The sequence below is a fragment of the Rheinheimera sp. WS51 genome (assembly GCF_050936095.1).
Classification (GTDB): Bacteria; Pseudomonadota; Gammaproteobacteria; order Enterobacterales; family Alteromonadaceae; genus Alishewanella.
In genome coordinates this window covers 57,672-246,790 of sequence record NZ_JBOTRC010000004.1, presented here as the reverse complement: position 1 = coordinate 246,790, position 189,119 = coordinate 57,672, and the positions used below count along the sequence as shown (strand labels likewise).

The following is a 189,119-nucleotide window of genomic DNA, read 5'->3' as shown; positions in this document are numbered from 1 at the left end:
CCAACGTCATTGCCAATAAATAACGCTTCCCAAGTACAAGCTGTGGTGAACGGTTACACATCACGTATGCAAATTGAAGAGAGCTTCCGCGACCAAAAATCAACCCGGTTTGGCTTAGGCATCGCAAGGTACTAAGCTACTGCTATATTGCGGCAAGACTAATACATCAGAGGGAACTGCGGATAACCTTGAAACATTGGCTATCCGGCGTTCTTTACTTCAGGCAGAAAACCGCAGAGTATGGATTGTGTTGGAGCTAAATTCGTGGGGATCCCTCAGGGTCAGAACAAAATTAAATGCTATTAATTAAATATCTGGGGTCAGAACAAAATTAAATGCTATTAATAAGTCTGAAATAGAAATTGGCTTCATCTCTAAAATGAAACGCCATTGCTCTTTAACAAACTGACGACGAAACAGGCAGTCGGGCCAGCTAACGCAAGGCAGCAATTACACCGACTTTGCTTATGGCACTGACCGCCAGCTTTACCGGCGCACCGATGTTAGAAGCGGCCAAGCTACCGATGCGTTTTATATCGATGGCCTGTACGAGCGAGTAACGCTGCCATCTGGCGTGGTAGAGCACAAGTTTAATGTGGGTAACACCGTTATTACCAAACGCAGTAACGGCGTGCATGACGAGTTATACCTGCATAAAGACAATCAGGGCTCGACCATTAGCATTACTAATGGCAGTGGCGCAGTATTGCAGCAGTTTATTTACGACCCTTGGGGTAAGCAATATAGCGTAAGCAGCAACAGCTTATTCACGACTTACAGCAACCCCGGCACCAGTAAAGGCTACACCGGCCACAATATGGTGAATGACTTTGAGGTTATTCATATGAACGGCCGTACCTATAACCCGATACTCGGCCGCTTTATGCAAGCCGACCCGTTTATTCAGGCACCAAGCAACCTGCAAAACTACAATCGCTATAGCTATGTGCTGAATAACCCCATGAGCTATACCGACCCGAGTGGGTATTTCTTTAAGAAGCTTAAAAAGTTTGTTAAGAAATATTGGAAAGCTGCTGTTGCTATTGCTGTTACAGTTGCAACCTATGGGGCCGCGTCAGGTTGGGCCGCCGGTTGGGGAATGACCCAAGGGTTTTCAATGACAGTCATGGGTACAACGTCGACTTTTGTGACGGGGCTTTCAACAGCAGGTGCAATGACTGCTGGAGCAATAGCAGGAGCTGCAGGTGGATTTGTCGGAGGCGCTCTGGCCACAGGTAGCCTTCGCGGCGCTGTGAATGGAGCAATTTCTGGAGCAGCAACAGGGGCAGCTTCCGGTGCAATTAGTGGTATGGGAGTATCTAATAAAGACATTCTTAAAAGAATGGCAATATCCTCTGCAGGAGGCTGTGCTGCAGGAGCCGCATCAGGCGGATCTTGTAAAAAAGGAGCTAACATGGCTGCTTTGAGTCAGTCCCTGAGTATATCGATAGAAATGTATACCACTAGCAAACCAACATATAAGACGCCATCAAATAAAAACGGTACGTTTAAACCTAGTGACAAAGCTATTGTAGATGAAAAGTACTGTGTTTATTGTGATGTTGTTGATAGTGATTCCAATAATATCGGTGTTGGTTTAAGAGCAAATGCTGGTGAAATTGTAGGCTCTTTAACACCAAATGATACACACTGGAAATCCATTGCTGAAGGAGGCCCAGGATCGAGAGCATTAGCTTCTATACCTGGATTTAATTCTGGCGCAATATTCCATGATGTCTTTGTTGGGCACATTGAAAGAACTATAGGTATGCATCAATGGTCAAGTAATGCTCAGTTGATTGGTGGTCTTTTCACTAACCAAATGACTATAATACCAGGTATTGCATTAAACTATGTTGCGTTAGGGGTTAAGGATTATGAGTATTACTATAATAACGTTAAGAATAATTAAGTTATTTATCTCGCTACTGGTAATTTTTCTTTCTGGTTGTGCAATTGAAAGTAAAGTGTCTAGTAGTTATGCTTCAATAGATGGCTGGTATCATAACAAGGGCGTGTTCACCGATAGAGTTGTTGAGGTCGGATTCATAGTTAACAATTCTTCTTATGTAAATGTGAAAGAGAGATTTATTCTTGAGTATGATAGGAGTTTAGTTAATGGTTTAAATGGAGATTCTTTCGGCAATAATATGTCTATAGATTTGGTGGTGAAATCAGTTGCAGCATCCGTTGAATTTGATATTGATGGGGTTTTGCTTTACAAAGGAAATAAGTACAAGAGTATTGGTGCGATAATAGGGCGATACGCAAAGCTTGATGGTTGTAGGTATAATGATAGCCCAGCCTTGTTGGGGAATGATGTTGAATTATCTAATAGTGTTTTTACCTGTATTAGATACATTTTTCCAATAGATATTATCCCCGCTTCAGAGCAATTCTCAATGTTTGTGAAATATCGTTCTAATTTTTTTGAAGAGGTGTTCGAAGCTAGGTTCTCAGAGAGAATTTCTAGCTATATTGGTCGGCACTGAAGAACTTTGGGGGAACTTTGGAGTCAGGTCTTACCTTTTGAAGAACTTTGAAATCAATGGGGTCAGAGTCATTGATTAGAAATCAATGGGGTCAGAGTCATTGATTACAGCTTTGGCCATTCGCCATGTTGATAAAGGATGAAAATGAAAACGTTTTTAGTGGCTTTAATAATGTTATTCGCTGCCGGTGTGCAAGCCGATACCACTGCCAAGATTGATAAGATACTAATGTATGAAGGCGGTAACCTAGTTTATATCTACCCGGTGGGTGGTGTACAGAATAAACCGGCTTGCCATGGTTCTAACGGTGATTATTTATCATTTAGCATGGCCCGCCCGATGGCGAAAGACTATTTAAGCGTGTTGATGATGGCCTTTGCTATGCAGAAAACCGTGAGTTTTAGAACCTATCGCGACTGTGTAGATCAATCTATGTCAGACACCGTGATGTATTTTACGGTGCACAATTAAAAGGATATTGCGTAAATGCCAGCTGTAACAAAATGGGCAGTGGCTTTTGCGGCAGCGCTAGCGCTTTATATGCCTGATACGCAAGCCGCGGAGTACTTTAGAGGCCGCACTATTATTGGTGCCGGGGTGTTTGTGCATGGTGATAAAAGCATACTACTTGTTGATATAAGCGGTGACAAAAGCAACATGCCAGCTTGCGCCAGTACCGGGCGTTTTGCGATAAATGGGGTCAGATCAAAATTAAAAAGCTTTAAAATAATTGGGGTCAGATCAATATTAAACAGGCGAAATTCAAGAGCTTAATTTTGATCTGACCCCATTTATTCAACTGACTGAACTTACTTACATACCCCAGTTGGACACTAAACCCGGCCGATGATTTGGTTATTAAGCATGAGTACCAACATGGTGGGCTGGTTAAATTAACTGTGGATTACAACTACGACTATGTCGGCAATGTTACCCAACGCCAGCTTAATTTTGGCAGCGTCGGCAGCCGTGCCGGCTTTACCGAAGTGTTTGGCTACGATGAATTACATCGGGTTACCTCGCGCACTATCAGCGCCGTCAGTGGCAGCAGTGGTTATACTAGCTTACCTGGTGCGCTGAAAATGAACGAAAGCTACCGCTACGATCATTTTGGCAATATGACCTTTAAAACCAATGTCGGTAATTATTGCTATGACAGCAGTAAAACCAACCGTTTAACCGGTGTATGGTCAGGTAGCAATTGCACTGGCACCCGCCATTACAACTTTAGTTATGATAATAATGGCAATGTCACCAACGACGGTAAGCGCAGCTTTACTTACACGGCGTTTGATAAGCCAGCCAGAGTAACCCAGGGCGCCAACCGTACAGACTTTACTTATGGCCCTAACCGCGAGCTGTATCGCCGTATCGACGTGCGCGACAACAAAACCACCGACACCTTATATATCGGCGGCTTATACGAGCGGGTAAGCTTACCCACAGCGGTCACCGAACATAAGTTTTATGTTGGCAATGCGGTAATTACCAAGCGCAGCAATAACGCCCATGACGAGTATTACCTGCACAAAGACGGCCAGGGTTCTACCACCAGCATAACCAATGCAGCTGGTAGCTTGCTGCAACAGTTTATCTACGACCCCTGGGGCAAGCAGTACAGCGTAAGCAGCAACAGCTTATTTAGCACTTACAGCAATCCGGGCGACAGCAAAGGCTACACCGGCCATAAGATGATTAACGACTTTGACGTTATTCATATGGGCGGCCGTACCTACAACCCGATACTGGGCCGCTTTATGCAAGCCGACCCGTTTATTCAGGCACCAAGCAACCTGCAAAACTACAATCGCTATAGCTATGTGCTGAATAACCCCATGAGCTATACCGACCCTAGTGGCTATTTCTTCAAGAAACTGATGAAAGCCACTGGTGTCACGGCTGCGATGAAGTTTTTAGCTAATAATGCGCTACTTAACGGCATTGTGATGGTTGCGCTAAACTTTATTCCAGGCTGTCAGGGCTGGTGTACCGCGCTTTATTCCGCAGTACAAAGTTATGCGGTAACGGGCAGCTTAGGCGGCGCACTGCGCGCCGGTGCTTTTGCCTATGTTGGCGGCATGATAGGTGGTTTGGGTGACTTAGGCGGGGTAACGGGGGCTTTGGCATCCGGTGTTGCCGGCGGCGCGTTAAGTGTGTTGCAAGGTGGTAAGTTTGGCCATGGCTTTTTCAGCGCAGGTTTTGGCGCGGCTTTTAGTGGTTTGGGTGGTAAGGTCAGTAACCCTTATGGCCGGGTTGCAGTTAGTGCAATTATCGGTGGTACTATCTCCAAAGTCACTGGCGGCAAGTTTGTGAATGGTGCGGCGAGTGCGGCTTTTGCGGCGTCTTTGAGAGAGATTAAAACTCACTATGAACAAAGATCTCACGTACCAACAGAGGCAAACACAACTCCAGAGCAAAGAGCAGAGATTGAGAAGAAAATGGATGCGTTGAATACGGAAATTGCAGGAATCAATAAAAAGGGAGGCTTTGCAAATGAAAAGGCTGCCGCAGCATGGTACCACGAAAAGGTGCATCCATTAGGAATCGAATACGATACTGAATTTGGTGCTAACATCTTTAAAAACGAGATCTGGATTGGAGAAACTCTTGTGGACAAGTTTTTCTTAGGTAACGTCGTAACTCAACATTACTCAAATCAAGTTGATTTATCTGGTTCTCAATATGGCTCGTTGCGTGCTAGCTCCAAATGGCACACGCATGGGAATAGTAACGTCGGTCACACAATAGGTGCAGATACAGATTGGGCAGACGCGTCTAAGTCACGCTCTGCGTATGTATCTAGAGGACCAACGTATACAGGTGATGGTATATCTCTAGATGTATGGAGAAACGGTGGAGCAACAACGATATGCGGTGTTACATGCAATTTCTAAAAAGCTTTTTTATATTAATATGTTTGTCGGTTTCCTTATCAGTATCAGCTGATAAAGAAAGTGGGCATATTAAAGTTAATTTTTACACTCTGGCTTCGATGCATCCTGAATTGGATGGTAAAAAGATTGCGTTGCGTGGTTGGATAGCTTTTTATGATTATGGTAATTATCAGAAAGTTTTACTATTCCCTAGTCAGGCGAGTAGAGATGAGTTCAATATTCAAGAGTCTGTGAAGATTGACATTGTTAAGGAAGACTTTGAGGCAGCTCGTCAGTATTTATCTAATAATATTGTAATTGTATATGGGACATATAAATCAGAAAGCTTGGATAACATTAAGCTTTTCGGGAGAATTACTAAAGTTGAGGATATAGATATTGTTTCTGTCGATTAGAGAAGCTTTGGAAGCAGGTCAGGGCAAGATCACGAAAATCAACGGGGCAGGTCTTGCCTTTTGCTATAAAGGAACTTTGGGGTAAAAAGGGAACAATGGGGTCACGGTCATTGATTTGAATAAATGGGGTCAAAATAAATGGGGTCAGATTAAAATTAAATAAATGGGGTCAGATTCTGAGGTATCCCCACAAAATTGCTAGCTAAAACAAAAAGATGAATTCAGAAGGAACATTCATGGCGTTCGGTGATCAGATCAATCGCCAAAAATCACTGAGGCCCAACAGCCATGAATGTCCGTAATAATAGATAATTGGGGTCAGATCAAAATTAAATAGGCTGCTGGTTTTTGATTATTAATGTCATTCGCCATGCAGAGAGCCCGATTAAATTTTGGATAATTTTATTGTTTCATTGCAAATGAAACGCTATTGCTCTTTAACAAACTGATAACGAAGCCGGTGCTTAGCTTTACCTTAGCACTGGGTAACGGATTTTTTAAGGTAGCGATACCTTACAATAGGTAATCTGGGGGCGACAACCGGACAGACTTTGCCTATGGCCCCAACCGCGAGCTGTATCGTCGTACTGATGTGCGCGACAACAAAACCACCGATACGTTATATATTGGCGGCTTATACGAGCGGGTAAGCTTACCCACAGCGGTCACCGAACATAAGTTTTATGTTGGTAATGCGGTAATTACCAAGCGCAGCAATAACGCCCATGACGAGTATTACCTGCACAAAGACGGCCAGGGTTCTACCAGCAGCATTACCAATGCTGCTGGCAGCTTGCTGCAACAGTTTATCTACGACCCCTGGGGCAAGCAGTACAGCGTAAGCAGCAACAGCTTATTTAGCACTTACAGCAACCCGGGTACCAGTAAAGGCTACACCGGCCACAATATGGTGAATGACTTTGAGGTTATTCATATGGGCGGGCGCACCTATAACCCACACCTTGGGCGCTTTATGCAGGCAGATCCGTTTATACAAGCGCCAAAGAACTTTCAGAACTATAACCGGTATAGTTATGTATTAAATAATCCGATGAGTTATACCGACCCGAGTGGGTATTTCTTTAAAGCACTTGGTAAGTTTGTTAAGAAGTATTGGAAGTGTAACTACCCCGTAAAATAATACAGTTTATTGGTAGAATTTCTTTTAAGCTAAACCAAAGGAGTTTTACGATGAGCAAACGCAAACAAAAAGCCAAATAGTGGCAATCTTGCTGCAATCTGCGGCGGTAGCTTTATGACCGTATTACGACCTAGCACTGTCGGAGTAAACAGTCCAAATTGGTGGGGTTTCATTAATAAAAATCATAAAATATGTACTGTCAGTGGTTACAGAGATAGGTGGTCTGGTAGATCCTGAGGGGCTTCAGTTTAATGCTGAGCCCTCAGATATAACATCATTAGCTATAACAATAGTTATTCAGCCGTAAGCACTCGCTCTAAATCTTCATTGCTACGCAGGGTTAAAATTTCACAACCAGTATCGGTAATTAAAATAGTGTGTTCAAACTGGGCGGATAAGCTGCGATCTTTAGTGACGACTGTCCAGCCATCTTTAAGCATTTTACTGTGCCGTGCACCAGCATTAATCATCGGCTCTATCGTAAGGCACATACCAGTGTGTAATACTTCACCCGTACCTGGGCGACCATAATGCAGCACTTGCGGCTCTTCATGAAACACTGCACCTATGCCATGACCGCAATACTCACGGACAACCGAGTAGCTATGCTTTTCAGCGTGTTGTTGAATAATATGGCCAATATCACCTAAGCGAACACCATTTTTTACTTTCTTTAAGGCTAAATATAAGCATTCTTGAGTCACGCGAATTAACCGCTCAGCCATAATGCTGGGCTTACCCACTACAAACATTTCTGAAGTGTCGCCGTGATAACCATCTTTAATTACTGTGACATCAATATTAATAATGTCACCATCTTTTAATTTTTTATCATTTGGTATGCCATGGCAAATAACATGGTTAACTGAGGTACATACTGACTTAGGAAAACCATGATAATTAAGCGGTGCAGGTATAGCTTGCTGTTCATTAACTATATAGTCATGGCACAAGGTATTTAATTCATCTGTGGTTACGCCAGCTTGCACATGCGGCCTAATCATTTCTAATACTTCAGCCGCTAAGCGCCCGGCTACGCGCATTTTTTCAATTTCTGCCGCAGTTTTAATAATTGCAGTCATGCATAGTCTCTCTTTAATATCGTCAGGTTTTAGTTACTAACGATTTGCTGTAAAAATACACATTTTATTGTGTTTACCACGCGCCTATGGTATAAAGCGCGCCGCTAATAAGCAAATTGCATTGGTGCGGTTATTGTAGCATTTTTGCTGCTGACATCACACATGCAGTGTAAATTGGCGAAACTTAAACAAAACATAACCAAAACACACATACATCGACACATGCACCGGGGTGCTTTGTTTGGCGTTTAACCAAAGCCTAACCAAAGTCGGCACATGGGATGTATGGAGGCTTAACCCCTTATACAGGAAAATAAATCATGGCAAAAGTTTCTATGCGCGACATGCTCCAAGCGGGCGTTCACTTCGGTCACCAAACTCGTTATTGGAATCCAAAAATGAAACCATTCATTTTTGGTGCGCGTAACAAGGTACATATCATCAATTTGGAAAAAACTGTTCCAATGATGAACGATGCATTGGCATTTATTCAACAAGTATCTGCAAAGAAAGGCAAAATCTTATTTGTTGGTACTAAGCGTGCAGCATCTGAGGCAATCAAAGAAGCGGCAACTAAAGTTGATCAGTTCTATGTAAATCACCGTTGGTTAGGTGGCATGCTGACAAACTGGAAAACTGTGCGTCAATCAATCAAGCGTTTAAAAGATCTTGAAGCACAAAGCCAAGACGGTACTTTTGACAAGTTAACTAAAAAAGAAGCTTTAGATCGTACTCGCGAAATGGACAAGTTAGAAAAAAGCTTAGGCGGTATCAAGAATATGGGCGGTTTACCAGACGTTCTATTCGTAATTGATGCTGATCACGAGCATATTGCTATCAAAGAAGCAAATAACTTAGGTATTCCTGTTGTTTCAATCGTTGATACTAACTCTGATCCAGTTGGCGTTGATTATGTAGTACCAGGTAACGATGACGCTATCCGCGCTATCCAGTTATACTTGGCAGCTGCTGGTCAAGCGATTGCTGATGGCCGTGAAAAAAATATCGAAGTACAGGCTGAAGCCGAAGCTTTCGTTGAAGCCGAGTAATTTTTCTGATTTTAGCTTTAAGAGATTTAAAGTAAATACAGAGTAAAATTGCGACAGGGGCTTTTGCCCCTGTTTGTTCAACCAGAATTAATACGAGGAAGCTCTCATGGCTGTAACTGCCGCTTTAGTAAAAGAACTTCGCGAGCGCACAGGCGCTGGCATGATGGATTGTAAAAAAGCACTGGAAGAAACTAGTGGTGATGTAGAAGCTGCAATTGATGCGATGCGTAAAAGTGGTTTGGCTAAAGCAGCCAAGAAAGCTGGCCGCATTGCAGCAGAAGGCGCTATCATTACTCGCGTAGGTAACGGTATTGGCTTAGCAATTGAATTTAACTGTGAAACAGACTTTGTTGCACGTGATGCAAGCTTTTTAAACTTTGCGAATTCTGTTGCTGACTTAGCACATGCTAATAAGTTATTCACTGCTGAAGCTATCTTAGCAGCTGACTTAAACGGTACTTCTGTAGATGATACCCGTGCTGCTTTAGTTGCTAAAATTGGTGAAAACATCAATGTACGTCGCGCTGCTGTAGTAGAGGGCGAAACGATTGGTCAATACGTTCACTCAGGTCGTATCGGCGTATTAGCAGTACTTGAAGGCGGTAATGAAGACGTGGCTAAAGATGTAGCAATGCATGTTGCTGCTAATAACCCAGGTTTCTTAACACCAGAAGATGTACCTGCTGATGTTGTTCAACGTGAACACGAAATTCAATTAGATATCGCAGTAAACTCAGGCAAGCCTAAAGAAATCGCTGAAAAGATGGTTGCAGGCCGTATGAGTAAGTTTACTGGTGAAGTAAGCTTAACAGGTCAGCCGTTTGTTAAAGATCCATCAATGTCAGTTGGTGATTTCTTAAAACAAAATGACGCTAAAGCTGTTTCTTTCACTCGCTTAGAAGTTGGTGAAGGTATCGAAAAGAAAGAAGAAGACTTTGCTGCTGAAGTTGCAGCACAAATTGCTGCTGCTAAAAAGTAATTTGCACTTCTGCCTAAGGGCAAAAAAAGCTAGAATAACCGCGTCTTTAGGTTTTTACCTAAGCCGCGGTTTTTTTTATCTATAATTTAGCAAATTCACACTGCACTATGAGGTTGTCATGAGCACAAATCCAAAACCAAGTTACCGTAGGATCTTATTAAAACTTAGTGGCGAAGCGCTAATGGGAGAAGAAGGCTTTGGAATTGATCCCAAAGTGTTGGATCGCATGGCACAAGAAATTAAAGAATTAGTTGAGCTAGGTGTGCAAGTTGGCATTGTGATTGGTGGCGGCAATATATTTCGTGGTGAAGGCTTAGCCAAAGCAGGCATGAACCGAGTAGTGGGCGATCATATGGGCATGTTAGCTACCGTAATGAATGGCCTAGCCATGCGTGATGCATTGCATCGTGCCTATGTTAATGCCCGTTTAATGAGTGCTATTCCACTTAATGGTGTTTGCGATAACTATAGTTGGGCCGAAGCCATTAGCTTGTTAAAGTCGGGGCGTATTGTTATTTTCTCTGCTGGCACAGGCAACCCATTTTTTACTACAGATTCAGCTGCCTGTTTACGCGGTATTGAAATTGGCGCTGATGCGGTGTTAAAAGCGACTAAAGTTGATGGAGTATTTTCTGCTGATCCAGTAAAAGATCCTACTGCTACTTTATACACAAAACTGAGTTATGCTGAAGTGTTAGAGAAAGAATTAAAAGTGATGGATCTTGCGGCCTTTACGTTAGCCCGAGATCATAATTTGAAGATCCGCGTCTTTAATATGAACAAGCCTGGCGCATTAAAACGAGTAGTTATGGGTGATCCAGAAGGTACAGTGATCGACCACGCGGAAAATTTACAGTAAACTAGATAAGTTATGCCTAAGCGCATTGGATAGAAAAGGATACAGATCGTGATTAACGACATTATTAAAGATATTAAAGTTCGCATGGATAAAAGTGTTGATGCACTTAAGTCACAGTTAAGTAAAGTACGTACAGGCCGTGCCCACCCAAGTTTATTAGATGGCATTATGGTATCTTATTATGGTGCAGACACACCATTGAATCAGGTAGGTAATGTATCTATTGAAGATTCACGTACACTAGCCATAACCGTATTTGATAAAAGCTTAACGCCGGCAGTTGAAAAAGCCATTATGGGCTCAGACTTAGGTTTAAACCCAATGTCTGCAGGCACAGTGATCCGTGTTCCATTACCCGCTTTAACAGAAGAACGCCGTAAGAGCTTAGTGAAAGTGGTTCGAGGTGAAGCTGAAAACGGCCGTGTTGCTGTACGCAATATTCGTCGTGATGCTAACAGTGAATTGAAAGCGTTATTAAAAGATAAAGAAATCAGTGAAGATGATGAGCGTCGCGCAGCAGACGAGATCCAAAAAGTGACTGATATTTTTATTAAGAAAGTGGATGAAGTTCTAGCAGATAAAGAAAAAGACTTAATGGAAGTCTAATTAACTCTCTACTTTTAAAAAAGCGTTGCAGCGCTTCGGTGGCACAACGCTTTTTATATTTTCAAATATCAAATGTCTGACTAATTTAAGGCAATTACAAGGATAGGTCTCACATTATGACTGCAATAACGCAGCTCAACCCGAAAAATTTACCACAACACGTGGCAATAATCATGGATGGCAATGGACGTTGGGCACAGCGGCAAGGAAAACCAAGAGTTTGGGGTCATAAGAAAGGGGTTGAATCCGTTCGTCGCAGCGTGAGTTTTTGTCGTGAGTTGGGTATTAAGTCTCTAACTTTATTTGCTTTTAGTAGTGAAAATTGGCGGCGCCCTGAAAAAGAAGTTAGTACATTAATGCAGTTGTTTTTGATGGTACTGCAAAGCGAAGTTAAGACATTACATAAGCACAATGTGCGCTTGAAAATTGTCGGTAATTTAACGCCTTTTAATGACAAGTTAAGGGCAAATATTACAAAGGCAGAGCAACTTACCGCTAATAATACCAGCATGACGCTTAATATAGCGGCGAATTATGGTGGTCGTTGGGATATTGTTAATGCAGCAAAAGGTTTGCTGCAAAAGGTGGAACAAGGTAAGTTAGCGAGCACAGATTTGACTGAAGATATGTTCGCAAAAGAAATACAAATGAATGACCAACCTGAGTTAGATTTACTTATTCGAACAGGTGGTGATATACGGATCAGTAATTTTCTGCTGTGGCAAGCAGCTTATGCTGAACTATGGTTTACTGATACTCTATGGCCTGACTTTAATCAGCAAGTATTTTCAGAGGCAATTGCTGCATTTGTTAACCGTGAGCGTCGCTTTGGTTGTACCGGTGAGCAAATCAGGCAGTTAGCTCAAAGTAGCAAAGGATAAAGATATTGTTTAAGCAACGGGTTATTACCGCACTCTTATTAGCGCCACTAGCGCTGTTAGCTGTATTCTATTTACCACTAGCTGGTTTTGCCGTGTTTATTAGTGCCGCTTTTTTATTGGCAGCTTGGGAGTGGAGTGGGTTTTGTGGCTTAGCCAAAAAGAGTCTCCGCGCTATTTATGTTGGTATCACAGCAATTATATTTTTACTGTTATACATCTTATTACCTGCGCAATTAACACAACCACTGACAACACAACTCTTGCTGCATAGTCTGTTATTGATCGGTGTTATTTGGTGGTTAATTGCCATTGCTTTAGTGCTTAGCTTCCCGCGTAGTAAAACAATATGGGCAGCAAAAGATTGGTTAAAAGCCTTAATGGGCTGGTTTACGTTGATTCCAGCTTGGGCTGCAGTGCTTTATATTCGCCATACTGGTTATGCCGAATCTGAATTTACCGGCGCTTGGTTAATCTGTGCATTACTGGGGTTAGTTTGGGCGGCAGATATTGGTGGTTATATTATCGGTAAGCCGTTTGGTAAACATAAATTGCTACCACGAGTCAGCCCAGGAAAAACAGTTGAAGGTATGCTGGGAGGCTTAGGTTTTGTGGCGTTATTAGTTACCCTTGTTGCTGTTCAGCGAGGCTGGCCTGAGCAAACTTGGCTTTGGTATCTTGCTGCATTGACGTTGACTATATTGTCTGTTTTCGGTGATTTAAGTGAAAGTATGTTTAAGCGTGTTGCTGGCGTTAAAGACAGTGGTGCTTTTCTTCCTGGCCATGGTGGCATTTTAGATCGGATTGATAGTCTAACGGCAACAGCGCCATTATTTGCACTGATTATAGCCTTATTAAGCGGTCTTTATTAATGCGTAATGTGGTGATTCTAGGCTCGACGGGGTCTATAGGCATGAGCACGTTATCCGTGTTAGAGCAGCACCCTGATAAGTATCAGGTATTTGCACTTACCGCAGCTACTCAGACGGATAAACTACTGCAGCAATGTTTAGAGTTTAAGCCACGTTACGCTGCAATGGTTGATGTAACTGCTGCCCAAAGCTTAAAGGTGCAGTTACAACAAGCAGGCAGTAAAACCGAGGTATTAGCGGGTGTTGAGTCACTAAGCTATGTGGCCGCTGCAAGTGAAGCTGATATTGTAATGGCGGCTATTGTAGGCGCGGCGGGGTTATTACCTACGTTAGCGGCTGTAGAGCAAGGCAAGACAGTATTACTAGCCAATAAAGAAGCCCTAGTAATGAGTGGCGAGCTATTTATTAATAAAGTACAGCAACATAAAGCTACTTTGTTACCTATTGATAGTGAGCATAATGCTATATTTCAATGCTTGCCTGCGGCCATGCAACAGCAGAGCCATAGTCAAGCTATAGCTAGTTATGGTATTAGCAAGTTATTGCTAACCGGCAGTGGCGGCCCTTTTTTAACAACAAACTTAGCTGATTTTGACCAGATAACGCCCAATCAAGCTGTGGCGCATCCTAATTGGAGTATGGGGGCTAAAATTTCAGTTGATAGCGCCACTATGATGAATAAAGGCTTGGAATTTATTGAGGCCCGTTGGTTATTTAATTGTCAGCCAGATGACATAGAAGTTGTTATTCACCCGCAAAGTATTATCCATTCAATGGTGCAATATAGTGATGGCTCTGTATTGGCTCAGTTAGGGCAGCCAGATATGCGTACACCTATTGCTCATGCATTGGCTTTCCCTGAACGCATGGCCAGTCCTGTTTCGCCACTTAGCTTCAAGCAGATGCGAGATTTTACGTTTACCCAGCCAGACAGAGCCCGATATCCTAATTTATATCTAGCGATAACGGCTTGCCAATATGGACAAGGCGCTACGACTGCAATTAATGCAGCCAATGAGGTAGCCGTGGCGGCGTTTTTAAAACAACAGATCCGCTTTACCGATATTTATCGTGTTAATGCGGCTAGCTTGGAACAATTTGCTCAAACTAAGGTCTGTACCTTAGACGAAATTTTACAGCTAGATCAACTTGCTCGACAAAAAGCTGAGCATTTTATAAGGAAACACTGTTAATGTTGGGTGCGATATGGAACTTATTATCCTTTGTGGTCGCGCTTGGCATATTGGTCACAGTGCATGAGTTTGGTCACTTTTGGGTAGCTAGAAAAAATGGTGTTTTAGTTAAACGCTTCTCTATTGGTTTTGGCAAAGCGTTAGTCAGCTGGCGCGATCGGCAAGGTACTGAGTTTGTCATTGCGGCCATTCCTTTAGGCGGCTATGTACGGATGCTAGATGAACGGGTAGATCCTGTTTTGCCCCAATTTAAAGACCTCTCTTTTAATAGTAAAACAGTTTGGCAACGCATGGCTATTATAGCTGCGGGCCCTGCTGCTAACTTTATTTTTGCTTTTATTGCCTTATGGCTAATGTATATGCTGGGTGTGCAAACCATTAAGCCTGTTATTGCGACAGTGGCTCCACAGTCTATCGCTGCTCAAGCTAAAGTGCCTAGCAACTCGCAAATTGTCTCAGTCAATGGTCACACGGCTACCGATGCCAATAATGTTAACTTATTGCTAGTTGAGCAATTAGGCCGTGATCAGATAGAACTAGGGATCAAAGACTTTGCTACTGGCCAAGCGAGAACCATAGTACTTGACACTACTGACTGGCAGTTTAATCCGGAGCAGCAGAGTGTTTTTGCTAGTTTAGGTTTAGAGCTAGATCGGCCTCAAGCCCTGACAGAGTTAGCGTTAATCGCTGAAAATAGCGCTGCGCAGCGTGACGGTTTACAGCAAAATGATAAAATTATACAAATTGATGAGACTGTTATTAATCAGTGGTCCCAAGTAGTAACCATAGTAAGTAATAGCCCTGAACGACCCTTACACATGCTTATAGAGCGCCAAGGTCAAGAGCTTGAGCTAACCGTAACCCCAGCTAGTGTGGCTGGTAAAGATGGCTTTTCTCAAGGAATGCTTGGCGTGAGCCCTAAAGTAACACCTTGGTCAGAGGGAGTGGTTTACACGCAGCGTTATGGTCCCATAGAAGCGGTGTCAGCCGGCTTTACACATAGTTGGCAGTTAATTAGATTAAGCTTTGTAATGATAGGGAAGTTGATCACTGGCGATGTCTCTATGAAACATCTTAGTGGCCCAATTTCTATTGCACAAGGCGCAGGAAGCACCGCAAGCATAGGTTTCGTTGCTTTTTTATCGTTTTTAGCCTTAATAAGTGTTAATTTAGGCGTCATAAATTTATTACCGTTACCTATTCTTGATGGTGGCCACTTAATGTATATGCTAGTGGAACTAATTCGGGGTAAACCTGTCTCTGAAAAGACGCAGGAAATAGGTTTCAGGTTTGGCGCGTTACTCCTGTTAATGTTAATGGGAATAGCCTTATTAAATGATATTTCTCGTTTATAAATAACTAATCATAAGTAGTTCACATAATGACAATTAGACGATTAGTAGCAGCGATGTTACTTGCAACAGCAAGTGGCTCGGTGCTCGCGGAAGAAAGTTTTACAGTTCAAGATATTCAGGTTGAAGGCTTACAACGTGTAGCTTTAGGTGCAGCATTAAATAATCTGCCTTTTAACGTTGGTGATACGGTGACTGAATATAGCCTATCGCGAAGCCTCCGTACTTTGTACGCAGCAGGCCATTTTGATGATGTCAAAGTGTACCGTGATGGCAATACGGTTATTTATCGTTTACGTGAGCGACCTACAATTAATTTAATAGAGTTTGATGGCAATAAAGATATTAAAGATGATCAGCTCATTGAAAGTTTATCTGGTAATCGGGTTGAAGTCGGAGAGCCATTAGATAAGACCATTTTATCTAATATCGAAAATGGCTTAACTGAATTCTATCATGGTGTTGGTAAGTATCAGGCCACAGTGAATATAGATGTGATCTATTTACCCCGGAATAGAGTTAATTTAAAAGTTAAATTCTCTGAGGGTGATGCCGCTTCTGTTCGTCAGATTAATATTGTCGGTAATAAATTATTTTCCAATGATGAATTACTAAAAAATATTGAATCAAAGCAAGATTTACCTTGGTGGCGCTTTATGTCATCGGATCGTTACCAAAAACAAACACTGCAAGGTGATATTGAGAAAATAACTAGCTACTATTTAGATCGTGGCTATCTTCGTTTTAGGCTTGATTCCTCTCAAGTATCTGTTAGCCCTGATAAAACTTCAGTTTATGTGACATTAAATATTACTGAAGGTGAGCAATATACCGTCAACGGTGTTAGGTTTGTTGGTGATTTAATTGGTAAAGATGAGTTTATAAAATCCATTTTACCGATAGAAGAGGGCCAACTTTATAACGGTGCTTTAGTAACCTATACTGAGGAGAGTATCGCTAAGTTATTGGCGCGATTTGGTTATGCAAATTCAAAAGTAAGAACTATTCCCAATATCAATGATGAAACAAAAGAAGTTGAGTTAACTATTAGTGTCGATCCAGGAAAACGTGTTTATGTGCGTCGTATCGATGTATTTGGTAATGGCAACACTCAAGATGAAGTTATTCGCCGAGAGCTGCGTCAGTTGGAAGGAGCTTGGTTATCGAATGATTTATTGGAGCTATCCAAGCAACGAATCCAACGTTTAAGTTATATTGAATCGGTAGACTTTTCGACGACCCCAGTGCTAGGGATAGATGATCAAGTTGATATTAGCTTTACAGTCAAAGAGCAGCCTTCAGGGAGTTTTAATGCAGGGGTTTCTTATGGTAACTATATGGGATTATCTTTTGAATTAGGCGTGCAGCAAGCAAATTTCCTCGGAACAGGTAACTCTGCTGGAATCAGTTTGCAAACAAATCAATTTCAAAAATCGTTAAGCGTGAGCTATACCGATCCCTATTTTACTTTGGACGGCGTAAGTTTAGGCGGTCAGGTTTTCTACAGTGAATTAGATTACAGTAAACGTTCTAGTCGCTTAGAAGCTTACAATTCTGAGCGATACGGTTTTGGGGCTAACGTTGGGTACCCAATTAATGAATATAACCGAATAAATTTTGGTGCTAACTATGTTGTTAATAAAATAAATAGTATTACCGAGTATGACCAATTAAGGCATTTTCGTGCTGTTGTTTTAGAACCTAATAATCCAGAAAGTGGTTATAACTTTACTAACTATGAATTATCTGCCGGTTGGGTGCAAAGCACATTAAATCGCGGCTTATTTCCAACTGCAGGTCATTATTTTGGTTTTAATGTTAAAGTAACTACACCAAATTCTGATTTACAATTTTACAAAGCGAATTTTGAAGCGCGAAAGTATTTCCCGTTAAGTCAAGATCATGCGTGGTCATTTTTAAGTAAGCTAGAACTAGGTTATGGCAATGGTTATGGTGATAAAAATGGTTATGATTACACCTTGCCGTTTACTGAGAATTTCTATGCTGGGGGCCAGAATATACGTGGTTTTGAAAGCCGCATTATAGGACCTCATGCGATTGTTCGAAGAACATCTTCTGTACCTGGGATCCCAACGGTTAATCCTGGCAGTAATTTTATCGGCGATTTATCTAGCGATAGATATGAAGTTTCAGAACGATCGTTTGGTGGTAATGCGTTAGCCATTTTAACAATGGAATTAATCACACCAACACCATTCTTAAGTGATGATTATCGTAACTCAGTTAGAACTAGCCTCTTTATGGATGCTGGTAATGTGTGGGATACTGAGTTTGATATTCATCGTTATGATGATTTAAGTGTTGATTATACTTATTCTATATCGCAACCTGCGTTAGTTGATTATTCTGATCCTAGTTTAATTAGGGCATCTGCGGGGGTGTCAGTGCAGTGGATTTCACCAATGGGACCGTTGACATTTAGTTTGGCTAAAGTAATCAAAAAGCACGAAGGTGATAAACAAGAAAACTTTAGTTTTAATATTGGCACAACTTTTTAAGTACAATAATAAAATTTAATTTTAAGTATAAATAGGGAAACATGATGATTAATAAAAATATATTCAAAACAGCAATGGTTTTAGTAACAGGGCTATTGATGACCGCAACAGTTGCTGCAAAAGAAATGAAAATTGGCTACGTTGATGTTCAAGCGGTAGCAAGTCAGTTGCCACAAGCTACAGCAATGCAGAAAACTATCCGCTCTGAATTTGGCTCGCGCATGGAAGCGGTAGAGAAATTACAAAAAGATATTGGTTTCAATATCGAAAAGCTTCGCCGTGATGGACCAACCATGAGTCAACAACAGCAAGATGATTTAAAAGAAACTGTAAATAAGCAGCGTCAACAATATGAGCAACTAGCAGGTCCATTACAAGAAGACCTGCGTGCACGTCAAACTGAAGAGCGTAATAAATTATTAGGCTTAATTCAAAGTGCTATTGAAGAAGTGGCAGCGCGTGATAAGTATGACTTAATATTAAATGCAAGCGCGGCTTTATACGCTAAGCCTGAATACGATATTACCAGTTCAGTAACCAGCGTTGCGAGCAAGAAATAATAATGACAGGCTACACTTTAAACTCAATAGCCGAGATGTTAAACGCTCGGCTAATGGGTGATTGCACAGATAAAATTTTATCAATTGCCACGTTAGAAAATGCGAATCGCGGCCAGATTAGTTTTTTATCTAACATTAAATACCGTAAATACCTATCTGAAACCAACGCATCTGCGGTGATAGTAACTGAAGAGGTTTTACCTTTTGTGGCACCAGGCGTTGCAGCATTGGTTGTTACCGATCCGTATATTGCTTTTGCCAAAATAGCTCAAGTTTTAGATAACACGCCTAATGCTGCAGTTAATATTCACCCATCTGCTGTTATCGATCCTTTGGCTAAGGTTGCCGAAGATGTGTCAGTGGGTGCTAACGCAGTCATTGCCGCGGGGGCCACTTTGGCATCAGGCGTACAAATTGGGGCAGGGTGTTTTATTGGTCAAGATGCTAAAATTGCTAGCAATACCAAAATATGGCCCAATGTAACAATTTATCATCGGGTTGAGATAGGTGAAGACTGTATTATTCATAGCGGTGCTGTAATTGGTGCCGACGGTTTTGGTTTTGCTAATGAAAAGGGTAATTGGCTGAAAATACCTCAAGTTGGTAGTGTTGTTATTGGTAATCAGTGTGAAATTGGTGCTAATACGACTATCGATAGAGGTGCAATTGAAAATACACTTATTGGTAATAATGTTATTATTGATAACCTATGTCAGATTGCCCACAACGTTAATATTGGCGATCATACCGCTATTGCCGGTGCAACTGTGGTTGCAGGTAGTACATCTATAGGCCGTTACTGTATTATTGGCGGTGCTGCTGTTATTAATGGTCATATTACTATTTGTGATGGCGCTCATGTTTCTGGTATGGCAATGGTTATGAAGCCTATATCAGAAAAAGGTGTTTATTCATCAGGTATTCCTGCGGTTGCCAATCGTGAATGGCGTAAGAATACAGCTAAGTTGCGGCAAATTGACCAGCTTTATCAACGCGTGAAAACATTAGAGTCACAGTTTAAAACTCAGCTAGATCCAGAAAATGCTGACACTACTACAGAGGAATAGCTTTGGCTAATCAATTAAACAGTTTGCAGATCCAGGAAATAATGGCTTTATTGCCACACCGTTATCCTTTTTTACTGATAGACCGTGTGCTTGATTATACTCCTGGTGAAAGCTTAACCGCCATTAAGAATGTGTCAATTAATGAACCTATTTTTACTGGTCACTTTCCTAACATGCCTATTTTTCCAGGAGTATTAATTCTTGAGGCACTAGCGCAAGCAACGGGTATTTTAGGTTTTAAAACTGTTACTGAACGTGCAGAAAATGAACTTTACTTATTTGCAGCTATTGATGAAGCTAGATTTAAAAAGCCTGTCGTGCCGGGTGATCAGATGGTATTAGAAGTGAAGTTTTTAAAAGAGCGTCGCAATATCTGGAAATTTTACGGTGAAGCTAAAGTCGATGGCCAAGTAGTTTGCTCGGCTGAATTAATGTGTGCCAGAAGAGAATTATAACGTGATCCATCCATCAGCAGTAATTGAGTCCAGTGCCGTTATTGGTAAAAATGTCACTGTCGGTCCTTTTAGTTATATTGGTCATAATGTCACTTTAGGTGATGATTGTATAGTTGAGTCTCATGTAGCTATTAAAGGTCCTAGTACCTTTGGTCGTGGCAATCATTTTTTTCAATTTGCCAGCATAGGCGAAGCTTGCCAAGATAAAAAATATCGCGGTGAAGATACGCAATTATTGGTGGGTGACTATAATGTGTTTCGAGAGGGCTGTTCGGTTCATCGTGGCACGGTTCAAGATCAAGGTAAAACCATTATAGGTAGTCATAATTTATTTATGAATACTACCCATGTAGCCCATGACTGTGTTATTGGTGATAATGTGATTTTTGCTAGCGGCGCTCAAGCTGCAGGGCATGTTCATATTGGTGATTGGGCTATTTTAGGTGGCATGACTGGGGTGCACCAGTTTGTTCATATTGGCTCCCATAGTTTTTGTGGTGGCGGCTCTATTGTTCTTAAAGATGTTCCCCCTTATGTTATGGTACACGGTGCTCCTTGTGTTCCAGGTGGCATTAATACTGAGGGATTAAAACGTCGAGGCTATAGTAGTGAAGCACTATTAGAAATACGCCGTGCTTACAAAGAAGTTTATCGTAAAAATCAAACTACTGCTGAAGCCTTAGCTGCGTTGGCAGATAAAGCTGCGCAATTCCCTGAGCTTAAAGTTTTTACTGACTTTATTGCTAATGCTAGCCGTGGCATAGTGCGCTAAGCATCAGGCAACCTCGCAAATTTACAGCCTGATTTTGCATTAGAGTACACCACATTAACCTGCTGTGTGCTCTTGTTCCCTTACTTGAAAAATTAATCTAGATTTCGTTTTTAATTAATTTGCTTTAATTTGTCTTAACTATAAACTCAGCATCATTTTTTGTCGGTGCTAATATCTTTGTAGACTCTACTTTGTAAATGCAGGGTGTCTTAGCATGTTGAAACCGAAGTTAGCACCTCATCAGCTTATTCATCAGGATAAGGCATTAGATCCTAGTTTACTGGGTGTTATGTGTTGGAATAGCCAAAAGTTAACAATGACAGCTGCATTTCAGCACTGTTTAAGCCAGTTATTAACGCAGTATCCAACCCAATTATTATTATTACAAGAAGCGAAGTTGGCTATTAGCAATAGTTTACCGCTCGGTGGTTGGTCATATGCAATTTCGCCTAATATGCAAACGGCCAATCATTTATTTGGAGTGCTCACTGCAGGTGAATGTGCTTTTAGTTATATTGACACTGTGCTTAGCCGAGGCAGAGAACTCAGTTTTGCGACACATAAAAGTCAAATGATTACTGAACATCCGCTCACTACCGGTCAGAAACTATTAGTTGTTAATGTTCATGCGGTTAATTTTGTTCGTCATGGTCAGTTTCAACAGGAAATACTGATATTACGGCAAATATTGCTACAACATCAGGGCCCATTAATTGTTGCTGGTGATTTTAATATTTGGAGCCGTTCGCGCCGTTTGTATTTAGCACAATTTTGTCGTGCAATGGGACTAAAAAAAGTGGCTATGGAAGATGCTCATCATATTAAAAGTTTCCGCCGCCAACCTTTAGATTTTATCTTATATCGCGATCTTAAATTGCGCTCGGCTATTGCTATTAATACAGCCGCTGTCTCTGATCATAATCCAATTTATAGCCAGTTCTATATATAATTAAATTTCCAAGCCAGTGCTAAAGCGGGTAACATTGAGCAGATAAACTTGGTGAAAACTTGTCGCTATATTTAAGTGCAAAGAGCAATTAATGACTAATGAAAAAGAGAATATAATTAAAATAGCTATTATTGTTGGCGAGCATTCCGGCGATATTTTAGGGGCAGATCTAATTCAAGCATGTTTAAAGCGTTATCCTAATGCCCAGTTTTATGGCATTGGTGGCCCGCGCATGCAAGCTTTGGGTTTTACCGCTTTATTTGATATGGAAGAGCTAGCGGTAATGGGCATTGTTGAAGTTTTAGGCCGTTTGCCACGTTTGCTAAAAGTCAAAAAAGAGATTGTTAGTGCATTACTAGCTGATAAGCCCGATGTGTTTGTAGGAATTGATGCACCAGACTTCAATTTACCAGTAGAGCTTAAATTAAAACAAGCTGGCATTAAAACTGTGCATTATGTCAGTCCTTCAGTGTGGGCATGGCGACACAAGCGAATTTTTAAAATAGCCGCAGCAACCGATATGGTGTTGTCATTATTGCCTTTTGAAAAAGAGTTCTATGATAAATACCAAGTGCCATGTACCTTTGTCGGCCATACCATGGCGGATAGCATTCCTTTACAGGTCAATAAAGTAGAAGCAAAACAAGCTTTAGAATTAAATAGCGCAGAAAATGTATTAGCTATTATGCCAGGTAGTCGAAGTAATGAGATTAAACTACTGGCAGCCGATTTTTTACAAGCGGCGGCAACGCTTAAGCAACAACAACCTAGTTTACAGCTTATTTGTAATATGGTGACGAAAGAAAAGGCCGAGCAATTTGCGCAAATTAAACAACAAGTCGCACCAGATCTAACCGTACAGGTATTTATTGGCCAAGCACGAGAGGTGCTATTGGCCTCTGATGCTACCTTCATTACTTCTGGCACCGCGACATTAGAAGCGATGCTAGCTAAATGTTTAATGGTGGTCAGCTATAAAGCCAATTGGTTAACCTATCAAATAGGTAGCCGTTTAGTGAAACTGGCACATTTTAGCTTACCCAATTTATTAGCTGGTCGTGGTATGGTTGCGGAGTTATTACAACATCAAGTAACACCGGCAGCATTAGTAGAAAAAATGCAGCCTTTACTTAGTTCAGATCGCACACCGCTATTAGCGGAATATACCGCTATTCATCAAACAATTAAATGCGATGCAAGCCAGCAAGCAGCAACAGCAATTTTTAAGGTAATTAATCAGGATGCAGTATCAAAGGCCTAATATAGCGTTAATTTGTGGCGTAGATGAAGTGGGGCGGGGCCCGTTAATTGGTGCTGTGGTAACAGCGGCAGTTATTCTTGATCCGTCTAAGCCCATTGCCGGTTTAACTGACTCAAAAAAACTGTCTGAAAAAAAACGCTTATTACTGGCTGAGCAAATAAAACAAAATGCTTTAGCTTGGGCTTTGGGCCGGGCTGAAGTAGCTGAAATTGACCAGCTAAACATTCTGCATGCCACTATGCTTGCTATGCGAAGAGCTGTAGCGGCGTTACCCATTGTGCCTAATTGGATATTGGTTGACGGTAATCGCACACCTGACTTTGGTATTAGTGCTTCAGCTATAGTTAAAGGTGATGGGTTGGTGCCTGAAATCAGCGCGGCTTCTATTTTGGCTAAAGTAGCACGAGATAACGAAATGTATGCATTAGATCAAGCCTATCCGCAGTATGGGTTCGCTGCGCATAAAGGCTACCCTACGGCTGCGCATTTGGCTGCAATAGCACAGTACGGTGTGTTAGAGCAACATAGGAGTAGTTTTAAGCCGGTACGCTTAGTATTGGAGCAGCAAGACTAATGGCAGAACCCAGTTTTATTCATTTACGTGTCCATAGTGACTTTTCATTAGTTGATGGTGTTGCCAAAGTAAAGCCGATCATTAAAGCGGCAAGCCAATTAAAAATGCCAGCAATTGCGCTAACTGATCAAATGAACTTTTGTGGCTTAGTACGCTACTACAGTACGGCTCACGATGCGGGTATTAAACCTATTATTGGTGTCGATTGTTGGGTGCAGCATCCGGCATTTGGCACTGAGACCAGCCGTTTATTGCTATTGGCCGCTGATAACACGGGTTATCAAAACCTATGTAATATTATTTCTAAAGCCTATTTACGAGGCCATGTTGCTGGCAAGCCGCAGATCGATCATCAATGGTTAGCAGAGCATGCCAGTGGCGTTATTGTGTTATCAGGTGGCAAAGATGGTGCCTTAGGTAAGGCCCTCATTAAGCAGAATCAGCCTTTAGTCAATGAGCTGGTGGCGTATTACCAACAGTATTTCCCCGATCGTTTTTATCTAGAACTCTGTCGCACCGGCAGGCCTGATGAAGAGCTCTATATTCAACAAGCCGTAGCATTAGCTGAACAGCATCAATTGCCTGTAGTGGCTACCAACGAAGTGGTGTTTTTAAAGCGCGAAGACTTTGCTGCCCATGAAATTAGGGTCGCCATTCATGACAGCTTTACCCTAGATGATAAACGACGACCTAAGCTTTATTCTGAACAGCAATATTTGCGCACTGAACAAGAAATGCAGCATTTATTTGCAGACTTGCCAGAAGCACTAGAAAACTCAGTAGAAATAGCCAAACGCTGCAATGTCACTATTCGCTTGGGTGAATACTTTTTACCGGCATTTCCAACAGGCGGAATGTCTGACGCAGATTTCTTGGTTATGAAGTCTAAAGAGGGTTTAGAGCAGCGCTTACTAACCTTATTTCCTGATGAAAATATACGAGCACAACAGCGACCCAGCTACGACGAGCGGTTACAAATTGAATTAGATGTTATTAACCAAATGGGCTTTCCAGGCTACTTCTTGGTTGTAATGGAATTTATTCAATGGAGTAAAGATCATGATATTCCTGTTGGCCCCGGTCGAGGCTCTGGTGCCGGCTCTTTAGTTGCCTATGCCTTAAAAATAACGGACTTGGATCCACTTGAGTTTGACTTATTATTTGAACGATTTTTAAACCCAGAGCGGGTATCTATGCCTGACTTTGACGTCGACTTTTGCATGGACCGGCGGGATGAGGTGATAGAGCACGTTGCTGATATGTATGGCCGTGAAGCCGTATCGCAAATTATCACCTTTGGCACTATGGCCGCTAAGGCTGTTATCCGCGATGTGGGACGGGTGCTTGGGCATCCCTATGGCTTTGTAGAGCGGATATCTAAACTTATCCCTATGACGCCAGGTATGACACTAGAACAGGCTTTTAAAGAAGAGCCAAGGTTACCCGAGCTATATGCCCAAGATGAAGAAGTCAAAGATCTCATCGATATGGCTAGGCAACTAGAAGGCGTCACTCGTAATGCCGGTAAACACGCCGGCGGTGTTGTAATAGCGCCGACTAAAATTACTGACTTTTCTCCACTGTATTGCGATGAGCATGGTAATAACCCTGTTACGCAATTTGATAAAAATGATGTGGAATACGCCGGCTTAGTGAAATTTGACTTCTTAGGCTTGCGTACCCTCACTATTTTGCAATGGGCTGTGAATATGGCTAATGCTCGCTTAGCCAAAGAAGGCAAGCAGCCAATTGATATTAACCATATTCCATTGGTTGATAAAGCTAGCTTTGATTTATTGCAAAGAGCAGATACAACCGCCGTGTTTCAGCTTGAATCACGGGGTATGAAAGACTTAATTCGCCGCTTAAAGCCAGACTGCTTTGAAGATATGATAGCGCTAGTGGCGTTATTTAGACCCGGGCCACTGCAATCGGGCATGGTAGATAACTTTATTGACCGTAAGCGTGGTCGAGAAGCCATTTCTTATCCGGATGAAACTTGGCAGCACGAGTCGCTTAAACCCATATTAGAGCCGACTTACGGTATTATTTTATACCAAGAGCAAGTAATGCAGATTGCTCAGGTGTTATCTGGCTACTCATTAGGTGGTGCTGATCTACTTCGCCGTGCTATGGGTAAAAAGAAACCCGAGGAAATGGCCAAACAGCGTGATACCTTCCAAGAGGGCGCGGCTAAAAACGGTATTGATCCTGAACTTGCTATTAAAATTTTCGACTTGGTAGAAAAGTTTGCCGGTTATGGTTTTAATAAGTCGCACTCTGCAGCTTATGCACTAGTGTCGTATCAAACACTATGGATGAAAACCCATTTCCCAGCAGAGTTTATGGCAGCCGTAATGTCTGCTGATATGGACAACACCGATAAAATAGTTACTTTAGTCGATGAGTGCGAGCGAATGAAGCTAACGCTTATTCCGCCTGATGTGAATGCTGGAGTACAAAAGTTCACCGTTAACGAACAAGGCCATATTGTTTACGGTATAGGGGCGATAAAAGGCGTAGGTGAAGGACCAATTGACGCCATTATAGCTGCGCGAGAGCAGCACGGCGCCTTTACTGATTTATTTGATTTTTGCACTAAGGTTGATTTGAAAAAAATTGGCAAACGTGTGATGGAAAAGCTTATTTTAGCTGGCGCTATGGATAAACTTGGCCCACACAGAGCCGCCTTATCGGCAACCTTAGAGCAAGCTATGAAGGCCGCTGAGCAGCATGCGAAAGCGCAAGCCGTAGGCCAAGATGACTTATTTGGTTTATTAAGCCCCGAAGCTGACGATAGCACTAGCTCTTTTGTACAAGTTGCGCCTTGGCCTGATGAAATTTGGCTAGAAGGCGAGCGTGAAGCCTTAGGGCTATACTTAACCGGACATCCGATTAATCGTTATCTAGACGAATTACCTCGCTATGCAAGTTGTCGTCTAAATGAGCTAGAGCCGACTCGAAAAGATCAATCAGTACAAGTGGTTGGCTTAGTGGTCTCAGTGCGGATAATGGTTAATAAAAAAGGACGGCGTTGGGCAATTGTTACCTTAGATGATAAATCAGCTCGGTTAGATGTGCGTTTCTTTCCTGATATGTTAGAAAATTTTGAACAATTGCTGCAAAAAGACCTTATTTTAGTGATAACTGGACAGGTCAGCTTTGATGATTTTAATGGTGGCCTTACAATGACCGGTCGCGATGTCAGTGAAATTACGCAAGTACGAGAAAAGTCTCTGCGTTGTATAAATATCACTGTACAATCGGCACAGATAGACCACAATTATCTGCAGCAATTACAGCAGGTACTCAGTGAATATAAAGCAGGTACCGTACCGGTAAATATCCGGTATCAGCGCCAAGAAGGCGAAGTAATGTTACAATTAGGTACCCCGTGGTGGGTAACCCCTGCCGACGCTTTGTTGCATCAGTTAAAACAATTGGCAACAATAGAACTGGAATTTAATTAATTAGGTAGTGACTGTCGATGATGCTGAATTATTTGGAGTTTGAGCAACCCATTGCTGAACTTGAAGCAAAAATAGACGAATTGCGTAACGTAAGTCGCAATGGCGATTACGATTTGGGCTTAGAAGAAGAGATTAATAAGTTAAAAGAAAAAAGCCTAACGTTAACCAAAAAAGTATTTGCTGATTTAGGTGCATGGCAAGTTGCGCAATTAGCGCGCCATCCTCTAAGACCTTATACTTTAGATTATATCAAGCATATCTTTACCGATTTTGATGACTTAGCTGGTGATCGTGCTTTTGCCAATGATCACGCCATTATTGGCGGAACTGCGCGTTTAGACGGTAAACCGGTAATGATTATTGGCCATCAAAAAGGTCGTAATACCAAAGAGAAAATAAAACGTAATTTTGGTATGCCTCGACCTGAAGGTTACCGTAAAGCTTTACGGTTAATGGAAATGGCAGAGCGCTTTAAAATGCCAATCATCACTTTTATCGATACGCCAGGTGCTTACCCAGGTATAGGCGCTGAAGAGCGTGGCCAATCTGAAGCTATTGCGCGTAATCTAAAAGTGATGGCGGGTCTAAAAGTGCCGGTGGTATGTACAGTCGTTGGTGAAGGCGGCTCTGGTGGCGCATTAGCTATAGGGGTTGGCGATAAAGTTAACATGCTGCAATACAGTACTTATTCGGTTATTTCACCAGAGGGTTGTGCATCTATATTATGGAAAAGCGCCGAGAAAGCACCATTAGCAGCTGATGCCATGGGGATTACTGCAGAGCGTATTAAAGAGTTAAAGTTAATTGATGAAGTCGTTGCTGAGCCTTTAGGTGGTGCACACCGTTCACCTGAGCAAATGGCTAAAAATCTAAAGAAAGTATTATTACAAGACTTAGCTTCATTAAATGGCTTGACTCACGAAGAGTTGTTAGAGCGTCGTTATAAACGTTTAATGTCTTATGGTTACTGCTAAAAGCATACAAACGCACTTGCTAAGCTAAAGACTAAGTCGCTACACTACTTATTAAGCTAGTACTCTTGTACTGGCTTTTTTATTATTTAGCCGTGGCATAATTTATACTTAATGCCGCAGAATTTAGCATTCATTTATTAGATTAGTGATAACCATAACGCCATGAGCACAGTGACCCCAGCGCTTTTTTTACAACATTGTTCGCTACAAGCTGATCAGCATCTTGTCTTAGGGTTAAGCGGTGGCCTAGATTCAATGGTACTTCTAGACTTATTAGCCAAAGTGCAGCCAGAGTGCGGTTTTAGCCTCGAAGCGGTTTATATTAATCATGGGTTTAGTGTTAATGCGGTTACTTGGTCAGAATTTTGTCAGCAACAATGTGCTCAGCGTCAGGTTAAATTTAGCGCTGTTAGTTTAGACATTACTGGTCGGCATAACTTAGAGGCAAGAGCACGGGCCGCGCGTTACCAGGCTTTTGCGCAGTTTATTAGCACTAAGCAGCATAGTTTATTAACCGCCCATCATGCCGACGATCAGATAGAAACCTTGTTATTGGCCTTAAAGCGCGGAGCTGGACCTGCTGGTTTAAGCGGTATTGCTGCAGTAAAATCTTTTGCTGCAGGCTTTATAAAGCGGCCTTTATTAAGTTTTAGCCAAGCGCAATTGCAGCAATACGCCGCTGACAATAAGCTTGAGTGGGTAGAAGATGAAAGTAATGCTGATACTCAGTTTGAACGTAATTTTGTCCGCCATCAAATTACACCAGTGCTGCAGCAACGCTGGCCACATTTTGCAAAGACAGCGAGTCGGAGTATGCAGCTATTAGCTAATATGCAGCAGTTAGCGGATCATTATACCGAACAATTTTATCAGCAAGTTGTGGCGGATGAGTGTTTATTGCTTGATAAGTTAGCAGAGCATATTCCATTGCAACAAGACTTACTGATCCGTCGTTGGTTAGCTGACACTAAGCTCAATCCCTCAGTGCAATGGCTAGACACCTTATATCAAACGGTGATCCATGCGCGAGTAGATAGCAGCCCTAAGCTGATGCTAGCCGGTTATCAGGTGCGGCGATTCGCTAATAAACTTTATAAAGTTGCACCAGTAGCAGTAGATAAACCAACTGTTAAGTTAAACTGGCATATGAATTGTGATTTGTCGTTATCTGCTGATTTAGGCCATTTAAGCTTTATTGATAAAGCTAGCTCTGAGTGCTTACCTTTAGCCGTAGAAGCTGGTTATATTGTTTTTGGTCAGTTAAATTTAGCATTTAAACCCGCAGGCGCATTACAGCATAAACCGTTAAAACAGTGGTTTAAACTATGGCAAGTGCCGCCTTGGCAGCGACTACGAATTCCTTTAGTGTTAGATAATAAACAGCAACTTATCGCAGTGGCAGGTTATGCAGCAGCTGTAACAGATGAGCAGGCGCTTGGTTGGTTTCGATGGTATCCAGCTGATTTAACACAATAGATATTTATCACTTTAATTCGTAAACAATAGCTATGCAGCAAGGCAAACTGCTCTGACTAAGAAGTAGAACCACAATGTTATTTAACAAATACGGCTAGCGGCTATTGAGCAAAACGTACTGTGCTTTTACCGGCATTTTTGGCTTGATACAGCGCAGTATCAGCTGCATTAAATAATGCGGTTTGATCTTGTTTTGGTTGTAGTAGGGCCAAACCAATACTAACAGTAACCTGATATTGTTTGCTGATCGCTAGTTGATTTATAGCTTTTAATAAGCGACGGGCAATCAGTTCAGCACTCGCTGCGTCGGCTGCTGATAAGATAATGGCAAATTCATCACCACCGAATCTAAACACAGTATCCGTTGCTCGCAATGTTTCGCGAACGATATTGGCAACAGCAATTAATAGTTCATCGCCAGTAGTGTGACCTGAAATATCATTGACTTGTTTAAAGTTATCTAAATCTAACAATAACAAGCCACAGCTTTCATTATGCCGGTGAGCTAATTGCACGGCTTTGTTTAAGCTATCGTCAAAAAATCGACGGTTACCTAGGCCAGTTAATGTATCTTTTAGAGCCATCTGTTGTAAACGACTGACGACTAAGGCATTGCGTAGTGCGAATAACCATTCGGTTTCTAACTGTAACAATTGGCGCTGCATCATAGGCGTAAAAGCATTATCACTTTGGTAAACCAGCTCGGCTAAACACTGTTGATTTAAAATCAACATGCTTCGGTGCTCGTACTGGCCTGCCTTTGAACCGCTAGCGGTGAAGTCACCCGCTGCTGTGTGCAATTGCAGTGAAGATAAAGGCAAAAGCTTGCCGACAGCCATAGAAACAATATTAAGTTGCTCATGTATATCTAAGGTGGTTTGCAATTGACTCACTAGGCTTTGCTCAGCAGTCTGAGGCTGCTCAGGCCAATGTTGCACCTTTGTTATAGCTGCATAGCAAGGGGCTTGGTTAACTCCTAAATCTTGTAGCAAAGCATAATCCATACTTAAATCCTTACTTAATTTAGCAATACTGTATTGTTATTTGTTACATACAATTAATTTCATGCAGTATTCAGGCCAAGTTTTAGTAAGGGGGTTAGATCAGAGTAGCAAAGTTAGGTTTGCTCTAAGACGAGTTAAGGCTTTTGCCTCTATTAAGAATTAACCTTGCAAAAACTTTAAAATTTGCGGCATTTGCTGATTCGCATCTTCAACACCCAACTCAATTAATTGCCGGGTATAACTTTTTTCAAACAGTAAATAGCTGGCTAAGCTAGACTCTGAATGTTGCCGAGTACCGGTTAAACGTAAAATAGTTCTTACCGCTAAGGGCAGTGATAAATAATGCTCGCTAGCTATTTGGCTAAAGTTTTGGCTAGGATTAATAAGTAGGGTGTCTATTTTTTTTAATGGTGAAACAATAGTATGTTGCTCTAACACGCTAATAGTACTGTTTACTCTATGTAGTCGCTCTAAATCAGAATTAAGCGTATCGGTAAATACCGTATCTAATAAATGACCGGCAATGTTGGCCAGATCAGGGTGATGCATTAAGCGCTGACCAGAATCGCTACTACGTGGATCTGCCAAGCCAATAACCATAATTTTATCAGCGCCCAAATGGATAGGGGCACTTAAAGGGGCAAGTTGGTTTACTGAGCCATCGCCAAAATATTGCTGATGAATACGAACTGATGGAAACACTAACGGAATAGCCGCAGAAGCCATTAGATGATGGACACCTAATAAGGTGCGCTGGCCAGATCGTTTAGCACGGCGCCATTCTTGAGCTTGTTTCGATTGGAAAAAAGAAATAGAGTCGCCATTGTTATAACACGAAGCGGTAACCGATACGCTAGATAAATAACCACCCATTATATTTCGATCTATACGCTGTAAATCTAAAATTTGCGCTAACATTAAGCGTAGGGGTTTGCTATCGAATAAGCTTACTGGTGTTTTGTTAGCGTAGTCAGCTTGGAAACCACTAAAAATACTACGAAATATATGTCTGAATACGCGAATGTAATCTGCATAATAAACTTGGTGAGTTGAAAAGTTACGCCAAATCCATTCGAGTTTTTTTACACCTAAATGAAAACAAGAGGCGTAACAAGCTAAAGCTGCTCCATTAATTGCACCAGCGGAGGTGCCGCTGATAATCTTAAAAGGAATGGCACTATTTCTAGGGTAATGTTGAGCAATGGCTTTCAATACCCCGACCTGATAGGCTGCTCTGGCACCGCCACCTGTTAAAAGTAGGGCTGTTTGAGCCCCATTATTATGAGTGTTGGTATTAACTGTGCTTTTCGACGTTACCAAGTTGAACTTATTCCCTATCACAGGCTCATTATTAGTATATTGCTAGATATTATACAGATTGCAATGCTTAATGGGTGAACAACCGATTATTTTATGAGGTATTTATGACAACAGAGACGAGTACCAAGGGGCAAGAAAAATATTATGTGGCTATTGCTGCGGCTGTTGTTGCGGTATTAGTGGCGCTTTGGCTGCTATTTAAACCTCAAGCGGAGGTTGTCGAGCCCCAAGCTGAAGTACCTGCGAAAACAGAGCAACTAACAGTTCCAGAGCCTGAGCCTATTTTAGTACCAGAAAAACCGGTGTCAGTGCTACCTGAGACGACTGTTGAGCCAGATCTCACTGTGGTTGAAGATATACCACTGCCGGCTTTAGATGAATCTGATCAGCAGATAAAGCAAGAATTACTTAGCTTAAATTGGCAACCGGGTTTAGCTGCTTTATTTGTAACAGACCAAATGGTACGTAACTTTGTAGTTCAGGTTGACAATATTGCTCATGGACAATTAGTAAAAGGCCATAACGTTCTGCAGCCTTTAGAGCAACGCTTTATTGGAACCAAGCAGCCACCTTATCAATTAGATCCTGCTAACTTTAGCCGTTATGAGCCTTACCTTACTTTATTAGAAAGTGTGTCAGCCTCTGAGTTATTAGCTAGTTTTGAACGTTTTGAACCTTTAGCAGCAGAAGCTTTTGCTGAACTAGGTTATCCAGATGCGTCATTTAAACAACGCTTATTAACTGCGATTGATGTTTTATTACAAACCCCTGAAGTCACTTATCCTATTGCATTAGAGCGGCCATCAGTAATGTATAAATTTGCCGATCCAAAATTAGAAGCATTACCCGCGCCACAAAAAATGATGTTGCGGATGGGGCCGGACAACCAGAAGCGATTTAAACAAATTTTACGGCAATATCGTACAGAACTTCAGCAATAAGAGCTTACTAGACTTGCAAGCCGCTGCTGTTTTGCGCATAATGCGCGCCAGTTGATTATTCAACTGTCAATGGTAACCCCATTGGTCCTCTCGCAATACTAGTAAGCAAACCTGGTCAGGTCCGGAAGGAAGCAGCCATAGTTTATGATGTATGTGCCGGGATGCGGCTCTTGGGGTTGCCACCCACATCTCTCTTTTTTATATAATCTTGCTTCACAATATCTAAAGCAGCTAACACTGTCTCGGCTTCTACTTCATTTTGTTCTAGCAATAAAATTAAATCGACTGCTAATTGAATGTGCTTAGGCGCAGTTGTTAGTGAATTAGCCACGATGGTTGTCCAAAAATTCTTGTGCGCGGGCCACGGCCTCTTTTACTTTCATTTCCATTTCAAACCGTTCACTTTGAGGTAAGTAAAAAGCCATATCAACTTCATAGCGTATGTAGCGGGGCGGTAATAAATTTAGGCTGATACAGCATAAGTCGGCTAAGTATTCTGCACTTTTAGTTTGATCTAAGCCTAAGTCTATTAAGTGTGATAAAAGAAGTTTTTCATAATAATTGTGAATATCGTCATTTAGTTTCATAGGTAGCTCGCTGTTTAAGTTTTAATTTAAGTTTAGAGCATAATAAGCTTTAGGCTAAAACACCACTGAAACATTGAGTTCAGCAAGATGCTTGTTACAATGATTTTATAATTAGAACAGCGGAAAATAATAATGCAAAAAAATACTACTCCTTGTTACTACGGTGACTATTTACAGCTAGATAAAGTATTAACAGCCCAAGCGCCAGAGAGTGCTAAATATGCTGATGAAGCCCACGATGAAACCTTATTTATTATTGTTCATCAGGTGTATGAGCTGTGGTTTAAACAAATTCTGCATGAATTAAAAGCTGTTATGGCTGTGTTTGCCGAGGCCGAAGTTAAAGATGAGCAGCTAACCGGTATAGTGCATAAATTAAAACGCATTATTACTATTCAAAAGCTACTTAATACCCAGATCGGTGTTATTGAAACAATGACACCGCAAGACTTTATGTCGTTTCGTGACTACCTAGTACCAGCTTCAGGTTTTCAAAGTGTTCAATTTAAAATGCTGGAAATTGGTTTAGGCTTAAAGAGTGACTATCGAATCGATTTTGATAAAAACTCATTTTACAGCCGCTTAAATGATAAAGATCGTGATTTCTTGCAACAACTAGAGCATGAACCGAGTTTATTCGAGCGCATTGAAAAATGGTTAGAGCGGATGCCGTTTTTGCAATTAGATAACTTTAGTTTTTGGCAAATGTATCAGCAAGCTACTGGAACAATGCTTGCGGATGATAAAGAAACCGTGCAAGGCATAGAGCAAATTGCTGAACATGAGCGTGAAATGCAGTTAAAAGAAATTGAACGCACGGCTGAAAAATTTTCAGCGCTATTAGATGCCGATAAATATCAGCAACTACAAAAAGACGGTGCATTTAGGTTAAGCCAAAAAGCCATGTTGTCAGCATTGTTTATTAATTTATACCAAGAAGAGCCGATGTTTAATTTACCGTTTCAGTTACTAACTTGTTTAACTGAAATAGATGAAAATCTGACTATTTGGCGTTATAAACATGCCATGATGGTGCAACGGATGTTAGGCACTAAAATTGGCACTGGTGGCTCATCAGGTCATGATTACTTAAAGCGAACCACAGAAAAAAACAGGATCTTTACCGACCTATTTAATATGGCTACTTTCTTGTTGCCTAAGTCTGATTTACCGGCATTACCAAAAGACATTAAACGGCATTTAGGTTTTTATTTTGCTGGCCAAGCTTGAACCAGTAACAGTAAATGCAGCTTTAAATAGTTGCAGATGTAATTGCACCAGCGCAATAATATTGCGCTGGTAGCCGCCACCTATAACCGCAGCAACGGGGATCTGTTGCTGGCGACAAAAATTTAAAACCAATAAATCTCGCTGATATAGTGTTTCGGTTGATAAGTTAAGCAAACCTAGTTCATCTGCTTGGTGGCAGTCAACACCTGCATCGTAAATAACTAGCTCTGGCTGGTGTAAACGAATTAAGGTGCTAAGGCTTTGCTCTACCGTTTCTAGATACTCCGTGTCGCTGCAATCTTTGCTTACGCCTATATCCCAATCTGAAACTTGCTTTCTAGCTGGAAAGTTTTTCTCACAGTGAATTGAGCAGCTAATTATTCTTGGTTCGGTTGCTACCATATGAGCCGTGCCGTCACCTTGGTGCACATCTAAATCAAAAATAAGGATTTTTTCTACGCCTTGTTGCAGCATCGACTTAGCAGTAAAAACTAAATCATTAAATAAACAAAACCCTGAGCCTTCATCATAAAAGGCATGGTGATAACCGCCAGTTAAGTGAATAGCTATACCCTGTTGCATAGCAAGCTGGGCAGTGGCTAAACTGCCACCTAACGACTGCAATGAGCGTTTAAATAGGGCTGTTGACCAAGGAAAGCCAATACGGCGCATTGCTTTAGGACAAAGGCTGCCATCCTGTAAGGCCTTGATATAATCTGGGCTGTGGCAGATCGCTAATTGCTCTATGCTAGCGCTGTTAGGTGTTGCAAAAGCTTCTGCTGGCACATTTAGGGCTAGCAGCTGTTGATAAAGCTGGCGATATTTATCGATAGGATACCGATGCCGCTCAGGTAAAGTGAGTTCGCTGTAACAGGGATGGTAAATTAAAGCCGGTAAATTACTAGGCATCATGACATTTGTTGTCGTTCATAATCTTGAATTTGTTGTTCTACCGCAGAAATAGCCTTGCGGCAACGGCCAAGACGCTGGTGCAAAACAAGGATGCGTTGAACTTGTTCAGTACTATCATCACGGCTAGCTAAGCTTATCATATCGAGTAAACGGCGCTCAAAGCCTTGGTAGTCACTTAACTGCTGGTATAGTTGCTGACTAGACATGGTTACTTTTTCTATCACCTGCTTGGCTGCTTGACGTTTAAATGCTTGTTGGTGCAAGCCGATATTACGAAAGGCTTGGGTTAGGGCACTAGTTTGCTCACTTAGTCGCTGCACTAAACGTTGTTTAGCGAGTACTGACATACTACGAGCTTCAGTTAAATGTTTTAAGTTGCGCTGAGCCTCTGCTACGTAATCTGCCAAGCTGGCCGAGCGACAGCTAAATAAATCGCTATCGAACCAATTTTGTGGTTTACCATAAGGCCGCTTTAAGTCAGTCGCTTCAGCTTGCTGGCGTAGCTGAATTAATTGCTGATTGAGTATTTCTGTTAATTGCATCGCTTAGCTCCTTAGCCCCAAGCTTGCCATGCTAAACGTAGTGCAATCATTACTACCACAGTGACAAAAATAGGCCTAATAAAGCGGCTACCAAAACGTATAGCAGAATGAGCACCAAGCCAAGCTCCCAGCATGAGGCATAGCCCCATAGCAATACCAATGACAAAATCGACATGGCCTAAGGCAATAAAGGCAACTAATGAAAATCCGTTACTGACAAAGTTCATGGTGCGGGCAACACCGCTAGTTAAAAGCAAGTTTATCCGGTACATAGCCATAGTAGATACCATCCAAAAAGCCCCAGTACCTGGCCCAGCAATACCATCATAAAAACCTAAACTTAACCCTTGTATACGTTGCTGCCATTTTGTTTTATTAGAGGGCGTCGGCAGTGTTAGTTTATCGTCTGGCTGCATGCGGTTAAATAAACTATAAACTGCCGCTAATAAGATAATAATAGGCAATAACTTCTCTAAAGCTTCGGTGCTTATTTGGTCAACCACAATAGTACCAATGAGTGCGCCTATTGCAGTAAACATAATACATTGTCGCCAATACTTTAGGTTTATCAACTTCTTTTTATAATAAGTAACGGAGGCGGTTAACGAACCAAAGGTAGCCGCTAATTTATTGGTGCCCAAAGCGCTGTGGGCGGGTAGGCCTGCGGTAAGCAAAGCTGGGATAGTTAATAAGCCACCGCCACCGGCAATGGCATCAATAAAGCCGGCAATAAAGGCAATACTACATAATAACAATAACACTGAGGGATCTAAGGCAATATCTAGTAACACTCTGGTTTTCCTGCGCCTAAAAGCGGGTAGTAGTTAGTATTCTATCTTACGGCGAAATGGCGGTAACGCATTAAGCATGGCGGTGCCGTAAGACTTATTAACCAAGCGACGATCAAAGATAATTATACGGCCTTGATCCTGCTCTTGTCGAAGTAGTCTACCACAAGCTTGTACCAGCTTCTTGGCTGTGGCAGGTATAGCTAATTGAGTAAAAGCATTACCGCCTTTTCTGCTTATAGCTTCAGCTAATGCCTCTTCTAATGGTGACGTGGGCACAGCAAACGGAAGTTTGGTTATAACTAAGTTGGTTAATAAGTTCCCAGGTAAATCTAAACCCTCAGAAAAGCTTTGGGTGCCAAATAAAATACTGGTTTTTTTATTAGCGCAATTTATGCTATGTAGCTGTAATAAGGCTTGGCGCGATGCTTCACCTTGAACTAACAGTGAAAAGCCTTTATCTCGCAAAGCCGTCGCCACTTGCTGCATTTGCCAATAAGAGGCAAACAGCACTAAGCTAGCTTGCTGCTTAGGTAAATACTGTGGTAGTTGCTGGATTAACTCAGCGGTAAATTCAGAGACTGTAGGCTCTGTTTTCATTTTTGCAATAATAATAGTGCCTTTTTCGGCATAAGCGAAAGGCGAGGCGACTTGGACTATTTGCACGCCCTCAAAGTCGTTCAGACCCAAATCATACTTAATATAATTGAAAGAATTCAAAGCCGTTAAGGTGGCTGAGCAAACTATAACTGAAAAAGCTTCTGCAAAAAGCATCTGGGCTAACTTGCCGCCTACTGTCAGAGGGCAAGCGTGCGCCATTAGCTTATCATGTGGCTCAGTAAGTTCTACCCATCTAGCTTGGCTGACGGGTTTATTTTGTTTTTGCTCTACAGCATAAAGTTGCCAAAGCGCATTTTGCTGCTCAAGTTGTAAGGCTAGGTGGTTGATGTCTTGTAGTAAAAGTAAGCGCTGCTTAAAGCTAATTTTGTTTGAGCTAATATGGTCTTGTACTCGTTGCTGTACTTTATCTAGTTGTGACTTGGCTTTACTACTTACTTGCGCTATTTCTTCAGCTTGTTGCTGCAGTAGTTTTGGCAAGGCAGCATCTGCAAAACGAAATTGGGTTTTTTGTTCAAACCAGCGAGCTTTAAAAGGCACTGTTGTATTCTCAATGGCTTTAAGTAAAGATTTTAACTCGTTACAACTATCTTCTAAGCGTATTAAGCTTCTTATTTCTGTTTCAGGTAAAAGTGAAAATAATTGCTGAATAGTTTTAGCCGCTTTTTCTATCCAGACTGAATTTTGATTTATGGAGGCGCTGGCAGCAAGAAAGTCTCGAGCGGTTTCAGCTAAGTGGTGGCCTTCATCTATTATATAGATGCAATCTGCAGGTGGCGGTAAAATGCTATTGCCATTTGATAAATCAGCCAATAAAAGTGCATGGTTCACTACTAATACTTGGGCAGTGTCGGCCTCAGCACGCGCTAGATGAAACGGACAATTAATATGTGCCCGATTAGTTGGGCTGCAATGCATAGCGTCAGCATTAATGGCTTGCCAATGCGGCTCTGGCATTGTAATAGCTAAACTGTCTCTGTCGCCCAGCCATTGCCTTTGTTGCCACTGCTGTAATAGTTCAGCCCAATCTGGCACTGTATGGTCACTTTGGGTTGAGCCGAATAATTCAGGGTGCTTTATTTGTTGTTTTATACGCTCAATACAAGCATAGCGCTGTCGACCTTTTACCAGTGAAAACTCAAAGTTTAATTTGCTGTGCTGGAAGAAAAAGGGCAAGTCTTTGCTAATTAATTGCTCTTGTAAAGCAACTGTGGCAGTAGCAATAACAACCGTTTTATTTTGTTGCAAGGCATAAGGAATAGCTGCTAGTAAATAAGCTAAAGATTTGCCCGTACCTGTACCTGCTTCTATTAAACCTATCCGCTGCTGCCTGTGATATTGCCCAGCAATTATATTGGCTATTTCAGCAATTAGCTTATTTTGCGACGGCCGAGGTTGATAATGAGGCATCGCTAATTTAATGCTTTGATGAATAGCGCGAATTTGTGCTTTTAGTTGTTCAGATAACATAGCTTGGCATGTGTTTATATACAGTTATTGGATTGTATACTTTTAATGCCCAGACAAGCAAAAATTTAAAATAATCTAAAAATAAAATATTTAGGTAAGAGTTCTGCATTTTAACTTATTGTTTAAAATGAAAATTGTATATATTCTGTGTCCATATGGTGTAAATCTTGTTTAGGGAATGTTTCGCAATTTTAAATGTTGGTCTATATTTAAGCGCCATCTTATAAGTAGTAGGGCGGTTTGTTTGATTCGTTACTATAGAAATAGAATTGCTAATAAAATATAGCGATCCAGGGAGAGAACATGTATACCAAAAATAAAATAGCTAATGCTGTGCGATTAGCGATCGTATTTGGAGCGGCGTCAACTTTTGCAATGCAATCTTTTGCTGTCAGTGCACAGCAGGATACTGCAGCTGAAAAAGAAATAGAAAAAATTCAAATCACAGGTAGTCGAATTAGAAGTGCTAATGCGGTATCAACCAGCCAAATTGCGACTGTTGGTGAGTTAGAGATAGAGCAGCAGCAACAACCAGAAATTGAGCGAATTTTTCGTAATATGCCGGCTGCAATGCCAGGTGATAATAGTAACGTTAATAATGGCTCTGGTGGAGCTGCTACAGTTAACTTAAGAGGCTTAGGCTCAAACCGAAACTTAGTATTAATGAATGGCAAACGTATGGTGCCATATAACACTGCTGGTAGTGTGGATACATCGACTATTCCTACTGCGTTAATCGATCGCATAGATATCGTTACAGGCGGTGCTTCAGCTGTATATGGTTCAGATGCAATTTCTGGTGCCATCAACGTTATCTTAAAAAAGAACTTCGAGGGTGTTGAGTTAGATATGTCACATTCTCGTACTGCTGATGCGGATGCGATGACAAAAAATATTGCATTAACATTAGGGGGGAATTTTGATGACTCGCGTGGTAATGCAGTAGCATCTTTTAGCTGGCTTAATCGTGACCCTTTATTACTTGGACAACGTAGTTTGGGTAATTACGGGATTGCTACCGCTAGCGGTAGAAACTATCAACAGTTTTTAGCAGGTCAAGCTCCATTAACACCATCTGACCCAACTTGTGGTGGTGGTACGCCAAACGTAGTTGCTGTAGGCGGTGGTAGCCCAACCGGTATTCCAACGAGAGTAGGCTTAGCTGGTGTTCCAGCAGTGTCAGGTCAATTTAGAGATGATGGTTCATTAGTCTTAGGTGATCGCTGTAGTGATTTTAACTTTAATCCTTTCAATTACTATCAAACTCCGGCAAAACGTTATAGTGCTACCGCAATGGCGCATTATGATATTAATGACGAGCATACCGTCTACGGTACTTTTAACTATACTAACACTTCGGTAAGTCAACAGGTTGCACCTTCAGGAATTTTTGGTTCAACATTTTGGGTACCGATGGCTAATCCGTTTTTTAGTGCACAAGCTAGAGATGCCATCTTAACAGGGGCAAATGACAATATAGATAAACTCAATGCACCGGGTTTTGAAACATGGCGTGATGTGAATGGTAATGGTGTTGTAGATGACGAAGACTACGTTTTATTAAGTGTCAATCGACGGACCCCAGAATTAGGTGCACGTTCGACTTCATTTAATACTGATCAGTTCCAAATAGTAACCGGAATGAAAGGTTTACTGAACGACAGTTGGGCCTATGATGTATCGTTCCAGCATGGTGAAACCAATAGAGTTGAAGTCAGTGCGGGCTATACGAATATTGCCAATATTGCGAATGCATTAAATGCAGTGTCAACGACAGAGTGTGTTAGTGGAGGAGGTTGTGTGCCTCTAAATGTCTTTGGAGGTTATGGCACTATTACACCTGAAATGGCGGCATATTCTTCAGCTACTGCTTTTGCAAACTCTGAATATCAACAACGGGTTTTTTCTGCAATTATTGATGGACCATTTGATGCTGTTGTTTCTCCTTTTGCCGATACACCATTAGCAATGAGCTTTGGTTATGAGTATCGTGAAGAAATGGCTTTCTATAATCCTGATGAGTGTTTAAAGCTTGCTCCAGCAAGTTGTTTAGGAGGGGCCGGTGGTAACTCATTGCCGGTGGGCGGGTCTTTTAAAGTCAACGAACTATTTGCTGAAGGTAAATTGGCAATAATCGAGAATAAAGACTTTGCTGACATTGTTGAATTAGAGTTCGGCTATCGCCATGCTAACTATGATACTGTGGGTGAAAATGGTAGTTGGAAGCTTGGTTTAGCTTGGAAGCCGGTTGATGAGCTATTAATTAGGGTAATGAAGCAACAAGCAACACGCGCTCCAAACGTGGGTGAGTTATATGCCCCACTAACTACTGGGTTAGATAATGCAAGACAAGATCCTTGCTCTGCAGCTAATGCCGCAAATATTGATGCTGAATTACGTGCTCGGTGTATTGCAACAGGGATGACTGATGCCCAAGTTGGTGCTGTTGATGACCTTGCAAGTGGCCAAATAAATATTAAATCAGGCTCTAATCCAAATGCACTGCCAGATGTAGAAACTGCAGACACATTAACGGCAGGTGTAGTTTGGACACCTCAGTTTGAAACAGTAAAAAGAGTTCAACTTTCAGTAGATTATTATGATATTGATGTAAAAGGTTATATTGGTGAGAATACGCCACAAGAGATTTTGGATGGCTGTTATGTTTTAGGCAATGATGCCCAATGTGCGCAGATAAATCGTATCGGTGGTGGTTTAACAATATCTGGTGCTGGTGTTGACGCTTATACAACCAATTTGTCTTACTTACAAACGAGTGGAATAGAAGTAGCTTTTAATTTCGGTTTTGACTTTGATAGTTTAGGCAGACTAGACTTCAGCAGTAATATTAATCGTTATTTAAAAGTTGAAAGATTAAGTTCGCCAGTATCTGAAGTTATTGACTGTAAAGGTTTTTATGGTACAAACTGTAACCCTCAACATGACTTCCGCGCTAGCCAACGTATGACGTGGAATTATGATGATTTATCAGTATCATTATTGTGGCGTTACTTAGGTTCAATTGAGCGTGAAACTGATCAGCAAGAAGACACTTTTGAGCCATTCCGTAGTATCAGTTCTTATAGTTATTTTGATTTATACACAAATTATCAGTTAACTGAGATAGTTAACATTAGTTTTGGTGTAGATAACTTACTGGATAAACAAGCTCCTGTTGTCGGGAATGACTCCGCTTCAACGGCATACAATAGTGGCAACACATTCCCTGCCTACTATGATATGTTGGGGCGCACATATAAAGCGAGTGTAAGTATTAAGTTTTAATCTGAGCTAATACATAACTTAAAAACGACTAAATTTTAGTCGTTTTTTTTTGTGCAGATAGAATAAAAACAAGTCATTTACAAGGATCAAGAAAAGTTCATTAAATGAGTTGACCTTTATGAAAAAATACGTTTATCATCTAGTACGTTAAATCGGACGATATCCGAGATAAGCGGAGTGCTAGCGACAAAAAACGCTAGTATCTATCGAAAAATAGAAACACTAGTAGTGTTCCAGGGAGAAATACATGTATACGAATAATAAATTAAGCAAGGCTGTTAAATTAGCCATTGCTTTTGGTGCGGCTTCAGTCACAGCATTTACTGCTTCAGTTAATGCTGCTGAACAAGATGAAACTGCAAAAGTAGAACGCATAGAAGTAACCGGTTCACGATTACGTTCTACAGATTTACAAGGTTTTTCACCAGTTCAAGTAATTGGCGCTGAAGATATCGACACAACAGGTGTTGCTAATATCCAAGAGCTTTTATTGAAAAATCCTGCTTTTGGTACGCCAGGAATTAGCCGTACAAACTCAAACTTTTCAACAGCTGCTGCTGGTGTGTCGACAATAGATTTACGTAATTTAGGCACCGCACGTACCTTAGTATTAGTTAATGGCCGCCGTTATGTTACAGGTGTTCCGGGATCAATGGCTGTCGATTTAAATACAATCCCTGCTCAGTTTATTGAACGAATTGAAATCATGACAGGTGGTGCTTCAGCTGTTTATGGTTCTGATGCGGTAGCAGGTGTTGTTAATATTATATTGAAGAAAGAGTTTGAAGGTGTTGAGTTTGATGTTCAATACGGGGAAAGCTCTAAAGGCGACGCTGAAGAAACTCAAGTTCAATTTACTACAGGTGTAACTTCTGCTAACGGTAAGGGTAACGTTATGATCCATGGTGCTTACACAGACCAAGGTGCTGTTTACTCTAAAGATCGCGCAAGATCAGCAGTAGATATTTACTCTGAAGGTGCTGGTTTTACAGGTGATCCAGCGGATTTCTTTACACCGGTAAGTCCGTTTAATTCAAGCTATGCACCACAAGGTCGCTTCTTTACGGGTAATACACAATTCACTTATAATTCTGCAGGTGAATTAATTGAAGGCTGGAGCACGAATGGCTCAGATACCCAAGAAGCTAATGGCTTTAACAGAAATGGCGTTCGTACTATTGCTATTCCTACAGAGCGTTATTTATTAGGTGGTCGTGGTAGTTATGAGTTTACTGATAATTGGACCTCTTTCTTAGAAGGTACTTATGCTGCTACCCAAACAACAACTCAATTAGAACCATTTCCGTTTGCAACAGGTGATATTTACCCTACAGGCGGTGGGCAAATGCCTATTGAGTTTGAAAACTTTATTCCGGATCCAAATGATCCAAGCAAATATATTCGACAAGTGACTGTTAATCCAATGATTCCTCAGCCAATTGTTGATGCAGCGACAGATACTAATGGTGATGGTTTACGTGATATCTTCTTTACTCGTCGCTTGGCAGACGTTGCTAATCGCGGTAACGTTGCAGACCGTAGTACCTTCCGCCTTGTAGGTGGTGTGGAAGGTGAGATTACTGATGGTTGGTATGCAGACGCTTACTTTGGTTATGGTGAAACTAAAGAGTCTCAGGTTTCAAGTGGTCAAGTAAACGTGCTTAACTTCCGTAATGCTCTAGAAGTTATTCCTGATGGCCAAGGCGGCGTTATGTGTCGTGATGAGATCGCTCGTGCTCAAGGTTGTGTGCCTGCTGATGTATATGGTGCAAATACTCTTTCTGATGAAGCAGTAAAATATATTTCAGCACCAGGTTTATTAGCAACATTTGCGTCTCAAAAATTTGCTGGCTTTAATGTTTCAGGTGAATTATTTGAAATGCCAGCCGGTTTTGTAGGTCTTGCTGCTGGTATGGAATATCGTGAAGAGTTTTCACGTAGTGAGTTTGATCCATTACAACAAGCAGGTTTAAATGCGGGTAATGCAATTCCTCGTACTGAAGGTAAATATGATGTTACTGAGTATTACACAGAAGTAAATGTTCCACTCTTATCTGATGTCTTCATGGCTGATCAGTTAAATCTTCGTGGTGCTGTACGTTTGTCTGACTACTCAACTGTAGGTAACACTACTAGCTGGAACGTAGCTTTAGATTGGGCGCCAATCCCAGAACTGCGTATGCGTTTAGTTCGTGCTCAGTCTGTACGTGCGCCTAATGTTGATGAATTATATTCGCCACCAAGCCAGACTTTCCCAACTGGTTTAACAGACCCTTGTTTAGGTGTAACAAACTCAACAACAGGTACATTAGCTGATAATTGTCGTGCTGCTCCAGGTGTTCAAGAAAACATTGACACAAATGGTGAATTTACGCTTAACCAATCAGATATTCAAGGTGTAAGTGGTTATAATCGTGGTAATGAAGCTCTAGACGCAGAAAAAGGCAAATCTTGGACTTTAGGTTTTACTTATTCACCTGAAGGTTTCTTAAGTGATTTCGACTTTAACGTTGATTACTTTGATATTGAGATCGAAGATGCAATTGTAGGTACTCCACGTCAGTTCATTTTAGATCAATGTTATAATGGTGATGCTTCGTTATGTCAGTTTATCACTCGTCGTGCAACGTCTGAAGGTGCAAACAGCGCAGGTTCGCTTGAGTATATTGACTCTGGTGTAACTAACAGCGGTGGTTTCGCTACAGAGGGTGTAGATGTTGTAGTAACCTACGGCAAAGATCTTGAAGACTTTGATTTAGCGGGTCGTGTTAATGCACGTTTATCATACACTCATTTATTAGATGGTTATGCAATTCCATTACCAGGTTCTGAGAAAGATGTTTTTGCTGGTGAAATTGGTGCACCAGAAAATAAATTCTATTTATCTCTAGGTTATAGTATCGGTGATGTGAGCATTGCATGGAACACTACATATATCGGTAAAGCATCTTTTGATGACCAATGGTTAGCTGGTTATGATTTAGCGCCTGGATCAGTAGGTGTAGGTTCAACAACTTACCATGATCTTAACGTGTCATATAAGCCAAACGCTAACTATGAGCTATATTTAGGTTTACAGAATGCGTTTGATAAAGAGCCTGCGCCAATTATCTCTGGTTTACCAGGTAATAGCACAGGTACTGAGACCAATGCTAGTGTATTTGACCCAATCGGTCGTCGCATGTATGCAGGTGTACGCATGACATTCTAATGTCTATTGCATTAGTATAATGAAAGCCGGTTAATGTTTTAACCGGCTTTTTTCGTTATAAAGTGTATATTTTTTTGTTTCGAATAGAGTCAATGAAATGCAGATGTGATTAGTACGGTCTATTATCAAGCAGTTAAAACTAATTTAAATAAACAGGTGTTATTATGAAAACAGTCAAGCATAGCAATGTTGCAATGGCAGTAGGAGCTTTAGTATTTGGCTCATTATCAACAGTAAGCACACACGTAGATGCTAATCCATTTAGTGCTCAGGAGCTATCTTCAGGCTATGAGATGGGCGCAACAGAAGGTAAATGTGGTGAAGGCAAGTGCGGCGAAGAAATGACGAAAAAGCACGCCGATAAAGCCAAAGAAGGTAAATGTGGTGAAGGCAAGTGCGGCGAAGAAATGATGAAAAAGCAAGCCGATAAAGCCAAAGAAGGTAAATGTGGTGAAGGCAAGTGCGGCGAAGAAATGATGAAAAAACACGCCGATAAAGCCAAAGAAGGTAAATGTGGTGAAGGCAAGTGTGGCGAAAAAATGATGAAAAAACACGCCGATAAAGCCAAAGAAGCTAAATGTGGTGCAGACAAAGCTAAAGAAGCTAAGTGCGGCGGCGCTTTTTAGTCCTTAGGATTATTTGAGTATTTACTGTTACTTTAGCAACCCATTTTAAGAGAGAGCCATGATAGCGGTACAAGGTGTTGGGTTAGGTTTACGACGTGAAATGCTAACGCAAATGTGTCAGCAAAAGCCGGCCGAAATTGATTTCTTTGAAATTGCGCCAGAAAACTGGATCCCTTTTGGTGGTAAATTACAAAAGCAATTAGCTCAGTTAACCGCTCAACATCGATTTTTCTGTCATGGTTTATCTTTATCAATAGGAGGCCCTGCACCTATTGATATTGCTTTTGTAAAGCAGATCAAAGCCTTTTTGCAACAACATAATATTGAGACGTACAGTGAGCATTTAAGCTATTGCTCAGGGGCAGGGCATTTATATGATTTAATGCCTATTCCGTTTACGGCTGAAGCGGTAGACTATGTAGCTAATCGTGTAAAGCAGGTACAAGATATCTTAGAGCAGCCGCTGATCTTAGAAAATGTGTCTTATTATGCCGCACCTGGTCAAGAAATGTCAGAGCTTGACTTTACCTTAAGCGTGTTACAACAGGCCGATTGTAAAATGCTGCTAGATGTTAATAATATTTATGTTAATTCCGTAAACCATGGCTACAAGGCTGAACATTATTTACAGCAGATCCCATCTGAGCGCATTGCTTATTACCATATTGCGGGCCATTACCAGCAAGAAAAAGATTTATTAATTGATACTCATGGTGCTGATGTTATTGATCCTGTTTGGCGACTTTTAGCATTAGCCTATCAACAGCATGGTGTTAAAGCGACGCTGTTAGAGCGAGATTTCAATATTCCAACATGGTGTAATTTACAAGCAGAACTTAATCAGATCCATCAGTTGCAATATGAAGCTAATGGCACTGAAAGTGCGAAAATAAAGTTAGAGCCTGCTTTATGATGAAGTTTCAGCAAATTCAGCAGCAATTTATGGCTCATATTCAAAATCCAGAACAACAGCCAGGGTTAGCTCAGATAGAAGTTCGCCGTTTAGCTATTTATCGTAATTTATTTTTTAATAATGTGCTTAGTTTTGTTAGTTCGGCGTATCCTGTTCTATGCTCTCTGTATACAGAGGATGTTTGGCGTAAAATAGTGCGTCAATTCTTTGCTAATTATTCTTGCTCTAGCCCTTATTTCTTACATGTTTCAGAGCATTTTCTCCAGTTTTTGCAACAGCAATATCAGCGCACTGAAAGCGATCCTATCTTTATGCTAGAGCTTGCTCATTATGAATGGACAGAGCTGTATTTATCGACTAAATGCCAACAAAAAAAGGCTGAAAACCTTACAGCAGAACAAGTGCTAGCTAGCCCTTTACAGCTGTCAGAATTAAGTTTGCTCGTCAGCTATCCTTTTCCGGTTCATCTAATAAGTAAGCAGCAGCAACCTTTAGCAGCAACAGAAAACCAGTTTTATCTTCTATATCGCGATAATAACGACGAAGTTAAATTTGTTTTAATTAATCAACTCACAGCTTTACTGCTACAGTTAATTCAACAAAACTCTGGAGCTACGGCTGATAAATTGCTCTTAGAGCTAACAGAGCGAGTGCCGCAAATTAGTCCGCAGCAGTTAGAGCAAGGCGCTGTTAAAATATTACAGCAGTTTGCGGCTAAAGGCGTGATTCAGGCTTTTCAAATGGACTAAAATTCATTACCATAACGGTATTATTTAATCGCACTATAAAGAGTAGCGCAATGGCAGACGAGAACTTCAAAGACTCATTTAACTTTTGGCAATTCTTGGCGTTAGTAGCAACCTTTGTTGGTTTGTTGTGCTTAGCTCCAATTTTGCGTTGGTTACAAATTTTTAGTTAATACGGTTACTATGTAATCCAACTTGTATTTAAAGCCGCCTTTAGGCGGCTTTTTTGTCCCAATCTAGTCAGACATTTTCGGTAATTTATTTAAGGTTTGTATATATGGAAAAGCAGCTTCTTGCAGTTGAATTAAAAAAAGTCATTAAAACGGTGGCTGATTACCCTAAACCTGGCATTTTGTTTCGTGATGTAACTAGCTTAATGCAAGATGGTGCGAGCTTTAAAAAAGTAATTGATGCTTTTTGTCAGGCCTATACAGGACAGGGATTTACTAAAATCGTTGGTACCGAGTCTCGAGGCTTTATTTTTGGTGCGCCTTTAGCTTATGCCATGGGCCTGCCTTTTATTCCGGTGAGAAAACCAGGCAAGTTACCTCGTAATAGAATAAGCCAAAGCTATCAATTAGAATATGGTGAAGATACCCTCGAATTACATCAAGACGCAATTTCAGAGGGTGACAAAGTGCTGTTAGTTGATGATTTATTAGCAACTGGTGGCACCATAGAGGCTACGGTTAAGCTGGTACGTCAATTAGGCGGTATTGTTGAGCATGCGGCTTTTGTTATTGCTTTACCTGACTTAGGTGGCGTAGCAAAACTAGAACAAGCTAATTTAAAAGTACTTAGCTTAGTTGAGTATGCGGGCGAATAAGATTAATCTGGGCTTAGTTAAATAAACAGAGTGTAAACAGCGGTTATGAGTTATCAGGTACTAGCACGTAAATGGCGTCCACAGCATTTCTCTCAATTAGTGGGGCAAGAGCATGTAAAAAGCGCCCTAACGAATGCCTTAACAAATAATCGTTTACATCATGCTTATTTGTTTACAGGCACTCGGGGGGTTGGTAAAACTACGATCGCCCGTATTTTTGCCAAAAGTTTAAATTGTGAGCTAGGCATTACAGCATCACCTTGTGGCAAATGTAATGCTTGTCAAGAAATTGATGCCGGTAATTTTGTCGATTTAATGGAAATTGATGCTGCATCTCGGACTAAAGTTGAAGATACGCGAGACTTATTAGATAACGTTCAGTATGCGCCTAGTCGTGGCCGTTTTAAGGTGTATTTGATAGATGAAGTGCATATGCTGTCAAAACATAGCTTTAATGCGCTATTAAAAACTTTAGAAGAGCCACCGCCACATGTGAAATTTCTATTGGCAACAACGGATCCACAGAAGTTACCAATAACAGTCTTGTCGCGTTGTTTGCAGTTTAACTTATTAGCTTTAAGCCCAACGCAGATTGCGCAGCATTTAGCTTATGTTTTAACTGAAGAGAAAATTCCTTTTGCCGAGTCAGCTTTAACACTGATTGCTAAAGCAGCAAAAGGCAGTTTACGTGACTCGTTAAGTTTAACTGATCAAGCTATAGCGCAAAGTAATAATGATATTCAGCTTGATGTTATTAGAGCCATGCTGGGTTATTTAGAACAAAGCTGGGCCGAGCAATTACTCCAAGCCATATTAGATCAAGATGTATCAAGCTTGCAGCAGCAGTTGGCCACTTTAGTACAACAGCATAATGACTATAGCCAAGTGCTGGATGATATGCTGTCAATTTTGCATCTAACAGCCTTAAGCCAGTTTACTGCTGCAGCTGCGTTGAGTAGCGAAAGCGCTGAGTTTATTTTACAGTTAGCCCAGCGTTTAGAGCCTGCCCAAGTTCAACTTTATTATCAGTTACTCATTAGTGGTAAAAAAGAATTAGCCTATGCACCTGATGTATTAACCGGATTAGAAATGGCGCTGTTGCGGGCAATGGCATTTGCACCGGCCTCAGTTAACCAAACTGCTCCAGTTAACCCAACTGCGCAGATTAAAAATACCCAGCTAAAGCCAACTGTTAATCAGGCTAAACCAGAGTTTAACTCTGCTCAAGCACCGGTGAGTGAACAAACTCAACAGCCACCAGCTGAAGCACAGGTTTCGGATCAGCCTGAGCCAGCGCCGAAATCTAGCACTATGTCATCTGTTGCCGGTATTGATCCTGTAACCTCTGGCATTATGGCAAGGCGGGGTATAGCTGTTCAGCCAAATGCTGCAGCTCCTTCTGTTGAAAAAAAGATTGAGCGGCCGTTAGCGCCGCACTCGACAGAGCAGCCGTTAACCGAGTCACCTCAGCGCCAATCAGTTTCAGCGCAGGCCTATCAACAAGCGGCAACGGACCAAGAGCAGACTAGCCCTGTTGTAGCGCATTCTATGACTTCATCAGCAGAGCTAGCCGATACGCAAGCTGGGCATACTGACGCAAGCTATCAACAGGATATAACTGACGAGCAAGATGAAGTTGATATGGATATGCCTGAGTCATTTTCTGATAGCCAAGCTGATGCGATGTGGCAGCAGTATCAAACAGAGGTGCCAAGCTTAACTGAATTTGATGGCAGCATTAATGAGCAAAACTTTTCTGTTAAATTTGCCGCTCAGGTAGATGCTTGGGCTGCCCGAATAGAGCAGCTAGATACAGGTGGCTTAAGCCGCTTGTTTTTACTTAACGCTGCTATGACTTTACAAGGCGATAAAATGCAGCTGACGGTAGCTCAAAGTCAGCAGCATTTAGACAAGGCTGACTTTAGACAAAATTTACAGCAACTGCTAGAGCATAGTTTTAATCAGCCTTTGCAAATAGAGATCCAATATCAAGATGAAGTAGCATCTAGCCCGCTTGCTATACAGCAGCGGATAGTGGCTGAGCGGCGGGTTTATGTGCATAAGCTATTGCAAGAAGATCCTAATGTGATCCAACTGCAGCAGATATTTGATGCTCAGATGCTAGAAGATACAATAGAAGTAAACTAAAGCGCTTGCTTAAACAAAACTTGTATTTAGCCGCGGGGATCTTTATCTTATCGCGTCTAAGCAAAGCTAAAGTGGGCCAATTAATGCTAAGCTATGGCAAAGCGTAACAAATTAATACTAACTTATAGAGAGTAATATTATGTTTAAAGGTGGTATGGGCAATATCATGAAGCAAGCTCAGGCTATGCAAGAAAAAATGCAAAAAGCCCAAGCAGAAATTGCAGCCATGGAAGTTACAGGTGAAGCTGGGGCAGGTTTAGTTAAAATAACCATGCTAGGCAACCATAACGTACGTCGGGTTAGCATCGACGATAGTTTATTAGAAGATGATAAAGAGATGTTAGAAGATTTAATCGCTGCTGCGCTTAATGATGCTGTGCGTCGTGTTGAAGAAACTAGCAAAGAAAAAATGGGCTCAGTTGCTGGCGGTATGCAATTACCACCAGGTATGAAAATGCCATTTTAATGAACCGTTTTCCGCCGTTATTACAACAACTGATTGACGCTTTACGCATCTTGCCAGGTGTTGGGCCAAAGTCTGCCCAACGCATGGCGTTTTCATTGCTAGAGCGCAACAGAGATGCCGGTTTAACTTTAGCAGATGCCTTAAGCCAAGCAATGACTCATATTGGCCATTGCCAAGGCTGTCGTACTTATAGCCAAACGGAATTATGTGCTATTTGTTCTGATCCTAAGCGAGAGCGAGATGGCATAATCTGCGTTGTTGGCTCGGCAGCCGACCAATATGCCATAGAGCAAACTGGGCAATTTAAAGGCCGTTACTTTGTGTTACAGGGGTATTTGTCGCCTTTAGACGGCATAGGTCCTCAAGATCTTGGCCTAGATAGCTTAAATGCGCTGTTAGCCAAAGGCAGTACGACTGAACTTATTTTAGCAACGAATCCCACTGTTGAAGGCGATGCTACCGCATTTTATATTGCTGAGTTAGCACAGAAGCAGCATGTAAAAGTATCTCGGATTGCTCAAGGCATACCTATCGGCGGTGAATTAGAGTTTATTGATGGTACTACGCTGTCGCATGCTTTTAGTGGCCGCAAACAATATTAAGCTTTATTAATAAGATGGCAATATTCACTGTATTGCCATCACCTTTCATTTTTATGCTTGAAATACAGTAAATCCGCCCCATATTAGTTGTCAGTATGCTGCGGCTATTTAGGTTGCACATTAATGCCATTAACCTGTTATTTTGAGGATAAACACAATGAGTGATACCACAGCAACTTCAGCTGGCCAAAAACAAACCCATGGTTTTCAGGCGGAAGTAAAACAGCTATTGCAGCTGATGATCCATTCACTGTATTCAAATAAAGAAATTTTCTTACGCGAACTTGTATCAAACGCATCAGATGCGGCAGATAAGCTACGTTTTATGGCGTTATCAGACAGTAGCCTATATGGTGATGACGGCGAATTACGCGTTCGTATTAGTTTAGATGAAAAAGCTCGCACCTTAACCATAGACGATAACGGCATTGGTATGTCTGAGCAAGACGTAGTAAGCCATCTGGGCACTATTGCAAAGTCGGGTACTAAAGAATTCTTCTCTCAGTTATCGGGCGATCAAACTAAAGACTCAAATTTAATCGGCCAGTTTGGTGTTGGTTTTTACTCTGCGTTTATCGTTGCCGATAAAGTAACAGTACGCACGCGTAAAGCAGGTGCAGCAGCTAATGAAGCAATAGAGTGGGAATCTGCAGGTGAAGGTGACTACAGTATTACACCCATTACTAAAGAGACTCGTGGTACTGAAATAACCTTACATTTACGTGAAGGTGAAGATGAGTTTTTAAGCCGCTGGACGGTTGAAAGAATTGTCACTAAATATTCAGATCATATCAGTATTCCTGTCGAGTTATGGCAAGAAGAACAGCCTGAAGTGAAAGGGGAAGACGGCGAAGTAACCACGCCAGCGACGCCGGGTCAGTGGCAAGCCGTTAACAAAGCAACTGCATTATGGACCCGCGATAAATCAGACTTAACTGATGAAGAGTACAGTGAATTTTATAAGCATATTTCACATGATTGGAGCGAGCCATTAAGCTGGAGCCATAACAAGGTAGAAGGTAACAACAATTACACTAGCCTGTTATATATCCCGAAAAAAGCACCATTCGATATGTGGAATCGTGATGCGCAGCATGGTTTAAAACTCTATGTACAACGTGTCTTTATTATGGACGACGCTGAGCAGTTTATGCCAAGCTACTTACGCTTTATCAAAGGGGTATTAGACTCAAGCGACTTACCATTAAACGTATCACGAGAAATTCTTCAAGATACTAAGGTAACGCAAAGTTTACGCAAGGGCTGTACTAGCCGTACTTTAAAAATGCTTGAAAAGCTAACTAAAGATAGCGAAAAGTATCAAGCCTTCTGGGATGAGTTTGGCCAAGTATTAAAAGAAGGCCCGGCTGAAGATATGGCAAATAAAGAGCAAATTGCTGCTTTATTACGTTTTGCTTCAACTCATACCGATGAAAGCGTGCAAAATGTATCACTAGCTGATTACATTAGCCGGATGAAAGAAGGTCAAGACGAAATCTATTACATTGTAGCCGATAGCTTCGCAGCGGCTAAAAATAGCCCGCACTTAGAGGTATTACGCAAAAAAGGCTTAGAAGTCTTACTGCTTTCTGATCGTATCGATGAATGGTTAGTGCAGCATTTAACTGAGTTTAATGATAAAAAATTACGCTCAGTGGCAAAAGGTGGCTTAGATTTATCTAAATTAGATGATGAAGAGACGAAAAAAGCCCAGCAAGAAACAGAAGAAGCTTTTGCATCAGTGCTAGAGCGCTTTAAAACTGCGCTAGGCAGTCAAGTTAAAGATGTGAAGGTTAGCCATCGTTTAACCGACAGCCCAGCTTGTGTGGTGACTGACGAGCATGACATGAGCACGCAGATGATTAAGTTAATGGAATCTGCAGGACAAAAAGTGCCAGAAGTTAAACCTATTTTTGAATTAAATGCTGAGCATACTTTAGTTAAGCATATTTCTGAGCAGCAAGATGAAGATCGCTTTAAAGAGTGGGCAGAAGTTCTGCTTGATCAAGCCTTGTTAGCCGAAAAAGGTAACTTGAAAGATCCGGCTAGCTTTGTTAATCGCCTGAATAAGCTGTTATTGTCGCTAGCGAATTAAGGATACGCTTACAAAAAGAAAACCACCTTCGGGTGGTTTTTTATTTTCTATTGCTTATTTTTAAATGCCAGAATAGCTGTATTTTTATAAGTAAGACCTTGCTTTTATTAACTTGAGGTCTTTTTCAACTCAAGCTTTAACTACAGACAGTTTTTATTAACAATGGTGCGCCAATTGCGGCTTTGCTGAAGTAGGTCAGACAAACTTCTTGTTTCAAGCTAGACATTATGTAAAGATCTGGACTTTATTATTAAACTATTTATCTCAGAAAATGAGGATTTGCTATGCGCATAATATTGTTGGGTGCCCCAGGTGCCGGAAAAGGAACACAGGCTCAGCTCCTGATGAATAAATACGGCATTCCACAAATATCAACGGGCGATATGCTGCGCGCAGCAATTAAAGAAGGTTCAGCCCTTGGTGTTGCAGCAAAACAAGTGATGGATGCGGGCCAGTTAGTGTCTGACGAGCTTATTATTGGCTTGGTAAAAGAGCGGATCGCAAAATCTGATTGTGCTCAAGGTTTCTTATTAGATGGCTTCCCTCGTACTATCCCACAAGCCGATGCTATGAAAGAAAATGGCATTGTAATAGATCATGTTATTGAATTTGACGTAGCCGATGATGTTATTGTTGAGCGTATGAGCGGTCGTCGTGTTCATCCGGCATCTGGTCGGGTATACCACTTACGCTATAACCCGCCAAAAGTTGACGGTAAAGACGATATTACCGGTGAAGACTTAGTTATCCGGGTTGATGATGTAGAAGAAACTGTTCGTAAGCGTTTAGCTATTTATCATGAGCAGACTGAGCCATTAGTAGGCTATTATAGAAAAGAAGCTGAGGCAGGTAATACTCAGTATCATCATATAGATGGTACTAAGCCTGTTGATGAAGTTGGTCGTGAATTGTTGTCTCGATTAAGCTAGTTTAAAAAGCCCAAATGTTTATTTGGGCTTTTTTTTGCATAAGTTGACGGTGAGTTTTGTTAGTTAATTTTTAGTCACTATACGGTTTAATGCATTTATTGCATCAGAGTAATCTGGCTCCGAGGCTAAGTTAGGCACCAGTTGTTGATAAACAAGTTGTCCCTTACTATCAATAATTAATACTGCCCGGGCCAAAATGCCCATATCTTTAATAAGCAAGCCGTAATTCGTACCAAAATCACGCCAAACTGCGTCAGAGAGTACGGCCATATCAGCAACTTGTTCTTGTTGGCAGAATCTTTTTTGGGCAAACGGTAAGTCAGTACTAATGGTCAGTAATACGACTTGTTGTGGTAAGTCAGTGACTTCGCTGTTAAATCGCTTGGTTTGTAATGAGCAGATGCCTGTATCGATACTTGGAACAACACTAATTAGAACTGTTTTGCCAATATAGTCAGATAATTGTACCGTTTTAAAATTATTATCAACTACTTTAAAATTGATGGCTTTACTGTTAACTTGAATTGGATTGCCTAAAAGGACAATATTTTTATTACCCGCTTTAATTGAGCTAAGTCTTTCAGGAAGTTTAGCTTGAAGATCAACTGCAGCTATATTGCAGCTAAAGCTGAATAATAAAAACAATGTTAGTAGCTTAAGGCTAGAATAAGAAAGTGCAGTCATAATACCGCTCCTATTATGGTAATTGCGTATATAATTAATCTATTAAAAATAGAGACATATTACTATTTTTATAATACTGTTTTATGTGAACTGCCTTTTTCAGGCTAGACTGAATTGAAGCTGTGCAAAGTGAGAACCCGATGCCCACTGCTGTTTTAATATGTGATGACTCAAACTTAGCGCGCAAACAGCTCGCCAAGATATTACCACAAGATTGGCAAGAAAATTTATTTTTTGCCGGTCATGGTGCTGAGGCACTTGCTACTTTAAGTAAGCATGCAATTGACTGGCTATTTTTAGATTTAAATATGCCGGTCATGGATGGTTATCAGGTGTTGACTGCCTTGCAGAAAATCAATACCAATACCAAAGTCATTATTGTTTCTGGCGATATTCAGCCTGAAGCTTTTGAACGTGTGAAGGCCTTAGGGGCGATTGATTTCATTAAAAAACCCGTTAATGAAGCAAAAATTCTTGAATTACTAAAACGTTTTGGCTCATCTTCTACTTTGTCGAAAAAAGAGACGAAGACACCTGATTTAATTGTGCTAGAAGAAATTGAATTAAGTGCAGATATGCGAGATGTACTCCAGGAGCTCACTAATGTTGCTATGGGCCAAGCGGGGGACTTGCTAGCTCGTTTGCTCAATGTTTTTGTTAAGCTACCTATACCTAATGTTAACCTGCTTGAGGTGAGTGAGTTGCATATGGCGCTGGCTTCTGTAGAACGGGAAGAAAGTACTGCTGCTGTTTGCCAAGGCTTTATAGGTGGTGGTGTTTCAGGTGAGGCTTTATTAATTTTATCGGAGTCAAGTTATAAAGATATTGCTAAGCTGATGAATTATCATGGCGGATTAACGGCCAGAATTGAGCTAGAACTGTTGATGGATGTCAGTAATATTCTCATTGGTGCGGTATTAAAGGGGTTATCTGAGCAGCTTAATATGACGTTTAGCCAAGGCCACCCTGTGGTATTAGGTCAGCGTGAATCTGTAAGTGATTTAATTAAAGCCAATGCAAAGCGGTGGCGAAAAACGTTAGCTATAGAACTAACTTATGGAATTGAAAATTACAATATTAGTTGTGATTTATTGTTGTTATTCACGGAAGATAGTTTGAAGACCCTAAATGATAAAGTTCACTATATGCTAGAGGGGTAACATGACGCAGGCGCAAATAGATGTTTCAGAAATCCATTGGTTAATGGATATGTTTCAAACGGTAGATGTCGGCTTAGTTGTATTAAATTGTGATTACCGGATCCAAGTTTGGAATGGCTTTATGGAAAACCACAGTGGGTTGACGCCTCGTCAAGTTAGAGATCGTTATTTATTTGATTTATTCTCAGAGATAGATGAAGACTGGTTACGCCGTAAGTGTGATCCTGTTATTTTATTGAAAAATCGAGCCTTTACTATTTGGGAACAAAGACCTTATATTTTTAAGTTTCGCAACTATCGACCTATCACTGGCTCTGCCGAGCACATGTATCAAAATTGCACTATTGTTCCATTAACGAATAATAATGGAGAAGTAACCCATCTTTGTTTTATTATTTACGATGTGACTGATGTTGCTATAAGCCGAATAGAGCTTGAAGACATGAATCATCGTTTGCAGCAATTATCGAAAATAGATTATTTAACTAAGCTGTATAACCGTGGTTTTTGGGAAGAGAATTTAATTCAAGAGTTTAAGCGGATACAACGTTACTCACATAACAGCACGCTACTAATGTGCGATATAGATCACTTTAAAAATATTAATGATACCTATGGCCATACGGCTGGTGATTTAGTGATCCAAAAGATTGCTGATACTATTCGCAGTAATTTACGAGAAACAGATATCGCCGGTCGTTACGGTGGCGAAGAGTTTGCTGTGTTATTAGTTGATACTTCTATTGAGCCATCGACTCACTTTGCTGAGCGAGTGCGTTATGCAGTTGAAAATTTGACAGTGATGTTTAATCAGACACCGCTGAAGGTGACAATTAGTTTAGGTTTAGCCGAGTTTGATAATAGCATGAAACAGCACGTACATTGGATTGAAGCGGCAGACAAAGCATTGTATCAGTCTAAAGAAGGTGGCCGAAACCAGCTAACTTGTTTTGTAGCTGAAGATTAAATAAAGGTAGTAATGATTAAAAACCCAGCATTTAGCTGGGTTTTTAGTAGAACAGTGCTTATTTAGCAAAGTTTTCAGCAGCAAACTTCCAGTTTACTAATGCCCAAAAAGCATCTAAGTAAGTTGGGCGTGCATTACGGTAATCGATATAGTAAGCATGTTCCCATAAGTCTACTGTTAATACTGGCGTTAATGATGTATCAGATAATGGGGTAGCAGCGTTGCTGGTATTAACAATATCTAATGAGCCATCTGCAGTTTTAACTAACCAAGTCCAGCTTGAGCCAAAGTTATTAACTGCTTTGTCGTTAAATGCAGCTTTAAACTCAGCAAAAGAACCCCATTTTGCATTAATAGCATCTGCTAATGCACCTGTAGGCTCGCCACCTGCATTAGGTGCTAAGCAGTGCCAGTAGAAAGTGTGATTCCATACTTGGGCTGCATTATTAAAGATACCGCCTTCAGACGTGCGTACAATCTCTTCTAAAGATTTACCAGCGAAGTCAGTACCTTCAATTAAACCATTTAACTTTACAACATAGGTATTGTGATGTTTACCATAGTGGTATTCTAAAGTTTCTGCAGAAATATGTGGGGCTAAAGCATCTTTTGCATAAGGTAATGCAGGCAATTCAAAGGCCATTGTTGTTCTCCGTAAACGTTGTTTAACATGTCTGTGTGGCGTAGACTACAAAACTTGACTAGTTTACTCAAGTTTTACCGTGCCTAGTTTATGACGATTTTATACCTAAAGTATCAATCGTTTTTCGTTATCTTATAAGATATGGGGTTTTTTTATTAAAACTCAAGTGTAACTAAGAAAAGAACAGCGTAAAATAGTATTAAGCTCACTTTTTGTAAGAGGTAATTATGGAAACAATTGACAAAATTAAGCAACAGATAGCCGAGAACCCTATTCTTTTATTTATGAAAGGCTCACCTAAATTTCCAAGTTGTGGCTTCTCAGCTCAAGCATCTCAGGCTTTAATTGCTTGTGGTGAACAATTTGCTTATGTCGATATTTTATTAAATCCAGAAATTCGTGCCGAGCTACCTAAATATGCAAATTGGCCTACTTTTCCACAACTATGGGTAGAGGGTGAATTAATAGGTGGTTGTGACATTGTTCTAGAGATGTTCCAACGTGGCGAGTTACAGTCGTTAATCAAAGAAACTGCTGCTAAAGCAGGAACAAGTGCTGAAAACGACGCTGATAGCCAGTAAAGACGCGGATCCCCTAGTCGTTAACAAGGGATAGAGTGGATTGCGAGCAGCTTAACTAGCTTGCTCGCAATGAATGTTTTTACGTCTAGTTATTCTTGCCGCTGCTATCATAAGCAACTACTGGTTTTTACTCGCGTTATTGTTATCGTTATTTTCGCTGCTGTTGCTAGTCGCATCTATCGCTGGATCCGAGTCCGCTTCCTCTTGCTCTAGCGGCCCTAATAGCGGCCAGCCACCTAAGTCTCGCCATTTATTTATAATATAACAAAATAATTCTGCTGTGCGTTCTGTATCATATAAAGCGCTGTGTGCTTGTTTGCTATCAAACTCGATGCCAGCATATTGGCAAGCTTTTGCAAGTACCGTTTGGCCTAAGGCAAGAGCAGCTAAGCTAGTAGTGTCGAAGGAAACAAAGGCATGAAAGGGCGAGCGCTTATACTTTAAGCGTTCAATGGCCGCATTAACGAAGCCTTGATCAAAAGCGGCGTTATGAGCCACGATAACACTACGTTGGCAGCCTGCGGCTTTTTGCGCTTTGCGAACCGCTTTACAAATTTCACTAATGGCTTCGCGTTCACTGACTGCGCCTCTTAAAGGATTAAAAGGATCAATACCATTAAAGGCTAGAGAGCTTGCATCAAGATTAGCGCCTTCAAAAGGTTCAACATGATAATGCAGCGTTTGCTGCGGCAATAAATTGCCTTCATCATCCATAGTTAATAAGGTTGCTGCTATTTCAAGTAAAGCATCCGTTTTTGCATTAAAGCCAGCGGTCTCAACGTCGATAACAACAGGATAATAGCCGCGAAAGCGTTGAGCGAGTAGAGAAGTTTGTTTTGTCATAATTACGCCATATTACAAATCTGTGGCTATTATGCCAAAAAATAACGGTAACGTCTTGGTGCGGCATAGTGTTTGCTTATGTTAGAGTGAAATAAGCAATTGCTTAAGATTAATTTAGTGGTGAAACATGCAGATGCTACCAATATTCATGGTTTTAACAAGCGCCTTAACTTTAACAAGTGTGCAGGCGACAACCCAGTTGCGTCAATATTCTGCCACAATTGAACAGTCAACATGGCAATTAAGCACAAATACGCCATTAGAATGTCAGCTAAGGCATGATATTCCTCGGTTTGGTCAGGCGCTATTTCGCAGTGTGGCGAGTAAAAGTTTAAATATGGCGTTTGAGCTGCAAATGCTTCGTTTACCTGACAACTACGCTTTAGCTGAAGTTATATCAGTACCACCAGCGTGGCGAGCAGGCGAGCCAAGTAAGGCCATTGCCACTATGCAGCTATTAAAACAATTTAATGGTGAGTTGCCGAAAAAGGCTGCTTGGACATTACTTACTGAATTAGAGCAAGGGTTTAGCCCAAGTTTTTATTTTAATGATTGGTATAGCCCAGACAATAAAATTGTTGCGTTTATTAATCCGGTACAGTTTTCTGCTACTTTTACGGCTTTTAATCAATGTATAGCCGGATTATTACCTTATAGCTTTGAAGATATTGCATTTACCGTTTTAAATTATGAAACAGGCAGTGATCAGTTAAGTCGTGAGTCAAGTAGACGCTTAGCGCAAATAGCTGAGTATTTAAAATATGACTCAGATATCGACTATGTTGAAATTCAAGGTTATAGCGATAGTTATGGTGGTCGCTGGATGAATGAGCAGTTATCGATAAAGCGGGCAGAAAAAGTAAAATCGTTTTTTGTTAAAGCGGGCTTAAGTGCAGATAAAGTGCAAGTGACTGGTTTTGGCGAGCGGCGGCATATTGCGCCCAATCAAATTGCAATTGAGCGTAAAAAGAATCGCCGGGTGGTATTGCAGCTAAGTAAGCCTTAATATTCGTTAGCTTTTTTATTGCACCATAATATCAACTTGGCGCCAGTTATCGCGTTCTGATAATAAGATGCGAACTTGCTGGCCATCTACTTGGAAAAATAAGTTTTCTCTGCCGTAGATTGATTCAGTTTTATATGGCTCACCTAATTGCTGAATATAGTATTGGCGTAATTCCGGCATGCTTTGCTGGCTAAAATAGCTTAAGACAGCAGGTAGTTTATTATCTAAGCGAGCAAATTCGCGCGCGTCATTAGCGATAGGTATTTGATAAAAGTCAGCAGCCTGAAGTGCGCTGGATGTGGCTAGAGCCGCTATAAATAGTAAAGCTAAGCGCATATTGTTTCCTTACGTACATGATATTATTTAAACTTTACCAAAGTTTTGTCAGTTTTTCTTGTTAATCATTATTTTTAATTTTTATTTTTACATTGTGCTTAGAGAATAAACGCATAGCAGCCAGTATTTTATCGCCAGTAAAAGGTTTAACAATAAAAGTTGCTGCACCAAGCTTAATACTATTTTGTACGTTTTCTAAGGTGCTGTTGGCACTTACCATAATAATAAAGCATTCAGGTTTTACTTTCTTAATTTTAGCCAGTAAGTCTAAACCAGAGCCATCGGGGAGCTCTATATCTAAAAATATAATATCAGGGCTTTGTAAGCTGAAGATACTCATAGCTGACGCTGCTGAATTAGCATTGAAAAACTGGAAGCTATCCACTTCAAGTGGAGCGTTTTTGGCAATAGCCATAATATTGTTGCGTAATAGCTGCCGTGTGTAGTCAATGTCGTCGACAAGTAAAGCTTTAGCTTCTCGCATTGCTCTCTCCACACTGTTGTAGTAACTGGCTAAACTGCTGACAGCGTAATAATAGCGGGGCATCCAGAGGTTTTTGTTGCAGTAAGCTTTGTAGTTCATCGGCTGCATCAGTAAGTTCAATATGACCAAAGCTGGCTGCACCGCCCTTCACTTTATGGCAAATTTGCCGCATCACAGTGGCATTCTTATCTGTTAAAGCTTGTTGGAATCCAATTTTTTGTTGTTGTAAATTCTCATAAAATAGCTCTGTAAGTGTTTCATCAATAACTAACGGGATCCGTTTTTGTGATGATGTTTGCAGCACTATATTCGCAAGTTGCTGATTATCAACAGGCTTAGTTAGGGTGTCAGTAAAACCTTCTGCAGAAATGGCATCGGCAGACATTGCGAAAATTGGTCGGTCATAACCTAGCTGACGCAATAGTTGCATGGCTTGAATACCATCACAAACGGGCATTTGGATATCAGTGATAATAATATCGTATTGATAACTAAGAGCAGCGGTTATTAGTTGTTCACCATTCTCAACGCTATCAACACTAACTCCAAGCTCCTCACATTGCGTTTGCAATAATAACCGTAAAAAATCATCATCTTCAGCAATTAAGATTTTTTTATTTTTATTCATAACATTCCTTTGACCTCAACTTTCGTTGTTGCTGTAACTGGCTTTTAGTTATTGTTTTTATTGATAAATCTAGATGCTGATAAGCTATCACTTTGCTCTTTAGTTAACGGTAGAGGTTCTGTGCAAATTTGGCAAGCAATTATCTCTGCTAACAGTGGTGAATACATAATACCGCGCGCGCCTAAGCCGCCTAATAGCCAAAGAGAGGAGTTAATTTCAGTGGCTATAGGGTGCCTGTCTGGCAGGCTGGCTCTGAATGCAGCCGCTGCACTATGAACCTGAGCTCCTTTTAGCCAAGCTGGAGAATTAAGTTGTTCATCTATCTGTTGCAAATTCTCAGTATTATCTAGAGATCTAACCTCGGTGTTTTTAGCTTCGCGATCAAAGGTGGCACCGATTGAATGCAGACCTTGCCATTGTGGTGTGATATAGCCTGTATGACAGATCACTGTTTTAAGCGGCTGCATTTTTTGTTGGCTAATGTGGCTAACTTGGCCTCGAATAATGTTTAGTGGCAAAAACTTGCTCTGAACAAAGCTTGCAAGTTCGCTACCTGTTGCGATGACTAATGCTTGGGCACGCAATTGGCGCTGTTCAGTGTTAATTAACCAAGTATTATTTTCCTGCTCAAAGTGTTGTACCGTGCAGTTGTTACTAAAGCGAAAATGAGCTTGTTGCTGTAAATAAGCTAGGGCAGTTTGACAAAACTGCTTGGGGTTTAACCAACCGGCTAAAGGGTAATAAATGGCACTTTGCTCTAGGGGTAGCCCTGCTATTGCTGTTGCTTGTTGTGCTGTTACCGTATGAGCTAAAGAACTGGGCCAAAACTTAGCAAGTTTAGCTTGCCGTTGTTGTAGTCTTGGCGTGGTCGCTAAGTGCAACATGCCACAAAAGTCCATAACAAAATTTAGTCCTTGCTGCTGGCAGCGTTGGTAAAACTGACGTGCATATAAAAAGGCTTGAACTTGAAAGAGGCTAGTTGCCGAGACTTCAGCTGGTAAATTGGGGTAAATAACCCCTTGTCGGTTTTGTGAAGCTTGCATCGCGACATCGGCATCAGCGCAAATTAAATGTACCGCTATATTGCGCTGCATTAGCGCTAAAGCCAGACAAATAGAGGCAATGCCGCCGCCAATTATGGTGACTTCTTTCGGTATGACTGTGCAGGTTTGCGCTGGCGCACTTTGAGCTAACTTAGCTGTTAACATCTCGCGTTTACGGCCAAAACCTTTAACTTTTTTTACAGTAAAACCAGCTTGCTGCAAGCCGCGCCTAACTATGCCCGCAGCAGTAAATGTTGCGATAGTTGTTTCACTATGACTTAACGCGGCAAGATCGTAAAACAGCTTGGTTTGCCACATTTCTGGGTTTTTACTAGGAGCAAAACCATCTAAATAAATGGCATCTGCTGGCGCAATATTAGGCAGCATAGTACTGACATCACCTAGCCATAAATCAACTATGACTTGGCCCTGATCAAAAACCAGACGATGGCAGCCTGATACGGCAATAGGGTATTGAGCTAATAATTGTGCTATTAAAGGCTGCAATTCGCAATTACTGGCGCTGTGTGCTGTTAAGGCCTGCGTTAAATCGGCCAAAGCAAGCGGAAACTTTTCTACACTACTAAAATATAACCGCTGACATTTCGCGTTTGGGTGTTGTTGTTTAAATTGGCAAAAACGTAGCCAAGTTAATAAAAAATTGGCGCCAGTGCCAAAGCCGGTTTCTACAATATGAAAACTAGCCGATGGATGTGCTTGCCAGCGAGTAGGTAAATTATTTTGCTGTAAAAAAACATAGTCTGTTTCTGCTAAGCCGCCGTCTTGTGAAAAATAAACATCGGCAAAGTCTTCAGCAAAAGGAATGCCTTGAGCATTAAAATGAACCTTGGCATGGCTAAGCTGAGACATAAATAGTTAATCCAATACAGTTTTTTCTTGTAGTTTACCTTAAGCTTAAGCAGAATTGGTAATAGAGTACAAGTGTGCGCTGAAAGCTGACCACTTTAATAATCAAAGTCCGTACAATAGCACAAATAAATCATTTACAACGGTGTGGTAAAGAACCAACCAATGGGAGTTAGCATGAAAAGAGCCGTAATCACCGGTATGGGTATTGTATCGAGTATTGGTAATAACAAAGAGGAAGTCTTGGCTTCATTACAAGCCGGTCGCTCTGGTATTAACTTTGCTCAAGAGTTCGCTGATCTAGGCTTACGTTCACAAGTGTGGGGTGATATTAAAATTAATCCTGCTGAGCATATTGATCGTAAAGCCATGCGCTTTATGGGTGATGCTGCAGCATATGCCTATATTGCAATGCAAGAAGCGATTAAAGATGCCGGTTTTACTGAAGAAGAAATTTCTAACCCTCGTATTGGTTTAGTGGCAGGCTCAGGCGGTGCATCTTCAAAAGTTCAAGTTGAAGCGGCAGATATTCTTCGTTCAAAAGGTGTTAAACGCGTCGGCCCTTATGCTGTGCCTAAAACAATGTCTAGTACTTGCTCTGCTTGTTTAGCGACACCGTTTAAAATTAAAGGGGTTAACTATTCTATTAGTTCAGCCTGTGCGACTAGTGCCCATTGTATTGGTCACGCTGTTGAGTTAATTCAATTAGGCAAGCAAGATGTTATTTTTGCTGGCGGTGGTGAGGAAGTGCATTGGACGTTAGCGATGGAGTTTGATGCTATGGGGGCCTTGTCATCTAAATATAATGACACACCACAGCAGGCTTCACGTACTTATGATGCAAACCGTGACGGCTTTGTTATTAGCGGTGGCGGCGGTATGCTGGTTGTTGAAGAACTTGAGCATGCTCTAGCCCGTGGTGCAACAATTTATGCTGAAGTTGTTGGCTACGGTGCAACTTCTGACGGTTTCGACATGGTGGCACCTAGCGGCGAAGGCGCGGTACGCTGTATGGAAATGGCGATGCAAAATGTGTCTGAAAAAATTGATTATGTTAATACACATGGCACTAGCACCCCTGTGGGTGACGTGAAAGAATTGGCTGCTATCCAGCAGGTGTTTGCTGGAAAATCGCCTGCAATCAGTGCGACAAAAGCGATGACAGGCCATGCCTTAGGTGCTGCCGGTGTTCATGAAGCTATTTATTCGTTATTAATGATGAAAAATAACTTTATTGCTCCTTCAATTAATATTTCTGAGCTAGATGAAGCGGCAGCGGGCTTAAATATTATCACCAAAGCACAAGAAGCTGAGCTTAACACGGTAATGTCTAATAGCTTTGGCTTTGGCGGTACTAATGCCACCTTAATTATGCAAAAGTATAAGGCTTAAGCTGCGCTTAAATGTTAAGTTGTCAGTAATAAAAAATGGGCGGTTAACCGCCCATTTTTTATTCATCATCTAGATCCCAATCATCAAGCAAGCTACGTAATCGCTTTTGCTCTAATAGGTCATCGATACGGCGTCTAGCTTCTAATTTTTGCTGCGCTTTACTGTCTTTGGCTGACAACGTAACAAGCAAGTCTTCATCATTAGAGGCGTCATCTAAATCAAATTCAGCTACTTCAACTTCCGACATGGTTATTTCCTCAAGATTTTTTTGCTTATTTACTCAAATCTTTATTTAAATGATAGTGAATTATTTTTGTGTAGACGATAAATAATTTTTACAGAGCTGAAATTTAAATTAAACCTTTTATGAAACAACAGCTTAATTTTAACTAGATGCAGTGACAGCATTAACATCAATTAGAAATAGGCATGTAGTAAAATAATCTTATGATCCAATCGCTCATAACTAACATATAGCTTGTTAGGTAAAATAGACTAGACTGATAATGCCTGCGTTTAGCTGGGGCCTATGCGGTTTATAAAAGTTGTTTTAAACAGAGGGTACGAATAATGAAAAAATGGTTAACCGTGCTTACGGTCTCAGTGGGGATGGTAGCGTCTTCGGCCATGGCAAATCAATGTGGTGATATTTTAGGCCATTCAATGCAGCAACTTAAAACACGCGAAAGCATTGATTTATGCCAAGCCTATCAGGGCAAAACATTATTAATTGTTAACACTGCGAGTAAGTGTGGTTTTACGCCGCAGTTTGACGCTTTAGAGGCTTTATATCAACAATACCAAGCAGCAGGTTTAGTAGTGCTAGGCTTTCCATCAGATAGTTTTAAGCAAGAATATGCCGATGCGGAAAAAACGGCTGAGGTGTGTTACTTAACCTATGGTGTGCAATTTCCGATGTTTGCTAGTTCAAAAGTACGGGGTAAGGAGGCTAACCCTGTATTTAAAGCACTCATTGCTAAAACAGGTGAATCTCCGTCTTGGAACTTTAACAAATATTTAGTCAGTGCTGATGAGCAAACAGTAAAACACTTTGGCAGCAGAACAAAGCCTGATAACAAAGACTTTATTGCCGAGTTAGAGAAAATGCTGGCAGAAGCCAAACCAGTAACCAAGCCTGATACCAGCGGTGATTAGAAATGACTGCGCTTACGCGTAGTGCTTAGTGTTAAGTTTTTAATGTTTAGTTTTTAGCTTGGCTAGCTTCAAATTCATGATCAACCGTTGTCGGCTTGGCTTCTGCTGCTGCTCTGGCTAATTCATCACAGCGTTCATTTTCAGGATGGCCGCTGTGACCCTTTACCCAGTGCCAGTTTATTGTATGTTGGCTGGTCGCTTTATCTAAGCGTTGCCAAAGATCTTGGTTTTTTACCGGTTTTTTTTGACTGGTTAACCACTTATTACGCTTCCAACCCGCCAACCACTGCATTATGCCTAAGCGGACATATTGGCTATCTGTGGTAAGTTCTACATCACAAGGTTTAGTTAGGCTTTCTAAAGCGATAATAGCTGCGAGTAATTCCATACGGTTATTAGTCGTTAAGCGAAAACCACCACTTAATTCTTTGCGATGCTGCTTATAAATTAAAACCGCAGCATAACCACCTGCTCCGGGGTTGCCAAGACAGGAACCATCGGTGAAGATGGTAACAGTTTTACTCATAAAGCCTTTCCTCTAACATAAACGGCGTATAATCTACCTTAATTACGGCACAAAGCGAAATGAACATGAAAAAAAGACAACTTATTCTAGATACAGAAACTACGGGTATAAACCCAAAAGATGGTCACCGCATTGTTGAAATAGGCTGTGTAGAACTTATTAATCGCCGTTTTACCGGTAATAATTATCATGTTTATATTAATCCTGAGCGGATAATTGAAGCTGAAGTGGTTGCTGTCCATGGTTTAACCAATGAGCGGCTAAAAGATGAGCCTAAATTTCGCGATATTGCTCAAGGCTTTTATGACTATATTAAAGGTGCTGAGCTAGTTATTCATAATGCGCCTTTTGACGTTGGTTTTATTAATCATGAATTTTCTTTATTACGCCAACCCATTCCGCCTTTAGAGCAATATTGTACTGTACTAGATACCTTAGCCTTAGCGCGTGAGTTACATCCTGGGCAAAAAAATAACCTCGATGCTTTATGCCGTCGCTATGATATTAATAATAGTCACAGGACATTACACGGAGCTTTATTAGATGCTGAAATATTAGCGGATGTTTATTTGATGATGACCGGCGGTCAAGTCAGTTTAAACTTAGCTAATGAGCAAGATAATCAGCAACAGAACGAAAGCGAATTACGGATCAAGCGAAAAGGCCGCTTAACGGTAATTCAAGCAACAGCTGCAGAGTTAGAGGCACATCAAGCACGATTAGATTTAGTGCAAAAAAAAGGAGGTGCTTGTTTATGGCGAGATTAATTTTTTTAGCATTTTTAAGCTTAGTTGTTTGTGGCCAAATATCAGCGCAAGAAACTAATGTAGCTGTAAGCGAAGAGGCAAATGTATCTAGTGTGAAATTAGATGCGGATAGCTTTGCCTTGTTGCAAGATTTACCCACTAAGAATCAAATTCCCTTATTTGATAATCGATTTCGTATCGATGAAGGTGTAGAAGAAATTACGTTATTATTTTTTCGCCGCCCAGGTAGCGCTTCTATTGTTTTAGTAAGGCCTGATGGCAGTAAGTTACATTTTAATACTGCCCGTAATTATGATGTTTCTTGGCATGATGCTGATAGCTACGATTTAATTAAAATTAAGCAACCTATGCCAGGGCCTTGGCAAGCGGTTGGTCGTTTACTGCCTGAAAGCCGAGTTATGGTGCTCACTGAGATAGAGCTAATCGTAGATCCTATTCCACAAAGCTTAATGGTTGGAGAAACCGTTAAGGTGACAGCGCGGTTGCTTAATGGTGGCGAGCCTATTAATGCCAAAGAATTTCGCGATGTTTTAAGTTTAGAAGTGATCTTTGTTAGTACTAATCAGCCTGATCAAGATAATTTTGGCCGTGGCATCGCTCAGGTAGCGCAGTTCAGAGATGACGGCAAAGGTTATGACGAGCGGGCTAGGGATGGTGTTTTTACCGGCGAGTTTCAGTTACGCTTTGCTGCGGGGGAGTGGATCCCTAAATATATTGTCCGTACACCGTTATATACTCGTGAAATCGAGCAGGCTCCTGTTATGCTTAAAGACACGCCTATAGAGGCGGATATTCAAATGTCACCGGCAATTAATGAAGCGCTGTCGGATGAAATGCCTAAGCCACACCAAATTACATTTAATGTTACTGATCCATCAATTTATATTCAGTCTGTGTTATTACAAGGTCGTATTCGTTACCCTAATGGTGAAATTGCTGATTTCTCAATGAATGAAGCCGGAGACTCAATTCGCCGGCTAAGTTTAAAGAACCGCGGCCAAGGTAGTTATATTATTGAAACTATGGCTTTTGGTACTAAGGTCAATGGCCGTGAGTTTGTCTTAACGCTACCAGAAATTAGCTTTATGGTACCTGCACCTGAAGTCGTCGTTGAAGCTAACCCCTTATCAAGCGAACAACTAACTGAACAAAATAAAGAGCAAGAAGCGCCTTTTCCTTGGCTATTAATAATTTTTAGCAATATCTTTATTTTAATCAGTGGAGGTTTAGCTATTTGGTTTGTAATGACTGATAAAAAATGGTCAGATTTATTATTTTGGCAAACAAAGCCTGTATTAGATCTTGGCACAACAGAAACAAAGCCCACAGCCAATAATAAACAAACTACACAAGCAAAAAATAATAATGCTCAAAAAAGCAACGATATAGATGATATTCTTGATCTAACCCTACCGGATGATTAAGGATTAGACAAAAGCAGTGAAAAAGGAGTTGACGACCTTGGTCCTAAACCGTATCATTCCCGCCGCACAGTAGGACACCCTATTGAAGTTCTTCTGTGTAATTGGTGCGGAGTGGTAGTTCAGTTGGTTAGAATACCGGCCTGTCACGCCGGGGGTCGCGGGTTCGAGTCCCGTCCACTCCGCCAATTTAATGTAAAGTGTTTCAGTGGAGCGGTAGTTCAGTTGGTTAGAATACCGGCCTGTCACGCCGGGGGTCGCGGGTTCGAGTCCCGTCCGCTCCGCCACTGCTTTACATACCTTGTTTGATTGCGGAGTGGTAGTTCAGTTGGTTAGAATACCGGCCTGTCACGCCGGGGGTCGCGGGTTCGAGTCCCGTCCACTCCGCCACATCAACAAGTCTCCTTGAGCAATGCTCACTCCAGTGCGGAGCGGTAGTTCAGCTGGTTAGAATACCGGCCTGTCACGCCGGGGGTCGCGGGTTCGAGTCCCGTCCGCTCCGCCATTTCTTATCCTATTGGTATTTATTATATTCAGTGCTATTAATACAGCGCTAGCTATTATGTCTAACAGGCTAGTGTCTAAGTAAGGCAGATAAAACATTATCTGCTTAGTGACGAATTTTTATTTTTTATTGCCTGAGAATAGCTCTAACTGCTGTTGAGTGCGGGCTGTGCCAGTTAGAAGCTCTTTAGCGGCATTGTCTATGGCTGCCATTTGCTTGTAGGCATCAGAGGTTACCGACTCTATTGCGCTTAAGTATTGATGCGTTTGCTGGTAGCGCTGTTCTAATGAAATTACAGTTTGGTTTATATTATAGATACCTGATTTTGCTTGCTGTAACTCTTGGTTTAATAAAACAAATTCATCACTAGTATTGCTGACTTGTTGCTGCGCATCTTGTGCTTGTTGGTTTAAGTTGATAGATTCTTTCTGGGTGTTGGAGACGAGATGTTCCATATCGTTTAAAAAAACCGAGATTTGCCGCGTTGCATCACTTACCTTTGCCGCTAAAGTACGAACTTCATCGGCAACAACTGCGAAACCTCGACCAGCATCTCCCGCTCTAGCTGCTTCTATAGCTGCATTTAGAGCAAGGAGATTTGTTTGATCAGAAAAATCTTCCACCATCACTAAAATTTGTCTTACATTCTCAGCATTTTTTTGTAAGCCAGTAATAGTGGTGCTAAATGTGTCTAACAAGTTAACTATACGGTTAAGTTGTCCGGATAGTTGTAGCATTTGCTGACCAGCAATATTTGCTTTATCGACTGTTGTAGCTGAGGCTTTGTCTACTTGGTCGCTATGTTGCACAATATTACTTAAATACTCTAAGACTTGATCACTTTGATTTCGGATGTCATGGCTGCGTTGCTCGGTATCAGCTAGATGGCTGCGTGTATGGTTAACTGCAGCAGAAACTTGCTCATTAACATTGTGGGTGTCTTTAGCTTGACTATGAATATCCTCAAGTAAAGCAGATAGTTGATTGGTAAACTGATTATATTCTTCTGATAAAGTGCGAAATTCATCAAAAGTAAAAGCGGGTAAACGTTGTTGTAAATCAGACCCTTTGCTATTTGTATCATGAAGTACTTTTACTAATATTTGTACTGGTCTAACGATTAGATAGTGCATATAAGCAAAAGTAAAAATAAATGCACTGATACCTAAAATTAAAAGAAGCGACCAATAACCTGTATAGTTATTATCATCATTGATTGCCATATGGCTTAACCACATTGCGGCAAAGAAAAAGAAAGATAAAAAAATTAAATTGCCAATGATCTTGCGAGTAAGACTGGCAAAAAAAGTACGTTCAATAAAAAAATATAAACTTTTAAAGGCTGCCATAAGCTGCTTAGCCCCAATTAAACTACGTAGATAATGAGCATATCATAGCTTAGTTGGGGCAGCGACAAATTGTAGCCACTTGGCTTTATTGTTTTGAAAGTTAAGGTTTAATTGAGATATGTCTGCTAATAAACCAACCTAAAACCATTGCAGCGACAAAGGCTAAGGTGCCATGGCTGCCTGAGCTTATGGCTATTATTGCTGGGCCTGGGCAGTAACCTGCTAGCCCCCAGCCAGCACCAAATAATAAGGCGCCTATCACTAAGGGTTTATCAATATCAGCTTTAGTGGGTAAGTGAAACTTTTCAGCTAATATGGGCTTGTTCTTCTTTGCAAATAGCCAGTAACCCATACTGTAAGTTAATAAAGCGCTAATCATTACCAGTAATAAGCTGGGATCCCAATTTTTGTTTAAGGTTAAAAAAGCTAAGACTTTATTCGGATCGATCATTTGTGAATAACTGATCCCAATAGACATCACTAAGCCTGAAATAAAAGCGATTAATAACGGCATGTTTGCTCCGGCAATATTTAATTTTTAATGTAATAGGGTGGCGACAACAACACCCACTAACATAAATAAGATGGTCGATAAAATAGATCGTGGTGACAAACGGCTGATGCCACAAATACCATGGCCAGAGGTACAGCCGCTGCCCCAGCCGGTACCTAAGCCGACTAATAGCCCAGCGACAATAACCGGCCAGCCTAAGCTAGGTGTGCTATAGGTAAAACCAGCATGGAGCAGGCTAAATAGTACCGGACCAACTAATAAACCAACCACAAAAGCAAGGCGCCAGCCACGTTGATGGTTAGAAAATAAGGCATTGCTAGCAATACCAGATATACCGGCGATACGGCCTGAAAAAATAAGCAATATTAGCCCGCCAAGGCCAATTAAACTGCCACCAATGAGTGCTGAGATAGGGGTAAAATTTGTCATGTTTTATCCTGAAATAATTAACTAACTGTAGGTAAGTTGGCGTCTAACCAACCTTGCATACCTGGACTTACTGAATAAATATCGCTAAAGCCCATCTGTTGTAATGATGCTGTAGCTAAGGCAGAACGACCGCCAGAGCGGCAAATAACATAGATAGTCGATTTTGCTAGTTCTTGTAATGCGACTTCAGGCTCACAGCTACTAGAAGCAACTTTAGGGTGATTATGAATATTCATTTCTAATACACCACGAGGGTAATTAACCGCGCCAGCAATATGGTGCTTTGCAAACTCGGCCGGCTCTCTTACATCAATAAGAATGGCTTCAGAGTTTGTTTTTAACGCAATGGCGAGTTGCTCAATATTCACTTCTTTAATGTTACTTTTAGCTTCGGCTACAAGTTGTTGTGCTGTTTTCATTTTTAACTCCAGTTAGGGCTAGTTAATAATTAACTTAGGGTTATTAATGCAAAGTATATGCAATATATTTAGAGTACGGATTGATAAATAACAACGCCTGCCATCACTAATAAAAATAAAGCGAAGCCGCGCTGTAGTTGTTTTTTCGGTACCTTATTCGCAATAGCGCCACCAACGATGCTGCCGATAATGCCAAAAACAATAATGATAGCGATAGAGCGCCAATCAAATATTGCGCCTTGTGCACTAAGGGTGACATAGTATTTAATAAAACCGACGCTAGACTGCAGGGTAATAATGACTAAGCTTGTTGCTATGCTGCGGACCATAGCTAAACCGCCCAAAAGCACCAAGACGGGCACAATTAAGAAGCCACCACCAACACCAACAAAGCCGGTAACAGTACCTACTAGTATTCCGGTTACTATTAAAGTCATCGGCTTTAATGCTTGTGAGGCATCGGTTGTTTGAACTTTTTTACGCCACATTAAAATGGCAGACATAAACATAAGTATAGAGAACAGTAATAATTGCCAGCGACTATCAGCTAGGGTGCCAAGCCAAGCTCCGCCATAGGTACCAAACATGCTAGGTAAGGCAAAAAGTGCCACATGAGGCCAACTAACTAATCGTTTTAAACTGCTTCGTGCTGCTGCAAATAAGCTAATGCTTCCGACAATAAATAATGAAGAAGCAATAGCCAGTTCGGGTGACATTTTTAATAAATACAGTAGCACCGGCACTGTTAGGATAGAGCCACCAGAGCCAAAAAGCCCGAGACTTAAACCAATTAAAATTGCTGAAAAAAACACTAGCATTATAACGTTGCTCCATATAGCAATAAGTAATATGCTTATAACATTATTGAATTCTAATGTAGTTAGCGCTATGCTGCAATTTAAATTTAGCGTTTACTAATATACGAGGTGCTTATGGATAAGAATATGTCAGAAAACCAACAATCACTAACCATAGAGATGTTTTTTGATACCGACAGTTCTACTTGTAGTTATGTGGTTATTGATAACCAAACTAAGCGCGCGGCAATTATTGATCCGGTATTAAATTATGCTGCTGCAGCAGGCCAAGTAAGCACCGAATCAGCAGATGAAATACTCTACTTTTTAGCTAAGAACGAATTAGTGGTCGATTGGATTTTAGAAACGCATGCGCATGCTGATCATTTGTCTGCTGCTGATTATTTAAAAGCTAAAACCAAAGCGCCTGTTGCTATTGGCGAAGGCATTAAAAAGGTGCAGCAAACTTTCAAGTTGATTTTTAATATTGATGATACAGAGCTACAGGCTAAAGGTGATTATTTTGATAAGTTATTTCAGGATAATGAAACCTTCACAATTGGCAACTTGCAAGCAAAAGTGATTAATACACCTGGCCATACTAACGACAGTATTAGTTATTTAATTGCTGGCAATTTATTTGTTGGTGACTCTTTATTTATGCCTGATGGCGGTACGGCACGCTGTGACTTCCCAGGAGGCGATGCCCATGTGTTGTATCAATCTATTCAGCGTATTTATCAATTGCCGGATGATACCACTATTTACATTTGTCACGATTATCAGCCAAATGGGCGTTCTTTACGCTATAAAACAACCGTAGCTGAACAAAAACAGCAGAATATTCATGTAACAGAAAACACATCAGAGCAAGAGTTTGTCGAAAAGCGAGAAGCAAGAGATAAAACGCTTAGCGTGCCGAGGTTAATTTATCCAGCGGTGCAAGTGAATATCAGAGGGGGGGCCTTACCTAGCCCTCAAGAAAATGGTGTTAGTTATATAAAAATACCATTAAAGCGCTCAGCGTCATTAAGTTAAGTTATTTTCCTCGCAACATTTTGGCACTCAAGTTAAGAGTTATCTCGACTTAGCTGAGTGCTTTTTTATTTAAATCAAATTCAGCTGACTTGTTAGATAAAATTATTTCACTTTTTTAGCGATAACTCATCTAAAGCTATACTTTATAATGCTATATTCAGTGGTTATAAACACTCTCTTATCTTGAATTAACCTAGATAAATTAGGATTAACTATGTTTGAATGGATTTATAGCCCTGAAGCTTGGGTGGCTTTAGCTACCTTGATGGCACTGGAAATAGTTTTGGGTATTGATAATATTATCTTTATTTCTATTTTAGTGGCCAAGCTGCCCGCTGAAAAACGTGATTCTGCAAGACGCATTGGTATCGGTTTGGCTATGATTTCACGGCTAGCCTTACTGTTTAGTTTAGCTTGGGTTATCGGCTTGGTTGAGCCATTATTTTCGGTGTTAGATTACGAGATTTCTGGTCGAGATTTAGTGCTAATTATCGGTGGCTTTTTCTTGCTGGCTAAATCTACTCACGAAATTCACGATAGCTTAGAGGGTGGCAGCACCTCTACAGCGACAAAAGCGGCGGCTAATTATCTGGCTATTTTAGTTCAGATCACCTTATTGGATATCGTTTTTTCGTTAGATTCTGTTATTACCGCAGTGGGTTTAGTTGATCATCTCTCTATTATGGTGATTGCTGTTATTGCTTCAGTGCTAGTGATGCTATTTGCGGCTAAGTCTATAGGTAACTTTGTCGACAGCCATCCGACCATTAAAATTCTGGCTTTATCATTTTTAATGTTAATTGGTTTTACCTTAGTGGCAGAAGGTTTGGATGTGCATGTGCCTAAAGGCTATATTTATTTTGCTATGGCTTTCTCCTTTGGTGTCGAATTAATAAACTTGCGGGTAAGGCGTAAGAAAACTACTGCTGTGAAATTACATAAGAAAATGGGTAACCAATAAATGCAGGTTTGCTTTTACAAGTTATCTTGCTTTGGTTAACATCTGCTTATGAATAATTCTAGCAATCAACAACCTCATTTTTGGCAGGTTTCTGCAGATAACCAAGGTTATACAGAGTTGTGCAATGCTTTATATGAGCGTGAGTTATTGCGCTTGTCTGAATTACCGGCAGAGCAACTGGCTAATTTGGCGGGACGCTTAGCTAGCTTAACCTTCTATGTGCGCCGAGCTGCGAGTCATATTTTACAGCATCAGGGCGAATTACAGCTAGATAGCCAAAATGGTTCTTGGTTTTCACCTCAAGCAAAACAATGCCCTGCGCGAAAGCAACAAGCGGCGCCTATAGATGCTTTTTATCAAAAATATTCGGCGCCAGGTTTAGTGGTACCAATATATGTTATGCATTTAAGCCAAGAACATATTTTATTAGATAGTATTGATGAGGTAGATTTCGAAGGCTTGCGGGTACACTGTAATCAGCATGGTTGGTTCGCCTTGTCGGGTACGCCTTTGCAAGCGGATAATAGTGAAAAGTTTTTGCTAAAAGCGACTAAAACTATTATGACAGCAGCTTGTTGTGGCCATCAATGGTTAAAAGGCGATAGAGCTACGCCAAGGTTATTAAGCCTACGTGAGCTATTGCTTGCTAGTCGTTTAAATTGGCGTAATTTTGCTAAGCCTTTACCTGCGAAAATGTCGCTATGATCAATATCACTGCGATAGATATAGATTTGTTACTTTGCAATGGCCTATCTAGGCTTCATAATAAGGGAGCTATTTTCTTTTACCTGCAGCGAGTGAACCGGCTATGATGCGACTCTTTACTGTATTGCTGTTGGTGTTACTAGGGTTGTTACAATACCGACTCTGGTTTGGTCAGCACAGTATTACCGACTATTGGCATAAACAAGATGAATTGCAAGGGCAGCTTGCCAGCAATCAAGAGCTAGAGAAACGAAATAGGTTATTAAAAGCCGATGTCACAGATTTACAAAAAGGCTTAGATGCAATTGAAGAGCGGGCTCGTAATGAGCTAGGTTTGATCAAAAAAGATGAAGTGTTTTTTCGCATTTTTAGTCAGACAGATAATACGGGAAAAAAATAATGAGCGACAAGGTCATGCCCGCTATCGCAGTTGTCGTCCCCGCTGCTGGTATAGGTAAGCGTATGCTGGCAGATCGGCCAAAACAATATTTAGTTTTGCAGCAAAAAACGATTTTAGAGCATAGTTTAATGCGATTACTGCAAGTTCCAGCGCTAACTAAAATCTGGCTTTCAGTAGCACAAGACGACCCTTATATTAATGATGTTAATTTAGATCAAAAACAGATTATTAAAGTACGAGGCGGTGCTGAGCGTATGCACTCAGTATTAAATGCTGTGCAGCAAATAGAGCCTTATAAGTATCCTTGGGTACTGGTGCACGACGCAGCAAGACCCTTAGTGCGTCAAGCGGATATTGAAAAGTTAATTGAACATTGTTTAGCCTCTGGTGATGGCGGCATTCTAGCCTGTCGGGTTCGTGATACTATGAAACGAGGCGAAAAAGTTGTTGGTCAGACAGTAAGTCGTGAGCATTTATGGCATGCTTTAACGCCGCAGTTATTTCCTACCGCTTTATTAAAGGCGGCATTAGAAGATGCCGTTCAAGCAGGGGTACATATTACTGATGAGGCTTCGGCAATGGAATGGGCTGGCCATCCGGTGTTATTAGTAGAAGGCCAGAGTGATAATATTAAAATTACTCAGCCTGCAGATTTAGCCTTAGCGGCATTTTATTTGGAGCAAGTTAATTAATGAATATTCGCATAGGCCATGGTTTTGATGTTCATGCTTTTGGTGGCGAAGGCCCTATTACCTTAGCGGGGGTTAGTATAGATTATCCGCAAGGGTTAGTGGCGCACTCAGATGGTGATGTTGTGTTACATGCTTTGTCCGATGCTTTGTTAGGCGCTGTCGCATTAGGGGATATTGGCCACCACTTTCCTGATACCGATGTTGCTTTTAAAGGTATAGATAGCCGTATTTTATTACGAAAGGTGTTTGCTGATGTGCAAGCGGCAGGCTTTAAAGTGGGTAATATCGATATTACTATAATGGCGCAAGCACCGAAAATAGCGCCACATATTCAAAATATGCGCCAAGTTATCGCAGCAGATTTAGCTTGTGACTTAGGGCAAGTCAATGTTAAGGCGACGACCACGGAAAAGCTAGGTTTTGTTGGCCGCAAAGAGGGGATCGCGACTGAAGCCGTGGTGTTGTTGGTTAGCGCATGAGTGAATTACAGCCATTAGCCTATTTATATACAGCGCCAGTTGCAACGGCCTTGTTACGCCATCAAGCACAAGACTTTATTGTCGATGAGCAACTTAACTTTACGCCCAGTGGCGCTGGCGAGCATATTTTATTGCAAATAGAAAAAACTGGCCAAAATACACAGTTTGTGGCCAAACAGTTAGCCGAGTTAACTCAGCTAAGGGCTCGCGACATAAGCTATGCTGGCTTAAAAGATCGTCATGCTATTACTCGGCAGTGGTTTTGTTTTAAATGGCCCATTAAACAAGCGTTGCCTTGGCAAGAATGGCAGCTAGAAGGCTGTCGTATTCTAACTATGGTTCGTCATTATCGTAAATTACGACTGGGTGCATTAAAAGCCAATAAATTTCAAATTCGTTTACGACAAGTCTCAGATCCGCAGTCGGTTATCAATAGAATTGAACAAGTTAAACAAGGTGTGCCAAATTATTATGGCGAACAGCGGTTTGGTATTAATGGCGGCAATTTAAGTTTAGCTAAACAGTTGTTTGCAGGGCAAAGCATTGCTGATCGTAAACTTCGAGGTTTAGCACTTTCTGCGGCTCGGTCTTATTTATTTAACCAACAACTCTCGGCGCGAATTAAACAGGGGTTATTTAATCAGATTATTGCTGGAGATGTGCTGCAATTAAGCGGGACTGCATCCGTCTTTAAGGCACCGCTAGTTGATGATGAACTAAATCAGCGTTTGGACAATCAAGATCTTAGCATAACGGCGGTATTACCCGGCATGGGTGATTCAATGGCAACAGCGGATAGTTTAGCCTTCGAGCAACAAGTTTTAGCCCAACATCCCGAGCTTATAAATGGTTTAATTGATTATCGTTTAAAGCAAGAGCGGCGCAGTATGCGCATTATTCCGCAGCATTTACAGTTTGCTATAGAGCAGCAAGACATCACACTTAGCTTTAGTTTACCCGCCGGCTGCTTTGCTACTAGTGTTTTAAGAGAACTGGTGCGGTATCAAGATTGTGGTCGCGGGAATACAGGGGTGCAGTAGTAATGAAAATTTTATTAAGTAATGACGACGGCGTTAATGCCAAAGGCATGCAGGTGTTACAGCAGGCTTTAACCCAAATAGCCGATGTAACAACAGTCGGGCCAGATCGAAACTGTAGTGGTGCCAGTAACTCTTTAACCTTAGTTAATCCATTACGGGTACAGCAGATGGAGAATGGCTTTTATTCTGTCAATGGCACTCCTACTGACTGCGTGCATTTAGCCATAAGCCAATTGTTAAATTTTACACCTGATCTTGTGGTGGCAGGGATAAATCATGGCGCTAATTTAGGTGATGATGTTCTATACTCAGGGACGGTCGCTGCGGCAACTGAAGGCCGACATCTAGGTTTACCTGCTATTGCGGTATCATTAGCAAGCCGTGACCCAGAGTACTTTACGACAGCGGCTTTTGTTACCGTGCAGGTAATTAAAAAACTTAAATCACATCCATTACCCCGAGATCAAATTTTAAATATTAATGTGCCACCGGTGACAATTGAGCAGTTAAAAGGCATAAAAGTGACGCGTTTAGGCCGGCGCCATAAAGCAGAAACTATGACAAATAGCAAAGATCCTTGGGGCCAAACTATTTATTGGTATGGCTCGCTAGGTAATGAGCTTGATGCTGGAGAAGGCACCGATTTTCACGCTATAGCCAATGGTTATGCATCTATTACACCTTTGCAAGTAGATATGTCTGCTTATAAAAGCATGGACACCTTACGTCAGTGGTTAGAGGGGATTAAACTGTAACATGGCAGTCGCGACATCACGAAGCGCTAGTGTATTGGCGCAAAAGCTTCAATCTGATGGCATTCAGCACCCGCTAGTGCTACAAGCTATTAGTCAAACGCCAAGACATCTGTTTGTTGAGGCAGTGTTAGCACACAAAGCCTATGAAAATACTGCTTTGCCTATAGGCCAAGGCCAGACCATTTCCCAGCCTTACATTGTTGCCAGAATGACAGAGTTATTACTACAAGATAGAGCCGCGGGAAAGGTGCTAGAAATTGGTACAGGTTCAGGTTATCAAACAGCGATCTTAGCGCGACTTTTTCCTCAAGTTTGTAGTGTTGAAAGAATTAAATCTTTGCAGTTTCAAGCAAAAAGACGTTTGCAACAACTAGATTTGCATAATGTTGCTATGAAGCATGGTGATGGCTGGCAAGGTTGGCCAAGTAAGGCTCCTTTTGACAGCATAATTGTTACAGCTGCGCCAACGGAAGTCCCAATGGCGCTGTTAGAGCAATTAGCGGATGGAGGTCGTTTAGTGATCCCCGTGGGGATGCAAGAGCAAGTTTTGCGTATTTATCAACGACAAGGTGACAAGGTGATAAGCCGTGATATTGAAGCGGTACGTTTTGTACCATTAATTCCAGGGGAATTAGCTTAATACAGCTTAGATAAGGGTAAAATATGCAGTACTTGCAATGGATCATCAAAGGAATGGCGATGGGCGCAGCCGATGTTGTGCCAGGGGTGTCTGGTGGCACTTTAGCTTTTATTCTTGGTATTTATCAGCGTTTATTAGCGGCAATTAGCGCAGTTAATATTCAGGCAGTTAAACTATTATTTCGTGGTCAGTTTAAGCAGCTTTGGCTACAAGTAGATGGCACATTCTTATGCTGCCTTTTTACTGGTATGTTACTGAGTATTTTTACGTTAGCCGGTATTATTAGTTATTTTTTACAACACCAGCCTGTGCCGCTTTGGGCACTTTTTACCGGCTTAATTTTAGCCGCCTTACCACAATTATGTCGTAGTATAACTTGGTCAATGACCCGGGTAGTTTTATGCTTACTTGGCGTGGTTTTCGCTATTGCAATTAGTTTGCTGTCGCCTGCTGACTTTGCAGCAACGAGTTGGATGTACTTCTTTGCTGGCGCTATTGCTATTTGTGCCATGATTTTACCTGGTATTTCTGGTAGTTTTATTTTATTAATTTTGGGAATGTATAGTCATGTGTTGCTTGCGGTAACTGAGCTGAAATTTGCTCTGTTAGCCTTGTTCTTTGCTGGCTGCGTTACTGGTTTATTAGGTTTTTCGCGGTTACTAAACTGGTTATTAAGCAAATACCATGATACTAGCTTAGCGTTTTTAATTGGCATTGTAATGGGTGCTTTATATCGTATTTGGCCATGGCAGTGGCAAAGTAAAGTGTATTTACCTTGGCATTACCCAGACGCAGCTGGCAGTGGCGATGGGTTTTTAGCATTGCTATGTGTTTTAGCTGGGGCTGTTATTATGTTGTTACTATTGAACTTAGAGCGCTGGTTAAGAAAGCCATTAGAAAATGATGCTGCACCATGAGCTTAAGTAGAAGGAGCGAGCCATTCGCTTAACTATGCGTATAGCCTTTATTGTATTTTCTTTTATATTAATTAATATGATGCTTCAAGGCTGTTCATCGCGAACAGCGCCTGCCCCTGTTACCACTTTAGAGTTAAGACAAAACTTTTATAATGAACGTAATAGAGGAACCTTACAGGCTAAGCAGTATACTGTACGTAAAGGAGATACTTTATACGCCATTGCGTTTAGATCTGGTTTAGATGTACGTAGCTTAGCAGCAGCAAACAACATTGCCAGTCCTTATATTATTTATCCTGGCCAAGTTATTAAACTTAAAATTTCTAATAATAATAAGCCACAGAGCCGGCCTTTAGTTGCCGAAAAACCTTCGGCTAAAAAATCATCAAGTCAAACTAAATCAAATAGTTCTACAAAAACAGCTAAAACGGTTGCACCAAAAAAACAAACGGGGTATGTTCAAACAGGTAGTAACATTAAAGTTACAAGTTCTGCTGTGCAATCACTAAATAATAATTTGGTGCAATGGCAATGGCCGGTTAAAGGTAAAGTTATTGCTGGCTTCTCATATCAAGAGCAAGGCAATAAAGGTATTGATATTGCGGGTGCTGATGGCGATAGAGTGAATGCCGCAGCAAGTGGGCAAGTTGTGTATGCAGGGAATGCGTTACGCGGCTATGGTAACTTGGTAATTATTAAACATAACGATGATTACTTAAGCGCTTATGCGCATAACAGGAAGCTGTTAGTGCAAGAGCGTCAGATGGTTTCAGCAGGGCAAAAAATTGCTGAAATGGGTAGCTCTGATGCAACGGATGTTCGTTTGCACTTTGAAATTCGTTATCGTGGGGGCTCAGTTGACCCACTTAAATATTTACCTAAAAAATGATGTAGACGTGTCATATTGTAGAGTACCGAAGTGTGTGTCAGCATGGATGTGATAAACAACTGCTAACCCTACACCCAATAAACGTGGGAGACAGGATATGGGCAAGGAAAGTGACAACGATGTTGTAGATTTAAAAGATGACGATATTGTTGATGATGAAGCACTATTAGAAGCTGAAGCATCTGAAGCTGAGGATACAGCTAAAGATGAAGTGTTTAGTAGTGAAGAAAACTATAAAACCATGGATGCAACCCAAATTTATTTGGGTGAAATTGGTTTTTCCCCCTTATTAACCGCGGAGGAGGAGGTTTACTTCTCGCGCTTATCATTAAAAGGCGATGAAGCCGCACGTAAGCGAATGATTGTTAGTAATCTTCGTTTAGTCGTTAAAATTGCCCGCAGATATATTAACCGTGGTTTAGCATTATTAGATCTCATTGAAGAAGGTAACTTAGGTTTAATTAGAGCGGTTGAAAAATTTGATCCTGAGCGAGGCTTTCGCTTCTCAACTTATGCGACTTGGTGGATTAGGCAAACCATTGAACGCGCTATTATGAATCAAACGCGTACTATTCGTTTACCTATACACGTGGTTAAAGAGCTAAATATTTATTTGCGTACAGCAAGGGAGCTATCGCAAAAGCTTGACCATGAACCTACACCTGAAGAAATTGCTGCAGCCCTAGATCGGCCTGTTGAAGATGTGCGTAAAATGCTGAAGTTAAATGAACGGATTACCTCAGTTGATATGCCAGTTGCAGGCGCGCCTGAAAAGCAGTTACTTGATATTATTGCCGATGAAAAAGAATTAGGCCCTGAAGCGAACCTAGAAGAAAGTGATATTAAGCAGCACTTAACCCGTTGGTTAGATGAATTAAACCCGAAACAACGCGAAGTATTGTCTCGACGTTTTGGTTTATTAGGTCATGAACCTTCAACCTTAGAGGATGTAGGCCGCGAAATTGGTTTAACGCGAGAACGCGTACGACAAATTCAAGTTGAGGCTTTACGTCGTCTGCGTGAAGTCGTCACTCAGCAAGGCTTAAATTTCGATATTTTGTTTCAAGAGTAATTACACCAGAGTAGCTAGCAAGGCTAGCTACTCTGGCTTATTTATCACTTACTACAGCTTGCTGTAGTTAAAGGTTGGCTTTTAATTGGTACAGTAAATCTAAAGCTTGCTTTGCTGTGAGTAAATCAGGATTAAGCTGGCTTAGCTGCTGCACAACGGGATGCTCAACAAGCGGTAACTCTAATTGGGGTACAGCATCACCTGACTTACTTGGCTCTGCTACTAAGCTTTGCTGTTCTAATTGGCGTAACTTTTGTTGTGCTTGGCGAATGATATTTTTTGGCACTCCGGCTAATTGGGCGACTTGCAAGCCAAAGCTTTTACTTGCCGCGCCTTCTTGTACATTATGCATAAAGACAATGCTTTCATCATGCTCAATGGCATCTAAATGGACATTAACAATGCCTTCTGTGCGCTCTGCTAATTCTGTTAACTCAAAATAATGGGTCGCAAATAGCGTTAAAGCTTTTATTTTTGTTGCTAAGTGCTCGGCGCAGGCCCAGGCTAAACTTAAGCCATCATAGGTGCTAGTGCCACGACCAATTTCATCCATAAGCACTAAGCTGTTTTCGGTTGCATGATGCAAAATAGTTGCGGTTTCAGTCATTTCGACCATAAAGGTCGAGCGGCCAGAAGCTAAATCGTCAGAGGCGCCTATGCGAGTAAAAATACGATCAATAGGGCCAATTTCAGCCTGAGTTGCGGGTACAAAACAGCCAATATACGCCATTAACACTATTAAGGCTGTTTGGCGCATATAGGTTGATTTACCTCCCATATTCGGGCCTGTCAGCATCAACATCCGGCGCTGTTGCTGCATCTGCAATGGGTTAGCTATAAAGGGGCTTGTTAATACTTGTTCTACTACAGGGTGTCGTGCTTGTTCTAAATTAATGCTTGTAGTGGCAACTAAGGTTGGTCGGCAATAATTTAGGCTATCGGCACGCTCGGCAAAAGTTGTTAGTACATCAAGCTCGGCCAATGCTTGAGCTAGCTGCTGCAATGGTGCTAAATATTGGCCGCAATGATCGAACAATTGTTCATAAAGTTGCTTTTCAATAGCAAGGGCCTTGCTTTGACTGCCAAGTACTTTATCTTCATATTCTTTTAGCTCAGGAATAATATAGCGTTCATTGTTTTTTAAGGTTTGGCGTCGAATGTATTCAGCTGGTACTTTAATATCGGCACTACGGCCGGTTTCAATGTAGTAACCATGAACTCGGTTATAACCGACTTTTAATGATGCAATACCGGTGCGTTCTCGTTCACGCTGCTCTAATTGTACTAAGTAATCCGAGGCGCCTGTTGCGAGGTTACGCCATTGGTCTAATTCAGCATGATAACCATCCGCAATAACACCACCATCCCTAATTAACACTGGGGGTGTTTCAACTATGGCTTGCTCTAGTAGCTGGCATAACTCAGGAATAGGCTTAGTCGCTTGAGCAATACGTTGTAAAGACACTGCGTGCAATTGAGTTAATTTGGGCGCTAATTCTGGCAGCAGTTGCAGGGCTTGGCGCAAACGGGCAAAGTCTCTTGGTCTGGCACTGCGTAGGGCTAAACGCGTAATTACTCGTTCTATATCACCAATGCTTTTAAGTTCAGGTTGTAAAGCTGGGTAATGGTTTAACAGTTCAGTTACGGCATCTAAGCGCTGGTTTACCTGCTTTTGATCTCGTAATGGCGCATGGATCCAGCGTTTTAATAATCGCGATCCCATAGCGGTTTGGCTAGTATCGAGAATAGCGGCTAAAGTATGTTCAGTATTGCCGGCTAAATTTTGGGTTAGTTCTAAATTACGTCGAGTGGCGGCATCTAATACAATATTATCTTCAGAGCGTTCAAGGCCGATAGCGCGGATATGGGGTAAATGCGCCCGTTGGGTATCGTTAACATATTGCATTACACAGCCTGCGGCCATCAGCGCTACAGGCGCATCTTCTACAGCAAAGCTAAGTAAGTCTTTGGTGCCAAATTGCTGGCACAGTAATGACTTAGCCGTGGCTAAATCAAATTCCCAAATAGGGCGGCGTCGGGCACCTTTACGTTTTTCGAATAACTCTACTGCAGTAAAGTCTTCCGGATATAATAATTCAGCAGGATTTAAGCGTTGAATTAATGCGGCAAGATCATCTACGTTATCGACTTGATTCAGTAAAAAACGGCCACTGGTTAAATCTAATTGAGCTAAACCGTAATGTTGTCTTGAATGACTAATGGCGCAAAGTAAGCTGTCTTGACGCGCATTTAATAAGGCTTCATCTGTGACTGTACCGGGCGTAACGATACGCACCACTTTGCGCTCTACAGGGCCTTTACTTGTGGCCGGATCGCCTACTTGCTCGCAAATGGCTATTGACTCACCTAACTGCACTAAACGCGATAAATAGCCTTCTACGGCATGATAAGGTACGCCAGCCATAGGAATAGGCTCGCCGCCACTTTGGCCACGCTTGGTTAGTGAAATATCTAATAAAGCGGCGGCACGCTTAGCATCATCAAAAAAGAGCTCATAAAAGTCGCCCATACGATAAAACAATAAAATATCAGGATGTTGGCTTTTAATCCCTAAATATTGCTGCATCATAGGGGTGTGAGCGCTTAAGGCTTGCTCAATTTTCTTATCTGACGGCATAATAAGGCTATGTCTTCCTAGTTAAAATAAGGACAGTTATGGTTAGCAGTCTGCAGCTGGCAACCGATTTAGGCCAGCTATTATTACGGAAAAAGTTAACGATAACCACCGCTGAATCTTGTACGGGCGGGGGAATTGGTTATTGGTTAACCGCGGTAGCAGGTAGCTCAGCCTATGTTGATCGTGCTTTTATTACCTATAGTAATAAAGCTAAGCAACAATTGCTGGGGGTGCAAAGTACTACCTTATTGCAATACGGTGCGGTAAGCGAGCAAACCGTATCTGAAATGGCCGTAGGTGCCGCTAAAGCGGCAGGTGCTCAGTGTGCAATTTCAGTGTCAGGTATAGCAGGTCCAGGTGGTGGCTCAGCAGACAAACCAGTAGGAACAGTATGGTTTGGTTTTTATATGCAAGGCTCTATAATCACTCAACGGCAATGCTTTGACGGTGATAGACAACACGTTAGGCAACAAAGCATTGATTATGCGTTAAAACGTAGTATAGAGCTGTTGACAGCTAGCATAAACTAGAATACTGTATGCTCATACAGTTATGGTCGATTGGTAGTGGTTATGCTTTTTTGCAAACTACCGAGAAATGACCAACAAAACCACCGACTCAAATATGGAATTAAAAATGGACGACAATAAACAAAAGGCGCTAACCGCTGCGTTAGGGCAAATTGAACGCCAGTTTGGTAAAGGCTCAATAATGCGTCTTGGTGATAGCACGGCATTAGACATTGCTGCGGTATCAACAGGCTCATTAGGTTTAGATATAGCGCTTGGTATAGGGGGCTTACCTTATGGCCGTATTGTTGAAATTTATGGTCCTGAGTCATCAGGTAAAACAACCTTAACTTTGCAAGTGATTGCTGAGGCGCAAAAAGAGGGCAAAACCTGTGCCTTTATTGATGCTGAGCATGCGCTTGATCCTGTTTATGCGAAAAAACTTGGCGTAGATGTTGAGGCCTTATTGGTTTCTCAACCAGATACCGGCGAGCAAGCGCTAGAAATTTGCGATATGTTAGTTCGCTCAGCGGCAGTAGATGTCGTTATTGTTGACTCAGTAGCTGCATTAACACCTAAAGCCGAAATTGAAGGCGATATGGGTGATAGCCATATGGGTTTACAAGCCCGTTTAATGTCGCAAGCGCTACGTAAACTAACCGCTAATATTAAGCGTTCAAACACCCTATGTATTTTCATTAACCAAATACGCATGAAAATTGGTGTCATGTTTGGTAACCCAGAAACCACAACAGGGGGTAATGCGTTAAAGTTCTATGCTTCAGTACGTTTAGATATTCGTCGTATAGGCTCGGTGAAAGATGGTGATGAAATTACCGGTAACGAAACACGGGTAAAAGTAGTGAAAAACAAAGTTGCGCCGCCATTTAAACAGGCTGAGTTTATTATTCAATATGGCTCTGGTATCAACAAACATGGTGAGCTTGTTGATTTAGGGGTTGCTCAAGGTTTAGTTGACAAAGCCGGTGCTTGGTATGCATACAAAGGCAATAAAATTGGCCAAGGTAAAGCGAATGCTATTCGTTATTTACAAGAGAACCCAGCAATTTCTGATGAAATTGAAGCCGAGTTACGCCAGCGTTTACTCCTTAAACCAGGCGACAAACCAACAGATCCGGTAGCAGAAATAGAGGCAGAATAAGTTTTTTAATTAAGTATTCTGATAAGAGGCCAGTTTATTACTGGCTTTTTTTATGGCTGCTTTATCTAAAATACGATAGGATTGCTAAAGGTAAGGTGTTAGCTTACTTAAGTATTTACATACGGAATTTTTAATATCGGTAGCAAATTTGCTAGTAAAGAGTAAATAAAAGCCTATTATTAACTTGCTCTGTTTAAGTGCCAAGGATATGGTATACCAACATAAAAATGCTGTTTTAATTAAATAAAGCATTACCGGTATCAATTTATGATAATAATAAAATGGTTATACTGGGGACTGATTGGTTTTGCCTTAGTGAGTTGCAAAGCTGATATAAGTATTCAAGAAGAGCCTGAACAAACAGTTACAGAAGAGTTTGCGTTAGCTTTTGTTGAACGTAGTTTAGCTATGCCAGAGCAAGAAAGCATGGCAATAGACTTGCGAACACCTTCTGCTTTTCTTCCTGGTGCTAGGTTAGTTATTAAAAAAAATGCTTTCGCTTCATCTACTGAAACAGATATTACCGCACGCTTATTTGCTGAAGATGCAGCTTATGACGTTAAAGATCTTGCGCTATCGCCTGATGGTAACCGTTTATTATTTGCATTAAGAGCCCCTGAAATCCCTAACTTAGATGATGAATTTCAGCCTAAATGGAATATTTGGCTATATGATCGTCTAAGCGATAAGTTAAGCCCTATTATTTCTGATCCGCTACAAGCTGAAGCCGGACATGATATTAACCCTGCCTTTTTACCTGATGGCAGAATTATATTTAGTTCTAGTCGCCAGAAATTGTCACGACAAATATTGCTCGACGAATTTAAACCGCAGTATACGGCTTTAGATGAGCGACTGAATGATGCTAATTTTAATTTACATGTTATGAATGCAGATGGCAGCAATATAGAGCAAATTAGCTTTAATTTAAGCCATGATTTATATCCGACGGTATTAGAAAACGGTAAGATTTTATACAGCCGTTGGGATAATCACCCAGGTAGAAGCATGCTTAACTGGTATCAAATGCAACCAGATGGTACTGATAATGAGCTCGTTTATGGCTGGCATTCACATAGCAGTGGCGCTATGGATACACTCGTGCAGTTTACTAAAGCCATTGTGCTCGATAATGGTGACGTTTCGGTTGGCCTAAGCTCTAATTTGGCAGAGTATTATAATGTTTGGCCGCAAAAAGTCGCGTTAGCTATTGCCAGTGATAATTTACAGCCTTTATTTAGCGAAGTATTAAATCAACCCGCTCAAACACCTCTATTTAATTGGCTTTTTAGTAATAGTAATCAAGCCGTTACGGCTGGAGCTATTAATAGTTACTTTCCATTGAAAGATAATACTGGCCGTTATTTAGTAAGCTGGTCACCTTGTCGAGTTATTAATGAACAACAAATAATGAACTGCGCTCAGGTAGATAATATTGTTGATTATAATCTAGCAGCCCCTTTTTATGGACTTTGGCTATTTGATAATCTGCAGCAGACACAAGTGCCGGTGCGCTTAGCAAAAGAAGGTAAGTTGGTTACTGAGCCTGTCGTGATGCAAGCTTACCCCAGACAAGCTTACCTGCCTGAGAATGCGAACTTAGACTTGAGTTTAGTGGACCAACAAAGTGCAATTTTAGATATTCGCAGTGTATATGATTTTACAGGGGAGTCGAGCGTTGATATTTCAGTGCTGGCTGATCCGATGCAAACAACAGCTGAGCAGCGGCCTGCACATTATTTAAGATTACTACGCGGTGTGCCGATACCGCCAAGAGAAGTGTTAGATATAGACAACAGTGCCTTTGGGGTGAACCGCAATCAGCAAATGCGCGATATACTAGGTACAGTGCCCATTGCGCCAGACGGATCAGTTAGAGTTAAAGTTCCGGCAAATATTCCGTTTAATTTGGCAGTGTTAAATGCTGATGGTCAAGCTATCAGTGCAATACACCGTAACTGGATCACGCTAAGGCCTGGTGAAGTACGGAGCTGTAATGGCTGTCATACCAGTGATAGTACTCGGCCGCACGGAAGGTTAGATGGTCAATGGCCAAGTATTAACCCAGGCTTAGAATATGCTGGATTAATGGCAAATATTAATCCGCAATTGTATTCACAGCCAAGAGAAACCCTAGCTCAAACAGCCTCGCGAGTGTTTGGCACCCCTACCTTGAGTGCGGGGTTTAACTTTGTAGATATCTGGACAGATCCAAACAAGCGCCAACCAGATCAAAGTGTAAATATTGATTTTGCAAACTTAGACACACCAAGTCCCACTGGCATTAGTTGTTTTGCACAGTGGCAGGCTCGTTGTCGGTTACGAATTGATTATCCCAGTCAAATTCAGCCTATTTGGCAACGTGATAGACGTCAGATATCGCCTATAACCAATGAACTAATACAAGACAACACTTGTACCAGTTGCCATAGTCGAACTGATAACGACGGTAATAGCCAATTGCCAGCAGCACAATTAGAATTAGATGCCGCTGCCTCTGATTTAGAGCCTGATCACTTTCGCAGTTATCAAGAATTATTAAGACCTGACAATGAGCAAGAATTAGTAGGCGGTGTTTTAGTTGACCGTTTAGTTCAAGCAACTGATGCTGATGGTAATTTACTGTTCTTAACAGATGAAGATGGGAACTTAATTCTAGATGATAATGGCCAGCCTATTCCTATTATGGTGACTGTGCAAATAGAAGCCTCAATGCGAGCGGGTAGTGCCGTTAATAGTAATCGTTTTTTTACGTTATTTTCGGCTACAGGCAGTCATGAAAATTATCTGTCGACAACAGAGTTAAAGCTAATTAGTACTTGGCTTGATATTGGTGGACAATACTATAATTCACCCTTCGCAGCAGTAGAGCCTTAAGATGAGAGTTGGATTAAGCATAATATTGTTGTTTATTAGCTTTTTATCTGTAGCTGAGTCGATCGCGGTAAAAGTTAAATCTGATTTTATTAATTTACACTCAGGTCCAGGGCGAGGCTATCCCATTACCCAAGTAGCGTTAAAAGGCGAGCAGTTAACCTTAATGCAGCGGCGTACAGACTGGGTGCAGGTAGACTTTAAACAACAAAACTTATGGATTGCACGTAAAGATTTAATTCACGTTATAAGTTTAGATAATCAGATCTTTGTAATAAATGACGATAAAAGTGCTGAGTTGCATGAGCAACGTTGGCAGTTAGGTTTAATGTTTGGTGACTTTAATGGTAGCAGTTATTATCAATTAAATACCCAATATGCGTTTAGCCAATATATGCAAACTGAGCTGGCCATAGGTCAGGCCCAAGGGCAACAATCAAACTATCGGATTGCTGAGCTTAGTGTTTTAATTAACCCATTCCCTAGTTGGCGACTGTCACCTTACTTCGCTCTTGGTGGCGGCGTGATCAATATCAATCCGCGCACGGTTTTAGTACAAACTACTGAGCGAAATCACCCGCTAGCTAGTGTAGAGTTTGGTGGGCGCTTTTATCTGACAAGGCAGTTTATTCTGCGAGCCGGCTATCGACATAGTGTAATTATGACAGATAGCGATGACAACATAGAGACAGACACATGGAAACTTGGTTTCAGCGTATTTTTTTAGCAAGTTGTATGGTGGTGGGGGTAAATAATGCCCCCGTACAAGCTCAGGAGGTTACTCCTGATATAAAGCAAAATGTGATAAATGAGAATAAGCTGGATAGTGAAAACTGGTCTTTAGCGTTAAGTGGCGGAGCCATAAGCATAGAAGACTTTGGTAATAGTGGCTTACTAAAGGCTCAGTTAACTTATCACATAACGGAAGATTGGTATTTAGGGGCCGAGTTAGCCATGGCTAAAGCGGGATTAACTTCTTTTGAGCAACTCAGTGGCGCAGCGCCTTTATTAACTGATAGTCAGCGAGAATGGCAGTTCTATGGTGCTCAATTAGGGTATATGTTGCTGCCTGGACAAGCATATTTAACGGAAAATTATGCTTATAACTCCGGTTTGTCGGTGTTTATGGGGGCTGGAAATGTAAGCTTTGCCGGTGATGATGTTTTTGCTATGCAGCTTGGCAGTCAATATAGATTATTTATTACAGACTGGTTTGCAACAGAGCTAACAGTGACTGATTATATATTTGAAACCACAATTTTGGCTCAAACTAAAACGAGTCATAACTTAGCGGTTAGTTTAGGTTTTTCCGTTTATTTTTAAAGCACTAGAACAATAGGCAAAGTGTTAATAAAAAAGAGTATAAATAATGATAAAGATGGTTGTTAAAAGTATATTTTGCTTAGCCTTATTAGGCTTATGGTCACCAGTTTCAGTGGCTGAAAGTGCTCCTGATTTTACTTTGAAAACATTACAAGGTAATAACTTACGATTAGCTGAACAGCGCGGTGATATTATTTTAATAAACTTTTGGGCTAGTTGGTGTGGTCCTTGTTTACAAGAAATGCCTAAGCTTGATCAACTGGCGAAAAAGTATCAAGCACTTGGAGTGCAAGTTTGGGGAGTCAATGTAGAGACTGATAACGCCGCTGCTTTGGCTTATCTGGATAAACTCCCTGTTACTTTTCCTATTTTATTTGATGATGCTAATACTGTTTCAGCGGCGTACTCTGTCAAAGCTATGCCGACAACGGTTATTATTAATAAAAATGGTGAAGTGAGCGCTGTTCATCATGGATATCAAAGTGGTTATGAGAAAAAGTATGAACAAGATATTAAGCGGCTTTTGCGTGAATAATTTTCTAATAACACAGCTTAAAAAAACAGCGCAGCTATTACTCACTGTGTGCTTATTATTGTTAAGTGGTTGTAGTTCGTTACAACCATGGGTGCAGCCGTATGAGAGAGATAAGTTAGCAGATCCTATTATGGCGTTTGGTCGACATCCTGTTGCATTGCAGCACATAGCTCACGTCAGAGATTCTCGTGAAGCAGCCAAAGGTGCTAATGGCAGTGGTGGGGGTGGCTGTGGCTGTAACTAAGTTTACTGAGCCTAAAATAGCCTTGATCTTGCAGTTTGTCATGATACTGCTGGTATCGGTAAGCAGTGCTAATGCTGCCATTCTACCTCAAGATAGAGCGGATATTATGTATCATCGCTACGAAGGTGGTGGGGTATCAATTGATGGCCCGGCGTTAATGTTAAGAAAAAAAGCCTCAGATGCTATTTCATTATCTGCTTATTATTACGTTGATACCGTGTCAGGCGCATCAATTGATGTTGTAGCAACAGCCTCTGCTTATACTGAAAAGCGAAATGAGGGCAGGGTAGGTATCGATTACTTAGCTGGTAACAGTATTTTAAGCCTTAATTATGCGCAAAGTGATGAGAATGATTATAACGCTAAGTCAATGTCGTTTGGAATTGCTCATGATACCTTTGGTGGCATGACAACGTTAAGCATGGAAGCAGGCTTAGGTAATGATGATGTAAGCCGTAATGGCGATGACAATTTTAAAGCTAAAGTGCGTCGATATAACTATAAGTTTGGCTGGAGCCAAATTTTAGCCACTAACTGGATTAGTGCGATTAATTTACAATTTGATCAAGATGAAGGGTTTCTTAATAACCCTTATCGCAGTGTCCGCTATCGGGATGATAATCAACCCTTAGGTTATGCCTACCAGAGCGAAATTTATCCTAATACCCGCAATGCGCTAGCGGTTTCTCTAGTCAATAAGGTTTACTTACCTTATCGCGCAGCTTTAACCTTGAATTTACGACATTACCAAGATAGTTGGGATATTCAGGCATTTGATGCCGAGCTTGAGTATATTCATCCATTGACCACGAACTGGACTTTAGAAGCTAAAGTGCGGTTATACAGACAAAATCAAGCTGAGTTTTATCAAGATCTATTTCAGTTTAAAGATCAACAAAACTATATGGCTCGAGATAAAGAACTAAGTAAATTTAGCAACTTAACCCTGGGTTTTGGTGCTAGTTATCAATTACCGACTTGGCGCTATTTGCCTCAGGTAACACCTGAAGTAACTTTACAGTGGGATCATATTCGATTTGATTACGCTAATTTTAGAAATGTCACCATAACAAGTGCTGATGTAGGCTTAGAGCCTCTCTATCAGTTTGATGCTAACGTTTATCGGGCTTTTTTTAGCCTGTATTTTTAGTGAGACTATGCCATGAGGTTTGTCGTATTAAGTTGTTTACTTTGGCTCAGTTGCCCTGTGCTAGCTCAAACAGAGCAGCCCACGGCGGTAACACAACTTGAACAGCTTAAGCAGCAGCTAATTCAGTTAAATCGTGAATTGTTTTTGCTAGAAGAAGAATTGCTATTTCCTCCAGAAACCCAAGTGGCCGTTTTTGTTTCGATAGATACGGGGCAGTTTTTTAATTTAGATAGCATACAATTACTATTAAATGATAAACCGGTTACTGCGCATTTGTATACTAAACAACAACTTGATGCATTAAAACGCGGCGCTATACAGCCGTTATTTAAAACTAATGTTAAAGCTGGCGAGCATCAACTAACGGCAGTTTTTACTGGGAAGGGGCCAGATAATACGGATTATCGTCGTGCAGTCAGTTATCAATTTATCAAAGAAGATGATGCCGTTTTACTGGAATTAAAAATCAAAGATCGCAGTAGTGATTATCAACCTGAGTTTATTGTTCAGCCATGGGCAAGCAATTAAACTTGCCGCTGCTAGCGGCACTCACGTTACTTTTTAGCTGGCTATGCAGTGCAGCAGACATTGAGCTAACTGAAAAACATTACCGCCAGGCAGCATGGCAGTTTTATTTACAGCAACCTGCAGCGGCCTTAGAAGCTTTGCAGCTAGCGCCAAGCCATGATGCCCGGACTCAGCTTTTAGAGGCGGGCTTATATCTACAATTAGCTATGCCATTACATGCTGCAACACTTTTAGAAACTATTTTAGCCCAGCCTGCAGATAACAAAGATAGTCTGCCGCAAGATTTACGCAATGTAGCTTTATTGCAGTTTGCACGTTTTCAATTAGAAGCGGGTAATAAAGCCTCAGCGAAACATTATTTGTCCCAAGTCAATATCAGCGCAGATAAGCAATACTTGGGGCAGCAACAGCTATTGAGTCAATTAATTAACTGGCCTCAAATTAGCCTGCCGACACAACCGGAATTTACAGCTTTAGCTGATCAAGCAGAAATGCCTTATATAATTAGTAATCAAGCGCTAATTATTGCTAAACAACAACCAGAGATTGCACAACAATGGTTAGCACAATTACAAGCTAGATTAGACCAAACTGCTAAGACTAATTTTTGGCAAAGCTTGTTTAGTGGTCATTGGTTTGTGTTAAACAGCCCGGAAGGCTTTTCTTACCCTAAGGCTGAGCGCCAAGGTTTAGTCGATTATGTTCAGCTAACACGCGCAGATCTTTATATTAAACAACAAAATTGGGCAGCGGCAGATGAAATATTAAGCCAGTTTGCTCAGCAAAGTGTTCTGAGCAGCAGTGCATTGACGCTTTATCAGAAAATATTGACCGAACAACGGCATATCCCCACCTTACTTGCCGTACTACAGCAACAGATTAAGCAGCAGCCTTTTAGTGAAAATGCATGGCAAGCTGCAACCTTAATTGGCACACAATTAGAACGAAATTCACAGTTCGAATCGGCTTTAGCAGCCTACCGATGGGCTGATGAGTATTACCAACAACAACAAACGAGTTTATTAAAAGAAGCTAATCCTTTAAATGTTAATCAGTTAGCTAAGCCATTATCAGCATGGCAGCAAATTCAGTTTAGTAATGATGAACAGCTATATCGCCTGCACCAACAAAGTATGATGTTACAACAATTAATAAATCAAGCGCCTGAACGTCAACAGCGGTTATTAAGATTACAGCAAGTGGCTGATTATAAACTAGCTAAACAACAAAGCTTATTAGAGACTCAGTTATCTAAACTAGAACAGCAGCGGCAACTATTAATTGAAAAAATTAACTCAGTACAAGAGCAAATAACTCATGAGCTCAGCAAGTCTAATTCACTATTTTTAAGTGAAGGTCTATTGCAGCAACAATTGGCAATGTTAAGCCAAGCCAAACAGCGCTCAACTTGGTTACAGCAACAGAAGAGTGAACAATACCAAGAGCAAGCGATGCGTGTTCAACGTCTAGAAGGCGTATTGCAATGGCAATATCTGTATCATCAATCGGCAAGAGAGTGGGCGTTAACCCAAAAACAACAAGCGCTCTCTAAATTGCTAGAGCAAGTCACCGCTAAATTGGAAAAATTAGCGCAATGGAGTAAAGGTGAAACCAGACTAGTGCAGCAACAGCAACGGATTAAGCAGTTAAATATTAATCAACAAAATTTAAATATGGCACTATTTAGCGAACAACAGCACACAGTGGCTCAAGTCAATCAAAGACTACAACAACATCGGATAACACAAGTAGAGAGACTGTTGCAATTACAACGGCATAACAAACAGGCAATGGCTAGGATGATGGAGCTGTTATTAACGGCGGCTTCTCCTATTAGTCCATTAAGTCGTCATGAGGCGACGGATGCGAATTAATCAATATTTAGTCTGTAAATTAGCTCTTGCCTTAACATTGGCCGGTTGTTCTATTTTAGACGAGCCAAAGACACCTGCTACTTTAAATCAATTGCCGGCCTTTGATCCTAGTGCTTTTTCTCAGCAGACAGAAATTACTGAGACAGCATTAGATGAGCTGTATCAGCAAATTCTTAGTTTGTCGCCTCAACCACAGATGCGTCAGAAAATTTTATATCGTTTATCGCAGCTTCGTACTCAGCAATTTGAACGGCAAGACTTGCCATTAGCCGCGGAAAAGTCAGCATTACAGGCTTTGATTATAGATTATCAAGCACTGTTGCAGCAGTATCCAGATGATCCGAATAATGAGCTGTTGCGCTATCAATTAGCGCGTAGCTACGATTTATTGGCGCAGCCTGATAATAGCTTGCAGCAGTTAACGCTGCTGCTATCAGATTACCCTGATTCTAATTTTGCTGCAGAAGCTTGGTTTCGCAAAGCTGATATTCATTATGGTAAAGGTGATTATTCTTTAGCCTTAGCAGCCTATCTTGAGGTATTAGATCAAGACGAGTCTAGTTTAAGTCAACACGCACGTTATATGGCGGGTTGGAGCCATTTTAAATTACAGCAATTTAATTTAGCGGATCAGCAATTTTTGCAATTGTTAGATCATAGCTATAACACCTTATTGATCGAAGATAAGCAACAAGGTTTACGCCAAGAAGTATTTAATATTTTAAGTATATCGTTAAGCTATCAGCAGCAGGCGCAAAGTTTACAAGCCTTATTGCAACAAGTCCGCTATGACAGTGGTGAAAGACCTCTAAACTTAGTAGCACAGCTTTACCAAGCTTTAGCTGAATTTTTACAACAAAAAGGTTTTACTGATAAAAGCTTGGCAAGTTATCGCTTATTTATTGCTGATTATGCTGATACCTATACTGCTGCTGAATTTCAGTTACAACTTATTGAACACTATCTTGCTACAGCTAATGCGACAGAAGTATTAACGGCGCAGCAGCAATATATAGATTTATTTAATACTGATTCTGCTTTTTGGCAACGCGCAAACGAAACTGAACAAAGCAAAGTGATCCCGCATTTATTACAGTATTTAAATTACTTTGCGCGTTATCATTATGCTCAAGCGCTGGCTGCAAAGAAAAGCGAGCAGCAGGCAGCTTTTAACCAGGCAATTCCTTACTGGCAGCAGATGCTAAATGTAGTCGATTCTAAAGCCTATAGTCAGGTGCTCCAAGAGGTGAAGCCAACGTCAATTGCCATAAATAAATTAGAATATAACCGTACTGATATTCGTTATTTATTAGCAGAATCTTATGCGGGCAGTCAGCAATTTGAAAACGCATATGCTTTATATGTTGATTTAGGTTATATGCAACTAGAGTCAGCCAGTCTATTTGTGCCACAAGAAGCAGCTTATAAAGCCTTAGTATTAGCTGAACAACTTGTAGCCAAAAAACGTGCCTTAAGCCAAAGCTCTGATTCTAAAAGTTGGACTTTTTATCAGCAACAATGGTTGCAGCAGCAAAATGATTTTGTTCAACATCACCCTGCGCACCCAGCAGCTCAGCAGGTTGCGTTACAGCAATTACAGCAAGATTACCGTGCTAAGCGCTATTTGCATGTTATAGACCAAGCCGGCAAAGTCATTGATTGGTTATACAAAACAGAGCTAAGTGAGCAGCTAGCTGCCGAGGCCTTGTTTTTACGCAGTCAATCTGAAATAGCATTAAATTATTTTAATCAGGCTGAACTAAGCTTACAGCAACTTTTAGCTTTGTCATTAAGCAGCGAGCGGAAAAGTTTAATTCAACAGCAATATGCCTCAAGTATTTATCAGCAAGCACAGCAACCAGATATAGAGGCATCGGCAGCGATAGCACACTTAACGCGTTTATTAGATGCATTGCCAGACTCCAGTTTTCATGAAGCTGCTCTGTTTGAAAAAATTGGTTTATTGATTAATCAAAAAAACTGGTCGACTGTGCCAACGTTACTTCAGCGTTATATCAAGCGTTACCCTAATTCAGAGCGCATAGCGGCTGCTAATGCGCAATTAATTCAGAGTTATCAACAATTAGGTCAGTGGCAGCTAGCTGCAGATCAACTATTGAAACATGCAACAACGAGTACCGAACCTAAGCAACGCCGAGAAGCGCTTTGGTTAGCTGCAGACTATTTCTTACAGGCTGAAAATATTGAGTTAGCAATCTCAACTTTTCGTGATTATGCCAATCAATACACTAAGCCGCATGACATTGCCCAAGAAGCGAGACAACACTTAGTTGAGTTATATCAATTGAAAAACGATGTCTATCGAAAGAATTTTTGGCTAGCTAAGTTAGTGAGTTTTGAGCAAGCAGAGCAAGGTACTGACTTTAGCCAAAGTAATGCTCGGACTCAGCAATTGGCAGCTGATGCAGCTTTAGCGCTAGGCGACCACGAGTTTGCATTGTTTACTAATGTTAAATTACGTCGGCCGTTACAAGCTAATCTTACTAAAAAACGTCAGCATATGCAGGATGCTATTGGCCATTATCAACAAAGCATCAGCTATGGTGTGGCAACAAGTTTACCGCAGGCACAATTTAGCATAGCTAAATTATATGAAGAAATGGCAAAAGCATTATTAGCATCAGAGCGACCGCAAGAATTAACGGCTTTAGCTGCCGAGCAATATGATTTGCTGTTAGAAGAACAAGCCTATCCATTTGAAGAGCAAGCCATTGAACTGTATCGACAAACAACAACCTTAGTTCAGCAACAACTCTATGATCCCTGGGTTAAACAAAGTTTTGAGCGATTAAAAGTTTTATTGCCTGCTGAGTTTGATAAAACCGAAGCTTACTTGGAGATTGCCGATGAAGCGCATTAAGCATAGCCTACTGCTAGTTTTGATGCTGTGCTCAGCCTGCAGCCAGCAGCCGACCCCTAGTAAACCGAGTGAAGCAGCGCTAAATGTGCCTGCTGAAACAGCTACTGCAGCTCAGGCGGTGCTAGCATTAAGTGATGATAATCAGAAACAGTTTGAACTTGCTAAAGTGTTAATGCAGAAACAAAATTTTGAGCAAGCGGCACAAGTGTTACAAGGCATTCTTAATCAAGACAAACAGTTTGCTGGGGTTTGGTATAACTTAGCGCTGTGTCAGTGGCAATTAAAGCAGCATAGTGAAGCTGAGCAAAGTTTGCAGCAAGCTTTGTTAGCTAAGCCTGGTTATAGCGCTAGTTTGAATCTGTTGGGTATCATATCTCGACAAAGCGGTAAATTTGCCCAAGCTGAACAGTATTGGCTTAGTGCATTAGAAGCTGAAGAGACGGCAAACGCTCATAAAAACTTAGCCATTTTGTATGAGCTTTACTTAAGCCAGTTAACTAAAGCGCAGTATCATTATCAACGCTATTATGCCTTAACGGCTGATCCTAAAGCTAAGATGTGGTTAGCGTTGATAGAGCGACAATTAGACGCTATCAGTGCAGAAACGGCTAAGGAGAATTTATGATAAACAGCAGGTATATGTTGATAGTAGGCATTCTAAGTGTCTTTGTTAGTGCAATAGTTATAGCTGCTGAGCCTGAAACTGTTAAGTTGCGCACCACTATTAGTGGTAACCAAGAGCAGCCCAAAACCATTTATATTCTGCCTTGGCAAACTCCAGTCAGTATTATACGGATCCCTGCCCAGCAGTTACCTGAACATGATAAAAGTGTTTCGCCATTAGATCGGCAACAGTTTTTACGTTTTATAGCCGTGCAGTCGGCAACTGTGAGCTTGCAAACAAAACCAGATAGCAACTAATAACAAAATAACTAATATAAATTATATGTATAACGAGGAAAAGCAGTATGGAGTGGTTTAACGGCATTGTGTTATTTTTACAACAAGGTGGAATTTTTATTTATCCTATCGCTTTTATTTTAGCCTTAGGTATTGTTATCGCGGTTGAACGCTGGTGGTTTTTAAGCTCGGTTCACCGAGTAAATAATAAAGCCTATTCGCAAGTGAAGTCAGCAGTAACACAAGCCGATTCTGGTCGGATCCTTGAGCTTGCCGCAAATAGCACTGCGCCTTTGTTGGCCATGTTAGCGAGTGGCGTTAATCGCCTGCAAGGCTCAAAACGCCGTGAAGACATGGAATATGCCATGGAGGAGGTGGTATTGGAGTATAGTCTTCGCTTACAAAAAAGAACCCCTTTTTTAGCCACTCTAGCTAACGTCGCAACCTTGCTTGGTTTATTAGGCACTATTATGGGCTTAATTACCGCATTTTCGGCAGTAGCCAATGCTGACCCATCTGAGAAGGCAAGTTTGTTGTCTGCAAGTATTTCTGTTGCGATGAATACCACTGCGTTTGGCTTAATCACAGCAATTCCTTTGGTGTTTATTCATGCTTTGTTGCAAGGTAAAACGGCCAGCGTCATCGATACAATGGAGATGACGGGCATCAAATTAATGAACAGTGTTGCAAAACGAACCACAGGTGATGCGGATGTTAAACAGGCGTAAAGCACAGCTTGCGGAAGCCGAGCTAGATATCACATCATTTATGAACTTAATGATTGTGTTAGTGCCGGTGTTACTGTTGAGTTTAGTGTTTGCCCAAATTCGGGTTTTGAATATTCAATTACCTGGCATAACCGAACAATTAATTCAGCAAGAGCGTGAGCAACCGCAGCAGCTTGAGCTTGAAGTTCATGCTGATAAGCTGCGTTTAAATTATCCAGCAGGTGTGCCGTTGCAAGAATTTGTTTTAACCGAACAGGGGCAGCTGGACTTCGCAAGCTTAAGTCTTTATTTACAAGATTTAAAGCTAACGTGGCAACAAAAACAAATAGATAAACAAGCTATTACCATTTTAGCTGAGCCAGATTTAGACTACCAAACGTTAGTCACGGCAATGGATACAGTGCGTTCTTTTAAAGCTGTCGTTACCGCACAAGTAGTCGATGCAGAGCTGTTTCCGTTAATCTCACTAGGCGAGTTACCGCAAGCGGAGAATGCGCCATGAAACAGTCATTTAGAGCTAAAAGGCTTGAGCGGCAAAATCGACGTTTAGCTCAAGCAAGCAAGTTAAACTTAGTTGCTTTGATGGATATTTTTACAATTTTGGTTTTTTTCTTAATGGTAAATCAGTCTGAAGTGAAAGTGTTGCAAAGTAATAAGGATATAAACTTACCGCAATCGACTTCTGAAGTATTGCCAACAGAAAAAGTGATGTTAACCATTACTGCCAATAGTTTATTGGTGCAAGGTAAAGCGGTATGGCAAGGTGACTGGCAAGCGATTATTGATAATGAATCTTTGGCAGTTAATGATGCGCTAAGTCAAGAGCTCGCTTATTTAGCGAGTCGTGGTGAAGCCTTACCCGAAGCATTAGTAGAAACGGGTCGAGCATTAACGATTTTAGGTGATGCAAGCACGCCTTATGCTGTTTTACGTCACATTATGACTATTTGTGCTAAAACCGAATATCGTGATATTTCGCTAGCGGTTAGTGCTACCGCAAAACCTAACGCAAGCGGGCAGGGGGCACTATGACAGCTATTAGTGCTTATAATGGGGCAGAAGAGTTAGCAGCAACGCAGTTAGACTGGCAATTTGAAGATAATCGATTTTATCGATTATTACTAATAGGTGCTTTTATCTGGCTTGTTTTGGCCATCATTATTCCTGCCTTAAAAGTGGAGATGCCAACTCGTCAGCAGTTAGAACAAGTGCCCGCTCAGCTTGCTAAGGTCATGCTAGAGCAGCGTAAAACACCTCAACTTGAGCCAGATCCTGAACCTAAGCCAGAGCCAAAACCTGAATCTAAACCAGAGCCTAAACCCGAGCCAGTAGCTGCAGAGAAAACGCCAACGGCCAAGCAGGATATTGCCAAAGCGCGACAAGAGGCGCAACAGACGGGGTTATTAGCTTTACAAGATGATTTAGCGGCAATGCGACAAAGTTTTAACGGCAATAAAAATCAAGCAAAAGTAAAAACAACAGGTCAGCAACAAGCAGCTCAAGTGCAGAGGGATCTGGTTAGCAATCAAGCGAAGCAACAGTTTGCTCAGCAACAAGCTGTAACAGCAACGGCTGATGTAGCGCAGACTAAATTAGCTGAAGTGGGAAATACGCAATTAAGCGCACAGCAAATTGAAGGATTAGCAGATCAAGAGGCCGTTAGAGGCATAGCTGCAAGTCAAGCTGATGATGATACAGAATCGGCGGTGACTAAAGGCCGCTCAGAGGCAAGAATACGTCAAACATTAGAGGCGAACAAAACCAGTTTATATGCCCTATATAGCCGCGCTTTACGTAAAAATCCCTTATTGCAAGGGAAGGTTGTGTTTGAATTTGTGATTAGTCCTGATGGCAGTATCACCGATGTTAAAGTGGTACAAAGTGAATTAAATGACCCTAAGCTAGAGCGACAGTTAAGCTTAAGGTTACAAAGTGTGAATTTTGGTGCAGAGCCGGTTGCTGTAACGCGATCACAATGGACGGTAGAGTTTTTACCTAGTTAAATAGCTGAGGTTGCTATGAACGTAAATTATATCACCACTGATTCAGAGCCAAAAAGCGTATTACTGAATTGGCTTGGTCGTATCAGTTTTACCTGTCTGCTGGCGTTAAGCAGCTTATCGCTTCAAGCTGGTTCTTTAGAGCAAGCTAAGCGACTACATGATCGTTTGGCAGGCGTCCCCGCGGATGCCGCAACCTTAAGCCAAATGCAGCAGCTAATTGACGCTGGTAATACTAAAGCCGCCGCTGAATTGGCATTGGAGCATCCTGACTTTTATCGGACAACGTTAAAGCTATTTGCTTCCGCGGCAACCAACCGTGATCAAGATGTATTTGAACCTTTGAACGATTACTCAGCTACCGTTATAGGGCTAATTCGTGATGATATCGATTTTCGGCAGTTGCTGCAGACCGATGTGCTCTATGTTGGCAGCGATAGTTTAGGCTTACCGAGTTATAGCAGTACCGATAATGCGCATTATCTTGCCCTTGAACAACAGGCTGTCGATTTAGCGCAGCATCTTGAGCCAAGAGCACAAAGTAGTTTAAATGCCATTCCTGCCTCTGCGACCGCAGGGGTATTGACTAGCCGAGCAGCAGCTAAAGCCTTCTTTTACTTAGGTACAAATAGAGCAATGTTTCGTTTTACTTTACTGAATCAACTTTGTACTGATTTAGAGCCATTACAGGATATTAGTATTAGCCCTGGCAGAATTCGTCAAGATATCAGTCGTAGCCCTGGTGGGGATAGTCGATTATTTAATAATAATTGTATTGGTTGTCACGCCGGTATGGACCCTATGGCACAAGCTTTTGCCTATTATGATTATAAATTTACAGATGATAATGGTGATAATGGTCAGATTTTTTATCAGGCTGCAGGTACGGTTAATCAGCAAACTCAGTCACAGGTACAACCTAAGTATCATATTAATTCAGGTAATTTTGTCTATGGCTATATCACACCTGATGATGGTTGGGAGAACTATTGGCGAGAAGGTCAGAATCAATCTCTTGGTTGGTCACAAAGCTTACCTGGCAAAGGGGCAGGTGCAAAAAGTTTAGGCGAAGAGTTGGCGAATACTCAAGCTTTTGCACAGTGCCAGGTGAAAAAAGTTTTTCGTACTGTGTGTTTACGCCAACCACAAACCTTAGCTGATGTGGATGCCGTAAGAAGTATTACCGAGCGCTTTAGTACAAGTGGTTATCGTATGAAGCAAGTCTTTGTTGATACTGCAACTTACTGTATGGGAGACTAAATAATGCGTTATTTCATACTGAGTTTGATGAGTGTTTTAACTTTATTAACCGCTTGTGGTGAGACAACAGTTGAACAAAATCCGCCTCCTCCTGTAGAAGTGGATAATAGTAATTACGATGGCCCTGCTGCTAAAACAGAAGCTATTCAGCAATTTAAAATAACCTTATGGGATAATATATCATCTAATGAGCGCTGTGGGGCTTGCCATAGCGCTAATAATACCGCGCCTTACTTTGCGCGTAACGATGATATTAATTTAGCCTATAGCGCAGCGCTACCTTTGGTTGATTTAACTGATGTATCTAAGTCTTTAATGGTAACTAAACTTGCGGGTGGTCATAACTGCTGGTTGGCTAGTGATAGCGCTTGTGCTGATACAATGAGCCAATGGTTACGAAATTGGGCTAACACGACAGAAGCTGAAGCTGCGACTATTACTCTAGTGGCACCTGTAATACGAGAGCCTGGTAGCAGCAAGGTATTACCTGATGATAGCGGTTTATTTAGCGATACCGTATACCCTCTTTTGCGTCAGCATTGTGTGTCTTGTCATGCGCCAAATGCTCCTCAAGTGCAATCGCCTTTTTTTGCTGATGAAAATGTAAATGCAGCTTATCAAGCAAGTAAGAGACTCATTAATTTAGATACGCCTGAGCTATCACGTTTAGTGATACGTTTGGCTAATGAATTTCATAATTGTTGGTCAGATTGCACTGACGATAGTCAAGTTATGTTACAGGCAATTACAACTATTGCCGATAATGTTGAATTAACACCGCTTGATCCACAACTTGTTCCTTCAAAAGCTTTGCGTTTAGATGATGGAGTAGTGGCATCTAGTGGAGGTCGATTTGAGTCAGATCAGATTGCTTTTTATCAATTTAAAACTGGCGAAGGTGCTATTGCTTACGACACCTCAGGTGTAGAACCTGCTGCCAACTTAACGATGCAAGGAAATATTGATTGGCTAACAGGCTGGGGTATAAAAATTAATCAGGGACGTGCTCAAGCTAGCACGCAAAGTAGCAAAAAACTCACTGATTTAATTAATGCAACGGGTGAAATGACTGTGGAAGCTTGGGTTATCCCTGCTAATGTAAGCCAAATGGGCCCAGCTGCAATAGTCAGCTATGCCGGTAGCGCGACGGAGCGTAACTTTACCCTTGGCCAATCGCAATATAATTATGACTTTATGTTGCGCAGAGGTACTAGTGCTGCCGATGGTTTACCGGCTGTGAGCACCAATGATGCCGATGAATTATTACAAGCTAGCTTGCAGCATGTGGTTATGACCCAAGACCCGGTAAATGGGCAGCGTATTTATGTTAATGGTGTTGATAGCGGTGTCAGTGCGGAGTCAGAGCCGTTACGGAATTGGGATCCTAGTTATGCTTTAATGATAGGTAATGAAGCCAATGGTAATAGACAATGGCAAGGCAGTATCCGCATGTTGGCATTACATAACAAAGCTTTAACCGCAGAACAAATTAAACAGAATTATGAAGTTGGGGTAGGACAGAAGTTTTATTTACTGTTTAGTATTGCTGATTTAATTGATCTTGCCCAGAGCTATATCGTGTTTGAAGTCGCTCAGTTTGACCAGTTCTCTTACCTGTTTAACCGTCCTTTTGTTGTTAACTTAAATGGTGATAACTTGCCTCAAGCTCTCTCTATTAGCGGTATGGCCATTGGTATTAATGGCCAAGAAGCGAGTATAGGGCAAGCATGGATTAAACATGAGTATAATTTGGATGTAAGTACTGACTTAAGCCAAGGACATGTATTATCAGAGCAGGGCACTATTATTCCAGCCGAACGTGGTGTGGCTAGCGATGAGTTTTTCTTATCATTTGGCGAAATTGGCCAGCATAGCCATGTTAGAACCGGGATCACTGTGCCGGTACAGCAAATTACTAGGCAAGTTGAACAAACCGCAGATATTGGCTTGCGTACTTTTGCAGAAATTAACGCCAGTATGAGTGCCTTAACAGGAGTGCCGCAGCAGCGGGCTGGAGTTGCCAGTACTTATCAAACGATTCAACGCCAGTTACCTGGCTCAGACAGTATTGAAACATTTGTATCAGCGCAGCAAATGGCTGTAACCCAATTAGGAATAGCCTATTGTAATGCGGCTGTTGATGATAATGCGATCCGTAGTCGATGGTTTGCGGGCCATGACTTTAGCTTAAGTCCAGCCCAAACCTATAGCCCAACTAATAGAACGCAATTCTTACAGCAACTGTTAGATCAACTTATGCCATTATCTGCTTCTTCAGCTGCGCTTCGTAACGCTGCAGAAGTTGAAGTAGACGGTTTAATTGATAGGTTAAGCCAATGCGGAGGAAGTTGTGGTCCAGAGCGAAGTGCAACTATCGCAAAAGCGGCTTGTACTTCAGTATTAGCTAGTGCGGAACTGCTGTTGCAGTAGGAGAAAAAAATGAAACAACCTAAAGCATTACACCCTGACAGTCCGTTACTACATAATTGTCATAGTAAGCCGGTAACTCGGCGTGACTTTATTGCTACAGGATTAAGTTACGGCGCTGCAATTCTTACCTCCGGCTCGGTGATGAGCATGTTTGCTAACCCAGGTAAAGCCTTTGCTGATTTAGCACCTGATTTAGAACTACTAAAACGTCAATGTGGTATTAATGTTGAGGGTGCAGGTAAGATTCCTTTTATTTGTTTTGATTTAGCAGGTGGTGCTAGCATTGCTGGCTCTAATGTTTTGATTGGCGGTGCAGGTGGTCAGCATGACTTCCTATCTACTCAAGGCTATAACAAACTTGGTATTCCTGCGGATATGGTCCCTGGTGCTGTTAACGCGGCCAATCCGGCAGAAGGGTTTATTAATACTCAGTTAGGCTTAGCATTTCATAGTGATTCTGCTATGTTGCAAGGTATTTTAGAGCGCACTAGCATGGCGACTCAAGCCATGACAAATGGTGCAGTATTACCAACACGTTCTGAAAATGATACTAGTAATAATCCACATAACCCAATGTATGCTATAGCTAAAGCGGGTGCGAGTGGCTCGTTAATGCCATTAATAGGTTCACGTAGCTCAGACTCTGGCGCTAACTCTATGGCACCACAAGCTTTTTATAATCCTGAGCTTAGACCCACGAAAATTGATAGACCCAGTGATGTTACCGGCTTGGTTGATGTTGGCGATTTATTTGGTTTATTAAGTCAAGATGATGCTGTTGCGGTTATGGAGTCGATTCAACGTATTAGTGACAGTAAGTTAAATCAAGTACAGACTAAAATTACAAAAGATGCAGTAATTAAAGACTTAGTGCGATGCGGCTATGTTAAAAGTGCTGATCTTGCTGATAGATTTGGTAATCCTGCAACCTTAGATCCTGCTGCCGATCCCGACATTGTTGGTGCGGCTGGTATATTCAGTGTTGATGAATTTAATAGTGATGCTGAATTTAGAAAAACTGCCTCAGTGATGAAATTAGTTATTAATGGTTTTGCTGGCGCGGGGTCTATTACCATGGGGGGGTTTGATTATCATACTGGCGAGCGAGGCACAGGTGAATTACGCGATTTACGAGCCGGCCGTTGCATGGGAGCTTGTCTTGAATATGCCGCACGTATGAATAAACCTTTGATGATGTATATCTATAGTGATGGTTCGGTCGCAAGTAATGGCCGAATTGATGAGTCAGAGTTTGGCCGCGGAAAAGGTGAGTGGACTGGAGACAATTCATCTACAGCCGCTTCGTTTATTCTAGTCTACAACCCACAAGGTAGGCCTAATTTACTTGGCTCTTCGCCTGAAGAACAAGCTAAGCATCAACAAATTGGATTTATGCGGGCAGATGGCTCTGTTGAAACCGGATCTTCTATGGCAGCTAATAATGTTAATTTATTAGTACAGACAGTGTTATTAAACTATATGGCGTTGCATGGTGAGCAAGGTCAGCTCAGCACAGTCGCACCTTTTCATGGATTAGGTAATGCAGCCAGTATGGATAGGTTAACCGCTTTTGCTCCGATTGTTTAAGTGGTGCAGTAGCTAATGCATATTGTCAAGATATAGGCTTAGTGTAAATTGCTATTGCTGAGCTAAGCCGCTAGAAAAGTGCATTTTTTTAGCGGCATCAATAAAGATAGCCTCATACTCAGGTAAACGTTCAATTAACTGCATGCCTTGCTCTAAGCCTAAGACAAATAAACTAGTGGATAAGGCATCGGTATAAGTGGTGTCGGCACCAATTACACTAACACTTAATAAGCCAGTACTACTTTTACCTGTACTTGGGTCGATAATATGATGATAACGAATACCATCTTCTATAAAAAAACGTTCATAGTCTCCCGAAGTGCTGATAGCTGTATCCATTAATGGCAGTTGTGCGGCAAAACGATCGTCTTGGCGAGGGTGTTTTATTGCTACTTGCCAAGGCAAACCTCGTTTATCGCCTAGCAATCGAGTATCGCCTCCGGCGGTAATTAATGCATGTTGTATTCCGGCTTTGGCTAACAGTAAACTCGCTTGTTCAACAGCATAACCTTTAGCTATCCCGCCTAAATCAACTTTGACACCAGGTTTTGCATAACGCACTTTATTGTCGGCTAATAATAAAACACTTTTATAATTAATTAGTTGTTTAGCTTGTTGTAACACTTTTGGATCAGGCTTTTTATGTTGACGATAATCATAATAAAAACCAATAGAAGCAAAGGTGATATCAAAGGCGCCAGCAGTTTGGTTGGAGATATCTGTTGCGCGTGATAATAACTGAAATAATTCGGTTGAAACCGTTATGTTTTCAGTGGCGGCAAGTGTGTTGAGTCGGCTTAATTCACTTGTTGCAATATAAGGGCTCATTAGCTGGTTTATGCGTTCAAATTCGGCTTGTACCTGCTGTATTAGCTGAGCTGCTGTATCAGAGTCTTGGCTATAAAACTCAACATAAGCAGAAGTCCCCATGGTTTCAAAAGGTAAGCGGTGCCACTGGGAATAAGCACTCTGGCTAATTAGTAAACTAATAATAGTAATTAAAAGGCGTGTCATATATTTGGCAGGCTCGCAAGTAAAGCGCTTAGTTGAGTGTTTTAATCAGTATTGTGGCAAAGACGAGTAGTTAGCACAATGAGTTTTTAAATCTAAAGTAGACGTCTAGATGTTTATTGTTGACATGTTGAGTTGTTTTTAGCACAGTTGTCTTATTGTTAACTTTAATATTGAATGAGTATTTGCTATGCCAATTAATGTGGTTGATCAATTGCCAGCTGTCTCTGCTTTATTAGCTGAAAATGTTTTTGTGATGACTCAAAGTCGGGCGGTAGAACAAGATATTCGGCCACTAAAAATAGCGATCCTTAATTTAATGCCTAATAAAATTAACACAGAAATTCAGTTGTTGCGTTTACTAGCTAATAGCCCGCTACAAGTAGATATTGAGCTATTAAGACTGGACGATCATATTAGTAAAAATACGCCCGAAAACCATTTAAACTGCTTTTATCATTATTTCTCTGAGGTAGAACATAAAAACTATGATGGCTTAATTATTACCGGTGCACCTTTGGGCTTAGTTGACTATGAAGAGGTAACCTATTGGCAGCAATTTACTGCTATATTAGCTTGGGCAGATAAGCATGTTACCTCAACAATGTTTTTATGTTGGTCGGCTCATGCCGCTTTGTATCATTATTATAATCTAGCGGCACAGATAAAAGAGCAAAAGTTATCAGGTGTTTACTGGCAGCAGGTTAATCAGTCATCTGTGCCATTAGTGCGTGGGTTTGATGATGCTTTTTTAGTGCCACATTCTCGTTATGGCCAAGTAGCCATAGAAAAATACCAACAGCAGGCTGACTTACACATTTTAGCCGGTGCTCAGGCAACGGGAGCTTATTTATTGCAAAATACCAGTGGTAGCCGAGTTTTTGTCACTGGACATCCAGAATATGATGCCAGTAGTTTAGATGAAGAATATCAACGTGATCTAGCCGCAGGCATTAATAGCAGTATGCCTGAAAACTACTACCCTAATAATGATGTGACTCAAGCACCCCTTAAAATGTGGCAAAGCCATGCTTTTTTGCTATTCAGTAATTGGCTTAATTATTATGTCTATCAAGCTACGCCTTTTGATCTTAATAAAATTGGTCAGGTAATAGAGTAACTTACATAAAATGAGAAGTAGTATTGGTATACTGATGATAATGCACTTATCTAGATGGAATATTTATTAATAAACGCCCATAGTATTAGTAATGACACTAACTAATAACAATAACAGCGAGTTTACCCAATGAGTTATCCCTCTTTACCCGAACCTCATGCCTTAGCTGTATTGGCATTAATTGTGTTAGCACTTATTTTATTTAGTCGCGATAAAATCGCTATTGAAACATCAAGTTTAATAATTTTAGTTCTGTTATCTATTGGTTTTACAGCATTTCCTTATACTAGTGGGCAAGGAGAGACGCTTGAGGCTGTACACTTCTTTAGTGGTTTTGGCCATGAAGCGTTAATTGCCGTCTGTGCCTTGATGATTGCCGGTCATGGCTTAGTCCGAACTGGTGCTCTTGAGCCTTTAGGTAGGAACCTTGCTCGCTTATGGAAACATAGCCCTGCGTTAAGTATGTTGCTAACCCTTATCTTGGGCGCCTTGCTCAGTGCTTTTGTTAACAATGTACCTATTGTTATTTTATTACTGCCGATTTTAATTAGTGTATCGCTACGCACCGGCACCTCATCTACCCGTAAATTAATGCCTATGGGCTTTGCAACATTAGTTGGAGGCATGAGCACTAGCATTGGCACCTCGACTAACCTATTAGTTGTCTCTGTTGCAGCAGACATGGGCATGCATAAAATTCAAATGTTCGACTTTTTTATACCTGCCGCTATTGTTGCTGCTATTGCCATTCTCTATTTGTGGTTAATTGCTCCACGTTTATTACCGCCACGAAAAACGACGCTAACAGATACCTCACCTCGGCTATTCTCTGCTCAGTTAGTCATGCTAGATGAAGGGATCGGTGAGAGTAAAACCTTGTCCGAGCTAATTGAAGCGACCGGTGGCGCTATGGAAGTATCACGCATTATGCGCGATAAGGGCACTTTTATTATGCCTTTACCGGATACCCATATTCATGTTGGTGATAGGTTATTGGTCAATGATACTCCCGATAATTTAAAAGAGTTTGAGCGGGTACTCAAGGCTACCTTATATGTTGGTGATACTCGCGTAGATGAAGAACACCCTTTATCTGGTGCTGGCCAACAAATAGCTGAAATAATTGTAGTGCAAGGCTCTCCTTTACAAGGTATGACATTACGCCAATTTAACTTTGATGACCGCTACCAATTATTAGTGTTAGCTATTTCTAGAAAAGGCAGTACTTTGGCAACCTTGAGAGAGAAAATAGAGCAAGTTCGGTTACGCACAGGTGATATTTTGCTGGTGCAAGGGCAAGATAAACACATTACTGAAATTAAGCGAGCCGGTGACTTATTAGTGCTTGATGCCACTGCAGATTTACCTTATACCGATAAAGCTATGACGGCATTGTTTATAATGGCGGCTATCATTATTGTTGCCGGCCTTGGCTTAGCAACCATTGCCATTAGTGCAGTTTGCGGTGTGCTATTGATGTTATTAACCCGTTGTTTAACATGGCGTCATGCGTCTATGGCGCTAAGTACACAGGTTATTTTGATTGTTGTGGCCAGTTTAGCGCTGGGCTTCGCTTTATTGCAGACAGGCGGGGCAGAATATTTAGCTCAAGTATTTGTTGCCTTAACAAGTGGTGCATCGGCTCCTATTATTTTGTCTGGTTTAATGTTGTTAATGGCCATATTGACCAATATTGTTAGTAATAATGCGGCAGCTGTAATAGGCACGCCTATAGCAATTAGTATTGCAAGGCAGTTGCAGCTCGATCCCGAGCCATTTGTTATAGCGGTTTTATTCGGCGCTAACATGAGTTATGCCACGCCAATGGCTTATAAAACAAACTTGCTAGTAATGAATGCCGGTGGTTACACCTTTATGGATTTCGTGCGTGTTGGGGTGCCACTAACGCTGATTGTTTGGCTGAGCCTGTCTTTTATACTACCCATAATGTATGGGCTGAGTTAATTATGGCAATGACAGTGGTAATCATCAGTTTGTGCTTACCACTGTGTTTTGAATTTTTTCTGTTCTGTTTGTTATTTATTCGGCCTAAGTTTAAGGCTAATTTAGGCCTGCGATTCTTTGCGTAAAATTTTATCTAAGTAACCCATCGCAAAGGCAGATAGAACAAAAGTAATATGAATGAGCAAATACCACTGTATTTTGTCGTTACTGATATTCTCTGTATTCATAAATACTTTTAATAAGTGAATTGACGAAATTGCGACAATAGACGCAGCGACTTTATTTTTTAATGAACTCGCATCAAGTTTACCAAGCCAACCTAATTTATCATCGTTCTCTTCTAAATCGAGCCGAGAAACAAAGTTCTCGTAGCCAGAAAACATAACCATAACAATTAAGCCGCCAACTAAGGTGATATCGATTAGCGATAAAACCACTAAAATTAAATCTATTTCTTTCATTGTGAAAATGATAGGGATAATGTGCCAAATTTCTTGAAAAAATTTAATACCTAGCGCGAGTAAAGCCAAACTTAGCCCTAAATAGATTGGCGCCATAATCCAACGTGATGCATACATTAATCGTTCAAAAAATGCTTCCATAAATACCCCTAAAATTTTTATTCTGTATTATCCGGTGTTCTTGTTCTGGGTCAAGTTGTAATAAGTGTTGATTTTTGCGGCGGTTACCGCATATTTTTGCACCTTGCCGCATTATTGCAGCGTAATTTTTATAGTGTGGTAGCGTTAAAATTCAGTGGTTATTGGGTGGTTGAATGTAATGAAGTTATGTCGGATAGTCAGCGCGACGTTGTTACTTGGCTGTTTTGCAGTAACAGCACAAGAAGGCTTTTGGCAAGCATCGCAATCGGCAGAGATAGCGGCTCAATTAGTTAAGCAAGGTGCTAAGTTAAAAGCGCAGTCTTTACATAAACTTATCGACCTTAGTGTCCAAGCTAGCGTAAAAGTAAATAATTGTAGTGGTGTTTTTATATCTAAGCGTGGGTTAGTGCTAACTAATTACAACTGTATTGCCGATAAAATAGGCTTAACCGTATCTGAGCACTTATCTAGCGATCTAACGGGACTAAGCCCAGACTCTGAGCTGCCACTAACCGATGTCCAGTTAACTATTCCACAACAAACTGAAGATGTAACTTTAATTATTAAACGTCAGCTTGATTCTTCGCTATCTGCTGTGCAACAGCAATTTTTATTGCAACAACTTACTAAACAGTTGGTTACTGAATGCGAGCAAGAGACTAAATTAAACTGCCAAATCCATGCCGACGACACAGGCTTAAAGTACAGCCTAGTAAAATCTTTTACTAGTCGAGATGTTAGGTTGGTTTTTACGCCCAATGATGCATTAGCGCGCTTAGGCCAAAGGCAAGATGTGGCAACTTGGCCTCAATACAATTCAGATTATGTCTTTTTGCGGGCTTATACTGATGTTCAAGGTCAGTCTGCTGCATATGAGTTAAAGAATATTCCATACCAATCTAAACACTTTCTTACCTTGTCTAATAAAGGCATATCTGATGGTGAGCCAGTGTTAGTGGCAGGTTATCCCACTACGAGTGAGCGTTATCAAACTGCATCTGCACTGGCGCGGCAGTTTGAACAACTGATGCCTTTACAAATAGATTATTACCAACAAGCTTTAGAGCTATTACAGCAACAAACTAAAACTGATCAGCAACTTGCTGCTAAATATCAAGATCAAATACAACAGCTGAAGCATATTATGGCAAAGCAAGAAGCTAAATTGGCTAGGTTCCAGCATAGCTCAGTGTTCAAAAATAAGTTGGCAAAAGAGCAGAAACTACAGGAGTGGATTAGCGGCAGCCCTGTAAGGCAAGAGCTATATACGCAAATTTTACAGCAAGTTTTTCAACTTAATCAGCAACAGCACCAACAAGCCTTGCGAGATTTAACCTTAAAAAACTTAAGTTATGTGCAACTGCCTACTTTAGCGCAACAGTTATATCACTATGCCATGCTACGGGAGAATGATCAGGCAAGCAGTTTGGCATTACAACTAGCTAAAAAACAACTCATGTCACATATAGAGCAAATTGAACAAAATTTTGACAGTCGCATTGATCAAAGTCTAGCTGTTCATTTTTTAGCGGAATATGCCAAATTACCTGCAGAGTTGCGCTTAGCTGATTTAGACCATTACTTTGCTTTAAATGATGGTTTTAATTTAGAAATCGTTCGCCATAAATTAGCTGCCATATATCGTGGTTCTCAGTTAAATGATCCTGAACAACGTAATGCTTGGTTAACCGCGTCTGTGAAGCAGTTTGAACAAAGCCAAGACACTTTAATTAGCTTTGCGGTTGCGATGCAAGCAAGTCATGAAAAATTATCTCAACATCGATTACAGCTTAAAGCCAAGCTTAATCAAGCCTGGCCTGCTTATGTAGAAGTATGGCAAGCTTTTAATGATGCCAATAATCAAAGCTCTTATGCTGATGCAAATGGCACTATTCGGTTAAGTATGGCGACAGTTAAAGGCTATCAACCTAGAGATGCGGTATGGTATCAGGCCTTTAGTTCAGCGACCGGCTTGATCGAGAATTTCGCGCATTTAGAGCAATCTAGCGCTATACAACGTATTATTCAGCAACTGGTGCAAACTAAGCAGCAGCAATTGCCGGTGAATTTTCTGAGCAGTGCGGATATAACTTCAGGTCATGCAGGCGCTATGACCTTAAATTTACAAGGTGATATTGTTGGTTTAGTCACAGGTGGCGCCTGTGAAACAGTCATAAGCCCTTGGCATTATGATGAAAAACAAAGCCGTGCCATTCATCTTGATGCTCGATATATTATATGGCAATTACAACAGAATAAGGCCGCTAACGCGTTATTGACAGAGTTAAACTTAGGCCACTAGCTTTTTTGTTTGGATTGATTATTAACTAGTACTCTTAATTGGTCTTATTTTGCAGTATTATAGTGGCTTAATTGCGCTTTTTATTGGCACTTTAATACTCCGTGGAGATATAGTGAATAACCAGTTTCAAATCAAGCTTATTGTTAGACGCGTGAAAGCCTTGGCTCCTTTACAATGGCTGCAGCAAGCTTGGCAGATATTTAAACAAGCGCCTCTGATTTGGCTGTTAATGTTTGCCACCTTAATTTTAACGGCGCTATTAGGTTCGTTGCATACGATATTAAATATTATTGCGTTATTTCTTAGCCCATTTTTAACCGCGGGTATTTATAAAAGTATTGTTGCAGTACAAAAGAAAGAAACCATAAAATATTCAGATCTGTTTATTCCTTTACAGCAGCCAAACTGTCGTATGGTGTTTATTCGCTTAGCTGCAGTAAACATACTTGCTGCCGTACCGCTTAGTGTTCTTGCTCAACATATTTTCACTCAACAACAAAGTGGCATTCATGACCCTTGGTTAATGCTATTGTTTGTTGCGAGCTCTATTGTTATTTGGATGGTATTTGCTTATGCGGTCGCTATTGCTTATTTTTTACAAGAGCAGCGGCTGTTAGCTATTATGCAGGCGAGTTTTGTTGCTTGCTGGCGTAATATTACGCCTTTAGTGGTTTTTGCTGTTTTAAGTTTTTTATTAACGCTGCTAACAGTGCCAACGCTATTTATTGGCTTAGTTGTGGTGATCCCGATCTTAAATATCGCTTTTTTCTTATCTTTTAATGACTTTTTTGCCTTACAAGTTAAACCAAAAGATGATGAAGGTGTATTGGAAGTTTAATTGTGCTTGAGGCTAAAGCGTTAAAGCATAAAGCCTTAAGTTGGCTAACAAGGCGCGACTATAGTGAGTTAGAGTTACGTCGGCGTTTGCAGCAGCTTGGTGGTTTAGAGCAAGATATAGAACAAGTAATTGCTTGGTGTAAAAGCTATGATTATTTAAATCAACAACGTTTTATTAGTATGTTGGTGCGCAGCCGCAGTAATAAAGGTTATGGCTATAACTATATCGCCCAAGAGTGTAAACAACATAATATTGCTGTTGACGAGCTAAAGCGGTGTCTAGCAGAATTAAATATCGATTGGTTTACGCTGGCTAGGCAGGTATATAGCAAAAAATATGCGGATAGCCCTGTGACTGATTATAAAGAAAAAATGAAACGCATGGCGTATATGCAACGTCGTGGTTTTAGCATAGAACAAATACACTCTATTTTTACTGAGTAGTAACTAAATTTAATAACTTTATTTTGACTAACCTTATTTTGAATAACACAACGTGGACAGGATTTTTTCATGACAATGACTTCGGCAAATATCAGGCGCGCATTTTTGGATTTTTTTGCAAGTAAACAACACCAGATAGTGCCCAGCAGTTCGCTGATCCCAGGAAATGATGCCACTTTGTTATTTACTAATGCCGGTATGGTGCAATTTAAAGATGTGTTTTTAGGTCAAGATAAACGCAATTATAGCCGTGCCGTATCGTCACAACGCTGTGTACGTGCGGGCGGTAAACATAATGATTTAGAAAACGTCGGCTATACCGCTCGTCACCATACCTTTTTTGAAATGCTAGGTAATTTTAGTTTTGGTGATTACTTTAAGCGTGAAGCTATTCAATATGCTTGGCAGTTTTTAACAGAAGAAGTAAAGCTACCAAAAGAAAAGCTATTAGTTACTGTTTATGAAACCGATGATGAAGCTTATGCTATTTGGTTAAACGAAATTGGTGTGCCTGCAGAACGAATTATCCGCATTGGTGATAACAAAGGTGCCCCTTATGCGTCAGATAACTTCTGGGCTATGGGTGATACTGGCCCATGCGGACCTTGTTCTGAAATATTTTATGATCATGGCGATCATATATGGGGTGGCCCTCCAGGTTCAGCTGAAGAAGATGGTGATCGTTTTATTGAAATCTGGAACATTGTTTTTATGCAGTTTAATCGCCAAGCTGATGGCACAATGGAACCTTTACCTAAGCCGAGTGTTGATACGGGGATGGGGCTTGAGCGTATAGCGGCTATTTTACAAAATGTGCATAGTAACTATGAAATAGATACCTTTGTTGCTTTAATTAACGCGGCTGCAAAGATTACCGGTGCGACTGATCATAGCAATAAGTCGTTACGAGTTGTGGCTGATCATATTCGTAGTTGTGCTTTTTTAATTGTTGATGGTGTGCAACCTTCAAATGAAGGCCGTGGCTATGTATTACGTCGTATTATTCGTCGTGCGGTTCGTCATGGTAATCAATTAGGTGCTAAAGGTGCCTTCTTCTATCAGTTAGTTGCTGAATTAATTAATCAGATGGGTGAAGCTTATCCAGAGCTGGCGCAAAAACAAGCGGTAATAGAAAAAATTATTAAGTTAGAAGAAGAGCAGTTTGGTAAAACCTTAGAACGTGGTTTAGATATTTTAGAGCAGGCCCTACAACAGCTAGAGGGCACTGTATTACCTGGCGACCTAGTATTTAAGCTTTATGATACTTATGGTTTCCCAGTTGATTTAACCAACGATGTGGCCCGAGAGCGCAACTTAACTATTGATCATGATGGTTTTGATGCTGCCATGGCCGAGCAACGTAAACGGGCTCAGCAAGCGTCAAATTTCTCGGCCGATTACAATGCTAATTTAACTACCGAGCAGCAATCTGACTTCACAGGCTATAACGATGAAACTAATCAAGCTAACGTACTAGAGCTGATAAAAGATAGCCAAGTTGTGGCCCAGCTTAATGATGGCGAAACCGGGTTAGTTATTTTAGATCAAACACCATTTTATGCCGAGTCAGGTGGTCAAGTAGGAGATACCGGCACGTTAAGTTTGCCGTCAGGCGCGGTATTTAAGGTCGAAGATACGATTAAATTAAGCAATGCAATTGCCCATAAAGGCAAGATGCTAGGAAGCATTAAGCAAGGCGATAGTGTTAATGCTCAAATTGATAGTGGCCGCCGTGCTGCTATTAAACAAAATCACTCTGCAACTCACTTATTGCATGCCGCTTTACGCCAAGTATTAGGTGAGCATGTCACGCAAAAAGGCTCATTAGTGCAGCCAGATAGACTACGTTTTGACTTTAGTCATTTTTCAGCTGTTACTGCAGACGAATTACGCCGTATAGAACAACTGGTTAATGAACAAATTCAGCAGAATCATCAGTTAAATACCCGTTTAATGTCTATTGAACAGGCCAAAGAGGCTGGCGCTATGGCATTATTTGGCGAAAAGTACGACGACGAGGTTCGGGTATTAAGCATGGGTGAATTCTCAATTGAGCTTTGTGGTGGCACTCACGTAAAACGCACTGGCGATATTGGTTTGGTGAAATTGGTTTCAGAAGCGGGGATTTCTTCAGGTGTACGTCGCATAGAAGCTTGTAGTGGTTCAGCTGCTGTGGCGTATGTCCAACAACTAGAGCGACAAGCTCAGCAGGTGGCAGCCGCACTTAAAGGTGATGTGCTTAGCATTGCTGAGCGGGTAGAGCAGTCGTTAGAGCGCAGTAAGTCGTTAGAAAAAGAAATTGACCAGTTAAAAGCTAAATTAGCCAGTCAAGCGAGTGCCTCTATTTTAGACCAAGCAGAAGAAATTGCTGGTGTAACAGTATTAATTGCTCAGTTGCCAGCCACAGAGCCTAAGGCTTTACGGACTATGCTTGATCAGCTTAAAAATAAATTGAGTTCTGCGGTTATTTTATTGGCGACAGTTAATAATGATAAAATTAGTTTAATAGCTGGAGTAACCTCAGATACGACTAATAAAGTGCATGCTGGTAAGTTAGTGGGTTGGACGGCAGAGAAACTGGGTGGTAAAGGCGGTGGCCGACCTGATATGGCACAAGCAGGTGGCACAGATGTGCAAGCCTTAGGCTCTGCATTAGAGGCAGCTAAAATGCAAGTGAGTGAGCAGTTAAGCTAAAACTTAGCTATTATCATATAATTACCACAGTAACCCAAGACGTTAAGTGCTACTGTGGTAGTTAAAGCCGAATAGATCTAGTGTGCAGTTGATTGAGCTTAGAAATACTTAGATATACCGAAAAATAGCTTGAAAATAGTTATTGCTTGCTACACTTATAAGACATTTATTATAAATAACTAATAAATGTCTTTATTTGTAGCATCAGGCATTTAATCCTGACTGATGCTGGGTTATTATTAATGACTAAAATTCCTCAGTGTTCTTGGCATTGAGTAAACGAAACAGGAGCAAGCGAATGCTAATTCTTACTCGTCGTGTTGGTGAGACGCTGATGATAGGTGATGAAGTTACAGTGACCGTTTTAGGTGTTAAAGGAAACCAGGTTCGCATTGGTGTCAATGCGCCAAAAGAGGTTTCTGTACATCGTGAAGAAATCTATATGCGTATTCAAGCAGAAAAAGGCACACCTGATGGTGATTTTCAGGAGTAAAGTTAATTTTTTAAACTGCGAATATTATTTTATATAGTATTGATTTCACCCGATTAACGCTGTTTTAATAAACAATTGTTTAAAAGGTCGCCAAACAGACAGCGTATTACTAAAAATTGTTTGACATATTTTCTTAAGACTTTAATATACACGCCGCAACACAGCGGAGAAATGGCCGAGTGGCTGAAGGCGCACCCCTGCTAAGGGTGTATAGGGGAAACTCTATCGAGGGTTCGAATCCCTCTTTCTCCGCCATTTTTTTAGACCGGACGCATAGCTCAGCTGGATAGAGTACTCGGCTACGAACCGAGCGGTCGGAGGTTCGAATCCTCCTGCGTCCGCCATCTAAAACTAAATGGCGAATAAAGAAAGACGTTGCAAAATACAATGCAGTACCAAGTTTTTTACTTAACTTTGAAAAGTAATGCAGTACCCCGGACGCATAGCTCAGCTGGATAGAGTACTCGGCTACGAACCGAGCGGTCGGAGGTTCGAATCCTCCTGCGTCCGCCATATTACGAAGAGCCCGCTTAGGTGAAAACCAAAGCGGGTTTTTTAATGTCTAAATTTCAGAATGCATGACGCAGTGGGGTGAGAAGCTCCGTAGAGGTTCGACCAATTTGTCTGGAACAAATTGGCCCCGCGTTTTGCAATTTATTATCTAAACTCTATACGATATGCTATAAATACTCTGTAAATAATCGCTAATTTATTCAGCGTAATAATGATTAGCCCCGCAATAATCTAGCTACAGATATTCAGTGAGCCAATTCATCGTGACGGTTGTAACTGCACCTCAAACCAAGACAGAACTTGTCTATGCTGATAGCCCGCAAACGGTATTATGTCGGCATTGTGATCTTGTTCAACACATAACACCTTTAATAGCAGGTCAAGAGGCGTGTTGTAGCCGTTGTAACCATACTTTAGATGCTAGGCATCAACAACCCATTCTAAGGCCAGTGCTTTATGCGGCAACTGCACTGTTTATGTTGTTATTAGCCAATTTATTTCCCTTTGTTAGTATGTATGTGGCAGGGGACCGGCATCAGATGAGTTTCTTTGATACTTCATCAGTATTATTCCAGCAACACCACCGATGGTTAGCTTTGCTTATTTGGCTGTTAATTCAAGCTATTCCAGCGTTTTGCATGTCGGCTATAATTTATTTAAAGCTGGGCATGATATACAAGCTGCCGTTTAGAGTCTGGGTGGCGCGAGTGCTGTATATGCTAAAGCCATGGAGTATGGTTGATATATTTTTAATGGGGCTGATTATTAGCTTTGTAAAACTTGTTGCAGATGCTGAAATATCTTTAGGCCCTAGTTTTTGGGTGTTTTGTATTTTTTGTTTATTACATTTACGGGTATTTCAGGTGATTGATCGTCGTGAGCTGTGGTCTAAAATCGCTGCCACACCTGCCTTAGCAGTATCCGCAAAAGTAGGTGTTACAGGGTTAGAGCAAGGGCTAAAACTATGTCAGGTATGTACCGCTATAGTACCGTTGGCTCACAAGCACTGCTCACGTTGTCAAAGCCGAGTGTTTGCCCGCCAGCCTAGAAGTTTACAAAATACTTTAGCTTTATTGGTAGCTGCTATTATTTTATATATACCGGCAAACTTATTACCAATAATGATCACGGTTTCCTTTGGCGATAAGTTAGAATCAACTATTATAAGTGGCTTAATTATTATGTGGCAGGAAGGCGCTTACCCTGTTGCAATTATTATCTTGATTGCCAGTGTTATTGTTCCGGTGGTTAAAATTTTAGTCTTGCTGTGGTTATGCTACTTAACTCGTTTGGCTAATTCATCAAGACAGCGCTATTCAACTAAAGTATATCGTGTTGTCGATTGGATTGGCCGCTGGTCTATGGTAGATGTTTTGGTGGTGGCAATTATGGCAGCTTTAGTTAGGTTTGATTTGTTGATGACTGTTTATCCAGGAGTAGGCGTAATTGTGTTTGCTGCTGTGGTAATTATAACTATGTTAGCCGCATTAAGTTTTGATCCACGGTTATTGTGGGACACACGTCTGGTTAACGAGGGGAAAATAAGTGACTGATAGCGAAAGTACAACAGCAAAGGTTAGCAGTATTAAGCAATGGTCACCTATTTGGTTTGTTCCTTTAGCTGCGATCTTAGTGGGTTGTTGGATGTTATATAATAATTTTCAACAGCAAGGGGCTTTGTTAACTTTAGTCGCTGAGAACGCAGAAGGTATCATAGCTAATAAAACCCAGATTAAAAGCCGTAGTGTTGATGTTGGCCAAGTCGTGTCGGTTGAACTAAGTGAAGATTTAAAGCAGGTTATTATTAAAGCGCGCATGAAACCAACTATTAGCGCTATGTTAAATCAAGACTCGCAGTTCTGGGTGGTAAAGCCACAAGTAGGCCGTGCTGGGGTAACCGGTTTAGATACCTTATTGTCGGGTGCTTATATAGAGCTACAGCCTGGTGACTCAGAGGTTGAGCAGCGTCAATATCAGCTACTCGCGGCCCAGCCTGCGGCTCCTGCTGATGCGCCTGGCGTAAGAGTGATGCTGAGTGCTTCAGATACCAGTGGTTTAGCCGTTGGTGATCCCGTTCTATACCGAGGTTACGAGGTGGGTACTGTTGAGTACAGCGAATTTAATTTAGAGCAAAAACGTACTGAGTATCAACTTTTTATCCGAGAACCCTACGATAGCTTAGTGTCTGAGAATGTACGATTTTGGCTTAGCAGTGGTTTTTCATTTGATCTTAATGCTGAAGGGTTACAGGTTGATATTGCCTCTGCTACTACCTTATTAAGTGGTGGGGTTAGCTTTGACTTGCTGCAAGGCTGGCCCATAGGCAAAACAGTTGAAGATGGGGCAGAGTTTCAGCTGTTCCCTAATAAACAACGGGTTCAAGAAGGAATGTATAATGAATATGTTGAGTATTTATTATTTTTTGATGAGTCTGTACGCGGTTTAAAATCGGGTGCTCCGGTTGAGTATCGAGGTATTCGCGTTGGTACTGTAGCAAGTGTGCCCTTTTTCTTTTCGTTTGAAAAACCATTTGAAATCTCTTTACAGCAAGGTATACCGGTTTTAATTCGGATTGAAACGGGGCGTTTATATGAAAATCTCAGTGTTAGCCAGCTAAAAGCTGAGATTGATAAAGCGGTAGCCAAAGGAATGCATGCGAGCTTAAAACCTGGCAACTTACTAACCGGTAGCCTATTTATTGAATTAGCATTAAATAATGATCCTAACATTGTTGAATCGCAAGTTAACTTGCTGGCTGAGCAAAGGCGTTTGAGCACCAATGCTGGCTATCCGATGCTGCCAACGGCGCGAAGTGGGCTTAGTAATATAGAACAAAAAGTTTTAATGGCGCTAGATAAGATTAATAATTTACCAATAGAGCAATTGCTTGTTCAGGGGGATAAAACCTTACAAAGCACTGATGCATTAATGCAAAGCGCTGCAGTGTTAATTCAACAAGTGGACGCTTTGTTAACGTCACCGCAATTACAGCAACTACCAGAAGATTTAAAACTGAGTATGCAAAAGCTACAAGATATGTTGTCGGGCCTTAGTCCTGGCTCTGCGGCATATGATCGTTTAGACACCAATTTACAAACGTTAGATCAGGTATTAAGAGATGTGCAGCCGATTTTGCAGTTATTAAATCAACAAAGTAATGCGCTGTTTTTTAGCACTGAAACTGCAGCGGATCCTGAACCAAAGAGAGCCAAGCCATGATGAGAATTTTTGTTAGTACTATCACTATTGTTTGGTTAGCAAGTCTTACTGCCTGCAGTAATGCAGTTTCTGTGAATTATTACCAATTAAATGCTAGCCAAGCACTGACGGTGAATAATGAGGTAACCAAGCCGATCTACATACAGCCCGTGCAGGTAGCTAGCTATTTAAATAGTAAGTCGATAGTAATGCAAATGTCTGAGGTTGAGCTAGTCTTAGCGAGACAACATTTATGGGCAGAGCCGCTGTATCAACAAATCCAACGCCAGTTAGCCAATAACCTTGATGCAACTAGTCATAGTTACAGTGTAGTCTTGCAACCAAGCAATGAAGCTATTCAATTGACCGTTTATATAGAACAATTTCATGGCACAGCAAAAGGCCATGCATTGATAAAAGGGCGTTTTAGCCTAAAGCAAACAGAGACTAACATAACACAGCATCATTTTGCTTATCAGCTGCCTTTAGAGGCTGATGGTTATGCTGCTTTAATTTATAGTTTAAGCCAAGGGCTTGAATTTTTGGCTGCTGATATCTTACAACAGTTACCCTCTTTAGGGGCAGATTAAGCAGGCTCTAATCTATCGAATAGTTTAGCTACGGTCACGGTGTCGCAATTATGTTATTACCTATTATTCTTATTGTTAATAACAACTATTAATCCTGGTTATTTAGCGACAGAGGTATAAACCCGCATAATGACTACCAATTTAGCTGGCAGTTATCAATAGAAAGAGTTAGTGCTAAGCTAAACGCTTGGTTTATATAAGCCGGACGAGTGAAATTAAGAGGAGTTATGTATGGTCACAGCCTTACTAGTTGAGTCTGCAGGCTTAATGTTAATTGGCATGGGGTCGGTGTTTTGTTTTCTTTGGCTGTTGGTCATTTTTGTTAGTTTATTAAGTCGGGTGACGCAACGTTATTTCCCGGTCACGACAAAACAAAGTCCTGCTGATAACAACTCAAGCTCAGCTAATACACTTTCACCAAGTATTATCGCTGCCATTACAGCCGCAATTCACCAGCATCGACAGCCGCATTAAAAAGGATCATATTATGAGCAAGCCATTATTATTAACTGAGTTAGTGCTGCGTGATGCGCATCAGTCATTATTAGCCACCCGTTTACGCCTTGAAGATATGCTACCTATCGCCGAAAAGTTAGATCAAGTTGGTTATTGGTCAATTGAGTCTTGGGGCGGAGCAACTTTTGACTCTTGTATCCGCTATTTAGGTGAAGACCCTTGGCATCGCATACGTGAGCTGAAAAAAGCCATGCCAAATACTAAGCAGCAAATGCTGTTACGGGGGCAAAACTTACTTGGTTACCGTCATTATGCCGATGATGTTGTTGAGGCTTTTGTTGAGCGAGCCCATAAAAATGGTGTCGATGTATTTCGTATCTTTGATGCCATGAATGATATTCGTAACTTACAAACCGCGGTGCAAGCGGCCATTAAAGTGGGCGCGCATGCTCAAGGCACTATTTCCTACACGGTGAGTCCTGTTCATACCATAGATATGTGGGTGGATATGGCGCGGCAGCTAGAGGATATGGGCTGTCATTCTATTTGTATTAAAGATATGGCCGGCTTACTAAAGCCTTATATAGCAGAAGAATTAGTAACACGGATTAAAGAAGCAACTAAAATTCCCTTAGCTATGCAGTGCCATGCTACTACAGGACTAAGCACAGCAACCTATCAAAAATCGATAGATGCTGGCATTGATATTCTAGATACCGCAATCTCCTCGATGAGTATGACTTATGGTCATAGCGCCACAGAAACTATGGTGGCTATTACAGAAGGTGAATCTCGTGATACTGGGCTTAATATTGAGCTTCTGGCTGAGATTGCTGCATATTTTCGTGATGTTAGGAAAAAATATGCCCAATTTGAAGGCTCGTTAAAAGGGGTTGATGCGCGAATTTTAATTGCTCAAGTACCAGGCGGCATGCTAACAAATATGGAAAGCCAGCTTAAAGAACAAGGGGCTTTAGATAAGTTAGATGAGGTTTTAAAAGAAATTCCTCGGGTGCGTGAAGATTTAGGTTTCTTACCCTTAGTTACGCCAACATCGCAAATTGTTGGCACTCAAGCGGTGCTTAATATTTTAACCGGCGAGCGTTATAAGAGTGTAACCAAAGAAACTGCTGGCGTGCTTAAAGGCGAGTATGGTGCAACCCCTGCTGCGGTGAATAAAGCATTACAAGATAAGATCCTAGCCGGTGAGACAGCAATAAGCTGCCGTCCTGCTGATTTAATTTCTCCTGAACTTGATAAACTCACGCTTGAGCTAACCGAGCTAGCTAAAACGGAACAAATTCGCTTAGCCGAAGCTAAAATAGACGACGTGTTAACCTATGCTTTATTTCCACAAGTTGGCTTAAAGTTCTTAAAAAATCGTGATAATCCTGCGGCTTTTGAGCCAGCGCCTGAGGAGTTAGCAGAGCAAGAGGAAAAGGCTAAAGCCCAAGCTCAAGCTGTACAAAACGCTGCCACTAAACCTAACGAGCCGGCTAGTTATAGCGTTAGGGTTGACGGTAAAGTGTATCAGGTAGAAGTCGCCAGCGGTGGCGAGTTAACGGCTATTAAGCCTGTGGTTTCTGAGAATATTCCTGGTAGTGCTTCTATGACTGGTGCTGCAACGTTAAATGCCCCTTTAGCCGGTAATATCTGGAAAATAGTCACTAAAGCAGGCGCCCAAGTGAAACGAGGCGATGTGGTTATTATTATGGAAGCGATGAAAATGGAAACCGAGGTACGTGCTGTTGCCGATGGTACTGTTTCTAATATCCATGTTGCTGCGGGTGATGCTGTAAGTACTGGTGATGTGCTAATTAGTTTTGATTAAGGCTTTGCGTAAGGATATTTCATGGACTCATTAACTACGTTGATTGCCTCAACCGGACTAGCGAATTTCACCTTTGGCCAAGTCGTGATGATGCTAGTCGGTTTTGGCTTACTTTATCTGGCCATTGCCCGAGGTTTTGAACCACTGCTGCTGTTGCCTATAGGTTTTGGTGCCATTTTAACTAATATCCCATTAGCAGGCTTATCTGAGCCTGGCGGTATTCTATACATGATTTATGATGTTGGTATTGCTACCGGGATTTTTCCCTTACTTATTTTTATGGGGGTGGGAGCTTTAACCGATTTTTCTGCTTTAATTGCTAACCCTAAAATGCTATTTCTTGGTGCTGCCGCTCAGTTTGGTATTTTTGCTACTCTTATAGGTGCTGTTGCTCTTAATGTTGTACCGGGTTTAAGCTTTACCTTACAAGAAGCGTCGGCGATAGCTATTATTGGTGGAGCCGATGGTCCGACTGCAATATTTTTAGCCTCTAGGCTAGCGCCTGATCTATTAGGTGCTATAGCCGTTGCTGCCTATTCTTATATGGCGTTAGTACCGTTAATACAACCGCCAATAATGCGCGCTCTAACGTCTAAAGCTGAGCGGAATATTCAAATGCATCAATTACGCGAAGTGAGTCAAAAAGAGCGGATTTTATTTCCGCTATTAGTGCTTTTATTAACTATTCTACTGTTGCCAAGTGCATCACCGCTAATTGGTATGTTTTGTTTAGGCAACTTAATGCGTGAGTCTGGCGTGGTGGATAGATTAAGTAAAACTGCGCAAAATGAGCTAATTAATATCGTAACCATTTTTTTAGGTTTAGCCGTTGGCTCTAAGCTTAGTGCGGATAAGTTTTTAACTATGCAAACATTGGGTATTTTACTGTTAGGTGCAGTGGCCTTTGCTATAGGCACAGCCTCAGGGGTGTTAATGGCAAAAGTCATGGCTAAGTTCTCTAAAGAGCCTATCAATCCATTAATAGGAGCCGCAGGGGTTTCTGCGGTGCCTATGGCAGCACGAGTAGTGAATAAAGTGGGGCTAGAGGCTAACCCGCATAATTTCTTATTAATGCATGCTATGGGCCCTAACGTAGCCGGTGTGATTGGCTCAGCGGTAGCGGCAGGTATTCTGCTAGCACTAGTAGGTTAGCTAGGATAGTGCTGAGTGTGGGCTGTAGTGTGCCCCAAATAGTAGGCACTCAACACTAACCGTTTCAAACTAAATTTAAGTGTATATACGGTTCGGTTTACCCATACTAACACCCCGTAAACCCATCCATGGGGGCTCATTTCCGCCCGTCCAGGGCTCCAATGGTTAGTTTAGGGTAAACCGAACCTCCACAATTTATCTTAATGAACTCAGTAACACCTGATACAAAAAAGCCAATCAGATGATTGGCTTTTTTGTTTTAAGTCTAACTCAACATTCAACACTCACCCCTCAAACTTAGGGTGCTGCTGTAGGTTCATTTTCTGTTTTAGCTAGCAATACTCTTTCGTTAGTTTGTAGCTGAGCTAAAATTTGCTGCGCTTGTTGGGTGAATAATTGTTTCTCTGTGCCTTGCAATGGCGTTGCTTGTGGCAGCTTAATAGTGCGAGGGTTACGGTGTACGCCATCTAATAAAAACTCATAATGTAAATGCGCGCCAGTAACGCGTCCTGTTGCACCTAAACGACCAATTGTTTGGCCTTGACGCACTTTCTCGCCTTTTTTAACTTGCCGTTTAGATAAATGCAGGTACTTAGTCACAATATTATTCGCATGCTGAATAAACACATAGTTGCCATTTAATTTGTTATACGCTGATGCGACAACTCTACCATCACCTGCCGCCATAATAGGGGTGCCGGTAGGGGCAACGTAATCAACACCATTATGAGGGCGTACGGTTTTTAAAACCGGATGTAAGCGGCGAGGGTTAAAGTTAGAGCTTACATATTGGAAACTAACAGGCGCTCGTAAAAATGCTTGGCGCATACTAGCACCGTCTGGCTTGTAATAATTACCGTCAGTATGACGTACTGCTTGGTATAAATGACCTTGGTTTTGAAATTGGGCGGCAACAATATTGCCAGTACCAATAAACTCACCATCAACAAATTGGGTTTCGTAAAGGACGCTAAAGCTGTCGCCTGCACGTATATCTAAACCAAAGTCGATATCCCAGCCAAAAATACCGGCAAGGTTCATAATCTGAGAGTCAGATAAGCCAGCTTCAACACCAGCATTCCAGAAATTACCGCGAATTACAGCGCTAGAAAATTGTTGGCGTAGCTCAACTTCTTTTTTTAATTCTTCAGCAATAAAGTTGCCTTCATCATTTCTGCTAATACGCAGTGTAGTTAAATGGTTTAAGGCATAACGCAACTCTTGTAATTCACCGGTTTGATCTAGACCAAATTCTAATTGGTCGCCGGGAAACAGTCGGGTTAAAGTTTTGGTGCTTGCACCTAAATCTAAAATGCTTAACATAGTTTTTTGGCTAACATTGGCTTTTTTAAATAAAGCAGATAACACGTCGCCTTTTTGTACCGAGAGTGTCGACCAATTTAAAGACAGATCTTCCTCTGGTAATTCAGGTAAGCTTGCAATGGCTTCTTCTTCGGCTAGATCTTCAGCTGTTTGAGGTAAATCTAAGCTGTAGCGTTTACCTATTTCAAGAGCTTTAGCTTTAGTACCTTTAGATGCAGCGGCTTGCTCTGAAGGCAATAATAATACAATAGATAACAGCACCGAAATACCGACAATTAATACGCGGTGCGGCTTGGGAATTTTAGTGACTAAAGAATGCATAATACTAGTCTAATCTCAACAAACGTATAAAAACCGAGCATAAACGTTTTTTTTCTAATACACCAGACTTTTGTGCGTTTGCAGGGGCTTGCACATGCTATAGAATAGGCATAATTTAGTATTAATTTTAACTATCGGGAGATAAAAATGGCAGACTGGGAGCTAGCTTTAGCGGAATTAAAGCGCGGCTGCGAAGAAATTTTGCTTGAAGAAGAGCTGATTGCCAAATTAAAAGAAGGTAAGCCTTTGAAAATAAAGGCGGGCTTCGACCCAACAGCCCCAGATTTGCATTTAGGGCATACTGTACTAATTAATAAGTTACGTACTTTCCAACAACTTGGTCATGAAGTCATCTTCTTAATAGGTGATTTTACTGGATCTATTGGTGATCCAAGCGGTAAAAATGTCACTCGCAAACCGCTTAGCCGTGAAGAAGTGCTAGCAAATGCCGAAACCTATAAAGAACAAGTTTTTAAGATTTTAGATGCAAATAAAACCCGTATTGCTTTTAACTCTGAGTGGATGGAGCAATTAGGCGCTGCGGGGATGATTAAATTAGCTGCTCGGCAAACGGTAGCCAGAATGTTAGAGCGTGATGATTTTAAAAAACGCTATGCCAATAATCAATCTATCGCCATTCATGAGTTTTTATATCCTTTAGTTCAAGGCTGGGACTCTGTGGCTTTACAAGCTGATGTTGAAATGGGCGGTACGGATCAGCGCTTTAATTTACTAATGGGGCGCGAGCTACAAAAAGATGAAGGGCTTCGCCCGCAAACCGTAATGATGGTGCCTTTATTAGAAGGGTTAGACGGTGTGCAAAAGATGTCTAAGTCATTAGGTAACTATGTTGGTATCACTGATGCGCCTAATGACATGTTTGGCAAAATAATGTCTATTTCTGATACGTTAATGTGGCGTTATTATGACTTACTCAGCTTTAAACCAATAGAAGAGATAAACGCATTAAAGCAGCAGGTTGCTGATGGCGCTAATCCAAGAGATATTAAAATTCTATTGGCTAAAGAAATTATTTCGCGTTTTCATAATGAGGCAGCAGCAGAAGCGGCTCATCAAGATTTTATCCAACGTTTTACAAAAAATGCGTTACCAGATGAAATTCCAGAGCAAAGTATTTCATGTTCAGCGGCCAGCATGCCAATTGCGAATGTATTAAAAGAAGCCGGTTTAGTCGCCAGCACTTCAGAAGCTATTCGAATGATTAAGCAAGGCGCAGTTAAATTAAATGGTGAAGATAAAATTACCGATACTAAGTTAGAGGTGCAAAAAGGCTCTAATGATATCTATCAAGTTGGTAAGCGTAAATTTGCAAAAATCTGTTTAATTTAAATAAGTTAACCAAAATGATGCATTGCAAGTTAGAAACTGCTGTGCATCTCACTTCTTTGTTTATCTAACGTTTAAACTTAGCATCCTTAATTATCTGCACTACACTGATAGTAGAGTAATAATAAGGAGACTCGCATGACAGCATCAGCTCATTTCGCCCGAAAACTTAACGTTGGTGGCAAAGAGTATCAGTATTATAGTTTAGCAACGGCCAGTGAAGACTTTGGCGATATTGCCCGGTTACCTTTTTCATTAAAAGTATTACTAGAAAACTTAATTCGTAACCTTGATGGTGACAATGTTAGTGTTGACGATATAAAAGCCTTGGTTGAATGGCAAAAAACGGGTCGCTCTGATCGTGAAATTGCTTATCGGCCAGCGCGAGTGTTAATGCAAGACTTCACCGGTGTTCCTGCTGTAGTAGATTTAGCAGCAATGCGAGCTGCTGTCGCGTCATTAGGTGAAGACCCCACAAAAGTAAACCCATTATCTGCTGTAGATTTAGTGATAGACCACTCAGTAATGGTAGATAGCTATGCTAACCCAGAAGCCTTTCAACGCAACGTAGAAATGGAAATGCAGCGTAACCATGAGCGTTATGCGTTTTTACGTTGGGGCGCAACAGCCTTTAATAATTTTAGGGTAGTGCCACCAGGAACCGGTATTTGTCACCAAGTGAACTTGGAGTATCTAGGGCAAACGGTGTGGACAAATAATGATACTGATACGCCAACTTTATATCCTGATACGTTAGTAGGTACTGACTCACATACCACTATGATTAATGCGTTAGGCATTTTAGGTTGGGGAGTGGGTGGTATTGAAGCAGAAGCGGCTATGCTAGGCCAGCCGGTTTCGATGACCATACCTGAAGTTATTGGTTTTGAGTTTGTAGGTGAACTGCAGCCGGGTATCACGGCGACTGACTTAGTTTTAACTGTTACACAATTACTACGCGCCCATGGTGTTGTCGGAAAATTTGTTGAGTTTTATGGAGATGGCTTAGATAAGTTGTCGCTGGCTGATAGAGCAACTATTGCGAATATGGCGCCAGAATACGGCGCAACTTGTGGCTTTTTTCCAGTTGATCAAGTAACGCTAGACTACTTAGCCTTAACAGGCCGTGACCAAGCATTAATTGACAAAGTTAAAACCTATACCCAAACCCAAGGTTTATGGCGCGAAAAAGGTCATACACCTATTTTCTCTGATAGCTTACGCTTAAATTTATCTGAGGTTGTAGCTTCATTAGCTGGGCCCAAACGGCCACAAGACAGAGTTAGTTTACCTGGCTTAAAGAAACATTGTCATGACACCCTAGAGCTTAATATTGATGCCGATAAAGAAAGCCGTAAGGCTTTATTAAATGAAGGCGGTGGTCAGCCACAAGCTGAACATGCTCCTGATCAAGACATTGAACTTGCAGGTGAAACATTTAAGTTAAAAGATAATGCTGTTGTTATTGCGGCGATTACTTCTTGTACTAATACGTCGAACCCAAGTGTATTGATGGCAGCAGGGTTATTAGCTCAAAAAGCTTTAGCTAAAGGTTTACAGCGCAAACCTTGGGTGAAAAGTTCTTTAGCTCCAGGCTCTAAAGTGGTAACTCGTTACCTTGAGCAAGCAGGATTAATGACACCTCTAGAGCAACTAGGTTTCCATTTAGTGGGGTATGGTTGTACGACTTGTATTGGTAACTCTGGCCCATTAGCGGATGTTATTGAGAAGAAAATTAGCTCTGCGGACTTAAATGTGTCTGCTGTGTTATCAGGTAACCGAAACTTTGAAGGCCGTATTCACCCCTTCGTTAAGTCAAACTGGTTAGCATCGCCACCGTTAGTGGTTGCCTTTGCGTTAGCCGGCACTATTGATATTGATTTAACTACTGATCCTTTAGGTGAGGATAACGACGGCAATCCAGTTTATTTAAAAGATATCTGGCCTGATAATGCTGAAGTTGCAGCTGCTGTTAACCAAGTGCAAACCAGCATGTTTACCAAAGAATATGCCGAAGTGTTCTCAGGAGATGATGCTTGGAAAAATATTGAAGTATCGAAAGAAAAAACCTATCCATGGCCTGAGTCAACTTATATTAGGCACCCTGATTTTTTCCAAGGCTTAAGTAGAACACCTGCAGCTATTGAAGATATTGAAGATGCACGCTTATTAGCTTTATTAGGTGATTCTGTAACAACCGACCATATTTCGCCCGCAGGCGCAATAAAAGCATCTAGTCCAGCAGGTGTTTATTTGCAGCAACAAGGGGTTGAAAAAGCAGACTTTAACTCTTATGGCTCTCGTCGAGGTAATCATGAAGTTATGGTACGTGGTACCTTTGCTAACGTTCGGATCCGCAATGAAATGGTACCTGATGAAGAAGGTGGCGTAACTCGACATTATCCGTCGGGTGATAAACTCGCCATTTATGATGCGGCGATGCGTTATCGTGAGCAAGGCTTACCTATGGTTGTAGTGGCAGGTAAAGAGTATGGTACTGGTTCTTCACGTGACTGGGCTGCTAAAGGGACCTTAATGCTTGGTGTGCGTGCGGTTATTACTGAATCATATGAGCGGATCCACCGTTCTAACTTAATAGGCATGGGGGTTTTACCCTTACAGTTTTTAGCAGGAACAGATCGTAAAACCTTGCAACTTAAAGGTGATGAACGATTTAGTATCCGCGGTTTAAATAATTTAAAACCCAAGCAAAGAGTGCCGGTACTGATTACTTATGCCGATGGTTCACAGCAGGAAATAGACGTAGTTTGTCGAATAGACACCGGTAACGAGCTGTCTTATTACCAGCACGGTGGTATTTTGCATTACGTATTACGTAATATGATTGGAAGTGCTTAGTTAAAAGCAGTGATGAGTGCTTAGTTTTTAATGTTAAGTGCTAAGTGAAAAAAAGCCCTGGTCCGCGTTATTAATTCTAACGCTCACTAGGGCTTTTTTATGGTTATTTATTTCTAGGCAGTAAAGGCTGGTCCGAGCGAATATGTAAATCGCGCTGCGGGTAAGGGATGGTTATTTTTGCCTCTTTAAAGGCTCGCCAAATAGCGACATGAATATCTGATTTTACCGTATCTTCTCCAAGCTCAGGATCACCAATCCAAACACGTAATTCAATTTCAATACCGTTATCAGCAAAGCTTTTTAGCATCACTGTTGGTGCTGGTGACGCTAGCACCCGACTTGATTTATCAGCACAGCGAAGCATGATAGCCATCGCTTCTTCAGGATCGTCGTTGTAGCTGATTTGGATCATGATCTTTAATCTTACATTACGATCATCATAACTCCAGTTAATTACTTCAGAAGTAATTAGATTCTCGTTAGGAATTAAGGTATCAACCCCTTCACGATTACGGACAACAACATAACGAGCTTTTAGTTCATGCACCCAGCCATAATTACCACCAACAGAAATAACATCGCCTGGTTTAATTGAACGGTCTAATACTAAGATAAAGCCACTGATAAAGTTTGAAGCAATTCGTTGCAAACCAAAGCCTAAACCAACGCCTAAGGCACCGCCAAAAATAGCGAGTGAACTTAAGTTTATTCCTACTGCATTTAGGGCGATTAAAAAAGCTAAGGTAATTAAAAACACTTTACTAAATTTACTAAAGCCAACCTGCATGCTAGGGCTAATATGTTTAGAGCGTTTTAAGCGTTGAGTAAATAATTCGGCAAGCCAAATTGCCAAGGTAAATGCAATAATTACCACTAAAATAAGTTTAATTACGGCTAATAACGAGACTTTACTTTCGCCTAAGGTGAAGGATAAATTATCCATTGCCGTTAACAACGGGGTTAATAGCTCAGTTAAATGCAAAATAACAATCAACCAAATCATCGTTGCGATGGCAGTTTCAGAGGTTTTTGCTAAAGCGCTAGCAATAAAGGCTTTACGTAAAATATATAAAATAATACGAATAACACCTAAGGCAAGTACTATAGGTATTAAGAAGTTAATTACTAAAAAAGGTAAATTTAATTTTTTTAGTATAAAGCTACTTAAACTCAATAACAAAGCTAAGGTAAAAGGCCATAAGATGCGCTGTGAACCTCGCACAGCCATGCGCCGTATACCTGAAATTGTTTGCGCATTTAAATGTAGTCTACGTTGTAAATAATGATTTAGGGTATAAGTGATTGTAATAGACAATAAGATAAAACCAAATTGCCACCATAAATCTACTTGCTGTAGTAGCTGTAATGCGTTTTTTTGCAGTAATAATAGTTGTTCAGACATAGGCCAACTTCTTAAATAAAAAATCGAGAAAATTTAACAGATCTAGCACAGCTAAACTATCAATATTGATAGCTTTCAAGTGAAGAGCAAAAGTATAAAATTCAAATAGCTGTCTTACTTAGCTTAGCAAGGTAAATGTGATGGGCAAAGTGATCAGCGCGAATAAAATGCCTAGACCAATAATACCACTAACTAACCTTGGGGCTAATCCTGCCATTATGGCGATAGCCCCTGCTGATATCATCGGTGGCATGGCTGCTTGAAATATACTAATGGTTACCGCCATACCGCTTTTTCCTAAGCTAAACCACAGCGCTGCGGCTAATAGCGGCATAAGTAAAAGTTTAATTAGCATGGCGCTAATTAATGGGCTTAATTCACTTTTACTAAAGTTTATGGTTAAGCCAAAGCCTACGGCAATCATAACAACGGGTACTAAAGTAGCAGATAAATTATCAATTAGAGTTTGGCTAAACTCTGAATACCCCAAGTCTCGTAATAATAGCCCTATGACTAAAGCAATAAAGGATGGAAACGAGACTATTTTAACTACAATATTTTTTAACGTTGGTTTTGTTGCGCTAGGACTATAAATCGCTGCAATAATAGTGGCATAAGTGGCTAAAGCAATAAAAGAGCCAACTTGATCATATACCACAGCATAAGGCATTGCTTCAGGACCAAATAAGGCCTCTGTCATCGGAAAGCCTAAAAAGGAGGTATTGCCCAAAGGTAAAATAATCAGTAAAGCACCCGTAACGTCAGAAGACCATTGCAATACTTTACTTAAGGCTAATATCAGCAGTGCTACAACAATAAGCAGCAGCCAGGGAGTAATTGCGGGGATCAGTAATTCTGACGAAAAATGTAAACGAGGAGCATTTTGTAAAATTAATGCCGGTAATGCAACGTAAAGTACATACATATTAAATGCTATACCACTACTTTCTGGCATAGCAGGAATACGGCGTAATAGGGCGCCAATAATTAAGTAAATTAAAACGAGATAAAAGTTTTCCATGCTTATAGGCTAGCTTTAAAAGCGCTAATGAGTTGCTCTTTTTCTTTCTTGGTTAATTGCTTTATTTGATACTCAGCTTTGCTGGCGCTAGCCCGATCTGGAAACGGCTGTTGAAACACCAGTTGTAAAGGGCCTTTACCACGAAGCGCTTTAGCACCGCCCGCCAGTTCGCCTGTATGTTGGCGTAAGCGTCGCTTGGGATCGGTTGAGATACCAGTATATAATTGATTACTATGGGTTCGTACCATATACAAATACCAGCTCGTACTCATTGCAAATAGGTTGCTTTGTTGGCTTCTGTTATACTGTTTATATTACAGCAGATAGCGCATAGTGCGGCTAAGGGCTGGTTTAACAGGATTTCAAATGTCATTTCAATCATTCGCATTGGCAAAACCCATTTTAAAAGTATTAACAGAGCAGGGCTATGATCAAGCCACGCCAGTTCAGAGGCAAAGTATTCCGGTTATTCTTGAAGGAAAAGACGTTTTAGCTGGTGCTCAGACAGGTACAGGTAAAACGGCAGCCTTTACTTTACCACTGCTGCAGCAGATGCTCAATGCGCCTAAAGTTGTCGCTAAAAATCAGGTTAGGGTGTTAGTGTTAACGCCAACGCGAGAGCTAGCACAACAAGTGCATGATAATGTGTGTAAATACAGCCAATACTTAGATATTCATTCTGCGGTATTTTATGGCGGCGTATCGATAAAGCCACAATATGAAGCAGCAGAGCAAGGCCTAGACATTTTAGTGGCTACACCTGGGCGTTTGATTGATCACTTACATCAAAAAACAATAGATTTGTCGGCCTTAGAAGTCATGGTGCTAGATGAAGCTGATCGCATGTTAGATATGGGCTTTGTTGTTGATATAAAACGTATTATCGCTAAGCTACCAGAGAAAAGGCAAACCTTATTATTTTCAGCAACTTACTCTAATGATATTAAACAACTTGCAGAGCAATTGCTGCATAATCCAACCTTAATTGAAGTTGCAGCAACGAATGCAACCGCTGACAGCGTTGAGCAACTTGCTTATTTAGTCGATAGGCACCGTAAGCGTGAACTATTATCTCATCTAATTGGCCGCCATAATTGGCGTCAGGTACTAGTGTTTGTGCGCACTAAGCACGGTGCAGATAGATTAGCCAAACAGCTAGCTAAAGATGGCTTAAAATCGGTATCAATACATGGCGATAAAAGCCAAGGAGCCAGATCAAAAGCGCTAGCAGATTTTAAACAAGGCACGGTTCGGGTGATGGTCGCGACAGATATTGCCGCCAGAGGCTTAGATATAAACGAACTGCCATATGTAGTTAATTACGACTTACCGCAAGTAGCTGAAGACTATGTGCATCGAATTGGTCGCACCGGTAGGGCGGGTAATACGGGCGTTGCGCTAAGTTTAATTATTCCTGCTGAAATTACGGCACTGCAAGAAATTGAACGATTAACTCAGCAAGTTATTACACCTGAAGTTTTACCTGGTTATGAGCATGATCCTAACTATGTTACCCCAGAAGAAGGTGAGGCTAGAAACAAAGCGGCGAAAAAAGGGCCAAGACAAGGACCAAGTAAAGGTGCGATAAAAGCTAAGTTAAGACAAAAAGCGTTAGCTAAAAAATAATAAAAAGCCTGTAAAATGCAGGCTTTTTTGTTTCTGCTTAGCGCTTAACACTGACTGTTCAAAGCAGTAGCTTAATCAGTCAGTTGCGTTGGGCTAAATTACCAACCACATTGCTGGCCTTTATTTTGCTCATCTAAATAAGTTTGTAATGGAGCAAAGTAGTCAAGTAACGCTGTGGCATCCATTTCTGGCTTGCCCGTTACAACTTCTAATGCTTGCTGCCAAGGTTGACTAGAACCCATCTCTAACATTTTGTTTAGTTTAGCTCCAGCCTCTTTACTGTTATAAATAGAGCAGCGATGAACCGATTCTTCACTACCGGCGATATCACATAATGCCTTATGAAATTGGAACTGTAATATATGGGCTAAGAAGTAACGAGTATAAGGCACATTACCGGGTACGTGATATTTAGCGCCCGGATCAAAATCAGTTTCTGTACGGGCTACAGGTGCAGTGATGCCTTGATATTTTTCACGTAATTTCCACCAAGCTTCGTTATATTGATCTGGCGAAATTTCACCATTGAATACTTGCCAGCGCCATTGATCTACCATTAAACCAAATGGAATAAAGGCAACTTTATCCATGGCCATTTTCATTAATAAACCAATATCTTTAGACTCATCAGGTACAGTGTCTAATAAACCAATTTGTTTTAAATAATCAGGTGTTACTGATAAGGCAATAGTGTCGCCAATGGCTTCATGGAAACCATCATTAGCACTTTCTTGATAATAGACGGGTTGATCTTTATAGGCACGTTGGTAGAAGTTATGCCCTAACTCATGGTGAATAACTGAGAATTCTTCGCCGGTGCGTTGAATACACATTTTAATGCGTAAGTCGTCTTTTGCATCTAAATCCCAAGCTGAAGCATGACACTCTACATCACGATCGGCAGGCTTAGTAAATAAAGAGCGGGTCCAGAATGTATCAGGCAAAGGATCAAAACCTAAAGAGGTAAAAAAGCCTTCAGCGCCTTTTACCATCTTAATTTCATCATAGTTATGTTTAGCGAGTAACTCTGTAACATCATAACCAGGATCGGCATCGGCAGGCGCGACTAAATCATAGATATTGCCCCAGCTTTGTGCCCACATATTACCTAATAAATGAGCTGGAATAGGCTTATCTAATGGCACTTTGTCAGCGCCATATTGCTCTGATAGCTTGGCACGAACATGACAATGTAACGAGTTATATAAAGGCTCAACCTGGCCCCATACACGGTCTAATTCAGCAGCAAAGTCATCTGCTGGCATATCATATTTAGAGCGCCACATAGCACCAGTATCTGCATAACCTAGCTCTTTTGCGCCTTCGTTGGTTAGCTCAATTAAGCGTTGATATAGAGGCCGCATTGGCTTACTAATTTCACGCCAGCCTTGCCACATTTCTAATTGCTCATTGTAATCACGGCTAGAGGCCATAACGGCAGACATTTCACCTAAAGACATGCAGCTACCATCAGCTTTGCAGTATTTACCTTTACCATAAAGGCCACCTAACTCCGCTACAATCTTAGCCATTTCAGCTGTTTTAGCGGCATCTTGCGGAGCTGGTAAAGTTAAAGTTAACTTTAATTTATCTAGTTTGCGACGGCTGTCAGCAGATAGCTTTACTTGATCAAATTTAGCAGCAGCAGTGGCTAATTGGATCATTTCTACAGTTAGCTTTTCATTTATATCGGCAGATAATGACGCGGTATCTTCGGTGATAAAGTTTGAGTAAATCCACTCTGCACGATTAGACTCTAAAAATAGTTGAACTAATTTTTTTTCAGTTTCAGCTAAAAATGCAACCGCATCGGTTTCTGTTAACGCTTGTTGAGTAACAGCGCTTTTATTCGTTGCACTATCGGCCTTCTGGGTATTATCACAGGCAGTGAGTAATAAAGCTGAGCCTACCAATATCGCCGTAATTGAAAGTTTAAGGGGTTTCATAACATAGCCTTATATTGATTATCATTGGGTAAGTTGCTAATGCAGTTACAAGCACTTTCGCCTGTTAGTTTCGCTACAAGTATAAACGTAATTTAACTAAGACTGCTAGTTAGACTTAGCGGACTGTTGTAACTGCCACATTCGGGCATATTCACCTTGTTGCTCTAATAACTGCTGATGATTACCTTGCTCGACAAGTTGACCTGATTTTAGCACTAGAATCATATCAGCATCAGTAATGGTAGATAATCGGTGGGCAATGACTAAGCTGGTATGATTACGAGCTAGGTCGCGCATGGCGCTAAGAATAGCTTGCTCTGCTGTGGAATCAAGTGCAGAGGTGGCTTCATCAAAGACAATAATAGGGGCGCGTTTTAAAATAGCTCTGGCAATAGCAATTCGCTGCTTTTCACCACCTGACACTTTTAAGCCTCGCTCACCAACTAAAGTTGCGTCACCTTGTGGCAAGCTAGTAATAAAATGGCGCAGATGGGCTAAATCAATTGCCTTATCAATTGCTTGCTCAGTAGCATCTGGTGCGCCATAACGAATATTGTCGCGAATACTAGTATTAAATAACACAGTATCTTGAGGCACTATTGCTATAGCTTGGCGTAGGCTCGATAGGCTGACAGTTTTAATATCCTGCTGATCGATATAAATCTGACCATTATCAATATCATAAAAGCGATAAAGCAAGCGGCTTATTGTACTTTTACCCGCACCGCTGGCACCGACAATAGCGATTTTATGGCCAGCTGGCACGGTAAAGCTTAAATTTTGTAAAATGGCTCTTTGGCTGTCATAGGCAAAGCTAACATTGTTAAACTGAATTTGTGCTTGGTTAATTACTAAATCTTTAGCATTATCAGCATCTTTAATCCTTGGTTTGCGTAATAGTAGCCCTAACATATTTTCTAAGTCAGTTAAGGCACGGCGAATTTCGCGATAAACAAAACCTAAAAAATTTAATGGAATAAATAGCTGAATAATATAAGCATTAACCATAATTAAGTCGCCTAATGTTAGTTGCTGCTTTACTACCTGATTTGCTGCAAGCCACATTAAGCTGGTAATTGCTGCTGCAATAATTAATGCTTGTCCTGAGTTAAGGGCTAATAAACTAAGTCGGTTTTTTAACCTAGCCTGTTCCCAGCGGGCTAAGAAGCTATCGTACGTATTCGCTTCATATTGTTCATTATTAAAATATTTAACCGTTTCATAATTAAGTAGGCTGTCGATAGCGCGGCTATTGGTTGTATTGTCGGCTTGGTTGGCCTCGCGAGTGTATTTGTTGCGCCACTCGGTGACGACTACAGTAAAGAAGATATAGACAGCCACTGCAAATAAAGTAATCAGGCTATATAGAGGCGAAAATAGCGTAGCAAAAATAATGGTTACTGCGGCAATTTCAAATAAGGTTGGCGCAATATTAAACATTAAAAAGCGCATTAAAAAACTCAGGCCGTTAGTACCACGCTCGATATCGCGACTAATACCACCTGTTTGCCGATCTAAATGAAAAGCTAATTCTAAACTGTGTAAGTGATTAAATACTTTTAAGCCTAATTGGCGCATGGCGTGTTCTGTAATACGGCCAAATAAAGCATCACGAACCTCACCAAAAAATATACCGGCAAAGCGCAAAAAGCCGTAGCCAATGAGTAAAGCTATAGGGACAACAAGAATTGCATTTTGTGCAGTATCTAGTGAGTCAACAATATGTTTTAACGCTAATGGCATCAGCAGTAGTGCAGACTTAGCTGCAATAAGAGCACAAATGGCTAGAATAACGCGGGCTTTAAACTGCCATAAATAAGGCCATAATAAAGCGAGTGTTTGCTTTAATGAAGTGGCATACGCCTGTCGAGTGGGCTGAGGTTGCTTAGCCGTGCGTCGCATACTGGCCATTGGCTATCCTATATTTTGCAGTTGAATGTTATATTGCTAATCGCTATTTAAGGTACGCGTAACAATAGATTACAGCAATAGTTAATTGCGTTAGCCGTGAGTTTAGTTAATAAAAAACGCTAGCCAATTGGCTAGCGTTTTTAACTGACGTCTCAACTTATCAGAGTTTAAGTCTACGCTACCTTATCGGTTTCATTAGCGCCTAAACCCTGTTGCGTTAAGTTTTTATCTGCAGCTAAATACTCTGGCTCAAAGTCATCTACGTTTATTGCAAATAAACGGCCCGTTTCGGCTGTACGCAAGACTTCAGCTTCAGTATTCGTAATAACACCAAGTTCTAAGCCTAAAGTTGCTACTTCATCTAAGCGGTAGAAAGGTAAGCGCTTACCGCTCGCTTTTGATACTTTATCAAAAATTGGCTCAGCAGCCAGGACGTCAAGCAGCACTTGTTCCATGCGGCCTAAAAGGTTTAACGGCTCATTTTTTAGGTACATATGATGACCTAAGCGAGAGCGGGCTTCGCTCGGTGTTTGCATAATACGAGAAACATCATGCTCCACTTTATCAGAAGGCTTACGTAAGGTTCGTCCCCAAGGGAAGACAATACGCTTTAATACAGCGGCAACAATACGGTTAGGGAAGTTATCAAATAATTCATTTAAAGCAAGCTGTGCTCTAGCCATATTATCTTCACATGCCCACTGCACTAAAGGTAAGTCTTCAACTCTACGGCCTTCGTCTTGATAACGTTTAAGTACGGTTGAGGTTAAATACAACATGCTTAACACATCACCTAAACGAGCAGAAATACGTTCACGACGTTTTAAGTCACCGCCAAGGGTTGCCATAGCAACGTCTGACATTAATGCTAATGATGCACTAAAACGGTTCATCTGTTTGTAGTATTTTGCTGTCGCATCATTGTAGGGGGCATGACTAAAGATACCGCCAGTTAAGGATAACCAGAAAGTACGGAAGAAGTTGCTGATTGCAAAACCAATATGGCCAAATAATGCTTTATCAAAAGCTGTAACTGCAGCGTTTTCATCTTCTAGTTGCGCGGCTTCTAACTCGGCTAATACATAAGGATGGCAACGGATAGCTCCTTGGCCATAGATAATCATATTGCGGGTTAAAATGTTTGCACCTTCAACGGTGATAGCAACTGGTGCACCTTGATAACCACGTGCTAAATAGTTATTTGGCCCCATACAGATACCTTTACCGCCGTGGATATCCATAGCATCCGTAATGGCTTGGCGCATTCGCTCTGTCATATGATATTTAGTTATAGCAGAGATAACAGAAGGTTTTTCGCCTAAATCAATAGCGCCAACCGACATCACTGTTGAGGCGTCTGCCATATAAGCATAGCCACCAATCCGAGCTAAAGACTCTTCAACACCTTCCATTTTACCAATAGGCAGCTTAAATTGACGACGAATACGTGAATATGCACCTGTAGCTAAAGCAACGGCTTTAATGCCACCTGTACTGTTTGAAGGTAAGGTAATAGCACGGCCAACGGATAAACATTCAACTAACATGCGCCAACCTTGGCCTGCCATCTCCACACCACCAATAATATAATCAAGCGGTACAAAGATATTTTCACCTTGGGTAGGGCCATTTTGGAAAGGCACGTTTAATGGAAAATGGCGACGCCCAATTTTTACGCCGTCAGTATCAGTAGGAATTAACGCACAGGTAATCCCTAAGTCTGTTTTTTCACCGATTAATTGCTCAGGATCGTAAAGTTTAAAGGCTAAGCCTAATACGGTTGCTATAGGTGCAAGCGTAATATAACGCTTATTCCAAGTTAACCGCATACCAATAACTTCTTTGCCTTGCCATTCGCCTTTACAAATAATACCTGTATCAGGAATAGCGCCGGCATCAGAACCCGCTTCAGGGCTAGTTAGGGCAAAACAAGGTACTTCTAAGCCTTTGGCTAAGCGAGGCAAGTAATGATTCTTTTGCGCGTCGGTACCATAATGTTGTAACAATTCACCAGGGCCTAAAGAGTTAGGAACACCAACAACACTAGATAATACCATGCTCTTACTTGTTAGCTTTTGTAGCACGCAAGATTGAGCATAGGCAGAAAACTCTAAACCACCGTATTCTTTTTTAATGATCATGGCAAAGAAACCGTGATCTTTAAGGTATTGATATACTTCAGGCGTTAGATCTGTGCGCTCATGAGTGATATGCCAGTCATCAACCATAGCCAGTAACTCTTCAACTGGACCGTCTAAAAAGGCTTGTTCTTCAGCACTTAAACGCGGCTTAGGAAAGTTGTGCATTTTATGCCAATCAGGGTTACCACGGAATAAATCGCTTTCCCACCAAGTTGTACCTGCGTCAATGGCCTCACTTTCTGTTCTAGACATTTCAGGCATTATTTTGCGGTATAACCCCAGTAGCGGCTTGGTTAAATATTGTTGTCTAATAGAAGCAATATTTAGCGGCAAGGCTATAACAGCAAAGATTAGCCAAGGCACTATACCAATAATGTCTAATAGGCTACCAACGAAAAGAACTGCGGCTATGGCTGCAGTAAAGAGGGTTAAACTGGCACGGTTATATGCCAGTACGGCAATTGCAGCTATAAGCGCCACAGTTAAAATAACAGCATTCATCACTTTCTCCTGATTAGAGGTCTGACCACTATCTGGTAAGAGTAATTGGCTTTTGCAAAACTTGCAATAGCTAAGTCGTAGAAGTTTGCTAATAGTCTGTTGTTATTGTGCTGTTAAATTACAGCTAGACGAACTAAGCATAGCTATAGAGTCTATGTCTTGCTAAGTAATAAGGTTTTTATTGTATTTTTAAGACAAACCAACCGGAATAGCTGGGAAGGTATCCGGTTGGTTTTAAGGGAGTACTAAGAAGGAAGCTGACTATTAATGTGTTTCATCTAGGGTTAGTTTATGCAGTTGCACATCAAACTGTTCAACATTGTCTTCACCGCGCCATAAGCGAACTAACATATAGTTTAAATCAGGTGCGACCCAAGCATAAATTTGTTTATCACTATCTGCGTCATCTTCTACTCTGGCTATTCTCAGGGTGCGAATATTGCCATAAGGCAAAGGCAATAGCTCTTCTGCAATAACTTTATAATGGTAAACTTTTGGATTACCATTTTTATTTAACACAGTGTAGCTAAATTCAGTTTTTCCAGCTTGTAAATCTAGGCTTAGCTGCAACTGATAGCTAATTAAGTCTAAAATATCATCCTGCCAGACTAAGGGTTTTAACTGGCGCTTTTTACCGACTCTTAATTGTTTGTTCGCTTGATCAATATGTAACTCATAATGTCTATTTGGACCGGTGCCTGAGCGCTTCATCGTATATAAGCTAGGCTTAATTTGGTTATTTTCAATAGTAAAATGCGATGTCTCGCTACGTTTATCTGAAAACACTAACCAGCTAATATCGCTGCTGTAACCGAACTCATATTCGGTTCCATTTTGTTTTAAATAACGTTGGGCTTCACCGTGTTTATCACCAGCGCGGTAGACAATATAATCAGCAGTGAAGCTGGTTAAATTTGCCGCAGTTGCTGGTAAGGCGAAAACTGTCGTTAACAGTAAAAATGACGCCAATTGGCGCCATTTAGATTTAGTCATCATCATTGGCATACCCATTAGTCGTGAGTAAATTACCATCTAACCATGCCTGATCTGCTCGTTGCTGTAAACGATTTTGACAAAACCATTTAATCACCAGAGGATAAACTCGATACTCTTGCTCATGCACTCGCTCTGCTAAGCTTGAAATATCGTCATCGGTAAAAACAGGTACTTTAGCCTGTAAAATTACCGGTCCACCATCTAATTGCTCTGTAACAAAATGCACACTGCAACCATGCTCAGTATCTTTGGCCTCAATTGCCCGTTTATGGGTATGTAACCCTGGATATTTTGGCAAAAGCGACGGATGGATATTAAGTAATCTACCGTTAAAATGTTTAACAAAGGCTGGCGTTAATATACGCATAAAACCTGCTAGTACGACAAGATCAGGCTGGTATTGTTCAATACTTTGAATAAGCTTTTGATCATAGCTTTCTCTGTTTATGGCACCAACATGGCTTAAAACTTCGGTTGCAATGCCCGCATTGCTAGCGCGCGTTAAGCCGTAAGCATCGGCTTTATTAGCAATAACCGCAGTAACTTTGCCAGGGATATTGCCATTACTGCAGGCATCAATAATTGCCTGCAGATTAGTGCCATTACCAGAAATCAGTACAACTATTGATTTCATCTTTTGCCTTATTCTTTAATGATTACTAATTCATCATCTGCAGCAGCGGCTTGAATTTCACCAAGGTGCCATGCTGTTTCGCCTGCAGCAGTTAATGATTCTAAGGCTGTGTTCAATTGTTCGGCTGGTACAACAACTATCATGCCCACACCGCAGTTAAAGGTGCGATACATCTCATGGTCGCTGATATTACCTTGCTGTTGTAACCAGTTGAATATGGCAGGCCATTGCCAGCTGTTGCCTTCAATAACGGCTTTAGTGTTTTCTGGTAATACACGCGGAATATTTTCCCAAAAACCACCCCCTGTAATATGACATAAAGCATGTACAGGAAGCTGCTTAATTAGCTGTAGAATGTTTTTAACATAGATACGAGTAGGTTCAAGCAAATGATCTGCAATGGTTTTGCCTTCTAGCTCAGTTTCTGGGCTTTGGCCACTGACTTCTAATACTTTGCGCACTAATGAAAAGCCATTAGAGTGGGGGCCTGATGAGGCTAAAGCGATAAGTTGATCACCCGCTTTAACTTTAGTGCCATCGATAATATCTGCTTTTTCAACAACACCAACACAGAAACCGGCGATATCATAATCTTCGCCATGGTACATGCCCGGCATTTCCGCCGTTTCACCGCCTACTAAGGCACAGCCTGATTGGAAACAGCCTTCAGCTATACCATTAACGACCGCAGAAGCAGTATCCACGTCTAATTTACCCGTCGCATAATAGTCTAGGAAAAATAAGGGTTCAGCGCCTTGTACTATTAAATCGTTTACGCACATGGCAACTAAATCAATGCCTACGCCGTCGTGACGTTTTAAATCCATCGCTAAGCGTAATTTAGTACCCACACCATCGGTGCCTGATACTAATACCGGCTCTTTGTATCCGGCAGGAATTTGGCATAAGGCACCAAAACCGCCTAAGCCACCCATAACCTCAGGGCGACGGGTGCGTTTTACCGCCCCTTTAATGCGATCAACTAAGGCGTTGCCTGCGTCAATATCTACTCCGGCGTCTTTGTAGCTTAAAGATGTTTTTTGCTCGCTCACGGCTGTCCTCGAATGGCTAAAAGTGAAAAGTATAAAATTGTGGCTATTTTACCTGTATAAAGGCGAAGACAAAAGCTTTACTGCAGAGCATTTGTCATAGCTTGCATGACATAATCATAAACACTAATGCTATTGTCATGAGTTAATTTATGGTAACAGACTGATGCGAAAGGGAATTCTTTATCAGCCAGTTGAATATATATAAAAGGGGCATCGCTATTTGTTTCATTATTAGCCCAGCTACCGCCGACGTTGGTAATAAAAGCTTCGCCAATATAGGCACCAAAAATATTACTAATAGTAAATAACACCTCGGCAGAATGCGCTTTGATAAGTTGTTGCTGGTGCAACTTGGCTAAAATGGTGTCAACTTGTTGTAAGCTTTCTATACTGTTATCAAGCTGTATTTGATGTTCTTGCTGGCTATAAGTGACCGCATCTTTTGCTGCCTCTTGCATAAGTTGTCTTAAATCAGAGTTTTGCATCATATCCCCAAATGGTTGCTGGTCTTGCTTATTAAAATTAAATATTGGCGGTAATAACAGCACGTAAAGGTGCAGGGTAGCCTTCTATGGTCTTACTATGATCATTTGGATCCAGAAAATCAATGAGACTTTCATTATCCATCCATGCTGTTTTACGCTGTTCTTCTAGTGTAGTTTGATTAATATCCACTAGTTTTACATTTTTAAAGCCTAGACGCTCTAACCAGAGTGTCAAAGCGGCACAGCTGGGAATAAACCAGACATTACGCATTTTTGCATAGCGATCAGTTGGCACTAATACCGTATTTTCATCACCTTCAATCACTAAGGTTTCTAACACTAACTCGCCACCAGGTCGCAGTTGTTGTTTTAATTGCTGCAAAAAGTCTAATGGTGAGCGGCGGTGATATAACACCCCCATAGAAAATACAGTATCAAATTGCTGCAAGGCAGGCATATCATCAATACCAATAGGGAGCAGATTAATTTTAGGATCAGGATTAAAATGTTTAATGGCATTAAATTGAGCATAAAATAATTGAGAGGGGTCAATACCCACTACAAATTCTGCTTCTTCGCCAAGCATGCGCCATAAATGATAACCACTGCCGCAGCCAACATCTAATACGTAGCGATGCTTTAATGGTGCAATATGCGGCAAAATACGTTGCCATTTAAAGTCAGAGCGCCATTCGGTATCTAGTTCTATGCCATGGATAGAAAAAGGACCTTTACGCCAAGGCTTTAACTGCTCAAATACATACTGAATGCGTTGCATTTGGCCTGGCGCTAAATCGTCAGAGCAACCAAAGGTGACACTGTCTTTAATATTAAGGTTAGAAGGTGTCGTTTCTGGAAGTTGGGCTAAGGCTTTTTGCCATTGCTTAAAATCACCGTGTAATGCCTGTTTAGCCCAAAGTGCTAACTGTGCAGGCAGGGTGTCTAGCCAAGGTGCTAAGCGATTAGTTGCTATCTGTGCATAAAAGGCATTAAAGTTTATCATTATCAACCTTAAGATTTAATTGCTAGCATAGAGCAAAAGTTAAAGCATTGAAACCAAACGGTATGTTGGCTAAATCCTGCTTGGCTTAAGCGGCTAGCATGTTGTTGCAAAGTATCAGGTTGCATCACATTTTCCAGCGCTGTGCGCTTTTGGCTCACTTCTAGTTCGCTATAACCATTAGCGCGTTTGAAATCATGGTGTAAGTCAATTAATAATTCGTTTTCAGTGTTGTGAGGATGAATAAACTTTTCCGATAAGATTAATAAACCGCCAGGTTTTAAACCCGCATAAATTTGTTGTATTAACTGATCACGATCAGCTTTAGGTAAAAACTGCAGTGTAAAATTAATTACTACAACAGCGGCATTGCTGATGTTAAGTTTACGAATATCTGCTAACTGTACTTCAACTGGCACATCGGACCGAAATGATTGTATATGACGCTCACAACGTTCAACCATGGCGTTACTATTATCAACCGCAATAATCTTACAATTATCTACAGACAAATTACGGCGCATCGCTAAAGTTGCAGCGCCTAATGAGCAGCCTAGATCATAATAATGACTATTAGATTGTTGAAACTTAGCCGTTAATTTACCAATGGTTTGGATAATAGTGTGATAACCCGGTACTGATCGCTGAATCATATCGGGAAATACGTCTGCGACTTGATCATCAAAGCAAAAATCTTGGATCTTGCCTAGCGGCTCCGCATAAATAGAATCTTTTTGCATAGTATTTTGCAGCTCTTTTTGCATAGTAAAAGCGAATAACTAAAGTATATTTTTGCTAAGTTTACCTTAAATTGGCGCTGTGCGGATACTAAAGTCGGGCATTTACCGCTATTGTTCTTAACTAATAGCGCGATAATGCTAAAAGACAGAATCATAATAAGGTTGTTCAATGGTTGCTGGCTTGACCAAATGTTAAAACACAGGTCATACTAAGTGTCGGATTACAAAGTTGTAGGTAATAATGAAACAGGGATTTTCGACATTACTTTCTTTGCTACTTTTGTTTGCGCTAACCCGTGCTCAGGCAGCTTTACCCTCGTCGTTAAAAATTGCTATTAGCGATAATACCTACCCTTATATGTTTATTAATCAACAAGGCCAGCCGGATGGACTAGTAGTTGATTATTGGCAACAAATTGCAAAGCAACAAAATCTAAATATTGAATTTATAGCGGCTAATTGGCCTACTACGTTAGAGATGCTAGAGCTGGGTAAGGTTGATATACATGGTGCCTTGGCCTCAACACCTGAGCGCGAACAACGGTATCAGATGGCTAAAATCGGCGTAAATATTTACAATAATATTTTTATTCAAAGGGATATGCCGCACTTTAAAAATATCTATGAATTAAAGCCATTAACCATAGGTGTTATTGAACGCTCTAGCCAAGTCTCTTTATTAAAAAAACTAATTCCTAATGTAAGCTTAGTTTATTACAGCGACACAAAAACGATGTACGATGCAGCTTTAAGAGGCGAATTATTTGCTTTTACTGCTTTAGATGCATTACCGTCAACATACCCCAATTTTAAGCAGTTAAATGCATTATTTCCGTTACATAAAAAAATGCCCATTGCGCAAATTGATTTAAATTTTGCCGTGTATAAAAATCCAACCTTGTACCAACAAATAAAGCATGCAACCGAACAAGTTGATGATGGCTATATTCAGCAATTAGAACATCGTTGGTTAAGTCTTAAGGTTAAGCAAGACTCATTATTATTAGGGGTACCCGTAAATAACCCGCCTTTTATGCATATTACGCCTGAAGGCGAAGCTAAGGGGTTAATTATTGAATTATGGCAGGCTTGGGCCAAAGAGATGGGAGTTAAAATTTCTTTTGTGCCGGACTCTTCTGCTAGTAGTGTTCGAAGCCTAGAGCAAGGCAGAATAGATGCTATTGTTGCTATGCCCGTTAATGAGTTTCTGCCTGAAACAATAGACAAGGCATATCACCTTTATAACTTTTATTCGACGCTATATTACCCAAAAAGCAGAGGGAAGTTAGAGCCAGATAGTTTAAAAAATCAAACGATAGCGGTGTTCGCTAATGCTCCTTATATCAATGAGTTAAAAGAAAAATACCCTCAAACAAATTTTAAGCTTTATAGTTCGCTAGCGGATACTTTAACTGCAGTATCACAGCAAGAAGTTTTTGGTTTTATTGGTAGCTCAGCAGTTATGCCGGTGCGATTTCAGCAATTAAATGAATTAGAAACTTATACTAGTTTTGACGACATTAGAATAGAAGGCGCACTTTACTCTTTAGCTTTAGCTGAAAACAAAGCACTGATAGATAAGATTAAACAAGGCTTTTCAAGCTTAAGTTTAACGCAGTTAGAAGCTATTGAGCAGCGTTGGTTAGGTGAGCCTGAGCGTTATTTTTCTAAGTTTAGGGATAAAATACCATTAACAGCAATAGAGCGTGACTGGTTAGAGGCGCACCAGCCAATTAGGCTTGGCATTGTTAAAGATTGGCCACCGTTAGAGTTTGTGGACAAAGCAGGCAAAGCGACCGGGATAACGGTTGATATTATTAATATTATAGCCAAACGGTTAGATGCTAAATTTGAAGTTAAAGTGTTCGATAACTTTGCTGACTTAAAACAAGCGTTACGGCAACAGCAAGTTGATTTAGCCGGGGGCCTTGCTAATAGAGCAGATGACAAAGAGATCCTATTAACTGATTCATATTGGTCTAGTCAGTGGGCAGTGATTAACAGTGTCGCTAGTGCCAATTACACAAATATTGCTCAGTTAAATAATAAAAAAGTGGCTGTATATAAAGATTATGCACTCACCTCAGAGTTACAAACTTCTATTGCTAAAGCTAATATCGTTCAAACAGAAAGCATTAAGCAGGGCGTTAATTTATTACAGCAAGGCGAGGTTGATGCCGTAATTGATACAGTAGAAGCGTCTGGACAGTTTTTACGCGATACGGGTTATGTTAATTTGCAAGTGCAGGTATTAGAGGGTATTTCTCATGACCCAACCTTATTTGGTATCAGGGCAGACTATCAACCATTAGTTACTATGCTAAATAAAGGCATTCGTAGTTTAGGTGATGAAGGTGAGAGTCAGATATATAAAAAGTGGTTTGATTTTCAAATTAATCAGGGCATGGATGCATCACAAATAACTCGGCTTATTTTGCAGTTTGGCGGAGCCGCTTTACTGATTATTATCTTCTTTGTTTTTTGGAATATGTCACTAAGAAAAGAGGTAAGCTTACGTAGTCAAGCTGAAGAAAAGATGCGCTTTATGGCAACGCATGACGATTTAACGCAATTACCGAATAGAAGCTTACTAAAAGAGCGGTTAGAACAAGCCTTGTTACAGCATGCAAGACACAATGAAATGCTCGCTTTACTGTTTATAGACCTTGATGGTTTTAAAGATATCAATGATAAATATGGTCATGATGTAGGAGATGAGCTTTTAGAGAACCTAGTAACAATATTGCAATCTGCAGTAAGAAAAAGTGACACCGTCTCGCGATTTGGCGGTGATGAGTTTGTCTTATTGCTAACAGGCTTACTGCATCGTAACGATGCGGCTATTGTAGCTGAAAAAGTGTTACAGCAACTAGAAAATGAAATAGTCCTGTCGGTAGGCTCTATTACTATTGGAGCTAGTATTGGTATTGCTATTTACCCTGATGATGGCACCCAGAGTGATAAGTTATTAAAAGTTGCTGATAACCTAATGTATAGGGTTAAGCAGCAAGAAAAAAATCAATATTGCTTTAGTAAAATGGGGAATTAATAAGCTAGCAGTGACATTGACCCTAAAATCTCTATATAATCAGCCGTTATTTCTATGTCGCCGATTAGCAAGTTAGAGGAAGGTTTAATGCGTAGCCATTATTGCGGTTTATTAACTGCACAACATGCAGAACAACAAGTTTCACTTTGTGGTTGGGTTAACCGCCGCCGCGATTTAGGTGGGCTCATTTTCCTTGATCTGCGTGATCGTGAAGGATTAGTACAAGTTGTTTGTGATCCAGATTTAGCCGAGCTTTTTGAGGTTGCTTATACCTTACGTAATGAATTTTGTATTCAAGTTAAAGGCCAGGTGCGTTTACGCCCTGAATCACAAATTAATACCGATATGGCAACGGGTGAAGTTGAAGTTTATGCCAGTGAAGTTATTATTTTAAATAAAGCAGCGCCATCACCTTTAGATTCTAATCAAAATAATAGTGAAGAGCAGCGTTTAAAATACCGCTATTTAGATTTACGCCGCCCAGTTATGAGTGAGCGGTTAAAGTTTAGAGCCAAAGTCACTAGCTTTGTTCGAAATTATATGGACTCTAATGGCTTTTTAGATATTGAAACGCCTATTTTAACAAAAGCCACTCCGGAAGGTGCACGAGACTATCTAGTCCCAAGCCGGACCCATAAGGGCGAATTTTTTGCTCTGCCACAATCGCCACAATTATTTAAACAATTATTAATGATGTCTGGATTAGACCGTTATTATCAAATTGTAAAATGTTTCCGTGACGAAGACTTACGCGCTGATCGCCAGCCTGAGTTCACCCAAATAGATATCGAAACATCCTTTATGACTGCCGAGCAAGTAATGAACTTGACCGAAGACATGGTTCAGAAGATGTTTTTAACCTTATTAGAGGTCGACTTAGGTCAGTTTCCTCGCATGACTTATCATGATGCTATGCGTTTGTATGGTTCAGATAAGCCTGACTTACGTAACCCAATGCAATTGGTTGATATTGCAGATTTAGTTAAAGATGTAGAATTTAAAGTATTCTCTGGTCCTGCTAATGATGTCAAAGGCCGTGTTGTGGCTTTAAAAGTGCCTCAAGCTGCCGCTAAAGTGTCGCGTAAAGATATCGATGGTTATACTAGCTTTGTTGGTATTTATGGCGCTAAAGGCCTAGCTTGGTTGAAAGTGAATGATGTTAGCCAAGGTATTGAAGGTATTCAATCGCCGGTAGCGAAATTTTTAAACGCAGATATTGTTGCGGAAATTTTAAGCCGCAGCCAAGCTGAAAATGGCGATTTAATTTTATTCGGTGCTGATAACTATAATACCGTCTGTGAAGCCATGGGCGCATTGCGTTTAAAAATAGGTGAAGACTTAGCCATTACGCAAGCGGGCTGGAAGCCACTATGGGTGGTTGACTTCCCAATGTTTGAACAAGCTGACGATGGTAGCTATGCTGCTGTGCATCACCCTTTTACCGCACCAGTTGATAGCGAAAGCTTTTTAACTACGCCAAATGATCAACTGCAGCAAGGTAACTTATTATCTAACGCTTATGATATGGTATTAAATGGTACTGAGCTAGGTGGTGGGTCTGTACGTATTCATGACTCTAATGTACAAGCTAAAGTATTTAACTTATTAGGCATTAGCGATGAAGAAGCTAAAGAAAAATTTGGCTTCTTACTGGAAGCATTAAAATACGGCGCACCGCCTCATGCAGGTTTAGCTTTTGGTTTAGATCGCTTAGTGATGTTAATGACAGGTGCTACCTCAATTCGTGATGTTATGGCATTTCCTAAAACAGCAACAGCTGCTTGCCCGTTAACCGATGCGCCAGGTAGTGCAAATCCAGCTCAATTAGCAGAATTAAGCATTCAGGTGATTAAAAAAGCTTAATTAAGTTAGTTGCGTGCTCAGTTGTTACTGAGCAAAGTACTGACGCACTACATTATTTGCAAAACAGCGGCAGTTATTGACTGCCGTTTATCGTCTATAAGGAGTGATAAAATGGCCGGCCATAGTAAATGGGCGAACATGAAGCATCGCAAAGCCCGTCAGGATGCAAAGAAAAATAAAATCTTTACTAAAGTTATTCGCGAATTAACAGTCGCAGCCAAGCAAAACCCTGATCCCAGCATGAACCCTCGTTTACGGTTAGCGGTAGATAAAGCCTTATCTGAAAATATGACTCGAGACACGATAGACCGCGCCATTAAACGCGGAGCTGGAGCCAGTGAAGGCGAGAATTTTGAAGAGCTTGTCTATGAAGGTTATGGTCCTAATGGTGTGGCTATTATTGTCGAAACCATGACAGATAATCATAAACGTACCGTTGCAGAAGTGCGACATGCTTTTAGCAAAAATAGTGGCAGCTTAGGTACCTCTGGCTCAGTAGCCTACTTATTTACTCGCCTAGGTGTTTTAATGTTTGCACCAGATGTTGATGAAGATGCCTTAATGGAGGCGGCTTTAGACGCCGGAGCAGAAGATATTGCTACTGAAGATGATGGCAGTATAGAAGTGCTTACTCAGCCTGATAACTTTGCCGATGTTAAAGAAGCGCTAGTTAGTGCCGGCTTTACTGCCGAATCGGCTGAGGTGACTTTAGTGCCATCAGTTAGGGCTGAGGTAGAAGCCGCTAATGCCGCTGAGTTTTTTAAGCTTATTGATATGCTAGAAGACTCGGATGATGTGCAAAATGTTTATCATAACGCCGATATCAGCGAAGAGCTGATGGCAGAATTTGGTTAATTGTGAACATTATTCTGGGCATTGATCCGGGAAGTCGAATTACAGGTTATGGCGTTGTACGCCAAGCTGGCAACAAGTTTACTTATGTTGCCAGCGGCTGTATTCGTTTAAAAACCACAGATTTACTGCCTGAGCGCTTGCTGGATATCTTCAATGGCGTCACTGAAATTATTCAGCAAACTCAACCGACTATTTTTGCTATAGAACAAGTATTTATGGCCAGAAATGCCGATGCAGCATTAAAACTAGGCCAAGCAAGAGGGGCTGCGATTGTTGCAGCTAAACAGGCTGGGCTTGAGGTGTTTGAATATTCAGCAAGACAAGTTAAGCAAGCAGTGGTAGGTACAGGAGCTGCAGACAAGGCGCAGGTGCAGCATATGGTGCGCACCTTATTAAAACTGCCGGCAAATCCACAGGCCGATGCTGCTGATGCACTCGCGGTGGCAATGTGTCATGGCCATACTCAGCAAAGTTTAATTGGCTTAGCAGGGCAAGTGCGTAAAACGGTACGTGGTCGACTACAATAATTATTTGGCATAAGTAGGTAATATGATTGGAAGGTTAAGAGGCACTTTGTTAGAAAAACAAGCCCCTGATTTATTGATAGAAGTGGGCGGCGTCGGCTATGAAGTGCAAATGCCGTTAAACAGCTTTTATAACTTACCTGCCTTAGGCGCTGAAGCTATTATTTATACCCATTTTGTGGTGCGAGAAGATGCACAGCTGCTTTATGGCTTTATTAATGAAACTGAGCGCGCTTTATTTCGCCAGCTAATAAAAGCCAATGGTGTTGGCCCTAAATTAGCCTTAACTATTTTATCGGGCATGACAGCGCAGCAATTTGTGCGCTGTGTACAAATGGATGATATGACCACCTTAGTCAAATTACCGGGTGTCGGTAAAAAAACCGCAGAAAGATTAGTGGTAGAAATGCGCGATAGGCTGAAAAACTGGGGCGTGCCGCAATGTGCAGCGACAGATACTATGTTAGTAATTGATGATGAGGCGACATTTACCCGGCCGGTTAGTGCTGAAGATGACGCTATTAGTGCATTAGTCTCGCTAGGTTATAGCCAAGTGCAAGCAGCTAAAGCCATTAAAAAAGTGATAACGCCAGACATGAGCAGCGAGCAATTAATTAAAACCGCACTACGGAGTATGATTTAAGCCATGATAGAAGCTGATCGCCTAATTCAAACTACCGCAACACGCGAAGACGAGGCTATTGATCGCGCAATAAGGCCTAAATCGTTAGCCGACTATACCGGCCAAGAGCATGTATGCGAACAAATGGCGATATTTATTGAAGCGGCACGAGGTAGAGGCGATCCTTTAGATCACTTACTTATTTTTGGACCGCCGGGTTTAGGTAAAACAACCCTAGCCATGATAGTGGCGAATGAAATGGGCGTGAACATTAAAAACACCTCAGGACCCGTGTTAGAAAAAGCCGGTGATTTAGCGGCATTACTTACTAATCTTGAACCTAATGATGTGCTATTTATAGATGAAATTCACCGTTTAAGCCCCGTTGTTGAAGAAATATTGTATCCGGCGATGGAAGATTACCAGCTAGACATTATGATAGGGGAAGGCCCAGCGGCACGTTCAATTAAATTAGAACTGCCCCCTTTTACTCTTATTGGTGCAACAACGCGGGCGGGCGCCTTAACTTCACCGCTGCGAGATCGTTTTGGCATAGTGCAACGGCTGGAGTTTTATAAGGTTTCAGAGCTAACACAAATCATTTTGCGCTCGGCAGATTACTTAAATTTACAGCTAGATACCGCTGGCGCAACCGAAATAGCGCGTCGTTCACGTGGTACACCCCGTATAGCTAACCGCTTGCTACGCCGAGTGCGCGATTATGCCCAAGTAAAATCTAATGGCGAGGTTAGCGTTGAAATTGCCGGTAAAGCCTTACAAATGATCGATGTTGACTCAGAAGGTTTGGATTACATGGATCGAAAGCTATTACTTGCGATTATCGAGAAATTTGCAGGTGGCCCCGTGGGCTTAGACAACCTAGCCGCCGCCATAGGTGAAGAGAAAGATACAATTGAAGATGTTATAGAGCCTTTTTTAATTCAACAGGGCTTTATTCAACGCACCCCAAGGGGGCGGATCGCTTCACCAAGAGCCTATAGCCACTTCGGCTTTGATTTACCAAAGCCAACTTAAGCTTAAATTTAGTAAATTGCAGATAAAAAAAAGCCCACTAAATTAGTGGGCTAAAGCAACAAGTTGAAGCAAGGCTTCAAAAAATCCAGGGAACTTGTGAAACGTAACAAAACCTATTAGCAATAAGTCTTGTTATTAATGAACTTGGCTAAAATGTTTGAACTTAATCTTACATTCTGCGCTAGCTAAGAACAGGGATATCTTAAGTGAACTGAGTAATTACTTCAAACGAGAAAAATTGCCATCCACGCATTAGAAAAACTAATGTTAAATTGAATTTTAAACTTCGCTTCATTGCTCAGTTTATCGACAAAGTAAGCTTAATAAGCTTTATTCATCTAACGTTAAGCTAAACAATACGATATTAGCAATATTACTATTTGTTGGGCAAGCTGGCGCAAGTCGATTGATCTTAGTCAGTTGTGGTTTGGTCGCAGTTTAGCTGCTAAAGATAATAATAGACGTTAACGTAAAGCGGCAGAACCTAGTTTAAAATGCAAGTGGTAATAAAGAATAAATATAGTTACTAGTTTAGTGGTTTGCTAATTGAGTTAACCTTACAGCTTACATATTATATGCAACAAAAAGCGAACTGACATGTCTAATGCAACCTTTTCATTCCCCATTCGAGTTTATTACGAAGATACCGATGCTGGGGGAATTGTATATTATGCTAACTATCTAAAGTTCTTTGAGCGAGCCAGAACCGAGTGGTTAAGGGCCTTAGGTATAGAGCAAGATTTTTTGCTAGCTAAAGATGTCGCATTTGTTGTTAGGCAAGTGATGATGGATAATACTAAAGCCGCTAAATTTAATGAGTTATTGACGGTGCAGAGTCAAATTAGTAGTTTAAAGCGCGCTAGTATATTGTTTAAGCAAGAAATCGTTAATCAGGTTGGACAGCGTGTTTGTTCAGCAGAAATTAAAGTCGCCTGTATATCATTGCAGGAAATGAAAGCCCGAGCAATTCCGGCAGAAGTGACAGAGGTGTTAAAAGGTGTCAGGTGAAATTTCAATTTTAAGTTTATTAATTGAGGCGAGTTTAGTTGTTCAATTAGTAATGATTGTTTTGTTAGCGATGTCGATTATGTCGTGGGCCATGATTATACGTCGTCGTAAAATTTTAACTAATGCCTTAGTTGATGCCAAAAAATTTGAAGACAAATTTTGGTCAGGTATTGACCTGTCAAAACTTTACAATGAGGTTAACGCACGGGCTAATGTCACCGGTATTGAGGCTTTATTTAAAGCTGGTTTTAAAGAGTTTGCTCGGTTGCATAAGTCGAATAGTAAGCAGTCTGTTGCTGTAATGGAAGGCACGCAACGAGCGATGCGAGTTGGTTTATCGCGTGAAGTTGAGCGTTTAGAAACTAACTTACCGTTTTTAGCAACAGTGGGCTCTATTAGTCCATATATTGGTTTGTTTGGTACCGTTTGGGGCATTATGAACTCTTTTATCGCCCTAGGAGCCGTTGAGCAGGCAACCTTATCAATGGTCGCGCCAGGTATAGCTGAAGCGCTTATTGCAACTGCAATTGGTTTATTTGCGGCTATTCCTGCTGTTATTGCGTTTAATAAATTCTCTCATCAAGTCGAAGTGCTGGAATCGCATTATGCTAACTTTGCCGAAGAGTTCTCTAATATTTTAAATCGCCAAGCGATGGTAAGTAATGGAGACAATAGTTAATGTACGTGCGGAAAAAGCGCCGGTTAAAAGCTGAGATTAACGTTGTACCTTATATAGACGTTATGTTGGTGCTGTTAGTCATCTTTATGGTCACGACGCCACTTATTACACAAGGGGTAAAGGTTGAGTTACCAAAGTCAGCTGCTGAGCCGATCAAGCAAATGAAAGACGGTAAAACACCCTTAGTAGCAACAGTAGATAGAGATGGCCTTTACTACTTTGAAAAAGACAGCAAGCAACAAGGTCCTTTTACTGCCGAGCAGTTAGTTGTGGAAGTAGCGAGTTGGTTAACGATAGAGCCTGGCACTCAAGTGATTGTTAAGGGTGATGGTAATGTTAACTATAACTCAGTAATACGGTTAATTAATATCTTAAAGCAAGCGGGTGCGCCATCGGTGGGCTTAATGACTGATAATGTGGACGCGAAATAATATGCTAAATAAAATAGACCCTGCACTGGCAAAGTCGCTAGGACTGCACTTGGTCTGTATTATTCTACTGGTTTGGGGGGCAGATTTCTCATCTAAACCTGAAGTTGTTAATGTTAGGCTAGACACCTTGGCTGAAGATCAGGCACCGGTAGCGGCTGTTGCGATAGACGCTGATGCTTTAGAGCAGCGTGTAGCACAAATTGAGCAAGAAAAAGCCAATGAAAAAGCGAAAGAAGAAAGACGTATTCGTGATTTGGAGCGTCGCGCTCAATTAGCTGAAAAAAACAGAGCTGATGAAGAAGCCAGATTAAAACAAGTAGCAGAGCAAAAGCGTAAAGCAGATGCAGAAGCAAAAGCGGCACAAGTTGCGGCAGCTAACGCGAAAAAACAACAGCAAGAAGAAGCAGAAAAAGCAAAACTAGCTGAACAAGCTAGAATAGAAAAAGAGCAAGAGCGTAAAAAGGCTGAAGCAGCAGCTAAAGCCGCTGCAGAGAAACGAAAACAAGAGCAAGAAGCTCTAGAAAAACAACGCCAAGAACGAGCAAGAAAAGAAGCCGAAGCTAAACGTCAGGCCGAGCAGGAACGTTTGATGCAAGAGCAGCTAGCAAAAGAAGCCAGCGCAAGAGCAGCAGCACGTTCGCGCCAAGCAGCAACTGAAGTTGAGCGTTATAAAGCTTTAATCTCTAATACAGTGAATCAGAATCTGTATAAAGATGAAAGCATGCGAGGTAAGTCTTGCTCAATTAATATTAGGCTAGCAACAACCGGTTTTGTAACAAGCACCAATGTTCTAGGTGGAGATAGAGTAGTGTGTGATGCTGCAGTTAGAGCCCTGAATCGGATTAATAAGTTACCAATGTCATCAGATCCAGATGTATATAAAGAGCTAAAAGATATTACTTTAAGAGTGGAGCCTGAATTTTGAGCAAGTTGAATTTTTTTCGTGTTGTATTAACGGTTTTAGCCATAGCAGTTAGTGGTTCAGCTAAGGCATCATTAGAAATTGTTATTACCGGTGGTTTAGACTCTGGTCGGCCTATCGCCATTGTGCCTTTTACCTTTAATGGCACTACTATGCCAAGCGATCGTTTAGATGAAATTATTTCTGCCGATTTAATGCGTAGTGGCAAATTTAGCCCTTTAGCTAGCATAAAAATGCCACAAAGACCGGCTAATATTGATCAAATTGATTATGCGGCTTGGGCACGTGAAGGCGTAGAAGCGATAGTTGTAGGTAAAGTAACCCAAAGCGGGAGTGACCGTTACACTGTTAGTTTTGAACTTATAGATGTGTTAAAAGGCAGCAATGGTTTAAATAAAAAAATGCTTAATGCAGGCAGGTTAGTATTGAGCCAAGATCATATTCTTGATAGTCGTGAAACAACAATCACCGCCAGTCAATTTCGTCAGTATGGTCATAGAATAAGCGATATTGTTTATGAGAAACTGACCGGTGAACGAGGCGCTTTTTTAACTAAAATTGCTTATGTATTAGTTAACCCAGAAAATGAGTTTTCTCATCAATTGATTGTTGCTGACTATGATGGTGCCAATGAGCAAGTGTTATTGCGTTCTAAAGAGCCGTTAATGTCGCCAACTTGGTCACCGGATGGCACTAAATTAGCTTATGTCACTTTTGAAAAGCGTCAATCGCAAATTTATATTCAAGATATCTATACAGGCCAACGTAGTATGTTAAGCAGTACACCGGGTATAAATGGTGCACCCGTGTGGTCACCAGACGGTAAACGAATGGCGATGGTATTATCTAAAGATGGTAATCCAGAAATTTACGTAATGGATATTGCGACTAAAGCCTTAACTCGGGTTACTAATCATCGCGCTATCGATACTGAACCTTCTTGGTCGCCGGACAGCAAAGAGTTATTGTTTAGTTCGGAGCGAGGTGGTAATCCCCAACTTTATAGCGTAAATTTATTAACGAATAAAATAAGAAGAATCACTTTTGAAGGTGAGATGAATCTAGCAGGATCTTTTACTGACGGCGGTAAGTCGATAGTAATGGTAAATCGTACCAGAGGGTTATACAACATCGCTAAAATGGACTTACAAACCCGATTTTTGCAAGTGTTAACTCGGACAACACTGGATGAATCACCAAGTGTGGCACCAAATGGTTCTATGATTATCTATAGTACTATGCATGGTTCAACACAGGTGTTAGCACTGGTTTCTATGGATGGTCGCTTTAAAGCTCGGTTACCGGCGGTAGAAGGCGCAGTTAAATCGCCGTCGTGGTCGCCATATTTATAATAATAATAGTTACAATTACTACACAAAGGACAATATCATGAAATTGAATAACGTGTTAAAAAGTTTATTAGTTGCATTACCAGTGCTGACTATGGCCGCTTGTAGCTCTACTTCTAGCGTTGATGAATCAGCGGCTAGCACAAGTGCTAATACGCAACAGCAACAACAGCAAGAAGTTGTTCAAGTTGAAACCGCAGCACCGGTAGTTTCACCTGCAGAACAAATGCGTAAAAAGTTAGATGCATTACGCCAAGAAAGCGTGATTTACTTTGACTTTGACCGCGCGACTATCCGTCCAGAGTTTGTTGAAACACTACAAGCACATGCTAGCTTTTTAACAGCTAACCCAAGTGTACGTGTTACTATTGAAGGCCATTCTGATGAGCGTGGCACGCCAGAGTACAACATTGCTTTAGGTGAGCGCCGTGCTTTAGCTGTAGTACAATACTTACAAAACTTAGGTGTTTCAGGCGGCCAAGTTTCAACAGTAAGCTACGGCGAAGAAAAGCCATTAGATCGTTCACGTACGGAAGCAGGCTTTGCTAAAAACCGCCGTGCAGTGTTAGTCTACTAATAACCTAAATTATTATAACGACTCGCATGAAAGCTAAATATACCTTGTTAGCAGCATTAGTACTGGCACATGCCAGTGCTAATGCCAATCCCGCCCCGGTAACGGATATAAATTTAAACCGTTCTAGTACAATGAACAATAATACACAATCTGTGTCTAGCGGTAGTCTAGAACAACGGCTAGCCATGCTGGAGCGTATTGTTGAAGCTCGATCTAATGGTCAAATACGGATGCAGCAACAGTTGCAAATGTTACTTGATGAAGTGAGTGAGCTGCGTGGTGTTACAGAAACCCATGCTTATAAATTAGAAGAAATTCTGCAACGTCAACGAGATATTTACCAAGAAATCGATCGTCGCGTATCAGAAGTGCAGCAGTCGACAGCAAATACTCAATATAGTACTGACACTGAACAAGCAACGACTGAAACCGCTTATTCTACTGATGTGACTGAAAACCAAGCATACGATAAAGCGGTTAATATGGTTTTAAAAGACCGTCGTTACGATGCTGCTATTCCAGAGTTTGAAGATTTTATTCGTAATTACCCTAATTCAACCTATGCAGCTAATGCGCATTTTTGGTTAGGCCAATTATTGTTTAATAAAAATGAATTAGCCAAAGCAAAAACTCAATTTGAGCGTGTTGTGAGTGTCTTCCCAAGGTCAACTAAAGTGGCTGATGCCTTATTAAAGTTAGGCCAGGTAGCGGAGCGTGAAAATGATAATACTATGGCTAAAAAGTATTATCAGCAGTTAATTAATCAATTTAAATCGGGGACTACAGTTAAACTGGCCCAAGATCGGCTAAACGCGATGAAGTAGTCCAAATTAGCTTAGTGCTAAAGCGGGTTTAATAAATTAATTAAGCCCTTTTTAGCGCTAGCTAAATTTTTTGCAAAAGCAAAAGCAAAAGCGTTATTCTTTTAGTCTGTTTTAGTTAATATTCCTGCTTAACGCTGGGATTTTGAGCAGTTAAACTATTTTAGCGTTATTTTTTCCAGTTTTTTCTTGCACTGAGTCAGTAAATCAGTAAGATATGCGTCCGCGGTAAGGGTCATTAGCTCAGCTGGTAGAGCAGTGGACTTTTAATCCATTGGTCGATGGTTCGAATCCATCATGACCCACCATTACTGCACAAACATTGATATCGAAATGGGTCATTAGCTCAGCTGGTAGAGCAGTGGACTTTTAATCCATTGGTCGATGGTTCGAATCCATCATGACCCACCATTTCGATAACCCTGTTTGGGTCATTAGCTCAGCTGGTAGAGCAGTGGACTTTTAATCCATTGGTCGATGGTTCGAATCCATCATGACCCACCATCTTTTTTCTTTCCTGCATGGGTCATTAGCTCAGCTGGTAGAGCAGTGGACTTTTAATCCATTGGTCGATGGTTCGAATCCATCATGACCCACCATGCATCCTTATCTACTGTCTTTTATTATTGCAAGTCGCTATAATAGCCAGCATTAAAATAGTCATCAATATAGAGTTAGCCCTATGGAACAATCGTCGTATTTCACAGAGCGTGATTTTATTTTTCCTGCAAAACCAAAGCCGCTAAATAGCGATGAAAAGCTTGCGTACAAAGAACGCATTAAAACCTTATTGCAGCAAAAAGATGCGGTTTTAGTTGCGCATTATTATACTGATCCTGAAATTCAGGCGTTAGCCGAAGAAACCGGCGGCTGTGTTTCAGACTCGCTAGAAATGGCACGTTTTGGTAATGAACACCCCGCTAGCACCTTAATTGTCGCTGGTGTTAAGTTTATGGGTGAAACTGCAAAAATATTAACGCCAAACAAAACGGTGTTAATGCCAACTCTTGAGGCTAACTGTTCGCTAGACTTAGGTTGCCCAGCTAAACCGTTTTCAGACTTTTGTGATCAACACCCAGATCGCGTGGTGGTTGTTTATGCCAATACGTCAGCAGCCGTAAAAGCACGTGCAGACTGGGTAGTCACCTCGTCTATCGCCTTAGATGTTGTAGATTACATAGATAGCCAAGGCAAAAAAATTATCTGGGGACCAGATAAGCATTTAGGCCATTATGTGCAAAAGCAAACAGGCGCTGACATGTTGTTATGGGACGCCGCTTGTATTGTGCATGATGAATTCAAAGCCAATGCGCTTATAGAGCTTAAAAAGCAGTATCCTGAAGCGGCGGTGCTTGTTCACCCTGAATCGCCTGACAACGTGGTACAGTTAGCAGATGCGGTAGGTTCAACTAGCCAATTAATTAAAGCTAGCCAAACTTTACCTAACGACATGTTTATTGTGGCAACCGACAAAGGCATTTTCTACAAAATGCAGCAACAAATGCCGAATAAAACCTTTATCGAAGCCCCAACCGGTGGCAACGGCGCAACATGCCGTAGCTGTGCTCACTGCCCGTGGATGGCAATGAACGGCTTAAAGTCAATTGAATCAGCTTTAGTAGACGCAACCGGACATGAAATCTTTGTCGATGCCGATATTCGAGAAAAAGCCTTAGTGCCGTTAAACCGGATGTTAAACTTTGCTAAAGAGTTAAACATGAAAGTAAAAGGCAACGCTTAATCTTAATTAATAGTAATCAAAGCCACACCTAAAGCTAAACGTATAAAAACGCTGAAAAAGCCAGCACTAGTACGCTTTTTCAGCCGGTTAAACCGGATAATACTTGCAGCAACAACATATTTTATCTAGTATAGCCGCGCTTGTGATACAAGCACCGGAGAGGTGGCTGAGTGGCTGAAGGCGCACGCCTGGAAAGTGTGTTTAGGTTAATCCCTAACGAGGGTTCGAATCCCTCTCTCTCCGCCAGATAAACAGAAAAGGCCCACGCCAAAAGCGTGGGCCTTTTCTGTTTATACGTCGAGATGGGGATTTGATGAGAACCCTTAGGTTCGACAAATTCACCGGGAGTGAATTTGGACGCACTTCAGTGCGGCCCGCAGGGTGTAGGGCAGGAAGCCCGAAACAATCTCTGCAACAGTCTAAGCCATTAATTATCGAAGCAATAATTAATCACGCCAAAAGCGTGGGCCTTTTCTTAAACCTTCTTATAGTTTCCTTTGTAAGCTACCTAGGGCTACTTTAAGCTTTTCATGGCTAGCCTACTGTTTATAAATGGGTTAAATTGCTAACTATCCCATTGGCGAATGGCCAATTAATCAATATTGCTTTTTAGCGTGCCCGATACGCTACATAAGGACATCACCTCACCATGCTTCAAGACATTAAAAAAACACTTTGGTCTACCACTGATAAGCTACTTGCTAACGTTGATGCAGCTGAATATCAGCATTGATTGGTCAAAACGCGAAAGCGTAAGAGCCAGCCTGCGGCTGATGGTGAAGCGTATATTACGTAAATACAAATACCCACCAGACATGGCCGACGACGCCGTGCAGCTAGTTCTACAGCAAGCAGAAGCACTTGGTGAAGAGTGGGTGTGATGAATTATTATATGATTACATGCTTAATTTGGATGATTACCTATGGCATATGATCGCCCTTGGCTTAGCTACCAAGAGCAGCTTGAACAGCTTAAGCTGCGTGGCATGGTGATTACTGATGATGTTGCAGCCTTGGATTACCTGCAGCGAATTGGTTACTACCGTTTAAGTGCTTACTGGTACCCGTTTCGTCATTTTAGGCCAGAGCAATGTGCAAAAACGGGGATAGTCCAGATCAGGGCGCAAGACAACTTTGTAGATAACACCCAGTTTATTGATGCTGTAAATCTGTATCTGTTTGATAAACAGCTGCGGTTGTTGCTTACCGATGCATTGGAACGAATAGAAGTATCCTTACGGGTTGATATTGCTTACTTACTTGGGAAACAGGGTACTTTTGCTCATACTGATATTAAGCAGTTTCACCCTAGCTTTGTGCGTAAAGCAATTAAGGGCACCAATAAAACGGCTTGGGAGTTTTGGCTTGAAAAATACCACGGATTGGTTAGTCGCTCTAAAGAAGATTTTGTTCGTCACTACTTAGCTAATCACGGGCCTAATATACCTATTTGGGTTGCGGTAGAGGTGTTTGATTTTGGCGCTATTTCGCAGTTAATCAGTATGATGAAAATTAAAGACCAACAAACCATAGCAGAAAAATATTGTGTGTCTGGTTGGCAGGTATTTAAAAGCTGGATATTTGGTTTAAGCTATTTGCGAAATTTGGTGGCGCATCATAGCCGGCTTTGGAATCGCAATATAACAACAAAGCCAAGCATACCTAAATCTGATGAAGTAACTTGGTATACATCGTTCAGGGGTAATGAGGACTTACTGAGTAAACCGTTTTTGCTGATAGCAATAACACGCCAGCTAATGCTTTGCATCTGCCCGAATACACAGTGGCATATCAGATTGCAGCAGCACTTATTGTCATTTCCAAAGCAACATTCGGATAAAAAATTAAATTTGAATAGTGTCGGTGTTGATGAAAAATGGCAGGATTGGTGGAGAACAAAATAAGAACCCCAGCGTAAGTTGCAAGCAACCAAGAGGCCGGGGTCGTGTTAAGTGATACTGTAGTCATTCGACAGTGTGAAGTCAATTAATAGTTAAATAGCGAACATGTAGGTTTTTAATTCTGATAACAGCATGGCGTCGATCGTTTAAATTTTTACACTGAGGTAGGGGTTAGAATCATGACAGGTAACAATATAAGTACAGCAGATGGCTTTAAGTCTATTTCTGACTTTTTCCGCAACGCAACAGAAGCTCAAAAGCGAGACGTGTTTTTATCTGTGCTTAAGCAAGCTAATAATGCTCAGCGTAAAGTGATGGAACAATCTGCCCAAAATAAACCAAAACGTTAAACCTTAGGGGGTGTATTTGGGGGTTCTTGGTCTTTTAGTTTTTTTAAATTTCTTATTTTACAGTGCTTTATAATCACTATTCGAGTGACTCTCTCGCCATCTTAAACAACAAAGCCCACGCAATAAGCGTGGGCTTTGTTGTTTAAAGCGCTAAAATGAGAACTTGGTTCGAACTCTGCTGTTCGACTAATCTCATTCAGACCAATACCAGCTGGTGATGTTATAGCGATATTGCTGCTTACTGCCTGTTGTTACTGGGTTTACCCAGTGCTCTGAGCCTGTAGAGGACGGATCAAACAATACGCAGCGGTTGTATAAAGGGGCGATTCTGATAGGCGTATTATTCGTGCCTTTGAAAATGAGTTCACCTCCTTTACTGTTATCGCTGCTGTTGTTAGCGCAGTTGCTCCAATTTTTATTTAAATACAGCAGCATACACACTTCTCTACCGGGAGAGTCGTCGGCGTGTAGCTTTACAAAGTCGGTTGCAGCTAAACGAAAGTAATTGGTATTAATGGCAGGGTTAGCCACATTAATATCGGTTAACGATACCTTAAAGATGCGTGATAACAAGGCCATAAACTCATTACTACGTAAGTAGGTTAAAAAGTCTAAAGCGATTGTTGTTGTATCGTCGGTATTGTTTGCCTTAGGCTGCCAATAATCGCGTTTAACAAAGCGATCTTCTTGCTGGGTTTGTAACCATTTAGTGTTATCTACATATAAGGCTTCATAAGTGTGTTTTTGTGATTGCCAGTGCGCTTCCTGCTGTAAAACACTTATTACTGTATCGAGTTTTTGGTTGTCGAATAAATTATCTATCACTACATGGTTAGGGCTAGCGTGTAATAAAGCCTTGCGATAGCTGCGTAGGGCACTAGGTGTTATTTGATCTTTATTGAGCCACATGGCACGAGTTCACTTATAGATGAAGCTGCTTTATAGCTAGCCTGTCGCAGCCTTTTTGTTATTTTGCTTATTATTCTATTTCATGCTGACATACTCAAGCCAGATTTATAATGGTTTTAGCTTGAAAAATAGGCAAGGGTGTTACTTGTTATTAGACTTAAGTCTAATTCTCATTTTTGTAACAGCCATATAGGGTGGTTATAACGCAGGTTTATAATACCTTATAGGGTGAGCGATATGAGTATAGATACAGTAGCAGTTAAAGAAGTTGAGCAAATAAATGCCCTTTCTCTGACTAAAAGTTACTTTAAAGGTGCGACAAGTCGTGCGTTAGTTAATCAAACTATAGGTGCTTATTTTGACACTGTTGTTCAAAGTGCACCTGATGCACTAGCTGTAGTTGTTGCTCATCAAAATATTCGCTTAACCTATAAAGAATACCAAACACGCATTAACCAGTTAGCGATGGGCTTGTTAGCGCTTGGTGTGAAACCAGGTGATCGGGTTGGTATTTGGTCACCTAATAATATTGAATGGTGCCTTACCCAAATTGCCACTGCTAAAATTGGCGCCATTATGGTGTGTATTAACCCTGCTTATCGTCCTCATGAATTAGAGTATGCGTTAAATAACGTGGGCTGCTCAACGCTTATTATGGCGACTAAGTTTAAATCGAGTAACTATGTCGAGATGCTGCAAAGCTTGGCTCCTGAGCTTAGTTACTGCGACAAAGGCCAACTTAACGCCAGTGCTGTGCCTGATCTTAAAAACGTTATCTGTATTGGTGATACGTCTTATTCTGGTATATTTTCGTTTAACGAAGTAACAGCCTTAGCTAGCCCTGAGTTAGAATTAGAATTAACGGCAGTCGCGGCAACACTAGATGCAAGCCAAGATATTAATATTCAATTTACTTCAGGCACCACAGGCAACCCTAAAGGTGCAACGTTAAGCCATAAAAACATTCTTAATAATGCCTTATTTGTAGCCGAAGCAATGCATTTTACCCGCCACGATAAACTGTGTATTCCGGTGCCGCTTTATCATTGCTTTGGTATGGTTTTAGGCTCTTTACTGTGTATAACAAAAGGCGCAGCAGCGGTATTTCCAGCAGATGCTTTTGACCCAGCAACAACACTAGAGGTTGTTGAGCGTGAAGGCTGTACAGTTTTACATGGCGTGCCGACCATGTTTATTAGCGAGCTGGAGCTAAGCAACTTCTCTGATTTTGATTTAACTAGCCTTCGAACCGGTGTGATGGCGGGATCTACTTGCCCTGAGCAAGTGATGCGCAAAGTACAAAACTTAATGAATATGACTGAAGTGGTCATTGGCTATGGCCAAACTGAATGCAGCCCAATAAACAATATTACTGAAACGGACTCCTCTATTGAACATCAAGTTACTACAGTTGGCCGAGCTCTGGCTCATACTGAGGTGAAAATTATTAATGAATTTGGTGAAATTCAGCCGATAGGTCAGGCGGGTGAAGTGTGTAGCCGTGGCGCTGGAATTATGCGCTGTTATTGGAATGATCCTGCGAAAACGAATGCGACTATAGACGCCGACGGCTGGCTCCATTCTGGTGATTTAGGAGTTATGGATGCTGAGGGCTTTATTAGTATTGTTGGTAGAATTAAAGATATGATTATTCGCGGAGGGGAAAATATCTATCCGCGGGAAATTGAAGAGCTACTTTATACTTATCCTGGCGTACAAGGTGCTGCTGTTTTTGGTATTAAAGATGAAAAGTATGGGGAAGAGGTCTGTGCTTGGATCCAAACTAAAAACGGGGTAGAGCTAACAAAAGAGCAGATCCTCGTATTCTTAAAAGAAAAATTAGCTTATTTTAAAGTACCAAAACATATTCGTTTTGTAGAGCACTACCCCATGACGGTAACAGGCAAACTACAAAAGTTTAAAATGCAGGAGCAAATGCAAGCCGAATTAGCTAAAGCCCTTGTGTCTTAAAATATAAAGCGTGATTAGAGCTTAACTTTAGTATTAAGCTCTAATGAAATATATTGATCTAGCTTATTACTTTATTGGCTAAATTAGAGATTACCGCAACTTGAGCCGATCCAGGTACCTGTTTGCTGCATAATCATAGCTTCAGGTTTACCGTTAACCTCGGTTGTGAAGTTAGCATTGCCGCTATAAGACTCAGGGTTGTGCACCGTCATTACGCCGCTGCCTTTGCTAGGCGGGTTTCCTTGACAAACAAAAGAGAAATTAAAGGTATTGTCTCCTGTTTTAGTCACAGTTTGCTCGCAGCCCTCTTGCTGAGGGAGTTGGCCGTTATTAATATTCTCTTGCGTTAAGCAGGCTTTAACCGAAGCGCCTTTTAGATCAAAGGAGAGTCCTTGGTTGGCCATCATTTTTTTCACCATGTCACGTTGAGCCGCAGGCATAGCGGCTAATTGCTGCTCAAGTTGCTCTAAAGCACGCTCTAATTGCCCTGATTCAGTTTTAAAATTAATGTCATGTTGCCACAAGCCAGGTTTGATATCAGGTTTTAGAGTCTCGGCATGAGCAATTGAGGTAAAGGTTAAGCACGTCGTTAATACGGCGCTTGCTAGAGTAAAGAAAGGCCTTACTTTGTAATCTCGCATGTTGGCTCTCCAAGTGGTTAAACAATACAGCGAAACTTAACGGTTAAACCACCTGCAAGCTTATAGCTTACAGGTGGTTTGGCTAATAATTAATTAGCTTTTTGCTTAACAGCTAACGCTTTCTGTGGCGTGACACTGATAGCCTCTGGGATATCATTATTATTCACATTGGTATAGCTATCAATTGGTGATAATGCAACTGTGCCTTCGTCACTTACCGTTACTTCAAACACTAGCCAAGTATCATTCTCACCATTGGTATCGGCATCTACAGATGGCGAGAACACATAACTAACACCATTTAGTAATACTTCAACTCGTGTTGGCGACTGGAAGATAGTGCTTGAACCAGAATAATGCTTAACTGAATAAATATAGCTACCAGCTAAAGGGAAGCTAGGGATAGTTAGCACTTCTGGACCGAAACTATCAGTGTCATCAACATCTAGATACATTGTTACACCTTCAACAGTTTCAGATCGATTAGAGTAATAAATATGAAAACGTTCAGTTAAACTGTTTGCTACAGTTGGCCCTTTAAAGTGGGTATCTAGATCTCTAGGATGCTCCCCCCAGCTTAAGCTAACTATCATGGCACCTTGCTCAGTTGTTAAGCAGTTGTCTAGGCTCATATTGCTAGCGGGCACATTGATACGCATTGTGTTGCTTTGGCCATCAGCATCACGAATAGATAACAACACTTCGCTGTTAGGCCTTACAGCGATACTAAATTCGCCAGCAGCATTAGTGTAAGCTACAGAACGCCCGATATAATCTACGCCATCTGCGATTAAACGAACACCAGGGATAGGAGTTTGAGTTTCGTCATCTAGCGCACAGCCTGAAATAGTTACTGATTCAAATAAATAATCAGCGTTCCAAGTTGAAAAGTGGGCTACTTCACCAGCATAGTATTGACGGTCTTGCTCATCAGTCAATAATTGAGCTTCACCTTCAACGTCCCAAATTCCTGTTTGCTCATTAAAATGAATTAGTGGAATAGTGGCTGGAGGGTTAATACCTCTTGTTGCTAACGGGATCCGGATTTGAGCTGTTTTATCGTTAGCTAGCTGTAGGGTGTTATTGTTAGCATCACTGAAGGTCGCATTTAATGCACCAAATGATTCAAACACCATTTCTTCTTGGGCTTGCGGATCAATAGCAAGATAATAACCAGGCATAATTGCAGGGTCTGACGATGCATCTATATTGGTTATGGCTGCTGTAACTTGACCAGTATAAGTATTACCTTGACTGTCAACAAAAGCGTTTTCTGGTAATGAAATACGCAATGCCGTTTCTGGATCAATGATATCTTTAGCTTCAGTTGCTGAAAATGTCTCTGTGAAATCGACGTTGAGCATAGCAATGCTAACTGTAGTATCTGGGTTTAACTCATTAGTGCGAACGACTTCTGAACGCGTTGCATAGTTTTCAGCGGTAGCACGTAGGCTAATACGATCAAAATAACCGGTTCCAATTAATGAGAAATTACCCTCATCATCAGAGTTAGTTGTTTGCAAAAGCGTGGCTTGATTGTCTTGATCCAAAACATAGGCTTCAATTTTAGCTCCTGATAGGCTGTTGCCAGTATCATAAGCGCTAACACGGCCTGTAACTTGCCCGAAAGTGTTACACTCAACTGATAAGTTATCAATGTTTTCTGTTAAAACAATGCTTTGTGGGCTTACTGTGCAATTGTGACCTACTGTAGGTAGTACAGTAAAGTTAACCTCGGTCCCTTCAATAAAGCTGCTAGATAGGGTAAAACTACCATTAGTTGCAATAGTATCTGTGCCAGTTTGTTGGTCATAATTATATTGTAACTCAATGCCTCTACCTAAGCCTGTGGCTTCGCCACTGATACTAAATACATCAACACAATCAATAGCTACGTTGTTGATATTAGAGTCGGTAAAAGTAACTGTGCTATCACTTGTAATCGAGCAGAGCTGAGAGTCTGGTTGTGAAGAAATGCTTAAGTTAACACTGGTACCGCTTGTATAGTTACTACCTAAATCAATATTTCCATTGCTATTAATAGTAAAAGTATTGGTATTCGCAGCAACCACTAAGCTGCCGTTTAAACCCGATACGGTACCAGATAAGCTATATAGAGATTCTGGAGTTTCATTATCTGAATTACCGCAAGCTGCTAACATAGTTAGCATGGCAACTGAAGATAACCACTTGAGCGAGGTTTTCATAAACAGGTCCTTTTGTTTTTGACGAGTCAATTCAATAATTAATGATAGAAAGAGAGATTCTTTCTAACCAAGGTTAATCCTAACCTACAACGAAATCTTGTTGGTTAGATGGTTATTTTATCAAAAATAAACTATTAATGTAAACTCTGGTTAACATTTGATAACTATTAATTGGCAGTAAGTGGCAAGTGATTAATGTTAAGTTATCAGGAGCGGTTTTCTATCATTATAAGTATCAGCAAGTTAGCTGTTTATTATGATTTCTATTTTCCTTTGCTATGTTAGTTCAGTTTCAGCTCAGTTTTCTTCTACTATGCTTAATTAAAGATGACCTAAAAATACTTTGTGTAGTGTCATTGTTAAGCGAGTGCAGGAGTTAATTATGAGTGCCGTAAAACTTAGTCATATTCAGCAACAGCGTTTTTTCTTTCAGCAGAAAAAACACAGTGATTTAAGTGAGCAAGAGCATTTAGCCTTAAATCATGCTTGGGCCACGCAAGATGCTGATGAGCCTTTGCTTTCTTATCAAGAAATAGCAACTGCCCACTGTGCTGAGTTAGGTTATAACTAGTACAAAGCAGTTTTTAATTCTGAATAGAGCTTAGCTAATAAGTTCTTCGCGTTAGTGAAGTAACAGGGCTTGCTAGTGCGTGCTGTGCTGATTAAAATCAGCGCCAAGTTTCTTGGTGTTGAGAATAGATAAGCATGAATAAAAATATTATAACCAATGTACTGGCATTAATAATAATGTTGGCAGGCTGGTTTTGGTCGCAGCCTGTAGTATTAAGTGTAGGTTTATTTGCGCTATCAGGCGGGTTAACTAACTGGTTAGCGGTGCATATGCTGTTTGAAAAAGTGCCCTTGCTTTATGGCTCTGGCGTAATTGTGATGCGCTTTGAGCAGTTTAAGTCTGGCATTAAGCAGCTAGTGATGCAGCAGTTTTTTAGTGCTGATAATATTCAGCGCTTTATGCAACAGCAGCAAAGCAGTGTCAGCTTTGATTTTCAACCAGTAATAGAGCAAACCGATTTATCGCCTGCATTTGATTCGCTACTTAATGTGGTAGAGCAATCCTCTTTTGGCAGTATGCTAAACATGTTTGGCGGTACTGAAGCCTTAGTTCCATTAAAACAGCCTTTTATTACTAAGTTAAAAGAGGCTTTAGCTACTATTGCTAAAAGTGATGAGTTTAATCAGCTAGTGATGGCCCAGTTACAAAATGCAGATCAAAGTAAAGCGTTAGAGTCGCAAGTGCAACATATTGTAGAGCAACGTTTACAAGAATTAACGCCTGAGCTAGTAAAAGATATTATTCAAGGCATTATTCGTCAGCACTTAGGCTGGCTAGTAGTTTGGGGTGGTGTTTTCGGTGGTTTTATTGGTTTAATTGCTGCTTTAATTCAGATTTAAGGTTACAGCTTGTTGTAAAAATTCGCACTGGATGTTGCTTTAACACTCAGTGCGAATAATCTATTTAGTTTACTTTTGCGCTTGAGCGTAAGCTTCTACTTGACGCCAAACCCGCAATAAGTTGCCTGATAAAATCTTCTCTATATCGGCTTCACTATAACCCCGTTTTAATAAACCGGCGATCAAGTTAGGGTAAGTAGATACATCTTTTAAGCCCTCTGGTAGCGAATCACCAACACCATCGTAGTCTGAGCCGATACCAACATGATTAATACCCACTAATTTAACCACGTGATCAATATGATCTAATACACTATCAAGGCTTGCAAAAGGATAAGGATTTTCGGCCTTAAATTTGGCTGCAAAAGCTTTATCATTTGCTACACCGGCTTTTTTAGCTGCTGCTGCTCGTAAAGCACCATATTGGTTTGCTTGGCTATTAACAAAAGATGAACCAAAGTTAATTTGGATAACGCCACCATTTTTTGCTAGGGCTTTAATCATGTCATCGTCCATATTACGCTCAAAGCCTGGGACAAAGCTGCGTAATGATGAGTGCGAAGCAATAACAGGAGCCTTACTTATCGCGACAGTTTGATAAAAAGCATCATCGGATACGTGCGAGATATCTATCATCATGCCGATGTTATTCATTGCCACGACTAACTCTTTACCAAAAGGGCTTAAGCCTTTCCATTTGCGTCTAATGTCATAACTTGAGTCTGCAATATGGTTGCTTTCAGAGTGGGCTAAAGTGATATAGCGAATGCCACGATCATAAAAGTGTTGTAGGTTTTCTAATTTGCCATCGATAGGGGTGCCATTCTCCATGCCTAAGGCTAAAGAAATTTTACCGCTACCAAACTGGTCAATAACATCTTTGCTATCTGGCGCCATGGCGAATTTATGAGGAGCCCGGCCAACTAAGGCTTCCATACCGTCGATTAATTGATTTGCTAATAAAAAGCCACCACCGCTACGTTCGTAAGATGCCGGAATATAAATCGACATAAAAGGTGCGTTTAAACCACCTTGGATCGCCCTTGGATAATCGAAATCGCCACGTTGCGTCTTCTTGCTAACATCTTCCCAGTCGTTTTTTAAACGGTAAGGTACATCAATATGGGTGTCGATAATAATGTGCTTTTGCGCCAATTGCATAGCTTTGGTTTCATAGTCCACTACTGCAGGTTTGCTGCTACAAGCGGCAAGGCTTAATACAATCGCACTAGCGAGAGTCGATTTAATCAATTTATTCATAATATGTCTCAGTTAGGGGCAGGCTCTAATTGTGTACATATTACGCTATCTGGCGCAAGTAAAGTAAGACCAATAGCAGATAACTTGCTGTAGATTAATAAGTGGGTTACTGCGTTAATGGGCTTAAATCGGTATACTAATAGCTGAATATTTTTAGAGACTTTAATATGAAAACACGATTTAGCTTAAGCCGTTTTAGTGGCGTTAGTGGTATCGCCCTAAGCGTTTTATTGTCATTTAATCTTGCAGCGGCAACCGTTGATTTAGAAAAAACCATGAAAGAAATGGCTTTTCAATATAAAAAAGCGCATGAAGCAACAACGATAGTACAACTGACTCCGCATATTGAAAATTTAAAACTATTAACTCAAACCTCATTAACCGCTGAGTTCCCTGAAGATAAAGCGGATAAGTTTAAGCAAGGCTTAGAGCTAGTGCTACAGGAATTAACAGCTGCAGAGCACGCATTAGATGCGCAAAATTTAAGCGCAGCTAAGCAGCATTTAAAAGCGGTTGATAAATTACGTAAGCAATATCATAAGCACCGTAAAGTGAGTATTTGGCAGCTTTTATTTGGTTAATACTAAGCCTGAAACTTAATGGCTACTAGGCTAATAATCTATTTATGATTGAAGACCTTAAGCTTCTATCAATAGGAGCTAGTGACATGATTACGCAAAAAAGTTGGTTTTTTATGTTGAGCAGGGTAGTCTGTTTTACAACAAAATCATATTGTATTAAATAATCACTATCTCTTCATTCGCCTAGCTTGGAGCAACGCATGAAATCTTTGCCACTATGGGTAACAACAGCCATTCTTTCGGTAGGCTTAGTTGGCTGCAATAATGCCACAGTACCTAACACTGAAAAAACAGCAATAGCTGCTGCTACTTCCGAAATTCGCAAAAATAATACGCTATTACAACCTTGGACAGGTCCATATCAAGGTGTACCGGCTTTTGACAAAATGTCATTAGCTGATTTAAAACCAGCATTAGAATTTGGTATGCAGCAACAACTAGCTGAAATTGATGCTATTACCAATAATCCTGAAGCGGCTAACTTTGAAAATACTATTGTCGCTTTAGAAAAAGCAGGTGAAGATTTAAGCCGAGTTTTTAGATATTACGGAATTTGGAGTTCTAATAAATCTTCAGCAGAATTTAGAGCCATTCAAAAAGAAATGGCGCCAAAGTTGTCTGCGTTTTCGTCAAAAATCACGCAAAATGAAGCCTTGTTTAAACGCGTAGAGGCTGTTTATCATTCTGATGAATATAAAAAACTTACCTCAGAGCAACAGCGTCTTACTCATTTAGTTTATTTAGGCTTTGCCAATAATGGTGCAACTTTAGATGCTGAGAAAAAACAGCGTTATGCTGAAATTAATCAACGCTTAGCGCAACTTTATACTGCATTTTCTAGCAATGTATTAGCCGATGAAGAAGGCTATGTATTGTATTTAACCGAAGATCAACTCGGTGGTTTGCCGCAATCCTATATTAACGGTGCCGCTTCAGCTGCGAAAACCCGTGGTAAAGAAGGCATGTATGCGGTTACTAATACTCGCTCTTCTATGGATCCATTTTTAACCTATTCAACCGATCGTGCTTTACGTGAAAAAGTATGGAATACCTATTACAGCCGTGGTGATAATGGCGATGAACATGATAACAATGCGCTAATTACCGAAATTTTAGCCCTACGTGATGAGCGTGTTGGCTTATTAGGCTTTGATAACTACGCGACTTGGCGCTTGCAAGATAGAATGGCGAAAAAGCCAAGCAATGCGATGAATTTAATGATGTCGGTTTGGCCTGCGGCTATTGCTCGGGTTGAAGAAGAAGTGGCTGATATGCAAGCTTTAGCCGATAAACTAGGTGACAATATAGACATTGAAGCTTGGGATTACCGCTATTACGCTGAAAAAGTGCGTAAAGAAAAGTATGACCTAGATTCTAATGAAGTTAAGCAGTATTTACAGCTAGATAAGCTGCGTGAAGCCATGTTCTATGTTGCTGGTCGTTTATTTAACTTTAACTTTACGCCAGTACCAGAGGGCAGTGTGCCTGTGTTTCATGAAGACGTGAAAGTGTGGCATGTTACTGATAAAACCACAGGCGAAGAAATAGGCTTATGGTATTTAGATCCTTTTGCTCGCCAAGGTAAACGCTCAGGTGCTTGGGCGACAAGTTATCGTGGATACAGTACCTTTGATGGTCAGAAAAATGTGTTGTCTTCTAATAACTCTAACTTTATGAAAGGCGCACCGGGCGAGCCTGTATTAATTTCATGGGATGATGCGACTACCTACTTCCATGAGTTTGGCCATGCCTTACATGCCTTATCGGCTAAAGTGACATACCCAACCTTAAATGGTGGCGTGCGTGACTACACAGAGTTTCAGTCGCAATTATTAGAGCGCTGGTTATTAACCGATGAAGTTATTAATAAATACTTAGTGCACAGTGAAACTGGCAAACCTATGCCAAAAGAGCTGGTAGAAAAAATCAAAAAAGCGGCTACTTTTAATTCGGGCTTTAAAACAACTGAATATTTAGCTTCAGCCATTATTGATTTAAAACTGCATATGTTAGATGACCCTAGCAATGTTGACCCTGACGCTTTTGAGCGTGATACTTTAAATGCCATGAATATGCCAAAAGAAATTGTTATGCGTCACCGTACACCGCAGTTTGGCCATGTTTTCTCAGGCGAAGGGTATGCGGCTGCTTATTATGGCTATATGTGGGCTGAAGTTTTAACCTCAGATGCAGCTGAAGCCTTTGCTGAGGCTCCAGGTGGTTTTTACGATAAAGAAGTCGCAGACAAACTGGTTAAGCATTTGTTTAGCGTACGTAACGCGGTAGACCCAGCAGAAGCTTACCGTGCATTCCGTGGTCGTGATGCGACTATTGATGCTTTAATGCGTGATCGTGGCTTCCCAGTACCGAAGAAATAGCCAAAGAGCTAGTATTTAATGGCGAACAAAAAGGCCCTATTCATTGAATAGGGCCTTTTTTTATTTTTATCTAAAAGATAAAAGCAATTTGGTGCGGTTATTCGCCGCTAATACCGGCATAAACGTGCTGAACGTCGTCATCTGCATCAATAGCGTCTAAAAAAGCTTCTACTTCAGCTAGGGCATCTTCGTCAGTTAAAGTAACTGGATTGTTGGCGCGATAAACTAACCGAGCTGTATTTACGCTAAAGCCAAATTCAGGCAAGGCTTTACTAACTAAGTCTAAATCTGCCGCCTCGGTTAAAAACACCATATCGCCATCATCACCGTCTTCAAAATCTTGAGCGCCAGCTTCAATAGCCGCTAATTCAGCATCGGCATCTGGACTGGTTGGCGTGGCCTCTATTTGGCCTAGGTGTTTAAAGTCCCAAGAAACTGCACCAGAGGTGGCTAATTGGCCTTTGCGAAATAAAATACGCATACTCATAGCGCTACGGTTTTTGTTGTCGGTTAAGCATTCAACAATAACAGGCACCTGATGAGGGGCAAAGCCTTCATAAACAACAGTTTCATAGTTCGCTGGGCCATCTAATAAGCCGGCACCTTTTTTAATGGCTCGCTCTAGAGTATCTTTAGGCATTGACGCTTTTTTTGCTGCATCAATGGCTGAGCGTAATTTTGCGTTCATATCAGGATCGGCGCCATTTCGTGCAGCAACGGCAATTTCTTTTGCCAGTTTGGTAAAAATGCGGCCTTTCGCATTAGCGGCATCTAGCTTATGTTTGGCTTTCCACTGAGCGCCCATAATTTTGATCCTATTTTTGTTAGTCGTAAGTAGGGCGCTAGTCTAGCGAATTGCAGGCTTTTAACGCAATAAAAAAGAGTGTAGCTCAAGCATTTTTTTCAAGGTTAATACTGCAATTGGTGCAGTAACTCAGCTAAGTTAGGCTGCCAGAAATCAGATTTTTTAACCCGATTATTTATAACAAGTACGCCTTCTTCTGCTAGCCGTTGTTGCTGTTTTAGTGCGGTTGCTGTGCCTATGGCAAAAGCAAGTTGGCGATCACTGCGAATTACCCTATGCCAGGGCAAGGCCAGATTAGAGGGGCTAGAGCTTAACGCTTTGCCTACTAACCTTGCGCGGCCAGGTAGCCCTGTTAAGTCAGCAATTTGACCATAGCTGGCAACGTTACCTTTAGGGATCTGCAGCACAGTTTGCCAAATACGGTGATATTTTGGATTAGCAGCTAAACTGGCTGCATTTGATGGCTTGTTAATGGTTACCATAGCGACAGCTTTACATGCGCCGAGGTACGACAGTTTTGCCCACAGGAGCTAAAGTAAGTAGGGCTAATTTGATATGCTGAATACCAAAAGGAATGCCGATAATGGTTAAAAAGCACGCCAATGCCGAACCTAAATGGCCTATAGCTAACCAGATACCAAAGACTAAAAACCAAATAATATTGCCAATAGTACCTAAGGTGCCCGTGCCAATATCATGGCGCTGATTAACATAACTACGGTTTATCGCTTCTTGGCCAAAGGGCCAAAAAGCCATTTCACCAATTACAAAGCAAGAGCGGCCGTATGGAATACCAATAATACTGATAAAGCATAAAATACCGATAAACCACCACATTAGGCCCATAAAAAAACCGCCTAAAATAAACCAAAGTAAGTTAAAAAGTAATCTAAATAAGCCCATTGCTTGCTCCGTTAATTGTGTATCTTGATTAAAGCATAAATAAGGCAAAAGTTACGCCATAATTTTATTGTTATAAATCAATCAACTATAAATGATAAGATTTTATGTTGTGCTAATTAGACCTATTTTTAGTAAAATTAACCACTTAAACAAATAAAAATTATTACTTGGCTGAGTTTTTTGGCTAAATTATAAAGGCAATAACTTGGATATTAAGCAAATGCAACAGCAAATCAAGGCTGTAGCTTTCGATTTAGATGGCACCTTAGTTGATTCAGCATTAGACTTTGCTGCGATTTGCCAAGCTATTGGTTGGCCAGTGGGAACGCCCTTGCTAGAGCGGTTAGCGCAAACCGAAGATCCTAAGCTTTATCAAACCGCATTAGATGTTATTTATCAACACGAAATGGCTGGTGCGGCTTTAGCAACGTGGATCCCAGGTGCAGAAGAATGTTTACAAGCGCTTACTTCTGCCAATATACCCTTAGCATTATTTACGCGTAATATGCGCCAAGCAACCGAGCTAACCATGCAACGTCTGGCCATACCTATTGAGCTAGTAGTAACACGTGATGACTTCGCTGCTAAGCCAGATCCTGCAGGCTTATTACATATAGCACAGCAGTTGCAGCTAGCCCCAGAGCAGATCTTGTATGTGGGCGATTATATTTATGACTTACAAGCTGCCGCAAATGCCGGCATGCCATCTTGTTTATTTTTAAATAGCACTAACCAACATTTTAGCGCAGAAGCCACTTGGACTATTGCGCATTTTGACCAGCTTAGAGCGGCATTTACAACTTAGTTTGTGCTTAATTGCGGTAACTTAGCAGAGTTAACTTAGTAATTTTTATCATCCATAACTTGCTTAGCACGCTGTGCTCGGTTTAAGTCAGGGCTAAAGTGCCAGCCTTGAATATTGTCATTAATTAATTGATATAACGCATCAATATGCTCAGGCTCGGCATTTAGAGCGCTAATATATTCATAGCGCTGGCCACCTGCTTGTAAAAAGTACTCTTTATTTTCTTCTGCTATTTCTTCTAGCGTTTCTAAGCAGTCAGCAGAGAAGCCAGGGCAAAATATTTGCACGGCGTTAACGCCAGTAGCGGGTAAGCTTTTTAAGGTTTCATCGGTGTAAGGCTTTAACCATTCTTCACGGCCAAACCGTGACTGAAAGGTAGTGAGATATTGGTCGGCGCTAAGGCCTAATTGCTCGGCAATTAAACGCGAGGTTTTATAACATTGGCAGTGGTAAGGATCGCCATTAGTTAAGTAGCGCTTAGGAATACCATGATAAGAAAAAATAAGCTTGTCAGCTTTGCCATGTTGCTGCCAGTGGCGTTGAATATGGGCTGCAGCAGCGGCAATAAAGGGCTTATAATCAGCATAGTGTGAAACAAAACGAAGATCGGGCAGCCAGCGACGCTTAACAAAATTTTCAGCGATGGCATCAAAGGTAGAAGCTGAGGTAGAGGCTGAGTATTGTGGATATAACGGCAGTACCACTAATTTACGCACGCCTTGTTTAAACATGTTATCTAATACCGACTCTATGCTGGGATTGCCATAACGCATAGCAAAATCAACCACAATATCATCACGGCCCGCTTGAGAAAACTTAGTGGCAAGCGCCTCTGCTTGAGCTTGAGTATGAAATAATAATGGTGAACCTTGTTCGGTAAACACGGTGGCATAAGCCTTAGCCGAGCGCTTTGGCCGTATTTGTAAAATAACGCAATTTAAGACAAACCACCAAATTAACCTAGGCACCTCAACTACCCGAGGATCCGATAAAAATTGCTTTAAATAGCGTTTTAAGGCCGGTTTAGTTGGCGCATCTGGTGTGCCTAAATTGGTGATTAAAACGCCTACTTTATCGGGCTGCTGATGATCGAACTGAGTGGTATTAATATAGCGCATAGTAATTATTAGACTCTTGTTAAAGTAAACTGCTATTAACTTAAGCTAGCAGATAAGAAGCCAAAAGATGAGGCTTAATAAAATAGAATACTTACACAGTACGTTTAAACTGGCCAAAAAGTTTACTTATATAAATAATTACCGTGATCTTAACAGTTTAAGCTTGGGATAAGTATGCTCTAGAACAAGACAACACTATGAAATGAACTTTCATAGTGTTGTAAGGCTATTTTACTTTTAGTGATTATGGCCGCCTTCACCGTGGGCATGGCCATGGGCTAACTCTTCTGTGGTGGCTGGGCGTACAGAAGTAATATTGATTAAAAAGTTTAAGCTTTTGCCGGCTAGCGGGTGATTAGTATCAACATCGGCTTTAAACATACCCATTTTTACAATTGTCACTTGGCGTTGGCCATGCTCGGTTTGCACCACCGCAGTCATACCCACTTTCCATTTTTTTGCGCCCATTAAGTGTTTTACTTGGACACTTTGTATGGCATTTTTATCACGCTCACCATAGGCTTGCTCAGGTGTTAAATTAATATCTAACTCATCACCTGCTTGCTTACCTTCCATGGCTTGCTCTAATGCGGCCAACATTTGTTGGTGGCCGTGTAAATACAATAAAGGACCATCACTGTTAGATTTTTTGTTCGAGTTTTCTAATTCAACTTTCTGGCCTGAAGTAATATCAGATAAGACATAGTGGAATTGAACGACGGTATCTTTGCTAATTTGCATAATGTGCTCTGCTCATAATAAAAAGCCTATTATCCCGCTGTTAATGGCAAAGGTCGATAGCTTTTATAAAAGGAACTTTAAGCTAGGTTAAAAGTGCGGCTTAAACAGGTTTAAGCCGCGTTTTTAAATTAGCCGCCTAAACTAGGTTGCCGCTTTCATGCTGCTAACAAATTGCTGTAAGGCTAAGCGTAATTCGGCAGGTTGCTGTGGATGTTGCTCAATGAGTTTGACAATAGCCGAGCCAGAAATCGCACCCGCTGCGCCGCTGTTAAGTGCCGCTTTAACATGCGCTGGCGTAGAAATACCAAAGCCCAATAAAGGCGGAGCAGGGTTATAACTGCGTATGCGGGTTATAAGTTCATCTGTAGGCATAGCGGCTACCGTTTCAGTGCCAGTGACACCAGCGCGGCTAAGTAAATAGGTATAGCCACGACCATAAGAGGCAATTTGCCGTAAGTCTTCATCGTCAATATTAGGTGGTACTATATAAATTGGCGCTATATTGTGTTTAATAGCTGCTTGGCGAAAGGGCTTACTTTCATGCAAAGGCACATCGGCAATCAGCACTGAGTCAACACCGGCCGCTGCGGCTTGGCTATAAAAGTTATCAATGCCACGGGCCATGACTAAATTAGAATACAGCAACAAACCAATAGGGATATTCGGGCTGTAGGCGCGTACCTTAGCGATAATATCAAAACATATTGCGGGCGTAACACCTGCGGCTAAAGCACGAATATTGGCGCTTTGAATTGTTGGGCCATCGGCAATAGGATCAGAAAAGGGGATGCCTAGCTCTAAGGCATCGGCACCGGCATCAATTAAGGTTTTAATTATCGCAAAAGATAAATCTGGGCCAGGATCACCAATAGTAATAAAAGGCACAAAGGCGCCTTGCTGTTGTTTATTTAATTGATCAAACATCTGCTGGTAACGCTTCATGGTTATTCTCCTTGCTGGCCACTTTGTTGCAAGATGCTATGAACATGGCTTAAGTCTTTATCGCCACGCCCTGATAAGTTGACCAATAATACGGTTGGCTCGGTTGCTGTTGTTGCCATTTTTAATGCCTGAGCTAGTGCATGCGAGCTTTCTAAGGCTGGAATAATGCCTTCTTTGTTCGCGAGTAATTGAAAGGCAGCTAAGGCTTCATCATCATTAATAGCAATATAGCTGGCACGGCCGGTTTGTTTTAAATGGGTATGTTGTGGGCCAACGGCTGGATAGTCTAAACCAGCTGAAATAGAGTAAGACTCTTCAATTTGGCCATCTGCGGTTTGCATAATAGCAGTATAAGCGCCATGTAAAATGCCGTAGCTACCGGTGCTAAGTGCTGCGCCATGCTGATGAGTGGTTATGCCTTTACCGCCAGGTTCAACGCCAATTAAGGCAACATCTGTTTCTTTTATAAAGTCATTGAAGATGCCAATGGCGTTAGAGCCACCGCCAACACAAGCAATAACAGCATCAGGTAATTTCCCTTCGGCTTTTACTATTTGCTGCTTGGCTTCTTCACCAATCATTTTTTGGTATTCCCGAACAATAGTCGGAAACGGATGTGGCCCAGCGGCAGTGCCTAACAAGTAATGCGCGGTTGCGTAATTAGCTGACCAATCACGCATGGCTTCGTTCACGGCATCTTTTAAGGTGCCAGAGCCGCTAGTAACTGGAATGACAGTTGCGCCCATTAACTTCATGCGAAACACGTTAGGCTGCTGGCGCTCTATATCTTTAGCGCCCATATAAATGCGACAACTTAAGCCTAGTAAGGCGCAAGCTAATGCGGTGGCGACGCCATGTTGGCCGGCCCCGGTTTCTGCTATTACCTGTTTTTTACCCATCCGCTTGGTTAATAAGGCTTGGCCTAATACCTGATTAGTTTTATGGGCGCCACCATGCAGGAGATCTTCCCGCTTTAAATAAATTTTCACTAACGGATTAGGCGAAATATTCCGGCATAAAGTTAGAGGGGTTGGTCGGCCGGCATAATGAGTGAGTAACTGTTGAAATTCAGCCTGAAACTCAGGATCTTGTTGGGCGTCAACAAAAGCTTGCTCTAGCTGCTTTAAAGCTGGCACTAATAATTGCGGTACAAACATACCGCCGTATTCACCAAAATACGGATTAAGTTTTAACTCACTCATAAATAAATTCTCTGATCTGGATAAAAGTTGACTGAATTTTGTTAGTGTCTTTAATGCCAGGCGCGGTTTCTAAACCGGAATTAAAATCTAAGCCTGCAACCTCTAGCTTTAAGGCATCAGTGACATTGTCGGCATTTAAACCGCCCGCTAACATTATTGGGATCGTTGGTAATTGCTGTTGCAATAAAGCCCAATCAAAACGCAGGCCACTGCCGCCTTGCTGTGTTGGGTGAAAGCTATCTAGCAAGACTCTATCAAGGCTATGGCCTATTAAGCGGCTAAACTGCGGTAAGCTGTCTTTAATTCTATAGGCCTGCCAAATTTCACAGTTGGCGGGTAATAAAGGTTTAAGTTGTTGAATGTAATCGTCCGTTTCATCGCCATGTAATTGCACAGCACTTAGGTTTAACTGCTGGGCATGGTTGGCAACTTGTGCAACATCAGCATTGACAAAAACACCGACATAACATAACGGCGCCGCCTGCCTAATTTGTATGGCTTGTTGCAAAGTAACCGCACGCGCTGATGCAGGATAAAAAATAAAGCCGCCATATTTAGCGCCTGCAGCGTAGGCTGCTTTGGCGGCTTCAGCTTGGGTTAAACCACAAATTTTATGCTCGCCTAATACGAGATCACGCGTCGCTTGGGCTAAATTCGCTTGCGCCATTAATGAGCTGCCAACTAAAAAAGCATCGGCCACTTGTGATAAGCGACGTACTTGCTGGTTAGTATAAATGCCAGATTCTGATACAACAGTTACTCCCGTGGGGATAAGCTTTGCTAGCTCGAAGCTGGTATTTAAATTGGTATCTAAGCTGCGTAAATCACGGTTATTGATGCCAATTAATTCGGCATTTAATGCGACGGCTCGCAAGGTTTCTTCTTTATTACTGACCTCGGTTAAAACCGTCATGTTCAGTGATTTAGCCACAGCGGCTAATTCGCTATATTCGGCATCATCTAACACCGATAACATCAGCAATACGGCATCAGCGCCACAGTGTCGGCCTAAATAAATTTGATAGCTATCAATAATAAAGTCTTTATGTAATAACGGCTTATTTACTAAAGCTCGCATAGTGGCTAGGTAGTCATAGTTGCCTTGAAAGAACGTCTCATCTGTTAATACTGAAATACAATCGGCATATTGACTGTAAACGTCAGCTAATTGCTGCAAGTCGAAGTCAGGACGAATCAAGCCCTTAGACGGCGAGGCTTTTTTACATTCTAAAATAAACCTTGGCCCAACTTGTTGTAACGCAGCTAAAAAATCATGTTGGCTAGGGACTAACTGAATTTTAAAGCTTGGTAATGGCTTTTGCTGCTTTAATGCCGCCACTTCGCCTTTTTTATGCTCAATAATGTTGGCTAAAACGTTAGGCATAGCCTCATTACTTATGGTCATGGCTTACTTCCTTAAACTGTTGCAGGGTGTTGTAGGCTTGCTTGGTTTGTAGCAACTGTAAAACTTGTTTTGTATTAGCTATTAAATCATCGCCTAAGCCAGTAATTTTCATCATAGCGGCAACATTAACAGCAACTGCCTGATTATGAGCAGCTGCGCCTTGGCCTTGTAATATAGCTAAGGTTGCCGCAGCATTTTCGGCCGGTTCACCACCTGCTAGCTCGCTTAATGGGGTTGTGGCTAAACCAAAATCACGAGGCGTTAAGGTAAATTGACGAATTTCACCTTGGTGTAACTCTGATACTGTTGTTGGGCCATGCAGGGCTATTTCGTCACAACCACTACCATGCACTACCCAAGCGCGCTTTACACCAAGCTGCTGCAAGGCCTCGGCCATGACGTTACATAACTTGGCATCATAAACGCCAAGTAATTGAAAATCAGGACAAGCTGGATTAACTAAAGGCCCTAACAAATTAAAAATAGTCCGGCTTTTTAAACTATTACGTACCGGCATAGCGTGCTTAATGCCAGCATGATACTGGGGGGCAAATAAGAAGCTGCAACGACTTTGCTTTAAGCTAGTCGCAGCTTGCTGTGGTGTCATGGCAATATTAACGCCCAATTGTTCCAGTAAATCGGCAGAGCCTGAGCGCGATGACACACTGCGATTACCATGTTTAATTACCGACATCCCCATAGCCGCGGCGACAATAGCGGCGGTAGTTGAAATATTAATGCTATCGCTGCCATCTCCCCCTGTGCCACAGCAATCTATACTAGGGCTAATTCGCTCGGGTAGTTTAAGGGCAGTTTGCCGCATCGCACTGGCAGCGCCGGCAATTTCAGCTGCTGTTTCACCGCGCATTTTCAGCGCGACTAATAAAGCAGTTAAATGTATCGGCTCAACTTCGCCTTTAACGACAGCAGTAAAAAACTGCTCGGCTTGCTCAAAGCTAAGTGACTGGCCAGTTAAGCTGTGCTGGACTAAATCTAACACAGTTGAATGACCTGTTGGGTTTATTGGCGCTTTTACCGCGGCTAAAACAGACTGACTCATGCTTGGCTCCGTAATAAATACGCAATGCTTTGCTGTAAAAGCGGCTTGCCTAAAGTAGTTAAAATAGATTCGGGATGAAATTGAAAGCCCAGCATACGCTGCTCTTCGTTAATTACCGCCATGGGAATATGGCGCTCGCTAGCTAACAAGGTTAAGGCATTAGGTAGCTCTGTTGCCATTAATGAGTGATAACGGGCAACGGTAAAAGGATTAGGTAAGTTGGCAAAAACAGTATGTTCAATCAATGAGATGGCAGACGTTTTGCCATGAATTGTTTCACCTGCACAGCCGACGGTTCCACCAAAGTGCTCAACTATGGCTTGATGACCTAAGCAAATGCCTAGTATTGGAATATCACCGGCGCAGAGCTTAATTAATTCAGGCATACAACCGGCTTTAGCTGGGCTGCCCGGGCCTGGAGATAATACTAATAACACCTTATCGGTTTCAGCTTGCATTTGCTGGTAAATATAAGCCGCTGGTACGGTGTTTCTGTACAGTCTAACGGTAAAGCCCAGTTGAGCAAATTCATCGACTAAGTTGTAACTAAAGGAGTCGATATTATCCAGTAAGTAAATAATGCTCATAATTTATACCTCAAGTGCTGAACTAGTTGCTGCTGTGTTTGATGTGGTGACGGGGGCTGATGTTGTGGCATGAGCACTTAAAATGGCATTAATTACCGCTTGAGCTTTACTGCGGGTTTCGTTGGCTTCATCTTGTGGTACAGAGTCGAACACGACACCAGCACCGGCTTGAATATAAGCGGTATTATTAGCAACATAAGCAGAGCGAATAACAATGCAACTATCAAAGTCGCCATTACCGGTTAAATAACCAACAGCCCCGCCATAACTGCCTCGGCGCTTGCCTTCTACGCCACGAATTAACTCAGCGGCTTTAACTTTAGGCGCACCCACTAAAGTGCCCATATTCATGCAAGCCTGATAAGCATGTAAGGCGTCTAGCTCAGGTTTTAAGGTGCCAATAACGCGAGAAACTAAGTGCATAACATAAGAGTAACGGTCAACCTTAAGTAACTCTTTAACATAGCGACTCCCGGCAACGCTTATTCTGGCAACATCATTACGGGCTAAATCAACGAGCATCAGATGTTCGGCTTTTTCTTTTTCGTCTTGGCGTAGCTCTAATTCAATTCGGCTATCTAGGTCGTGATCTATACTGCCATCAGCGGCAAAACCACGGCGTCGCGTGCCAGCGATAGGGTAAATTTCAACTTGGCGGTTACTTTGCTCATATTTAAGAGCCGACTCAGGCGATGCGCCAAATAAAGTAAAAGCGGCATCTTGCAAATAAAACATATAAGGGCTGGGGTTTTGTTGCTTTAACTTAGCGTAAGCGGCAAATGGATTGGGGCAGGCTAGGCTAAAACAGCGAGAGGGGACTACTTGAAAAATATCGCCGGCGACGATGCGCTGTTTTAATTGCTCTACTTGAGCCATAAAAGTTTCATCGCTGATATCCACGTTAACCTCTGGGTTTATAGCTTTATCAGAAGTGGCCTTAGAAGCCGTGGCTAATGGGCTAGTTAAGAGTTGTTTAAATTGCTCCAGACGGTTGCCAATAGTAAAACAGTTGGTTGGCGCTTGCTCGCCACAAAAAACATTACCAATAAGCCGGCTTTGCTTAGTTTTATGATCAAGCACTAGCAAGGTTTCTGCTAAATAAAATACATAGTCTGGACATTGGTTTTCTGCCATAGGCACATCGGGTAATTGCTCAACGGTAGCCACCATGTCATAGCTTATAGCCCCCCCTAAAAACACGGCATAAGCTTCATCTGAATGACATCGTAATTGTTGCTGAATTAAACGCAGAGCACTAAAAGGATTCGGTTGTAATAAGCGTAGGTTTTCTTCTAACAGCGGATCGGGTTGGCTAAAGGTAAGTTGCAGTAGTTTAGGGCTTAATAGGGTTTGCGCTAAGGGCTTCAGTTTCTCGGCTAAATAGGGCAGTAAACTTTGGCCATTAGCACTTACTGCCGTGATTGCTACCTGTAAGCCATTGCATTCTATGCGTAAGGCGGCATCAAGTAGCATTATGCTTTTAACACTATTTTTACTGTCAATTTCAGCCGACTCAAGCAGCATAGAATAATGGCTGCTGGCACTAAGTTGCTGGAAGCGGCTTAATACATCCTTAGGGTAAGGAACCGGCAGCGTCATACTGGCTACTTCGCCGCTTACTTGGGTTATGTGGCTAAAAATCATTTTTTATTATGTCCTTAATTATCAACAGCTTTAATAGTTTTTCTAAAGTGATTGTTTTTTGCTGACGCGGACATATAAAAAAGCCCGCTTCTTGCGAAAACGGGCTTCAGGTAATTACAGCGAATACAACGCCTTACACACGCCCGTTGGGAATGTGCCACCACCAATTGATTAAGGTTAAGCTTGTTGTAAATTGCATTAGTAATTACATCAGTATGAGTTAAGTTGCCAACATCAAACCGCAAAACGGGCTAGTGCGTCAAGACTTTACTTAGAAAAAAGTTAAAAAAATGCAATAAAAACCATTTTTAAGCCTGTTTTGGTGAAAATAGGCATCGCTTATTTTGTGCTTAGTGGTAGCTGTGCGACAATAAGGCATAATTTGAGGTGCAGATGAAAATTGATTTACACAGCCATACTTTTTGTTCCGACGGTGTGCTTTCGCCTACTGAGTT

Annotated in this window: 170 protein-coding genes, 12 tRNA genes, 1 other RNA gene and 2 pseudogenes (1 of these 185 only partly in view); 131 read left to right on the top strand and 54 right to left on the bottom strand. The window is 41.2% G+C overall.

What is annotated here, in order from left to right:
- Positions 1-595 precede the first annotated feature (595 nt).
- The 6 genes from ACRCA4_RS08010 (at position 596) to ACRCA4_RS07985 (ending at position 6,922) form a co-directional block, all read left to right on the top strand.
- Complete coding sequence (locus ACRCA4_RS08010) at positions 596-1,912, top strand: RHS repeat domain-containing protein (protein ID WP_433186629.1); 1,317 nt, start codon at positions 596-598, stop codon at positions 1,910-1,912.
- Positions 1,878-2,492, top strand: a complete 615-nt coding sequence (locus ACRCA4_RS08005) for a hypothetical protein (protein WP_433186626.1) — start codon at positions 1,878-1,880, stop codon at positions 2,490-2,492. Before ACRCA4_RS08010 ends, ACRCA4_RS08005 begins: the two co-directional genes overlap by 35 nt.
- Positions 2,493-2,636: 144 nt before the next feature.
- Positions 2,637-2,963, top strand: a complete 327-nt coding sequence (locus ACRCA4_RS08000) for a hypothetical protein (protein WP_433186623.1) — start codon at positions 2,637-2,639, stop codon at positions 2,961-2,963.
- Between the two features lie 380 nt (positions 2,964-3,343).
- Positions 3,344-5,386: an RHS repeat-associated core domain-containing protein gene (locus tag ACRCA4_RS07995; protein ID WP_433186620.1), complete on the top strand. Its 2,043-nt coding sequence runs from the start codon at positions 3,344-3,346 to the stop codon at positions 5,384-5,386.
- A complete protein-coding gene (locus ACRCA4_RS07990; protein WP_433186617.1) occupies positions 5,374-5,781 on the top strand; it encodes a hypothetical protein in 408 nt (135 codons plus the stop codon). Before ACRCA4_RS07995 ends, ACRCA4_RS07990 begins: the two co-directional genes overlap by 13 nt.
- Positions 5,782-6,373: 592 nt before the next feature.
- Positions 6,374-6,922: an RHS repeat domain-containing protein gene (locus tag ACRCA4_RS07985; RefSeq protein ID WP_433186615.1), complete on the top strand. Its 549-nt coding sequence runs from the start codon at positions 6,374-6,376 to the stop codon at positions 6,920-6,922.
- Between the two features lie 293 nt (positions 6,923-7,215).
- Here the strand turns inward: ACRCA4_RS07985 and map are convergent, their stop codons facing one another.
- Positions 7,216-8,004, bottom strand: a complete 789-nt coding sequence (gene map / locus ACRCA4_RS07980) for a type I methionyl aminopeptidase (RefSeq protein ID WP_433186613.1) — start codon at positions 8,002-8,004, stop codon at positions 7,216-7,218.
- A gap of 320 nt (positions 8,005-8,324) precedes the next feature.
- Here map and rpsB point away from each other — a divergent pair, with 320 nt between their 5' ends.
- The 19 genes from rpsB to tilS all read left to right on the top strand — a co-directional run bounded on the left by rpsB (position 8,325) and on the right by tilS (position 29,869).
- Positions 8,325-9,053, top strand: a complete 729-nt coding sequence (gene rpsB, locus ACRCA4_RS07975; protein ID WP_433186610.1) for a 30S ribosomal protein S2 — start codon at positions 8,325-8,327, stop codon at positions 9,051-9,053.
- 106 nt (positions 9,054-9,159) lie between these two features.
- Positions 9,160-10,032: a translation elongation factor Ts gene (gene tsf / locus ACRCA4_RS07970; protein ID WP_433186608.1), complete on the top strand. Its 873-nt coding sequence runs from the start codon at positions 9,160-9,162 to the stop codon at positions 10,030-10,032.
- A 118-nt stretch (positions 10,033-10,150) separates the two neighbouring features.
- Entirely contained in the window at positions 10,151-10,891 is a 741-nt protein-coding gene (gene pyrH, locus ACRCA4_RS07965; protein ID WP_433186606.1) for a UMP kinase, read from the top strand.
- 48 nt (positions 10,892-10,939) lie between these two features.
- Positions 10,940-11,497, top strand: a complete 558-nt coding sequence (gene frr, locus ACRCA4_RS07960) for a ribosome recycling factor (protein ID WP_433186603.1) — start codon at positions 10,940-10,942, stop codon at positions 11,495-11,497.
- 116 nt (positions 11,498-11,613) lie between these two features.
- Entirely contained in the window at positions 11,614-12,378 is a 765-nt protein-coding gene (gene uppS / locus ACRCA4_RS07955) for a polyprenyl diphosphate synthase (protein ID WP_433186601.1), read from the top strand.
- A gap of 5 nt (positions 12,379-12,383) precedes the next feature.
- Positions 12,384-13,247: a phosphatidate cytidylyltransferase gene (locus tag ACRCA4_RS07950; RefSeq protein ID WP_433186598.1), complete on the top strand. Its 864-nt coding sequence runs from the start codon at positions 12,384-12,386 to the stop codon at positions 13,245-13,247.
- Positions 13,247-14,440: a 1-deoxy-D-xylulose-5-phosphate reductoisomerase gene (ispC, locus tag ACRCA4_RS07945; protein ID WP_433186595.1), complete on the top strand. Its 1,194-nt coding sequence runs from the start codon at positions 13,247-13,249 to the stop codon at positions 14,438-14,440. The genes ACRCA4_RS07950 and ispC overlap by 1 nt, the downstream gene beginning before the upstream one ends.
- Positions 14,440-15,795, top strand: a complete 1,356-nt coding sequence (gene rseP, locus ACRCA4_RS07940) for a sigma E protease regulator RseP (RefSeq protein WP_433186593.1) — start codon at positions 14,440-14,442, stop codon at positions 15,793-15,795. The genes ispC and rseP overlap by 1 nt, the downstream gene beginning before the upstream one ends.
- Before the next feature lie 26 nt (positions 15,796-15,821).
- Positions 15,822-18,311, top strand: a complete 2,490-nt coding sequence (gene bamA / locus ACRCA4_RS07935; protein ID WP_433186591.1) for an outer membrane protein assembly factor BamA — start codon at positions 15,822-15,824, stop codon at positions 18,309-18,311.
- Between the two features lie 41 nt (positions 18,312-18,352).
- Entirely contained in the window at positions 18,353-18,871 is a 519-nt protein-coding gene (locus tag ACRCA4_RS07930) for an OmpH family outer membrane protein (RefSeq protein WP_433186588.1), read from the top strand.
- Positions 18,872-18,873: 2 nt separating this feature from the next.
- Entirely contained in the window at positions 18,874-19,938 is a 1,065-nt protein-coding gene (lpxD, locus tag ACRCA4_RS07925) for a UDP-3-O-(3-hydroxymyristoyl)glucosamine N-acyltransferase (RefSeq protein WP_433186586.1), read from the top strand.
- A gap of 2 nt (positions 19,939-19,940) precedes the next feature.
- Positions 19,941-20,393 (top strand): 3-hydroxyacyl-ACP dehydratase FabZ, encoded by a 453-nt coding sequence (fabZ, locus tag ACRCA4_RS07920; RefSeq protein WP_433186583.1) that lies wholly within the window; start codon positions 19,941-19,943, stop codon positions 20,391-20,393.
- A 1-nt stretch (position 20,394) separates the two neighbouring features.
- Positions 20,395-21,165: an acyl-ACP--UDP-N-acetylglucosamine O-acyltransferase gene (lpxA, locus tag ACRCA4_RS07915; protein WP_433186580.1), complete on the top strand. Its 771-nt coding sequence runs from the start codon at positions 20,395-20,397 to the stop codon at positions 21,163-21,165.
- Between the two features lie 214 nt (positions 21,166-21,379).
- On the top strand, positions 21,380-22,114 hold the full coding sequence (locus ACRCA4_RS07910) for an endonuclease/exonuclease/phosphatase family protein (protein WP_433186578.1): 735 nt from the start codon (positions 21,380-21,382) through the stop codon (positions 22,112-22,114).
- A gap of 91 nt (positions 22,115-22,205) precedes the next feature.
- Positions 22,206-23,375 (top strand): lipid-A-disaccharide synthase, encoded by a 1,170-nt coding sequence (gene lpxB / locus ACRCA4_RS07905; RefSeq protein WP_433186575.1) that lies wholly within the window; start codon positions 22,206-22,208, stop codon positions 23,373-23,375.
- Positions 23,356-23,949 (top strand): ribonuclease HII, encoded by a 594-nt coding sequence (gene rnhB, locus ACRCA4_RS07900; protein WP_433186572.1) that lies wholly within the window; start codon positions 23,356-23,358, stop codon positions 23,947-23,949. The genes lpxB and rnhB overlap by 20 nt, the downstream gene beginning before the upstream one ends.
- Positions 23,949-27,419 carry a DNA polymerase III subunit alpha gene (gene dnaE, locus ACRCA4_RS07895; RefSeq protein WP_433186570.1) on the top strand — a complete coding sequence of 1,157 codons (3,471 nt, stop codon included), beginning with the start codon at positions 23,949-23,951 and terminating at the stop codon, positions 27,417-27,419. Before rnhB ends, dnaE begins: the two co-directional genes overlap by 1 nt.
- A gap of 17 nt (positions 27,420-27,436) precedes the next feature.
- Complete coding sequence (accA, locus tag ACRCA4_RS07890; RefSeq protein ID WP_433186567.1) at positions 27,437-28,393, top strand: acetyl-CoA carboxylase carboxyl transferase subunit alpha; 957 nt, start codon at positions 27,437-27,439, stop codon at positions 28,391-28,393.
- A gap of 171 nt (positions 28,394-28,564) precedes the next feature.
- Complete coding sequence (gene tilS / locus ACRCA4_RS07885; RefSeq protein ID WP_433186564.1) at positions 28,565-29,869, top strand: tRNA lysidine(34) synthetase TilS; 1,305 nt, start codon at positions 28,565-28,567, stop codon at positions 29,867-29,869.
- Between the two features lie 101 nt (positions 29,870-29,970).
- Here the strand turns inward: tilS and ACRCA4_RS07880 are convergent, their stop codons facing one another.
- Positions 29,971-30,873, bottom strand: coding sequence for a GGDEF domain-containing protein (locus ACRCA4_RS07880; RefSeq protein WP_433186561.1), 903 nt, complete (start codon positions 30,871-30,873; stop codon positions 29,971-29,973).
- 159 nt (positions 30,874-31,032) lie between these two features.
- A complete protein-coding gene (locus ACRCA4_RS07875; RefSeq protein WP_433186559.1) occupies positions 31,033-32,193 on the bottom strand; it encodes a patatin-like phospholipase family protein in 1,161 nt (386 codons plus the stop codon).
- Positions 32,194-32,297: 104 nt separating this feature from the next.
- Here ACRCA4_RS07875 and ACRCA4_RS07870 point away from each other — a divergent pair, with 104 nt between their 5' ends.
- Both ACRCA4_RS07870 and ffs read left to right on the top strand, forming a co-directional pair.
- Positions 32,298-33,134, top strand: coding sequence for a DUF3014 domain-containing protein (locus ACRCA4_RS07870; RefSeq protein WP_433186556.1), 837 nt, complete (start codon positions 32,298-32,300; stop codon positions 33,132-33,134).
- A 79-nt stretch (positions 33,135-33,213) separates the two neighbouring features.
- Positions 33,214-33,310, top strand: an RNA gene (gene ffs / locus ACRCA4_RS07865) — signal recognition particle sRNA small type.
- 29 nt (positions 33,311-33,339) lie between these two features.
- Here the strand turns inward: ffs and ACRCA4_RS07860 are convergent.
- Positions 33,340-33,465, bottom strand: a pseudogene (locus ACRCA4_RS07860) (DUF2496 domain-containing protein); the annotation flags it as partial.
- Positions 33,458-33,721: a late competence development ComFB family protein gene (locus tag ACRCA4_RS07855; protein ID WP_433186553.1), complete on the bottom strand. Its 264-nt coding sequence runs from the start codon at positions 33,719-33,721 to the stop codon at positions 33,458-33,460. The pseudogene ACRCA4_RS07860 and the gene ACRCA4_RS07855, both read right to left, overlap by 8 nt.
- Positions 33,722-33,853: 132 nt before the next feature.
- Between ACRCA4_RS07855 and ACRCA4_RS07850 the strand changes: the two genes are divergently transcribed.
- Positions 33,854-34,951 (top strand): tryptophan 2,3-dioxygenase family protein, encoded by a 1,098-nt coding sequence (locus ACRCA4_RS07850; protein WP_433186551.1) that lies wholly within the window; start codon positions 33,854-33,856, stop codon positions 34,949-34,951.
- Here ACRCA4_RS07850 and ACRCA4_RS07845 read toward each other — a convergent pair.
- Genes ACRCA4_RS07845 through dinG form a run of 4 tightly spaced genes read right to left on the bottom strand, consistent with a single transcriptional unit; the run spans position 34,922 to position 39,281 of the window.
- Positions 34,922-35,863 (bottom strand): histone deacetylase family protein, encoded by a 942-nt coding sequence (locus ACRCA4_RS07845; RefSeq protein WP_433186548.1) that lies wholly within the window; start codon positions 35,861-35,863, stop codon positions 34,922-34,924. The two genes, ACRCA4_RS07850 and ACRCA4_RS07845, sit on opposite strands and share 30 nt — an antisense overlap.
- Complete coding sequence (gene priC, locus ACRCA4_RS07840; RefSeq protein ID WP_433186545.1) at positions 35,860-36,405, bottom strand: primosomal replication protein PriC; 546 nt, start codon at positions 36,403-36,405, stop codon at positions 35,860-35,862. The genes ACRCA4_RS07845 and priC overlap by 4 nt, the downstream gene beginning before the upstream one ends.
- 11 nt (positions 36,406-36,416) lie before the next feature.
- Positions 36,417-37,196, bottom strand: coding sequence for a sulfite exporter TauE/SafE family protein (locus ACRCA4_RS07835; RefSeq protein ID WP_433186542.1), 780 nt, complete (start codon positions 37,194-37,196; stop codon positions 36,417-36,419).
- Between the two features lie 33 nt (positions 37,197-37,229).
- On the bottom strand, positions 37,230-39,281 hold the full coding sequence (gene dinG, locus ACRCA4_RS07830; protein ID WP_433186539.1) for an ATP-dependent DNA helicase DinG: 2,052 nt from the start codon (positions 39,279-39,281) through the stop codon (positions 37,230-37,232).
- Positions 39,282-39,584: 303 nt separating this feature from the next.
- Between dinG and ACRCA4_RS07825 the strand changes: the two genes are divergently transcribed.
- From ACRCA4_RS07825 to adk, 11 genes are all read left to right on the top strand, one after another.
- The gene (locus tag ACRCA4_RS07825) at positions 39,585-42,566 is read left to right on the top strand and encodes a TonB-dependent receptor domain-containing protein (RefSeq protein WP_433186537.1); all 2,982 of its coding nucleotides are present in this window, start codon (positions 39,585-39,587) and stop codon (positions 42,564-42,566) included.
- A 247-nt stretch (positions 42,567-42,813) separates the two neighbouring features.
- Entirely contained in the window at positions 42,814-45,777 is a 2,964-nt protein-coding gene (locus ACRCA4_RS07820; RefSeq protein ID WP_433186534.1) for a TonB-dependent receptor domain-containing protein, read from the top strand.
- A gap of 164 nt (positions 45,778-45,941) precedes the next feature.
- Positions 45,942-46,403, top strand: coding sequence for an HvfA family oxazolone/thioamide-modified RiPP metallophore (locus tag ACRCA4_RS07815; protein ID WP_433186532.1), 462 nt, complete (start codon positions 45,942-45,944; stop codon positions 46,401-46,403).
- Positions 46,404-46,461: 58 nt separating this feature from the next.
- Positions 46,462-47,316 (top strand): HvfB family MNIO-type RiPP peptide maturase, encoded by an 855-nt coding sequence (locus tag ACRCA4_RS07810; RefSeq protein ID WP_433186529.1) that lies wholly within the window; start codon positions 46,462-46,464, stop codon positions 47,314-47,316.
- Positions 47,313-48,065 carry an HvfC family RiPP maturation protein gene (locus tag ACRCA4_RS07805; RefSeq protein WP_433186526.1) on the top strand — a complete coding sequence of 251 codons (753 nt, stop codon included), beginning with the start codon at positions 47,313-47,315 and terminating at the stop codon, positions 48,063-48,065. Before ACRCA4_RS07810 ends, ACRCA4_RS07805 begins: the two co-directional genes overlap by 4 nt.
- A 274-nt stretch (positions 48,066-48,339) precedes the next feature.
- Positions 48,340-48,888 carry an adenine phosphoribosyltransferase gene (gene apt, locus ACRCA4_RS07800; RefSeq protein ID WP_433186523.1) on the top strand — a complete coding sequence of 183 codons (549 nt, stop codon included), beginning with the start codon at positions 48,340-48,342 and terminating at the stop codon, positions 48,886-48,888.
- A 45-nt stretch (positions 48,889-48,933) separates the two neighbouring features.
- Positions 48,934-51,036, top strand: a complete 2,103-nt coding sequence (gene dnaX, locus ACRCA4_RS07795) for a DNA polymerase III subunit gamma/tau (protein ID WP_433186520.1) — start codon at positions 48,934-48,936, stop codon at positions 51,034-51,036.
- Positions 51,037-51,175: 139 nt separating this feature from the next.
- Positions 51,176-51,502 (top strand): YbaB/EbfC family nucleoid-associated protein, encoded by a 327-nt coding sequence (locus tag ACRCA4_RS07790; protein ID WP_433186517.1) that lies wholly within the window; start codon positions 51,176-51,178, stop codon positions 51,500-51,502.
- The gene (recR, locus tag ACRCA4_RS07785) at positions 51,502-52,104 is read left to right on the top strand and encodes a recombination mediator RecR (RefSeq protein ID WP_433186515.1); all 603 of its coding nucleotides are present in this window, start codon (positions 51,502-51,504) and stop codon (positions 52,102-52,104) included. The genes ACRCA4_RS07790 and recR overlap by 1 nt, the downstream gene beginning before the upstream one ends.
- Before the next feature lie 157 nt (positions 52,105-52,261).
- Positions 52,262-54,199 (top strand): molecular chaperone HtpG, encoded by a 1,938-nt coding sequence (gene htpG / locus ACRCA4_RS07780; RefSeq protein WP_433186512.1) that lies wholly within the window; start codon positions 52,262-52,264, stop codon positions 54,197-54,199.
- 284 nt (positions 54,200-54,483) lie between these two features.
- A complete protein-coding gene (adk, locus tag ACRCA4_RS07775) occupies positions 54,484-55,128 on the top strand; it encodes an adenylate kinase (protein WP_433186509.1) in 645 nt (214 codons plus the stop codon).
- 63 nt (positions 55,129-55,191) lie between these two features.
- Here the strand turns inward: adk and tpx are convergent, their stop codons facing one another.
- Positions 55,192-55,812, bottom strand: coding sequence for a thiol peroxidase (gene tpx / locus ACRCA4_RS07770; RefSeq protein WP_433186506.1), 621 nt, complete (start codon positions 55,810-55,812; stop codon positions 55,192-55,194).
- 140 nt (positions 55,813-55,952) lie between these two features.
- Here tpx and ACRCA4_RS07765 point away from each other — a divergent pair, with 140 nt between their 5' ends.
- Positions 55,953-56,972, top strand: a complete 1,020-nt coding sequence (locus tag ACRCA4_RS07765; protein WP_433186503.1) for a response regulator — start codon at positions 55,953-55,955, stop codon at positions 56,970-56,972.
- A 1-nt stretch (position 56,973) separates the two neighbouring features.
- Positions 56,974-57,939: a diguanylate cyclase gene (locus ACRCA4_RS07760; RefSeq protein ID WP_433186500.1), complete on the top strand. Its 966-nt coding sequence runs from the start codon at positions 56,974-56,976 to the stop codon at positions 57,937-57,939.
- A gap of 58 nt (positions 57,940-57,997) precedes the next feature.
- Here ACRCA4_RS07760 and sodB read toward each other — a convergent pair whose 3' ends face one another.
- Positions 57,998-58,582, bottom strand: a complete 585-nt coding sequence (gene sodB / locus ACRCA4_RS07755; protein ID WP_433186498.1) for a superoxide dismutase [Fe] — start codon at positions 58,580-58,582, stop codon at positions 57,998-58,000.
- A gap of 227 nt (positions 58,583-58,809) precedes the next feature.
- Between sodB and ACRCA4_RS07750 the strand changes: the two genes are divergently transcribed.
- Positions 58,810-59,163, top strand: coding sequence for a Grx4 family monothiol glutaredoxin (locus tag ACRCA4_RS07750; RefSeq protein WP_433186495.1), 354 nt, complete (start codon positions 58,810-58,812; stop codon positions 59,161-59,163).
- A gap of 117 nt (positions 59,164-59,280) precedes the next feature.
- Here ACRCA4_RS07750 and rnt read toward each other — a convergent pair whose 3' ends face one another.
- The gene (gene rnt / locus ACRCA4_RS07745) at positions 59,281-60,006 is read right to left on the bottom strand and encodes a ribonuclease T (protein ID WP_433186493.1); all 726 of its coding nucleotides are present in this window, start codon (positions 60,004-60,006) and stop codon (positions 59,281-59,283) included.
- Between the two features lie 133 nt (positions 60,007-60,139).
- On the opposite strand from rnt, the gene ACRCA4_RS07740 reads away from it, so the two are divergent.
- The gene (locus ACRCA4_RS07740) at positions 60,140-61,012 is read left to right on the top strand and encodes a flagellar protein MotY (protein WP_433186490.1); all 873 of its coding nucleotides are present in this window, start codon (positions 60,140-60,142) and stop codon (positions 61,010-61,012) included.
- 15 nt (positions 61,013-61,027) lie between these two features.
- Here the strand turns inward: ACRCA4_RS07740 and ACRCA4_RS07735 are convergent, their stop codons facing one another.
- From ACRCA4_RS07735 to mnmC, 4 genes are all read right to left on the bottom strand, one after another.
- Positions 61,028-61,348: a hypothetical protein gene (locus tag ACRCA4_RS07735; RefSeq protein WP_433186487.1), complete on the bottom strand. Its 321-nt coding sequence runs from the start codon at positions 61,346-61,348 to the stop codon at positions 61,028-61,030.
- 61 nt (positions 61,349-61,409) lie between these two features.
- A complete protein-coding gene (locus tag ACRCA4_RS07730; protein ID WP_433186484.1) occupies positions 61,410-61,832 on the bottom strand; it encodes a response regulator in 423 nt (140 codons plus the stop codon).
- Positions 61,819-62,460 carry a response regulator gene (locus tag ACRCA4_RS07725; RefSeq protein WP_433186481.1) on the bottom strand — a complete coding sequence of 214 codons (642 nt, stop codon included), beginning with the start codon at positions 62,458-62,460 and terminating at the stop codon, positions 61,819-61,821. The genes ACRCA4_RS07730 and ACRCA4_RS07725 overlap by 14 nt, the downstream gene beginning before the upstream one ends.
- A 44-nt stretch (positions 62,461-62,504) precedes the next feature.
- Positions 62,505-64,373 carry a bifunctional tRNA (5-methylaminomethyl-2-thiouridine)(34)-methyltransferase MnmD/FAD-dependent 5-carboxymethylaminomethyl-2-thiouridine(34) oxidoreductase MnmC gene (gene mnmC / locus ACRCA4_RS07720; RefSeq protein ID WP_433186478.1) on the bottom strand — a complete coding sequence of 623 codons (1,869 nt, stop codon included), beginning with the start codon at positions 64,371-64,373 and terminating at the stop codon, positions 62,505-62,507.
- 174 nt (positions 64,374-64,547) lie between these two features.
- Here mnmC and fabB point away from each other — a divergent pair, with 174 nt between their 5' ends.
- Positions 64,548-65,762 (top strand): beta-ketoacyl-ACP synthase I, encoded by a 1,215-nt coding sequence (gene fabB / locus ACRCA4_RS07715; RefSeq protein ID WP_433186475.1) that lies wholly within the window; start codon positions 64,548-64,550, stop codon positions 65,760-65,762.
- Positions 65,763-65,820: 58 nt separating this feature from the next.
- On the opposite strand, the gene ACRCA4_RS07710 is transcribed toward fabB, so the two are convergent.
- Positions 65,821-66,009 carry a PA3496 family putative envelope integrity protein gene (locus tag ACRCA4_RS07710; protein ID WP_433186472.1) on the bottom strand — a complete coding sequence of 63 codons (189 nt, stop codon included), beginning with the start codon at positions 66,007-66,009 and terminating at the stop codon, positions 65,821-65,823.
- A gap of 323 nt (positions 66,010-66,332) precedes the next feature.
- On the opposite strand from ACRCA4_RS07710, the gene ACRCA4_RS07705 reads away from it, so the two are divergent.
- On the top strand, positions 66,333-66,917 hold the full coding sequence (locus tag ACRCA4_RS07705) for a glutathione peroxidase (protein WP_433186469.1): 585 nt from the start codon (positions 66,333-66,335) through the stop codon (positions 66,915-66,917).
- Between the two features lie 46 nt (positions 66,918-66,963).
- Here ACRCA4_RS07705 and rnhA read toward each other — a convergent pair whose 3' ends face one another.
- On the bottom strand, positions 66,964-67,443 hold the full coding sequence (rnhA, locus tag ACRCA4_RS07700; RefSeq protein ID WP_433186466.1) for a ribonuclease HI: 480 nt from the start codon (positions 67,441-67,443) through the stop codon (positions 66,964-66,966).
- A 65-nt stretch (positions 67,444-67,508) separates the two neighbouring features.
- On the opposite strand from rnhA, the gene dnaQ reads away from it, so the two are divergent.
- The 6 genes from dnaQ (at position 67,509) to ACRCA4_RS07670 (ending at position 70,136) form a co-directional block, all read left to right on the top strand.
- Positions 67,509-68,210: a DNA polymerase III subunit epsilon gene (dnaQ, locus tag ACRCA4_RS07695; protein ID WP_433186463.1), complete on the top strand. Its 702-nt coding sequence runs from the start codon at positions 67,509-67,511 to the stop codon at positions 68,208-68,210.
- A complete protein-coding gene (locus ACRCA4_RS07690; protein ID WP_433186460.1) occupies positions 68,198-69,634 on the top strand; it encodes a TIGR03503 family protein in 1,437 nt (478 codons plus the stop codon). Before dnaQ ends, ACRCA4_RS07690 begins: the two co-directional genes overlap by 13 nt.
- A 108-nt stretch (positions 69,635-69,742) precedes the next feature.
- Positions 69,743-69,819: transfer RNA gene (locus ACRCA4_RS07685), tRNA-Asp, on the top strand.
- A gap of 22 nt (positions 69,820-69,841) precedes the next feature.
- Positions 69,842-69,918: transfer RNA gene (locus tag ACRCA4_RS07680), tRNA-Asp, on the top strand.
- A gap of 26 nt (positions 69,919-69,944) precedes the next feature.
- Positions 69,945-70,021 (top strand) — tRNA-Asp (locus ACRCA4_RS07675).
- 38 nt (positions 70,022-70,059) lie between these two features.
- Positions 70,060-70,136: transfer RNA gene (locus ACRCA4_RS07670), tRNA-Asp, on the top strand.
- A 119-nt stretch (positions 70,137-70,255) separates the two neighbouring features.
- Here the strand turns inward: ACRCA4_RS07670 and ACRCA4_RS07665 are convergent.
- The 5 genes from ACRCA4_RS07665 to ACRCA4_RS07645 all read right to left on the bottom strand — a co-directional run bounded on the left by ACRCA4_RS07665 (position 70,256) and on the right by ACRCA4_RS07645 (position 73,665).
- Positions 70,256-71,485, bottom strand: coding sequence for a methyl-accepting chemotaxis protein (locus ACRCA4_RS07665; RefSeq protein ID WP_433186458.1), 1,230 nt, complete (start codon positions 71,483-71,485; stop codon positions 70,256-70,258).
- Positions 71,486-71,585: 100 nt separating this feature from the next.
- Entirely contained in the window at positions 71,586-71,999 is a 414-nt protein-coding gene (locus ACRCA4_RS07660; protein WP_433186455.1) for a DUF6691 family protein, read from the bottom strand.
- A 24-nt stretch (positions 72,000-72,023) separates the two neighbouring features.
- Entirely contained in the window at positions 72,024-72,428 is a 405-nt protein-coding gene (locus ACRCA4_RS07655; protein WP_433186452.1) for a YeeE/YedE family protein, read from the bottom strand.
- A 17-nt stretch (positions 72,429-72,445) separates the two neighbouring features.
- Complete coding sequence (locus ACRCA4_RS07650) at positions 72,446-72,847, bottom strand: rhodanese-like domain-containing protein (protein ID WP_433186449.1); 402 nt, start codon at positions 72,845-72,847, stop codon at positions 72,446-72,448.
- Positions 72,848-72,915: 68 nt separating this feature from the next.
- Positions 72,916-73,665 (bottom strand): sulfite exporter TauE/SafE family protein, encoded by a 750-nt coding sequence (locus ACRCA4_RS07645; RefSeq protein WP_433186446.1) that lies wholly within the window; start codon positions 73,663-73,665, stop codon positions 72,916-72,918.
- A gap of 114 nt (positions 73,666-73,779) precedes the next feature.
- On the opposite strand from ACRCA4_RS07645, the gene ACRCA4_RS07640 reads away from it, so the two are divergent.
- The 12 genes from ACRCA4_RS07640 to rpoS all read left to right on the top strand — a co-directional run bounded on the left by ACRCA4_RS07640 (position 73,780) and on the right by rpoS (position 83,232).
- Entirely contained in the window at positions 73,780-74,682 is a 903-nt protein-coding gene (locus ACRCA4_RS07640; protein ID WP_433186443.1) for an MBL fold metallo-hydrolase, read from the top strand.
- A gap of 214 nt (positions 74,683-74,896) precedes the next feature.
- Positions 74,897-75,643, top strand: a complete 747-nt coding sequence (locus ACRCA4_RS07635; RefSeq protein ID WP_433186440.1) for a TerC family protein — start codon at positions 74,897-74,899, stop codon at positions 75,641-75,643.
- 48 nt (positions 75,644-75,691) lie between these two features.
- A complete protein-coding gene (locus ACRCA4_RS07630) occupies positions 75,692-76,348 on the top strand; it encodes a hypothetical protein (RefSeq protein ID WP_433186438.1) in 657 nt (218 codons plus the stop codon).
- A gap of 103 nt (positions 76,349-76,451) precedes the next feature.
- The gene (ftsB, locus tag ACRCA4_RS07625; protein WP_433186436.1) at positions 76,452-76,748 is read left to right on the top strand and encodes a cell division protein FtsB; all 297 of its coding nucleotides are present in this window, start codon (positions 76,452-76,454) and stop codon (positions 76,746-76,748) included.
- Positions 76,748-77,440 carry a 2-C-methyl-D-erythritol 4-phosphate cytidylyltransferase gene (gene ispD, locus ACRCA4_RS07620; RefSeq protein ID WP_433186433.1) on the top strand — a complete coding sequence of 231 codons (693 nt, stop codon included), beginning with the start codon at positions 76,748-76,750 and terminating at the stop codon, positions 77,438-77,440. Before ftsB ends, ispD begins: the two co-directional genes overlap by 1 nt.
- Positions 77,440-77,919 carry a 2-C-methyl-D-erythritol 2,4-cyclodiphosphate synthase gene (gene ispF / locus ACRCA4_RS07615; protein WP_433186430.1) on the top strand — a complete coding sequence of 160 codons (480 nt, stop codon included), beginning with the start codon at positions 77,440-77,442 and terminating at the stop codon, positions 77,917-77,919. Before ispD ends, ispF begins: the two co-directional genes overlap by 1 nt.
- A complete protein-coding gene (gene truD / locus ACRCA4_RS07610) occupies positions 77,916-78,959 on the top strand; it encodes a tRNA pseudouridine(13) synthase TruD (protein ID WP_433186427.1) in 1,044 nt (347 codons plus the stop codon). Before ispF ends, truD begins: the two co-directional genes overlap by 4 nt.
- Positions 78,960-78,961: 2 nt before the next feature.
- Entirely contained in the window at positions 78,962-79,714 is a 753-nt protein-coding gene (surE, locus tag ACRCA4_RS07605) for a 5'/3'-nucleotidase SurE (RefSeq protein ID WP_433186424.1), read from the top strand.
- Position 79,715: 1 nt separating this feature from the next.
- Entirely contained in the window at positions 79,716-80,354 is a 639-nt protein-coding gene (locus ACRCA4_RS07600; RefSeq protein ID WP_433186421.1) for a protein-L-isoaspartate(D-aspartate) O-methyltransferase, read from the top strand.
- Between the two features lie 23 nt (positions 80,355-80,377).
- Positions 80,378-81,271, top strand: coding sequence for a DUF368 domain-containing protein (locus tag ACRCA4_RS07595; protein ID WP_433186417.1), 894 nt, complete (start codon positions 80,378-80,380; stop codon positions 81,269-81,271).
- A 34-nt stretch (positions 81,272-81,305) separates the two neighbouring features.
- Positions 81,306-82,160 (top strand): peptidoglycan DD-metalloendopeptidase family protein, encoded by an 855-nt coding sequence (locus tag ACRCA4_RS07590; protein ID WP_433186414.1) that lies wholly within the window; start codon positions 81,306-81,308, stop codon positions 82,158-82,160.
- Positions 82,161-82,257: 97 nt separating this feature from the next.
- Entirely contained in the window at positions 82,258-83,232 is a 975-nt protein-coding gene (gene rpoS / locus ACRCA4_RS07585; RefSeq protein ID WP_433186411.1) for an RNA polymerase sigma factor RpoS, read from the top strand.
- A gap of 67 nt (positions 83,233-83,299) precedes the next feature.
- Here the strand turns inward: rpoS and mutS are convergent, their stop codons facing one another.
- The gene (mutS, locus tag ACRCA4_RS07580; RefSeq protein WP_433186408.1) at positions 83,300-85,870 is read right to left on the bottom strand and encodes a DNA mismatch repair protein MutS; all 2,571 of its coding nucleotides are present in this window, start codon (positions 85,868-85,870) and stop codon (positions 83,300-83,302) included.
- Positions 85,871-85,908: 38 nt separating this feature from the next.
- On the opposite strand from mutS, the gene pncC reads away from it, so the two are divergent.
- The 20 genes from pncC (at position 85,909) to ACRCA4_RS07480 (ending at position 107,855) form a co-directional block, all read left to right on the top strand.
- Complete coding sequence (gene pncC / locus ACRCA4_RS07575) at positions 85,909-86,400, top strand: nicotinamide-nucleotide amidase (RefSeq protein WP_433186405.1); 492 nt, start codon at positions 85,909-85,911, stop codon at positions 86,398-86,400.
- 106 nt (positions 86,401-86,506) lie between these two features.
- Positions 86,507-87,541: a recombinase RecA gene (gene recA / locus ACRCA4_RS07570; protein WP_433186402.1), complete on the top strand. Its 1,035-nt coding sequence runs from the start codon at positions 86,507-86,509 to the stop codon at positions 87,539-87,541.
- 267 nt (positions 87,542-87,808) lie between these two features.
- On the top strand, positions 87,809-90,418 hold the full coding sequence (locus tag ACRCA4_RS07565; protein ID WP_433186399.1) for a hypothetical protein: 2,610 nt from the start codon (positions 87,809-87,811) through the stop codon (positions 90,416-90,418).
- A gap of 1 nt (position 90,419) precedes the next feature.
- Complete coding sequence (locus ACRCA4_RS07560; RefSeq protein WP_433186396.1) at positions 90,420-91,142, top strand: SH3 domain-containing protein; 723 nt, start codon at positions 90,420-90,422, stop codon at positions 91,140-91,142.
- Positions 91,112-91,738: an outer membrane beta-barrel domain-containing protein gene (locus ACRCA4_RS07555; protein WP_433186393.1), complete on the top strand. Its 627-nt coding sequence runs from the start codon at positions 91,112-91,114 to the stop codon at positions 91,736-91,738. Before ACRCA4_RS07560 ends, ACRCA4_RS07555 begins: the two co-directional genes overlap by 31 nt.
- Positions 91,739-91,784: 46 nt before the next feature.
- Positions 91,785-92,273, top strand: coding sequence for a TlpA family protein disulfide reductase (locus ACRCA4_RS07550; RefSeq protein WP_433186390.1), 489 nt, complete (start codon positions 91,785-91,787; stop codon positions 92,271-92,273).
- Entirely contained in the window at positions 92,209-92,517 is a 309-nt protein-coding gene (locus ACRCA4_RS07545) for a DUF4266 domain-containing protein (RefSeq protein ID WP_433186387.1), read from the top strand. Before ACRCA4_RS07550 ends, ACRCA4_RS07545 begins: the two co-directional genes overlap by 65 nt.
- Complete coding sequence (locus ACRCA4_RS07540) at positions 92,462-93,667, top strand: DUF3570 domain-containing protein (RefSeq protein ID WP_433186385.1); 1,206 nt, start codon at positions 92,462-92,464, stop codon at positions 93,665-93,667. Before ACRCA4_RS07545 ends, ACRCA4_RS07540 begins: the two co-directional genes overlap by 56 nt.
- A gap of 12 nt (positions 93,668-93,679) precedes the next feature.
- Positions 93,680-94,195, top strand: a complete 516-nt coding sequence (locus ACRCA4_RS07535; RefSeq protein WP_433186382.1) for an AraC family transcriptional regulator — start codon at positions 93,680-93,682, stop codon at positions 94,193-94,195.
- On the top strand, positions 94,180-96,069 hold the full coding sequence (locus tag ACRCA4_RS07530) for a hypothetical protein (RefSeq protein WP_433186379.1): 1,890 nt from the start codon (positions 94,180-94,182) through the stop codon (positions 96,067-96,069). The genes ACRCA4_RS07535 and ACRCA4_RS07530 overlap by 16 nt, the downstream gene beginning before the upstream one ends.
- Positions 96,059-98,950, top strand: a complete 2,892-nt coding sequence (locus tag ACRCA4_RS07525) for a tetratricopeptide repeat protein (protein ID WP_433186376.1) — start codon at positions 96,059-96,061, stop codon at positions 98,948-98,950. Before ACRCA4_RS07530 ends, ACRCA4_RS07525 begins: the two co-directional genes overlap by 11 nt.
- Positions 98,937-99,575 (top strand): tetratricopeptide repeat protein, encoded by a 639-nt coding sequence (locus tag ACRCA4_RS07520; protein ID WP_433186373.1) that lies wholly within the window; start codon positions 98,937-98,939, stop codon positions 99,573-99,575. Before ACRCA4_RS07525 ends, ACRCA4_RS07520 begins: the two co-directional genes overlap by 14 nt.
- Entirely contained in the window at positions 99,572-99,871 is a 300-nt protein-coding gene (locus ACRCA4_RS07515; RefSeq protein WP_433186371.1) for a hypothetical protein, read from the top strand. The genes ACRCA4_RS07520 and ACRCA4_RS07515 overlap by 4 nt, the downstream gene beginning before the upstream one ends.
- 47 nt (positions 99,872-99,918) lie before the next feature.
- Positions 99,919-100,578, top strand: a complete 660-nt coding sequence (locus ACRCA4_RS07510; RefSeq protein ID WP_433186368.1) for a MotA/TolQ/ExbB proton channel family protein — start codon at positions 99,919-99,921, stop codon at positions 100,576-100,578.
- A complete protein-coding gene (locus tag ACRCA4_RS07505) occupies positions 100,562-101,080 on the top strand; it encodes a biopolymer transporter ExbD (protein WP_433186365.1) in 519 nt (172 codons plus the stop codon). The genes ACRCA4_RS07510 and ACRCA4_RS07505 overlap by 17 nt, the downstream gene beginning before the upstream one ends.
- Positions 101,077-101,610 (top strand): ExbD/TolR family protein, encoded by a 534-nt coding sequence (locus ACRCA4_RS07500; RefSeq protein ID WP_433186362.1) that lies wholly within the window; start codon positions 101,077-101,079, stop codon positions 101,608-101,610. Before ACRCA4_RS07505 ends, ACRCA4_RS07500 begins: the two co-directional genes overlap by 4 nt.
- A complete protein-coding gene (locus ACRCA4_RS07495; RefSeq protein ID WP_433186359.1) occupies positions 101,607-102,581 on the top strand; it encodes an AgmX/PglI C-terminal domain-containing protein in 975 nt (324 codons plus the stop codon). Before ACRCA4_RS07500 ends, ACRCA4_RS07495 begins: the two co-directional genes overlap by 4 nt.
- A gap of 15 nt (positions 102,582-102,596) precedes the next feature.
- Complete coding sequence (locus tag ACRCA4_RS07490; protein ID WP_433186357.1) at positions 102,597-103,838, top strand: hypothetical protein; 1,242 nt, start codon at positions 102,597-102,599, stop codon at positions 103,836-103,838.
- A 3-nt stretch (positions 103,839-103,841) separates the two neighbouring features.
- Positions 103,842-106,268: a LamG domain-containing protein gene (locus tag ACRCA4_RS07485; protein ID WP_433186354.1), complete on the top strand. Its 2,427-nt coding sequence runs from the start codon at positions 103,842-103,844 to the stop codon at positions 106,266-106,268.
- A gap of 9 nt (positions 106,269-106,277) precedes the next feature.
- Positions 106,278-107,855: a hypothetical protein gene (locus tag ACRCA4_RS07480; protein ID WP_433186351.1), complete on the top strand. Its 1,578-nt coding sequence runs from the start codon at positions 106,278-106,280 to the stop codon at positions 107,853-107,855.
- Between the two features lie 51 nt (positions 107,856-107,906).
- On the opposite strand, the gene ACRCA4_RS07475 is transcribed toward ACRCA4_RS07480, so the two are convergent.
- Entirely contained in the window at positions 107,907-108,869 is a 963-nt protein-coding gene (locus ACRCA4_RS07475) for an FAD:protein FMN transferase (RefSeq protein WP_433186348.1), read from the bottom strand.
- A gap of 187 nt (positions 108,870-109,056) precedes the next feature.
- On the opposite strand from ACRCA4_RS07475, the gene ACRCA4_RS07470 reads away from it, so the two are divergent.
- Positions 109,057-109,986: a homoserine O-succinyltransferase gene (locus ACRCA4_RS07470; RefSeq protein ID WP_433186345.1), complete on the top strand. Its 930-nt coding sequence runs from the start codon at positions 109,057-109,059 to the stop codon at positions 109,984-109,986.
- A gap of 129 nt (positions 109,987-110,115) precedes the next feature.
- Positions 110,116-111,951 carry an SLC13 family permease gene (locus ACRCA4_RS07465; RefSeq protein WP_433186342.1) on the top strand — a complete coding sequence of 612 codons (1,836 nt, stop codon included), beginning with the start codon at positions 110,116-110,118 and terminating at the stop codon, positions 111,949-111,951.
- 101 nt (positions 111,952-112,052) lie between these two features.
- Here ACRCA4_RS07465 and ACRCA4_RS07460 read toward each other — a convergent pair whose 3' ends face one another.
- The gene (locus ACRCA4_RS07460) at positions 112,053-112,553 is read right to left on the bottom strand and encodes a TIGR00645 family protein (RefSeq protein ID WP_433186339.1); all 501 of its coding nucleotides are present in this window, start codon (positions 112,551-112,553) and stop codon (positions 112,053-112,055) included.
- A gap of 178 nt (positions 112,554-112,731) precedes the next feature.
- Between ACRCA4_RS07460 and ACRCA4_RS07455 the strand changes: the two genes are divergently transcribed.
- The 14 genes from ACRCA4_RS07455 to ACRCA4_RS07390 all read left to right on the top strand — a co-directional run bounded on the left by ACRCA4_RS07455 (position 112,732) and on the right by ACRCA4_RS07390 (position 127,063).
- A complete protein-coding gene (locus ACRCA4_RS07455) occupies positions 112,732-114,855 on the top strand; it encodes a S46 family peptidase (protein ID WP_433186336.1) in 2,124 nt (707 codons plus the stop codon).
- 112 nt (positions 114,856-114,967) lie between these two features.
- A complete protein-coding gene (locus tag ACRCA4_RS07450; protein ID WP_433186334.1) occupies positions 114,968-115,693 on the top strand; it encodes a hypothetical protein in 726 nt (241 codons plus the stop codon).
- A 2-nt stretch (positions 115,694-115,695) separates the two neighbouring features.
- Positions 115,696-116,136 (top strand): regulatory protein RecX, encoded by a 441-nt coding sequence (locus tag ACRCA4_RS07445; protein ID WP_433186331.1) that lies wholly within the window; start codon positions 115,696-115,698, stop codon positions 116,134-116,136.
- A 75-nt stretch (positions 116,137-116,211) separates the two neighbouring features.
- Complete coding sequence (alaS, locus tag ACRCA4_RS07440; RefSeq protein WP_433186638.1) at positions 116,212-118,830, top strand: alanine--tRNA ligase; 2,619 nt, start codon at positions 116,212-116,214, stop codon at positions 118,828-118,830.
- Positions 118,831-119,128: 298 nt separating this feature from the next.
- A complete protein-coding gene (csrA, locus tag ACRCA4_RS07435) occupies positions 119,129-119,323 on the top strand; it encodes a carbon storage regulator CsrA (RefSeq protein WP_433186328.1) in 195 nt (64 codons plus the stop codon).
- Between the two features lie 165 nt (positions 119,324-119,488).
- A tRNA-Ser gene (locus ACRCA4_RS07430) sits at positions 119,489-119,578 on the top strand.
- Between the two features lie 12 nt (positions 119,579-119,590).
- Positions 119,591-119,667 (top strand) — tRNA-Arg (locus ACRCA4_RS07425).
- A 92-nt stretch (positions 119,668-119,759) separates the two neighbouring features.
- Positions 119,760-119,836, top strand: a tRNA-Arg gene (locus tag ACRCA4_RS07420).
- Between the two features lie 248 nt (positions 119,837-120,084).
- Complete coding sequence (locus tag ACRCA4_RS07415; protein WP_433186325.1) at positions 120,085-121,389, top strand: PqiA/YebS family transporter subunit; 1,305 nt, start codon at positions 120,085-120,087, stop codon at positions 121,387-121,389.
- The gene (gene pqiB / locus ACRCA4_RS07410) at positions 121,382-123,055 is read left to right on the top strand and encodes an intermembrane transport protein PqiB (RefSeq protein ID WP_433186322.1); all 1,674 of its coding nucleotides are present in this window, start codon (positions 121,382-121,384) and stop codon (positions 123,053-123,055) included. The genes ACRCA4_RS07415 and pqiB overlap by 8 nt, the downstream gene beginning before the upstream one ends.
- Complete coding sequence (locus ACRCA4_RS07405) at positions 123,052-123,624, top strand: PqiC family protein (protein ID WP_433186320.1); 573 nt, start codon at positions 123,052-123,054, stop codon at positions 123,622-123,624. Before pqiB ends, ACRCA4_RS07405 begins: the two co-directional genes overlap by 4 nt.
- Positions 123,625-123,855: 231 nt before the next feature.
- Positions 123,856-124,098, top strand: coding sequence for an OadG family protein (locus ACRCA4_RS07400; protein WP_433186317.1), 243 nt, complete (start codon positions 123,856-123,858; stop codon positions 124,096-124,098).
- Positions 124,099-124,111: 13 nt separating this feature from the next.
- Positions 124,112-125,911, top strand: a complete 1,800-nt coding sequence (gene oadA, locus ACRCA4_RS07395) for a sodium-extruding oxaloacetate decarboxylase subunit alpha (RefSeq protein WP_433186314.1) — start codon at positions 124,112-124,114, stop codon at positions 125,909-125,911.
- A 21-nt stretch (positions 125,912-125,932) separates the two neighbouring features.
- A complete protein-coding gene (locus ACRCA4_RS07390; protein WP_433186311.1) occupies positions 125,933-127,063 on the top strand; it encodes a sodium ion-translocating decarboxylase subunit beta in 1,131 nt (376 codons plus the stop codon).
- Positions 127,064-127,360: 297 nt separating this feature from the next.
- On the opposite strand, the gene ACRCA4_RS07385 is transcribed toward ACRCA4_RS07390, so the two are convergent.
- The gene (locus tag ACRCA4_RS07385; protein WP_433186308.1) at positions 127,361-128,707 is read right to left on the bottom strand and encodes a peptidoglycan DD-metalloendopeptidase family protein; all 1,347 of its coding nucleotides are present in this window, start codon (positions 128,705-128,707) and stop codon (positions 127,361-127,363) included.
- Between the two features lie 147 nt (positions 128,708-128,854).
- Here ACRCA4_RS07385 and tyrS point away from each other — a divergent pair, with 147 nt between their 5' ends.
- Together tyrS and acnA are read left to right on the top strand one after the other, a co-directional pair.
- Entirely contained in the window at positions 128,855-130,057 is a 1,203-nt protein-coding gene (gene tyrS / locus ACRCA4_RS07380; RefSeq protein WP_433186305.1) for a tyrosine--tRNA ligase, read from the top strand.
- A gap of 135 nt (positions 130,058-130,192) precedes the next feature.
- Complete coding sequence (gene acnA / locus ACRCA4_RS07375; RefSeq protein ID WP_433186303.1) at positions 130,193-132,913, top strand: aconitate hydratase AcnA; 2,721 nt, start codon at positions 130,193-130,195, stop codon at positions 132,911-132,913.
- 103 nt (positions 132,914-133,016) lie between these two features.
- On the opposite strand, the gene ACRCA4_RS07370 is transcribed toward acnA, so the two are convergent.
- The 3 genes from ACRCA4_RS07370 to ACRCA4_RS07360 all read right to left on the bottom strand — a co-directional run bounded on the left by ACRCA4_RS07370 (position 133,017) and on the right by ACRCA4_RS07360 (position 135,584).
- Positions 133,017-134,315, bottom strand: a complete 1,299-nt coding sequence (locus ACRCA4_RS07370) for a mechanosensitive ion channel family protein (protein WP_433186300.1) — start codon at positions 134,313-134,315, stop codon at positions 133,017-133,019.
- 118 nt (positions 134,316-134,433) lie between these two features.
- Positions 134,434-135,336, bottom strand: coding sequence for an AEC family transporter (locus ACRCA4_RS07365; protein WP_433186297.1), 903 nt, complete (start codon positions 135,334-135,336; stop codon positions 134,434-134,436).
- Positions 135,337-135,338: 2 nt separating this feature from the next.
- The gene (locus tag ACRCA4_RS07360) at positions 135,339-135,584 is read right to left on the bottom strand and encodes a GIY-YIG nuclease family protein (RefSeq protein WP_433186294.1); all 246 of its coding nucleotides are present in this window, start codon (positions 135,582-135,584) and stop codon (positions 135,339-135,341) included.
- A 118-nt stretch (positions 135,585-135,702) separates the two neighbouring features.
- Between ACRCA4_RS07360 and ACRCA4_RS07355 the strand changes: the two genes are divergently transcribed.
- The gene (locus ACRCA4_RS07355; protein WP_433186291.1) at positions 135,703-136,962 is read left to right on the top strand and encodes a DEAD/DEAH box helicase; all 1,260 of its coding nucleotides are present in this window, start codon (positions 135,703-135,705) and stop codon (positions 136,960-136,962) included.
- 98 nt (positions 136,963-137,060) lie between these two features.
- On the opposite strand, the gene ACRCA4_RS07350 is transcribed toward ACRCA4_RS07355, so the two are convergent.
- The 9 genes from ACRCA4_RS07350 to cmoA form a co-directional block, all read right to left on the bottom strand.
- Positions 137,061-138,908 (bottom strand): M2 family metallopeptidase, encoded by a 1,848-nt coding sequence (locus ACRCA4_RS07350; protein ID WP_433186289.1) that lies wholly within the window; start codon positions 138,906-138,908, stop codon positions 137,061-137,063.
- 105 nt (positions 138,909-139,013) lie between these two features.
- Complete coding sequence (locus ACRCA4_RS07345) at positions 139,014-140,819, bottom strand: ABCB family ABC transporter ATP-binding protein/permease (RefSeq protein ID WP_433186286.1); 1,806 nt, start codon at positions 140,817-140,819, stop codon at positions 139,014-139,016.
- 173 nt (positions 140,820-140,992) lie between these two features.
- Positions 140,993-143,461 carry an acyl-CoA dehydrogenase FadE gene (gene fadE, locus ACRCA4_RS07340; RefSeq protein ID WP_433186283.1) on the bottom strand — a complete coding sequence of 823 codons (2,469 nt, stop codon included), beginning with the start codon at positions 143,459-143,461 and terminating at the stop codon, positions 140,993-140,995.
- 264 nt (positions 143,462-143,725) lie between these two features.
- Positions 143,726-144,460, bottom strand: coding sequence for a DUF3108 domain-containing protein (locus ACRCA4_RS07335; protein WP_433186280.1), 735 nt, complete (start codon positions 144,458-144,460; stop codon positions 143,726-143,728).
- Positions 144,447-145,091, bottom strand: a complete 645-nt coding sequence (gene purN / locus ACRCA4_RS07330) for a phosphoribosylglycinamide formyltransferase (RefSeq protein WP_433186277.1) — start codon at positions 145,089-145,091, stop codon at positions 144,447-144,449. Before purN ends, ACRCA4_RS07335 begins: the two co-directional genes overlap by 14 nt.
- Before the next feature lie 8 nt (positions 145,092-145,099).
- On the bottom strand, positions 145,100-146,143 hold the full coding sequence (gene purM / locus ACRCA4_RS07325; protein WP_433186274.1) for a phosphoribosylformylglycinamidine cyclo-ligase: 1,044 nt from the start codon (positions 146,141-146,143) through the stop codon (positions 145,100-145,102).
- Positions 146,144-146,220: 77 nt separating this feature from the next.
- Entirely contained in the window at positions 146,221-146,628 is a 408-nt protein-coding gene (locus ACRCA4_RS07320; RefSeq protein ID WP_433186271.1) for a hypothetical protein, read from the bottom strand.
- A gap of 37 nt (positions 146,629-146,665) precedes the next feature.
- Positions 146,666-147,631, bottom strand: a complete 966-nt coding sequence (gene cmoB / locus ACRCA4_RS07315) for a tRNA 5-methoxyuridine(34)/uridine 5-oxyacetic acid(34) synthase CmoB (protein WP_433186268.1) — start codon at positions 147,629-147,631, stop codon at positions 146,666-146,668.
- A gap of 8 nt (positions 147,632-147,639) precedes the next feature.
- Complete coding sequence (gene cmoA, locus ACRCA4_RS07310) at positions 147,640-148,368, bottom strand: carboxy-S-adenosyl-L-methionine synthase CmoA (RefSeq protein WP_433186265.1); 729 nt, start codon at positions 148,366-148,368, stop codon at positions 147,640-147,642.
- Positions 148,369-148,609: 241 nt separating this feature from the next.
- Here cmoA and ACRCA4_RS07305 point away from each other — a divergent pair, with 241 nt between their 5' ends.
- The 22 genes and pseudogenes from ACRCA4_RS07305 to ACRCA4_RS07200 all read left to right on the top strand — a co-directional run bounded on the left by ACRCA4_RS07305 (position 148,610) and on the right by ACRCA4_RS07200 (position 166,095).
- Positions 148,610-151,417 (top strand): transporter substrate-binding domain-containing protein, encoded by a 2,808-nt coding sequence (locus tag ACRCA4_RS07305; protein ID WP_433186262.1) that lies wholly within the window; start codon positions 148,610-148,612, stop codon positions 151,415-151,417.
- An 87-nt stretch (positions 151,418-151,504) separates the two neighbouring features.
- Positions 151,505-153,280 carry an aspartate--tRNA ligase gene (aspS, locus tag ACRCA4_RS07300; protein WP_433186259.1) on the top strand — a complete coding sequence of 592 codons (1,776 nt, stop codon included), beginning with the start codon at positions 151,505-151,507 and terminating at the stop codon, positions 153,278-153,280.
- A gap of 111 nt (positions 153,281-153,391) precedes the next feature.
- The gene (locus ACRCA4_RS07295) at positions 153,392-154,135 is read left to right on the top strand and encodes a YebC/PmpR family DNA-binding transcriptional regulator (RefSeq protein ID WP_433186256.1); all 744 of its coding nucleotides are present in this window, start codon (positions 153,392-153,394) and stop codon (positions 154,133-154,135) included.
- A 2-nt stretch (positions 154,136-154,137) separates the two neighbouring features.
- Positions 154,138-154,662 (top strand): crossover junction endodeoxyribonuclease RuvC, encoded by a 525-nt coding sequence (gene ruvC / locus ACRCA4_RS07290; protein ID WP_433186253.1) that lies wholly within the window; start codon positions 154,138-154,140, stop codon positions 154,660-154,662.
- A gap of 22 nt (positions 154,663-154,684) precedes the next feature.
- Positions 154,685-155,302 carry a Holliday junction branch migration protein RuvA gene (ruvA, locus tag ACRCA4_RS07285; protein WP_433186251.1) on the top strand — a complete coding sequence of 206 codons (618 nt, stop codon included), beginning with the start codon at positions 154,685-154,687 and terminating at the stop codon, positions 155,300-155,302.
- A gap of 3 nt (positions 155,303-155,305) precedes the next feature.
- Positions 155,306-156,316 (top strand): Holliday junction branch migration DNA helicase RuvB, encoded by a 1,011-nt coding sequence (ruvB, locus tag ACRCA4_RS07280; protein ID WP_433186249.1) that lies wholly within the window; start codon positions 155,306-155,308, stop codon positions 156,314-156,316.
- 597 nt (positions 156,317-156,913) lie between these two features.
- Positions 156,914-157,324 carry a tol-pal system-associated acyl-CoA thioesterase gene (gene ybgC / locus ACRCA4_RS07275; RefSeq protein ID WP_433186246.1) on the top strand — a complete coding sequence of 137 codons (411 nt, stop codon included), beginning with the start codon at positions 156,914-156,916 and terminating at the stop codon, positions 157,322-157,324.
- On the top strand, positions 157,314-158,003 hold the full coding sequence (gene tolQ, locus ACRCA4_RS07270) for a protein TolQ (protein ID WP_433186243.1): 690 nt from the start codon (positions 157,314-157,316) through the stop codon (positions 158,001-158,003). The genes ybgC and tolQ overlap by 11 nt, the downstream gene beginning before the upstream one ends.
- Positions 158,003-158,434, top strand: coding sequence for a protein TolR (gene tolR / locus ACRCA4_RS07265; RefSeq protein WP_433186240.1), 432 nt, complete (start codon positions 158,003-158,005; stop codon positions 158,432-158,434). Before tolQ ends, tolR begins: the two co-directional genes overlap by 1 nt.
- A 1-nt stretch (position 158,435) precedes the next feature.
- On the top strand, positions 158,436-159,359 hold the full coding sequence (gene tolA, locus ACRCA4_RS07260) for a cell envelope integrity protein TolA (protein WP_433186237.1): 924 nt from the start codon (positions 158,436-158,438) through the stop codon (positions 159,357-159,359).
- Complete coding sequence (gene tolB / locus ACRCA4_RS07255) at positions 159,356-160,708, top strand: Tol-Pal system beta propeller repeat protein TolB (RefSeq protein WP_433186234.1); 1,353 nt, start codon at positions 159,356-159,358, stop codon at positions 160,706-160,708. The genes tolA and tolB overlap by 4 nt, the downstream gene beginning before the upstream one ends.
- A 37-nt stretch (positions 160,709-160,745) precedes the next feature.
- Complete coding sequence (gene pal, locus ACRCA4_RS07250; RefSeq protein WP_433186231.1) at positions 160,746-161,282, top strand: peptidoglycan-associated lipoprotein Pal; 537 nt, start codon at positions 160,746-160,748, stop codon at positions 161,280-161,282.
- A 26-nt stretch (positions 161,283-161,308) separates the two neighbouring features.
- Complete coding sequence (ybgF, locus tag ACRCA4_RS07245) at positions 161,309-162,106, top strand: tol-pal system protein YbgF (RefSeq protein ID WP_433186229.1); 798 nt, start codon at positions 161,309-161,311, stop codon at positions 162,104-162,106.
- 229 nt (positions 162,107-162,335) lie between these two features.
- Positions 162,336-162,411: transfer RNA gene (locus ACRCA4_RS07240), tRNA-Lys, on the top strand.
- Between the two features lie 27 nt (positions 162,412-162,438).
- Positions 162,439-162,514 (top strand) — tRNA-Lys (locus tag ACRCA4_RS07235).
- A 17-nt stretch (positions 162,515-162,531) separates the two neighbouring features.
- Positions 162,532-162,607: transfer RNA gene (locus ACRCA4_RS07230), tRNA-Lys, on the top strand.
- Between the two features lie 19 nt (positions 162,608-162,626).
- Positions 162,627-162,702 (top strand) — tRNA-Lys (locus tag ACRCA4_RS07225).
- Positions 162,703-162,785: 83 nt separating this feature from the next.
- Positions 162,786-163,844 carry a quinolinate synthase NadA gene (gene nadA / locus ACRCA4_RS07220; protein ID WP_433186226.1) on the top strand — a complete coding sequence of 353 codons (1,059 nt, stop codon included), beginning with the start codon at positions 162,786-162,788 and terminating at the stop codon, positions 163,842-163,844.
- 156 nt (positions 163,845-164,000) lie between these two features.
- A tRNA-Ser gene (locus ACRCA4_RS07215) sits at positions 164,001-164,090 on the top strand.
- Positions 164,091-164,560: 470 nt separating this feature from the next.
- A pseudogene (locus tag ACRCA4_RS07210) lies at positions 164,561-164,725 on the top strand (type I restriction enzyme endonuclease domain-containing protein); the annotation flags it as partial.
- Positions 164,726-164,767: 42 nt separating this feature from the next.
- The gene (locus tag ACRCA4_RS07205; RefSeq protein WP_433186223.1) at positions 164,768-165,748 is read left to right on the top strand and encodes an Abi family protein; all 981 of its coding nucleotides are present in this window, start codon (positions 164,768-164,770) and stop codon (positions 165,746-165,748) included.
- Between the two features lie 176 nt (positions 165,749-165,924).
- The gene (locus ACRCA4_RS07200) at positions 165,925-166,095 is read left to right on the top strand and encodes a hypothetical protein (RefSeq protein ID WP_433186221.1); all 171 of its coding nucleotides are present in this window, start codon (positions 165,925-165,927) and stop codon (positions 166,093-166,095) included.
- A 192-nt stretch (positions 166,096-166,287) separates the two neighbouring features.
- Here the strand turns inward: ACRCA4_RS07200 and ACRCA4_RS07195 are convergent, their stop codons facing one another.
- Positions 166,288-167,004 (bottom strand): 2OG-Fe(II) oxygenase, encoded by a 717-nt coding sequence (locus ACRCA4_RS07195; RefSeq protein WP_433186218.1) that lies wholly within the window; start codon positions 167,002-167,004, stop codon positions 166,288-166,290.
- Positions 167,005-167,241: 237 nt separating this feature from the next.
- On the opposite strand from ACRCA4_RS07195, the gene ACRCA4_RS07190 reads away from it, so the two are divergent.
- Positions 167,242-168,975 carry an AMP-binding protein gene (locus ACRCA4_RS07190; protein ID WP_433186216.1) on the top strand — a complete coding sequence of 578 codons (1,734 nt, stop codon included), beginning with the start codon at positions 167,242-167,244 and terminating at the stop codon, positions 168,973-168,975.
- An 83-nt stretch (positions 168,976-169,058) separates the two neighbouring features.
- Here the strand turns inward: ACRCA4_RS07190 and ACRCA4_RS07185 are convergent, their stop codons facing one another.
- Both ACRCA4_RS07185 and ACRCA4_RS07180 read right to left on the bottom strand, forming a co-directional pair.
- Positions 169,059-169,616, bottom strand: coding sequence for a DUF3617 domain-containing protein (locus tag ACRCA4_RS07185; RefSeq protein WP_433186213.1), 558 nt, complete (start codon positions 169,614-169,616; stop codon positions 169,059-169,061).
- 89 nt (positions 169,617-169,705) lie between these two features.
- On the bottom strand, positions 169,706-171,823 hold the full coding sequence (locus ACRCA4_RS07180; protein WP_433186211.1) for a YfaP family protein: 2,118 nt from the start codon (positions 171,821-171,823) through the stop codon (positions 169,706-169,708).
- Positions 171,824-172,205: 382 nt separating this feature from the next.
- Between ACRCA4_RS07180 and ACRCA4_RS07175 the strand changes: the two genes are divergently transcribed.
- A complete protein-coding gene (locus ACRCA4_RS07175) occupies positions 172,206-172,394 on the top strand; it encodes a hypothetical protein (RefSeq protein WP_433186208.1) in 189 nt (62 codons plus the stop codon).
- A gap of 134 nt (positions 172,395-172,528) precedes the next feature.
- Positions 172,529-173,233, top strand: coding sequence for a DUF445 domain-containing protein (locus ACRCA4_RS07170; RefSeq protein ID WP_433186205.1), 705 nt, complete (start codon positions 172,529-172,531; stop codon positions 173,231-173,233).
- Between the two features lie 69 nt (positions 173,234-173,302).
- Here the strand turns inward: ACRCA4_RS07170 and ACRCA4_RS07165 are convergent, their stop codons facing one another.
- Positions 173,303-174,493: a dipeptidase gene (locus ACRCA4_RS07165; RefSeq protein ID WP_433186203.1), complete on the bottom strand. Its 1,191-nt coding sequence runs from the start codon at positions 174,491-174,493 to the stop codon at positions 173,303-173,305.
- Between the two features lie 167 nt (positions 174,494-174,660).
- On the opposite strand from ACRCA4_RS07165, the gene ACRCA4_RS07160 reads away from it, so the two are divergent.
- Together ACRCA4_RS07160 and ACRCA4_RS07155 are read left to right on the top strand one after the other, a co-directional pair.
- On the top strand, positions 174,661-175,074 hold the full coding sequence (locus ACRCA4_RS07160) for a cytochrome b562 (protein ID WP_433186201.1): 414 nt from the start codon (positions 174,661-174,663) through the stop codon (positions 175,072-175,074).
- A gap of 200 nt (positions 175,075-175,274) precedes the next feature.
- Positions 175,275-177,452 carry a M3 family metallopeptidase gene (locus ACRCA4_RS07155; protein ID WP_433186198.1) on the top strand — a complete coding sequence of 726 codons (2,178 nt, stop codon included), beginning with the start codon at positions 175,275-175,277 and terminating at the stop codon, positions 177,450-177,452.
- A gap of 97 nt (positions 177,453-177,549) precedes the next feature.
- Here ACRCA4_RS07155 and ACRCA4_RS07150 read toward each other — a convergent pair whose 3' ends face one another.
- The 3 genes from ACRCA4_RS07150 to ACRCA4_RS07140 all read right to left on the bottom strand — a co-directional run bounded on the left by ACRCA4_RS07150 (position 177,550) and on the right by ACRCA4_RS07140 (position 179,160).
- Positions 177,550-178,257 carry a YebC/PmpR family DNA-binding transcriptional regulator gene (locus ACRCA4_RS07150; protein ID WP_433186196.1) on the bottom strand — a complete coding sequence of 236 codons (708 nt, stop codon included), beginning with the start codon at positions 178,255-178,257 and terminating at the stop codon, positions 177,550-177,552.
- Between the two features lie 104 nt (positions 178,258-178,361).
- A complete protein-coding gene (locus ACRCA4_RS07145) occupies positions 178,362-178,739 on the bottom strand; it encodes an MGMT family protein (RefSeq protein ID WP_433186194.1) in 378 nt (125 codons plus the stop codon).
- Positions 178,740-178,749: 10 nt separating this feature from the next.
- Positions 178,750-179,160 (bottom strand): YccF domain-containing protein, encoded by a 411-nt coding sequence (locus ACRCA4_RS07140; RefSeq protein WP_433186192.1) that lies wholly within the window; start codon positions 179,158-179,160, stop codon positions 178,750-178,752.
- A 205-nt stretch (positions 179,161-179,365) separates the two neighbouring features.
- Here ACRCA4_RS07140 and ACRCA4_RS07135 point away from each other — a divergent pair, with 205 nt between their 5' ends.
- Positions 179,366-179,965: an HAD family hydrolase gene (locus tag ACRCA4_RS07135; protein WP_433186189.1), complete on the top strand. Its 600-nt coding sequence runs from the start codon at positions 179,366-179,368 to the stop codon at positions 179,963-179,965.
- Positions 179,966-180,000: 35 nt separating this feature from the next.
- Here ACRCA4_RS07135 and hemH read toward each other — a convergent pair whose 3' ends face one another.
- From hemH to ACRCA4_RS07095, 8 genes are all read right to left on the bottom strand, one after another.
- Positions 180,001-181,083, bottom strand: coding sequence for a ferrochelatase (hemH, locus tag ACRCA4_RS07130; RefSeq protein WP_433186187.1), 1,083 nt, complete (start codon positions 181,081-181,083; stop codon positions 180,001-180,003).
- Between the two features lie 237 nt (positions 181,084-181,320).
- Positions 181,321-181,824, bottom strand: coding sequence for an FKBP-type peptidyl-prolyl cis-trans isomerase (locus ACRCA4_RS07125; protein WP_433186184.1), 504 nt, complete (start codon positions 181,822-181,824; stop codon positions 181,321-181,323).
- 141 nt (positions 181,825-181,965) lie between these two features.
- On the bottom strand, positions 181,966-182,766 hold the full coding sequence (gene trpA / locus ACRCA4_RS07120) for a tryptophan synthase subunit alpha (RefSeq protein ID WP_433186181.1): 801 nt from the start codon (positions 182,764-182,766) through the stop codon (positions 181,966-181,968).
- Between the two features lie 2 nt (positions 182,767-182,768).
- Entirely contained in the window at positions 182,769-183,968 is a 1,200-nt protein-coding gene (gene trpB, locus ACRCA4_RS07115) for a tryptophan synthase subunit beta (RefSeq protein WP_433186178.1), read from the bottom strand.
- Positions 183,961-185,373, bottom strand: a complete 1,413-nt coding sequence (gene trpCF, locus ACRCA4_RS07110; RefSeq protein ID WP_433186175.1) for a bifunctional indole-3-glycerol-phosphate synthase TrpC/phosphoribosylanthranilate isomerase TrpF — start codon at positions 185,371-185,373, stop codon at positions 183,961-183,963. The genes trpB and trpCF overlap by 8 nt, the downstream gene beginning before the upstream one ends.
- Positions 185,360-186,433 (bottom strand): anthranilate phosphoribosyltransferase, encoded by a 1,074-nt coding sequence (trpD, locus tag ACRCA4_RS07105; protein WP_433186172.1) that lies wholly within the window; start codon positions 186,431-186,433, stop codon positions 185,360-185,362. Before trpD ends, trpCF begins: the two co-directional genes overlap by 14 nt.
- The gene (locus ACRCA4_RS07100; RefSeq protein ID WP_433186170.1) at positions 186,430-187,020 is read right to left on the bottom strand and encodes an aminodeoxychorismate/anthranilate synthase component II; all 591 of its coding nucleotides are present in this window, start codon (positions 187,018-187,020) and stop codon (positions 186,430-186,432) included. Before ACRCA4_RS07100 ends, trpD begins: the two co-directional genes overlap by 4 nt.
- Positions 187,021-187,023: 3 nt before the next feature.
- Entirely contained in the window at positions 187,024-188,664 is a 1,641-nt protein-coding gene (locus ACRCA4_RS07095; protein ID WP_433186167.1) for an anthranilate synthase component 1, read from the bottom strand.
- Positions 188,665-189,057: 393 nt separating this feature from the next.
- On the opposite strand from ACRCA4_RS07095, the gene rnm reads away from it, so the two are divergent.
- Positions 189,058-189,119: the beginning of an RNase RNM gene (gene rnm, locus ACRCA4_RS07090; RefSeq protein ID WP_433186165.1), read on the top strand. 802 nt of this gene lie beyond the right edge of the window; the window shows 62 of its 864 coding nt (coding positions 1-62); it begins with the start codon at positions 189,058-189,060; the stop codon falls past the right edge of the window.

What these genes read in the sequence shown, in the direction of transcription:
- ACRCA4_RS07500 (WP_433186362.1), top strand. Translation starts at nt 101,077, where the DNA reads ATGAAACAGTCATTTAGAGCTAAAAGGCTTGAGCGGCAAAATCGACGT.
- acnA (WP_433186303.1), top strand. Translation starts at nt 130,193, where the DNA reads ATGACAGCATCAGCTCATTTCGCCCGAAAACTTAACGTTGGTGGCAAA.
- tyrS (WP_433186305.1), top strand. Translation starts at nt 128,855, where the DNA reads ATGGCAGACTGGGAGCTAGCTTTAGCGGAATTAAAGCGCGGCTGCGAA.
- ftsB (WP_433186436.1), top strand. Translation starts at nt 76,452, where the DNA reads ATGATGCGACTCTTTACTGTATTGCTGTTGGTGTTACTAGGGTTGTTA.
- ACRCA4_RS07385 (WP_433186308.1), bottom strand. Translation starts at nt 128,707, where the DNA reads ATGCATTCTTTAGTCACTAAAATTCCCAAGCCGCACCGCGTATTAATT.
- mnmC (WP_433186478.1), bottom strand. Translation starts at nt 64,373, where the DNA reads ATGTCTCAGCTTAGCCATGCCAAGGTTCATTTTAATGCTCAAGGCATT.
- ACRCA4_RS08000 (WP_433186623.1), top strand. Translation starts at nt 2,637, where the DNA reads ATGAAAACGTTTTTAGTGGCTTTAATAATGTTATTCGCTGCCGGTGTG.
- dnaE (WP_433186570.1), top strand. Translation starts at nt 23,949, where the DNA reads ATGGCAGAACCCAGTTTTATTCATTTACGTGTCCATAGTGACTTTTCA.
- recR (WP_433186515.1), top strand. Translation starts at nt 51,502, where the DNA reads ATGAACCGTTTTCCGCCGTTATTACAACAACTGATTGACGCTTTACGC.
- ACRCA4_RS07350 (WP_433186289.1), bottom strand. Translation starts at nt 138,908, where the DNA reads ATGAAACCCCTTAAACTTTCAATTACGGCGATATTGGTAGGCTCAGCT.
- apt (WP_433186523.1), top strand. Translation starts at nt 48,340, where the DNA reads ATGGAAAAGCAGCTTCTTGCAGTTGAATTAAAAAAAGTCATTAAAACG.
- ACRCA4_RS07880 (WP_433186561.1), bottom strand. Translation starts at nt 30,873, where the DNA reads ATGGATTATGCTTTGCTACAAGATTTAGGAGTTAACCAAGCCCCTTGC.
- ACRCA4_RS07730 (WP_433186484.1), bottom strand. Translation starts at nt 61,832, where the DNA reads ATGCGAGAAGCTAAAGCTTTACTTGTCGACGACATTGACTACACACGG.
- nadA (WP_433186226.1), top strand. Translation starts at nt 162,786, where the DNA reads ATGGAACAATCGTCGTATTTCACAGAGCGTGATTTTATTTTTCCTGCA.
- ACRCA4_RS07465 (WP_433186342.1), top strand. Translation starts at nt 110,116, where the DNA reads ATGAGTTATCCCTCTTTACCCGAACCTCATGCCTTAGCTGTATTGGCA.
- ACRCA4_RS07910 (WP_433186578.1), top strand. Translation starts at nt 21,380, where the DNA reads ATGTTGAAACCGAAGTTAGCACCTCATCAGCTTATTCATCAGGATAAG.
- ACRCA4_RS07470 (WP_433186345.1), top strand. Translation starts at nt 109,057, where the DNA reads ATGCCAATTAATGTGGTTGATCAATTGCCAGCTGTCTCTGCTTTATTA.
- ACRCA4_RS07455 (WP_433186336.1), top strand. Translation starts at nt 112,732, where the DNA reads ATGAAGTTATGTCGGATAGTCAGCGCGACGTTGTTACTTGGCTGTTTT.
- ACRCA4_RS07530 (WP_433186379.1), top strand. Translation starts at nt 94,180, where the DNA reads ATGGGCAAGCAATTAAACTTGCCGCTGCTAGCGGCACTCACGTTACTT.
- ACRCA4_RS07725 (WP_433186481.1), bottom strand. Translation starts at nt 62,460, where the DNA reads ATGAATAAAAATAAAAAAATCTTAATTGCTGAAGATGATGATTTTTTA.
- ACRCA4_RS07525 (WP_433186376.1), top strand. Translation starts at nt 96,059, where the DNA reads ATGCGAATTAATCAATATTTAGTCTGTAAATTAGCTCTTGCCTTAACA.
- ACRCA4_RS07930 (WP_433186588.1), top strand. Translation starts at nt 18,353, where the DNA reads ATGATGATTAATAAAAATATATTCAAAACAGCAATGGTTTTAGTAACA.
- tsf (WP_433186608.1), top strand. Translation starts at nt 9,160, where the DNA reads ATGGCTGTAACTGCCGCTTTAGTAAAAGAACTTCGCGAGCGCACAGGC.
- ACRCA4_RS07195 (WP_433186218.1), bottom strand. Translation starts at nt 167,004, where the DNA reads ATGTGGCTCAATAAAGATCAAATAACACCTAGTGCCCTACGCAGCTAT.
- dnaQ (WP_433186463.1), top strand. Translation starts at nt 67,509, where the DNA reads ATGAAAAAAAGACAACTTATTCTAGATACAGAAACTACGGGTATAAAC.
- ACRCA4_RS07160 (WP_433186201.1), top strand. Translation starts at nt 174,661, where the DNA reads ATGAAAACACGATTTAGCTTAAGCCGTTTTAGTGGCGTTAGTGGTATC.
- ACRCA4_RS07205 (WP_433186223.1), top strand. Translation starts at nt 164,768, where the DNA reads ATGGCATATGATCGCCCTTGGCTTAGCTACCAAGAGCAGCTTGAACAG.
- ACRCA4_RS07655 (WP_433186452.1), bottom strand. Translation starts at nt 72,428, where the DNA reads ATGACAAATTTTACCCCTATCTCAGCACTCATTGGTGGCAGTTTAATT.
- ACRCA4_RS07495 (WP_433186359.1), top strand. Translation starts at nt 101,607, where the DNA reads ATGACAGCTATTAGTGCTTATAATGGGGCAGAAGAGTTAGCAGCAACG.
- sodB (WP_433186498.1), bottom strand. Translation starts at nt 58,582, where the DNA reads ATGGCCTTTGAATTGCCTGCATTACCTTATGCAAAAGATGCTTTAGCC.
- ACRCA4_RS07645 (WP_433186446.1), bottom strand. Translation starts at nt 73,665, where the DNA reads ATGCTAGTGTTTTTTTCAGCAATTTTAATTGGTTTAAGTCTCGGGCTT.
- ACRCA4_RS07665 (WP_433186458.1), bottom strand. Translation starts at nt 71,485, where the DNA reads ATGGCAGCCTTTAAAAGTTTATATTTTTTTATTGAACGTACTTTTTTT.
- tolR (WP_433186240.1), top strand. Translation starts at nt 158,003, where the DNA reads ATGTACGTGCGGAAAAAGCGCCGGTTAAAAGCTGAGATTAACGTTGTA.
- ACRCA4_RS07170 (WP_433186205.1), top strand. Translation starts at nt 172,529, where the DNA reads ATGAATAAAAATATTATAACCAATGTACTGGCATTAATAATAATGTTG.
- ACRCA4_RS07600 (WP_433186421.1), top strand. Translation starts at nt 79,716, where the DNA reads ATGGCAGTCGCGACATCACGAAGCGCTAGTGTATTGGCGCAAAAGCTT.
- truD (WP_433186427.1), top strand. Translation starts at nt 77,916, where the DNA reads ATGAGTGAATTACAGCCATTAGCCTATTTATATACAGCGCCAGTTGCA.
- ACRCA4_RS07550 (WP_433186390.1), top strand. Translation starts at nt 91,785, where the DNA reads ATGATAAAGATGGTTGTTAAAAGTATATTTTGCTTAGCCTTATTAGGC.
- ACRCA4_RS07560 (WP_433186396.1), top strand. Translation starts at nt 90,420, where the DNA reads ATGAGAGTTGGATTAAGCATAATATTGTTGTTTATTAGCTTTTTATCT.
- ACRCA4_RS07165 (WP_433186203.1), bottom strand. Translation starts at nt 174,493, where the DNA reads ATGAATAAATTGATTAAATCGACTCTCGCTAGTGCGATTGTATTAAGC.
- ACRCA4_RS07760 (WP_433186500.1), top strand. Translation starts at nt 56,974, where the DNA reads ATGACGCAGGCGCAAATAGATGTTTCAGAAATCCATTGGTTAATGGAT.
- ACRCA4_RS07660 (WP_433186455.1), bottom strand. Translation starts at nt 71,999, where the DNA reads ATGCCGTTATTAATCGCTTTTATTTCAGGCTTAGTGATGTCTATTGGG.
- oadA (WP_433186314.1), top strand. Translation starts at nt 124,112, where the DNA reads ATGAGCAAGCCATTATTATTAACTGAGTTAGTGCTGCGTGATGCGCAT.
- ispD (WP_433186433.1), top strand. Translation starts at nt 76,748, where the DNA reads ATGAGCGACAAGGTCATGCCCGCTATCGCAGTTGTCGTCCCCGCTGCT.
- recA (WP_433186402.1), top strand. Translation starts at nt 86,507, where the DNA reads ATGGACGACAATAAACAAAAGGCGCTAACCGCTGCGTTAGGGCAAATT.
- trpD (WP_433186172.1), bottom strand. Translation starts at nt 186,433, where the DNA reads ATGAGTCAGTCTGTTTTAGCCGCGGTAAAAGCGCCAATAAACCCAACA.
- ACRCA4_RS07820 (WP_433186534.1), top strand. Translation starts at nt 42,814, where the DNA reads ATGTATACGAATAATAAATTAAGCAAGGCTGTTAAATTAGCCATTGCT.
- aspS (WP_433186259.1), top strand. Translation starts at nt 151,505, where the DNA reads ATGCGTAGCCATTATTGCGGTTTATTAACTGCACAACATGCAGAACAA.
- purN (WP_433186277.1), bottom strand. Translation starts at nt 145,091, where the DNA reads ATGAAATCAATAGTTGTACTGATTTCTGGTAATGGCACTAATCTGCAG.
- ACRCA4_RS07710 (WP_433186472.1), bottom strand. Translation starts at nt 66,009, where the DNA reads ATGTCGGAAGTTGAAGTAGCTGAATTTGATTTAGATGACGCCTCTAAT.
- ACRCA4_RS07405 (WP_433186320.1), top strand. Translation starts at nt 123,052, where the DNA reads ATGATGAGAATTTTTGTTAGTACTATCACTATTGTTTGGTTAGCAAGT.
- rpoS (WP_433186411.1), top strand. Translation starts at nt 82,258, where the DNA reads ATGGGCAAGGAAAGTGACAACGATGTTGTAGATTTAAAAGATGACGAT.
- ispC (WP_433186595.1), top strand. Translation starts at nt 13,247, where the DNA reads ATGCGTAATGTGGTGATTCTAGGCTCGACGGGGTCTATAGGCATGAGC.
- csrA (WP_433186328.1), top strand. Translation starts at nt 119,129, where the DNA reads ATGCTAATTCTTACTCGTCGTGTTGGTGAGACGCTGATGATAGGTGAT.
- ACRCA4_RS07360 (WP_433186294.1), bottom strand. Translation starts at nt 135,584, where the DNA reads ATGGTACGAACCCATAGTAATCAATTATATACTGGTATCTCAACCGAT.
- ACRCA4_RS08005 (WP_433186626.1), top strand. Translation starts at nt 1,878, where the DNA reads ATGAGTATTACTATAATAACGTTAAGAATAATTAAGTTATTTATCTCG.
- ACRCA4_RS07355 (WP_433186291.1), top strand. Translation starts at nt 135,703, where the DNA reads ATGTCATTTCAATCATTCGCATTGGCAAAACCCATTTTAAAAGTATTA.
- fabB (WP_433186475.1), top strand. Translation starts at nt 64,548, where the DNA reads ATGAAAAGAGCCGTAATCACCGGTATGGGTATTGTATCGAGTATTGGT.
- tpx (WP_433186506.1), bottom strand. Translation starts at nt 55,812, where the DNA reads ATGACTGCACTTTCTTATTCTAGCCTTAAGCTACTAACATTGTTTTTA.
- ybgC (WP_433186246.1), top strand. Translation starts at nt 156,914, where the DNA reads ATGTCTAATGCAACCTTTTCATTCCCCATTCGAGTTTATTACGAAGAT.
- ACRCA4_RS07320 (WP_433186271.1), bottom strand. Translation starts at nt 146,628, where the DNA reads ATGCAAAACTCTGATTTAAGACAACTTATGCAAGAGGCAGCAAAAGAT.
- ACRCA4_RS07750 (WP_433186495.1), top strand. Translation starts at nt 58,810, where the DNA reads ATGGAAACAATTGACAAAATTAAGCAACAGATAGCCGAGAACCCTATT.
- cmoA (WP_433186265.1), bottom strand. Translation starts at nt 148,368, where the DNA reads ATGCAAAAAGATTCTATTTATGCGGAGCCGCTAGGCAAGATCCAAGAT.
- ACRCA4_RS07185 (WP_433186213.1), bottom strand. Translation starts at nt 169,616, where the DNA reads ATGCGAGATTACAAAGTAAGGCCTTTCTTTACTCTAGCAAGCGCCGTA.
- ACRCA4_RS07100 (WP_433186170.1), bottom strand. Translation starts at nt 187,020, where the DNA reads ATGAGCATTATTTACTTACTGGATAATATCGACTCCTTTAGTTACAAC.
- priC (WP_433186545.1), bottom strand. Translation starts at nt 36,405, where the DNA reads ATGCAATTAACAGAAATACTCAATCAGCAATTAATTCAGCTACGCCAG.
- ACRCA4_RS07555 (WP_433186393.1), top strand. Translation starts at nt 91,112, where the DNA reads ATGGAAACTTGGTTTCAGCGTATTTTTTTAGCAAGTTGTATGGTGGTG.
- ACRCA4_RS07175 (WP_433186208.1), top strand. Translation starts at nt 172,206, where the DNA reads ATGAGTGCCGTAAAACTTAGTCATATTCAGCAACAGCGTTTTTTCTTT.
- ACRCA4_RS07850 (WP_433186551.1), top strand. Translation starts at nt 33,854, where the DNA reads ATGCAAAAAAATACTACTCCTTGTTACTACGGTGACTATTTACAGCTA.
- rnt (WP_433186493.1), bottom strand. Translation starts at nt 60,006, where the DNA reads ATGACAAAACAAACTTCTCTACTCGCTCAACGCTTTCGCGGCTATTAT.
- ACRCA4_RS07345 (WP_433186286.1), bottom strand. Translation starts at nt 140,819, where the DNA reads ATGGCCAGTATGCGACGCACGGCTAAGCAACCTCAGCCCACTCGACAG.
- tolA (WP_433186237.1), top strand. Translation starts at nt 158,436, where the DNA reads ATGCTAAATAAAATAGACCCTGCACTGGCAAAGTCGCTAGGACTGCAC.
- ACRCA4_RS07590 (WP_433186414.1), top strand. Translation starts at nt 81,306, where the DNA reads ATGCGTATAGCCTTTATTGTATTTTCTTTTATATTAATTAATATGATG.
- hemH (WP_433186187.1), bottom strand. Translation starts at nt 181,083, where the DNA reads ATGCGCTATATTAATACCACTCAGTTCGATCATCAGCAGCCCGATAAA.
- ACRCA4_RS07140 (WP_433186192.1), bottom strand. Translation starts at nt 179,160, where the DNA reads ATGGGCTTATTTAGATTACTTTTTAACTTACTTTGGTTTATTTTAGGC.
- ACRCA4_RS07650 (WP_433186449.1), bottom strand. Translation starts at nt 72,847, where the DNA reads ATGAAAACAGCACAACAACTTGTAGCCGAAGCTAAAAGTAACATTAAA.
- ACRCA4_RS07735 (WP_433186487.1), bottom strand. Translation starts at nt 61,348, where the DNA reads ATGCGCTTAGCTTTACTATTTATAGCGGCTCTAGCCACATCCAGCGCA.
- surE (WP_433186424.1), top strand. Translation starts at nt 78,962, where the DNA reads ATGAAAATTTTATTAAGTAATGACGACGGCGTTAATGCCAAAGGCATG.
- ACRCA4_RS07475 (WP_433186348.1), bottom strand. Translation starts at nt 108,869, where the DNA reads ATGACACGCCTTTTAATTACTATTATTAGTTTACTAATTAGCCAGAGT.
- pyrH (WP_433186606.1), top strand. Translation starts at nt 10,151, where the DNA reads ATGAGCACAAATCCAAAACCAAGTTACCGTAGGATCTTATTAAAACTT.
- ACRCA4_RS07640 (WP_433186443.1), top strand. Translation starts at nt 73,780, where the DNA reads ATGGATAAGAATATGTCAGAAAACCAACAATCACTAACCATAGAGATG.
- ACRCA4_RS07390 (WP_433186311.1), top strand. Translation starts at nt 125,933, where the DNA reads ATGGACTCATTAACTACGTTGATTGCCTCAACCGGACTAGCGAATTTC.
- rpsB (WP_433186610.1), top strand. Translation starts at nt 8,325, where the DNA reads ATGGCAAAAGTTTCTATGCGCGACATGCTCCAAGCGGGCGTTCACTTC.
- ACRCA4_RS07815 (WP_433186532.1), top strand. Translation starts at nt 45,942, where the DNA reads ATGAAAACAGTCAAGCATAGCAATGTTGCAATGGCAGTAGGAGCTTTA.
- dnaX (WP_433186520.1), top strand. Translation starts at nt 48,934, where the DNA reads ATGAGTTATCAGGTACTAGCACGTAAATGGCGTCCACAGCATTTCTCT.
- ACRCA4_RS07305 (WP_433186262.1), top strand. Translation starts at nt 148,610, where the DNA reads ATGAAACAGGGATTTTCGACATTACTTTCTTTGCTACTTTTGTTTGCG.
- ACRCA4_RS07810 (WP_433186529.1), top strand. Translation starts at nt 46,462, where the DNA reads ATGATAGCGGTACAAGGTGTTGGGTTAGGTTTACGACGTGAAATGCTA.
- cmoB (WP_433186268.1), bottom strand. Translation starts at nt 147,631, where the DNA reads ATGATAAACTTTAATGCCTTTTATGCACAGATAGCAACTAATCGCTTA.
- trpB (WP_433186178.1), bottom strand. Translation starts at nt 183,968, where the DNA reads ATGAGTGAGTTAAAACTTAATCCGTATTTTGGTGAATACGGCGGTATG.
- ACRCA4_RS07180 (WP_433186211.1), bottom strand. Translation starts at nt 171,823, where the DNA reads ATGAAAACCTCGCTCAAGTGGTTATCTTCAGTTGCCATGCTAACTATG.
- ACRCA4_RS07595 (WP_433186417.1), top strand. Translation starts at nt 80,378, where the DNA reads ATGCAGTACTTGCAATGGATCATCAAAGGAATGGCGATGGGCGCAGCC.
- ACRCA4_RS07855 (WP_433186553.1), bottom strand. Translation starts at nt 33,721, where the DNA reads ATGAAACTAAATGACGATATTCACAATTATTATGAAAAACTTCTTTTA.
- ACRCA4_RS07790 (WP_433186517.1), top strand. Translation starts at nt 51,176, where the DNA reads ATGTTTAAAGGTGGTATGGGCAATATCATGAAGCAAGCTCAGGCTATG.
- ACRCA4_RS07370 (WP_433186300.1), bottom strand. Translation starts at nt 134,315, where the DNA reads ATGTCTGAACAACTATTATTACTGCAAAAAAACGCATTACAGCTACTA.
- ACRCA4_RS07095 (WP_433186167.1), bottom strand. Translation starts at nt 188,664, where the DNA reads ATGATTTTTAGCCACATAACCCAAGTAAGCGGCGAAGTAGCCAGTATG.
- ACRCA4_RS07565 (WP_433186399.1), top strand. Translation starts at nt 87,809, where the DNA reads ATGATAATAATAAAATGGTTATACTGGGGACTGATTGGTTTTGCCTTA.
- ACRCA4_RS07870 (WP_433186556.1), top strand. Translation starts at nt 32,298, where the DNA reads ATGACAACAGAGACGAGTACCAAGGGGCAAGAAAAATATTATGTGGCT.
- ACRCA4_RS07505 (WP_433186365.1), top strand. Translation starts at nt 100,562, where the DNA reads ATGTTAAACAGGCGTAAAGCACAGCTTGCGGAAGCCGAGCTAGATATC.
- ACRCA4_RS07535 (WP_433186382.1), top strand. Translation starts at nt 93,680, where the DNA reads ATGAGGTTTGTCGTATTAAGTTGTTTACTTTGGCTCAGTTGCCCTGTG.
- dinG (WP_433186539.1), bottom strand. Translation starts at nt 39,281, where the DNA reads ATGTTATCTGAACAACTAAAAGCACAAATTCGCGCTATTCATCAAAGC.
- ruvB (WP_433186249.1), top strand. Translation starts at nt 155,306, where the DNA reads ATGATAGAAGCTGATCGCCTAATTCAAACTACCGCAACACGCGAAGAC.
- htpG (WP_433186512.1), top strand. Translation starts at nt 52,262, where the DNA reads ATGAGTGATACCACAGCAACTTCAGCTGGCCAAAAACAAACCCATGGT.
- bamA (WP_433186591.1), top strand. Translation starts at nt 15,822, where the DNA reads ATGACAATTAGACGATTAGTAGCAGCGATGTTACTTGCAACAGCAAGT.
- trpA (WP_433186181.1), bottom strand. Translation starts at nt 182,766, where the DNA reads ATGAAGCGTTACCAGCAGATGTTTGATCAATTAAATAAACAACAGCAA.
- pal (WP_433186231.1), top strand. Translation starts at nt 160,746, where the DNA reads ATGAAATTGAATAACGTGTTAAAAAGTTTATTAGTTGCATTACCAGTG.
- ACRCA4_RS07365 (WP_433186297.1), bottom strand. Translation starts at nt 135,336, where the DNA reads ATGGAAAACTTTTATCTCGTTTTAATTTACTTAATTATTGGCGCCCTA.
- ACRCA4_RS07990 (WP_433186617.1), top strand. Translation starts at nt 5,374, where the DNA reads ATGCAATTTCTAAAAAGCTTTTTTATATTAATATGTTTGTCGGTTTCC.
- accA (WP_433186567.1), top strand. Translation starts at nt 27,437, where the DNA reads ATGATGCTGAATTATTTGGAGTTTGAGCAACCCATTGCTGAACTTGAA.
- ACRCA4_RS07295 (WP_433186256.1), top strand. Translation starts at nt 153,392, where the DNA reads ATGGCCGGCCATAGTAAATGGGCGAACATGAAGCATCGCAAAGCCCGT.
- ybgF (WP_433186229.1), top strand. Translation starts at nt 161,309, where the DNA reads ATGAAAGCTAAATATACCTTGTTAGCAGCATTAGTACTGGCACATGCC.
- fadE (WP_433186283.1), bottom strand. Translation starts at nt 143,461, where the DNA reads ATGAATGCTGTTATTTTAACTGTGGCGCTTATAGCTGCAATTGCCGTA.
- ruvA (WP_433186251.1), top strand. Translation starts at nt 154,685, where the DNA reads ATGATTGGAAGGTTAAGAGGCACTTTGTTAGAAAAACAAGCCCCTGAT.
- ACRCA4_RS07515 (WP_433186371.1), top strand. Translation starts at nt 99,572, where the DNA reads ATGATAAACAGCAGGTATATGTTGATAGTAGGCATTCTAAGTGTCTTT.
- rseP (WP_433186593.1), top strand. Translation starts at nt 14,440, where the DNA reads ATGTTGGGTGCGATATGGAACTTATTATCCTTTGTGGTCGCGCTTGGC.
- ACRCA4_RS07490 (WP_433186357.1), top strand. Translation starts at nt 102,597, where the DNA reads ATGAACGTAAATTATATCACCACTGATTCAGAGCCAAAAAGCGTATTA.
- ACRCA4_RS07460 (WP_433186339.1), bottom strand. Translation starts at nt 112,553, where the DNA reads ATGGAAGCATTTTTTGAACGATTAATGTATGCATCACGTTGGATTATG.
- ACRCA4_RS07635 (WP_433186440.1), top strand. Translation starts at nt 74,897, where the DNA reads ATGTTTGAATGGATTTATAGCCCTGAAGCTTGGGTGGCTTTAGCTACC.
- ACRCA4_RS07845 (WP_433186548.1), bottom strand. Translation starts at nt 35,863, where the DNA reads ATGATGCCTAGTAATTTACCGGCTTTAATTTACCATCCCTGTTACAGC.
- map (WP_433186613.1), bottom strand. Translation starts at nt 8,004, where the DNA reads ATGACTGCAATTATTAAAACTGCGGCAGAAATTGAAAAAATGCGCGTA.
- ACRCA4_RS07765 (WP_433186503.1), top strand. Translation starts at nt 55,953, where the DNA reads ATGCCCACTGCTGTTTTAATATGTGATGACTCAAACTTAGCGCGCAAA.
- ACRCA4_RS07705 (WP_433186469.1), top strand. Translation starts at nt 66,333, where the DNA reads ATGAAAAAATGGTTAACCGTGCTTACGGTCTCAGTGGGGATGGTAGCG.
- ACRCA4_RS07520 (WP_433186373.1), top strand. Translation starts at nt 98,937, where the DNA reads ATGAAGCGCATTAAGCATAGCCTACTGCTAGTTTTGATGCTGTGCTCA.
- mutS (WP_433186408.1), bottom strand. Translation starts at nt 85,870, where the DNA reads ATGCCGTCAGATAAGAAAATTGAGCAAGCCTTAAGCGCTCACACCCCT.
- rnhB (WP_433186572.1), top strand. Translation starts at nt 23,356, where the DNA reads ATGCAGTATCAAAGGCCTAATATAGCGTTAATTTGTGGCGTAGATGAA.
- trpCF (WP_433186175.1), bottom strand. Translation starts at nt 185,373, where the DNA reads ATGACCATAAGTAATGAGGCTATGCCTAACGTTTTAGCCAACATTATT.
- ACRCA4_RS07485 (WP_433186354.1), top strand. Translation starts at nt 103,842, where the DNA reads ATGCGTTATTTCATACTGAGTTTGATGAGTGTTTTAACTTTATTAACC.
- ACRCA4_RS07480 (WP_433186351.1), top strand. Translation starts at nt 106,278, where the DNA reads ATGAAACAACCTAAAGCATTACACCCTGACAGTCCGTTACTACATAAT.
- ACRCA4_RS07805 (WP_433186526.1), top strand. Translation starts at nt 47,313, where the DNA reads ATGATGAAGTTTCAGCAAATTCAGCAGCAATTTATGGCTCATATTCAA.
- ACRCA4_RS07545 (WP_433186387.1), top strand. Translation starts at nt 92,209, where the DNA reads ATGGATATCAAAGTGGTTATGAGAAAAAGTATGAACAAGATATTAAGC.
- ACRCA4_RS07335 (WP_433186280.1), bottom strand. Translation starts at nt 144,460, where the DNA reads ATGATGATGACTAAATCTAAATGGCGCCAATTGGCGTCATTTTTACTG.
- ACRCA4_RS07400 (WP_433186317.1), top strand. Translation starts at nt 123,856, where the DNA reads ATGGTCACAGCCTTACTAGTTGAGTCTGCAGGCTTAATGTTAATTGGC.
- ACRCA4_RS07145 (WP_433186194.1), bottom strand. Translation starts at nt 178,739, where the DNA reads ATGGTAACCATTAACAAGCCATCAAATGCAGCCAGTTTAGCTGCTAAT.
- pncC (WP_433186405.1), top strand. Translation starts at nt 85,909, where the DNA reads ATGGTTAGCAGTCTGCAGCTGGCAACCGATTTAGGCCAGCTATTATTA.
- ACRCA4_RS07155 (WP_433186198.1), top strand. Translation starts at nt 175,275, where the DNA reads ATGAAATCTTTGCCACTATGGGTAACAACAGCCATTCTTTCGGTAGGC.
- ACRCA4_RS07740 (WP_433186490.1), top strand. Translation starts at nt 60,140, where the DNA reads ATGCTACCAATATTCATGGTTTTAACAAGCGCCTTAACTTTAACAAGT.
- ACRCA4_RS07190 (WP_433186216.1), top strand. Translation starts at nt 167,242, where the DNA reads ATGAGTATAGATACAGTAGCAGTTAAAGAAGTTGAGCAAATAAATGCC.
- ACRCA4_RS07630 (WP_433186438.1), top strand. Translation starts at nt 75,692, where the DNA reads ATGAATAATTCTAGCAATCAACAACCTCATTTTTGGCAGGTTTCTGCA.
- ACRCA4_RS07200 (WP_433186221.1), top strand. Translation starts at nt 165,925, where the DNA reads ATGACAGGTAACAATATAAGTACAGCAGATGGCTTTAAGTCTATTTCT.
- rnhA (WP_433186466.1), bottom strand. Translation starts at nt 67,443, where the DNA reads ATGAGTAAAACTGTTACCATCTTCACCGATGGTTCCTGTCTTGGCAAC.
- alaS (WP_433186638.1), top strand. Translation starts at nt 116,212, where the DNA reads ATGACTTCGGCAAATATCAGGCGCGCATTTTTGGATTTTTTTGCAAGT.
- ACRCA4_RS07825 (WP_433186537.1), top strand. Translation starts at nt 39,585, where the DNA reads ATGTATACCAAAAATAAAATAGCTAATGCTGTGCGATTAGCGATCGTA.
- ACRCA4_RS07125 (WP_433186184.1), bottom strand. Translation starts at nt 181,824, where the DNA reads ATGCAAATTAGCAAAGATACCGTCGTTCAATTCCACTATGTCTTATCT.
- ACRCA4_RS07150 (WP_433186196.1), bottom strand. Translation starts at nt 178,257, where the DNA reads ATGGGCGCTCAGTGGAAAGCCAAACATAAGCTAGATGCCGCTAATGCG.
- adk (WP_433186509.1), top strand. Translation starts at nt 54,484, where the DNA reads ATGCGCATAATATTGTTGGGTGCCCCAGGTGCCGGAAAAGGAACACAG.
- ACRCA4_RS07690 (WP_433186460.1), top strand. Translation starts at nt 68,198, where the DNA reads ATGGCGAGATTAATTTTTTTAGCATTTTTAAGCTTAGTTGTTTGTGGC.
- lpxD (WP_433186586.1), top strand. Translation starts at nt 18,874, where the DNA reads ATGACAGGCTACACTTTAAACTCAATAGCCGAGATGTTAAACGCTCGG.
- lpxB (WP_433186575.1), top strand. Translation starts at nt 22,206, where the DNA reads ATGACTAATGAAAAAGAGAATATAATTAAAATAGCTATTATTGTTGGC.
- ACRCA4_RS07510 (WP_433186368.1), top strand. Translation starts at nt 99,919, where the DNA reads ATGGAGTGGTTTAACGGCATTGTGTTATTTTTACAACAAGGTGGAATT.
- ispF (WP_433186430.1), top strand. Translation starts at nt 77,440, where the DNA reads ATGAATATTCGCATAGGCCATGGTTTTGATGTTCATGCTTTTGGTGGC.
- uppS (WP_433186601.1), top strand. Translation starts at nt 11,614, where the DNA reads ATGACTGCAATAACGCAGCTCAACCCGAAAAATTTACCACAACACGTG.